At 63.7% G+C, this 224,450-nt stretch carries 216 protein-coding genes, 6 tRNA genes and 3 pseudogenes (1 of these 225 running past the window's edge); 108 read left to right on the plus strand and 117 right to left on the minus strand.

Features of this window, described 5'->3' with window-relative positions:
* Nucleotides 1-197: 197 nt before the first annotated feature.
* Nucleotides 198-1,466, minus strand: coding sequence for a phage head spike fiber domain-containing protein (locus tag DC363_RS08145; RefSeq protein WP_146180767.1), 1,269 nt, complete (start codon nt 1,464-1,466; stop codon nt 198-200).
* Between the two features lie 591 nt (nt 1,467-2,057).
* Here DC363_RS08145 and DC363_RS08160 point away from each other — a divergent pair.
* A complete protein-coding gene (locus DC363_RS08160) occupies nt 2,058-2,246 on the plus strand; it encodes a hypothetical protein (protein WP_108640667.1) in 189 nt (62 codons plus the stop codon).
* Between the two features lie 12 nt (nt 2,247-2,258).
* Nucleotides 2,259-2,717, plus strand: a complete 459-nt coding sequence (locus tag DC363_RS08165; RefSeq protein ID WP_277871177.1) for an FAD-dependent oxidoreductase — start codon at nt 2,259-2,261, stop codon at nt 2,715-2,717.
* Between the two features lie 134 nt (nt 2,718-2,851).
* Here the strand turns inward: DC363_RS08165 and arsB are convergent, their stop codons facing one another.
* Together arsB and DC363_RS08175 are read right to left on the minus strand one after the other, a co-directional pair.
* A complete protein-coding gene (arsB, locus tag DC363_RS08170; RefSeq protein ID WP_108640669.1) occupies nt 2,852-3,919 on the minus strand; it encodes an ACR3 family arsenite efflux transporter in 1,068 nt (355 codons plus the stop codon).
* A gap of 57 nt (nt 3,920-3,976) precedes the next feature.
* Entirely contained in the window at nt 3,977-4,351 is a 375-nt protein-coding gene (locus tag DC363_RS08175) for an ArsR/SmtB family transcription factor (protein WP_108640670.1), read from the minus strand.
* Between the two features lie 186 nt (nt 4,352-4,537).
* Here DC363_RS08175 and DC363_RS08180 point away from each other — a divergent pair, with 186 nt between their 5' ends.
* The 8 genes from DC363_RS08180 (at nt 4,538) to DC363_RS08215 (ending at nt 12,882) form a co-directional block, all read left to right on the plus strand.
* Entirely contained in the window at nt 4,538-5,569 is a 1,032-nt protein-coding gene (locus DC363_RS08180) for a LacI family DNA-binding transcriptional regulator (protein WP_108640671.1), read from the plus strand.
* A gap of 114 nt (nt 5,570-5,683) precedes the next feature.
* On the plus strand, nt 5,684-6,994 hold the full coding sequence (locus tag DC363_RS08185) for an ABC transporter substrate-binding protein (RefSeq protein WP_108640672.1): 1,311 nt from the start codon (nt 5,684-5,686) through the stop codon (nt 6,992-6,994).
* A 114-nt stretch (nt 6,995-7,108) separates the two neighbouring features.
* Nucleotides 7,109-7,975: a carbohydrate ABC transporter permease gene (locus tag DC363_RS08190; RefSeq protein WP_108640673.1), complete on the plus strand. Its 867-nt coding sequence runs from the start codon at nt 7,109-7,111 to the stop codon at nt 7,973-7,975.
* 10 nt (nt 7,976-7,985) lie between these two features.
* On the plus strand, nt 7,986-8,816 hold the full coding sequence (locus DC363_RS08195) for a carbohydrate ABC transporter permease (RefSeq protein WP_108640674.1): 831 nt from the start codon (nt 7,986-7,988) through the stop codon (nt 8,814-8,816).
* 14 nt (nt 8,817-8,830) lie between these two features.
* Nucleotides 8,831-9,835, plus strand: a complete 1,005-nt coding sequence (locus DC363_RS08200) for an ABC transporter ATP-binding protein (RefSeq protein WP_108640675.1) — start codon at nt 8,831-8,833, stop codon at nt 9,833-9,835.
* Nucleotides 9,836-9,909: 74 nt separating this feature from the next.
* Nucleotides 9,910-11,334, plus strand: coding sequence for a mannitol dehydrogenase family protein (locus DC363_RS08205; protein WP_196778407.1), 1,425 nt, complete (start codon nt 9,910-9,912; stop codon nt 11,332-11,334).
* 1 nt (nt 11,335) lies between these two features.
* Complete coding sequence (locus DC363_RS08210; RefSeq protein ID WP_108640676.1) at nt 11,336-12,262, plus strand: carbohydrate kinase family protein; 927 nt, start codon at nt 11,336-11,338, stop codon at nt 12,260-12,262.
* A gap of 290 nt (nt 12,263-12,552) precedes the next feature.
* A complete protein-coding gene (locus DC363_RS08215) occupies nt 12,553-12,882 on the plus strand; it encodes a hypothetical protein (RefSeq protein WP_108640677.1) in 330 nt (109 codons plus the stop codon).
* Nucleotides 12,883-13,152: 270 nt separating this feature from the next.
* Here the strand turns inward: DC363_RS08215 and DC363_RS08220 are convergent.
* Nucleotides 13,153-13,242: transfer RNA gene (locus DC363_RS08220), tRNA-Ser, on the minus strand.
* A 220-nt stretch (nt 13,243-13,462) separates the two neighbouring features.
* Between DC363_RS08220 and DC363_RS08225 the strand changes: the two genes are divergently transcribed.
* The 7 genes from DC363_RS08225 (at nt 13,463) to DC363_RS08255 (ending at nt 19,683) form a co-directional block, all read left to right on the plus strand.
* Complete coding sequence (locus DC363_RS08225; protein ID WP_108640678.1) at nt 13,463-14,410, plus strand: SPOR domain-containing protein; 948 nt, start codon at nt 13,463-13,465, stop codon at nt 14,408-14,410.
* A gap of 18 nt (nt 14,411-14,428) precedes the next feature.
* Complete coding sequence (locus DC363_RS08230) at nt 14,429-15,616, plus strand: D-alanyl-D-alanine carboxypeptidase family protein (RefSeq protein ID WP_108640679.1); 1,188 nt, start codon at nt 14,429-14,431, stop codon at nt 15,614-15,616.
* The gene (gene tmk, locus DC363_RS08235; protein ID WP_108640680.1) at nt 15,616-16,245 is read left to right on the plus strand and encodes a dTMP kinase; all 630 of its coding nucleotides are present in this window, start codon (nt 15,616-15,618) and stop codon (nt 16,243-16,245) included. The genes DC363_RS08230 and tmk overlap by 1 nt, the downstream gene beginning before the upstream one ends.
* A 1-nt stretch (nt 16,246) precedes the next feature.
* Entirely contained in the window at nt 16,247-17,410 is a 1,164-nt protein-coding gene (locus DC363_RS08240) for a DNA polymerase III subunit delta' (RefSeq protein WP_108640681.1), read from the plus strand.
* Between the two features lie 22 nt (nt 17,411-17,432).
* On the plus strand, nt 17,433-18,236 hold the full coding sequence (locus tag DC363_RS08245; protein WP_108640682.1) for a TatD family hydrolase: 804 nt from the start codon (nt 17,433-17,435) through the stop codon (nt 18,234-18,236).
* The gene (locus DC363_RS08250) at nt 18,233-19,033 is read left to right on the plus strand and encodes an MBL fold metallo-hydrolase (RefSeq protein ID WP_108640683.1); all 801 of its coding nucleotides are present in this window, start codon (nt 18,233-18,235) and stop codon (nt 19,031-19,033) included. Before DC363_RS08245 ends, DC363_RS08250 begins: the two co-directional genes overlap by 4 nt.
* Before the next feature lie 176 nt (nt 19,034-19,209).
* Nucleotides 19,210-19,683 (plus strand): DUF805 domain-containing protein, encoded by a 474-nt coding sequence (locus DC363_RS08255; RefSeq protein ID WP_108640684.1) that lies wholly within the window; start codon nt 19,210-19,212, stop codon nt 19,681-19,683.
* A gap of 114 nt (nt 19,684-19,797) precedes the next feature.
* Here the strand turns inward: DC363_RS08255 and DC363_RS08260 are convergent.
* A tRNA-Leu gene (locus DC363_RS08260) sits at nt 19,798-19,884 on the minus strand.
* A 118-nt stretch (nt 19,885-20,002) separates the two neighbouring features.
* Here DC363_RS08260 and lipB point away from each other — a divergent pair.
* The 5 genes from lipB (at nt 20,003) to DC363_RS08285 (ending at nt 25,264) form a co-directional block, all read left to right on the plus strand.
* Nucleotides 20,003-20,686: a lipoyl(octanoyl) transferase LipB gene (lipB, locus tag DC363_RS08265; protein WP_277871178.1), complete on the plus strand. Its 684-nt coding sequence runs from the start codon at nt 20,003-20,005 to the stop codon at nt 20,684-20,686.
* 67 nt (nt 20,687-20,753) lie between these two features.
* Nucleotides 20,754-21,854 carry an endonuclease/exonuclease/phosphatase family protein gene (locus DC363_RS08270; protein ID WP_108640685.1) on the plus strand — a complete coding sequence of 367 codons (1,101 nt, stop codon included), beginning with the start codon at nt 20,754-20,756 and terminating at the stop codon, nt 21,852-21,854.
* Between the two features lie 171 nt (nt 21,855-22,025).
* Entirely contained in the window at nt 22,026-23,699 is a 1,674-nt protein-coding gene (gene ctaD / locus DC363_RS08275; RefSeq protein ID WP_108640686.1) for a cytochrome c oxidase subunit I, read from the plus strand.
* Nucleotides 23,700-23,782: 83 nt separating this feature from the next.
* A complete protein-coding gene (locus DC363_RS08280; protein ID WP_108640687.1) occupies nt 23,783-24,292 on the plus strand; it encodes a DUF2244 domain-containing protein in 510 nt (169 codons plus the stop codon).
* 48 nt (nt 24,293-24,340) lie between these two features.
* Nucleotides 24,341-25,264, plus strand: a complete 924-nt coding sequence (locus DC363_RS08285; RefSeq protein ID WP_108640688.1) for a DMT family transporter — start codon at nt 24,341-24,343, stop codon at nt 25,262-25,264.
* Here DC363_RS08285 and DC363_RS08290 read toward each other — a convergent pair.
* The 3 genes from DC363_RS08290 to DC363_RS08300 are packed head-to-tail and all read right to left on the minus strand — an operon-like array spanning nt 25,234 to nt 26,104.
* Entirely contained in the window at nt 25,234-25,416 is a 183-nt protein-coding gene (locus tag DC363_RS08290) for a DUF3008 family protein (protein ID WP_108640689.1), read from the minus strand. The two genes, DC363_RS08285 and DC363_RS08290, sit on opposite strands and share 31 nt — an antisense overlap.
* Nucleotides 25,413-25,589 carry a DUF3008 family protein gene (locus DC363_RS08295; RefSeq protein WP_108640690.1) on the minus strand — a complete coding sequence of 59 codons (177 nt, stop codon included), beginning with the start codon at nt 25,587-25,589 and terminating at the stop codon, nt 25,413-25,415. Before DC363_RS08295 ends, DC363_RS08290 begins: the two co-directional genes overlap by 4 nt.
* A gap of 56 nt (nt 25,590-25,645) precedes the next feature.
* Entirely contained in the window at nt 25,646-26,104 is a 459-nt protein-coding gene (locus DC363_RS08300; protein ID WP_108640691.1) for a GatB/YqeY domain-containing protein, read from the minus strand.
* Nucleotides 26,105-26,327: 223 nt separating this feature from the next.
* On the opposite strand from DC363_RS08300, the gene carA reads away from it, so the two are divergent.
* The gene (gene carA, locus DC363_RS08305; RefSeq protein WP_108640692.1) at nt 26,328-27,488 is read left to right on the plus strand and encodes a glutamine-hydrolyzing carbamoyl-phosphate synthase small subunit; all 1,161 of its coding nucleotides are present in this window, start codon (nt 26,328-26,330) and stop codon (nt 27,486-27,488) included.
* Nucleotides 27,489-27,565: 77 nt separating this feature from the next.
* Nucleotides 27,566-29,563, plus strand: a complete 1,998-nt coding sequence (locus tag DC363_RS08310; protein WP_108640693.1) for a glycosyltransferase family 2 protein — start codon at nt 27,566-27,568, stop codon at nt 29,561-29,563.
* Here the strand turns inward: DC363_RS08310 and DC363_RS08315 are convergent.
* Nucleotides 29,520-30,170: a GntR family transcriptional regulator gene (locus tag DC363_RS08315; protein ID WP_108640694.1), complete on the minus strand. Its 651-nt coding sequence runs from the start codon at nt 30,168-30,170 to the stop codon at nt 29,520-29,522. The genes DC363_RS08310 and DC363_RS08315 overlap by 44 nt on opposite strands.
* Nucleotides 30,171-30,257: 87 nt before the next feature.
* Here DC363_RS08315 and DC363_RS08320 point away from each other — a divergent pair, with 87 nt between their 5' ends.
* Together DC363_RS08320 and DC363_RS08325 are read left to right on the plus strand one after the other, a co-directional pair.
* The gene (locus tag DC363_RS08320) at nt 30,258-30,902 is read left to right on the plus strand and encodes a pyrimidine 5'-nucleotidase (protein ID WP_108640695.1); all 645 of its coding nucleotides are present in this window, start codon (nt 30,258-30,260) and stop codon (nt 30,900-30,902) included.
* Nucleotides 30,903-30,943: 41 nt separating this feature from the next.
* The gene (locus DC363_RS08325) at nt 30,944-32,146 is read left to right on the plus strand and encodes a UbiH/UbiF family hydroxylase (protein WP_108640696.1); all 1,203 of its coding nucleotides are present in this window, start codon (nt 30,944-30,946) and stop codon (nt 32,144-32,146) included.
* 33 nt (nt 32,147-32,179) lie between these two features.
* Here the strand turns inward: DC363_RS08325 and DC363_RS08330 are convergent, their stop codons facing one another.
* Complete coding sequence (locus tag DC363_RS08330; protein ID WP_108640697.1) at nt 32,180-33,115, minus strand: isopenicillin N synthase family dioxygenase; 936 nt, start codon at nt 33,113-33,115, stop codon at nt 32,180-32,182.
* A gap of 125 nt (nt 33,116-33,240) precedes the next feature.
* Between DC363_RS08330 and DC363_RS08335 the strand changes: the two genes are divergently transcribed.
* Both DC363_RS08335 and DC363_RS08340 read left to right on the plus strand, forming a co-directional pair.
* Nucleotides 33,241-35,199: a DNA gyrase/topoisomerase IV subunit B gene (locus DC363_RS08335; protein WP_108640698.1), complete on the plus strand. Its 1,959-nt coding sequence runs from the start codon at nt 33,241-33,243 to the stop codon at nt 35,197-35,199.
* Nucleotides 35,196-35,975, plus strand: coding sequence for a hypothetical protein (locus DC363_RS08340; RefSeq protein ID WP_146180768.1), 780 nt, complete (start codon nt 35,196-35,198; stop codon nt 35,973-35,975). Before DC363_RS08335 ends, DC363_RS08340 begins: the two co-directional genes overlap by 4 nt.
* A gap of 210 nt (nt 35,976-36,185) precedes the next feature.
* On the opposite strand, the gene DC363_RS08345 is transcribed toward DC363_RS08340, so the two are convergent.
* Nucleotides 36,186-36,593 (minus strand): c-type cytochrome, encoded by a 408-nt coding sequence (locus DC363_RS08345; protein ID WP_108640700.1) that lies wholly within the window; start codon nt 36,591-36,593, stop codon nt 36,186-36,188.
* Between the two features lie 120 nt (nt 36,594-36,713).
* Here DC363_RS08345 and DC363_RS08350 point away from each other — a divergent pair, with 120 nt between their 5' ends.
* Nucleotides 36,714-37,391, plus strand: a complete 678-nt coding sequence (locus tag DC363_RS08350; protein ID WP_108640701.1) for a hypothetical protein — start codon at nt 36,714-36,716, stop codon at nt 37,389-37,391.
* Between the two features lie 43 nt (nt 37,392-37,434).
* Here DC363_RS08350 and DC363_RS08355 read toward each other — a convergent pair whose 3' ends face one another.
* From DC363_RS08355 to proS, 4 genes are all read right to left on the minus strand, one after another.
* Nucleotides 37,435-38,091 carry a DUF3047 domain-containing protein gene (locus DC363_RS08355; protein WP_108640702.1) on the minus strand — a complete coding sequence of 219 codons (657 nt, stop codon included), beginning with the start codon at nt 38,089-38,091 and terminating at the stop codon, nt 37,435-37,437.
* Between the two features lie 358 nt (nt 38,092-38,449).
* On the minus strand, nt 38,450-39,127 hold the full coding sequence (locus DC363_RS08360) for an ABC transporter ATP-binding protein (protein ID WP_108640703.1): 678 nt from the start codon (nt 39,125-39,127) through the stop codon (nt 38,450-38,452).
* Nucleotides 39,120-40,448 carry an ABC transporter permease gene (locus DC363_RS08365; RefSeq protein WP_196778398.1) on the minus strand — a complete coding sequence of 443 codons (1,329 nt, stop codon included), beginning with the start codon at nt 40,446-40,448 and terminating at the stop codon, nt 39,120-39,122. The genes DC363_RS08360 and DC363_RS08365 overlap by 8 nt, the downstream gene beginning before the upstream one ends.
* Nucleotides 40,448-41,800 (minus strand): proline--tRNA ligase, encoded by a 1,353-nt coding sequence (gene proS, locus DC363_RS08370; RefSeq protein WP_108640705.1) that lies wholly within the window; start codon nt 41,798-41,800, stop codon nt 40,448-40,450. Before proS ends, DC363_RS08365 begins: the two co-directional genes overlap by 1 nt.
* Nucleotides 41,801-41,963: 163 nt before the next feature.
* Here proS and DC363_RS08375 point away from each other — a divergent pair, with 163 nt between their 5' ends.
* The 4 genes from DC363_RS08375 (at nt 41,964) to DC363_RS08390 (ending at nt 47,645) form a co-directional block, all read left to right on the plus strand.
* Nucleotides 41,964-43,115, plus strand: coding sequence for an AI-2E family transporter (locus tag DC363_RS08375; protein WP_108640706.1), 1,152 nt, complete (start codon nt 41,964-41,966; stop codon nt 43,113-43,115).
* 3 nt (nt 43,116-43,118) lie between these two features.
* Entirely contained in the window at nt 43,119-43,790 is a 672-nt protein-coding gene (locus DC363_RS08380) for an HdaA/DnaA family protein (RefSeq protein ID WP_108640707.1), read from the plus strand.
* Between the two features lie 99 nt (nt 43,791-43,889).
* Complete coding sequence (locus DC363_RS08385; RefSeq protein ID WP_108640948.1) at nt 43,890-46,001, plus strand: RNA degradosome polyphosphate kinase; 2,112 nt, start codon at nt 43,890-43,892, stop codon at nt 45,999-46,001.
* A gap of 63 nt (nt 46,002-46,064) precedes the next feature.
* Nucleotides 46,065-47,645, plus strand: coding sequence for a Ppx/GppA family phosphatase (locus DC363_RS08390; RefSeq protein WP_108640708.1), 1,581 nt, complete (start codon nt 46,065-46,067; stop codon nt 47,643-47,645).
* On the opposite strand, the gene DC363_RS08395 is transcribed toward DC363_RS08390, so the two are convergent.
* From DC363_RS08395 to DC363_RS08420, 6 genes are all read right to left on the minus strand, one after another.
* Nucleotides 47,642-48,076: a hypothetical protein gene (locus DC363_RS08395; protein ID WP_241962964.1), complete on the minus strand. Its 435-nt coding sequence runs from the start codon at nt 48,074-48,076 to the stop codon at nt 47,642-47,644. The genes DC363_RS08390 and DC363_RS08395 overlap by 4 nt on opposite strands.
* A 30-nt stretch (nt 48,077-48,106) precedes the next feature.
* Nucleotides 48,107-49,123: an endonuclease/exonuclease/phosphatase family protein gene (locus tag DC363_RS08400; protein ID WP_108640709.1), complete on the minus strand. Its 1,017-nt coding sequence runs from the start codon at nt 49,121-49,123 to the stop codon at nt 48,107-48,109.
* Nucleotides 49,120-49,803 carry a molecular chaperone DjiA gene (locus DC363_RS08405; protein ID WP_108640710.1) on the minus strand — a complete coding sequence of 228 codons (684 nt, stop codon included), beginning with the start codon at nt 49,801-49,803 and terminating at the stop codon, nt 49,120-49,122. Before DC363_RS08405 ends, DC363_RS08400 begins: the two co-directional genes overlap by 4 nt.
* 87 nt (nt 49,804-49,890) lie before the next feature.
* Entirely contained in the window at nt 49,891-50,487 is a 597-nt protein-coding gene (locus tag DC363_RS08410) for a VOC family protein (protein WP_108640711.1), read from the minus strand.
* The gene (scpA, locus tag DC363_RS08415) at nt 50,484-52,625 is read right to left on the minus strand and encodes a methylmalonyl-CoA mutase (RefSeq protein ID WP_108640712.1); all 2,142 of its coding nucleotides are present in this window, start codon (nt 52,623-52,625) and stop codon (nt 50,484-50,486) included. The genes DC363_RS08410 and scpA overlap by 4 nt, the downstream gene beginning before the upstream one ends.
* A complete protein-coding gene (locus DC363_RS08420) occupies nt 52,570-53,616 on the minus strand; it encodes a hypothetical protein (protein WP_108640713.1) in 1,047 nt (348 codons plus the stop codon). Before DC363_RS08420 ends, scpA begins: the two co-directional genes overlap by 56 nt.
* A gap of 178 nt (nt 53,617-53,794) precedes the next feature.
* On the opposite strand from DC363_RS08420, the gene DC363_RS08425 reads away from it, so the two are divergent.
* A complete protein-coding gene (locus DC363_RS08425) occupies nt 53,795-54,262 on the plus strand; it encodes a DUF4174 domain-containing protein (RefSeq protein ID WP_108640714.1) in 468 nt (155 codons plus the stop codon).
* A gap of 4 nt (nt 54,263-54,266) precedes the next feature.
* On the opposite strand, the gene DC363_RS08430 is transcribed toward DC363_RS08425, so the two are convergent.
* The 8 genes from DC363_RS08430 to DC363_RS08460 form a co-directional block, all read right to left on the minus strand.
* Complete coding sequence (locus DC363_RS08430; RefSeq protein ID WP_241962965.1) at nt 54,267-55,079, minus strand: hypothetical protein; 813 nt, start codon at nt 55,077-55,079, stop codon at nt 54,267-54,269.
* 4 nt (nt 55,080-55,083) lie between these two features.
* The gene (locus DC363_RS08435; protein WP_108640715.1) at nt 55,084-57,126 is read right to left on the minus strand and encodes an acetyl-CoA carboxylase biotin carboxylase subunit; all 2,043 of its coding nucleotides are present in this window, start codon (nt 57,124-57,126) and stop codon (nt 55,084-55,086) included.
* Nucleotides 57,127-57,214: 88 nt separating this feature from the next.
* Nucleotides 57,215-57,421: a hypothetical protein gene (locus DC363_RS08440; RefSeq protein ID WP_108640716.1), complete on the minus strand. Its 207-nt coding sequence runs from the start codon at nt 57,419-57,421 to the stop codon at nt 57,215-57,217.
* A 90-nt stretch (nt 57,422-57,511) separates the two neighbouring features.
* Nucleotides 57,512-57,718, minus strand: a complete 207-nt coding sequence (locus DC363_RS08445; protein ID WP_108640717.1) for a hypothetical protein — start codon at nt 57,716-57,718, stop codon at nt 57,512-57,514.
* 349 nt (nt 57,719-58,067) lie between these two features.
* Complete coding sequence (locus DC363_RS08450) at nt 58,068-58,439, minus strand: hypothetical protein (protein ID WP_196778399.1); 372 nt, start codon at nt 58,437-58,439, stop codon at nt 58,068-58,070.
* A gap of 66 nt (nt 58,440-58,505) precedes the next feature.
* Nucleotides 58,506-58,652: a hypothetical protein gene (locus tag DC363_RS16950; protein ID WP_196778400.1), complete on the minus strand. Its 147-nt coding sequence runs from the start codon at nt 58,650-58,652 to the stop codon at nt 58,506-58,508.
* Nucleotides 58,653-58,869: 217 nt separating this feature from the next.
* Entirely contained in the window at nt 58,870-59,286 is a 417-nt protein-coding gene (locus DC363_RS08455; protein ID WP_108640719.1) for a DUF6497 family protein, read from the minus strand.
* Nucleotides 59,267-60,799, minus strand: coding sequence for an acyl-CoA carboxylase subunit beta (locus DC363_RS08460; RefSeq protein ID WP_108640720.1), 1,533 nt, complete (start codon nt 60,797-60,799; stop codon nt 59,267-59,269). The genes DC363_RS08455 and DC363_RS08460 overlap by 20 nt, the downstream gene beginning before the upstream one ends.
* A gap of 196 nt (nt 60,800-60,995) precedes the next feature.
* Here DC363_RS08460 and DC363_RS08465 point away from each other — a divergent pair, with 196 nt between their 5' ends.
* The 3 genes from DC363_RS08465 to DC363_RS08475 are packed head-to-tail and all read left to right on the plus strand — an operon-like array spanning nt 60,996 to nt 64,126.
* Entirely contained in the window at nt 60,996-62,228 is a 1,233-nt protein-coding gene (locus DC363_RS08465; protein ID WP_108640721.1) for a multidrug effflux MFS transporter, read from the plus strand.
* Between the two features lie 46 nt (nt 62,229-62,274).
* A complete protein-coding gene (locus DC363_RS08470; protein ID WP_108640722.1) occupies nt 62,275-63,669 on the plus strand; it encodes a helix-turn-helix domain-containing protein in 1,395 nt (464 codons plus the stop codon).
* 10 nt (nt 63,670-63,679) lie between these two features.
* A complete protein-coding gene (locus tag DC363_RS08475) occupies nt 63,680-64,126 on the plus strand; it encodes an SRPBCC family protein (RefSeq protein ID WP_108640723.1) in 447 nt (148 codons plus the stop codon).
* Nucleotides 64,127-64,180: 54 nt separating this feature from the next.
* On the opposite strand, the gene DC363_RS08480 is transcribed toward DC363_RS08475, so the two are convergent.
* The 10 genes from DC363_RS08480 to DC363_RS08525 all read right to left on the minus strand — a co-directional run bounded on the left by DC363_RS08480 (nt 64,181) and on the right by DC363_RS08525 (nt 76,795).
* Nucleotides 64,181-64,846: a thermonuclease family protein gene (locus DC363_RS08480; RefSeq protein WP_108640724.1), complete on the minus strand. Its 666-nt coding sequence runs from the start codon at nt 64,844-64,846 to the stop codon at nt 64,181-64,183.
* 65 nt (nt 64,847-64,911) lie between these two features.
* Nucleotides 64,912-66,555 (minus strand): choline dehydrogenase, encoded by a 1,644-nt coding sequence (gene betA, locus DC363_RS08485; RefSeq protein WP_108640725.1) that lies wholly within the window; start codon nt 66,553-66,555, stop codon nt 64,912-64,914.
* Nucleotides 66,555-68,012 carry a betaine-aldehyde dehydrogenase gene (gene betB, locus DC363_RS08490; RefSeq protein ID WP_108640726.1) on the minus strand — a complete coding sequence of 486 codons (1,458 nt, stop codon included), beginning with the start codon at nt 68,010-68,012 and terminating at the stop codon, nt 66,555-66,557. The genes betA and betB overlap by 1 nt, the downstream gene beginning before the upstream one ends.
* Nucleotide 68,013: 1 nt before the next feature.
* Entirely contained in the window at nt 68,014-69,522 is a 1,509-nt protein-coding gene (gene betC, locus DC363_RS08495) for a choline-sulfatase (protein WP_108640727.1), read from the minus strand.
* Nucleotides 69,519-70,094, minus strand: coding sequence for a choline-binding transcriptional repressor BetI (betI, locus tag DC363_RS08500; protein ID WP_108640728.1), 576 nt, complete (start codon nt 70,092-70,094; stop codon nt 69,519-69,521). Before betI ends, betC begins: the two co-directional genes overlap by 4 nt.
* Before the next feature lie 108 nt (nt 70,095-70,202).
* Nucleotides 70,203-70,751, minus strand: coding sequence for a sarcosine oxidase subunit gamma (locus tag DC363_RS08505; RefSeq protein ID WP_108640729.1), 549 nt, complete (start codon nt 70,749-70,751; stop codon nt 70,203-70,205).
* Entirely contained in the window at nt 70,744-73,671 is a 2,928-nt protein-coding gene (locus tag DC363_RS08510; RefSeq protein WP_108640730.1) for a sarcosine oxidase subunit alpha family protein, read from the minus strand. The genes DC363_RS08505 and DC363_RS08510 overlap by 8 nt, the downstream gene beginning before the upstream one ends.
* Nucleotides 73,668-73,931, minus strand: a complete 264-nt coding sequence (locus DC363_RS08515; protein ID WP_108640731.1) for a sarcosine oxidase subunit delta — start codon at nt 73,929-73,931, stop codon at nt 73,668-73,670. Before DC363_RS08515 ends, DC363_RS08510 begins: the two co-directional genes overlap by 4 nt.
* An 8-nt stretch (nt 73,932-73,939) precedes the next feature.
* Nucleotides 73,940-75,193 (minus strand): sarcosine oxidase subunit beta family protein, encoded by a 1,254-nt coding sequence (locus tag DC363_RS08520; protein ID WP_108640732.1) that lies wholly within the window; start codon nt 75,191-75,193, stop codon nt 73,940-73,942.
* A gap of 159 nt (nt 75,194-75,352) precedes the next feature.
* Nucleotides 75,353-76,795 carry a Glu/Leu/Phe/Val family dehydrogenase gene (locus DC363_RS08525; protein ID WP_108640733.1) on the minus strand — a complete coding sequence of 481 codons (1,443 nt, stop codon included), beginning with the start codon at nt 76,793-76,795 and terminating at the stop codon, nt 75,353-75,355.
* Between the two features lie 315 nt (nt 76,796-77,110).
* Between DC363_RS08525 and DC363_RS08530 the strand changes: the two genes are divergently transcribed.
* Genes DC363_RS08530 through DC363_RS08540 form a run of 3 tightly spaced genes read left to right on the plus strand, consistent with a single transcriptional unit; the run spans nt 77,111 to nt 80,111 of the window.
* Nucleotides 77,111-78,937, plus strand: coding sequence for a TadE/TadG family type IV pilus assembly protein (locus DC363_RS08530; RefSeq protein ID WP_108640734.1), 1,827 nt, complete (start codon nt 77,111-77,113; stop codon nt 78,935-78,937).
* Nucleotides 78,938-78,946: 9 nt separating this feature from the next.
* Nucleotides 78,947-79,507, plus strand: a complete 561-nt coding sequence (locus DC363_RS08535; RefSeq protein ID WP_108640735.1) for a TadE/TadG family type IV pilus assembly protein — start codon at nt 78,947-78,949, stop codon at nt 79,505-79,507.
* Between the two features lies 1 nt (nt 79,508).
* Nucleotides 79,509-80,111 (plus strand): TadE/TadG family type IV pilus assembly protein, encoded by a 603-nt coding sequence (locus DC363_RS08540; protein WP_108640736.1) that lies wholly within the window; start codon nt 79,509-79,511, stop codon nt 80,109-80,111.
* On the opposite strand, the gene DC363_RS08545 is transcribed toward DC363_RS08540, so the two are convergent.
* A complete protein-coding gene (locus DC363_RS08545; protein WP_108640950.1) occupies nt 80,108-80,593 on the minus strand; it encodes a hypothetical protein in 486 nt (161 codons plus the stop codon). The two genes, DC363_RS08540 and DC363_RS08545, sit on opposite strands and share 4 nt — an antisense overlap.
* 174 nt (nt 80,594-80,767) lie before the next feature.
* On the minus strand, nt 80,768-81,358 hold the full coding sequence (locus DC363_RS08550; RefSeq protein WP_108640737.1) for a TetR/AcrR family transcriptional regulator: 591 nt from the start codon (nt 81,356-81,358) through the stop codon (nt 80,768-80,770).
* Nucleotides 81,359-81,525: 167 nt separating this feature from the next.
* On the opposite strand from DC363_RS08550, the gene DC363_RS08555 reads away from it, so the two are divergent.
* From DC363_RS08555 to DC363_RS08585, 7 genes are all read left to right on the plus strand, one after another.
* Entirely contained in the window at nt 81,526-81,804 is a 279-nt protein-coding gene (locus DC363_RS08555) for a hypothetical protein (protein WP_108640738.1), read from the plus strand.
* Nucleotides 81,805-81,860: 56 nt separating this feature from the next.
* Nucleotides 81,861-83,150, plus strand: a complete 1,290-nt coding sequence (locus DC363_RS08560; protein WP_108640739.1) for a homoserine dehydrogenase — start codon at nt 81,861-81,863, stop codon at nt 83,148-83,150.
* Nucleotides 83,151-83,271: 121 nt separating this feature from the next.
* The gene (gene glpX, locus DC363_RS08565) at nt 83,272-84,231 is read left to right on the plus strand and encodes a class II fructose-bisphosphatase (protein WP_108640740.1); all 960 of its coding nucleotides are present in this window, start codon (nt 83,272-83,274) and stop codon (nt 84,229-84,231) included.
* A 127-nt stretch (nt 84,232-84,358) separates the two neighbouring features.
* Nucleotides 84,359-86,119, plus strand: a complete 1,761-nt coding sequence (gene recJ, locus DC363_RS08570; RefSeq protein ID WP_108640741.1) for a single-stranded-DNA-specific exonuclease RecJ — start codon at nt 84,359-84,361, stop codon at nt 86,117-86,119.
* A 75-nt stretch (nt 86,120-86,194) separates the two neighbouring features.
* Nucleotides 86,195-86,269, plus strand: a tRNA-Glu gene (locus DC363_RS08575).
* 95 nt (nt 86,270-86,364) lie between these two features.
* Nucleotides 86,365-87,027: a lysoplasmalogenase family protein gene (locus DC363_RS08580; protein ID WP_108640742.1), complete on the plus strand. Its 663-nt coding sequence runs from the start codon at nt 86,365-86,367 to the stop codon at nt 87,025-87,027.
* A gap of 82 nt (nt 87,028-87,109) precedes the next feature.
* Complete coding sequence (locus DC363_RS08585) at nt 87,110-87,928, plus strand: bifunctional allantoicase/(S)-ureidoglycine aminohydrolase (protein WP_108640743.1); 819 nt, start codon at nt 87,110-87,112, stop codon at nt 87,926-87,928.
* Between the two features lie 25 nt (nt 87,929-87,953).
* Here the strand turns inward: DC363_RS08585 and bhcR are convergent, their stop codons facing one another.
* Nucleotides 87,954-88,802, minus strand: coding sequence for an HTH-type transcriptional regulator BhcR (gene bhcR, locus DC363_RS08590; RefSeq protein WP_108640744.1), 849 nt, complete (start codon nt 88,800-88,802; stop codon nt 87,954-87,956).
* Nucleotides 88,803-88,964: 162 nt separating this feature from the next.
* Between bhcR and bhcA the strand changes: the two genes are divergently transcribed.
* From bhcA to bhcD, 4 genes and pseudogenes are all read left to right on the plus strand, one after another.
* Nucleotides 88,965-90,131: an L-aspartate--glyoxylate aminotransferase BhcA gene (gene bhcA, locus DC363_RS08595; protein WP_108640745.1), complete on the plus strand. Its 1,167-nt coding sequence runs from the start codon at nt 88,965-88,967 to the stop codon at nt 90,129-90,131.
* Nucleotides 90,132-90,158: 27 nt separating this feature from the next.
* Nucleotides 90,159-91,109, plus strand: coding sequence for a beta-hydroxyaspartate dehydratase BhcB (gene bhcB, locus DC363_RS08600; protein WP_108640746.1), 951 nt, complete (start codon nt 90,159-90,161; stop codon nt 91,107-91,109).
* 12 nt (nt 91,110-91,121) lie between these two features.
* Complete coding sequence (gene bhcC / locus DC363_RS08605; RefSeq protein ID WP_108640747.1) at nt 91,122-92,288, plus strand: 3-hydroxy-D-aspartate aldolase BhcC; 1,167 nt, start codon at nt 91,122-91,124, stop codon at nt 92,286-92,288.
* A gap of 88 nt (nt 92,289-92,376) precedes the next feature.
* Nucleotides 92,377-93,342 (plus strand): annotated as a pseudogene (bhcD, locus tag DC363_RS08610) (iminosuccinate reductase BhcD).
* 76 nt (nt 93,343-93,418) lie between these two features.
* Here the strand turns inward: bhcD and DC363_RS08615 are convergent.
* From DC363_RS08615 to puuE, 3 genes are read right to left on the minus strand one after another with little or no spacing between them, the layout of a single operon-like run.
* Nucleotides 93,419-94,867, minus strand: coding sequence for a uracil-xanthine permease family protein (locus tag DC363_RS08615; protein ID WP_108640748.1), 1,449 nt, complete (start codon nt 94,865-94,867; stop codon nt 93,419-93,421).
* A 58-nt stretch (nt 94,868-94,925) separates the two neighbouring features.
* On the minus strand, nt 94,926-95,408 hold the full coding sequence (locus DC363_RS08620) for an ureidoglycolate lyase (RefSeq protein WP_108640749.1): 483 nt from the start codon (nt 95,406-95,408) through the stop codon (nt 94,926-94,928).
* A complete protein-coding gene (puuE, locus tag DC363_RS08625; RefSeq protein WP_108640750.1) occupies nt 95,405-96,811 on the minus strand; it encodes an allantoinase PuuE in 1,407 nt (468 codons plus the stop codon). Before puuE ends, DC363_RS08620 begins: the two co-directional genes overlap by 4 nt.
* 142 nt (nt 96,812-96,953) lie before the next feature.
* On the opposite strand from puuE, the gene uraH reads away from it, so the two are divergent.
* Nucleotides 96,954-97,307, plus strand: a complete 354-nt coding sequence (uraH, locus tag DC363_RS08630) for a hydroxyisourate hydrolase (RefSeq protein ID WP_108640751.1) — start codon at nt 96,954-96,956, stop codon at nt 97,305-97,307.
* Here uraH and DC363_RS08635 read toward each other — a convergent pair.
* Nucleotides 97,292-98,224 carry a LysR family transcriptional regulator gene (locus tag DC363_RS08635; protein ID WP_108640752.1) on the minus strand — a complete coding sequence of 311 codons (933 nt, stop codon included), beginning with the start codon at nt 98,222-98,224 and terminating at the stop codon, nt 97,292-97,294. The genes uraH and DC363_RS08635 overlap by 16 nt on opposite strands.
* Before the next feature lie 106 nt (nt 98,225-98,330).
* On the opposite strand from DC363_RS08635, the gene DC363_RS08640 reads away from it, so the two are divergent.
* The 5 genes from DC363_RS08640 to DC363_RS08660 all read left to right on the plus strand — a co-directional run bounded on the left by DC363_RS08640 (nt 98,331) and on the right by DC363_RS08660 (nt 103,197).
* On the plus strand, nt 98,331-99,566 hold the full coding sequence (locus DC363_RS08640) for a urate hydroxylase PuuD (protein WP_108640753.1): 1,236 nt from the start codon (nt 98,331-98,333) through the stop codon (nt 99,564-99,566).
* 137 nt (nt 99,567-99,703) lie between these two features.
* The gene (locus DC363_RS08645) at nt 99,704-100,612 is read left to right on the plus strand and encodes a metal ABC transporter substrate-binding protein (RefSeq protein ID WP_108640754.1); all 909 of its coding nucleotides are present in this window, start codon (nt 99,704-99,706) and stop codon (nt 100,610-100,612) included.
* The gene (locus DC363_RS08650) at nt 100,609-101,523 is read left to right on the plus strand and encodes a manganese/iron ABC transporter ATP-binding protein (RefSeq protein ID WP_196778401.1); all 915 of its coding nucleotides are present in this window, start codon (nt 100,609-100,611) and stop codon (nt 101,521-101,523) included. Before DC363_RS08645 ends, DC363_RS08650 begins: the two co-directional genes overlap by 4 nt.
* On the plus strand, nt 101,520-102,368 hold the full coding sequence (locus DC363_RS08655) for a metal ABC transporter permease (RefSeq protein WP_108640755.1): 849 nt from the start codon (nt 101,520-101,522) through the stop codon (nt 102,366-102,368). Before DC363_RS08650 ends, DC363_RS08655 begins: the two co-directional genes overlap by 4 nt.
* A 28-nt stretch (nt 102,369-102,396) precedes the next feature.
* Nucleotides 102,397-103,197: a metal ABC transporter permease gene (locus DC363_RS08660; RefSeq protein WP_108640952.1), complete on the plus strand. Its 801-nt coding sequence runs from the start codon at nt 102,397-102,399 to the stop codon at nt 103,195-103,197.
* Nucleotides 103,198-103,225: 28 nt separating this feature from the next.
* Here the strand turns inward: DC363_RS08660 and DC363_RS08665 are convergent, their stop codons facing one another.
* The 8 genes from DC363_RS08665 to DC363_RS17335 all read right to left on the minus strand — a co-directional run bounded on the left by DC363_RS08665 (nt 103,226) and on the right by DC363_RS17335 (nt 111,466).
* The gene (locus DC363_RS08665) at nt 103,226-104,203 is read right to left on the minus strand and encodes an ABC transporter ATP-binding protein (protein ID WP_108640756.1); all 978 of its coding nucleotides are present in this window, start codon (nt 104,201-104,203) and stop codon (nt 103,226-103,228) included.
* Nucleotides 104,200-105,177 (minus strand): ABC transporter ATP-binding protein, encoded by a 978-nt coding sequence (locus tag DC363_RS08670; RefSeq protein ID WP_108640757.1) that lies wholly within the window; start codon nt 105,175-105,177, stop codon nt 104,200-104,202. The genes DC363_RS08665 and DC363_RS08670 overlap by 4 nt, the downstream gene beginning before the upstream one ends.
* A 4-nt stretch (nt 105,178-105,181) precedes the next feature.
* Nucleotides 105,182-106,084, minus strand: a complete 903-nt coding sequence (locus tag DC363_RS08675; protein WP_108640758.1) for an ABC transporter permease subunit — start codon at nt 106,082-106,084, stop codon at nt 105,182-105,184.
* On the minus strand, nt 106,084-107,091 hold the full coding sequence (locus DC363_RS08680; RefSeq protein WP_108640759.1) for an ABC transporter permease subunit: 1,008 nt from the start codon (nt 107,089-107,091) through the stop codon (nt 106,084-106,086). Before DC363_RS08680 ends, DC363_RS08675 begins: the two co-directional genes overlap by 1 nt.
* A gap of 259 nt (nt 107,092-107,350) precedes the next feature.
* Entirely contained in the window at nt 107,351-108,943 is a 1,593-nt protein-coding gene (locus DC363_RS08685; protein ID WP_108640760.1) for an ABC transporter substrate-binding protein, read from the minus strand.
* A 199-nt stretch (nt 108,944-109,142) separates the two neighbouring features.
* Complete coding sequence (locus tag DC363_RS08690; RefSeq protein WP_108640761.1) at nt 109,143-110,108, minus strand: hypothetical protein; 966 nt, start codon at nt 110,106-110,108, stop codon at nt 109,143-109,145.
* 111 nt (nt 110,109-110,219) lie between these two features.
* Nucleotides 110,220-111,017, minus strand: coding sequence for an SH3 domain-containing protein (locus DC363_RS08695; RefSeq protein WP_108640762.1), 798 nt, complete (start codon nt 111,015-111,017; stop codon nt 110,220-110,222).
* Between the two features lie 221 nt (nt 111,018-111,238).
* Nucleotides 111,239-111,466, minus strand: a complete 228-nt coding sequence (locus DC363_RS17335; RefSeq protein ID WP_158270851.1) for an Arm DNA-binding domain-containing protein — start codon at nt 111,464-111,466, stop codon at nt 111,239-111,241.
* A gap of 282 nt (nt 111,467-111,748) precedes the next feature.
* Here DC363_RS17335 and DC363_RS16830 point away from each other — a divergent pair, with 282 nt between their 5' ends.
* Nucleotides 111,749-112,330: a tyrosine-type recombinase/integrase gene (locus tag DC363_RS16830; RefSeq protein WP_277871179.1), complete on the plus strand. Its 582-nt coding sequence runs from the start codon at nt 111,749-111,751 to the stop codon at nt 112,328-112,330.
* Nucleotides 112,331-112,418: 88 nt separating this feature from the next.
* Here the strand turns inward: DC363_RS16830 and DC363_RS08710 are convergent, their stop codons facing one another.
* The 6 genes from DC363_RS08710 to DC363_RS08735 are packed head-to-tail and all read right to left on the minus strand — an operon-like array spanning nt 112,419 to nt 118,212.
* A complete protein-coding gene (locus tag DC363_RS08710) occupies nt 112,419-113,375 on the minus strand; it encodes a carbon-nitrogen hydrolase family protein (protein ID WP_108640765.1) in 957 nt (318 codons plus the stop codon).
* A gap of 14 nt (nt 113,376-113,389) precedes the next feature.
* Complete coding sequence (locus tag DC363_RS08715) at nt 113,390-114,562, minus strand: M20 aminoacylase family protein (protein WP_108640766.1); 1,173 nt, start codon at nt 114,560-114,562, stop codon at nt 113,390-113,392.
* Nucleotides 114,563-114,616: 54 nt separating this feature from the next.
* On the minus strand, nt 114,617-115,396 hold the full coding sequence (locus tag DC363_RS08720; protein ID WP_108640767.1) for an amino acid ABC transporter ATP-binding protein: 780 nt from the start codon (nt 115,394-115,396) through the stop codon (nt 114,617-114,619).
* Nucleotides 115,393-116,346: an amino acid ABC transporter permease gene (locus DC363_RS08725; protein WP_108640768.1), complete on the minus strand. Its 954-nt coding sequence runs from the start codon at nt 116,344-116,346 to the stop codon at nt 115,393-115,395. Before DC363_RS08725 ends, DC363_RS08720 begins: the two co-directional genes overlap by 4 nt.
* A gap of 2 nt (nt 116,347-116,348) precedes the next feature.
* Complete coding sequence (locus DC363_RS08730) at nt 116,349-117,215, minus strand: ABC transporter substrate-binding protein (RefSeq protein WP_108640769.1); 867 nt, start codon at nt 117,213-117,215, stop codon at nt 116,349-116,351.
* 25 nt (nt 117,216-117,240) lie between these two features.
* The gene (locus tag DC363_RS08735) at nt 117,241-118,212 is read right to left on the minus strand and encodes an ABC transporter substrate-binding protein (RefSeq protein ID WP_108640770.1); all 972 of its coding nucleotides are present in this window, start codon (nt 118,210-118,212) and stop codon (nt 117,241-117,243) included.
* 115 nt (nt 118,213-118,327) lie between these two features.
* Between DC363_RS08735 and DC363_RS08740 the strand changes: the two genes are divergently transcribed.
* On the plus strand, nt 118,328-119,677 hold the full coding sequence (locus DC363_RS08740; protein WP_108640771.1) for an aminotransferase-like domain-containing protein: 1,350 nt from the start codon (nt 118,328-118,330) through the stop codon (nt 119,675-119,677).
* A 496-nt stretch (nt 119,678-120,173) separates the two neighbouring features.
* Here DC363_RS08740 and DC363_RS16680 read toward each other — a convergent pair whose 3' ends face one another.
* From DC363_RS16680 to DC363_RS08755, 6 genes and pseudogenes are all read right to left on the minus strand, one after another.
* Nucleotides 120,174-120,791: a DUF6634 family protein gene (locus tag DC363_RS16680; protein ID WP_146180769.1), complete on the minus strand. Its 618-nt coding sequence runs from the start codon at nt 120,789-120,791 to the stop codon at nt 120,174-120,176.
* 1 nt (nt 120,792) lies between these two features.
* A complete protein-coding gene (locus DC363_RS08745) occupies nt 120,793-121,671 on the minus strand; it encodes a metallophosphoesterase (protein WP_241962966.1) in 879 nt (292 codons plus the stop codon).
* Between the two features lie 59 nt (nt 121,672-121,730).
* Nucleotides 121,731-121,898 (minus strand): hypothetical protein, encoded by a 168-nt coding sequence (locus tag DC363_RS16835; RefSeq protein ID WP_158270853.1) that lies wholly within the window; start codon nt 121,896-121,898, stop codon nt 121,731-121,733.
* A 1-nt stretch (nt 121,899) separates the two neighbouring features.
* Nucleotides 121,900-122,058: an antitoxin Xre/MbcA/ParS toxin-binding domain-containing protein gene (locus DC363_RS17340; RefSeq protein WP_422396408.1), complete on the minus strand. Its 159-nt coding sequence runs from the start codon at nt 122,056-122,058 to the stop codon at nt 121,900-121,902.
* 33 nt (nt 122,059-122,091) lie between these two features.
* Nucleotides 122,092-122,235 (minus strand): annotated as a pseudogene (locus tag DC363_RS17345) (DUF2384 domain-containing protein); the annotation flags it as partial.
* Nucleotides 122,236-122,483: 248 nt separating this feature from the next.
* Nucleotides 122,484-123,389: a LysR family transcriptional regulator gene (locus DC363_RS08755; protein WP_158270854.1), complete on the minus strand. Its 906-nt coding sequence runs from the start codon at nt 123,387-123,389 to the stop codon at nt 122,484-122,486.
* A gap of 146 nt (nt 123,390-123,535) precedes the next feature.
* On the opposite strand from DC363_RS08755, the gene DC363_RS08760 reads away from it, so the two are divergent.
* The 8 genes and pseudogenes from DC363_RS08760 (at nt 123,536) to DC363_RS08790 (ending at nt 132,425) form a co-directional block, all read left to right on the plus strand.
* Complete coding sequence (locus DC363_RS08760) at nt 123,536-124,336, plus strand: ABC transporter ATP-binding protein (RefSeq protein ID WP_108640775.1); 801 nt, start codon at nt 123,536-123,538, stop codon at nt 124,334-124,336.
* Nucleotides 124,329-125,111 carry an ABC transporter permease gene (locus DC363_RS08765; RefSeq protein WP_108640776.1) on the plus strand — a complete coding sequence of 261 codons (783 nt, stop codon included), beginning with the start codon at nt 124,329-124,331 and terminating at the stop codon, nt 125,109-125,111. The genes DC363_RS08760 and DC363_RS08765 overlap by 8 nt, the downstream gene beginning before the upstream one ends.
* Before the next feature lie 34 nt (nt 125,112-125,145).
* Nucleotides 125,146-126,117: an ABC transporter substrate-binding protein gene (locus tag DC363_RS08770; protein WP_108640777.1), complete on the plus strand. Its 972-nt coding sequence runs from the start codon at nt 125,146-125,148 to the stop codon at nt 126,115-126,117.
* 77 nt (nt 126,118-126,194) lie between these two features.
* The gene (locus DC363_RS08775; RefSeq protein WP_108640778.1) at nt 126,195-127,022 is read left to right on the plus strand and encodes a nucleoside phosphorylase; all 828 of its coding nucleotides are present in this window, start codon (nt 126,195-126,197) and stop codon (nt 127,020-127,022) included.
* Nucleotides 127,019-127,960: a nucleoside hydrolase gene (locus tag DC363_RS08780; protein WP_108640779.1), complete on the plus strand. Its 942-nt coding sequence runs from the start codon at nt 127,019-127,021 to the stop codon at nt 127,958-127,960. The genes DC363_RS08775 and DC363_RS08780 overlap by 4 nt, the downstream gene beginning before the upstream one ends.
* A 217-nt stretch (nt 127,961-128,177) precedes the next feature.
* A pseudogene (locus DC363_RS17270) lies at nt 128,178-128,774 on the plus strand (site-specific DNA-methyltransferase); the annotation flags it as partial.
* A 295-nt stretch (nt 128,775-129,069) separates the two neighbouring features.
* The gene (locus DC363_RS17275; RefSeq protein ID WP_277871176.1) at nt 129,070-129,717 is read left to right on the plus strand and encodes a DNA methyltransferase; all 648 of its coding nucleotides are present in this window, start codon (nt 129,070-129,072) and stop codon (nt 129,715-129,717) included.
* A 2-nt stretch (nt 129,718-129,719) separates the two neighbouring features.
* Nucleotides 129,720-132,425 carry a DEAD/DEAH box helicase gene (locus DC363_RS08790; protein ID WP_108640780.1) on the plus strand — a complete coding sequence of 902 codons (2,706 nt, stop codon included), beginning with the start codon at nt 129,720-129,722 and terminating at the stop codon, nt 132,423-132,425.
* A gap of 78 nt (nt 132,426-132,503) precedes the next feature.
* On the opposite strand, the gene DC363_RS08795 is transcribed toward DC363_RS08790, so the two are convergent.
* The gene (locus tag DC363_RS08795; protein WP_108640781.1) at nt 132,504-133,667 is read right to left on the minus strand and encodes an AIPR family protein; all 1,164 of its coding nucleotides are present in this window, start codon (nt 133,665-133,667) and stop codon (nt 132,504-132,506) included.
* A 1,604-nt stretch (nt 133,668-135,271) separates the two neighbouring features.
* Between DC363_RS08795 and DC363_RS08800 the strand changes: the two genes are divergently transcribed.
* Nucleotides 135,272-136,933, plus strand: coding sequence for a site-specific integrase (locus tag DC363_RS08800; RefSeq protein ID WP_146180771.1), 1,662 nt, complete (start codon nt 135,272-135,274; stop codon nt 136,931-136,933).
* 82 nt (nt 136,934-137,015) lie between these two features.
* Nucleotides 137,016-138,176: a hypothetical protein gene (locus DC363_RS08805; protein ID WP_146180772.1), complete on the plus strand. Its 1,161-nt coding sequence runs from the start codon at nt 137,016-137,018 to the stop codon at nt 138,174-138,176.
* Between the two features lie 585 nt (nt 138,177-138,761).
* Here DC363_RS08805 and DC363_RS08815 read toward each other — a convergent pair.
* From DC363_RS08815 to DC363_RS16955, 11 genes are all read right to left on the minus strand, one after another.
* Nucleotides 138,762-138,836 (minus strand) — tRNA-Phe (locus DC363_RS08815).
* 97 nt (nt 138,837-138,933) lie between these two features.
* Nucleotides 138,934-139,164 carry a DNA gyrase inhibitor YacG gene (locus DC363_RS08820; protein WP_108640785.1) on the minus strand — a complete coding sequence of 77 codons (231 nt, stop codon included), beginning with the start codon at nt 139,162-139,164 and terminating at the stop codon, nt 138,934-138,936.
* The gene (locus tag DC363_RS08825) at nt 139,161-140,201 is read right to left on the minus strand and encodes a ribonuclease E/G (RefSeq protein WP_108640786.1); all 1,041 of its coding nucleotides are present in this window, start codon (nt 140,199-140,201) and stop codon (nt 139,161-139,163) included. Before DC363_RS08825 ends, DC363_RS08820 begins: the two co-directional genes overlap by 4 nt.
* The gene (locus DC363_RS08830; protein WP_108640787.1) at nt 140,198-140,779 is read right to left on the minus strand and encodes a Maf family protein; all 582 of its coding nucleotides are present in this window, start codon (nt 140,777-140,779) and stop codon (nt 140,198-140,200) included. Before DC363_RS08830 ends, DC363_RS08825 begins: the two co-directional genes overlap by 4 nt.
* A gap of 1 nt (nt 140,780) precedes the next feature.
* The gene (gene infA, locus DC363_RS08835) at nt 140,781-140,999 is read right to left on the minus strand and encodes a translation initiation factor IF-1 (protein WP_021101650.1); all 219 of its coding nucleotides are present in this window, start codon (nt 140,997-140,999) and stop codon (nt 140,781-140,783) included.
* Nucleotides 141,000-141,103: 104 nt separating this feature from the next.
* The gene (locus DC363_RS08840; RefSeq protein WP_108640788.1) at nt 141,104-141,580 is read right to left on the minus strand and encodes an arsenate-mycothiol transferase ArsC; all 477 of its coding nucleotides are present in this window, start codon (nt 141,578-141,580) and stop codon (nt 141,104-141,106) included.
* 1 nt (nt 141,581) lies between these two features.
* Complete coding sequence (locus tag DC363_RS08845; protein ID WP_108640789.1) at nt 141,582-142,061, minus strand: UPF0262 family protein; 480 nt, start codon at nt 142,059-142,061, stop codon at nt 141,582-141,584.
* Between the two features lie 4 nt (nt 142,062-142,065).
* Entirely contained in the window at nt 142,066-143,370 is a 1,305-nt protein-coding gene (gene hisD, locus DC363_RS08850) for a histidinol dehydrogenase (RefSeq protein ID WP_108640790.1), read from the minus strand.
* A gap of 8 nt (nt 143,371-143,378) precedes the next feature.
* Nucleotides 143,379-143,864: a DUF2948 family protein gene (locus tag DC363_RS08855; protein WP_108640791.1), complete on the minus strand. Its 486-nt coding sequence runs from the start codon at nt 143,862-143,864 to the stop codon at nt 143,379-143,381.
* Entirely contained in the window at nt 143,861-145,132 is a 1,272-nt protein-coding gene (gene murA, locus DC363_RS08860) for a UDP-N-acetylglucosamine 1-carboxyvinyltransferase (protein WP_108640792.1), read from the minus strand. Before murA ends, DC363_RS08855 begins: the two co-directional genes overlap by 4 nt.
* Nucleotides 145,133-145,135: 3 nt before the next feature.
* The gene (locus tag DC363_RS16955) at nt 145,136-145,297 is read right to left on the minus strand and encodes a hypothetical protein (protein WP_196778403.1); all 162 of its coding nucleotides are present in this window, start codon (nt 145,295-145,297) and stop codon (nt 145,136-145,138) included.
* A gap of 84 nt (nt 145,298-145,381) precedes the next feature.
* On the opposite strand from DC363_RS16955, the gene DC363_RS08865 reads away from it, so the two are divergent.
* A tRNA-Thr gene (locus DC363_RS08865) sits at nt 145,382-145,456 on the plus strand.
* Between the two features lie 55 nt (nt 145,457-145,511).
* On the opposite strand, the gene DC363_RS08870 is transcribed toward DC363_RS08865, so the two are convergent.
* On the minus strand, nt 145,512-145,769 hold the full coding sequence (locus DC363_RS08870; protein WP_108640953.1) for a DUF6522 family protein: 258 nt from the start codon (nt 145,767-145,769) through the stop codon (nt 145,512-145,514).
* 174 nt (nt 145,770-145,943) lie between these two features.
* On the opposite strand from DC363_RS08870, the gene DC363_RS08875 reads away from it, so the two are divergent.
* Genes DC363_RS08875 through DC363_RS08885 form a run of 3 tightly spaced genes read left to right on the plus strand, consistent with a single transcriptional unit; the run spans nt 145,944 to nt 148,411 of the window.
* Complete coding sequence (locus DC363_RS08875; protein ID WP_108640793.1) at nt 145,944-146,375, plus strand: pseudoazurin; 432 nt, start codon at nt 145,944-145,946, stop codon at nt 146,373-146,375.
* Between the two features lie 56 nt (nt 146,376-146,431).
* Complete coding sequence (gene nirK, locus DC363_RS08880; RefSeq protein ID WP_108640794.1) at nt 146,432-147,643, plus strand: copper-containing nitrite reductase; 1,212 nt, start codon at nt 146,432-146,434, stop codon at nt 147,641-147,643.
* Nucleotides 147,644-147,655: 12 nt separating this feature from the next.
* Nucleotides 147,656-148,411 (plus strand): formylglycine-generating enzyme family protein, encoded by a 756-nt coding sequence (locus tag DC363_RS08885; RefSeq protein ID WP_108640795.1) that lies wholly within the window; start codon nt 147,656-147,658, stop codon nt 148,409-148,411.
* Between the two features lie 67 nt (nt 148,412-148,478).
* Here the strand turns inward: DC363_RS08885 and DC363_RS08890 are convergent, their stop codons facing one another.
* The 3 genes from DC363_RS08890 to DC363_RS08900 all read right to left on the minus strand — a co-directional run bounded on the left by DC363_RS08890 (nt 148,479) and on the right by DC363_RS08900 (nt 153,921).
* A complete protein-coding gene (locus DC363_RS08890) occupies nt 148,479-149,861 on the minus strand; it encodes a sensor histidine kinase (RefSeq protein ID WP_158270855.1) in 1,383 nt (460 codons plus the stop codon).
* A gap of 227 nt (nt 149,862-150,088) precedes the next feature.
* Nucleotides 150,089-152,002, minus strand: coding sequence for an acyl-CoA synthetase (locus DC363_RS08895; RefSeq protein ID WP_108640797.1), 1,914 nt, complete (start codon nt 152,000-152,002; stop codon nt 150,089-150,091).
* Between the two features lie 125 nt (nt 152,003-152,127).
* Nucleotides 152,128-153,921 (minus strand): ABC transporter transmembrane domain-containing protein, encoded by a 1,794-nt coding sequence (locus DC363_RS08900; RefSeq protein ID WP_108640798.1) that lies wholly within the window; start codon nt 153,919-153,921, stop codon nt 152,128-152,130.
* A gap of 183 nt (nt 153,922-154,104) precedes the next feature.
* Here DC363_RS08900 and ugpB point away from each other — a divergent pair, with 183 nt between their 5' ends.
* The 8 genes from ugpB to DC363_RS08940 all read left to right on the plus strand — a co-directional run bounded on the left by ugpB (nt 154,105) and on the right by DC363_RS08940 (nt 162,753).
* Nucleotides 154,105-155,415, plus strand: coding sequence for a sn-glycerol-3-phosphate ABC transporter substrate-binding protein UgpB (gene ugpB / locus DC363_RS08905; protein WP_108640799.1), 1,311 nt, complete (start codon nt 154,105-154,107; stop codon nt 155,413-155,415).
* A 58-nt stretch (nt 155,416-155,473) separates the two neighbouring features.
* Nucleotides 155,474-156,355: a sn-glycerol-3-phosphate ABC transporter permease UgpA gene (gene ugpA, locus DC363_RS08910; protein ID WP_108640800.1), complete on the plus strand. Its 882-nt coding sequence runs from the start codon at nt 155,474-155,476 to the stop codon at nt 156,353-156,355.
* Between the two features lie 65 nt (nt 156,356-156,420).
* On the plus strand, nt 156,421-157,257 hold the full coding sequence (gene ugpE, locus DC363_RS08915; protein ID WP_108640954.1) for a sn-glycerol-3-phosphate ABC transporter permease UgpE: 837 nt from the start codon (nt 156,421-156,423) through the stop codon (nt 157,255-157,257).
* 6 nt (nt 157,258-157,263) lie between these two features.
* On the plus strand, nt 157,264-158,313 hold the full coding sequence (locus DC363_RS08920) for a sn-glycerol-3-phosphate import ATP-binding protein UgpC (RefSeq protein ID WP_108640801.1): 1,050 nt from the start codon (nt 157,264-157,266) through the stop codon (nt 158,311-158,313).
* 114 nt (nt 158,314-158,427) lie between these two features.
* Nucleotides 158,428-159,558: an ABC transporter permease gene (locus DC363_RS08925; protein WP_108640955.1), complete on the plus strand. Its 1,131-nt coding sequence runs from the start codon at nt 158,428-158,430 to the stop codon at nt 159,556-159,558.
* Between the two features lie 2 nt (nt 159,559-159,560).
* Nucleotides 159,561-160,370 carry an ABC transporter ATP-binding protein gene (locus tag DC363_RS08930; protein ID WP_108640802.1) on the plus strand — a complete coding sequence of 270 codons (810 nt, stop codon included), beginning with the start codon at nt 159,561-159,563 and terminating at the stop codon, nt 160,368-160,370.
* An 8-nt stretch (nt 160,371-160,378) separates the two neighbouring features.
* Nucleotides 160,379-162,115 carry an MCE family protein gene (locus DC363_RS08935; RefSeq protein ID WP_108640803.1) on the plus strand — a complete coding sequence of 579 codons (1,737 nt, stop codon included), beginning with the start codon at nt 160,379-160,381 and terminating at the stop codon, nt 162,113-162,115.
* 8 nt (nt 162,116-162,123) lie between these two features.
* The gene (locus DC363_RS08940) at nt 162,124-162,753 is read left to right on the plus strand and encodes an ABC-type transport auxiliary lipoprotein family protein (RefSeq protein WP_108640804.1); all 630 of its coding nucleotides are present in this window, start codon (nt 162,124-162,126) and stop codon (nt 162,751-162,753) included.
* Between the two features lie 9 nt (nt 162,754-162,762).
* Here DC363_RS08940 and DC363_RS08945 read toward each other — a convergent pair whose 3' ends face one another.
* Together DC363_RS08945 and DC363_RS08950 are read right to left on the minus strand one after the other, a co-directional pair.
* Nucleotides 162,763-163,311 (minus strand): DUF488 domain-containing protein, encoded by a 549-nt coding sequence (locus DC363_RS08945; protein ID WP_108640805.1) that lies wholly within the window; start codon nt 163,309-163,311, stop codon nt 162,763-162,765.
* A complete protein-coding gene (locus tag DC363_RS08950) occupies nt 163,308-163,520 on the minus strand; it encodes a hypervirulence associated TUDOR domain-containing protein (RefSeq protein ID WP_108640806.1) in 213 nt (70 codons plus the stop codon). Before DC363_RS08950 ends, DC363_RS08945 begins: the two co-directional genes overlap by 4 nt.
* A 155-nt stretch (nt 163,521-163,675) precedes the next feature.
* On the opposite strand from DC363_RS08950, the gene DC363_RS08955 reads away from it, so the two are divergent.
* Nucleotides 163,676-163,749 (plus strand) — tRNA-Gly (locus tag DC363_RS08955).
* A gap of 39 nt (nt 163,750-163,788) precedes the next feature.
* Here DC363_RS08955 and DC363_RS08960 read toward each other — a convergent pair.
* The 4 genes from DC363_RS08960 to DC363_RS08975 all read right to left on the minus strand — a co-directional run bounded on the left by DC363_RS08960 (nt 163,789) and on the right by DC363_RS08975 (nt 167,448).
* On the minus strand, nt 163,789-164,445 hold the full coding sequence (locus DC363_RS08960) for an SOS response-associated peptidase (protein WP_108640807.1): 657 nt from the start codon (nt 164,443-164,445) through the stop codon (nt 163,789-163,791).
* Nucleotides 164,446-164,493: 48 nt separating this feature from the next.
* Nucleotides 164,494-164,802, minus strand: a complete 309-nt coding sequence (locus DC363_RS08965; RefSeq protein WP_108640808.1) for a DnaJ family domain-containing protein — start codon at nt 164,800-164,802, stop codon at nt 164,494-164,496.
* Between the two features lie 354 nt (nt 164,803-165,156).
* Nucleotides 165,157-166,713 (minus strand): bifunctional metallophosphatase/5'-nucleotidase, encoded by a 1,557-nt coding sequence (locus DC363_RS08970; RefSeq protein WP_108640809.1) that lies wholly within the window; start codon nt 166,711-166,713, stop codon nt 165,157-165,159.
* 120 nt (nt 166,714-166,833) lie between these two features.
* The gene (locus DC363_RS08975) at nt 166,834-167,448 is read right to left on the minus strand and encodes a type VI secretion system-associated protein TagO (protein WP_146180773.1); all 615 of its coding nucleotides are present in this window, start codon (nt 167,446-167,448) and stop codon (nt 166,834-166,836) included.
* 57 nt (nt 167,449-167,505) lie between these two features.
* Between DC363_RS08975 and DC363_RS08980 the strand changes: the two genes are divergently transcribed.
* From DC363_RS08980 to arsC, 3 genes are read left to right on the plus strand one after another with little or no spacing between them, the layout of a single operon-like run.
* Nucleotides 167,506-167,841, plus strand: coding sequence for a DUF952 domain-containing protein (locus DC363_RS08980; protein WP_108640811.1), 336 nt, complete (start codon nt 167,506-167,508; stop codon nt 167,839-167,841).
* Nucleotides 167,838-168,881 carry a quinone-dependent dihydroorotate dehydrogenase gene (locus DC363_RS08985; RefSeq protein ID WP_108640812.1) on the plus strand — a complete coding sequence of 348 codons (1,044 nt, stop codon included), beginning with the start codon at nt 167,838-167,840 and terminating at the stop codon, nt 168,879-168,881. The genes DC363_RS08980 and DC363_RS08985 overlap by 4 nt, the downstream gene beginning before the upstream one ends.
* A complete protein-coding gene (arsC, locus tag DC363_RS08990) occupies nt 168,878-169,228 on the plus strand; it encodes an arsenate reductase (glutaredoxin) (RefSeq protein ID WP_108640813.1) in 351 nt (116 codons plus the stop codon). Before DC363_RS08985 ends, arsC begins: the two co-directional genes overlap by 4 nt.
* A gap of 62 nt (nt 169,229-169,290) precedes the next feature.
* Here the strand turns inward: arsC and DC363_RS08995 are convergent, their stop codons facing one another.
* The 3 genes from DC363_RS08995 to DC363_RS09005 are packed head-to-tail and all read right to left on the minus strand — an operon-like array spanning nt 169,291 to nt 171,561.
* Nucleotides 169,291-170,619: an MATE family efflux transporter gene (locus DC363_RS08995; protein ID WP_108640814.1), complete on the minus strand. Its 1,329-nt coding sequence runs from the start codon at nt 170,617-170,619 to the stop codon at nt 169,291-169,293.
* Nucleotides 170,612-171,112, minus strand: coding sequence for a PaaI family thioesterase (locus DC363_RS09000; protein ID WP_108640815.1), 501 nt, complete (start codon nt 171,110-171,112; stop codon nt 170,612-170,614). Before DC363_RS09000 ends, DC363_RS08995 begins: the two co-directional genes overlap by 8 nt.
* Nucleotides 171,109-171,561, minus strand: coding sequence for a PaaI family thioesterase (locus tag DC363_RS09005; RefSeq protein ID WP_108640816.1), 453 nt, complete (start codon nt 171,559-171,561; stop codon nt 171,109-171,111). The genes DC363_RS09000 and DC363_RS09005 overlap by 4 nt, the downstream gene beginning before the upstream one ends.
* 159 nt (nt 171,562-171,720) lie before the next feature.
* Between DC363_RS09005 and DC363_RS09010 the strand changes: the two genes are divergently transcribed.
* From DC363_RS09010 to DC363_RS09045, 8 genes are all read left to right on the plus strand, one after another.
* The gene (locus tag DC363_RS09010) at nt 171,721-172,089 is read left to right on the plus strand and encodes a MerR family transcriptional regulator (protein WP_108640817.1); all 369 of its coding nucleotides are present in this window, start codon (nt 171,721-171,723) and stop codon (nt 172,087-172,089) included.
* 362 nt (nt 172,090-172,451) lie between these two features.
* A complete protein-coding gene (locus DC363_RS09015; protein ID WP_108640818.1) occupies nt 172,452-172,850 on the plus strand; it encodes a MerR family transcriptional regulator in 399 nt (132 codons plus the stop codon).
* A 33-nt stretch (nt 172,851-172,883) separates the two neighbouring features.
* Nucleotides 172,884-174,662 carry an acyl-CoA dehydrogenase C-terminal domain-containing protein gene (locus tag DC363_RS09020; protein WP_108640819.1) on the plus strand — a complete coding sequence of 593 codons (1,779 nt, stop codon included), beginning with the start codon at nt 172,884-172,886 and terminating at the stop codon, nt 174,660-174,662.
* 48 nt (nt 174,663-174,710) lie between these two features.
* Nucleotides 174,711-174,923, plus strand: coding sequence for a hypothetical protein (locus DC363_RS09025; protein ID WP_108640820.1), 213 nt, complete (start codon nt 174,711-174,713; stop codon nt 174,921-174,923).
* Between the two features lie 139 nt (nt 174,924-175,062).
* The gene (locus DC363_RS09030; RefSeq protein WP_108640821.1) at nt 175,063-175,695 is read left to right on the plus strand and encodes a glutathione S-transferase family protein; all 633 of its coding nucleotides are present in this window, start codon (nt 175,063-175,065) and stop codon (nt 175,693-175,695) included.
* A 10-nt stretch (nt 175,696-175,705) separates the two neighbouring features.
* Nucleotides 175,706-176,917: an acetyl-CoA C-acetyltransferase gene (locus DC363_RS09035; protein WP_108640822.1), complete on the plus strand. Its 1,212-nt coding sequence runs from the start codon at nt 175,706-175,708 to the stop codon at nt 176,915-176,917.
* 11 nt (nt 176,918-176,928) lie between these two features.
* A complete protein-coding gene (locus DC363_RS09040) occupies nt 176,929-179,124 on the plus strand; it encodes a 3-hydroxyacyl-CoA dehydrogenase NAD-binding domain-containing protein (protein ID WP_108640823.1) in 2,196 nt (731 codons plus the stop codon).
* Between the two features lie 184 nt (nt 179,125-179,308).
* On the plus strand, nt 179,309-181,639 hold the full coding sequence (locus DC363_RS09045; protein WP_108640824.1) for a response regulator: 2,331 nt from the start codon (nt 179,309-179,311) through the stop codon (nt 181,637-181,639).
* A gap of 9 nt (nt 181,640-181,648) precedes the next feature.
* Here the strand turns inward: DC363_RS09045 and DC363_RS09050 are convergent, their stop codons facing one another.
* Nucleotides 181,649-182,302: a sulfotransferase family 2 domain-containing protein gene (locus DC363_RS09050; RefSeq protein WP_108640825.1), complete on the minus strand. Its 654-nt coding sequence runs from the start codon at nt 182,300-182,302 to the stop codon at nt 181,649-181,651.
* Between the two features lie 5 nt (nt 182,303-182,307).
* A complete protein-coding gene (locus tag DC363_RS09055; RefSeq protein ID WP_108640826.1) occupies nt 182,308-183,219 on the minus strand; it encodes a DMT family transporter in 912 nt (303 codons plus the stop codon).
* Between the two features lie 382 nt (nt 183,220-183,601).
* On the opposite strand from DC363_RS09055, the gene DC363_RS09060 reads away from it, so the two are divergent.
* Together DC363_RS09060 and DC363_RS09065 are read left to right on the plus strand one after the other, a co-directional pair.
* Nucleotides 183,602-185,263 carry a BCCT family transporter gene (locus DC363_RS09060; protein WP_108640827.1) on the plus strand — a complete coding sequence of 554 codons (1,662 nt, stop codon included), beginning with the start codon at nt 183,602-183,604 and terminating at the stop codon, nt 185,261-185,263.
* A 163-nt stretch (nt 185,264-185,426) separates the two neighbouring features.
* Nucleotides 185,427-186,443: a hypothetical protein gene (locus DC363_RS09065; RefSeq protein ID WP_108640828.1), complete on the plus strand. Its 1,017-nt coding sequence runs from the start codon at nt 185,427-185,429 to the stop codon at nt 186,441-186,443.
* 80 nt (nt 186,444-186,523) lie between these two features.
* Here the strand turns inward: DC363_RS09065 and DC363_RS09070 are convergent, their stop codons facing one another.
* The 6 genes from DC363_RS09070 to DC363_RS09095 all read right to left on the minus strand — a co-directional run bounded on the left by DC363_RS09070 (nt 186,524) and on the right by DC363_RS09095 (nt 192,798).
* A complete protein-coding gene (locus DC363_RS09070) occupies nt 186,524-188,176 on the minus strand; it encodes an SPOR domain-containing protein (RefSeq protein ID WP_108640829.1) in 1,653 nt (550 codons plus the stop codon).
* 68 nt (nt 188,177-188,244) lie between these two features.
* Nucleotides 188,245-188,883: a uracil phosphoribosyltransferase gene (gene upp, locus DC363_RS09075; RefSeq protein ID WP_108640830.1), complete on the minus strand. Its 639-nt coding sequence runs from the start codon at nt 188,881-188,883 to the stop codon at nt 188,245-188,247.
* Complete coding sequence (locus tag DC363_RS09080) at nt 188,880-189,866, minus strand: adenosine deaminase (protein ID WP_108640831.1); 987 nt, start codon at nt 189,864-189,866, stop codon at nt 188,880-188,882. Before DC363_RS09080 ends, upp begins: the two co-directional genes overlap by 4 nt.
* Entirely contained in the window at nt 189,863-191,101 is a 1,239-nt protein-coding gene (locus DC363_RS09085) for a phosphopentomutase (protein ID WP_108640832.1), read from the minus strand. The genes DC363_RS09080 and DC363_RS09085 overlap by 4 nt, the downstream gene beginning before the upstream one ends.
* Nucleotides 191,098-192,402, minus strand: a complete 1,305-nt coding sequence (locus DC363_RS09090; RefSeq protein ID WP_108640833.1) for a thymidine phosphorylase — start codon at nt 192,400-192,402, stop codon at nt 191,098-191,100. Before DC363_RS09090 ends, DC363_RS09085 begins: the two co-directional genes overlap by 4 nt.
* 3 nt (nt 192,403-192,405) lie before the next feature.
* Nucleotides 192,406-192,798: a cytidine deaminase gene (locus DC363_RS09095; RefSeq protein ID WP_108640834.1), complete on the minus strand. Its 393-nt coding sequence runs from the start codon at nt 192,796-192,798 to the stop codon at nt 192,406-192,408.
* Between the two features lie 108 nt (nt 192,799-192,906).
* Between DC363_RS09095 and DC363_RS09100 the strand changes: the two genes are divergently transcribed.
* The 3 genes from DC363_RS09100 (at nt 192,907) to DC363_RS09110 (ending at nt 197,712) form a co-directional block, all read left to right on the plus strand.
* Nucleotides 192,907-193,101, plus strand: coding sequence for a DUF3072 domain-containing protein (locus DC363_RS09100; protein WP_158270856.1), 195 nt, complete (start codon nt 192,907-192,909; stop codon nt 193,099-193,101).
* Nucleotides 193,102-193,258: 157 nt separating this feature from the next.
* On the plus strand, nt 193,259-195,562 hold the full coding sequence (locus DC363_RS09105; RefSeq protein ID WP_108640836.1) for an NADP-dependent malic enzyme: 2,304 nt from the start codon (nt 193,259-193,261) through the stop codon (nt 195,560-195,562).
* A gap of 257 nt (nt 195,563-195,819) precedes the next feature.
* Entirely contained in the window at nt 195,820-197,712 is a 1,893-nt protein-coding gene (locus DC363_RS09110) for a propionyl-CoA synthetase (RefSeq protein ID WP_108640837.1), read from the plus strand.
* A 73-nt stretch (nt 197,713-197,785) separates the two neighbouring features.
* Here the strand turns inward: DC363_RS09110 and DC363_RS09115 are convergent, their stop codons facing one another.
* The gene (locus DC363_RS09115; protein WP_108640838.1) at nt 197,786-197,986 is read right to left on the minus strand and encodes a CsbD family protein; all 201 of its coding nucleotides are present in this window, start codon (nt 197,984-197,986) and stop codon (nt 197,786-197,788) included.
* Nucleotides 197,987-198,123: 137 nt separating this feature from the next.
* Nucleotides 198,124-198,891 carry an NAD kinase gene (locus DC363_RS09120; protein ID WP_108640839.1) on the minus strand — a complete coding sequence of 256 codons (768 nt, stop codon included), beginning with the start codon at nt 198,889-198,891 and terminating at the stop codon, nt 198,124-198,126.
* Nucleotides 198,892-199,066: 175 nt separating this feature from the next.
* On the opposite strand from DC363_RS09120, the gene glyA reads away from it, so the two are divergent.
* Nucleotides 199,067-200,362: a serine hydroxymethyltransferase gene (gene glyA, locus DC363_RS09125; protein WP_108640840.1), complete on the plus strand. Its 1,296-nt coding sequence runs from the start codon at nt 199,067-199,069 to the stop codon at nt 200,360-200,362.
* Nucleotides 200,363-200,654: 292 nt separating this feature from the next.
* Entirely contained in the window at nt 200,655-201,500 is an 846-nt protein-coding gene (locus DC363_RS09130) for a DUF817 domain-containing protein (protein ID WP_108640956.1), read from the plus strand.
* On the opposite strand, the gene DC363_RS09135 is transcribed toward DC363_RS09130, so the two are convergent.
* Nucleotides 201,469-201,840 (minus strand): hypothetical protein, encoded by a 372-nt coding sequence (locus tag DC363_RS09135; RefSeq protein ID WP_108640841.1) that lies wholly within the window; start codon nt 201,838-201,840, stop codon nt 201,469-201,471. The two genes, DC363_RS09130 and DC363_RS09135, sit on opposite strands and share 32 nt — an antisense overlap.
* A gap of 64 nt (nt 201,841-201,904) precedes the next feature.
* On the opposite strand from DC363_RS09135, the gene DC363_RS09140 reads away from it, so the two are divergent.
* A complete protein-coding gene (locus DC363_RS09140) occupies nt 201,905-202,633 on the plus strand; it encodes an alpha/beta fold hydrolase (protein WP_108640842.1) in 729 nt (242 codons plus the stop codon).
* Nucleotides 202,634-202,640: 7 nt separating this feature from the next.
* On the opposite strand, the gene DC363_RS09145 is transcribed toward DC363_RS09140, so the two are convergent.
* The 3 genes from DC363_RS09145 to lepA form a co-directional block, all read right to left on the minus strand.
* Nucleotides 202,641-202,826 carry a CTP synthetase gene (locus DC363_RS09145; RefSeq protein WP_108640843.1) on the minus strand — a complete coding sequence of 62 codons (186 nt, stop codon included), beginning with the start codon at nt 202,824-202,826 and terminating at the stop codon, nt 202,641-202,643.
* A 699-nt stretch (nt 202,827-203,525) separates the two neighbouring features.
* Nucleotides 203,526-204,413: a hypothetical protein gene (locus tag DC363_RS16685; protein WP_146180774.1), complete on the minus strand. Its 888-nt coding sequence runs from the start codon at nt 204,411-204,413 to the stop codon at nt 203,526-203,528.
* Nucleotides 204,414-204,856: 443 nt separating this feature from the next.
* The gene (gene lepA / locus DC363_RS09150; protein ID WP_108640844.1) at nt 204,857-206,653 is read right to left on the minus strand and encodes a translation elongation factor 4; all 1,797 of its coding nucleotides are present in this window, start codon (nt 206,651-206,653) and stop codon (nt 204,857-204,859) included.
* Between the two features lie 196 nt (nt 206,654-206,849).
* On the opposite strand from lepA, the gene DC363_RS09155 reads away from it, so the two are divergent.
* Together DC363_RS09155 and DC363_RS17145 are read left to right on the plus strand one after the other, a co-directional pair.
* The gene (locus DC363_RS09155; protein ID WP_108640845.1) at nt 206,850-207,398 is read left to right on the plus strand and encodes a peroxiredoxin; all 549 of its coding nucleotides are present in this window, start codon (nt 206,850-206,852) and stop codon (nt 207,396-207,398) included.
* Between the two features lie 369 nt (nt 207,399-207,767).
* Nucleotides 207,768-207,923, plus strand: a complete 156-nt coding sequence (locus DC363_RS17145; RefSeq protein WP_241962968.1) for a hypothetical protein — start codon at nt 207,768-207,770, stop codon at nt 207,921-207,923.
* A 68-nt stretch (nt 207,924-207,991) separates the two neighbouring features.
* Here the strand turns inward: DC363_RS17145 and DC363_RS09165 are convergent, their stop codons facing one another.
* The 4 genes from DC363_RS09165 to meaB form a co-directional block, all read right to left on the minus strand.
* The gene (locus tag DC363_RS09165) at nt 207,992-208,513 is read right to left on the minus strand and encodes a copper chaperone PCu(A)C (RefSeq protein WP_108640846.1); all 522 of its coding nucleotides are present in this window, start codon (nt 208,511-208,513) and stop codon (nt 207,992-207,994) included.
* A 41-nt stretch (nt 208,514-208,554) separates the two neighbouring features.
* On the minus strand, nt 208,555-208,905 hold the full coding sequence (locus tag DC363_RS09170) for a hypothetical protein (RefSeq protein ID WP_108640847.1): 351 nt from the start codon (nt 208,903-208,905) through the stop codon (nt 208,555-208,557).
* 151 nt (nt 208,906-209,056) lie between these two features.
* Nucleotides 209,057-209,344 carry a 50S ribosomal protein L28 gene (rpmB, locus tag DC363_RS09175; protein ID WP_108640848.1) on the minus strand — a complete coding sequence of 96 codons (288 nt, stop codon included), beginning with the start codon at nt 209,342-209,344 and terminating at the stop codon, nt 209,057-209,059.
* Between the two features lie 200 nt (nt 209,345-209,544).
* Nucleotides 209,545-210,528: a methylmalonyl Co-A mutase-associated GTPase MeaB gene (meaB, locus tag DC363_RS09180; protein ID WP_108640849.1), complete on the minus strand. Its 984-nt coding sequence runs from the start codon at nt 210,526-210,528 to the stop codon at nt 209,545-209,547.
* Between the two features lie 78 nt (nt 210,529-210,606).
* Here meaB and hrpB point away from each other — a divergent pair, with 78 nt between their 5' ends.
* The gene (gene hrpB / locus DC363_RS09185; protein ID WP_108640850.1) at nt 210,607-213,009 is read left to right on the plus strand and encodes an ATP-dependent helicase HrpB; all 2,403 of its coding nucleotides are present in this window, start codon (nt 210,607-210,609) and stop codon (nt 213,007-213,009) included.
* A gap of 97 nt (nt 213,010-213,106) precedes the next feature.
* On the opposite strand, the gene gndA is transcribed toward hrpB, so the two are convergent.
* The 6 genes from gndA to DC363_RS09215 form a co-directional block, all read right to left on the minus strand.
* A complete protein-coding gene (gene gndA, locus DC363_RS09190) occupies nt 213,107-214,522 on the minus strand; it encodes an NADP-dependent phosphogluconate dehydrogenase (RefSeq protein WP_108640851.1) in 1,416 nt (471 codons plus the stop codon).
* Nucleotides 214,523-214,591: 69 nt separating this feature from the next.
* Nucleotides 214,592-215,350 (minus strand): SGNH/GDSL hydrolase family protein, encoded by a 759-nt coding sequence (locus DC363_RS09195; protein ID WP_108640852.1) that lies wholly within the window; start codon nt 215,348-215,350, stop codon nt 214,592-214,594.
* 323 nt (nt 215,351-215,673) lie between these two features.
* Nucleotides 215,674-216,579 (minus strand): ornithine carbamoyltransferase, encoded by a 906-nt coding sequence (gene argF, locus DC363_RS09200; protein WP_108640853.1) that lies wholly within the window; start codon nt 216,577-216,579, stop codon nt 215,674-215,676.
* A gap of 97 nt (nt 216,580-216,676) precedes the next feature.
* Nucleotides 216,677-217,159 carry a GNAT family N-acetyltransferase gene (locus DC363_RS09205; protein WP_108640854.1) on the minus strand — a complete coding sequence of 161 codons (483 nt, stop codon included), beginning with the start codon at nt 217,157-217,159 and terminating at the stop codon, nt 216,677-216,679.
* The gene (locus DC363_RS09210; protein WP_108640855.1) at nt 217,152-218,333 is read right to left on the minus strand and encodes an aspartate aminotransferase family protein; all 1,182 of its coding nucleotides are present in this window, start codon (nt 218,331-218,333) and stop codon (nt 217,152-217,154) included. The genes DC363_RS09205 and DC363_RS09210 overlap by 8 nt, the downstream gene beginning before the upstream one ends.
* A gap of 253 nt (nt 218,334-218,586) precedes the next feature.
* Entirely contained in the window at nt 218,587-219,390 is an 804-nt protein-coding gene (locus tag DC363_RS09215) for an ABC transporter permease (protein ID WP_108640856.1), read from the minus strand.
* A gap of 189 nt (nt 219,391-219,579) precedes the next feature.
* On the opposite strand from DC363_RS09215, the gene DC363_RS09220 reads away from it, so the two are divergent.
* Nucleotides 219,580-220,203: a GcrA family cell cycle regulator gene (locus tag DC363_RS09220; RefSeq protein ID WP_108640857.1), complete on the plus strand. Its 624-nt coding sequence runs from the start codon at nt 219,580-219,582 to the stop codon at nt 220,201-220,203.
* 36 nt (nt 220,204-220,239) lie between these two features.
* Nucleotides 220,240-221,553: a 3-deoxy-D-manno-octulosonic acid transferase gene (locus DC363_RS09225; RefSeq protein WP_108640858.1), complete on the plus strand. Its 1,314-nt coding sequence runs from the start codon at nt 220,240-220,242 to the stop codon at nt 221,551-221,553.
* Here DC363_RS09225 and DC363_RS09230 read toward each other — a convergent pair.
* Together DC363_RS09230 and DC363_RS09235 are read right to left on the minus strand one after the other, a co-directional pair.
* The gene (locus DC363_RS09230) at nt 221,550-221,939 is read right to left on the minus strand and encodes a response regulator (protein WP_158270857.1); all 390 of its coding nucleotides are present in this window, start codon (nt 221,937-221,939) and stop codon (nt 221,550-221,552) included. The two genes, DC363_RS09225 and DC363_RS09230, sit on opposite strands and share 4 nt — an antisense overlap.
* Nucleotides 221,940-222,114: 175 nt before the next feature.
* Nucleotides 222,115-223,026 carry a pirin family protein gene (locus DC363_RS09235; RefSeq protein WP_108640860.1) on the minus strand — a complete coding sequence of 304 codons (912 nt, stop codon included), beginning with the start codon at nt 223,024-223,026 and terminating at the stop codon, nt 222,115-222,117.
* 139 nt (nt 223,027-223,165) lie between these two features.
* On the opposite strand from DC363_RS09235, the gene DC363_RS09240 reads away from it, so the two are divergent.
* Complete coding sequence (locus tag DC363_RS09240) at nt 223,166-224,035, plus strand: lysophospholipid acyltransferase family protein (protein ID WP_108640861.1); 870 nt, start codon at nt 223,166-223,168, stop codon at nt 224,033-224,035.
* Between the two features lie 50 nt (nt 224,036-224,085).
* Nucleotides 224,086-224,450: the start of an N-acetylneuraminate synthase family protein gene (locus DC363_RS09245; protein WP_108640862.1), read on the plus strand. Its footprint extends 679 nt past the window's final position; 365 of the gene's 1,044 nt are visible here — the first part of the coding sequence; the start codon lies at nt 224,086-224,088; its stop codon lies off the right edge, out of view.

Raw genomic sequence — 224,450 nt, forward strand, 5'->3', positions numbered from 1 at the left:
GTGCAGGAAATGTGCGCCGAAATGGTCCGAGAAGACCTCAAATCCGCCCGCCGCTCCGCCCTCCTCGCCGAACACGGCCTGAGCGTGCCTGTGGCGCTGGAGGGGTGAAACAAGCTAGCCAAAGCCACGGCGCCCGTCTTGCCGTCAAAACGGGCGCCGTTGATCTGCGAGGCGACACCGTCATCAGGCCGCACGGCTCATAGCGTCACGCCTGATTTTCGTGCGAGATAGGACTCCACACGCCCACGGTCGGCATCGGACAAGGCTTCGTCGCTGATTACTGCGCCGTAAATGGTCAGCCCAGAACGGCGAATGTCCGTTATGTCATAGCCAAGGCAAAGTTTACTGCCCTCCCCGCCGAGCCCGCCAGTGGTTCCAGTGGTGCTATGGAATTCCACGCCATTCAGATGGAAAGAGGCGGACCCGTTATCCCACCCCGCACTCAGGACAAAATCGTCCCCATTGGAAAGGCCGAGATCGTGGGTGGCGACGTCCTGGGTGTTATCGGGAAATGTGACATAAGTCACCAACAGCCCGTCTGCCCTGACCAGCGCCAAAAGATTATACCGTGACCCTACCGTGTCCTGTAATCCCGCGATTACCCGCTCTCCACTGGCCGCAGAAAACTTTCCGGCAACGCTGAAAGAGAAGCCCGCCGGATTGCCGTAGTTCGTCGCGGACTCTAGTTTGTCATCTACCCCGTCGCTTTCTAACCAATGCCGCGAATGGACGCCTGTTTCGGTTACATCATAGGTGTTGGTGACTTTCTGGTAACTGGTGGCTGTTCCGCCTGTTTCGACTTGGCACCTCTTGATAAATAGCGAAGCCGAGGTGCCTGTGTCCGCGCGATAGGGGTAGAACCGCAACACCTTCGACGCGGACGGAACCGTCACGGTGTAGGTGATCCGTCGAAACTCTGACGTGCTGAGCGCAATGGGTGAGGCGATTTGCTTTTCAACAAACGCACCATCGGACGCATTGTAGATCGCAAACGTAAAGTCGGCCTCAAGCATGGTTTCCAGCTTCACATCAAACGAAACAGTGACCTCCGTTTCCCCGTCCGGCTTGATGAAGGTTTGGTAAATACCTGCGTTTGAGGACGTTGTGGCACTTATCTTGTTGGCCGTGAGGGTGGTCACGCCCCCTTTCACCCAATCCGAATGGCTCAAGTCCTCTGTGCGTGTCAGAAGGTTGCGCCGCCCGATCACAGGTTCAATAGCATATACAGGACGCGCTTCATCCACTGCCTGCGACAGATGATTGCCGTTGCCGCTTTTGTCTTGGATCAGTCCCACCGGATCGCCCCCCGCCGTCACGGGGTTAGTGCCCGCCGCGTCCTGAAACATCGTGGATAGGTCGCTAGGGTCATACCATGCGGCAAGACCCGACAGGGATGCGGGGCTGAACGGCACCGGACGGTGGCGGCACATGCTCAGGGTCGTTATCGCGTTATCTGTCCCCAGCATCGTTTACGCCTCCACCAAGGCGACGTCACGACGGGCTGCCATTCCACCCGCATCAGCAGGTTCGTCCGTCGCGCCAACCGAAACGTGTGCAAAGTCTCTCGGGTCACTCATGTCTTATCCTATCTTGCGGCAACCCCGCCCATTCCGGTCAGGCGGGGGGGGCTATTCTGCGTCTGGTGCGGCGACCATAGGATCGGGATATGAAGGGGATATAGGACGACCGTCCCGCTGCTACGCAACAGCGCGATCCCCTGGGACATCTCGCCGGGGACAACGTCGTTGCGCAATTCCTGCCGGACGCAGATCATGGGACCTGGCCGCGCCAGATCCTAAAGCGGGTTGTTGCGGATCTATCCAGGGAACGCAGAACGCAAATCAACATCGACACGGAGCTTGGAGGGGCGGCGGGTCGGGCCGACTGACCCAAGCCCGGCCTATTCTGCCTCGGCAAGATTGCGAGGCTCTTACAGGCTCCAGCTTAAGCCTGTGGCCTTTTCGGATCGCGCCCACAGCCTGGCCATGGCGGGCTTGTCATGAGCGTGCGCCTTCAGCGCGCCACGGCCGACGGGACCGACGCTGCTCGACCGCGCCTTGATCCCCTATGACCGCCTGCTCAAGGACGGCCGGGTCCTGCGCGCCCGCGCGACCGGCATCGATGCGACCGGCGTGACGCTGGATGACGGCCAGCGGGCCGAAGCAGATTTTATCGTCGTGGCCACAGGCTCGTCCAATGCCACGCCCTTCAAGCCGGAAGGCTCAGACATTGAGGGGCTGCGCTAGGCCAACCAGCGTATTCATCAGCAGGTGAAAGCGGCCCGCACCATCGGCATCGTCGGCGCCGGGGCCGTCGGAACGGAGCTGGCGGACGAGATCGCCCATACCATGCCGGACAAAAAGATCACGTTGATCTCGGACACTGATCGATTGTTTCCGAACATGCTTGAAAAGCTGGGTGACGCGCTGGCCAGCAAACTGCGTGACGCGGGCGTGACGCTCGTGTTCGGCCATCGGGCCGAGAACCTGCAAAGCCTGAACGAGCCCTATGCGGGCAGCCTGAAGCTGTCGGACGGATCGGAACATGACCTCGACCTGATCATTCCGGTCCTTGGCTCGCGCGCCAGTTCCGAGTCGCTCGAAGACCTGCCGGGCGTGCAGAAGAGCACCGCGAACCGCGTCAAGGTCGACCCGTGGCTCCGCCCGTCGTCGCTGCCCAACGTTTTTGCCGCCGGAGATGCTTTGCCAGCCGCCTGAGGAGCAGGTTCGTTACCATGGATTATCAACGGCAGGAACAGTCAGGATTTACGAAAGAGCTATGAAGGCCCAAACCGATAAACTGATGTGCAAAACCGATTTCGGTGGATAAGACCCCCAATGGATCACGATGCTCACCGCACGCCCCGTCCGGCGGGAAACCAGTGTTGCGTCCGGTTGGCAAAGGCGACGAGGGACAGCATCACCGGCACCTCCACCAGCACACCGACGACGGTGGCGAGCGCGGCGCCAGAGCCCAGTCCAAACAGACTGATCGCGACGGCCACGGCCAGTTCGAAGAAATTCGACGTGCCGATCAACGCGCAGGGCGCCGCCACGTCGTAGGGAATGCGCCAAGCCCGCGCGGCGGCGTAAGCGACAAAGAAGATGCCATAGGACTGGATCAGCAACGGCACGGCGATTAGGGCGATAACCAGCGGGCGATCAAGAATGACCTGGCCCTGAAAGCCGAACAACAGCACCACGGTGAGCAGAAGCCCCACCATGGAAAACGGCTGCATGCGGGCCTTGAAGGCCTCCACCGCCGCCTCACCGCCCCTGCCAACAAGGTTGCGTCGGGTCACATAGCCAGCAATCAGCGGCAGCATGACATAAAGTCCCACTGACAGCAGCAGCGTGTCCCAGGGCACGGTGATATCGGTCACGCCGAGCAGGAAAGCGACAATCGGCGCGAAGGCGAAGATCATGATCACATCGTTCACGCTGACCTGCACCAGCGTGTAGGTCGCATCGCCACGCGTGAGGTTCGACCAGACGAAGACCATCGCCGTGCAGGGGGCCGCGCCCAACAGGATCACCCCTGCAAGGTAGGCCTGCGCGTCGTCCGGCGGGATCAGGCCCGCGAACACATGATTGAAGAACAAAACACCGAGCGCGGCCATGGTGAAGGGCTTGATCAGCCAGTTCACCACCAGGGTCACGATCAGCCCCTTCGGCTTGTCACCGACGTGGGCCAGCGCGCCGAAATCCACGCCGACCATCATCGGATAGACCATCGCCCAGATCAGCACCGCCACCGGCAGGTTGACCGAAGCCACCTCGAGCGAGGCCAGCGCGGAAAACGTACCGGGAAACAGGTTGCCGAGCAGCAGCCCCGCGCCGATGGCGAGCGCGACCCATAGGGACAACCAGCGTTCGAATGTTCCAAGGCCGGCGGCGGCGCGAAGCGATGCATCGGTCATATCGGGCTTTCCTTGTTCAAGTCTTTTCGGGAAGCCGAGTGGCTGTCGCCTGCGTCGTCATCGACCTGTCGTCCCCTCATCCGGCATCGTCGATGTCCGGGGGCCGGCACAGGCGATCCCGTCGATGACCGGCTGGCAAAGCTCAGGCAGTCCACCGCAGCAGTCCTCCATCAGAAAAGCCAGCAAGCCGCGGACTCCGTCCATGTCGGCGAAATAGCGGATGCTGCGACCTTCCCGCTCGCTCCGGGTCAACCCGGCGCGGGATAGGATCGCGAGATTGGCCGACATGGTATTCTGGCGGACCCCGAGCGTTTCTCCGATCTGGCCAGCCGACATGCCTGTCTCACCCGCCTTGATTAGCAAACGGAACACGTCAAGACGCGTGGGTTGACCAAGGGCACCAAAGGCCGCGAGTGCAAGGCTCTTATCCATGAATCGTGAATTATGGAAACCCGAAGCCGAGGTCAAGCTTCGCCTTCCGCGTTGGCAGGGAATCTTCATTCCGAATGGCCTTCGCGGCGCGGCCGGGGAGAAGCTGCAACCTTGACCTCGTCGCCGCCCGTCAAGTATGTAAAATATAAAGTTTACGCGCGCATACCTTAGGGCATTGAGTTGAAAATGAACCCACCCAAGATCCGTAACATGGAAGAGTTCGCGGCGATCAGCGGCATTTCCCGGCCGACGCTTTCGAAGTATTTCAACAACCCCGACAGCGTCCGCAAAACGACCCGGCAACGCATCGAGGCCGCGCTGGAGCAGCATGACTACCGGCCAAACGTCTATGCGATGAACCAGAACCGGCAGACGACGCGGAACGTCGGCGTTATCGTTCCCAATCTCGCGGACCCGTTTTTTAACGAAATCGGCCGCGCCGTCGAGGTCGCCTGTCTTGAGGCGGGCTACAGCCCCATCCTGCTCAGCTCGCACGGCAAGCCGGAACTTGAAGCGGAAAATCTGGTATCCCTGCGGTCGCTCAAACCGGCCGGGGTCCTGCTGGCCCCGTTCGGGCGCGCGTCTGATCGCAAAACCATCGAGAAGGTCAGCAAGGAGGTCCCAACGGTGCTGTTCGATGCCAATATCAGCGAGACCGGCGCGGCTTTTGTCGGCACCGACAATTTCCAAAGTGTCGGTCTAATCGTGGAATACCTGTGTCGCAGTGGCGAACCGCCCTGCCTTTTCGAAATGGAAATCCCCTCCAATCCCAACGCACTCACACGTCGTCAGGCGTATCTGCAAAGTATGGAGCACCACGGCTTTGCCGCGCATATTCTGCAAGCGAAAGGCATGGGGTGGGACTTCGAGGAAATCGGCCAGTCCGAAGGCGGCGCCCTGATCCGCGACGGTGCCTTTCCCACCAACACCATTTTGTGCAGCAACGACCGGTTGGCGATCGGCATGTTGTCGGCGGCCTACAAGCTGGGCCGCAAGGTCGGGCATGGCGCTACGTGCGACATCCGCATCGCGGGGCACGACGACCACCCGTTCTCGCGCTTCACATGCCCCTCTCTTACCACGATCGCGCAGGATTATGCCGCCATCGCCGAACGGGCCGCCACCGCGCTTTTTCGAATCATCGATACCGGGAAATCGCCGTCCGAGCGCGAGGAAACCCTTTTCGAAGGCAAGCTCGTGCTGCGCGACTCGGCGTAAGCCCCCACGGGTAAAAGGTAAATTCCTTAATGTTTGCGCGCGTAAAAAATTATTTGACTGCGCGCAATGTCGGGTCTTAGGGTTTCTCCACACTGGACGTTTAGGGAGGAACGAATGTCCCATATCAAATCGCTTTATGCCGCCACGGCCCTGACCGCGCTGACCGCCACCGGCGCTTTGGCCGAGACCACCGTCACCATCGCCACCGTCAACAACGGCGACATGATCCGCATGCAGGGGCTCGCATCCGAATTCGAGGCGCAGCATCCCGATATCAAGCTCGAATGGGTTACGCTGGAAGAAAACGTCCTGCGCCAGCGGGTGACGCAAGATGTCGCGGCCAGCGGTGGCCAGTTCGATGTGATGACCATCGGCACCTATGAGGTTCCGATCTGGGGCCAACAGGGCTGGCTTGTGTCGCTGAACGACTTGTCCGAAGACTGGGACGCCGATGACCTGTTGCCGGCGATCCGCGATGGTCTGACCGTGGACGGCGAGCTTTATGCCGCGCCCTTCTACGGCGAAAGCTCGATGGTCATGTATCGCAAGGACCTGATGCAGCAGGCCGGCCTTGAAATGCCCGAGGCGCCGACCTGGGACTTCATCAAGGAAGCCGCTGCAGCGATGACCGACAAGGAGAACGAGATCTACGGGATCTGCCTGCGGGGCAAGGCCGGCTGGGGCGAGAATATGGCGTTCTTGACGGCCATGGCGAACTCCTTCGGGGCCCGCTGGTTCGACGAAGACTGGCAGCCGGAACTGAACGGCGAAGCATGGACCGAGACGGTCAATTTCTACATGGACCTGATGAACAACTACGGCCCTCCGGGCGCCTCGACCAACGGGTTCAACGAAAACCTCTCGTTGTTCCAGCAGGGCAAATGCGGCATGTGGATCGACGCGACCGTGGCTGCGTCCTTCGTGACCAACCCTGACGATTCCACCGTGGCCGACCAGGTCGGCTTCGCGCTCGCACCCGACAATGGTCTGGGCCGTCGCGGCAACTGGCTCTGGGCGTGGTCGCTGGCTGTTCCGGCCGGATCGGATGCCACCGAAGAGGCCAAGACCTTCATCGAATGGGCCACCTCCAAAGAGTACACCGCACTGGTCGCCGAGAAGGAAGGCTGGGCCAACGTGCCCCCCGGCACGCGCACCTCGCTCTATGAAAACCCCGAGTATCAGGAAGCCGCCCCCTTTGCGGAAATGACGCTGGGATCGATCAATGCAGCGGACCCGACCAACCCGTCGGTCGAGCCTGTTCCCTATACCGGCGTGCAGTTCGTCGCGATCCCGGAATTCGCAGGCATCGCCACGCAGGTGGGTCAGGAAATCTCGGCCGCGCTGGCCGGGCAGCAATCGGTCGAAGAGGCGCTTGAAAAGGCGCAGATGCTGACGCTCGACGAGATGGAAGCCGCCGGCTACTGATGCGGCACGCGGCGGGCGGCGCAGCACGCGCCGCCCGCCGCCCCCTGTTCTTTTTCGCAAAACCACCGTTTGATCCAAGGATGGCCCCCGCGCCGCCAACAGGAGAGATCAGCCATGGCGACACAAAGCTCCCGATCTGCAGCCCGCCTGATGATGGCGCCCGCCGTGATCCTGCTTCTGGGATGGATGCTGGTCCCGCTGGTCATGACCTTGCTGTTTTCGTTCAAGAAATACCTGCCCCTGCGCGGTGGCGATCTGGGTTGGGTGGGGTTCGAGAACTACGTCCGCTTTGTCACGTCCAGCGCCTTCTGGCCTTCGGTCTCGGCCACGCTGATCATCGTCGGCGGCGTCTTGATCATCACGGTAGGTCTGGGCGTCTTGTTGGCGATCCTGCTGAACCAGCCCATGTGGGGGCAAGGCATTGTCCGCATTCTCGTGATCTCGCCGTTCTTCGTCATGCCGACCGTTTCGGCGCTGGTGTGGAAGAACATGTTCATGGACCCGGTGAACGGGCTTTTCGCACATATCTGGAAGTTCTTCGGTGCCGCCCCCATTGAATGGCTGAGCCAGGCTTCGATGCAATCCATCATTCTGATCGTCTCATGGCAGTGGCTGCCGTTTGCGACCCTCATCCTTTTGACCGCAATCCAGTCACTGGACCGCGAGCAGTTGGAGGCCGCGGAGATGGACGGGGCCGCCCCCCTTCAGCGGTTCGGCTATGTCACCCTGCCTCATCTGGGTCGCGCCATCACCGTGGTGGTTTTGATCCAGACCATCTTTCTGCTGGGCATCTTCGCCGAGATTTTCGTCACCACCCAAGGGTCCTTCGGCACCCGCACGCTGACCTATCTGATCTATCAGCGTGTGCTGGAAAGCCAGAACGTCGGGCTCGGCTCCGCCGGCGGTGTTTACGCCATCATCCTCGCCAATATCATCGCCATCTTCCTGATGCGTATGGTTGGCAAGAACCTCGATCAGTGAGGAGACCCTAATGGCACGCGCAGTCACATCCCGTCGCAAGATCATCAACACCGCCGCCGCATGGACAGTGGGCCTGCTGATCTTCTTTCCGATCCTCTGGACCATCCTGACCAGCTTCAAGACCGAAGCCACGGCCATCGCCGATCCGCCGGTCTTCATCGGTTTCGACTGGACGCTGGAGAACTACGCCACGGTGCTTGAGCGATCGGATTATGCACGTTTCCTGTGGAACTCGATCATCATTGCGGGCGGTTCGACCATTCTGGGCATTCTGGTCGCCGTGCCCGCCGCGTGGTCGATGGCCTTCGTGCCCTCGAAGCGGACCAAGGACATCCTGCTCTGGATGCTCTCGACCAAGATGTTGCCGGCGGTGGGGGTGCTCTATCCGATCTACCTGATCTTCATCAAACTCGGCCTTTTGGACAGCCGCACCGGTCTGGTGATCGTCCTGATGCTGATGAATCTGCCGATCATCGTCTGGATGCTTTACACCTACTTTCGCGAAATCCCCGGAGAGATCCTTGAAGCCGCGCGGATGGATGGGGCCAGCCTGAAGGAAGAGATCCTTTATGTTCTGACGCCCATGGCGGTGCCCGGGATCGCATCGACGCTGCTTTTGAACTTCATCCTCGCATGGAACGAAGCCTTCTGGACGTTGAACCTTACAGCGGCCAAAGCGGCGCCACTCACGGCCTTCATCGCCAGCTACTCCAGCCCCGAGGGTCTGTTCTACGCCAAGCTCAGCGCGGCCTCGACCATGGCCATCGTGCCGATCCTCATTCTCGGCTGGTTCAGCCAGAAACAACTTGTCAGCGGTCTGACCTTCGGCGCCGTCAAATAGGAGACACGGGAACAATGGGACGTATCACACTGGACAAAGTCTCCAAGCGGTTCGGCGATGTGGAGGTGATCCCGCCGCTGGACCTGACCATCGAAGACGGGGACTTCACGGTTTTTGTCGGCCCCTCGGGCTGTGGCAAGTCGACCCTGCTGCGGCTGATCGCGGGGCTGGAGGACACCTCGGGCGGGCAGATCCGCATCGACAGCCAAGACGCCACCCACGTGCCACCGGCGAAACGGGGCCTGGCGATGGTGTTTCAATCCTACGCGCTTTATCCGCATATGTCGGTGCGCAAGAACATCGCCTTTCCGATGAAAATGGCCGGGGTGTCCGAGGATGAACAGAACCGCCGCATCGACGCCGCTGCCAAGGCGCTGAACCTTACCGATTACCTCGACCGCCGGCCGGGGCAGCTTTCGGGTGGGCAGCGCCAGCGTGTGGCCATCGGGCGGGCCATCGTGCGCGAACCGGCAGCCTTCCTTTTCGACGAGCCGCTGTCGAACCTCGACGCAGCACTCCGGGTGGGCATGCGACTGGAGATCAGCGAGCTGCACAAACGCCTGCGCACGACGATGATCTATGTGACCCACGATCAGGTCGAAGCGATGACCATGGCCGACAAGATCGTGGTGCTCAGGGCTGGCCATATCGAACAGGTCGGCAGCCCGCTCGAGCTTTACCGCGCCCCGCGCAACACCTTCGTCGCAGGCTTCATTGGCTCGCCCAAGATGAACCTGATCGACGGCCCCGAGGCCGCCAGACACGGCGCCCATACCATCGGCATCCGGCCCGAGCATATCGACGTGGTCGAAGAGAACGGCACATGGCAAGGCACGGTTGGCGTGGCCGAGCATCTGGGCTCTGACACCTTCTTTCACATCCACAACACCGGCCTCGCCGAGACGCTTACCGTGCGCGCCTTGGGTGAAGTCACGCTGAGCCACGGCGATGCGATCCACCTGTCCCCGCGGGCCGAGCTGATCCACAAGTTCGACGCGCAGGGCCTGCGGATCGAATGACGCGCCAGATGACACGTTCCGGAACCGAGCTGGCTGACATGACGACAGACCTTTCACTTTCCACGCTGTCGCAATTGCCCGAGCGTGTTTCGGTTCCGTCCTATGCGCGCGCGGACCTCACGCCCGGCATCCTGCACATCGGCATGGGCAACTTTCACCGGGCCCATCAGGCCGTCTATCTCGACCGGCTGTTCGACCTTGGTGAGGGGCACGATTGGGCCATCGTCGGCGCAGGTGTCATGCCCTTTGACGCCGAGCGTCGCGCGGCTCTGGAAGCGCAGGACTGGTTGACCACCGTGGTCGAACTCAGCCCCGAAACCTATGACGCCCGCGTGACCGGCGCGATGATCGATTTCTGCCCGATCGATGCGCAGGCCATCATCCAGCGGATCGCCGCACCGGACATCCGTATCGTATCGCTGACCATCACCGAAGGGGGCTATTTCATTGACGCCGCCACCGGCCACTTCGATGCCGCGCACCCCGACATTCGCCACGATGCCGAAACGCCCGAGAGCCCGGTAACGGTCTTCGGCATCCTGCTTGCCGGTCTGCGTTTGCGCCGCGAAAGGGGCCATCCCCCGCCCGCCATATTGTCCTGTGACAACATCCCCGAGAACGGCGATGTCACGCGGCAGGCGCTCGCCGGGCTGGCCGGGTTGATCGCGCCCGAATTGCAAGACTGGATCACGACCGATCTCGCCTTTCCCAATTCCATGGTGGACCGCATCACGCCCGCGACCTCGCCTGCCAAACGTGCCATGGTGGCCGACACCTTCGGCATAAACGACGCGGCCCCCGTCGTCTGTGAGCCGTTTTCCCAATGGGTCATGGAGGATCACTTTCCTCTGGGGCGCCCGGCCCTTGAGAAGGTCGGCGTGCAGTTCGTGGACGACATCTCGGCATATGAGACGATGAAACTGCGCATCCTCAATGCCAGCCATGCCGCCCTGTCCTACCCCGCCGCGCTGCTGGGTTATGACTGCGTGCATGAAGCTGTGGCCGACGAGCAGATCACAGGCTGGGTCCGCAAATTGATGCATGAAGAGGTCATCCCCGTGCTCGCCCCGATCCCCGGCGTGGACTACGCGCGGTATCTCGCCACCTGTCTTGACCGGTTCGCCAACCCCGAGGTGCGCGACACGATCGCCCGGCTCTGTCAGGATGGATCGAACCGCCAGCCCAAGTTCATCCTTCCCACGATTGCCGATGCCCTCAAAACCGGCGGCCCCCTGGACGGGCTGGCGCTTGAGGTTGCGCTGTGGTGCCGCTATTGCGCCGAGAGTGAGGCGCTGGACGATCCGCGCGCCGAAGCGTTGCGAGATGCGGCCCGGCGCGCACGCCAGACCCCGGCGGCTTTTCTTGCATTGACCGAGGTCTTCGGTACGCTTGGCCAGAACGAACGATTTGCCCACGCCTTCGCGCGGCAGGTCGAAGCGGTCTGGGCCTGTGAGGTGCGCTCGGTGCTGCGCAGGGCCTTGGACGGAGACGCGGTTTGATATGATCCTGTGTTGCGGTGAAGCCTTGATCGACATGCTCCCGGCCGCGACGGCGGACGGGCAGACCACCTTTGTCCCCCACGCCGGTGGCGCGGTGTTTAACACGGCCATCGCGCTGGGGCGGCTGGGCTTGGACGCGGGCCTGCTGACCGGCCTCTCGACGGATATGTTCGGCGCGCAACTGGTCGCGGCCCTGGCGGACAGCCATGTCGACACCGGCTTGGCGGTGCGGTCCGACCGACCCTCAACGCTGGCCTTCGTGCAGCTGGTCGACGGGCAAGCCCGCTACAACTTCTACGACGAAAACTCCGCCGGACGGATGTTGACCGACGCCGACATGCCCGCCGTGCCGGATCAAGTCAGCGCGCTTTTCTTCGGGGGCATCAGCCTTGCCTGTGAGCCCGCCGCGGATGCCTATGCCGATCTCTTGGCGCGTGAGGGCGGACCCCGCGCGGTCATGCTGGACCCGAACATCCGGCCCGGTTTCATCGAAGACGCCACGCGCTATCGCGCGCGGTTGAACGCCATGTTGGCGCACACCGATATCGTGAAGGTCTCCGACGAGGATTTGGCCTGGATCCTGCCCGATAGCGCCTCCGAGGCCGAAAGGGTCGCCACACTGCGCAAGCGCGGACCCGCCGTGGTGATCGTCACCCGCGGTAGCGACGGGGCCACAGGCTATCTTGCGGACGGCGCACAGGTGCAGGTCCCTGCTGCGCAAGTCACCGTCGTCGATACCGTCGGCGCGGGTGATACGTTCAACGCCGGCGTTCTGGCGAAGCTGGCCCGGACGGGGCACCTGAGCAAGGACGCGCTGGCGTCCCTCTCAGGCGATGCGTTGCAACAGGCGATGGCGTTCGGCGCAAAGGTGGCCGGCGTCACCGTCTCACGCGCGGGGGCCAATCCCCCCTGGGCCCACGATCTCTAGGGACCGGACCCATTGGGTCATCCAAACCAAGCGGGATGCCATCACCTCGTTAAATCTGATGGAAACCCGGATCGTGAAGGGCGGCCCTTCGATTGATGTATCAAGTGATCTTGTAATACGAAGCCCGATCCCGTCATGCTCGCAGCGCCACGCAAATTCGGCCATGGAGATCTATCAGGGAGATCCCTATGACTACCGGGTTCAATATCACGGTGTTGCCGACGGCTTAAACGCGTTCGGCCCGATACACCAAATCCCTCCCCGGCCAGCTCGACGCCATTCTGCGCACGATGGAAGCCGCCATCGCCGATCCTTCGTTTTGCGCTTGGCCTCAGGTCAAGGAAGCCCTTACAGAGTTCTATCAGTCTGCACAGATGCAGGATCACTTCTCCAGGGAGCTGGCCTATGCGCTGTATCAGCTGCTCAAGACGGGTGAGGCGCAACGGGACCACCATCAGTCCGTCGCCGACATCATCGTTGAGGTGTTTGGTGCTTCGCGCCGCTTGGACTATGATGTGGCTGACGGCACGCTGTGCCGCAGCCAGATGATGGAAGCGCTCACCTTGCTCGAGATCCAGGCCCGTCGCTTCGGGGTGCTGCCCGCCAACCCGCTTCATTGACCTGACCTTGTGACTGGCGCTGTTGGTCACGTCTTTATTCCCCAACCCTGCAAAGGATCAGACCATGCCCTCATCCCCTCGCAGCCTTGCTGAACGAGCGCGAGCTGAACAGGATGAGAATCGACGCACTCTTGAACCCTCTTGGCTCCATTCAGGCCCCAAGACCACGCAAGCAATCAGGCGAATAAATCCAAATGAACCACCAAAAGGTACCTTGCCCCAGCAAGATAAAGAAACGCTATGACATATCAATAAATTACAGGGAAAAAATGGCGGAGGCTCAGGGATTCGAACCCTGGGAGGACTTTCACCCTCGTCGGTTTTCAAGACCGGTGCATTCGACCACTCTGCCAAGCCTCCGCTGCGCTGTTCTTAGCGGCGGGGATTTGATTCTGAAAGTGCCTTCGTGAGGCTTTCCCGCGACGGGGTTTTCCGCCGAAATCGCCGCGAAAGCCTTTTCTTGCGCCGCTTGCGCGGCTAGTGTCGGCCAAAACTGCGCACCACAGCGGACCCCGGGTTGAGCTATTCAGCCACACAACGGAACAACGACCGGACACCGGCACGAGGATGAGGGCAAGACATGGCGGGCAAGACATTGCTATCACTACGCAAATTCGGATCGCCTTTGGCGGTCACATCAATTCTGGCCCTTGCGGCCTGTGACGACGCAGGCAAGCTGGCCCTGCCGTCCTTTGGCGCATCGTCGGGCGGCGACGTCTCGGCCGAGAGCTCCGCGCAAAGCGTGCAACTGGTGGAACGGGACGTTGAAGCGCCCGATGCCTTTCAGGTCAGCGAACCGGGCCTGTGGGACGGTCGCCCCTCGCTCGGCGGGGTCTGGGTGGCCCATCCGGACGTCGCAGAGCCCGAGCGTGTCATCATCCGCAACCAGACGAACGGCACCTTCGTGATCGGCGCCCTGTTCCGACGTGAGCGGGAAAATCCCGGCCCGGCGCTGCAAGTCTCCTCCGACGCCGCCACCGCGCTCGAGATGCTGGCCGGTGCGCCCACGCAGCTGCAAGTGACCGCCCTGCGCCGCGAAGAGGTGGCAGAGACCCCCGAAGCCGTGGCGGTCGCGGACTTCGAAGCGCCCGCGGCGATCGAGGCCACACCCATCGACAGCGCGCCGCTGGACGCCCCCGATCCGATCGCTGCGGCGTCGGCCGCGCTGGACGCGGTGGAAAGCGCCGCCGCGACCCCGGCTCCGGCAGCCGCTCCGGCCCCTGCGGCCCCGGCCCCTACCACCGCAACGCCGGCCCCCACCCCCACACCCGCACCGACCCCCGCCAGCTCGTCGCTGGAAAAACCCTACATCCAGCTTGGCATCTTCTCGGTCGAGGCCAACGCCAACCGCACGGCGGACCGGATGCGCGCCAATGGCATCGTGCCCACGGTGCTGGAACAATCCAGCCAGGGCCGCACCTTCTGGCGGGTCATCGTCGGACCCGCCACCTCGACGGCCGAACGGGCCGAGCTTCTGCGTCAGGTCAAGGCCCAGGGCTTTGAAGATGCCTATTTCGTCACCAATTAACGGAAAGCCCAACGCCCCATGCTTCGCGTTTTCACCGCCCTTTCACTCTTTCTTGCAAGCGCCACCGGCCTTGCGGCGCAGTCCTTTGAAACCCGGGCCGAGGCGGCCTTTGTGCTGGATCACGGCACCGGCACCGTCCTCATGGCCAAGAACGCCGATGAGCCGCTGCCCCCTGCGTCGATGTCCAAGCTGATGACGCTGTATATGGCGTTCGAGGCCATCGCGAATGGGCAGCTGACGGTCAACGACCGGCTGGCGGTGTCCGAGCACTGCAAGTCCTACACCGGCTCCACGATGTTCCTGAACACCACCGACCGCGTGCGGGTCGAGGATCTGCTGCGCGGCGTGGTCGTGCTGTCGGGCAATGACGCGTCCTGCGTGCTGGCCGAAGGACTCAGCGGGACCGAGCCGAACTTCGCCCAGCAGATGACCCGCCGCGCGCGTGAGCTGGGGATGACCAATTCCACCTTCGCGAACTCCAACGGCTGGCCCGCCGCCGGTCAGCGCATGTCCATGCGCGACCTTGGCATTCTGGCCCACCGACTGATCAACGATTTCCCGACCTTCTATCCTCTTTTTGCCGAAGAGACCTATGATTTCGACGGCCGCGCGCCCGCCAACAACAGCAACCGCAACCCGCTCTTGGGGGTTGTGCCCGGCGCGGACGGGTTGAAGACCGGCCACACGTCCGAGGCGGGCTACGGGCTGGTCGGCTCGGCCAAACAGGGGGACCGGCGCGTGATTTTCGTGCTGACCGGCCTTGAGACCGCACAGGCGCGGGCCGAGGAATCCGAGCGCATCGTCAACTGGGCGTTCCGTCAGTTCGCCGAGCGCGATCTGGCCCGCGCGGGCACTCGCATTGCCGAGGCCGAAGTCTGGATGGGCCAGCAGTCCACCGTCGGGCTGACGCTCGAAGAGGATCTGTCGCTTCTGGTGCCGATCACCGGTCGCGACGACGTGCAGGCCGAGGTGATCTACAATGGCCCGATCGAAGCGCCGATCCAGGCGGGCGATGAGCTGGCCGAACTGGTGATCCGTCTGCAGGACCTGCCCGACACGCGGGTGTCACTGGTGGCTGACCAGAACGTCGATGTGGGCGGGTTCGAGACGCGCATGCGCACCGCGGCCGACGTGTTGATCGCCCACATTCAGGCACGCACGGAGGCCCCCGAGGGGACCGCCCCCGCGGACACCCCCGCCGAGTGATGCAGGCCCGCCGCAGCGCCGGGCTGTTCATCTCGTTTGAGGGGATCGACGGCTCGGGCAAATCCACTCAGGTCAAATTGCTGGCTGACCGCATGCCTGACGCGCTTGTCACGCGTGAGCCCGGCGGCTCGCCGGGCGCTGAGGAGATCCGCAACCTGCTTTTGACCGGCGATCCGGACCGCTGGTCCGCCGAGACGGAAATCCTTCTGTTCACCGCGGCGCGGCGCGACCACCTTGAAAAGACGATCCGCCCTGCTTTGGATGCGGGCCGGACCGTGATCTGCGACCGGTTCGCCGACAGCACGCGAGTTTATCAAGGAGCGACACGGGGGGCTTTGCGCGGCACGGTTGATGCGCTCCACGATCTGATGATCGCACGTGAGCCGGACCTGACCTTCATCATTGACATGGACCCGCAGGCCGCGCTGACCCGTGGCCTTGCACGTGGTTCTGGGGAGGACCGCTTCGAGGACATGGGCCTCGCCTTTCAGGAAACCCTGCGCCACGGGTTTCTGGCGCTGGCCAAGGCCTGCCCGAACCGCTGCGTGCTGATCGACGGCAACCGCGAGGCGTCGGCCATCGCGGCGGAAATCGCCGCCCATGTCACCGACAGAACGCAGGGGGGCTGAGATGGCCCGCGCCTTGAAAGAAGACGATGAGCGTCCCCTGCCCGACCAGATCGAAGGCGCTCCGCATCCCAGCCAGACCAACGCGCTGTTCGGACAGGCCGCGGCCGAAGCAGATTTTCTTGAGGCCTTCACCACGGGGCGGATGCATTCGGGCTGGCTGATCACCGGCCCGCGCGGCGTCGGCAAGGCGACGCTGGCCTGGCGCATCGCGGGGTTTCTGCTGTCGCAACCGATGCAGGCGGATGACGACATGTTCGGCGCGCCGCCGCCCCCCGCGACCCTTGACGTCGACCCCGACCACCCCGACATCCGCCTGCTGCGCGCCGGGGCGCATCCGCGCCTGTTCATCGTCCGCCGTGCGCTCAACGCCACCGAGACCGCGCTGCAAGAGCAGATCACCATGGCCGCCCTGCGGGGCCACAAGGACGGCGCCAACAAGCTGATGGAGTTCCTGCACCAGAGCGCCACGGACGGCGGCCGGCGCGTGGTCATCATCGACGCCGCCGACGAGATGAACCCCTCGGTCGCGAACTCGATCCTCAAGGTGCTCGAAGAGCCGCCGCGCAACACCTATTTCCTGCTGGTCTCGCACCAGCCCTCGCGGCTCTTACCTACCATCCGCTCGCGTTGCCGCCTGCTGCGCTGCGGGTTTCTGGGCACCGAGGATGTCGCAGCCGCGCTGGCGCAGGCCGAGATTACGCTGGACGGAACCGAGGCACTCGCCGCGCTGTCGGGCGGCTCCGTGGGTGAAGCGATCCGCCTGACCACGCTCGACGGGCTCACGCTGTATTCCGATCTTGTCAGCCTGTTCAACGGCTTACCCAAGTTCGACCGCCCCCGCGCGATCCGCATGGCCGACAGTTGCACCGGCAAGACAGGGGCCACGCGCTTTGCCCTGATGCTCGACCTGATCGACATTTTCCTCACCCGCGTCGCCCGTGCCGGGGTCGAAGGCCCGCCTGCGGTGCAGGCCGCCCCCGGTGAGGCGCTGCTGCTCGCGCGTCTGTCCCCGCACGACCACGCCGCGCGCATCTGGGCCACCCTCGCCCAAGAGGTGAGCGAACGCACGCGCCACGGCAAGGCGGTCAATCTTGACCCTGCCGCGCTCATCCTTGATACGCTGTTCAGGATCGAACAGACCGCACGGGACGTCACCCCCGTCTAGGTCCGCGTTGAAAGGCCCCCCTATGCGCATCCCGCAGATCGTCGACAGCCATTGCCATCTTGATTTCCCCGATTTCGATGCCGAACGGGCCGAGGTGATCGACCGCGCCGTGGCCGCGGGCGTGACGCGCATGGTCACCATCTGCACCCGCCTGCGCCTTGAACCGCGGGTCCGTGCCATTGCTGAGGACTTCGACCCGGTCTTCTACGCCGCTGGCACCCACCCCATGTCCGCGTCCGAAGAACCGCTGGCCACGGTGGATGAGCTGATCGCCCTGTCCCAACACCCGAAGTTCGTCGGCATAGGGGAAAGCGGCCTCGACTACCACTACACATCCGAGAGCGCCGATATCCAGAAAGCCTCGCTCAAGGTGCATATTGCGGCGGCGCAGGAAACCGGCCTGCCGCTGATCATCCACAACCGCGCCAGTGACGAGGATATGGCCGGAATCCTTGGCACCGCCTACCGGCAGAAGCCTTTCGCTTGCGTCATGCATTGCTTCTCAAGCTCCGAAGCCTTGGCGCGCACGGCGTTGGATCACGGGTTCTACCTGTCCATGTCGGGCATCGCGGCCTTTCCGAAAAGCACCGCGTTGCGGGACATCTTCGCGCAGGCCCCCGTGGACCGCATCCTTGTGGAAACCGACAGCCCCTATCTTGCGCCGCCGCCCCATCGCGGCAAACGCAACGAGCCTGCCTTCACGGCCCATACGGCACAGGTCGGCGCCGAGGTCTTCGGCCTCGATTATGAGGATTTCGCCGCCCGGACCACCGCCAATTTCGACCGCCTCTTTGCCAAGGCCGCCGCCTGGACGCCCAAGCCATGACCGCGCGGCTGTCCTTTCGCATTCTCGGCTGCGGCTCGTCAGGCGGCGTGCCCCGTCTCGGCGGCCACTGGGGCGCCTGCGATCCGGCGAACCCCAAGAACCGCCGCAGCCGCTGCTCGCTTCTGGTCACCCGCACCACCGACGCGGGCGTCACCCGCGTGCTGATCGACACCTCGCCCGACCTGCGTCAACAACTGCTTGACGCCGAGGTGGGCGAGCTTGATGCGGTGCTCTACACCCACGCCCATGCGGACCACGTGCACGGGCTCGACGACATCCGCATGGTGGTGTTCAACATGCGCAAGCGCCTGCCGGTCTGGGCCGACGGCGACACGGTCAACCAGCTTCTGGCGCGGTTCGGCTATGCCTTTGTGCAGCCTGCGGGGTCCAGCTATCCGCCGATCTGCGACCTCAACACGATCGACGGGGACGTGACAATCGAAGGCGCGGGCGGGCCGATCACCTTCACCCCCTTCGAGGTCGAACACGGCTCCATCGACGCGCTCGGCTTCCGCATCGGCAAGGCGGCCTATCTGCCCGACGTGTCCGACATCCCCGAGGCGGTCTGGCCACAGCTTGAGGGGCTGGATCTGTGGATTGTCGACGCCCTGCGCCGCGACCCGCACCCCACCCACGCCCATCTGGCCAAGACGCTGGGCTGGATCGAACGGGTGCAGCCGAAACGCGCGGTGCTCACCAATATGCACATCGACCTCGACTACGACACGCTGCTGGCCGAGACCCCGGACCATATCGAGCCTGCCTACGACGGCCTGACACTCACGCTCGACGACTGACCGCCCCTTTGTCTTCATCTGACCCCTAAACTCCCGCCGGAGGCGCAGCTCTCTACGCAGGTCCCGTTAGCGGCCCTAACCCGCTCGCCCCCCCCATACACTTGATTTGCCGCGCGATATGGGCAAGCCTTCAGCGAAATCACGGAACTACGGTTCCAAAGACAAGGGGACATCTCATGGATTTTCAGACATCGGTCAAAACCTGTTTGACGCAAAAATACGCGCGCTTTTCGGGGCGGGCGAGCCGGTCGGAATACTGGTGGTTCGTACTTGCCAGTGTCATCCTGCTGGTGCTCGCGTCCCTGCTGGCGCCGATCCTGTATCTGATCGTCTTTCTGGGTCTCATCGTGCCGCTGGCCGCCGCGGGCTATCGCCGCTTGCAGGACACCGGACGGCCGGGCTGGTATATCTTCATCCCCGTCGGGCTGGGCCTGCTCGGCATGCTGCTGAACATGTTGCTGATGCCCGCGATGCCGACAATGGTGGACGGCCAGATGACCGAGATGCCTGACATGAGCAACATGGGCGGCATGGGGCTTCTGGCGATCCTGTCTATCGTGCAACTGGTGGTCTCGCTGGTGTTCCTGTGGTGGCTGACCCGCCCCTCACAACCCGAGGCCAACGCCTACGGCCCACCGCCGGTGGTCTGAGGCGCACTTGCGTTCATCCAAGGGTCCATCGCAGAGATGGGCCCTTTTTCATGTGCAACGAACCGCTGCCCAGAAACCGTTGTGCTGATCCTGTGGGGGAGTTACGCTTTCGCATGGTGCGGTCGGGGGGACTCGAACCCCCACGAGTGTTACCTCACAGCGACCTCAACGCTGCGCGTCTACCAATTCCGCCACGACCGCAATGTCCATAAGCGTGAGGGCCGTTTAGCGAAGCGCTTGCGCCACCTCAAGCCCCAAAATCACCCATTTCGCCCAGCCGGTGCTTTTGTCTGCTGACACGGGCGCGCAAACGTCCCATATCGGGCCCATGGTAGAATGGATCACCACTCCCGGCCTGACCGATTACGACGCCGCCACCGCCTTCATGGAAGCGCGCGCCGATGCGATTCACCGCGGCACCGAAGGCGAGTGCATCTGGCTGGTGGAACATCCCCCCCTTTATACCGCAGGCACCTCGGCCAAGCCCGCCGATCTGACCGATCCGGACCGGTTTCCCGTCCACACCACCAAACGGGGCGGGCAATACACCTATCACGGGCCGGGGCAGCGGGTCGCCTATGTCATGCTCGACGTAGGCCGCAGGGGTCGCGACGTGCGCCGCTTCGTGCAGGACCTTGAGCATTGGGTGATCGCCACGCTCGCGGAATTCAACGTGACCGGAGAGATCCGCCCCGGCCGGGTGGGTGTCTGGGTCCAGCGGGACGACAAGCCGCGCACGCTGACGGGCACGCCTGTTGAGGACAAGATCGCCGCCATCGGCATCCGGCTGCGCAAGTGGATCAGCTTTCACGGGCTGAGCATCAATGTCGAGCCGGACCTGAGCCATTTCGACGGGATCGTGCCCTGCGGCATCACCGAACATGGCGTCACCTCGCTGGTCGATCTGGGCCTGCCGGTCACGATGGAGGACGTGGACGTCGCCCTGCGCCGCACCTTTGCGAGCAGCGTCACCCCCCTGTCCCCGGATCGGCAGAAAACCTGACCGCGCCTCGGACCCCAAAAGGCCCCGTTTGCGTTAAAAAGGGGTATGGGACACGGGGATTGCCACAATGATTAACACCGTCGCGTCGATTTTCATCATCGGGCTGAGCGGCCTACTCGCCTTTCTGACGCTGGTGCCCTTCTCGAAGATCCCCCACGGGCTGGTGCGTGCGCCCGCCTTCGTCCGCCTGCAGATGCTGGCCACCGCCTTGGTATTGCTGCCGTTCGCATGGGTCCTCACCTCGGACGGCTGGCGCATCTTTTCATTGCTCTGTCTGGTCGTCGTGATCGCGGTCTGCACCGCGTCGGTGCTGAAATTCACGCCGCTCTGGCCGAAACAGTCGAAATCCGCGGAGGCGGCGCTGATGACCGACACCGACCGGCATATCCACATGCTGGCGGCGAATGTGAAAATGTCCAACCGTGAATACGACCATCTGATCGCGCTGGCACGCAGGGAACAGCCTGACGTTCTGGCCGCGCTGGAGACGGACCAGCGCTGGATCGACGCGCTTGCGGTGTTGGAGCCGGACTACATCCACCGCTACGACGTGCCGCACGACACCGGCTACGGCATGATGCTGTATTCCAAGCTGCCGCTGAAGGACGTGCAAATCCGCGATTTGGTGACAAAGGGCGTGCCGTCGATCAAGGCAACCGTGACGCTGCGCTCCGGCGATGAAATCTGCCTTTATATCGTCCATCCCGAACCGCCCGTCGCCCACGAAAAGACCACCGGCCGCGACAGCGAAATCGCCCTTGCCGGGCTGGAAGCCATCGACGGGCCGCTGCCCGCAATCATCGCGGGGGATCTGAACGATGTGGCCTGGTCCACCACCACACGGCGCTTCCAGCGCGTCACCGGGCTGCTGGATCCACGGGTGGGACGGGGCTTCTACAACACGTTCAACGCCTATGTCCCCGTGTTCCGCTGGCCGCTCGACCATCTGTTCCACGATGCGCGGTTCCGCTTTGTGCAGATGCAGCGCATGCCCAAGATCGGGTCCGACCATTTCCCGATCTCGTTCAAGCTGGTTTTGGCGCACCGCCCGGCCGGCGAAGCCCCAACCCCCGAAGAGGGCGAAACCGAAGACGTCACCGAGATGATCGTGGAAGAACAGGCCCGCGACCGCGACCCCGTGGGCACCGATTGGGAAGACGAAAAGTGATCCTTCGGGCGGCTTTGACCCCCGTTCGGGGCCAGACTGCGCCAATTTATCCCAACAATAATGGCACATGGCAGCTTGCCCCCTTAGCGCGCACCTTCTAGAACAGGTCCAAACCACGGAAGTGAGTCCGCTCGCTCCGTTCGTCACATGCCAACCTTAAGGGAGCGTTCTATGGTAGACGCAGCCGTCCACGACCACGGGCACGAAGACAACCGCGGTTTCTTCACCCGCTGGTTCATGTCAACAAACCACAAGGACATCGGTATCCTCTACCTGTTCGTGTCCGGGTTCGTTGGCTTCCTGTCTGTTCTGTTCACCGTCTACATGCGGATGGAACTGATGCATCCGGGCGTTCAGTACATGTGCCTTGAGGGCGCGCGTCTGTTCCCCGCCGCCCTGAACGAATGTACCCCGAACGGGCACCTGTGGAACGTGATGATCACCTATCACGGCGTCCTGATGATGTTCTTCGTGGTGATTCCGGCCCTGTTCGGCGGCTTCGGCAACTACCTGATGCCCTTGCAGATCGGCGCGCCCGACATGGCGTTCCCGCGTCTGAACAACCTGTCGTTCTGGCTGTTCTGCACCGGCGTGGCGCTTGGCATCTCCTCTCTTCTGGCGCCCGGCGGCAACGGGCAACTCGGTTCTGGCGTGGGCTGGGTGCTGTATCCGCCGCTGTCCACGAATGAGGGCGGCATCTCCATGGACCTTGCGATCTTCGCGGTCCACGTCTCCGGTGCGTCGTCCATTCTGGGTGCGATCAACATGATCACCACCTTCCTGAACATGCGCGCCCCCGGCATGACGCTGCACAAGGTGCCGCTGTTCTCATGGTCGATCTTCGTCACCGCCTGGATGATCCTTCTGGCCCTGCCCGTGCTGGCCGGCGCGATCACCATGCTCCTGATGGACCGCAACTTCGGCACGACGTTCTTCGATCCGGCCGGCGGCGGTGATCCGATCCTGTATCAGCACATCCTGTGGTTCTTCGGCCACCCCGAGGTTTACATCATCATCGTGCCAGCCTTCGGGATCATCAGCCACGTGGTGTCGACCTTCTCGAAAAAGCCGATCTTCGGCTATCTGCCCATGGTCTATGCCATGGTCGCGATTGCCGGTCTGGGCTTCATCGTCTGGGCGCACCACATGTACACCGTGGGCCTGTCCCTGACCCAGCAAAGCTACTTCATGCTGGCAACGATGGTCATCGCGGTGCCGACGGGGGTCAAGATCTTCTCGTGGATCGCGACCATGTGGGGCGGCTCGGTGTCCTTCCGCACGCCGATGCTCTGGGCCTTCGGCTTCCTGTTCCTGTTCACCGTGGGCGGCGTCACCGGGATCGTCCTGTCGCAGGCGGGCGTCGACCGGGCCTATCACGACACCTACTACGTCGTGGCGCACTTCCACTACGTGATGTCGCTGGGTGCGGTCTTCGGGATCTTCGCGGGGATCTACTTCTACCTGCCGAAGATGGCGGGCCGGATGATGCCCGAGTGGGCCGGCAAGCTGCACTTCTGGGCGATGTTCATCGGTGCAAACCTGACGTTCTTCCCCCAGCACTTCCTGGGCCGGAACGGCATGCCGCGCCGCTACATCGACTATAACGAGGCCTTCGCTCTGTGGAACTACGTCTCCTCGATCGGTGCCTTCATCTCGTTCGCGTCCTTCGTGTTCTTCATCGTCATCCTGTTCAAGACGCTGCTGGCACCGCGCAATGCGACCGAAGCGAACCCGTGGGGCCAGTTTGCCGATACGCTGGAATGGACGCTGCCGTCCCCTCCACCGGAGCACACCTTCGAAATCCTGCCCAAGCAGGAAGACTGGGATCACCCGCACAATCACTGATCGACCGCCAAGGTCTGTCACGGGGGCCTCGGCGGAAACGCCGGGGCCCTTTTTCGTTGCCCGCCGTCCGAAGGGATCATGCCATGCCCTATGAATGGATCGCGCCCGACGTGGGCGCGCCGGATGCGCCGCTGGCCGAGCTGCACCTGTGGCCCTACCGGTCGCTTCTGCGGCGCGATTTCGTGGTCTTCATCAGCGCCACCGTTGCGCTGATCCTCGTGCCGCTTCTCGTGGTGATCGGCTCGCCGGTCCTTTGGGGCCTGCTGCCGTTCTTCATCATCGCCGTGGCGGGGCTCTGGTACGGGTTGCACCGCAGCTACAAGGACGGCGAATTGCTCGAGGTGCTGCGCCTCTGGCCGGACCGTATCACCTTGCACCACCACAATCCCCGCCGCGGCGACAAATCGTGGGAGGCCAACCCCTATTGGGTGCGCCTCAAACTCGACCCCACCCACGACAGGGTGCCCAATTATATCACCCTGAAAGGGGCCGACCGCGTGGTCGAGCTGGGCGCGTTCCTGAGCGAGGAGGAGCGCGCTGCGCTGTTCGATGAGCTCGACGACGCCCTGCGACGGGCGCGTGGCGCGCAATAGTCCGGTTTCGGGTCGCCCCGCGCGCCGCGACCGGCTAGCCGTTGCTCTATGAGTGATCCGCATCCCTTCGCCGGCCGCATCTGGGCCGAACTCCTGCTCCTCGCCTGTCTGTGGGGCGGCAGCTTTCTGGCCATCCGGCTGGCCCTGAACGAAGTCCCCTTCGCCACCTCGGTCGCGCATCGGGTGTTCTGGGCGGCGCTGATCCTGTGGGCCTATGTCTGGTGGCGCGGCTTACCGGTGCCGAAAGACCCGCAGGTCTGGGGCGCCTTGCTGGTGATGGGTCTGCTGAACAACGCGATCCCCTTTTCGCTCATGGCGTGGGGGCAGCTTTACATCCCCACAGGGCTGACCTCGGTCTTCAACGCGGGCACGGCCATCTTCGGCGTCGTGGTCGCGGCCCTGCTGCTGCGCGACGAACGGCTGACCCTGCGCAAAGCGGCGGGCGCGCTGATCGGCTTTTTCGGGGTCGCCACCGCCATCGGGCTGGACAGCGTCCGGCACATCGACATCACCTCGCTTGCTCAACTGGCGGTGATCGGCGGCACGATCTCCTACGCGTTCGCCTCGGTCTGGGCACGGGTCCACCTGTCAGGGCTGACCCCGCAGGTGGCCGCAGCGGGCATGTTGACCGGCTCCTCGCTGATCATGGTGCCGGCGGCCCTGATCCTTGACGGCCCACCAACCTTCGCGCTCGCCGCGACCACCTTTGCCGCCATCGGCTACTACGTGGTTTTCGCCACGGCAGGCGCCTATCTGCTGTATTACCGGCTGATCGCGGCGGCGGGGGCGGCGAACACGATGATCGTCACGCTGCTGATCCCGCCGGTCTCGATCCTGCTGGGCGCCATCGTGCTCCACGAAACCCTGTCGCCCAACGTCTATGCCGGGCTGGCGCTGCTTGCCCTCGGGTTGATCATTCTCGACGGGCGCCTGTTGCGGCGTCAGTCCTTCGTCTCGGGCAGGTCGTCGTGATCGGTCGAGGCCATCTCTTCAAGCTCGTCCTCGGACATACTGTCATACATGTCCTTTGACGCGCCTTTCAGGTCGCCGACCTTGGTCTCACCGCGTTTCGCGGACAGGGCCGCGCCTGCCGCCTTCTGTTGTGCCTTGGATTCCGCTTTCATGAACTTTCTCCTTGTCCGAGGCTCACCAGCGCCAGCTCCTCAAGCTCGTGCTCGGTCAGGTGCCCGTAGAGCACCGATGCCCGTTTGCTCAACGCGCTCACGTCCATCTGGCCGCGTTTGGCCCGCAAGGCCATTCGGGCGAGTTTGCGATGTTCACGAAAATTCGGCGTCATGGCAGCCCCCTGTTTCCTTATGGATGTGGGGAAACGTGCGCCACGGGTAAAAGTTCCTAGCCCAGCCGCGCCTTGACCATCGGGCCGGCCTTGCCAAAGTCCATCTGGCCGGTGAACTTGGCCTTGAGCACGCCCATGACCTTGCCCATGTCGCGGATGCTGTCCGCGCCCACCTCGGCGATGGCCGCGTCGATCTGTTTCTCGACTTCCTTGTCGGACAACTGACGCGGCAGGAATTCCTCAATGATCTTGACCTCGGCCTGTTCTTTCTCGGCCAGCTCCAGCCGCCCCGCCTCTTCATAGGCGCGCGCGCTTTCCTGACGCTGCTTGACCATCTTGCCAAGGATCGCCAGCACAACGTCGTCGCCGACCCCCTCGTCCGAGCCATCGCCCCGCGCCTCGATATCGCGATCCTTGATCGCCGCGTTGATCAGCCGCAGCGTCGAAAGCCGGTCGGCTTCCTTGGCTTTCATCGACTCTTTGAGGGCCGCATTGACCCGTGCGCGCAGTTCCATCTTGATCGTCCCTTATCATGGGTAGGCGTGAACACTGTCGGCCAGACTACCCCGAACGAACGCCCGCTTACAACACCCCCGCCGCGCGCGGTGCCGTCAGGTCAACGGGGGTGCGATCCGGCCCTTGACCCGACCGGAGCCGCCCCCTAGAAGGCAAACGATTTGGCTGCGCCCCTGCCCCCCTCACCCCTCGCGCGGCCCGACCCCTTCGAGAGGTATAGTGATGGCCGAACCCGCGAAACCGACCGCCTGTCTTGTGCTCGCCGATGGCACCGTCTTCTATGGCAAGGGCTTCGGCGCCACCGGCCAGACCGTGGCCGAGCTTTGCTTCAACACCGCAATGACCGGCTATCAGGAAATCATGACCGACCCGTCCTATGCGGGCCAGATCGTGACCTTTACCTTCCCGCATATCGGCAACACCGGCGTCACGCCCGAAGATGACGAAACCGCCGATCCCGTGGCCGCCGGCATGGTGGTCAAATGGGACCCGACGGCGCCCAGCAACTGGCGCTCGACCGAACGGCTTGAGCCATGGTTGGAAAAGCGCGGCCGGATCGGCATCGGCGGCATCGACACGCGCCGCCTGACCCGCGCCATCCGCCAGCAAGGCGCGCCCCATGTGGCGCTCGCCCATGACCCCGAGGGCAATTTCGACGTCGAAGCACTGGTCGCCGCCGCCCGCGGGTTTGCCGGTCTGGAAGGGCGCGATCTGGCGAAAGAGGTCACCTGCGCGCAGTCCTACCGCTGGGACGAAATGCGGTGGGCCTGGCCGGACGGCTTCCCGCGCCAGACCGACCCGAAATACAAGGTCGTCGCCATCGACTATGGCGCAAAACGCAACATCCTGCGCTGTCTGGCCTCGGCCGGCTGCGATGTGACGGTGCTGCCCGCGACCGCGACCGCCGAGGACGTGCTGGCCCTGAACCCTGACGGGGTGTTCTTGTCGAACGGGCCGGGCGATCCGGCTGCGACGGGGGCCTATGCGGTGCCGATGATCCAGGAGGTTTTGGAGCACGACATGCCGGTCTTCGGCATCTGTCTCGGGCACCAGATGCTCGCCCTCGCGCTCGGGGCCAAGACCGTGAAGATGAGCCACGGTCACCACGGCGCGAACCATCCGGTCAAGGACCGCGACACCGGCAAGGTCGAAATCACGTCGATGAACCACGGCTTTACAGTGGACGCGCAAAGCCTGCCCGAGGGCGTGCGCGAGACCCATGTGTCGCTCTTCGACGGGTCGAACTGCGGCATCGCGGTGGACGGCAAGCCGGTGTTCTCGGTGCAATACCACCCCGAAGCCTCTCCGGGGCCGATGGACAGCACCTATCTGTTCGACCGCTTCGCCGAAGCGATGTCCGCGCGCAGCAAAACCCCGGCCTGAAACGGAAAATCGCCGTCTTAACGCCCCGTTAACCGTTTTGCCGCCAGACTGGCGGCGGGACAGGGAACGAGGCTTGTATGGCGACCAAGTTCAAAACGGGGTCGAGCGGCCCCGGCGGCGCGCCTGCGGACGATGCGGGCCTGGCGGCACGTGTCGCGGCGCCCCTGCCTGTCGCGCAGGTGCTGGGCGAAGCGGGCACGAAAGCGGCGCGGGCTCAGGCCAAGGCGGACCGCGCGACGCGGGATGTGGCGGCTTTGGCCGGCCCTGCCCCCCTTGATGAAGGACAACACGCGCACATAGTCGCCAAGGGGCTAAGAACCGGCACGATCGACCCGGTGCGCGCCCCGCCTGATCCCCGTCTGGTGCGCCGGTTCGGCACGCAGGCCTGCCTGAAACACCGGGTGCTGCCGTGGCGCGATTCTGCGGGGCGGGTCACGGTCCTCGCGGCCTCGGCCGAGGATTTCTTGAGGGTGCGCGACGCGCTCACGGTCATATTCGGCACGGTTCACCTTGCGATCACCACCAACAGCGCGCTTGACCGCGCGCTGGCCCGCGTCTGCCGCCGCACCCTGATGCAGAACGCGGAACTGCGCACGCCCGAGGTCGAATCCTGTCGCGGCTGGAACACCCGCAGCGCCATGTTCTGGGGCGTGGCTGTGTTGACGCTCATCGCCTTGGCCGCGCATCTCTGGCTGGTGCCGACGGTCCTGCTGCTTTGCGGTTGGGCGATCTTCACGCTTTTTCTGAATACGCTGCTGAAATGCGCGGCCGCGATCCTGCACCTCTCCCCCCGTCGCGCGCGCGCCTCCCTGCCCCTGTCCGATCCGCCTGCCCTGCCCGTCGTGACCGTCCTTGTGCCCCTGTTTCGCGAACGCGACATCGCGGGCGCGCTGGTGGACCGGCTGTCCCGGCTGGACTATCCGGCCGAGCGGCTCGACGTCTGTCTGGTGCTGGAAGCGGACGATTATACCACGCAGGCCGCGCTCTCGGGGGCGCAATTGCCCCACTGGATGCGGGCAATCCACGTGCCGCTGGGCACCCTGCAAACCAAGCCCCGCGCGTTGAACTATGCGCTCAGTTTCGCCAAAGGGTCGATCATCGGGGTCTACGACGCCGAAGACGCCCCCGCCCCGGACCAGTTGCACGTGGTGGCCGACCGTTTCGCCCGCTGCGCGCCCGACGTGGCCTGCCTGCAGGGGCAGCTCGACTTCTACAACTCCCATTCCAACTGGCTGGCGCGCTGTTTCACCATCGAATATGCCGCCTGGTTCCGCATCATCCTGCCGGGGCTGGAACGGTTGGGGCTGGTGATTCCGCTGGGCGGCACGACCCTGTTCTTCCGCCGCGACGTGCTTGAGGATCTGGGCGGCTGGGACGCGCATAACGTGACCGAAGACGCGGATCTCGGGATCAGGCTGGCGCGCCATGGTTACCGCACCGAGATCATCGAAACCGTCACCCAGGAAGAGGCGAACGCCCGCGCCTGGCCCTGGGTGAAACAACGGTCCCGCTGGCTCAAGGGCTATGCCATCACCTACGGCGTGCACATGCGCGCCCCCCGCCGTTTGTGGCGAGAGCTGGGGCCGTGGCGTTTTTTCGGCGTGCAACTGCTGTTTGCGGGCACAATCTCACAGTTTCTGCTGGCGCCCCTGCTCTGGTCCTTCTGGCTGATGCTGCTGGGCCTGCCGCACCCGTTGACCGGCGTGCTGTCCTTTCCCGTGGCCATGACCTTCGCGGGGCTGTTCCTCGCGTCGGAGGTGATTGGCATCTCCGTCTCGGCGCTCGCCGTGGTCATCGGTGGCAAACGCGACATGGTCAAATGGACGCCGACCCTGCATTTCTATTTCCCGCTGGCGGCCTTGGCGGCCTACAAGGGGGTGTTCGAACTGGCGACCAGACCGTTCTATTGGGACAAGACCAGCCACGGCATTTTCGCCCCGACCACGCCGCTGTCGTCCGATGCGCCGGGCGGTCGGGACAATCCCGGCGATGGCACAGCCCCCGCGGCGAATGTGACGCCGATTACGGGCGTCAACTTGCCTCGACCGCCTCCGCGTCTAGACGCAGCCGAATGATGAAAGCTTTCGAGATATGGTCGCGCAGCGCCTGATCCGCCGCGTCCCCGTCGCCGGCTTCAATCGCCTCGACGATGCCCTCATGCTCTTCCAGCGTATCCATCGGCCGGCCTTCAACCGCGATCGAGGTAGAGGCGAGCAGCGCCATCGAGCGATGCACAAGGTCCAACTGCTGCACCAGAAAACGGTTGTGGCTCGCCAGATGGATCTGCTTGTGGAACCGCCGGTTGGCGCGGCTCATGGCTTCGGGGTTGTCGACCAGCTTGCGGTCCGCTTCGAGCATGTCGCGCAGCACGGCGAGTTCTTCGGGCGTGGCATGGCGCGCCGCCAGCCGCGCGGCCAGCCCTTCCAGAGCCCCGCGCACCACGTAAAGCTCGCTCAGCTGGCTGTGATCGAGCGAGGCCACGATCAACGACCGCCCGTCGCGGGTCAGCAGGCTTTGCGTCTCAAGCCGTTGCAGCGCCTCACGGATGGGCGTGCGCGAGACGCCGAAGCGCTCGGCCAGCTCGCTCTCGACCAGCCGGCTGCCGGGTTTGTAGACACCGGTGTCGATGGCCTCGAGGATCAGCTCATAGGCGTCTTTTTGCGGCGTGGGGATCGGGGTCATGGCAATTCCTTCGTTGCGCGTTTGTAGCCTGTGGTTTCCTGCGGTATCAACCGGTCGAACCGCGAAACCGACAGGAACCTGCCCGCCATGGTCAAAGCCTCATTCGCCCACGTCCGCGCCTGGGTGTTCGACCTCGACAACACGCTGTATCCGCCCGAGGTCGCGCTGTTCGACCAGATCGAGGTGCGGATGACTGATTATGTCGCGAATATTCTGGGCGTCGACCGCAGGCAGGCGAACCATTTGCGCGATCACTATTGGCGCAGCTACGGCACGACGCTGGCGGGGCTGATGGCGGAACATGACATCGACCCCGACCCCTTTCTTGAGGCGGTGCACGACATCGACTTCACCGTGCTGCCCGAAGCGCCCGATCTGGCCGCCGCGATCCGCGCCCTGCCCGGCCGCAAGATCGTTTATACCAACGGCTGTGAGCCCTATGCCTGCAACGTGCTGCGCGCGCGCGGGCTCGACGGGTTGTTCGATGCGGTCTACGGGGTGGAGCACGCGGACTACCGCCCCAAGCCCGAACAATCGGCCTTCGAGGCGGTCTTCGCGCTGGATAAGCTGCCCCCGCAGCAAGGTGCGATGTTCGAGGATGACATCCGCAACCTCACGGCGCCCCACGCCATGGGGATGCGCACGGTGCACGTGGCGCCAGTCGCCACCCCGCAGGATCACATCCACCACCACACCAACGACCTTGCGGCCTTCTTGTCGCAGCTGGTCTAGGGCACCTTTCCCATCGCCGCCCTGCGGCCTATGTCTGGGGCATGACACAGATCCAGACCGATATTTTCATCTCGGGCGGCGGCGTAGCCGGCCTGACGGCGGCGGCGGCCTTCGGCGCGGCGGGCTTTCAGGTGGTGCTGGCCGATCCGATGCCGCCGATCACCGACGAGAAGACCGAAGGCGCAGACCTGCGCACCACGGCGTTTTTGCAACCGGCGCAACAGTTCCTTGCCACCGCGGGCGTTTGGGACCGCCTTGCCCCTTTCGCCGCACCCTTGCAGATCATGCGGATCGTCGACGCGGGCGGGGCCGATCCCACGCCGCGTGTGACCAAGGATTTCAACGCCGCCGACATCTCTGACAAGCCCTTCGGCTGGAACCTGTCGAACTGGCTTTTGCGCCGCGAACTGCTGGCCCGGATCGCAGAGCTGCCCAACGTCGAGGTGCGCGCAGGCACAGGGTTTGAAAGCCTGTTCACCCGCACCAACGAGGCCCGCGTCACGCTCACCGACGGCACCCGGCTGACCGCGCGGCTGGTGATCGGCGCGGACGGGCGCGGCAGCCCCGTGCGCGAGGCGGCCGGGATCGGCGCCAAGACCACCCGCTACGGGCAAAAGGCCGTGACCTTTGCTGTGACCCACAGCGCCCCGCACGGCAATGTCTCGACCGAGGTGCACCGCTCCGGCGGGCCGTTCACCCTTGTCCCGCTGCCCGATCTGGAGGGCCAGCCCTGCTCGGCCGTGGTCTGGATGGAGGACGGTGCCGAAGCCGCGCGTCTTGCCGCGCTGGATGAGGCGACGTTCAACGCCGAAGCCACCCGCCGCAGCGCCGGCACCTATGGCCCGCTCACCCTTGCCAGCCGCCGCATGGTCTGGCCGATCATCAGCCAGTTGGCCGACCGCATGAGCGCCGAGCGCGTGGCCCTTGTGGCCGAAGCCGCCCATGTCGTGCCCCCCATCGGCGCGCAGGGGCTGAACATGTCACTGGCCGATCTGGCCTGTCTTCTGGACCTCGCGCAGGCTGCGCCGGACCGGCTGGGGGATGCGCAGATGCTGCAAAGCTACCACCGCCGCCGCCATCCGGACGTGATGCTGCGAGTGAAAGGCGTGGACCTTCTCAACCGTGCGTCGCAGGCAGAGAACCCCCTACTGCGCGACCTGCGTGCCACGGGGGTTGAAGCGCTTTACGGTCTCGCGCCGCTGCGCAAGACCATCATGAAGCTCGGCCTTGGCGCACGGGGCTGACCCCGGCGTGCGGCCTCTACGGCACGACGCGGCCTAGGTGCCCGTGCTTTGGAATTTGTCCATCAGATAGGGGCCGGACTTCACCGGCGGATAGTCGTCCGAGCCGTCCAGCGGCCGGATCTCGGCCTCCCAATCGGGCTGGTGGAAATAGGCCAGCGATTTGCGCGGTGGCTGGTTCGGCTTGGCCACCACCCGGTGCAGCGTGCTCACCCAGGCGTTATTGGTCCAGCGCGCCATCAGGTCGCCGATGTTGATCACAAAGGCATCATCGGGGGCCGCGACGTCCAGCCACGTGCCATCCCGCTGCACCTGCAGGCCGGATGATCCCGCCTGAGGCAGAAGGATCGTCAACGTCCCGTAGTCCGTATGCGCCCCGGCGCGCTGCTGGTCGGCTTCGGCCACCTCACCCGTCGCCGGATAGTTCAACGCCCGCAAGGCCGAGATCGGGTGCTGGATGTAGCGGTCGAAATAATCCTCGGGCAGGTTCAGCGCAGCGGCGAAGGCGGCCATGATGCGGGCGGCCAGCGCCTCAAGCTCGGCGTAATAGGCGTCCCACGCGGTGCGGAACCCGTCGAGGTCGGGATAAGGCGTTGGGCGGTAGCAAAAGGCGACCGCGTCGGCGCTGGCATCTTCAGGCATATGCAGCGGCCCGCCGTTGAAACTCTCTTTCAGGTCCGGCGGGGTCTTGACGCCCTTGGACGCGGCCAGCGCCTCTTTCAGGGGGCCGATCCAGCCATAGGGCGCGCCCGGCTCGGGCGGGGCGACGCGGGCCTTGTCCTCGGGCGGCTGGGCGAAGAATCGCGCCACGGCGTCCCAGACCGCATCAATCTTGTCTTGCGGCACCCCATGGCCCGTCAGCACCAGAAACCCGGTCTCACGGCAGATCCGGTCCAGCTCGGCCGCCGCTTTCGTCCGTGCCTCCCCCTGTGCCGCCTCGAATGCGGCCAAATCAAATGTCGCCAGCGTCATGTCGCCCCTCCTCTTTTCGGGGCAGGCTAATCGTTATCGGGCGGGCTGCAAGGCACTTTCCCCGCCCCCGCGCCCATGACATACTGGCGCAAATCAAAAATCAGCAGAGCAGCTTTGGGACTCGCATGGCCAATGACCTTCTGAGCGGCAAGACCGCTTCCGACTACGATGCTTCCTCGATCGAAGTGCTTGAGGATATGGAGCATGTGCGCCTGCGGCCGGGCATGTATATCGGCGGCAAGGACGACCGCGCGTTGCACCACATGGTGGCCGAGATTGTCGACAACTCGATGGATGAGGCCGTGGCCGGTCACGCCACCTGGATCGAGGTGGAGCTGCACCACAATGGCCACGTCACCGTGCGCGACAACGGGCGCGGCATTCCCACCGATCCGCACCCCAAGGACCCCAGCAAATCCGCGCTCGAGATCATCTTCTGCACCCTGAACGCGGGCGGCAAGTTCTCGGGCGACAGCTACCAGACCTCGGGCGGCCTGCACGGGGTCGGCTCTTCGGTGGTGAACGCGCTGTCAGACCATCTGCGCGTCGAAGTGGCCCGCAACAAAGAGCTGTTCGCGATGGAGTTCTCGCGCGGGGTGCCGCAGGCGCCGCTGGCCAAGATCGGCGCGGCCCCGAACCGGCGCGGCACCGCGGTGACCTTCCACCCCGACCCGGACATCTTCGGCTCGCTTGAGCTGAAACCGCACCGGCTGTTCAAGATGGCCCGCTCCAAGGCCTATCTTTTCTCCGGCGTCGAAATCCGCTGGAAGTCCGAGATCCCCGACGGTGACACGCCGATGGAGGCGACGTTCAAATTCCCCGGCGGGCTGGCGGACTACCTCAAGGAAACCCTGTCGGGCGCGACCACCTATTCCGATCAACCCTTCTCGGGCACCGTTGATTTTCAAGAGAAATTCGGCGTTCCGGGCAAGGTCGAATGGGCCATCAACTGGACCCCCACGCGCGACGGCTTCATCCAGTCCTATTGTAACACGGTCCCCACGCCCGAGGGCGGCACCCATGAGGCGGGCTTCTGGGCCGCCGTCCTCAAGGGCATCAAATCCTACGGCGAGCGGGTCAACAACAAGAAGGCCGGCACCATCACCCGCGAGGATTTGACGACCGGCGCGGGGGCGCTGGTGTCGTGTTTCATCCGCGATCCGGAATTTGTCGGCCAGACCAAGGACCGACTGGCCACCACCGACGCGCAGCGCATGGTCAACCTCGCCGTGGCCGACCACTTTGACAATTGGCTGGCCTCGGACACCAAATCTGCGGGCGCGATCCTCGATTTCCTTGTGCTGCGGGCCGAGGAACGCCTGCGCCGCAAGCAAGAGAAAGAGACCGCCCGCAAGACCGCCACGAAAAAGCTGCGCCTGCCCGGCAAGCTGGTCGATTGCTCGAACGTGTCGCGCGAAGGGACCGAGCTGTTCATCGTCGAGGGCGACTCTGCCGGCGGCTCGGCCAAGATGGCGCGCAACCGCAAGACGCAAGCGCTGCTGCCCCTGCGTGGCAAAATCCTTAACGTGCTGGGCGCGGCCTCCTCCAAGCTGGGCTCGAACATCGAGATCAACGACCTGTCGCAGGCTCTGGGCGTGGGGCTCGGGGCGAAGTTCAACGTGGACGATCTGCGTTACGACAAGATCATCATCATGACCGACGCGGACGTGGACGGCGCGCATATCGCGGCGCTGTTGATGACGTTCTTCTTCAGCCAGATGCGCCCGCTGATCGACCACGGGCACCTCTACCTCGCCTGCCCGCCCCTGTTCCGCGTGACCCAAGGCGCGCGGCGGGTCTATTGCCTCGACGAGGCCGAGAAAAACGCGGTGCTGGCCAAGGGTCTGGGCGGCTCGGGCAAGATGGACGTGAGCCGTTTCAAGGGTCTGGGCGAGATGGACGCGAAAGACCTGAAAGAAACGACAATGGACCCAGCCTCACGCAAGCTGATCCGCGTGTCCATCGACGAGGACGAACCCGGCCAGACTGGCGATCTGGTGGAGCGTCTGATGGGCAAGAAACCGGAAATGCGATTCCAGTATATTCAGGAAAACGCGCGGTTTGTTGAGGAGTTGGATGTGTGAGTAAGCGAATCCTATGGACCTCCATCCGGCGTCAAAAACGTCACGAAATATGGAGAACAATCCGGATTCTTCACCCAAAGATCGAAAACCGACTGCCTCTACTTAGTCGACTTGCCGAACTTCAAACAACTGGAACGATTTCATTCGGAAAGTTACTTAGCTTTATTTTCGTCCTGTTCATGGCGCTGCAAGGAGCGAACGAAGATGGCATTCTAAGAATTTCCGTTTCCGGATACTCAGCGTTGATCGACGGCATCTTAATCGCGATGCTGGGTAGCGCGGTTGTCTTCTTAACTGTATTAGAAATTCAGAAATGGATTGTTATCCAAGGGCTTATGGATGAAATTTCGAGTCGATACCGGATTCCCGGTTTTAACCCACGTATCGCGCTATATTTGGATGGCCATGAAGAAATGACGCCCGCTATTCCCCTCCTGCCATATTCTTTTCTCAAGGAGTGGGTACCGATCCGTCAGTTCGCGTCTCTACTCACTATCACGGTAATTCTGGGTGCGTTGGCACCTCTACCATACATGGCTCTGTCGTTCTTCGAAGTTGGGTTGGATCGGTTAGAGCTTTCGTCCGGCATTAATTTGGATAACATTCTGTCTCTTTCATTGTTAATCTTCCTTTTGGCAAGTCCTTTGTTCTTGTTTCTGTCAAATATTCCAGTTCCTATGAAGCGGAACATAGAAGCAATCCGTTGGGGTTTCTTGTTTCCTCATGGGAGATATAAGATCCACCCCAAGACTGCGGACTGGCTCAGTGAGAAATAGCACCGCCTCCACGGGGTCGGCGCTGCCAAATCTTCGATTTGGCAAGGTTCCCGACGGCCACCGTACGCAGCTCAGTCCACTTTCGCTTTCGCAAACACCACCGCGAGGCCGATCTATTGCGAGTTGGCGCATGGCCCATCCGGATCGCCATACCTCAACGCGCCTACCTCGTTGACCGTTTGCAAGCGATAGACCGACGTCAGTGCCCCCTCACTCCCGCTGCACCACCTCAAGCCAGCTCGTGATCGCCAAGAGCCGCGCGGGCACTGGGGTGCCCAGCCCGTCCCGCTCCACGATCACCGTCGGCCCCATGTCGCCCGCGCCGAATTCCGGCATCGCGGCGCTGAAGGCCGGGTCGCGGTGGTAGCCGTCGATCACGCCCATCACGTAGTCGCGCGGGAACACCCCGCCGCTGTTCGCCGCAAGACCGGTCAGATCGGGCGGTGTGGCGAACAGCGCGGCCGCCGCGCCGCCGCGCGCATCGGCCCCGTGACAGGCCGCGCAGTTGCTCTGGAACAGAACCTCTCCGGCCTCGGCGCTCACGTCCAACTCCTGCTCCACGCAGGCCCCCAGCGTCAGCGCAGCCAGCATCGGCCCCATGATCTTCGACAGTTTCATTCCGCTCTCCTGTTCTGCGTGCCTTCCGGATGCCACGCCCCGCCCGCGCCTGCCTTGATGTCGATCAACCCGCGCATGATCCCCCTTGGCGCGGCCGCGGGCGCGATCTAGGATCGGGCCATGCGGTTTCTCATCCTGTGTCTTGCCCTCGTCGCCTGCGGTCGCACCCTCACACCGGGCGAGCAAGGCCTGACCCGCGCGCTCATGGGGGACAGCTTCAACGCGTCCGAGGTGCGGCTGGTCGAGGCCGGGTTCATCGGCATGACCACCCGCACCTATCCCACGCGCCCGCAGACCACCTGCCGCGAGCGGATCGGCCCGCCGCCCGACGGCCCCACCTTCGACACGCGCACCGCCGGCGCGGTCGCCTGGACCCATGTGCTGACCAACCCCGACTGGACCCTTCCGGACTATGCGCCGGACTACCCAAGGGCTTTCAACCTCGTGGCGGTGATGTATTTCGTCCATGAAATGACCCATGTCTGGCAATGGCAGAACCGGGACACCACCGGCTATTCGCCGCTGCTGGGGCTGGCCGAGCACAAGCCGGGGATCGATCCTTATCTGCTCGATCCGACTGAGGAAATCTCGTTTCTTGAGCTTGGATACGAACAGCAGGCGGTGCTGGTAGAGGAGTTCGTTTGCTGCCGCACCCTTGCGCCGGACGCGCCGCGCACCCAGCGTCTGTACCGCACCCTGGCCGAGGTGATGCCGGTGCAGCCGCCACAGCGGTCTCCGCGCCCCTCCGAGGTCTTCGGCATTGACCCGCAGGCGGACCTGAACGGCATTTGCGACTGACCCGACCTGCCCGCCGAATTAACGCTCCGCTTACCTTTGGCGTCTAATCTACCCGCAAGTCCGAAAGGGTGGCGCGGATCGCCGTGCCAGTATCGTCGCTGTCCGCAGACACGGCGATCCCCACCAGCGCGCCGGGCGCACCGCCAAAGGCCGTGGCGAAGTCCTGCGCGAGATTGACCCGCTCCGTGGCACGGCCGGTTCCGGCCTGCCGCAGCATCACGTTCGCCCCCTGCCCCGGCGCATAGGGTGAACCGAAGATCGCCCCCGGGGCGTGGGTGCCGCCCCAGACGTATTGCAAAATGCGCACGCTCGGGGTGCGCTGCAACTGCCGAATGTTCGCGCCCTGCATCCGCGCGGCCTCAGCTTCCGGGAGGAACACGAAATACAAAGAGATATTACGATCATCCCCGCCCTTGCGGCGCAGGTCCGTCGCAGGCACCGACTGGTCCACCGCCCAATTCCATGAGGCCAAGGTCGCCCCCCAGTCCGAGGTCTGCGTCCGCATCCAGGCCAACGAGACCGCACCGTCCGAGGTGATCTGCAGGCTGCGGCCGTTAAAGACGTAGTCATTGGAGTTAAAGAGCTGCAGCCGCTGCTCGCTCCAGCGCCCGTCAAAGGCGATCGGACCAGCCGTGGCCGGTTGGACGAGGGCCGAAACAGTGGCAACACCGAAGAGGAGGAGGAACGACAAACTTCGCATAGAGAACCCTTTCACACTGCAGACTGCACCAAAGACACGTGCGGGCCTACGCAAAGGTTTCACATTCACGCGCTTGTCAGCGGCCGATCAGCGCCCGGTATGGCGTCGCACTATCCAGACACGGTTCGAGCTACGCTTTTGCGACTGATGTGATCACGGCGCAATCTCGCGCGGGTTCGGTCCGCGGGTAAGAGATTGCACCATCAACGGGGGCCGGATCTGCGGGATGTGGCGGGCCACAGACACCGGCGGCGTGAAGAACAGGCTTCGTCAGGACGCAATCGGTCCTGTGGGTGTGCCCGAAGATGGACGCTGGCTGCGGCGCAAAACCTGCGAAACCCCGGATGGCAGCGGGGCGTCAGGCGATCCGCCCTGCCTCCAGCCGCACAACGCGGTCCATCCGTGCGGCCAGCTCAAGGTTGTGGGTCGCGATCAACGCCGAGAGGCCCGAGGCCCGCACCAGCTCCATGAGCGCATCGAACACGCGGTCCGATGTGGCCGGGTCAAGGTTGCCCGTCGGCTCATCCGCCAAGAGCAGACGGGGCCGGTTCGCCAGCGCCCGGCAGAAAGCCACCCGCTGTTGCTCGCCCCCCGACAGGGCCGCGGGCCGGTGCTCTGCCCGCGCTTCGACCCCCACTCGGGCCAGAAGTGCGCGGGCGTGGTCTTCGGCCTCGGCCTGGGCCACGCCGTTGGCCAATTGCGGCAGCACGATATTCTCCAGCGCCGAGAACTCGGGCAACAGGTGGTGGAATTGGTAGATGAAGCCCACATCGTTGCGGCGCACGGCGGTGCGCTTGCGGTCGCCCAGGGACGTGAGGTCTTCCCCCCCGATGCTGACCGTGCCAGCGTCCGGCGTATCCAGCAGCCCCGCGATGTGCAAAAGCGTCGATTTGCCCGCGCCCGAGGGTGCCACAAGGGCCACGACTTCTCCGCGGGCGACCTCTAGGGACACGTCGTGCAGCACCTGAACCTCGTTCGGCCTGCCGTGGTTGTAGCCCTTGCGCAGGCCGGCCAAATGCAATGTCACGTCATTCATAGCGCAGCGCCTCAACCGGGTTCATGCGGGCCGCACGACGTGCCGGGAACAGCGTGACAATCCACGACAGTGACAGGGATAGGACGACGGCTTTCAACACGTCGTCCAGCTCGAGCTTGGCGGGGATGGTGTAGATGCCGCGGATCGACGGATCCCAGACGCCGCCGCCCGCTACATAGTTCACCAGCGCGAAAATCTGGTCGATGTAGATCACGAACAGCACCCCGAGGATGACGCCCAGAAGCGTGCCCAAGGTGCCCAGCCCTGCGCCGCAGATGAAGAAAATCCGCAGGACCGAGCCTTCGCTCAGCCCCATGGTGCGCAGGATGCCGATGTCGCGACCCTTGTTCTTCACCAACATAATCAAGCCGCTGATGATGTTCATCGACGCGATCAACACCAGAATCGCCATGATCACGAACATGACGTTGTCCTCGACCGTCAGCGCGCGAAGATAGGCGCCTTCGTTGTCTTTCCACGAATAAAGGAAGCTGTCCGGGCCAAGGGCGGCATAGAGCGGCTGGATCCAGTCGCTGACGCGGTCCGGATCCTCGACGTAGATCTCGATCTCGTCGTGGACGCCGTCGCGGCTGAAGAAGGCCTGCGCATCCTCAAGCGGCAGATAGATGCGGCTGATATCAGTAACATAGCGGCCGGTCTGGAAAATATAGGCCACGTCGAAGGCCACCCGGCGGGGCGAGCGTCCGGCGGCGGTCTGCACGCCGGTGGCCGACAGAAGGTTGATCCGGTCGCCCACGGTCACGCCAAGATTGCGCGCGACGCCCGAGCCCAGCGCGATGCCGCCGCCTTCGGCGTCCGCCCCGAAGTCCGCCAGCGATCCGGCGCTGGACTGCGGCGCGCGCACCAGCGGGATGTCCGTGAGGTCCCCTTGCGTGATGCCATAGACCTGCACGAAAGAGGATTTGTCTGCGAGGCTGGCCAAAGCCTCACCGCGCACGATGGGGGCCGCGCGGGTGACGCCTTCGATCTGGCGCAACCGGGCCGCCAGCGCGTCACCATCGGCAATCGTGTCGACCCGGCGGGTGACGTCAACGGACTGGTCGCCCTGGGTGACGGTGAAGGTCTCGACCGCGTTCTGGCGCACGGTCAGATGTGCGTTGGCCCCGACGATCGTGTCGACGAAATCCGCCCGGAAGCCCGAGCGGACCCCGAGCACCGCGATCAGGGCAAACACTGCCAGCGTCACCCCGATCAGCGAGATCCACGTCATGATGCTGACGCCGCCGGTTTCGCGTTTGGCCCGGATGTAGCGCCAGGCGATCATCCATTCGAACCGGGAAAACGGGGCGGTGCGCGCCATCAGGCGGACCCGATGCCGTGGGCTTTGTAGATCTCCACAAGGCGGGCCACCGCGGCGTCGGGCGCGAGTTCCTCGCTCTCGCCGGTTTTGCGGCTGGTCAGCTCAACCACGCCGTTCTTCAACCCGCGCGGCCCCACGGTGATGCGCCACGGCAGGCCGATCAGGTCCATGGTGCCGAACTTGGCGCCCGCGCGTTCGTCGCGGTCATCGTAAAGCGGCTCAAGCCCTGCTTCGGTCAGCGCGTCATAGAGCGACTGACACGCCGCGTCGGCTTCCGCGTCCCCCTGCTTGAGGTTGACGATCCCCGCATGGAACGGGGTGACCCCTTCGGGCCAGATGATGCCCTTATCGTCGTGGCTCGCCTCAATGATCGCGCCCACGAGACGCGACACGCCGATCCCGTGGGACCCCATGTGAACCGGCACCGCCTTGCCGTCGGGCCCCTGCACGGTCGCCCCCATGGCTTCGGAATATTTGGTGCCGAAATAGAAGATCTGCCCGACCTCGATGCCCCGCGCGGTGCGGCGGCGTTCCTCTGGCACCTCGTTGAACTTCGCCTCGTCGTGGGTTTCGTCCGTGCGGGCGTATTTGCTGGTGAACTCCTCCAGCACGCCCTGACACTGCTCGACGCTGTCATAGTCGATCTCGCGGTCGCCGAAGGTCAAATCGGTCACCGCGCTGTCATAGAACACCTCGGATTCGCCCGTGTCGGCCAGCACGAGGAATTCGTGTGTGTCGTCGCCGCCGATGGGGCCGGAATCGGCGCGCATGGGGATCGCCTGCAGGCCCATGCGCTCATAGGTGCGCAGGTAGCTGACGAGGTGGCGGTTGTAGGCGTGCAGCGCATCCTCTTTCGTCAGATCGAAGTTGTAGCCGTCCTTCATGTAGAACTCACGGCCGCGCATGACGCCGAAGCGCGGGCGGCGCTCGTCGCGGAACTTCCACTGGATCTGGTAGAGCGTCAGCGGCAGCTGCTTGTAGCTGCTCACATGGGCGCGGAAGATATCCGTTACCATTTCCTCGGCCGTGGGGGTGAACAGCAGGTCGTTCTTGTGGCGGTCGGTGATGCGCAACAGCTCGTCGCCATAGGCATCGTAGCGCCCGCTTTCGCGCCACAGGTCTGCCGATTGGATCGTCGGCATCTGGATCGCGATGTGGCCGGCCTTGGCCTGTTCCTCATGCACGATCTGTTCGATCCGGCGCAGAACCTTGAAGCCCAGCGGCAGCCACGAATAGATCCCCGCGCTCGATTGCTTGATCATCCCCGCCCGCAGCATCAACTGATGGCTGGCGATGGTCGCATCGCGGGGGCTTTCCTTGAGGACGGGCAGAAAATAACGGCTCAGGCGCATAACGGTTCTTTCAACTTGGGTTCGCTTGGGTTTAGTCAGACCTCCGCCCACTGGCAAGCCATCGCCGGCGGCACGACGGTTGGGGGGCGGCGTTTTTCTTGCAATGGCGGGCGGGGTGCGTCAATGAGGATGGCAATTCATGCCTTGAACCACAGGACGTCCCATGGCCCTACCGTCGCAAAAACAGTTCCAGTACTGGGGCATCGCCGCGGTGGTGTTCGGCCTGCTTCTTTGGGCTTTGGGCGATGTGCTGGTGCCGTTCATTCTGGGCGGCGCGATTGCCTATTTGCTGGACCCGATCGCCGACCGGCTTGAGCGCTGGGGCATGGGGCGGGTGATGGCCACGGTGACGATCACCATTACCAGCATTCTGCTGTTCTTCCTGATCTTCCTGCTGGTTCTGCCGACGCTGATCGGCCAGTTGGGCGACCTGCTGCGGCAAATCGGCATGTTGGTGGAAAACCTGCCCGCCATGTGGGATGAGTTGAAGGTCTTTTTGAGCGAACGGATCCCGTCCCTCGATCTGCAGGGCGATTTCGTGCAGGAACAGCTTGTCACACTGGGTGAGGCCATTCAGGCGCGCAGCGGTACGCTTGTGGCGGCGCTGCTGAACTCGGCGCAGGGGATTCTCAACGTCGTGATCCTGCTGGTGATCGTGCCGGTGGTGGCCTTCTATCTGCTCATGGACTGGGACCGGATGGTGGCCGAGATCGACAACCTCTTGCCGCTGGACCACCGCGCGACGGTGCGTCGGCTGGCCCGTGACATCGACCACACGCTGGCGTCTTTCCTGCGCGGGCAAGGCACGGTCTGCCTGATCCTTGGCACCTATTACGCCATCGCGCTGATGGTCGCGGGGCTCAATTTCGGGCTGATCATCGGCTTCATCGCGGGTCTGATCTCGTTCATTCCCTATGTCGGCGCGCTGGTGGGCGGTGTGCTGGCCATCGGCATGGCGCTGATCCAGTGGTGGGGCGGCAGCGAGGTGGTGAACGGCGAAACCGTCGAAGTGGCGACGAACTGGCTGCGCATCGGCATCGTGGGCGCCATCTTCGCCTTCGGTCAATTCTTCGAGGGCAACATCCTGACGCCGAAGATGGTCGGAAACTCGGTCGGGCTGCACCCGGTCTGGCTGATCCTTGCGCTGTCGGTCTTCGGCAGCCTGTTCGGTTTCGTCGGAATGCTCGTCGCGGTGCCCGTGGCGGCGGTGATCGGCGTGCTGATGCGCTTCGTGATCGCGGAATACAAACGCGGCCAGCTCTACAAGGGCCACGTCGGGCAGCAGGCCGAGCACGGCGGCAGAAAAGACCTGTAAGACATGGAACGCCAACTCACGTTTGATCTGCCCGCCAACGTCCGGCTGGGCCCCGAAGCCTTCTTTGTCTCGGACGCCAATGCGCAGGCCTATGCCATGGTGCTGACGCCCGACGCCTGGCCCGACGGCAAGCTGGCGCTGGTGGGGCCGGCAAGTTCCGGCAAGACCCATCTGGCCAAGGTCTTCGCGGCGCAGTCTGGCGCACAGGTGCTGCAGGCTGGCAAGATCGACCCCGCCGCCCCCCTGCCCGAGGGCCCGCTGATCGTCGAGAATTGCGACCGCCTGCCTGCCCGCGCCGAGGAGTGGCTGTTTCACGCCCACAACCATCTGCGCGCGACGCGAAGCCCGCTTCTGATCACGGGGCAAACGCCGCCCGCCCGTTGGGACATCGCCCTGCCCGATCTGGCCAGCCGCCTCTCAGCGGCCACCACAGTGACCATCGAAACCCCTGATCCGCCGCTGCTCACGGCGGTGCTGCTCAAACAGTTTCAGGACCGGCAACTCATGCCGACGCCCAACGCCACGGCCTATCTTGTCAAACACCTGCCGCGCAGCTTTGCCGCCGTGCATGAGATTGTTGCCACGCTGGACCGCGAAGCCTTGGCCCAGCGGCGCCCTCTGAACCGCCCCTTCGTGCGCGCGGTTCTGGACTCTCACCGCACGGACGCGCAATAGTGGCCTGTGGCCGCTGCAAGTGTAGGTGACAAGGCTTTGACGACGCTAACCGATTTCCTGTCCGCCGAGTTTCCCGCGCCGCAAGAGCCTGACGGTGACATGTCCGGCCGCGCGCGTTTTTTCAACCGCGAACTGAGCTGGCTGGGCTTCAACCGGCGCGTCGTACAAGAGGCCGAGAACCCCCGCGTGCCGCTGTTGGAACGGCTGCGCTTCCTGTCGATCTCGGCCACAAACCTTGACGAATTCTACACCGTCCGCGTCGCCGGCCTGCGTGAACTTGCGCGCGAAGGCAACACCACGCCCTCGATCGACGGGCTGACGCCCGCGGAACAGCTTGAACTGATCGACGTCAACGCCCGCAAGCTGCTTGCCCGCCAGCAAGAGGTGCTCATCGGATTGCGCGCCGAGATGGAAGAGGCCGGGATCGAGATTCTGACCCGCCATGACCTCACCGAAGAGGACCGCGCCTATCTGGCCAAGGTGTTCTTCAATCAGGTTTTTCCGGTCCTCTCACCGCTGGCCATCGACCCCGCACACCCCTTCCCGTTCCTGCCCAACGAAGGCTTCGCCCTCGCGCTGGAGCTGGAGCGCACCGCCGACAAGCGCAGCCTGCGGGCCCTGTTGCCGGTGCCGCAGCAGATCGACCGCTACATCGCCTGCCCCGAAGCCTGCGACCGCCAGCGGTTCCTGCCGCTGGAAGAGCTGTTGATGGACAACCTTGGCGGGCTGTTTCCCGGCTACAAGATCAAGGGGTCCTGCGCGTTCCGCGTCCTGCGCGACAGCGATATCGAGGTCGAGGACGAGGCCGAGGATCTGGTGCGCGAGTTCGAGACCGCCCTGAAACGCCGCCGCCGCGGCGAGGTGGTCTCGATGCGCGTGTCTGCCGGTGCGCCCAAGGGGTTGCGCAAGCTGATTATGGACGAATTGCACGTCACCGACGACGAGGTGGTCGAGGTTGAGGGCGTGATCGGCTTGGCCGACATGCGCGAACTGGTGCTCGACACCCGCCCCGACCTGCTTTGGCCGCCTTTTACGCCGCGGGTGCCGGAACGGGTGCAGGACCACGAAGGCGACATGTTCGCGGCGATCCGGCAGAAGGACATGTTGCTGCACCACCCCTATGAAACCTTCGACATGGTGGTGCGCTTTCTGGCACAGGCCGCGCGCGATCCGGATGTGGTGGCGATCAAGCAGACGCTTTATCGCACGTCCAAACGCTCGCCCATTGTCGAAGCCCTGTGCGAAGCGGCCGAGGACGGCAAATCGGTCACCGCGCTGGTCGAACTGAAGGCCCGCTTCGATGAGGCGGCCAACATCCGCCAGTCGCGGCGGCTGGAACGTGCGGGCGCCCATGTGGTGTACGGCTTCATGAACCTGAAAACCCACGCCAAGCTGAGCACCGTCGTCCGGCGCGAGGGGGACCAGCTTGTCACCTATACCCACTACGGCACCGGCAATTACCACCCGATCACCGCGCGGATCTATACCGACCTGAGCTTTTTCACCTGCGACAAGGCGCTGGGGCACGATGCGTCGAAGGTGTTCAACTACCTGTCCGGCTACGTGCAGCCCGACAATCTGGAAAACCTCGCAATCTCGCCGCTGACGTTGAAGCCGCGCCTGCTCGAGATGATCGCCGCCGAGGCGAAACATGCGCAAAACGGCAAGCCCGCGGTGATCTGGGCGAAGATGAACAGCCTGATCGACGAGGACGTGATCGACGCGCTTTACGCGGCCTCGCAGGCCGGGGTGCAGATCAGTCTGGTGATCCGTGGCATCTGCGGTCTGCGTCCGGGCATCCGGGGCCTGAGCGAGAATATCCGCGTGAAATCCATCGTCGGGCGGTTCCTTGAGCATTCGCGCATCGTCTGTTTCGGCAACGGCCACGGGCTGCCGCATAAGAAGGCGCGGGTGTTCTTTTCCTCGGCCGACTGGATGGGCCGCAACCTGAACCGGCGCGTTGAAACACTGGTCGAGGTGAACAACAACACCGTCAAGGCGCAGATCGTAAGTCAGATCATGGCCGCCAACCTTGCTGATGTGGCGCAAAGCTGGATCATGGGGCCGGACGGCAGTTTCACGCGGGCCAAGGTCGCCGAAGGCACCTTCGCGTTCAACTGTCACCGCTTCTTCATGGAAAACCCGTCGCTTTCGGGGCGCGGCTCGGCCGGGGCGTCGGACGTGCCGCAACTGACCCATGCGGAAGACTGACCGGTTCGTTGACACGCAGCCAGCCGACCTACATCCTTTGAACGACGACCCTTGGGGGACCCTATGACCGGACCGCGCGCCAGCAGCCAGAAGCCTGACGATATCGCCGAATGGGGCCCGTTCGGACGTCCGCTGTTCGATGATCCCAAGACCAAGCGGCTGTTGCGGGTGGGGGTGATCGACGTGGGCTCCAACTCCGTCCGGCTGGTGGTGTTCGACGGCGCGGCGCGCAGTCCCGCCTATTTTTACAACGAAAAGATCATGGCCGGGCTGGGCGCAGGCATGGCGGAAACCGGGCGGCTGAACCCGCAAGGCCGCGTGCGCGCGCTCTCGGCGATCCGCCGGTTCGTCGCCTTGGCCAACGGGCTGGACATGGGCCCGCTTACGGCCGTGGCCACCGCCGCCGTGCGCGAGGCCGAGGACGGGCCGGAGTTCCGCGCCGAGGTCTTGCGCGAAACCGGCCTGCGGCTTTGGGTGATCGATGGACAGGAAGAGGCGCGTCTCTCCGCGCAAGGGGTGCTTCTGGGCTGGCCGGGCAGCTACGGTCTGGTCTGCGACATCGGCGGCTCCTCACTGGAGATGGCCGACCTGTCCGAGGGGCGCGTGGGCCGCCGTGTGACCTCGGCGCTGGGGCCGCTGAAGCTGCGCGAGATCAGCAGCAAAAAACACCGCCGCGCCTATATCAAGGACACGGTCGCAGAATCCTTCGTGAAGATGGGCGAGGAGACTGGCAAGCGCCTGTTCCTTGTGGGCGGATCCTGGCGTGCCATCGCGCGCATCGACATGGAACGGCGCGGCTATCCCCTGACCGTGTTGCATGAATACCGGATGACCCCGGGGCGGGTGATCAAGACGTTGAAATATATCGAACAAAGCGACCTTCAGGACCTGCGGTCGCGCTGTGGCATCTCGGACAGCCGCATGTCGCTGGTGCCCTACGCGGTGCATGTCCTGCGCGAGGTGGTGGCGAAATTCAAACCCAAGGACATCGCCATTTCCAGCTACGGCATCCGCGAAGGCATGCTGTATGAGCAAATGCCGCAAGAGCTGCGCGAACGGGACCCGCTGATCGAGGCCTGCCGCTTCGCCGAGGCCAAGGACGCCCGCCTGCCCGGCTTTGGCCGGACGTTGTATCACTTCGTCATGCCGCTGTTCGGGCGCACTACGTTCCAACGCAAGCGCATCATCCGTGCCGCCTGCCTTTTGCACGACGTGAGCTGGCGCGCGCATCCCGACTACCGCCACGAGGTGGTCTTCGACAACGCCACCCGCGCCAACCTTGGCGGGCTGAAACATTCCGAACGGGTCTATCTGGGGATCGCGCTGTTGCACCGCTATTCCAACAAGCGCGAAGGGTCGCGGTTCGCGCCGCTGTTCAGCCTGCTGGACCCGCGCGAACAGCAACAGGCCGAAGTGCTGGGCAAGGCCATGCGGCTGGGCGCGATGCTCTGGCTCAAGGCAGACGAGCAGCCGGGCAAACTGAAATATTCCCCGAAAGCCAACACGTTGGAACTGGTCCTGAAAGAGGCCGCGGCCCCCCTGTTTGGCGAAGTGGCCGAACAAAGGTTCAAGGCGCTGGCCAACGCGCTGGGGGCCGAAGGTTCGGTCCGGATCAAGGGCGCGCGCCGCAAGAAAGACGATTAGAGGTCGATCGCCCCCTCGGGGGGTTCCGGCTCGTCCCCGTTTTCGTCGGGCAGATCGTCCGACCGGTCGTCGGGCAGATCCTCCGGCGTGAACTCGGGTGCATCGGGCTTGCGCCGCAGGATGATATCGCCATTTGGCAAAAGCTCCGGCGCTTCGTAATAGCGCACGGAATCAAGCCGTTGCATCAGATCGAACAGGGCCGGCCCCATTTCTTGCGCGAACATCTCCAGGGCGGGTTCCAACTCTCGCGCCATGCCGGAGAAATCCTCGATTCTGGGCTCCATCTCACCCATGATGCCGCGAAACAGAAGCTTCGCGCCCTCTTCCATAAGCGAGAAGCCTTGCGACATGTCCCCGTTCTCCGGCGTCTCCTCTTGGGCGAACGCGGGAAGGGGTAGCGTCAGACATGCGGCGAACAACAGGTGTTTCATAAACCTAATATAGGCCTGTTTGCGCCATTCTCAAACCGTGTCGGGCAGTTGCAGATCCAGCAGCACGGGAAAATGGTCCGACGCGGTCAGCAGCGCGGTGCACAGCGTCTTGTCGTCGAAGCAGGCGGGGTGGTCGAAGGGGTGCAGAATGGTCCAGTCCGCGCCCATCGCCCGCACCGATTGCGACACCATGATATAGTCCAGCAGAACCGACAGATATTGCCCCTGCTCGCGCTTGTGGAAGCGCGCGGTGACCGGCATCGCGCCGATGCGGCGCGACAGCGCCTGTTTGGCGTGGGGGTCGAAAAGCTGCGCGCCATTGCCCTCACCCAGCACGATCTCCACGCCCGAGCGCCCGAAGAGCTTTTCGTATTCGTCCAGCCCCGGCCCATCGTTGAAATCCCCCAACACGATCAAGTTGTCGCCCTGTTCCAAGTGGGCTTCGACACGGTGGCGCAGCCAGATGCATTGCGCCAATTGCTTGCGGCGGTTGGCGATGGAAATGCGCATGATCGCAGCCTCGCCCCGCGCGCCGTGGGGGGCCTTGGACTTGGCGTGGACGCCGATCATGCGAAACGCGGTGCGGCTGGCCCGATGCATCACCTCAAGCTCAAGCGGGGGTTTCGACCAGCGGATCGGTTCGGGGTGGCGGTCCACGTCCAGATCCATCTTGATTGCTTCGTCAAACCGCGGCCCGCCGTCGGTGCGCGGGTCGTGATAGGCGGTCAGCACGTCGGGATCATACAGAAACATGATCTCTTGCTGGGTCTCGTTGATGAAGCCGACCACCGCCTTGCGTGCACGAAGGCCAAAACGTTCGGCGAAATTTTCCAGCGCACGCACACCGTCGCGGCGGGCGTGGGAATCTGGCGCTTCGATCACCATCACCCCGTCGGCATCCATCGACTGGAAGACATGGCCCAGGGCGGCAAGCTGGTCGCGGCGGGTCACGTTCCAGCGGCTGGACCAGGCGCCATCGTCCAGGATGGTGCCCGCGTCGTCGAACAAGTTGGTGAACCATTCGACATTATAGGTGGCGATCCTCACGCGGCCTGGCCGTTGATCTCGTCCCAGGCGCGGTTGATCGCGATCATGCGTTTTTCGGCCAGTTTCACGGCCTCTTCCGGCACGCCGCGGGCCAGCATCTGGTCGGGATGGGTGTCGCGCACCAACTGGCGATAGGCGGCGCGGATCGCCTGCGGGGGCGTGTCGGGGCTGACGCCCAGAACCTCATAGGGGTCGCGCTCGGCGTCGGGGACGAACTGCGCGCGCAACCGTTTGAACCGCGCGTCATCCATGCCAAAAATCGCCGCCACGCGGGCCAGAAAGGCATCCTCGTCCGGGTGATAATGCCCGTCCGCCACGGCGATATGGAACAGCCCTTCCATCAGGTCGCACAGGGGTGCTGCTTCATCTCCGTCGTACATCGCCTTGATCTTGCGGGCATAATCCTCAAACCCGGCGACATCGGTCCGGGCGAGGTTGAACAGGCGGCCGGCGTTCTTTTCCTCGCCCTCGGGGATGGTGAACACCTCACGGAAAGCGGCGACCTCATCCTTGGTGACCTGCCCGTCGGCCTTGGCCATCTTGGCGCCCAGCGCGATTACGGCGATGGCAAAGGCGACCGAGCGTTCCGGCGGCGTGCGCAGCTTGGCAAACACGTCCGACAGGCTGTCGCCAGCGGCGAGGGACGACACGGCGTCGGTGATACGGGTCCAAAGTGACATGGGCCGCAGTCTAGCGGAACGCGACGCGGATGTCAGAGCCGTTTTTGCATCAAGGCGCGGTCAATTCGGACGGCGCGGCGCGCCGGATCACAGGGTGACCAGACCACGCGGCGTGTCGATCTGCGCGGTGAGCTTGATGGGGTCGCCCGCTTCGAACGTCACGCGCGGGTCTTGCAGATGTCCGGTCAGCTCGGCCGAGATCGCATCGGCCAGCGGGTGCAGGATCGTGAGCTGGCGCAGCGCACAGCCCGACGCGGGCAAAGCGCGCCCGGGCGGGGTGTCGGTGTTCCAATGCAACACGGTGGGGTAGCCACCGCCCAGCGGCAGGCTGCCATCCTCGGGCACGCCCATGTCCCAGCGCAGTTCGCCCCGCTGCATGGGCACGTGGCGCATCCCGTGGCGCAGGGCGGCGTCGAAATCCTCGGCCTCGCAAATCCAGTTGACCAGCCGGGGCGGGCCGCTGAACCGGTCCAGATCAAACCAGCGCGGCCCTGCGACCTCGGCCTCCGGGTCCGGTGCGATCACCTCAAGGTAGAGGTCATCCGCGAGCCCCAAAAGCCGGTTGTGGGTGCCGAACCGCGGGTGTTTGCCGCCGGGCTGCAACCGCACGCCGAGCAGGTCTTCGAGCCAGACGGTCCCCTCGTCCAACGTCTCGGCGGCAATGGCGAGGTGATCGAGCCTCATCGTTTTGCCGCCCGTATCAGACGCAGGATGTCGCGGGCGGCGTCGGGGATGTTCGTGCCCGGGCCGAAGATGGCTTTCACCCCCGCTTTCTTCAGGAAATCATAGTCCTGCTGGGGGATCACCCCGCCGCAGATCACCAGAATATCCTCGGCATCCGCCGCTTTCAGCGCCTCGACCAGCTTGGGCGCGAGCGTCTTGTGGCCCGCCGCTTGCGAGCTGATGCCAATCACATGCACGTCGTTGTCCACGGCATCCTGCGCGGCCTCTTCCGGGGTCTGGAACAGCGGGCCCACGTCCACGTCAAACCCGATATCGGCAAACGCAGTGGCGATCACCTTGGCGCCGCGGTCATGCCCGTCCTGCCCCATCTTGACCACCAACATGCGCGGGCGGCGGCCCTCGGCCTCGGCGAAGTCTTCCACGTCCTTCTGGATCGCCGCAAAGCCTTCGTCGCCTTCATAGGCCGCGCCGTACACCCCGGCGAGCGTTTTCACTTCCGCGCGGTGGCGGCCGAACACCTTTTCCATTGCCATGCTGATTTCCCCCACTGATGCACGTTGGCGGGCAGCCTCGACCGCCGCTTGCAGCAGATTGCCCCCCTCTTTGGCGCAGCGCTCGACCTCGGCCAGCGCCGCATCGCAAGCGGCCTGATCGCGGCTGCTGCGCAGTTTCTCCAGCCGGGCCACCTGCCCTTCGCGCACTTTCACGTTGTCCACGTCAAGAATGTCGATGGGGTCCTCGGTCTCGCGGCGGTATTTGTTCACGCCGACGATCACCTCATCGCCGCGGTCGATCATCGCCTGCCGCTTGGCCGCCGATTCCTCGATCCGCAACTTGGGCATGCCCGAGGCCACGGCTTTGGTCATGCCGCCCATCTCCTCGACCTCGTCGATCAGCGCCCAAGCCGCCTCGGCCAGATCGGCGGTCAGCTTCTCGACGTAATAAGACCCCGCCAATGGGTCGACTACATTGGTCACGCCGGTTTCCTCTTGCAGGATCAACTGCGTGTTGCGCGCGATGCGGGCGCTGAAGTTGGTGGGCAGGGCAATCGCTTCGTCAAGCGCGTTGGTGTGCAGCGACTGCGTGCCGCCCAGCACCGCCGCCATCGCCTCATAAGCGGTGCGGATGACGTTGTTGTAGGGGTCCTGTTCCTGCAAGCTTACACCGCTGGTCTGGCAATGGGTCCGCAGCATCGAGGACTTCTCGGACTTCGGGTTGAACTCGGACATGATCCGCGACCAGAGCAGCCGCGCCGCCCGCAGCTTCGCGGCCTCCATGAAGAAGTTCATTCCGATGGCAAAGAAGAACGACAGGCGCGGCGCGAAACGGTCCACGTCCATGCCCCGCGCGATGGCGGTGCGCACGTATTCGCGCCCGTCGGCCAAAGTGAAGGCGAGTTCTTGCACAAGGTTCGCGCCCGCCTCTTGCATGTGGTAGCCGGAGATCGAGATCGAGTTGAACTTCGGCATCTCGTTGGCGGTGTATTCGATGATGTCTGCGACGATCCGCATCGACGGCTCGGGCGGATAGACATAGGTGTTGCGCACCATGAATTCCTTGAGGATGTCGTTCTGGATCGTGCCGGACAGCACGCTGCGGTCATGCCCCTGCTCTTCCCCCGCGACGATGAAATTGGCAAGGATCGGGATCACCGCACCGTTCATCGTCATCGACACGCTGACCTTGTCCAGCGGGATGCCGTCGAACAGGATTTTCATGTCCTCGACGCTGTCGATGGCGACGCCCGCCTTGCCCACGTCGCCCACCACGCGGGGGTGATCGCTGTCATAGCCCCGATGCGTGGCCAGATCGAAAGCGACCGAGACGCCCTGTTGTCCTGCGTCCAGTGCGCGGCGGTAAAAGGCGTTGGATTCCTCGGCCGTGGAGAACCCGGCATATTGCCGGATCGTCCAGGGACGCCCCGCGTACATCGTGGCTTTCACGCCGCGGGTGAACGGAGCCTCACCGGGGAGCGTGCCCAGATGCTCCACCCCCTCAAGATCGTCGGCGCCATAGACCGGCTGCACGTCGATTCCTTCGATGGTGTGCCACGTCAGGTCTTCCAAAGGGCGGTCGCGCAGTTCAGCCTGTGCCCGCTCGGCCCACCCCTTTTTCGATCCGGCTGTGCCTGATGTCATTGCTTCGTCCTCCGAATAGCGCCGCGTTTTGAGTGGCGGCGTGGATCACTTCGGCCCTGTCCGGCCGTGTCTCGGGCCCTTGGGGGCCGCTGTTTCGTTTGCTTTTGAACGGCACCGGGGCTGCGGCTGGCGCGGGTCGGGGGGCGCCGTCGCACCAGCGTGCGAACCCCTGCGCGCCCGCCTTGAGCCATGCCAGATCGCGGCGGTATTCCGCCCGCAACACCCGCCGGTGCTCGGCGTCAAAGGGCATCCAGCGCTCTTGCGTCACAGCCGCGGCGTCCGGCGCCGAAGTCCCCGTAGCGGCAGCCAAGCGGGCCGGCGTCGGGCTGCGGCGCGCCCAGCTGTCCACCGCGTCCCAAGCGCTCCAGCTTTGCCCGGTCAGAAGCTGCAACTGATGGTCGGGCCGGCCCATGAGCCGTTCGAACGGCCAGACAACGATCTCCGCCTCCGGCAGGGCGCGCTTGAGGTCGCGGATCACGTGCCGCCAGCGGCGTGGCTGCGTGGTCAGCCGGTCCAGCAGGTCCACCCCCGGCGCCGCCCGCCCCTGCACAACCTCGCGCGCAAGACAGAAGGTCCAGTAATCCTCGGGGCTGCGGATCGACAGGCCGATGCGCAGCCGATGGCCCGCGAAGGCATCGTGCAGACGGATCAAACGCTCGCTGGCCAGCGGATAAAGTGCGGTGGCCGACAGGTTCTCGCGCCGTCGCCCCAGAAGGTCCGGATCGCTGATCACAAGCTGCCGGATGCCCGCGCGCTGCGCCAGAGCGAACGACAGCCGCATCCGCCCGACCGCACGGCGGCCCCGCATCTCATCGGCCAGCGTGATCTGCGCCGGATGCCGGAACAGCCCCCCCATCCAGCCGCTGCGCGTCGCGTCAGGCAGCTTGCACGCCAGACCTTGTCGCAGAAGTCCCGCGTCATTGGCCCGCAGATAGGTGTGAAAACTCGTGCTGGCGCAGCCGTGCGCCCCCAGATGCAGCGCAATTTCCATCGGTTCGACCCCTTTCCCACGCAGGTGCGAAGGCGCGCCCCTGCGGCGGCCTTTGGCCCCGGGTCGATGCCCGACGGGGCTGAGGATCGGGTTAATGATAAAATTGTCATGGCCCGCGACCTCTCGCCCCTTCGTCTTTCGGTCCGGTCTGACTATATCGAAGGGGAAGGGAAATTTTATGATCCGGTTACTGGCTTTGATACTGTGGGGCGCGGGGGCCACCCTTGCGGCAGCACAAGACGTGGACCCCCCCACCCCGGTCGAGGTCTGGGAGGCAGAGCGTACGACGATTTTCGACGCCGCCGCGCTGACGCTGGAAGATTTCATGTGGCGCGCACGGCCCGTGGTGGTCTTTGCTGACAATCCCAACGATCCACGGTTCCAGCAGCAGCTTGAACTTCTGGCCGAACGGCCCGACGATCTGGCCGACCGGGATGTGATCGTTATTGTCGACACCGACCCCTCTGCGGCCAGCGCGTTGCGGACCCGGTTGCGGCCACGGGGGTTCATGCTGGTGATCATGGGCAAGGACGGGCAGGTCGAGCTGCGCAAACCCGCGCCCTGGTCGGCCCGCGAAATCAGCCGGTCCATCGACAAGATGCCCCTGCGCCAGCAAGAGGTCGAGACCCGGCGGCTGGATCGCTGACCCCTCATGCCGCGCCCCCGATCCATTGCACCCGAGGGTCGGCCCTGAGCCGCCTCCGGTGGCGGTTGTAGCGATGGGTGAGGTGCCGCGCCTCTTGCGCGTCGAACAGTGCTGTTTTCGGCGTTGATGGCTTCAGCGCGTTGATCCGCCCCTCAGGCACGGTGATCGCGGCCGGGTCCAGATCGGCCACTGCTGCGCAGACCTTGGCAAGGTCTCGGGACAGATCCTCTTGCGTCCAGACAAGAATGCGCGCGTCCGGCCAGACCTGCGCGACATCCTCCACCACATCCGGCCAGCCGCGCTTATCGGCCAATATCCCGTCGCGCAGCTTCTCGACTTGCGGGGCCGCCTGCCCCGCCTGCGGCAGGTAGTGATAGGCCGAGGTCAGCACCTCGCCATAGTTGCGAATGCCCAGCGCGATCTGCTGCGGGACCATCGGCAGCACCTTGGCGAAAGCGGCCAGACGGCGCGCCACGTCGGGATAGAAGACGCCGGTGCGGAAGTTGTTGCGCATCCCGCCGATGAAATTCTCTTCCGAGAGGATCAGCCGACGCGCGCCCGCCTCCTGCTCCTGTCGCACATCATCCGCGAGCCGCTTGGCCACCGCGTTGCGCGTGCGGGCCGCCGCGTGATCCAGAGGCTGGCCCTTGTCGTCCGACAGGCGGGTGATCGCTTGAAACCCTTTGATATCGCGCAGCCGGCGCGGCGCCCAGAGCGCGACACCGCTGCCCGGCGCGGCGGCGATGCTCGCCGTGATGCTCCGTTCCACCATGGTCGAGCCCGTGCGATGCGCCCCGATATGAAGGACCAGCTCCAAGGCGCTATTCGAACTCCATGATCACATCATCCACCGAAAGGCTGTCGCCTGCTTCGGCATGGATCGCCGTCACGGTGGCTTTCTTCTCGGCGCGCAGGATGTTTTCCATCTTCATCGCTTCCACGGTGCACAGGATCTGCCCCTCTTGCACCTCGTCGCCCACAGCCACATCGACCTTGACGATCAGACCGGGCATCGGACAGAGCAGCATTTTCGAGGTGTCCGGCGGCAGCTTCTTCGGCATCAGCCGCGCCAGTTCCGCCTGCCGCCGGGTGCGCACGCGCACGTCAAGGTCCGCGCCCCGGTGGCGCACCCGGAACCCCGCCGAAACATGGGCCACCTTGAGCACCAGCGGCGCGTCGTTGACCGTCAGGCGGGCCAGCGACTGACCCGGGGTCCAATCGCTTTCCACGCGGAAGGATTTGCCGTCGAAGGTGACTGTGGCCCCGCTCCGGTCGGCCTCAATATGCACATCGTGGGCCCGGTCCGCCAAGGTGACGACCCAGTCCTGCCCGACGTGGCGTTCGTGGTTGTCCATCCGCCCGGAAATCTGCGCCCGGCGGATTTCGCAGACCCGATACATCGCGGCGGCGGCGGCGGCGATCCGGTCCAGCGTGTCATCGGGCAGATCGACCCCGTCGAAGCCGTCGGGGAACTCTTCTTCGATGAAGGCGGTGGTCATCCGGCCGGAAGTGAATTTCTCATGGTCATAGACCGCGCTGAGGAACGGGATGTTGTGGCCGATCCCCTCGACCTCGAAGCTGTCCAGCGCGATGCGCATCTCTTCGATGGCGGCATCCCGCGTTGGGGCCCATGTGCACAGCTTGGCGATCATGGGATCGTAGAACATCGAGATTTCGCCCCCGTCATAGACGCCGGTGTCATTGCGCACGGCATGGTCGCCCTCGGGCGCATCGCCCTGCCACTTGCCCGAGGCGAGCAGGGGACCGGCGGCCACCTCTTGCGGGGGGCGATAGGTGGTCAGCCGCCCGATGGAGGGCAGGAACCCGCGATAGGGGTCTTCCGCGTAAAGCCGGCTTTCCATGGCCCAGCCGGTGAGCGTCACGTCCTCCTGGCTCATGCCCAGAGTCTCGCCCGCGGCGATCCGGATCATCTGCTCGACCAGATCGACGCCGGTGATCAGCTCGGTCACCGGGTGTTCCACCTGCAAACGGGTGTTCATCTCGAGGAAATAGAAGTTGCGGTCGCCATCGACGATAAACTCGACTGTCCCGGCCGAGGCGTAGTCCACCGCCTGCGCCAGCGCGACGGATTGTTCGCCCATGGCGCGGCGGGTCGCCTCGTCCAGAAACGGGCTTGGCGCTTCTTCGATAACTTTCTGGTTGCGGCGCTGGATCGAACATTCCCGCTCGCCCAGATAGATGCCGTTGCCGTGGCTGTCGCAGAGCACCTGAATCTCGATGTGGCGCGGCTGGGTGACGAATTTTTCGATGAAGATGCGGTCGTCCCCGAATGAGTTCGCAGCTTCGTTTTTGGACGACTGGAACCCCTCGCGCGCTTCGTCGTCATTCCAGGCGATGCGCATCCCCTTGCCGCCGCCGCCCGCGCTGGCCTTGATCATCACAGGATAGCCGATGTCGTTAGAGATTTTCACCGCCTCGTCAGCGTCTTCGATCAACCCCATGTAGCCGGGCACGGTCGAGACCCCGGCCTCTTGCGCGATCTTCTTGCTGGTGATCTTGTCGCCCATCTTCTCGATCGCGCCCTTGGGTGGCCCGATAAACGCGACACTTGCGGCCTCAAGCGCTTCGGCAAATTTGGCGTTCTCTGACAGGAACCCGTAACCGGGGTGGACAGCTTCGGCGCCGGTCTGCGCGATGGCCTCCATGATCTTGTCGATCACGATATAGGACTGGTTCGCGGGGGCCGGACCGATGTGCACCGCCTCATTTGCCATCTGCACGTGAAGCGCGTTGGCATCGGCGTCGGAATAGACCGCGACCGTCTGGATGCCCATCTTGCGCGCGGTCTTGATGACGCGGCAGGCGATCTCGCCCCGGTTGGCGATAAGGATTTTCTTGAACATGGACGGACCCCCTCAGAATGCAAAACCGCCGCTCAGGGGTGACCCTGAACGGCGGTTCAAATTGTCCTGCGCCGTGGCGCGAAAACGGTTAGCGGTTGCGGCAAACGCCTGCGTCGTCACAGAAAACGCCAGCCAGCGCGCCGACACCTGCGCCAGTTGCAACATCGTTGCCGGTCGCGTCTGCGATGACGGCCCCAGCGGCCGCACCTGCGACACCGCGTTCCAGATCGTTGTCACAAGCGGCCAGAAGGCCCGCAACCAGAGTGAGACCGGCGATTTTCGTAAATTTGAGCATGATTGTCCCCTTAATGGTTTATCCAAGTCACTAACGCGACTCCGGGCCGAAGGTTCCCACAGCCCGAACTCACCATGACACGGTTCCCGATTAGCGGCAAATCCGGGTGATTTCATCGCACAGCGCGCCAGCGGCACCGCCCGCGATGGCACCGGTGACGACGTTGCCGCCGACCACGTCCGCGATGACCGCACCCGTCGCCGCCCCGGCCAGACCCCGTTCAAGGTCGTTGTCCAGAAGGCACGCGGAAAGCGAAGTGACGGCCGCGAATGCGGCGATAAGACGAAGATATTGCATTGGATACTGCCCTTGCTCTGCTTGTTGTTATGGGCAACAGAGTCGGCCGTTTTGCCCCCAAAGACAAGACCCTTTTGCACGCGGGCAGGCGCCCGGCACGGATCGGCCACGGGCGCCCCGAAAGGGGGTGTCGGCCCGGCCCCAAAAAAAGGACCAGACCGACGAGGGGAAGGGTAACGGTATTGACAATATGTGGGGGGCCGATTGCTGAACAACCCGTCCACATAAACAGGCTGGCACAGGTCGCGGCACCTGTCATGCCCTTCGACCCACCGCCCCGCGAAGTCGGCCATTTCCCGCCAAAGCTGCACACCCATAGGCCAAAAGCCGCCCATTCCCCGGCCTGACATTACGGCTGCCCCGGCGCCCAGTCGGGCCGGAAAATCTCCGGAAAGGATTGCTCGGCCCGCCGCAGGTCCACTTTCAGCAGTGCGTCATAGCTTTGCGGATCGAAGGGCTCTTCCGCCGGCACCACCTCGCGCCCGAACAGCCAGTTGAGCCGTCCGGCATCAAGGTTGCCCCGCACAAAGGGCTCTTCTCCGAAATGTTCCTTGAGCGCCCAAAGGAAGCCCTCATCCGCGCGCCGGTCCGCCGGGCGGCGGTCGGCGTAGCGTTCCCGCTGGAACAGCTTGGGCGGCAGGCCCTTTTTGACGGGGCGGCGGATGGTGAATTGAAAATCCGAGCTGGGGTAGCGGCTGGGGAATCCGCGGTGCTTTTCCATCACGCAGCCCCCCGGCGAGCAACGCCATGGTGCGGGGCAAGCGCGGTGGCCTGCCCCGCGGCAAGATCAGTTGTATTTGCTGTTGAACGTCGGCTCGACCGTGACCGGAACCGGATCAATGACGACGAACTCTTCGACGTCAGCGGTGTTTGCGCATGCGGCCATGACGACCAGCACGGAAAGGACGCACAGGCCCTTGATGCTCTTGGACATGTCTGTCTCCTGTCTCTTTTTTCCACACGAGCTTTGCCGGACAAGTCCCGGATTTCGCCCGCACTTTGGGTGTCGGCTGCGTCAAAGCAGCCTTGTGGAAAACTACCCCGCGCTGGGGCAAAAAGATACGAGAGGGACGCGCAGACCGTGCGCTGTGGCCCGGCTGCATCAAAAGCGGCGCGCGCCCTGTGCGGCCCCGCAATATCTTGTGGCGCCATCAGAATTCCTCCCAGATGCAGGTGCCGTTTTCAAATCGGAAAACCTCGAAAAATTGCAACACGTCGGCGTTCACCTCTCCAAAGGGGATCTCGGCGGCGGACATGGACAGCACGATCCGCTCGGGCGCAAGGGCGTTCTCCAGCAACACCGGCGTCACCTGCGTGTCGCAAAGCGCCTGAAAATCGTCCCGAACGGCGAGATAGTCGAACTGGGTGCCGATCGCGGGCGCCAGAAAGCGGAACCGCAGCAGCGCGCCGTTCTGTTCGGGGATGAACTCCAGAAACGACAGCGGCTGGCCCGAGGGCACCGGCACGCGCGCCACGTCTTCTGCGGCGGCCACACCGCCGGCCAAGGCGCAGATCACAAGGGTCAGGGTCGTGCGTAACAGGCTCATGTCACAGCGGAATATTGTCATGCTTCTTCCACGGCATCTGCGCCTGCTTGCCCCGCAGCCCAGCAAAGGCCCGGCACAGGCGGACGCGGGTGCTGCGCGGCAGGATCACCTCGTCAATAAACCCGCGTTCGGCAGCCACGAAGGGGTTCGCGAACCGGTCTTCGTAATCCTTGGTGTGGGCTGCGAGCTTCTCGGGGTCGTCGCGGTCCGCGCGGTGGATGATCTCGGACGCGCCCTTGGCCCCCATCACCGCGATCTCGGCGGTGGGCCACGCGTAATTGACGTCTGCTTTCAAGTGCTTGGACGCCATCACGTCATAGGCCCCGCCATAGGCCTTGCGGGTGATCAGCGTGACCTTGGGCACCGTCGCCTCTCCGTAGGCGAAGAGCAGTTTCGCGCCGTGCTTGATGACGCCGCCGTATTCCTGACTGGTGCCGGGCATGAAGCCGGGCACGTCCACCAACGTCAGAATCGGAATGTCGAAACAGTCGCAGAACCGCACGAACCGCGCGGCCTTGCGGCTTGAATCGATGTCGAGCACCCCTGCAAGCACCATCGGCTGGTTCGCCACCACGCCCACAGTCTGCCCTTCCAGCCGGATGAAGCCGGTCAGGATGTTGCGCGCGAACTCCTCCTGTAGTTCGTAGAAATCCCCCTCATCCGCGATCTTGAGGATCAGCTCTTTCATGTCATAGGGCTGGTTTGGGTTGTCGGGGATCAGGGTATCAAGGCTCGCCTCGACGCGGCCCACCTCATCGAAAAATGGCCGGACCGGGGGCTTCGCGCGGTTGTTGAGCGGCAGATAGTCGAACAGCCGCCGGGTCTCGGCGATGGCTTCGACGTCATTCTCGAAGGCCGCATCCGCGACCGAGGATTTGCGTGTGTGGGTGGTGGCGCCGCCCAGCTCTTCGGCGGTGACCACCTCGTTGGTGACGGTCTTCACCACGTCCGGGCCGGTCACGAACATGTAGGAGCTGTCTTTGACCATAAAGATGAAATCGGTCATCGCGGGCGAATAGACCGCGCCGCCCGCGCAGGGCCCCATGATCAGGCTGATTTGCGGCACCACGCCCGAGGCCATGATGTTGCGCTGGAAAATCTCGCCATAGCCGCCCAGCGCATCGACGCCTTCCTGAATCCGCGCGCCGCCGGAATCGTTCATGCCGATGATCGGCGCGCCGTTCTGCATCGCCATTTCCATGATCTTGATGATCTTGGCCGCATGACTGGCCGAGACCGACCCGCCCAGCACAGTGAAATCCTGCGAATAGACATAGACCTGCCGGCCGTTGATCGTGCCCCATCCGGTCACGACGCCGTCGCCCGCGGGGCGGGTCTTTTCCATGCCGAAATCGGTGCTGCGGTGGGTCATGAAGGTGTCGAATTCCTCGAACGATCCTTCGTCCAGCAAAAGCTCGATCCGTTCGCGCGCGGTCAGCTTGCCCTTGGCGTGCTGGCTGTCGATCCGCTTCTGCCCCCCGCCCATGCGGGCGGCTTCGCGGCGGCGCTCAAGTTCCTGCAGGATGTCTGTCATATATGGTGTCCCTTCAAGAGTGGGTCACGCTAACCCGATCCGGCGCGGGTGCCGAGTCCCTTCTCGCAAATTTGCATAACTTTCCATTTGCAGCGCATCGGTTTTGCAAATCAGCTAATCGGCCACTGCAAACCGGACCACGCCGCGCGGGAAATATCCATCGACGTTCCGCAGACAAGGGACTACTCCTGTCGTCATGTCCGTCATGCCACGGGTCCGGTTTCTGGATCGCACCACGCCTCCGCATATTTTCACCCTGATCCTCATGGCCGGGGTTGCCGCGCTGTCGTTGAACATCTTTTTGCCCTCCCTGCCCTCAATGGCCGAGCATTTCGGCGTGGACTACGGGCTGATGCAGCTTTCGGTCTCGGCCTATCTGGGGATGACCGCGATCGTGCAGGTCGCCGTGGGGCCGATTGCCGACCGGTTCGGGCGGCGCCCGATCGTGCTGACCACCAGCGGGCTGTTCACGATCGCCACCCTTGGCGCACTGTTCGCGCCCAATTTCACCGTCTTTCTGGTGTTCCGCCTGGTGCAGACCGCCATCGCCACGGGGTTCGCGATCAGCCGGGCCATCGTGCGGGACATGGTGCCACAGGATCAGGCCGCGTCGATGATCGCCTATGTGACCATGGGCATGTCGCTGGTGCCGATGCTGGGGCCGGTGCTGGGCGGCGTTCTGGACGAGGCGTTCAGCTGGCGGGCGTCGTTCTGGGTGCTGGCCGCTGGCGGGCTGCTGTTGTTCGTGCTCGCGTGGTTCGATCAGGGGGAGACCAGCGCCACCCGCGAAGGCGGCTTTGCGGCCCAGTTGCGCGAATACCCGGCGTTGCTGACCTCGCAGCGGTTCTGGGGCTACTGCCTTGCGGCGGCATTCTCGTCAGGGGCGTTCTTCGCCTATCTGGGCGGCGCGCCCTTTGTGGGCACCAATGTCTTCGCGCTCGAGCCCGCCGTGCTGGGCATCTACTTCGGCGCACCGGCCATCGGCTATCTGCTCGGCAACTGGGTCTCGGGGCGCTACTCGGTTTCGGTGGGCGTCGACCGTATGGTGCTGATCGGGGCTGTGGCCTCGCTTCTGGGGATGGTGCTGCTACTGGCGCTGAACCTGTCGGGGATCAGCCACCCGCTCAGTTTTTTCGGCTTCATGGTCTTTATCGGCTTGGGCAATGGCATCCTCTTGCCCAACGCCAATGCGGGCATGTTGTCGGTGCGGCCGGCGCTGGCCGGGTCCGCCGCAGGCCTGGGCGGGGCCTTCATGGTGGGCGGCGGCGCGGCGCTGTCGGTGATCGCCGGGTTCATCCTTGGCCCCGACACCGGGGCGCGGCCGCTGGTGATCCTGATGGTCCTGACCACGCTGGCCTCGCTGGCCTGTGCGGTCTGGGTTCTTGTCCGCGCGCGACAGATGGCAGGGCGCGGCACGCTGGACAGCTGACTTTGCAAAGCCTATTCACATCTTTGCAAACGGGGGAGAGCGCCGCATGGCCGCACAAAAACTCTATGCCGGTGCCAAGCTGCGGGAGCTGCGCAGCCGCATCGGGCTGACGCAAAAAGCCTTTGCCGAACGGCTGGGCGTGTCGCTGCCCTATCTCAATCAAATGGAAAACAACAACCGTCCGGTGTCCACGACCGTGGTGCTGGCGCTGGCGCAAGAGTTCCGCTTCGACGTAACCGAGTTACAATCGGGGGACGAGGCGCGGCTGGTCAGCGACATGCGCGAGGCGCTGGCCGACCCGATCTTCGGCGGCACGGCCCCGCCGCTGCCGGATCTGCGGCTCGCGGCCTCGAACGCACCGGCGCTGGCGCGGGCCTTTCTCGATCTGCACCGCGCCTATCGCCAGACCCATGAACGGCTGTCGTCCCTTGATGAGGCGCTGGGGCGAGAGGACAGCCGCCTGCAGCCGTCGCCCTGGGAAGAGGTGCGCGATTTCTTCCATTATTGCGACAACTACATCGACCCTATCGACCGCGCGGCCGAGCGGTTCGCCAGCAAGGCGGGCGGCGACATCGACGGTGCCGCGCGTGAGGCTTTGCGCGAAAGCGGCGTGCGTGTGGTGCTGGGCGACGGCGGCGCGATCCGGCACTACGACGCCGGTAGCCGCGTTCTCACCCTGTCGCGCACCTCGGCCTCCGCCACCCAACGCTTCCAGTTGCTGTTGCAGGTGGCGCTGATCAAACAGGCCAAGCTTCTGGACGCGAGCCTCGACCTCGCCCGGTTCCAGTCGCCCCAAGCCCGCAGCATCGCGCTGGTCGGTCTGGCGAATTACTTCGCGGGCGCGACGCTGATGCCCTACGGCGCGTTTCTCGAGGCCGCGCGAAGCACCCGCCACGACCTTGAGCAGTTGGCTGACCGTTTTGGGGCCTCGCTCGAACAGGTGGCGCATCGGCTGTCCACGCTACAACGGCCCGGCGCAAAGGGTGTGCCGTTTTTCTTCGTGCGCGTCGATCCGGCGGGGACCATCACCAAGCGCCATTCGGCCACAACGCTGCAATTCGCCCGCTTCGGCGGGGCCTGCCCGCTGTGGAACGTCCACCGCGCCTTCGAGACGCCCGGACGCTGGCTGCGCCAACTGGCCGAGACGCCCGATGGAGTGCGCTATTTCTGCCTGGCCCGCGACGTGAGTAAACCGGGCCGCGCATGGGGCATCCCGACGCGCCGCTATGCCATTGGTCTGGGGTGTGAGGTGAAACACGCCTCGTCCCTTGTCTATGCCGATCACATGATGACCGATCAGGCCGAAGCCTTTGTGCCGATTGGCATTTCCTGCCGAATCTGCGAACGCCGCGCCTGTCCGCACCGCTCGGTTCCGCCGCTGGAACGACAATTGCGGGTGGACCCCAACGAACGCGGCTTCCTGCCCTACCAAGTTGATTGAAGAGGACCCGATGGAGATTACCGGAGAACAACGCATTGCCGCCGACAGCGACACCGTCTGGCGGCACCTGATCGACCCCGACACGCTCAAGGCCTGCATTCCGGGCTGCGACAGGTTCACGGGAACGCTCGAAGACGGGTATGAGGCGGTGATCAAGCAAAAGGTCGGCCCTTTCCCGATCACGGTGACCGTCTCGCTTGACGTGGAGGTCGTGAGCCTGCCCGACCGCTACCGGATCAGCGCCGCCGGTCAGGGCGGGTTTGCGGGGCACGGCTCGGGCGTGGCCGATGTGACCCTGATCGACGCCGGGGGAGAGACGGTGCTCCGCTATACGGTGGATGCGAAGCTGGGCGGGCGGCTGTCGAAACTGGGCCAGCCCATCGTCACGGCCTTTGCGGCGAAACTGGCCGACCGGTTCTTCGACCGCTTCGGCGCGGTCGTGGCGGCGACGGCGTAGCGCCCTCGGACCGGCCCGCCCTCACGGGTGGCCCGCCTGCCCCGGCCCGCCGCCCTAGTTGCGCGCGGCGCGCCAGCCGGCGGCCCGCGCCTCGGCCTCGGTGCAGAACCAGCGCTCACCGCGCGAGACGTTGATCCGCGTGCGGCTGTAATGCTCGTTGTGGGGCATGTGGTAGATCCGCCCGTTGCCGGAGATATTGCCCTTGATCACGCAGTTCGCATTGGGCGAGACGACATCTTCCGACGCCTGCCGCTGTGCTGCGCGATACTCGGCCGGGGTCTGCATCTCGCTTGACCAAAGGCCCACGCCGCGCACCTGCGCCGCTTTCTCTGCCAGATCGTAATCCATCGAATAGCGGCGATAGGCCTCGGCGTAGCCCTCCGAGACGATCACCTCGTTGATGTCGCGCCCGCCGATGAAGCATTTGCCGACGATCCGGCCATAGCGGTCGGTGTCCATCGCCTCGCACGTGGCGGTCTGGCCGTCGTAGCGGTCGCGCAGCTCATCCCGCACGAAGGCGCCGCAGGGCCAGTCGCCCCGTTGCGGGTGCGAGCAGGTCTGGGACACTTCAGGCGCGTCGATCCCGTGCAGGCGGACACGCTGCCCGCCCACGTCCAACGTGTCGCCGTCGATCACCCGAACCGTGCCGCTGACATCGGCCGCAGCGTTGCTGGCGGCTGGCAAGACCAGCCACAATAAAATGTATAGAATTCTGAACATCCCACCACATAATGGGTTATCCCATTGGAATGCAAGCGGTTTTGTTAAGAATGGTTAACGCAGCCTTACCGTTGCGCGATCTGCCAGTTCGGATGAATCCAGGGCGCGTCATTGGCGCGAGGGAGCGGGGTTTTTCCCAGCACCAGATCGGCGATCTTCTCGCCGGTCATGATCGACGGGGCGTTCAGGTTTCCGTTGGTGATCCGGGGGAAAATCGAACTGTCCGCCACCCTCAAACCCTCAACCCCGATCACCCGCCCTTGCGGATCCACCACCGCGTCGGGATCGTCGGCACGGCCCATCTTGCAAGTCCCGCAGGGGTGATAGGCGCTCTCCACGTGGTCGCGGATCACGGCGTCCAGCTCGGCATCACTTTGCGCGGCCGCGCCGGGGATCAGCTCCTCCCCGCGATAGGGGTCGAAGGCCTCTTGCGCGAAAATCTCGCGCGTGAGGCGGATGCAGGTGCGGAACTCCGCCCAGTCGTCAGGGTGCGACATGTAGTTGAAGAAGATGCGGGGACGGGCCGCCGGATCGGCGGAGGTCAACGTCACCGCGCCGCGCGATTTCGAGCGCATCGGACCGACGTGGGCCTGAAAGCCTTCGCGGGCACCGACCCCGTCGTAGCGCACGGCGATGGGCAGGAAATGGAACTGGATGTCGGGGTACTCGATCCCCGCCTTCGAGCGGATGAATCCCGCCGCCTCGAACTGGTTCGACGCGCCGATGCCGCTTTTGGTGAACAGCCACTGTGCGCCCACCGCGGCCTTGCCGATCAGCGACCAGTATTTGTAAAGACTGTGCCTCCCGTTCGCGGCCATTTGCACGTAAAGCTCAAGGTGGTCCTGAAGGTTCTGCCCCACGCCTTTGCGATCTGCAATCACGTCAATGCCGTGCTCGGCCAGATGTGCGGCAGGGCCAATCCCCGAGAGCATCAGGAGCTGGGGCGAGTTGATGGCCGAGGCGGCGACGATGACTTCGGCCTGCGCCATAAGCTCGCGCCCGTCGGTCAGGCGCACGCCGGTGGCGCGCCCTTCTTCGATCAAAACTTTGGCTGCCGTGCCCTGCACCACCTTGCAGCGCCCGGTGGCTTTCGCAGGCCGTAGATAGGCCGAAGCCGCCGACCAGCGGTTGCCCTGCCAGATCGTCGCATCGAAGGGGCCGAAGCCTTCCTGCTGCGCGCCGTTGTAATCCGGCGTCAACTGATAGCCCGCCTGCCCGCCGGCCGCGATGAAGGCCATGGTCAGCGGGTTGGTCCCCGGCCCGCGGGTGACATGCAGCGGCCCGCCCGTGCCGCGCCAATCCGGATCGCCGCCCCGCTCCCCGTGGTGCCAATCCTCCATGCGTTTGTAATAGGGCAGCACGTCGGCGAAGCTCCACCCGTCGGCGCCCTGCTCGGCCCAGTGATCGAAATCGCGGGCATGGCCGCGCACGTAGATCATGCCGTTGATGGACGAGGACCCGCCGATCACCTTACCGCGCGGACAGGCCAGCCTGCGCCCGCCCAGATGGGGCTCGGGCTCCGAGCGGTAGCCCCAATCGTAGCGCTTCATGTTCATCGGATAGGACAGCGCGGCGGGCATGTTGATGAAGGGTCCCGCATCGCTGCCGCCCGCTTCGACCACGATGACCGATTTGCCCGCCTCGGCCAGACGATAGGCCATAGCACAACCGGCACTGCCCGCGCCGACGACGATATAATCTGCCTGCATCAGAACGGCGCCTCCACCGCGCCCATCGCCACATAGACGGACTTCATCTGGCTGTAATGTTCGATCGCCGCCTTGGAATTTTCCCGCCCCACCCCCGAGAGCTTCGAGCCACCGAAGGGGGCCTCAACCGGGGCAAGGTTGTAGGTGTTGATGTAGCAGGTGCCCGCCTCGAACCCGGCAACCATCCGGTGCGCTCGGGTGAGGTCTTGCGTAAAGACCCCGGCGGCAAGGCCGAAATCGGTCGCATTGGCGCGGGCCAGCACCTCATCCTCCTCATCGAAGTCGAGCACGCTGAGCACGGGGCCGAAAATCTCGTCCTGCGCGATGGTCATGCCGTCGGTGACGTCCGCGAAAACAGTGGGTTGCAGGAAGTATCCCCTGTCGCCCACGCGGTCTCCACCGGCCACGAGCCGCGCGCCTTCCTCAAGCCCCTTGGCGATGAAACCCTGCACGATCTCCATCTGTCGCTGGCTCACCATGGGGCCAAAATTGACGCTTTCATCCTGCGGGTCGCCCATCTTTACGTCCTTCAGCCGCTCGGTCAGCCGGTCGAGAAACGCCTGCTTAATGCCCCGCTGCACGAAGACCCGCGTGCCGTTGGAGCAGACCTGACCGGAGCTGTAGAAGTTGCCCAGAATGGCCCCCGAAACCGCGTCCTCAAGATTGGCGTCGTCAAAGATCACCAGCGGGGATTTGCCGCCCAGCTCCATGGTGACGTGGCGGATGCCCTCAGCGGCGGCGGCATAGACCTTGCGGCCCGTGGGCACCGATCCGGTGAGCGAGACCTTGTTCACGCGGGGGTCGGTGATCAGCGCCTGCCCGACCTCGCCCATGCCTTGCACGACGTTGTAGATCCCCGCCGGCGCGCCCGCCTCATGCAGGATTTCCGCAACCTTGAGCGCGCAAAGCGGCGTCGTCTCGGAGGGTTTGAAGATCATCGCGTTGCCGCAGGCCAGCGCGGGCGCCCCCTTCCATGCGGCGATCTGGGTGGGGTAATTCCACGCACCGATGCCGACGCAGACGCCCAAAGGCTCGCGTCGGGTATAGACGAAATCCTCGCCCAATTGGATATGCTCGCCGGTCAGGGCCCCCGCCAGCCCGCCGAAATACTCCAGCGCATCCGCGCCCGAGGTGGCATCGGCCACCAGCGTTTCCTGCAGAGGTTTGCCGGTGTCGTGGGTTTCCAGCACCGACAGCGCATGGTTGCGCTCCCGCATGAGGTCGGCGGCCCGGCGCAGCACGCGGCCCCGCTCGGTTCCTGTCATGGCAGCCCAGTCCTTTTGCGCACGACGGGCCGAGGTCAGCGCCTGCTCGATAATCGCAGGGGTCGCGGCATGAACGGTCGCGATTTGTTTTTCGCTGTAGGGGCAGATCACCGGAATCGGCGTGCCGGCGGTATCTTCGACATAGGCGCCGTCGATAAAGTGCGATCCCGCAGGCTGGATGTCGTAGGTCATGTCATTCTCCGCGGGGAAAGCGTTGATTTTCCTCAAGTACGTTGAGGTCCATGTGATTGCGCATGTAGCGTTCGGACGCCTTTTGCAGGGGCTGGTAGTCCCAAGGGAAATAGTCGCCGTTGCGCAGTGCCTCATAGACGACCCAGCGGCGGGCCTGACTTTCGCGCACCTGCGCGTCAAAGGCCGCAAGGTCCCAGCGGGCTTCGGACTTAGCGCGCAGGCCAGCCAGAACGGCTTGATATTTTTCAACCTCGGCAAGGTTGTTCACCTCGTTGGGGTCGGCTTCCATATCAAATAACTGATCTGGGTCGAGCAAGCAGCGCGTGTATTTCCAGCGCCCCTCTCGCAGGCAGACCAACGGGCTGTAGGAGCCTTCGGCAGCGTATTCCATGGCCACGGGGTCGTGGCGTTCGGTGCCGTTCGCCAGTGGGACAAGGCTCATCCCTTCGGTCCAGGGCATGACCTCCTCCATCGACACACCGGCGAGGTCGCAAAGCGTCGGGGTGACGTCGATGTTCGACACCGGCGTCTCGATCAGACCCGTGGGCATCCCGGGGGCGCTGACCATAAACGGCACCCGCGCCGAGCAGTCATAGAAGGACATCTTGAACCACAGGCCCCGGTCGCCCAGCATGTCCCCGTGATCTGCAACGAAGAAGATCACCGCCTCTTGCTGGGTATCCTCAAGCGTTTGCAGGACCTCGCCGATCTTGTCGTCGATGTAGGAGATATTGGCGAAATAGGCGCGGCGGGCACGGCGCACCTGTTCCTCGGTGATCTCGAAATCCTCGTGATCGTTGGCGTCAAGGATGCGCTGGGAATGGGGGTCTTGCGCGTCGTAGGGGATTGGCCCGACCTCGGGGAGCAAGTGGTCGCAATCCTCGTAAAGGTCCCAGTATTTCTTGCGGGCGACGTAAGGATCGTGCGGGTGGGTGAAGGACACGGTCAGACACCACGGCCGCGCGTCATGCCCCCGTGCGAGGTCGTAAATCTTGCGCGTCGCGTGGTAGCAAACCTCGTCGTCATATTCCATCTGGTTGGTGATCTCGGCCACGCCCGCGCCGGTCACGGACCCCATGTTGTGATACCACCAGTCGATCCGTTCGCCGGGTTTGCGGTAGTCCGGCGTCCAGCCAAAATCGGGGGGATAGATGTCGGTGGTCAGGCGCTCTTCGAACCCGTGAAGCTGGTCGGGGCCGACGAAATGCATCTTTCCCGAGAGGCTGGTTTGATAGCCCGCACGCCGGAGATGATGCGCATAGGTCGGAATGGAAGACGCGAATTCCGCCGCATTGTCATAGACTTGCGTGCGACTGGGAAGCTGGCCCGACATGAACGACGCCCGCCCCGGTGCGCAGAGCGGCGAGGCGGTGTAGGCCGTCTTGAAGCGCGTCGAACGCGCGGCAAGCTTTTTCAGGTTGGGCGCATGCAGCCAATCGGCGGGACCGTCCGGGAACAGCGTGCCGTTCAACTGGTCGACCATCAGTATCAGGATGTTCGGCTTGCTCATGGGGTGGCTCCGGTCACGTGGTCAAGGGTGCGCAGGGCGGTGGCCTTGGCGCTTTCGGGGTCGCTGTTGCGGGCCAGCGCGGCGCGCAGGTAAAGCCCGTCAATCAGCGCCGAGAGGGTTTCGGCATCCTGCCGGGGGGTCGTTGACAGCGGGCGCAGCGCATGGGTCAGGTTCGACAAAAGCCGCCCCTGATAGAGCCGCAACAACCGGTGCATGTCCGGCTGGGTCGTGGCTTGCGCGTAAAGCGTCATCCATGCGCCCACCGTGGCGGGGTCGAAGCACGAGGGCGCGAAACTCGCCGCGATCAGGGCCTCGGCGCGGGCGCGCGGGGTCCGGGCGTGGCGCAGTTTGTCACGCACCTCGGCCCCGAAATCGCGCAGGATCTGGCGCATCGCGGCGAGGAAAATCTGGTCCTTGCCGCCGAAATAATGATGCGCGAGCGCCGGCGACATGCCCGCGCGTTTGGCGATCTGGCTGACCGTCACATCCAGCGAGCCCTGCGCCCCGATCACGTCGATCGTCGCCTGCACCAGCGCCGCGCGGCGGATCGGTTCCATTCCAAGTTTCGGCATCTCGCCCCCTTCGGTCCTTGCCGGTGGGATAGCCGGTTTTTTATTGACCCGTCAATCAACAAAAAAACCCGACGAACGAAGGCCGATGGCACAAACCTAATTTTTCGTTTAGATAGAAGGCTCTATCCGGTCCGCAACGCCCTGAGCCGCGCGGGTCAGCTCTTGCACCAACGTCCGCGCCATGGAGCGCATCACCATCACTTCATAGGCGTGGCGCCCCACGCGGGTGAGGCTCACGGGCATCTGCCCCAGCACGCTGCGCGCCGTGTGATCCTGCTGGAACACCTCGGGCCGCAGATCCAGCGGCGTCAGGCGCGCCAGGACCCGCGCGGCGTCAGCACCTTCGATCCGCACGATGGCCCAGGCGTCGGACTGGTCGATGCAGGCGGCGCCGGGCAGCGCAGGGCAGGCCGACCCGATCAACAGCGCCTGCCCTGCCCCGCTCCAGACGGCGCGGGCGCCCTGCCCCGTCGCGCGGTTCGGCGCGGGGAAGGTCAGGCCAAGGGCCGCGTCCAGCGCGTCAGAGACGGCCGCCTGCTGCCCCTTGAACGGCGCGATGAGCGTGATCTGCGCAGGCTCGACCTCGCTCAGATCGACTGCGCCGATGGTTCTGGGCAACAGGCCCGCGCAGGGGGAGGTTTCGATCAATCTAGCCACGGATGCGCTCTCCTTCCGGGTCGTAGAACACAGGGGCGCAGACCTCGCACAGGGTGCGCAGGTCGCGCAGATGGTCCACCATCATCACCCGTTCGCCGTGCCGGTTGCGCCCGCCTTTCAGAAAGCCTAGGCCGAGGTCATGGCCAAAGGTCGGCGAAGGATAGGCCGAGGTGACATGGCCCTGCCCGTTCGGGCTCACAGGCTCTGCGCTGTCAGCAAACAGATGCGCCCCAGCGGTGATTTTTCCTGCGGGGTCAACAGGTTTCAGCCCGACGAGCTGCTCACGCTCGGGGTCGCGCAACCCCTCCCGCCGGGAGGCGGCCGCGCCGATGCAGTCCTTCTTGCGGCTCACCATCCGGTCGAACCCGAGGTCGAAGGCCGTGCTGCGCCCGTGCATTTCCGCATGGGTCAAAAAGCCCTTTTCGATGCGCAGGACGTTGAGCGCCTCCAACCCGTAAAGCCCCCCGCCCATGGCTTCGGCCTGCGCCCCCAGTTGCCCGAACAGCGACGCGCCGAACCGCGCGGGCACGGCAAGCTCATAGGCGTGTTCGCCAGAGAACGAGATCCGGAACAGACGCCCCGGAACGCCAGCGACCGTGACCGCGCCGCAGGACATGAAGGGCCAATGCGCGTCGGAAACCGGATCATCCAGCACCGAGTTCAACAGCTCGCGCGCTTTCGGCCCGGCCACGGCAAATTGCGCCCACTGGTCGGTCACGCTGGCAAAGCGCACGTCCAAATCGGGGCGCAGCGCCTGCGCCACCCAAGTTAGATGCCGCATCACCTGCCCCGCCGCCGTCGTGGTCGTCGTCATGAGGTAGTGATCCGGCCCCAACCGTGCGGTGGTGCCGTCGTCCATGACGTGCCCATCCTCGCGCAGCATCAGACCGTAGCGCACGCGCCCCTCGGGCAGGGTCGAGAAGGTGTTGCAATAGACGAAATCGAGGAACGCTCCCGCATCGGGGCCCTGAATGTCGATCTTGCCCAGCGTGCTTACGTCGCAAACACCCACCGTGCTGCGCACCATGCGCACCTCACGGTTGCAGCTTTCAAGCCACGTCTCTTCGCCCGAGCGGGGGAAATAGCTGGGCCGGTGCCACAGCCCCACCTCGACCATCGGAGCGCCGCGGGCACGGCTGGCCGCGTCCGAGGTCATGAGCCTGTGCGGTGCGAAGCCCTGCCCCTGCCCGCCCGCGCCCATGGCGGCAATGGCTACGGGCACGTAGGGAGGGCGGAAGGTCGTGGTGCCGGTCTCGGGGATGCCGCGTCCGGTGGCGTCGGCCAGCACGGCCAAAGCGGCGACGTTGGAATTCTTGCCCTGATCGGGCGCCATGCCTTGAGTGGTGTAGCGCTTCATGTGCTCGACGCTGCGGAAATTCTCCTGCGCGGCCTGTGCGACGTCCTTCACCGTCACATCGTTCTGGAAATCGAGCCAGGCGCGACCCTTGCCCGGCACGTGCCAGAGCGGCGCGATGCGGTAGGGCGCGTCTTCGGCGGCGGGGGCCTCGGCCCGCGCGGGGCGTGTGCCGAGGGCGCGGGCTACGGCTTGGGCGGCGGCGATCCCCTCTTCCAGACAGGCCAGCGTCGAGAAGGTTCCGTTCGCAGCGCCGGCAACCGTCAGGCCCGGAACCGCCGCCTCGGAGGGCACGAAGCTCAGGATGTCGTCGTCCCACCGGGGGCGGCCATTCATGTGGCAAGTCAGATGCAGCGTGGGATTCCAGCCGCCCGAGAGGGCCAGACAATCGGTGCGCAGGTGTTCCTCGCCCCCCGGATGCGCGACGCGGATGCCCTGCAACCCGTGCCGCCCGGTGGTGCCAGTGACCGTGCCGCCCGCGATCACGCGGTAATCCCCCAGCGGCTGCGCGTCGGCGCGGCTGTCGATCACGGCGGCAACCTCAAGCCCCGCTTCGATGAAATCCAGCGCGGTGCGGTGGGCGTCATCATTGTTCGCAAATATGCTAAGTGTTTGCCCCGGGGCCACGCCCCAGCGGTTGAGATAGGCGCGCACGGCGCCGGCGGTCATGATGCCGGGGCGGTCGTTGTCGGGGAAGGCCACGGGCCGCTCAAGCGCGCCGGCGCACAGGATGGCCCGCTGCGCCACGATCCGCCAGAAACATTCGCGCGGGCCGGTCCGCTCGGCCACATGGTGCCCCACCCGTTCGAGCGCGGCATAGGTGCCCTGATCGTAAGCGCCCGTCACCGTGGTGCGCGGCATCAGGCGCACGTTTTCCATGGCCCGCAGTTCGTCCACCCGTGCGGCGGTCCAGACTGCGCCGGGCTGGCCGTCCACCTCTTCGACCTCGGCCAGCAGACGCCCGCCCATGCGGCTGTCTTCTTCTGCAAGGATCACGTCAAGCCCCGACCGCGCCGCCGTCAGCGCCGCCATGATCCCCGCCGGTCCCGCGCCGATCACCAGCACGTCGCAATGGGCGAAGGCTTTCTCGTAGCTGTCCGAATTGGCCTCCCCGGAAAGCGCGCCCAGCCCTGCGGCGCGGCGGATCACCGGCTCATAGAGCTTTTCCCAGAAGGATTTCGGCCACATGAAGGTCTTGTAGTAGAAGCCCGCGCCCAGAAAGGGCGCGAAGAGGTCGTTGATCGCCAGCGCGTCATGCCTCAACGTCGGCCATGCGTTCTGCGACCGCGCCGCGAGCCCGTCGTAAAGCTCTTGCGTGGTCGCACGGATGTTGGGGTCCTGCGTCGCGCCCTCGCCGAGTGTGACCAGCGCGTTGGGTTCCTCCGAACCGGCGGTCAGGATGCCGCGCGGGCGGTGGTATTTGAACGAGCGTCCCACGAGCCGCACATCGTTGGCCAGAAGGGCCGATGCGAGCGTGTCGCCCGCGCGGCCTTCGTAGGCCTGCCCGTCGAAGCGAAAGCGCAGGGGGGCGGCGTCGGCGTTCAACCCTTTTCCCGGAACCCTCATGCCGGGACCCCCTCGATGAGTTCCGCGCCCAGAACCTCATGGGTGAGCGTGTTGCGCGTGACCATGATCCAGGCGCCACAGCCTGCTTCGTGATACCACAGGTCGCGGGTCTCTCCTGCGGGGTTGTCGCGCAGGTGCAGATAAGCATCCCACGCATCGGCGTCCGCCTCCGGCGCGGGGCGGTTCAGCGTCACGGCAGCACCCTGATAGTAGAATTCGCGGCGGTCCCGATCTCCGCAAAGGGGGCATGGCAGTCGCATGGGGCGTCCTAATGCAAATTGTGCTGAGAGCCGGTGCCCTCTTCATCCAGAAGTCCGCGCCCGGTGCGGAAGCGGTCCAGCCGGAAGCGGGCGGCGGGGGCGTGGGGCTGGCCGGTGGCGATCAGATGGGCCGTGGCAAAGCCCGAGGCCGGAACCGCCTTGAAGCCGCCGTAGCACCAGCCGCAATTGAGGAACAACCCGGCCGTGTCGGTGGTATCGATAATCGGCGATCCGTCGGGCGACATGTCCATGATCCCGCCCCATGAGCGCAGCACTCGCGCCTTGCCGATGGCAGGCATCAACGTCATCGCCGCCTCCATCACGTGTTCGGCCATGGGCAGGTTGCCCCGCCCCGCATAGGAGGCATAGAAATCCAGATCGCCGCCGAACACCAGACCGCCCTTGTCGGACTGGCTGATATAGAAGTGGCCCATGCCGAAGCTGACCACGGTGTCGAGGATCGGCTTGAGCCCCTCGCTCACAAACGCCTGCAGCACGTGGCTTTCGATGGGCAGGCGCATCCCCGCCATGGCCGCCACCTGACTGGAGCGCCCGGCGACCACGATGGCCACTTTCTTTGCCCGGATCGGCCCGCGCGTCGTTTGCACCCCGCGCACGGCCCCACCTTCGATGTCGATGCCCGTCACCTCGCAATTCTGGATCAGATCGACGCCGCGCCGGTCCGCCGCGCGGGCATAGCCCCAAGCCACCGCATCATGGCGCGCGGTGCCGCCGCGCCGGTGCAGCAGCCCGCCATAGACCGGAAACCGCGGGTTGTCGAAATCGATGAGCGGCACCAGCGCCCGCACCCCTTCGCGGTCCAGCAGTTCCGCATCGTCGCCCTGACTGATCATCATGTTGCCGCGCCGCACGAAAGCGTCGCGCTGCCCGTCGGAGTGCACAAGGCTCAGCACCCCGCGCTGGGACATCATCGTGTTGTAGTTGAGGTCCTGCTCCATCCCTTCCCAGAGTTTCAGGGAGTGAGAGTAGAATTCGGAATTGCCCGGCAGCAGGTAGTTGGCCCGCACGATGGTCGTGTTCCGCCCCACATTGCCGCCGCCCAAATAGCCCTTTTCGAGCACCGCGACATTGGTGATCCCGTGTTCCTTGGCAAGATAATAGGCCGTGGAGAGCCCGTGCCCTCCGCCGCCGATGATGACCACGTCATACTCTGATTGGGGCGCAGGATCGCGCCAGACCGGTGTCCAGCCTGTCCGCCGGCGCAGCCCCTCTCGTATCACCCTGAAGCCGGAATATCCCATGACGCGCTCCCTTTCCCTCGCGGAACCCTAGCGAAGCTGTGGCGCGCTGCAATGGCGCTTTGCATCATTTTCCCGCAAGGGGGTGCCGCCAAACGAAAACTGCCCGCGGCGGGATGCGCGGGCAGTTGTAATCGTGCAAAGCCCGAAGGGCGCGGCCCGTTACAGACCCTTGGCGCGGTAGCTGGTGGCCACGCGCCCGATCGACACCAGATAGGCGGCGGTGCGCAGGTCGGTCACATCCTCGCGGCTGTGCCACACCTCGCGCATGGCCTGATAGGCGGTGCGCATCGTGTCATCGAGGCCCGAGCGCACAAGCTCAAGCTCGCCCGCGCCGCGTAGATACTTCTGTTTGAAGTTCGGCGTCATCGACCACTGGTCGCCCATGTGTTCGCTCAGACGCTCAAGCTCGCCCACGATCAGCTCGTGCCGGGCTTCTTCCTGACGGCGCTGCATCCGGCCGAACCGGATGTGGCTGAGGTTCTTTACCCACTCGAAGTAGGAGACCGTCACACCGCCTGCGTTGGCATACATGTCGGGGATCATCACCGTGCCCTTTTCGCGCAGGATTTCGTCCGCGCCTGCGGTGACCGGACCGTTGGCCGCTTCGATGATCAGCGGCGCCTGGATGCGCGGGGCGTTGCCCTTGTTGATGACCCCTTCCATGGCGGCGGGGATCAGGATGTCGCAGTCATGCTCCAGAACCGAGGCGCCGTTCTCGACGTATTTGCCGTCGGGATAGCCCTTCACGCCGCCGGTCTTGCCGATCCATTCGCGCACGGCGGGCACATCAAGGCCGTTCTCGTCGACCAGCGCGCCATCGTGTTCGATGATGCCGGTGATCTTGCAGCCGTCTTCCTCGCGCAGGAACTTCGCGGCGTGGAAACCCACGTTCCCCAGCCCCTGCACGATGACGCGTTTGCCATCCAGCGTGCCGGACAGGCCGGCGATCTGCACGTCTTCGGGGTGACGGAAGAATTCTTTCAGCGCGTATTGCACGCCACGCCCCGTCGCCTCGACCCGGCCCTGAATACCGCCCGCGTGGGCCGGTTTGCCGGTGACACAGGCAGCGGCGTTGATGTCGGTGGTGTTCATGCGGCGATACTGGTCGGCGATCCAGGCCATCTCGCGCTCGCCGGTGCCCATGTCCGGGGCCGGCACGTTCTGGCTGGGATGGATCAGGTCGCGTTTGGCCAACTCATAGGCGAACCGGCGGGTGATCCGCTCAAGTTCCTCCTCGTCCCATTCGCGCGGATCGATGCACAGACCGCCTTTGGAGCCGCCAAAGGGCGTCTCAACCAGCGCGCATTTGTAGGTCATCAGCGCGGCCAGGGCCTCAACCTCGTTCTGGTTGACGTTCATCGAGTAGCGGATGCCGCCCTTCACGGGTTCCATGTGCTCGGAATGCACCGAGCGGTAGCCGGTAAAGGTCTCGATCTTGCCGCGCAGGCGCACCCCGAAACGCACGGTATAGGTGGCGTTGCAGACGCGGATCTTCTCTTCCAGTCCGGGCGACAGATCCATCAGGGCGACCGCGCGGTTGAACATGATGTCAACGCTTTCGCGGAACGACGGCTCTTGCAGGTGTGCGGGTGTTGTGCTCATTTCGGGCCCTTTCAGATTGGCACTCAAAATCACGTATGACGCGACGTTTTCAGTCCGCCTCAACATGACATGTTGTGTGGGATTTGCCAGACCCCTTTCGCGCCCATGTCGCAGGCGCCGCGCCGCCCTGCCCGCGCGCGTCCGGCGTGGCGGGGCGCGGCGACAGGCGAACAGGTCACCGGCGTGACGTTTCGCCACCCCGGCCAGTGCGCGGCGAAATCCGTGTTTGTTTCCCGATTAACCGCCCATTCACCCTTTGCGTCCCTTTGTTGCCCTAAAATCGCCACGCCGTGATGCTCTAAGGCACCCGTTCAAATGGATGATCCTGCCTGTGCACACGTTGCATCGGGCAGCTCCGGGAAGGTTATTATGACGCTTTTTTCATCTGGCCCGCAGACCTGCATCACGGCCCTTTTCGCGCGCTTCGGCCGGTTCCGCCGGGACGACGACGGCGGCATGATCGTATTTTCGCTAATCCTGTTCATTCTGATTCTGACCTGCGGCGGCATGGCGGTGGACTACATGCGGTTCGAGACCACCCGCGCCCAATTGCAGGCCACGCTGGATCGCGCATCGCTGGCGGCGGCCGACCTCGACCAGACGCAGCCGCCGCGTGACGTTGTCATCGACTACTTCACCAAAGCGGGCATGATCGAATACCTGCAATACCCCATCGAGGTGGACGAGGGCATCAACTACCGGACAGTGGAGATCAACGCCAAGGTCGAGATGCCGCTGTTCTTCCTCGACCTGCCCCGCGTGTTCATGGCGCCCTTTTCCCCGGGCATGAGCTCTCTGACCGTCACCGGCGCCTCCTCGGCCGAGGAGCGGGTGGCCGATGTAGAAGTCTCGCTGATCCTCGATGTCTCCGGATCGATGCGCGGCAGGCGTATCCAGAACCTGCGCCCCGCCGCGCGTGAATTCGTGACGACCGTTCTGGACAACAACACCAATGCGCCCAACGGGCTGATCACCATCTCGATGATCCCCTACTCGGCGGTGGTCAACGTCGGGACGGAAATCGCGCCGCTGATGAACATCACCCGTTCGAACTTCGCGTCAACCTGTCCGCTGTTCCCCGACTACAACATGTTCCGCACGATCGAGCTGGACCTCGCCCAGCCCTACGAACATGTCTCGCACTTCTCGCTTAATTCCTCTCCACCCAGCAACAACCCGTGGTGTTTCATAGGCAATGACAACGCGATTGTCGTGCATTCGTCCAACGAAACGGTTTTGCATGATGCGATCGATGCCCTAAGCCCCTACGGCAACACCGCAATCGATATGGGCGTGAAATGGGGCGCGGCGCTGCTTGACCCAAGCACCCAGCCCATCGTCACGGGCCTGATAGACAATCCGGCCAACGGCATTCCCAGCGCTGCAGCCGGACGCCCGCAGGCCCCGGCGGACGATGTCCTCAAGGTGATCGTGCTGATGACCGATGGCGCGAACACCGAGCAATATGATCTTAAACACCCTTATAAATATGGCCTGTCTTATATCTGGGTGGACATGCCGGATGTGAATGATGAGCTGCGGCACATCGCTACCGGAGAATATTCGATCATGGTGGACGGTTGGGATACCCCGAACAACTTCGATGACGATCGTTTCTATTGGAACCACAGTGAAAAGGTAAAAAAATACCCCCATGGTTTCAGCAATAGGAACGCCTATCGCAACGCTATGAGGGACGGCCCGATTATTGCAGCCACTCCCGATCAAGGGCCGACATATGCCGAAAACGTCCGCCGAACCTCTTGGCAGGAACTGTTCTCTAATTGGCGGTATGGAGACGTCAACTACAGGCTGCTGCGCCAGGCCCGAGAAGATGACAAGATCAGGGATTGGTCGAGTAACCCCGCTGAACCCAGTTACTACGGCCCGGACTATGCCGTAAACGATTCGGTCGTGGTTAGAGATGACGCAGACGAACGTTTGCAGGAAATCTGTGCAGCGGCCCGGGCTGAAGGCATCATCATCTACACAGTCGCGTTTGAGGCTCCGTCACGCGGACAAAGGGAGCTGCAAGAATGCGCCACTTCGACGAACCATTACTTCGACGTGAAAGGCACCGACATCTCCGACGCCTTCTCCTCCATCGCCTCGGACATCCGTGCGCTCAAACTGATCCATTAAGGACACCCCATGGCCTTTGCACATCACATGATCGGACGCTGGCTGCGACGGTTCCGCAGATCCGAAGACGGCGGCCCGACGCTTGAATTCGTCATCGTTTTCATGCCCTTCATGATGCTCGCCGTCTCGGCCTTCGAGCTGGGCCTGCTGATGACGCGGCACGTCATGCTCGAACGGGGTCTGGACATGGCCGTGCGCGAGGTGCGCCTGAACACCGGGCTTCCGGTCAATGAACACCAGTTCAAGGTGATGGTGTGCAATTCCGCCGGGATCCTGCCCAACTGCATGAACCAGCTGCGGCTGGAAATGATCGCCGTCGATCTGCGCGTCGCCGGCAGCGTGGGTCCTGCGACAGTGCGGCGCGAGGCCTCCTGCGTGGATTACAACGATCCGTTCCTGCCCGCGCGCACCTTCAACAACGGGATTCCCAACCAGATGATGGTCGTGCGCGCCTGCGCCCGGCTGGCCCCGATGCTGCCCGAAACCGCCCTTGGGTATTTCCTGTCGCGGATGGACAACGGCTTCTACCGTCTGGTGTCGTCCACCGCCTTCGTGATGGAGCCGATCTAGAATGTTCAAACGTCTGTGCAACCGCCTGCGCCGGTTCCGGCGCGAAGACGAAGGCAGCATCCTCGCAGAGGCGGTCATCATGTTCCCGACCCTGTTCGCGGCGATGCTGGCCACCTTCGTGTTCTTCGATGCCTTCCGGAACCAGTCCGTCAACCTCAAGGCCAACTACACGATTGCCGATTCGATCAGCCGGCAGTCGAACTTCATCACCAATACCTATATGGTCAACATGTGGAACCTGCACCGGTTCCTGACCGATTCGAACCACCTGACAAGGCTGCGCGTCAGCATCATCAAATACGATGCCGACACCGATGAACATTCGGTGGTCTGGTCCCGCGCCAAGGGCGGCGGGGACAATTACGACCATGTGCCCATCACCACCATCGGGCTGAACGCCTCCGAGATCCCGCTGATGCCCAACAACGAGGTGCTGATCGTGGTCCAGACCGAAGTGATCTATGAGCCGAACTTCTCCATCGGCTTCGGGGCCTTCGCCTTCGTCAACACCACCTACACGCGCCATCGCTGGTCGCCCAACAATGTCTGCTACCGCGACACCGAAACCAGCGGCACGATGTATTGCTCGGGCCACAGCGCCTAACTTGGCGGCCACTCGCGCGCGGCCAGCAGCGCCGTGATCCGGTCCGCCATGGCCTTGGCCGCCGCCGGAGGCGTGACCCCGCCGACACCCACCCGCGACGAGATGCGCCACCACAGGCCGGGCGCCCAGCGCGCACGCGCAGGCCGGTGCAGGCGCAAGACAAACCCGTTCGACGGCTTGAACGCAAAAGTGCCCTGCTCGACAGATTGCACATCTTCCAGGGCGGCCAGCGTGCGCCCGTCCGTGTCCACCAACGCGCTGTCGGTCAGGATCAGCCCCGCCGCCGTCGCGCGATAAAGCGCCACCGCCAGCGCAAGGCTCGCCCCGCCAAGGCCAACCAGAAGCACCCGCCATACCAGCGGCTGCGGCTGCGACACCGCGCCCAATACTAACAACAGCCCCAGCCCCGCCACCGTCACACAGGCCAGCACCCGCCGCACGGGCGAGGCGCGCAGTCGCGCATGAATGGTTCCCTGCTCCATCTCAATCCCCTCGTTTCGACACAGCGCACCTATGCCACCAAGGGCACCAAGGAAAGCGCCCTCACCGTCCGCCGCCCGGCCCGTCTCATCTTTGCTTGCAAAATATCCCCGCCGGAGGCGCACCTTGCCGCGCACGATCCCGCCTGCCATTCATATGCCCCCGCGCAGCCCGCATCAGACCACCCCCACGGCCCCGCGCACCATCCGGACATACAGCGCCGTGATCTCGTCCAGCGGCAGGCGTCCGCCCTCGCGATACCAGGTGGTCAGACCGGTCAGCATGGCGATGATCGCCAGCGTCGTGATCTTGCAATCGGCGATCTCGAAAACGCCCGCCGCAACCCCGTCGCGCAGGATCGCCTCAAGCTCGCCTTCATAGCGGCTGCGCAGGCGGGCCACCTCGGCGAAATTCTCAGGCGAGAGGTTGCGCAGCTCCATGTAGGACACGAACACGGCATCGACGCGCTGCAGATGGAACCGGATGTGAAAGGTGGTGAACGCGTCCAGCCGGGCCAGCGGGTCCGATGGCTGCGCATAGGCCTGCCGCGCCTCGAACAGCGCTTCCATATGGCTGCGCATCAGATCGAACAGAAGGTGTTGCTTGTCCGGCGTATAGCGATAGAGCGCGCCCGCCTGCACGCCGACCTCCTGCGCGATCTGGCGCATGGAGACCGCCGCATAGCCATGGCGCGCGAACAGCCGCAGGGCCGCGTCGCGCACTTTCGGCGCGGTGGTTTCCGCGTGGGAGCCCTGTTTGCGGGCCATTTGGGTCGCTCCTGTTGCTTGGCGTCCTGCTCGGGATGTCAATAAACTGAACGCTTGTTCATTTGCAAAGCCAATTCCGGCAGTGCGGCAGACGTCAGCGCCGCAGCGCGTCTTGCCGCGCCGCCGCGCCGGCCCTATGGTCGCGCCACCCAGATGGACCCTGTCCCATGCGCCTTGCGATTGCCCTTTGCCTGACCCTTGCCGCCTGCGCCGAGTTTCCCGCGCTCGAGGGCCGGGTGTCGCCCGCTGTCGCCAATGCTCCACCGCCGGAACTGGTGCCGCTTGGCCCGCTTCTGGCCCGCGCGGGCGCTGCTGAACGGGGGGCGGCGGCGGTTCCCACGGCCCTTGCCCCGCGCATCACGGCCCTGCGCGCCCGTGCCGACCGGCTGCGCGGTCCGGTGATCCCGCCGGTCACACGCGCAAGAATGCAGCGCGGCATCCGTTGATGTCCGGGCGGCGGCAGGCTAACAGGCTGCAACTTCTCGTATAAGGATCGCGCGTTATGACATCTCCCCTTCGTCTTGGCATTGCCGGCCTTGGAACCGTTGGCGTCGGTGTGGTGCGGATCATCCAGCAACAGGCTGACCTGCTGGAATTGCGCACCGGGCGCCGGATCGAGATTTCCGCCGTCTCCGCCCGCACCCGCGACAAGGATCGCGGCGTGGACCTGTCGGATTACGCCTGGGAAGACGATCCAGTGGATCTGGCCCGCCGTGACGACATCGACCTGTTCGTGGAACTGATGGGCGGCGACGCTGGGCCAGCCAAGGAGTCGACCGAAGCCGCACTTGCGGCGGGCAAGGACGTGGTGACCGCGAACAAGGCGATGCTTGCCCATCACGGTCAGGCGCTGGCCGAGACCGCCGAAGCCGCGGGCCGGGTGATCCGCTATGAAGCTGCCGTCGCGGGCGGCATTCCGGTGATGAAAGCGCTCACCGAAGGGCTTGCGGGGAACGAGATCAGCCGCGTCATGGGGGTGATGAACGGCACCTGCAACTACATCCTGACGCAGATGCAGGCCACCCGGCAGGGCTATGACGCGCTTTTTGCCGAGGCCGACAAGCTGGGCTACCTCGAAGCCGATCCCAATCTGGACGTGGGCGGCATCGACGCGGGCCACAAACTGTCGCTGCTGGCCTCGGTCGCCTTCGGGACGCAGGTGGATTTTGAGGCGGTGGCGCTGGAAGGCATCCAGTCGGTCACGCTTGAAGATATCGACGCCGCCGCCGACATGGGCTACCGGATCAAGCTTCTGGGCGTGGCGCAGATCACCGGACGCGGGTTGGAGCAGCGCATGTCGCCCTGCCTCGTGCCCGCGAATTCGCCCCTGGGCCAGCTTGAGGGCGGCACCAACATGGTCGTGATCGAAGGCGACAGCGTGGGCCAGATCGTCCTGCGCGGTGCGGGTGCGGGCGAAGGCCCGACAGCCAGCGCGGTCCTGTCCGACGTGATCGACATCGCCCGCGGGCTGCGGCTGCCGACCTTCGGCCAGCCCGCGACCACCCTGCGCCGGGCCCGTGCGGCCACGGCGGCGGTGCCCGCGCCCTATTACCTGCGGATGCAGCTTCTGGACAAGCCGGGCGCGCTGGCCAAGGTGGCGGCGGTTCTGGGCGATGCGGGCGTGTCGATCGACCGGATGCGCCAATACGGCCACGCAGACACCTCGGCGCCGGTGCTGATCGTCACCCACAAGGTCACCCGCACCGCGCTGGATGAGGCGCTGGAGGCGATGGAGACCACCTCGGTCGTCGAAGGCACGCCGGTTGCGATCCGCATCGAAGAGGTCGACTGAGGCCGAGATGCCCGGACAGGACAACGGGGGCGCAATTCGCCCCCGCCCGTTAGCGCTTACGGTGTTGCACCTGCCCGACGGCAAGGGGTAAGCCCGTGGTGACTTACAAAGGACCAGACCGATGCCCAGCCAAGACTTCAACGACCGCATGCTTTCCTTGGGCCTTGCCCGCGTCTCCGAGGCCGCAGCCCTCGCCTCGGCCACGCTGATCGGGCGGGGCGACGAAAAGGCCGCGGATCAGGCCGCGGTGAACGCCATGCGTGAACAGTTGAACAAGCTCGACATCGCGGGCGTCGTGGTGATCGGCGAAGGCGAGCGGGACGAAGCACCGATGCTGTTCATCGGCGAGGAAGTGGGCTCGGGCAAGGGGCCGGGCGTCGATATCGCGCTGGACCCGCTGGAAGGCACGACGCTGACCGCCAAGGACATGCCCAACGCGCTGACCGTGATCGCCATGGGCCCGCGCGGTTCCATGCTCCACGCGCCCGACGTCTATATGGACAAGCTGGCCATCGGCCCAGGGTTCCGCGATGGGGTGGTGACGCTGGACATGTCCCCCGCCGAGCGGGTGTCGGCGCTGGCGGCGGCCAAGGGCTGTTCGACGCAGGACATCACCGTCTGCGTGCTGGAACGTCCGCGCCATGAAGAGACCATCGCGGAAATCCGCAGCACCGGCGCGGCGATCCGGCTGATCACCGACGGCGATGTGGCGGGTGTGATGCATTGCGCCGATGCCGAAACCACAGGAATCGACATGTATATGGGCAGCGGCGGCGCGCCCGAAGGCGTGCTGGCGGCGGCGGCGTTGAAATGCATGGGCGGGCAGATGTACGGTCGGTTGCTGTTTCGCAACGACGCCGAGCGCGCCCGCGCCAGCAAGGCCGGGATTACCAATTTCGACCGGGTCTATACCCGCGACGACATGGTGACCTCGGATGTGATCTTTGCCGCGACCGGCGTCACCGATGGCTCGCTTCTGGCGGGCATCAAACGCGAACCGGGCTTCCTGACCGCCGAGACGATCCTGATGCGGTCAAAAACGGGGTCGGTGCGGCGCATGACCTATCGCAACCCGATCTGACGCCCGATCTGACGATCGGCGCCTGCGGCGGGCGGGGGCGCACCTGCGGTGTGCCCTTTCAGGTATTTGTGAACCAGAGAAGCGAGGCGGGGCGCTTCCCCCGCCGCGGGAGAGAGGGCGGTGAGCGATGACACAGACCTTGCGGCGGGCGTTCCTTAACGTCGACAGTTCGGCCACTGGCCGGCGGTGGGTTGGCCCGAGCGTTGAGGAAGATCGCCTGTCCGAAGCCATGGCGCAGGACACGGGGCTGCCCTTGCCGGTGTGCCGGACGTTGGTGCGGCGCGGTGTTCCCTCGGGCGAGGCGGCGGCGTTCCTCGCCCCCACCCTGCGGGCGCTGCTGCCCGACCCCCGCAGCCTCAAGGACATGGCCCCGGCGGCGGAGCGCATCCTCGCCGCCGCCACGGGTCGCCAGCGGATCGCCATTTTCGCGGATTATGACGTGGACGGGGGCACCTCGGCCGCCTTGTTGTGCGACTGGCTGCGGTTCTTCAACCTGACGCCGACGCTCTACGTGCCCGACCGGATTGACGAGGGCTACGGCCCGAACGAGGTCGCCATGGCCGAGCTGGCACGGGGCCATGACCTGATCATCTGCGTCGATTGCGGCACCCTGTCCCACGGGCCGATCGCCGCGGCCAAGGGCGCGGATGTGGTCGTGCTCGATCACCATCTGGGGGGCGAGACCCTGCCCCCCGCGCTGGCCGTGGTGAACCCCAACCGGCAGGACGAAACCGGCGATCTGGCGCATCTGTGTGCGGCGGGGGTGGTGTTCCTCTGTTTGGTCGAGGCCAATCGCCAGCTGCGCGAGGCTGGCGGCAAGACACCGGACCTCATGGGCCTGCTGGATCTTGTGGCGCTGGGCACGGTGGCCGATGTGGCGCCACTTGTGGGGGTGAACCGGGCCTTCGTGCGGCAGGGGCTGACGATCATGGCGCGGCGACAACGGGTGGGGCTTGTGGCCCTGTCCGACGTCGCGCGGATGGATACGGCGCCGACCTCCTACCACCTTGGCTTTCTGCTGGGGCCACGGGTCAATGCCGGGGGCCGGATCGGCAAGGCGGATCTGGGCGCGCGGCTTCTGTCCTGCACCGACCCCCATGAGGCCAAGGCCATGGCGGACCGGCTGGACCAGCTCAACACCGACCGGCGCGAGATCGAAACCCAGGTGCGCGAGATGGCGCAGGCCCAGTGCGAGGCGCGCGGCACCGACGGGCCGCTGGTCTGGGCGGCGGGCGAAGGCTGGCATCCGGGCGTGGTGGGCATCGTCGCCTCACGTCTGAAAGAGGCCACCAACCGCCCCGCCATTGTGATCGGTCTGGACGGGGACGAGGGCAAGGGCTCAGGCCGCTCGGTCGCGGGCATCGACCTTGGCGCGGCGATCCAGCGGTGCGCCGCCGAAGGGCTGTTGCTCAAGGGTGGCGGGCACAAGATGGCGGCGGGGCTGACCGTTGCCCGCGACAAGCTCGAACCCGCGATGGCGCGCCTGTCGGAATTGCTCGCCAAACAGGGCGCGGGCGACATCGGGCCGGCGGACCTCAAGGTCGATGGCCTGTTGATGCCCGGCGCGGCCACGGTCGAGCTGATTGAGCAGATCGAACAGGCCGGCCCCTTTGGCGCCGGCGCCCCTGCCCCACGATTCGTCTTTCCCGATTGCACGATCCACTACGCCAAGACCGTGGGCGCGAACCACCTCAAGGTGACGTTTGGCGACGGAATCAGCGCCCGCATCGATGCCATCGCCTTCGGCGCGCTGGACGGACCGCTCGGCCCCATGCTGCAAGGACACAACGGGGCGCGGTTTCACCTTGCCGGACGGCTGGAAATCAACACTTGGCAGGGCCGCCAGCGCCCGCAACTGCGGCTCGAGGATGCGGCACCGGCGTCGTAGAAAAAATCTTTGAAAATAGTGAAAAATCCCCTTGCGCCCGTCGGGGAGTTTTCCTAAACAGCCCTCACCAAGAGCGGTCCCTTCGTCTATCGGTTAGGACGCCAGGTTTTCAACCTGGAAAGAGGGGTTCGATTCCCCTAGGGACTGCCACTTGGGATTTTCCGGACATTGCTGAACACGTGCCAATGCGGCCACCGCCACGCGGTTTGCTTTTGCGCACCCGTGGGGGTTAGACCGGCGTCGTGATGATCCCTTTGCTTCTTGTCGTCTCGACGCTTTGCGCCCTGTGGTACGGGGCGGTTTTCGTGCATCGGCGCGACAGCCTGACGCGCAGTGTGGTCAAGACCGGCGCGGTGGGGGCGTTGACGGGGGTGAGCCTTTGGGCCGGTCTGCCTGTGTTGCTCAGCCTCGCGCTTTTTCTGGGGGCCTGGGGCGATGCGGCCCTGTCGCGGCGGGGTGGTCGGGCGTTTCTGCTGGGGCTTTCTGCCTTCCTGCTGGGCCATCTCGCCTATGTGCCGCTGTTGCTCGAAACCGGCGCGGGGGTCGCGGTGCTGTGGCAGGCCCCGTGGCGCGCGGGGCTGCTGGCGCTGATGTGCCTCTTGGCCGGGGCGCTCTTGCGCTGTGGCCTGACCGACCTTGGCCGGATGCGCGGGCCGGTCTGGCTTTACAGCGGAGTGATTCTGCTCATGGGGGGTGCCGCGCTGACGCTCCCCGTCATCTGGCCCGCGACGCTTGGCCTGATCGGGGCGCTGGCGTTCATCGCCTCGGACGCCCTCCTTGGTCTGGAGCTGTTCGGCCCGCCCCGTGGCCCGCGCGTGACGTGGTGGCGGGCGACGACGCTTTGGGCGCTGTATTGGGGCGGGCAGCTTTGCCTTCTGCTGTCGTTTCTGCTGCCGCCGCCTGCGTGACCGAGCATTATCAATCTTTTCAATTGAGTGTTTAGGCACCGCCACCCCTAGGCCCCGCCCACCGGTGGGCTATGGTGGTCCCATGAAAAAGCCAGTGTATTACGCCCCGCATGGCGGCCACCCGCCGCAAACGCAGCTTCTGACGGACCGCGCGATCTTCACCGACGCCTATGCCGTCATTCCAAAGGGCACGATGCGCGACATCGTGACGTCGAACCTGCCCTTCTGGGACAAGACCCGCGCGTGGATTTTGGCGCGGCCGCTGTCGGGCTTTGCCGAAACCTTCAGCCAATACATTGTCGAAGTCGCCCCCGGCGGCGGCACCGAGCAGCCCGACACCGACCCGGACGCGCAATCGGCGCTTTTCGTGGTCGAGGGCGGCGCGACGCTGACCATCGACGGAGAGACCCACGAGCTGACCGAAGGTTCTTTCGCCTATATCCCCGTGACCGCCGAATGGACCCTGCGCAACGACACGTCGTCCGACTGCCGGTTCCACTGGATTCGCAAGGCTTATGAGTGGGTTGAGGGAATCGACGCCCCGCCCGCGCTGGTCACCAACGACGCCGACGTCACCCCGACCGAGATGCCCGACACCAACGGCGCTTGGGCCACGACGCGTTTCGTCGACCCGGCGGACATGCGCCACGACATGGCGATCACCATCGTGACCTTCCAGCCCGGCGGCGTGATCCCGTTTCTGGAAACCCACGTCATGGAGCACGGGCTTTATGTGCTGGAAGGCAAGGCGGTCTATAACCTCAACAACGACTGGGTCGAGGTTGAAGCCGGCGATTTCATGTGGCTGCGCGCCTTCTGCCCGCAGGCCTGTTATGCCGGTGGGCCGGGGCCATTCCGCTATCTGCTGTATAAAGACGTGAACCGGCACCCGGGCCTGTAAGACCAGCCCCGATGCACGCAGCCCCTCAACCCTGAGCCGCGCCGCCCAGAGCGGCGGTGAGCGCGGCGGCCTCGTGCCGGACCTGCGCGCCGATCTCGTCGATACGATCGTCGGTGATCCGCGCCACAGGACCCGAGATCGACAGGCCGGCGATGGCCTCTCCGAAGACGTCGAACACGGGGGCGGCGATACAGCGCATGCCGATGTTTTTCTCTTCCCCGTCAAGGGCATAGCCGCGATCCCTTGTGACCTCGGCATCGGCGATCAGCGCCTCGGCCGTGGTCAGCGTGTGTTCGGTGAACCGCTCGACCCGCCGCGCCGACACCATACGTTTGATCTGTGCCGCGCTGCGCTGCGCCAGAAGCGCCTTGCCGATCCCCGAGGCATGCATGGGTGACAGGGTGCCGGGCGGAAAAAAGGCGCGGATCGCGTGGTCGGTTTCCGCCTGACTGAGGAACAGCACGTCATGCCCCTTGGCCACGCCAAGGTTCGCGGTCTCGCCCGTCGCCTCCATCAGGCGCCGCAGGAACGGGCGCGCGCGCTCAACCAGCGAGGTGCCGCGCAGAAACTTCGCACCGGTCAGGAAGGCCCCCGCCCCCACCGACCAGACCTGCCGCGTCTCATCGAAGGTGGCGAAGTCGTGGGATTGTAGGGTGGTCAGCACGCGGTAGAGCGTCGCCGGGGATTGGTCGAGGTCGGCCGCAAGCTCGGTCAGTGTCGCCTCTTCCAGATCACCCAGCCGTTGCAGGATCACAAGCGCCCGATCCAGCGCCTTGATCGTGTTCTGTTCGGTCTTGTCATGCCACGCCTTGGGCCGCCCCCGCGCCCGCGTCGCACCGCCCGCAGGGACGGTCGTTTTCTCGGCTCTTTGCACGGAACCCTCCAGTTTCTGAAAATATTTTTTACGATATGAAAAACTTAACTCGTTGACAAGGTTGGCCTTTCCCACATTCCCGCCACCCCATGCAGGCAATTCGAAAAAATTGATTGGGCTGATCGGGCGGCCTAGACCAAGGGTAACACGAAAGGACACCCCATGAGCTTTCAGAACCCCGTTTTTATTCCCGGCCCGACCAATATGCCCGAAGCGGTGCGGCAGGCGTGCTATATGCCAACGATCGACCACCGCTCTTCCCTGTTCGGTGAGATCCTGCACCCCGTGCTTGAGGGCGTGCAGCGGGTGCTGAAATCCGACAGCGCGCACATCTTCATCTTCCCCTCCACCGGCACCGGCGGCTGGGAAACGGCGCTGAGCAACTGTCTGAGCCCCGGTGACAAGGTGCTGGCGGCCCGCAACGGCATGTTCTCGCACCGCTGGATCGACATGTGCCAGCGCCACAAACTGGACGTGACCGTGGTTGAAACCCCTTGGGGCCACGGCCTGCCCGCCGACCGCTATGAGGAGATCCTCAAGGCCGACAAGGACCACGAGATCAAGGTCGTGCTCGCCACGCACAACGAGACCGCGACGGGCGTGAAGTCCGATATTGCCGCTGTGCGGCGTGCGCTCGACGCGGCGAACCACCCGGCGATGCTTTTCGTGGACGGCGTGTCATCCATCGGGTCGATGGATTTCCGTTTTGACGAATGGGGCGTCGATGTCGCCGTTACCGGCTCGCAAAAAGGCTTCATGCTGCCCGCTGGGCTGGCCATCGTCGGCTTTTCTGACAAGGCGATGAAGGCGACCGAGACCGCCACCCTGCCGCGCACCTTCTTCGACGTGGCGGACATGCAAAAGGGTTATGACAACAACGCATTCCCCTACACCCCCCCCGTGGGGCTGATGAACGGGCTGCGCCTGTCGCTGAAATTGCTTGAGGACGAAGGGCTGGAAAACGTCTTCGCCCGCCACACGCGCATCGCCACCGGCGTGCGCCACGCGGTCAAGGCCTGGGGGCTGGAGCTGTGCGCCGCCTCGCCCGAGGTTTATTCCGACACGGTTTCGGCGATCAAGACGCCCGAGGGGTTCAACGCCACCGATATCGTCACCCGCGCGGCGGACACCTATGGCATGGCCTTCGGCGTGGGGCTAGGCGAGGTCGCGGGCAAGGTCTTCCGGATCGGGCATCTCGGCTCGCTCACCGACGCGATGATGCTCTCGGGGCTGGGTGTGGCCGAGATGGTCATGGTAGACTTGGGGCTCGACATCAAACTCGGCTCCGGTGTCGCCGCCGCTCAGGAATTTTACCGGCGCGGCGTCTGACCGCCCGCCGCTTCAAGGAAAGACGCCATGTATATTCCGACCTATCAGGACATGCTCGACGCCCACGACCGGATCAAGCAGCACATCCGCGTCACCCCGGTGCGGGTGTCCGACTACCTCAATGAGCTGACCGGCGCGCAGCTGTTCTTCAAATGCGAGAACTTTCAGGAACCGGGCGCCTTCAAGGTGCGTGGCGCCTCAAACGCGGTGTTCGGGCTGGACCATGAGCAGGCCAAGAAAGGCGTCGCAACCCATTCCTCGGGCAACCATGCGTCGTGTTTGAGCTACGCTGCCATGCTGCGCGGCATCCCCTGCAACGTCGTCATGCCCCGCACCGCGCCGCAGGCCAAAAAGGACACCGTGCGGCGCTACGGCGGCAAGATCACCGAGTGCGAGCCTTCGACCACCTCGCGCGAGGAGACCTTCGCCAGGGTGCAGGCGGAAACCGGCGGCGATTTCGTCCATCCCTACAACGATCCGCGGGTGATCGCAGGGCAAGGCACCTGCGCGCGGGAGTTCATGGAGCAGACCGACGGGCTGGACATCGTCGTGGCCCCCATCGGCGGCGGCGGCATGATTTCGGGCACCTGCCTGACGCTGGCGACGCAGGCCCCCGAGACGCAGATCATCGCCGCGGAGCCTGCGCAGGCCGACGACGCCATGCGCAGCTTCAAGGCCGGTCACATCATCGCCGACGACGCGCCAAAGACCATCGCCGACGGCTTGTTGGTGCCGCTGAAGGACCTGACGTGGCACTTCGTGTCGAACCATGTGACCGACATCCTCACCGCGTCGGAGGAAGAGATCGTCGACGCGATGAAGCTTACCTGGAAGCACCTGCGCATCGTGATGGAACCCAGCAGCGCCGTGCCGCTGGCTATCATCCTCAAGAACAAGGACCGGTTCGCGGGCAAGCGGGTCGGCATCATCATCACCGGCGGGAATGTCGATCTCGACAGACTGCCATGGCTTACGTGAAGGACAAAGATCATGAACAAACATGCGAATCTTGACACCTATGAAGTCGGCTTCGACATCCCCGCCAAACCCGGCATGGACGAAGCGGACATCCAGACCCCCTGTCTGATCCTCGACCTCGACGCGCTTGAGCGGAACGTCAAGAAAATGGGCGACTACGCCAAGGCGCACAACATGCGTCACCGCGCCCACGGCAAGATGCACAAATCCGTCGACGTGCTGAAGCTGCAGATGGAACTGGGCGGCGCCGTTGGCGTCTGCTGCCAGAAAGTCTCCGAAGCCGAGGTCTTCGCCCGCGCCGGCATCAAGGAAATCCTTGTGTCCAATCAGGTGCGCGACCCCGCAAAGATCGACCGTCTGGCCAATATGCCCAAGGTCTCGGGCGGCGAGGTGATCGTCTGCGTCGATGACGTGGACAACGTGGCGGACCTCTCAGCGGCGGCAAAAAAGCACGGCACCGAGCTGGGCGTCTTCGTGGAAATCGACTGCGGCGCGGGCCGTTGCGGCGTGACCACGACCGAAGCGGTCGTCGAGATCGGCAAGGCCGTGCGCGACGCCGAGAACCTCACCTTCCGCGGCATTCAGGCCTATCAGGGCGCGATGCAGCACATGGACAGCTTCTCGGACCGCAAAGCCAAGCTTGACGCGGCCATCGCCCAGGTCGAAGACGCCATCGCAGGCTTGAAAGCCGAAGGCATCAGTTGCGATCTGGTTTCGGGCGGCGGCACGGGGTCCTATTATTTCGAAAGCAATTCGGGCGTTTACAACGAATTGCAGTGCGGCTCTTACGCCTTCATGGACGCGGACTATGGCCGTATCCTGGATGAGGATGGCAACCGCATTGACGCGGGCGAGTGGGAGAATGCCTTCTTCATCCTCACCAGCGTCATGAGCCACGCAAAGCCCGACAAGGCCATCGTGGACGCGGGCCTCAAGGCGCAATCCCTCGACAGCGGGCTGCCGCTGATCTACGGCCGCGACGATGTGGAATATGTCAAATGCTCCGATGAGCACGGCGTGGTCTCGGACCCGAAGGGGGTGCTGAAGATCAACGAAAAGCTCAAGCTGGTGCCCGGCCACTGCGACCCGACCGCGAACATCCACGATTGGTATGTGGGCGTGCGGGGTGGCAAGGTTGAGGTGGTCTGGCCCGTCAGCGCCCGCGGCAAGGCTTACTAAGGCCCGCCTGCTGGCACAGGTTCTCTTGATCCAACCAACAGGGGGGCGAGCGCAGGTTCGCCCCCTTTCTCATTGAAAAGGAAACAGAATGTATATCGTTCCCGAAGCCGCGATTGCGGATATCCTCACCCGTGACGACGCCTTCGCCGCCGTCGAACAGGTCTTCGCCGCCATGTCAGCCGGCGACGCCTACAACTTCCCCGTCATCCGCGAAGCCATCGGCCATGAGAATGCGCTTTACGGCTTCAAGGGCGGCTTTGACGGCAAGGGCATGGCGCTGGGGCTCAAGGCGGGCGGCTATTGGCCCCACAACCTCGAAAAGCGCGGGCTGATCAATCACCAGTCCACCGTCTTCCTGTTCGATCCGGACACCGGCAAGGTCGCGGCGATGGTGGGCGGCAACCTGTTGACCGCTTTGCGCACCGCCGCCGCGTCCAGCGTCTCGATCAAGCATCTGGCGCGCAAGGATGCCCGCGTCATGGGTATGATCGGGGCGGGCCATCAGGCCAAGTTCCAGCTCCGTGCCGCCCTTGAGACGCACAGCTTCGACAAGGTAATCGGCTGGAACTATCACCCCGAGATGCTGCCCAGTCTGGCCGAAGTCGCCGCTGAATTCGACCTGCCCTTCGAGCGGGTCGAGCTTGACGGCATGACAGAGGCGGACGTGGTGATCTCCATGACCTCCTCCTTCGATCCGATCTTCGGCACGGCGCATATCAGCCCCGGCACCCACGTGGCCTGAATGGGCACCGACACCGTGGGCAAGCAGGAATGCGACGCCGATCTGATCGTTGCGGCCACGGTCTTCACAGATGAGGTCGCGCAGTCGATCACGCTGGGCGAAGCACAGCACGCGGTGAAGGCAAGACGGAAGGCGAAAGAGGACATTTACGAGATCGGCGCGGTGATCAACGGCACCCACAAGGGGCGCACCTCGGATGATGAGATCACCCTGTTCGACGGCACCGGCGTGGGCCTGCAGGACCTTGCCGTTGCGGCCAGCATCGTTGAGGTCGCCAAGGCCACGGGGATCGGGCAAGAGGTCGATTTCTAACCCTCCCCCCCGTTCGCGCAAACGCAAGCCCCCGCAGATCGCTCTGCGGGGGCCTTTTGTTTGGTCCGGATCAGGATCAGACGTTGGCGGCGCTTGCCTCGGCCTTGCCCTTCAACCCGGTGCCGTGGCCCGACAGCCCGCCCGAGACGTCCTCGGTCGCCTCGCTGGCCAGCTCTTCCGGCAGGATCAGGTTGAGGACGATCGCGAGGAAGGCTGCGGGCAGCAGACCGCTGGTCATCAGGATGCGCGCTGTGTCGGGCAGACCTGCGACGGCGGCCGGCTCAAGCTGCAAGCCCAGCCCGATCGACAGCGAGATCGCGAAGATCACCATGTTGCGGCGGTTCCAGATCACGTCGGAGAGCATCGAGATACCCGCCGCGACGACCATGCCGAACATCACGATCACGCCACCGCCCAGCACTTCGATCGGAACCGTGCGGATCACGCCGCCCACCTTGGGGATCAGACCGCAGATGATTAGGAAGATCGCGCCGAAGGTCACGACGTGGCGGCTCATCACCCCTGTCATGGCGATCAGGCCGACGTTCTGGCTGAACGAGGTGTTGGGGAAGCCGCCGAAGATACCGGCCAGCGCGGTGCCGAAACCGTCGGCATAGGTGGCGCCGGTGATTTCGTCGTTGGTCGCCTCGCGACCCGCGCCACCTTTGGTGATCCCCGAGACATCGCCCACCGTTTCAATGGCCGAGATAAAGGCCATCAGGCAGAAGCCGATGATTGCCGCGGCCGAGAACTCGAACCCGTATTTGAAGGGCTGCGGCAAAGCAAAGGCTGCGGAATTCTGCCACGACCCGGTGACGGCGGACCATTCCAGAATGCCCACGCCCAGCGAATAGAAGTAGCCCACGATGATGCCAAGCAGCACCGCCGAGACCGACAACATGCCCTTGGTGAAGAACTTCAGCCCCAGCGTGACAACGATCACAACAAGCGCCGCGGACCAGTTCAGAAGCGAGCCGTATTCAGGCGTGCCTATCGCCGGAACGCCACCGGCGGCGTATTGGATGCCGACCTTGACCAGCGCAAGACCGATCATCGTCACCACCAGCCCGGTTACCAGCGGCGGAAGCGCAAAGCGAATCTTGCCGATGAATAGGCCAAGGAACGCGTGGAACAGGCCGCCGATGATCACCCCGCCGAACAAGGCGGCCAGTCCGTCGACCCCTTTGCCGGCCACCAGCGGGATCATGATCGGGATGAAGGCGAACGAAGTGCCCTGCACGATGGGCAACGCCGCGCCCACAGGGCCCAGCGTGATCGTCTGCAGCAGCGTCGCGACACCGGCAAACAGCATCGACATCTGGATCAGATAGAGCAGTTCCGGAAAATCGGGGCTGTTTGAGCCGAAGCCGAAGCCCGCCGCCCCGGCCACGATGATCGCCGGGGTCACGTTGGATACGAACATCGCCAGCACGTGCTGGATGCCCAGCGGCACCGCCTTGTGAAGTGCTGGCGTATAGTTGGGGTCGCGGAGCTGCTCCGGCGTCCCGAGTGAATGATCAGTCATCAATGTCTTCCCTTTGCGTTGCTTTTTGATGTGTTACCCGTCTTTTCGCGGGCTTGGATTACGATACGACGACGTAAGGATCGTCGAACCAGTGCTCTTCCAGATTGGCCCCCTCGCCTATCCGGTCGATCACGGCGAACTGCCCCGGTGCATGCAGCGGAGTCAGGACGCCATGCCATATGTTGCGATGCAAATTGATCGCCTGTCCAGATTTAGTTATGAACGCGCGCAGATTTGCAGGCGTGCCGTCCGCATCCTCGGCCACGATCACCAGAAAGGGATGTTCGCTCATCGGGATGAACGCCTGGCTGCCGTCCGGATGCCGCTCGACCATGTCGACCGTATAGGGCAGCGCGCGCGGCTTGGCCTTGAACAGGCTGATGCCCGCGCGCCCGGCGTTGAAGTCCAGTGTGGCCCGATCATGAAACCGCCCGCACATGCCCTGATTGATCAGCTTGTCGGGATCGCCGGAACAGTCCAGCAGATCCCCGAACGGTGCGAAAGCCTCGGGCGTGAGCGGGGCGAGTTTCAGTTGAGTCATGCAAAATGGTCCTTCAGGCGAAGTTCGGCAATCCGTTCCACCTGACGGCAGGCGGTGTCGAACTCGGTTTCCGTGTCATGGTCGATCCGGGTGCGGAAGGCCTCCATGATGCCGGGCTTGCTGTGGTCCCGCACGGCGATGATGAAGGGAAATCCGTGCTTTTCAACGTATTGCGCGTTGAGGCTCTGGAAGGTTTCGCGCTCTTCGTCGGTCAGTTGGTCCAGACCTGCGCCCGCTTGCTCCGACGTGCTTTCGGCGGTCAGGCGTCCAGCGGCGGCGAGTTTTCCGGCCAGATCGGGGTGCGCGGTCAACACGCCAAGGCGTTCGTCGTGGCTGGCGCTGCGGAACATGCGGGAAAGCGCGGAATGAATGCCCGTGGCGGTGTCATGGGTCGGCCCCAGCCCCAGATCGTAGGCCCGCTCGGCGATCCAGGGGGAATGCTCGAAGATGCTGCCGAAGGTCTCGACGAAGGTCGCCTTGTCCATCTGCGAGGGGCGGTTCCAGCGCACCGGCGGATGCTCCGCCGCCCAGTGATCGGCAATCTCTTCGCGGGTGGCGAACCAAACGCCTTCATGGCTGTTGGCATAGTCGATGAACTGTTGCAGCGCCTGCGCGCGACCCGGACGGCCCACCAGACGGCAATGCAGACCGATGGACATCATCCGCCCGCCCTCGGCGTAGAGCACATCGAAGGTCGCCTTGAGGTAGTCGAGGAACTGCGCGGGCGCGTTGAACCCCTGCGGCGTGGCGAAGCGCATGTCGTTGCAGTCCAGCGTATAGGGCACGATCAACTGGTCGCGCTCGCCCACTTCAATCCAATAGGGCACATCGTCCGCATAGGCGTCCGCGATATATTTGAACGCGCCGGTTTCGGCGGCCAGCTCGATCGTGTTCTCGGACGAGCGGCCGGTGTACCAGCCCTTCGGCGCTTGGCCGGTGACTTCGGTGTGCAGGCGGATGGCCTCGGCGATCTGCTCGCGCTCCATCTGGGGCGTCATGTCCTTGTGCTCGATCCACTTCAACCCGTGCGAGGCAACCTCCCACCCCGCGTCGAGCATCGCCTTGACCTGCTCGGGCGCGCGCGCCAGCGCGGTGGCCACGCCGTAAACCGTCACCGGCAGGTCTTTCAGCATCCGGTGCAGGCGCCAGAACCCGGCGCGGGCGCCGTATTCGTAGATCGATTCCATGTTCGCGTGCCGCTGCCCGGGCCATGGGGCCGCGCCCACGATCTCCGACAGGAACGCCTCAGAGGCGAGGTCACCGTGCAGAATGTTGTTCTCGCCCCCCTCTTCGTAGTTCAGGACGATCTGCACGGCGATGCGCGCCCCGCCGGGCCAGTTCGCCTCGGGCGGGGTGGCGCCGTAGCCGGTCATGTCGCGTGGATATTTGGCAGTTTCAGTCATATCGGTCCCATTTTCGTTGTAGGCACGATAGACGAAAAACCGCGCCCGGATTTACAGGTATTTCTTGAAAGAGTGTAAAACTACCCGCGTTTGCGTTGTGATTGGTTTCGCCGCAGATAAGATGACCAAAAGGAGAATGTCTATGTCCGGATATCTGACCACCCATGTTCTTGACACCGCACGCGGCGTGCCCGCCCAAGGGATCAAGATTGAGCTGTATCGCCTTGATGGTGAGCGCACCCTGATCGCCGAGACCGAAACCAATGACGACGGGCGCACCGACAGCCCGATCCTGCCGCAGGACGGGTTCGAAACAGGCCGGTATGAGCTTGTCTTTTTCTGCGGTGAATACCTCGAATCCCACGGTCTGGCCGCCGGAGACTTGAAGTTTCTTGACGAAATCCCGATCCGCTTCGCCATGGACGACGGGGCCGCCCATTACCACGTGCCGCTGTTGCTCTCACCCTATGGCTACAGCACCTATCGCGGCAGCTGAACGCTGTCCTGCGCGGCCTTCACGGCCGCGCCGATTCGGCTGGTCATGAAATCCATGAACAGCCGGGTTTTGGGATCCTGCCGGCGACGGTGGGTGTAAAGACAGGCCATCTGCACCGGCACCGGCGGGGTCTGTTCGGCCACCGGCACAAGCCGTCCGGCGTTGAGGTGGTCGGCCACCTCAAACACAGGCTTGAGGATGATCCCCTCACCGCTCAACGCCCAATCGGTGAGCACGTCGCCATCGTCGCATTCATAGCGCCCGCCGACGCGGAACTTCTGCGGGCCGTCAGCGGTCTGCAAACGCCACTGGAACTCCGGCGCGCCGGGATAGCGCAGGTTCAGACACTGGTGATCCTCGGCGATCAGCGCGGCCCCGTCCTTGGGGTTGCCGCGCTTCGCGATATAGTCCGGCGCGGCCACCAACACCCGTTCGCAATTGGCAATCTGCTTGATCCGCAGGTTGCTGTCCGCAGGTTCGCCCAGAAAAAAAGCGATATCCAACCCCTCGGTCGTCAGATCCACGTTCCGGTCCGTGAGCCGCAAGCGAATGTCGATCAACGGATATTCGCCGGCAAACTCGGGCACGCGCGGCGCGATCAGCCGCCGCCCGACACCCAGCGGCGCGGCCACGTAAAGCGACCCCTTGGGATTGTCCGTGATCCCCGCCACATGGCCTTCGGCCGCGTCCACAGCCTCAAGCACCGCCACGGCCCCGGTATAGAAGGCGCGCCCTTGCTCGGTCGCGGTCAGGCTGCGGGTGGTGCGCTGGAACAGCCGCACGTTGAGGTGTTCCTCAAGCGAGGAGATCCGCGACGACGTCACCGCAGGCGAAATCCGAAGATCCCGCCCCGCCGCGGACATGCTGCCAAGTTCATAGACGCGCACGAATGTTCTGATATTTTCCAGATAGGACATTGTTTGGCAATTCTTGATAGAGCGTAGCTTTACGCCGGAATAGCAAAGGAAAGCCGCGATGGATAGAGTGGCCGAAAACCAGAACGCACTCTGAGGGAGAGACCCCATGTTCGACGCCGTAATTCTCTGGGACTGGATCGCGTTTTCCGTCCGCTGGCTGCACGTGATCACGGCGATGGCCTGGATCGGGGCCTCGTTCTATTTCATCGCGCTGGACCTAATGCTCAAGCCCAACCCCGCCTTGCCCAAAGGTGCCAGCGGCGAGGAATGGGAGGTGCACGGGGGCGGATTCTATCACACAATCAAATACATGGTCGCGCCCGAGAACATGCCCGAGCATCTGACATGGCACAAATGGCAGTCCTACAGCACCTGGCTGTCGGGCGCCGCACTGCTGATGATCATCTACTGGGTCGGCGGTGAAATTTACCTGATCGACACGGCCAAGGCGGATCTGGCGCTGTGGCAGGGCATCCTGATCTCGGCCGGATCGCTGACCATCGGGTGGCTGGCCTATGACGCCATGTGCAAATCCAAGCTGGCCGAGACGCCGACGCTGCTGATGTTGCTGCTGTTCATCATCCTTGTGATCATGTCCTGGGGCTACAACCAGATCTTTACGGGCCGCGCGGCACTGCTGCATCTGGGGGCCTTCACCGCGACGATCATGACCGCGAACGTCTTCTTCCAGATCATGCCCAACCAACGCATCGTGGTCGAAGACCTCAAGGCCGGGCGCACGCCGGATGCGAAATACGGCAAGATCGCCAAGGTGCGCTCGACCCACAACAACTATCTGACCTTGCCGGTCGTGTTCCTGATGCTGTCGAACCACTACCCGCTGGCCTTCGCGACGGAATACTCGTGGATCATCGCCTCGCTCATCTTCCTGACGGGCGTCACCATCCGGCACTATTTCAACACCATGCACCGCACGGGCTCCGGTCCGCACTGGACATGGGCCGTGACCGTTCTGCTGATGATCGTGATCGCATGGCTCTCGACTGCGAACATGTGGGACAGCTATGAGGATGCGGAAGCCCGCGCCCTCACCCCCTATGAGCAGACCTTCGCGCAAGCTGAGGGCTTCGACGCGGCGCACAACGTGGTTCTGGGGCGCTGCTCCATGTGCCACTCGCGCGAGCCGTCTTATTCCGACAGCCTGCTCTGGGCGCCGCGGGGCGTGCTGCTGGACACCCCTGCCGACGTCGCCCGCAACGCCCGCGCGATCTATGTGCAATCGGGCGTGAGCCACGCCATGCCGCCAGCCAACCTCACCGCGATGACCGACGAAGACCGCGCCACCATCGTGCGCTGGTATCGCAACGCGGGCACCTACTAGCATCCTATCGCCCATCGGCCGCCGTGCCCCGCCCCGCCCCCGTGCAAATTTCTTTCTTGCGAATAATTCTCATTTGCATTGACATCCGGTGATCGGCCCCCATAACTCTTCCGGGACAGCACCGGAGGTTTTTAACTATGTCGATCCGCAGCCCCCTTCTTGCAGCCCTCGCCGGGGTGGCATCCGCCACCCTTCTGCCTGCAACACTGCTTGCCGCCGACGACGCCAATGATTTCAAGGTGGTGACGACCTTCACCGTAATCGCCGACATGGCCCGCAACGTGGCCGGTGACGCGGCGACCGTGGAATCGATCACCCGTGCGGGCGCGGAAATCCACGGCTACCAGCCCACCCCGCGCGACCTTGTGCGCGCTTCCGGGGCCGACCTGATCCTGTGGAACGGCCTCAACCTCGAGCTCTGGTTCGAGCAGTTCATCGACAACCTCGGCGTGATCCCTTCGGCCACGATCTCGGACGGCATCGACCCCATTTCGATCCGCGAAGGCAGCTATGAGGGGCTGGCCAACCCCCACGCCTGGATGAGCCTGGATAATGCGCTGATCTACATCGACAATATCACCGCTGCTCTGTCTGAACATGATCCCGAAAACGCCGCGACCTATGCGGCCAACGCGGAACGCTACAAGGAAGAACTGACCGCCACCATTGCCCCCCTGCGCGACCAGATCGCCGAGGTGCCCGAGGACAAGCGCTGGCTGGTGACCTGCGAAGGCGCGTTCAGCTACCTCGCGCGGGATTTCGACCTGAAAGAGGCTTACCTCTGGCCGATGAACGCGGACCAAACCGGCACGCCACAACAGGTGCGCAACGTCATCGACACGGTGAAGACAAACGACATTCCGGCGGTGTTCTGCGAAAGCACCGTCAACACCGACCCCGCGCAACAGGTCGCCCGTGAAACCGGCGCGGCCTATGGCGGTGTGCTCTATGTGGACAGTCTCTCGCTCGCGGATGGGCCGGTGCCGACCTATCTGGACCTGCTGCGGGTCACGACCGAAACCATCGTTGAAGGGCTGACCCGATGAACCCTCCACCACTGGCAGACCTGCCCCCACCCGCCCCGCACCAGACCGACAAGAATCAGGCTGGACTTTATGCGGACGGGCTGACGGTGACCTACCGCAACGGCGTGACCGCGCTGCGCGACGCGAGCTTTGCCATCCCCCGCGGCACCATCGCGGCGCTGGTGGGCGTCAACGGCGCGGGGAAATCCACCCTGTTCAAGGCGATCATGGGCTTTCTGCCCGCCGCGCGGGGCGAGATCGGCGTGCTGGGCCAGACCGTGAAACAGGCCATCAAGGCGGGCATCGTGGCCTATGTGCCGCAGGCGGAAGAGGTGGACTGGTCCTTTCCGGTGCTGGTCGAGGACGTGGTGATGATGGGCCGCTACGGACACATGGGTCTGCTGCGGCGGCCCGCAGCGGCCGATCATGAGGCCGTGACCAACGCGCTGGCCCGTGTCGGCATGTCCGACTTCCGCGACCGCCAGATTGGCGAGCTGTCGGGCGGGCAGCGCAAACGGGTCTTCCTGGCCCGCGCGCTGGCGCAGAACGGTCAGGTGATCCTGCTGGACGAGCCCTTCACCGGCGTCGACGTGCAGACGGAAGAGGCCATCATAAACCTGCTCAAAGAGCTGCGCGACGAAGGCCGCGTGATGCTGGTGAGCACGCACAACCTCGGCTCTGTGCCGGAATTCTGCGACCAGACCGTGTTGGTCAAGGGCACGGTGCTGAACTTCGGCCCCACCGAGGAGGTGTTCACCAAGGACAACCTCGAAGCGGCCTTCGGCGGCGTGCTGCGCCACTTCGTGCTGGGCGGCGCGGACCTGCACGACGACGACGACGAACGCAAGGTGACGATCCTGACTGACGACGAACGCCCCTTCGTGATCTACGACGACCAGACCCGGACGACCGGCCCGAAAGGGGACACATGATCTGGCTGGAACCCTTCACCTATGGCTTCATGGTCAACGCCATGTTCGTCTCGGCGCTGGTGGGCGCGGTCTGCGCCTTTTTGTCGTGCTACCTGATGCTCAAGGGCTGGTCGCTGATCGGGGATGCGCTGTCGCATTCCATCGTGCCGGGGGTTGCGGGGGCCTACATGCTGGGCCTGCCCTTCGCGCTGGGGGCCTTCCTCTCGGGCGGGTTGGCGGCGGGGGCCATGCTGTTCCTCAACCAGCGCACGGGGCTGAAAGAGGATGCGATCATCGGCCTCATCTTCACCAGCTTTTTCGGGCTCGGCCTGTTCATGGTCAGCGTCTCGCCGGTCGCGGTGGACGTGCAGACGATCATTCTGGGCAACATCCTTGCGATCACCCCCGCCGATACGCTGCAACTGGCGATCATCGGGGTCGTCAGCCTTCTTATCCTGCTGGCGAAGTGGAAAGACCTTATGGTTGCCTTCTTTGACGAAAACCACGCGCGGTCCATCGGCCTGCGGCCCGAGCGGTTGCGGTTCTTGTTCTTCGTTCTGCTCTCGGCCGCCTGTGTCGCTGCCTTGCAGACCGTGGGCGCCTTTCTGGTGATCGCCATGGTCATCACGCCGGGGGCTACGGCCTACCTTCTGACCGACCGGTTCCCGAAACTGCTGGTGATCGCGGTGACCATCGGCGCGCTGTCGAGCTTCATCGGCGCCTATGTGTCCTACTTCCTCGACGGGGCGACCGGCGGCATCATCATCTGCTTGCAGACGGTGGTTTTCGCGGCGGCTTTCGTCTTTGCCCCCAAACACGGGCTGATCGCCAGCCGGCGACGCGCAGCGGAGGCTTTACGTGGCTGATCTTCTCCTCCCCTTCCAGTTTCCCTTCATGCACGGCGCCTTCTACATCGCGCTGCTCATCGGCCCGCCGACGGCCCTGCTGTCGTGCTTTTTGGTCCTCAAGGGCTGGTCGCTGATGGGCGACGCGGTCTCTCATGCGGTGCTGCCGGGGATCGTGCTGGCCTATATCGCGGGCTTCCCGCTGATCATCGGCGCGTTTCTGGCTGGCATGTTCTGTTCGCTGTTGACCGGGTACCTCGACGCGAACTCACGGGTCCGGCAGGACACGGTGATGGGCGTGGTCTTCTCGGGCATGTTCGGGCTGGGGTTGGTGCTTTACACCAAGATCGAGACCAACGTGCACCTTGATCACATCCTCTTTGGCAACATGCTGGGCGTGCAGACGGCGGACCTCTGGACCTCGGGCGTGATCGGCGTTGCCGTGACGCTGGCGCTGCTCGTGGGCTGGAAGGACCTGCTCCTCAACGCTTTCGATCCGGCGCAGGCCCGCGCCATCGGCCTGCCCGTGCGGCTGTTGCACTACGGGCTGCTCACCATCCTGTCGCTGACCATCGTGGCCACGCTGAAAGCCGTCGGGCTGATCCTCGCCATCGGTTTGCTGATCGCGCCGGGGGCCATCGCCTTTCTCATCACGCGCGAGTTTCGGCACATGCTGCTGGCGGCGGTCCTCGTCTCGACCGCGTCGCTGACCTTTGGCGTCTACCTGAGCTTCTGGCTCGGCTCGGACCCCGGCCCTACGGTCATTCTGGTGATGACCGCGCTTTTCGTGCTGGCCTTCGTCTATCGCCTGATCCGCACCGCCCGGACCGAGGCCGGCAGCGGTGCGTAAAGGGAGCTGCGCGCCGCCCCTGCGGCGCTTAGGCTGCGGGTGAAGCGGGGCCGTTCTCAGGGAAGAAACAGGCAGACTTCTGCACGTCGCCGGCCAGTTCCGGCACCTGCGCGCGGCATTTGTCCTGCACCTTCCAGCAGCGCGGCGCGAAGGGGCAGCCGTCGGGAATGTTCAACGGCGACGGAAGCTCTCCGCTCAGCTTGATCCGGTCGCGGCGGGCCTGCGGCTCGGCGCTGGGGGTCGCGGACAAAAGTGCGCGGGTATAGGGGTGCTGCGGCGCCGAGAAGACCGCTTCTTTGGGGCCCTTCTCGACCGCGCGGCCCAGATACATCACGATCACGTCGTCGGCCACGTGGCGCACCACGCTCAGGTCGTGGCTGATGAACAGATAGGCAAGCTGCAACCGCTCCTGCAGCTCGGTCAGAAGGTTCAGGATCGCCGACTGGATCGACAAGTCCAGCGCGGACACAGGCTCATCGAGGACCAGCACCTTGGGGTCCAGCATCAGCGCCCGCGCGATGGCGATGCGCTGGCGCTGCCCGCCCGAGAACATATGCGGATAGCGGTCGAAATGTTCGGGCCGCAGACCGACGAGGTCAAGCATCTCACGCGCGCGGCGCTCACGCTCCTTGCGGGGCATGTCGGGGCGGTTGATGGTCAAAGGCTCCATCAGGATCGCGCCGATCCGCTGGCGCGGGTTGAGCGATCCGTAAGGGTCCTGAAACACGATCTGCACCGATTTGCGCAGGTCGGCCCAATCCTCGGGGCGCACCGGCTTGCCGTCCAGCGTCAGCGTGCCGTCCGTCGGCTCTTCGATCATCGCGACCATGCGCGCCAGCGTCGATTTCCCGCAGCCGCTTTCGCCCACGACGGCGAGCGTCTTGCCCGCGCTGAGCGAGAAATCCAGCCCCGCCACCGCCCGCAGCGTGCGGGGCTTGCGCAGCAAGCCGCCGCTGACCTCATAGTGACGTTTCAGCCCTTCGGCATGGATCACGGCCTCGGTCATGAGACGTTCCTTTCGTCGGTGTTCAGCGGATAGTGACAGCGCACGAAGCCCAGCTCGGGGCCCGCCGGGATCGGTGGCACGGCGCGGCAATGGTCGTTGGCGTATTTGCACCGGGGCGAGAACAGGCACCCGCGGGGGCGGTCGAACTGTCCCGGCACCACGCCGGGAATCGTCGGCAGAAGCTTGTCCGTCGCGCGTTCGGGCAAAGCGTCCAGAAGGGCGGCGGTATAGGGGTGGTGCGGCGAATTGAACAGATCGTCAACGGGCTGCTCTTCGATCTTCTGGCCCGCGTATTGCACGCTCACCCGTTCGGCGGTTTCCGCGACCACGCCCATGTCGTGGGTGATCAGCACCAGACCCATGCCGGTCTCGTTGCGCAGGTCCGCCAAAAGGTCGAGGATCTGCGCCTGAATGGTCACATCAAGCGCGGTCGTCGGCTCATCCGCGATCAGCAGTTTCGGCTGGCACGAGATCGCCATGGCGATCATCACACGCTGGTTCATGCCCCCCGACATCTGGTGCGGAAAGGCAGACAGACGCCGCTCCGGATCGGGGATGCCGACCTGCTCGAACAGTTCCACGGCGCGCCGATGACGTGCCTTGCGGTCCAGTCCGAGGTGGATGCGCAGGGCTTCCTTGATCTGCCATCCCACCGTGAAACAGGGGTTCAGGGCGGACATCGGCTCTTGAAAGATCATCGCCAGATCGTTGCCGACAATCTTGCGCCGCGCTGATTTCGAGATGTTGAGAAGATCGACCCCGTCGAAGGTCATCTCATCGGCGGTGACGGTCGCGGTCCAGGGCAGAAGCCCCATGAGCGCGAGCATCGACACGGACTTGCCCGAGCCGCTTTCGCCCACGATGGACAGGATTTCGCCGGCGTTGACGTCCTGATCGACGCCGTCCACCGCCTTGAACGCGCCCGAGGCGGTGGCGAAGGACACGCTGAGGTTCCGGATACGAAGAAGGGACATGGGCTCAGCTCCTCTTCAGTTTGGGGTCAAGGGCGTCGCGCAGACCGTCGCCCATCAGGTTGATCGCCAGCACGGTCACAAGGATCGCAAGGCCGGGGAAGGTCACCACCCACCAGGCGCGCAGGATGAACTCGCGCGCTTCGGCCAGCATGGTGCCCCATTCCGGCGTGGGCGGCTGCGCGCCCATGCCCAGGAAGCCCAGCGCCGCCGCGTCGAGGATGGCGGTCGAGAAGGACAGCGCCGCCTGCACGATGATCGGTGCAAGGCAGTTGGGCAGCACGGTGATGAACATCAGCCGCGGCAGGCCCGCACCCGCAACCCGGGCCGAGGTGACATAATCTTTTCGCAGCTCGGACATGACGCTGGCCCGCGTCAGGCGCACGTAGTGGGGTTGCAGCACGATGGCGATGGCGATCATCGCGTTGGTCAGCGACGGCCCAAGCACAGCAACCAGCACCAACGCCAGCAGCAGCGACGGGAAGGCCAGGATCACGTCCATGATCCGCATGATGAGCGTGTCCACCCATTTCGGCGCGAAGCCCGCAAGCAGGCCGATCAGGATGCCGCCTGTCGCTGCGATGGAGACCACGACGACCCCCACGAAAAACGAGAACCGCGCCCCCACGATGAGACGCGACAGCATGTCCCGCCCCAAAGGATCGGTGCCCAGCGGATAGGTCCAGCTGCCGCCGTCCTGCCATGCGGGTGGCTGCAGAATGGCGCCGCGGAATTGCGCGGTGGCGTCATGGGGCGCGATCCAGGGGCCGAACAGTGCCAGAAAGGCGAAGGCCGCGAAAATCCATAGCCCGATCACCGCACCGCGGTTTTCGCGAAAATAGAACCAGAACTCGCGCAGCGCACTGGGGCGGGCGACGTCCGTCTCGGCGGGTGTAGCAATATCGGTCATCAGCGTTTCCTGATTTTCGGGTTGATCACGCCGTAAAGCATATCGACGGTAAGGTTCACGATCATCACGGCCACGGCGATCAGCAGCAGGCCGCCCTGCACCACCGGATAATCCCGGCGGAAAATGCTATCGACCATCCACTTGCCGATGCCCGGCCAGCTGAAGATCGTCTCGGTCAGGATGGCCCCGGCCAGCAGCGTGCCCACGGACAGGCCGATCACCGTGATCACCGGGATCAGCGCATTGCGCAAAGCGTGGATGCCGTTGATCCGTTTCGAGGCCAGACCCTTGGCGCGGGCGGTGCGGATGTAATCCTCGCCCAGCACCTCAAGCATGGCCGACCGGGTCTGCCGCGCGATCACCGCAAGCGGGATGGTGCCCAGCACGATGGTCGGCAGGATCAGGTGCCGCACGGCCGAGGCAAAGGCCCCCGACTGCCCCGAGACCAGACTGTCATACAGCATGAAGCCCGTGGGGTTCGGGAAGTAATAAAGAAGGTCGATCCGACCCGAGACCGGCGTCCATTGCAGGTTGCCCGAGAACACGATGATCAACAGCAGCGCCCACCAGAAGATCGGCATGGAATAGCCCACCAGCGCGGTGGACATCAACGCGCGGTCAAAGAACTTGCCCCGGTTCACGGCGGCGATCACCCCGGCAGGCAAGCCAATGAGGATGGCGAAGACCATGGCGCACAGCGACAGCTCAAGCGTGGCGGGGAACAGGGCGAAGAATTCGTCCCAGACCGGGCGCTTGGTGACGAAGGAGTTGCCAAGATCCCCCTGCAACACGCCGGTCAGGTAATCCCAGAACTGGACGTAGATCGGCCGGTCAAAGCCGAATTGGGCCTCAAGCTCGGCGTAGCGTTCCGCGGTCATCCCGCGCTCTCCGGCCATCACGACGATGGGATCCCCCGGCAGCACGCGGATAAAAGCGAATGAAATCAGGGTCACACCAATGAAAGTGGGCACGAACGTGAGAAGGCGGCTTAGAACATAGTTCAGCATTTCAACACCGACGGGTCCTTTTGAAGTGGGCAGGGATATGCAAGTTCATCGCTAACAAGCACAATATCCTCGATGCAAACACCGAAGGCGGCTCTGGTACAACCCTGCGGGCCTTGTGTAAACAGGCGCGCCGCGACGTTTTTTGCGCGTTTTTCGCGCCTGCCCCGGCGCGGATCGTGTCGCCGATGCGCCCGGTGGGGAAGAACGAAAGGGTGCCCCGAGACCGGGACACCCTTATGATTTTGCGCGAAACCTTCGCTTACTCGGACAGGCCGACCTGGTTGAAGATGTGGCCGCCCAGCGGGTGGACGATGTAGCCTTCAACTTCAGGGCGCATGGTCATGTAAACGACCGAGTGCGCGATGGTGGCCCATGGAGCTTCTTGCTTGAAGACTTCCTGTGCCTGCTCGTACAGCGGCGCGCGCTCTTCCTGCGTTGGCAGAACCTTCGCATCCTGGATCAGGGCGTCGAACTCTTCGTTGCACCACTGCGCGCGGTTGGAGCCGCCCACACCGTCGCAGCCCAGAAGCACGGCCAGGAAGTTGTCCGGATCACCGTTGTCCCCGGTCCAGCCCAGCAGCACCGCGCCGTCACGGTCTTCTTCCTTCGACCGCTCGAGATACTCGCCCCACTCGTAGGACACAATCTCAACGTCAACGCCGATCTGCGAGAAGTCTTCCTGCATCAGTTCGGCCATGCGGCGGGCGTTGGGGTTGTAGGGACGCTGAACCGGCATCGCCCAGATCTTCAGCTGCAGGTCTTCCACGCCTTCTTCGGCAAGGATTTCCTTGGCGCGCTCGGGGTTGTACTCATCATCCTCGATTGCGTCGTTGTAGGACCACATGGTCGGTGGAATCGGGTTCTTGGCGATTTCGCCGGAGCCTTGGAACACCACGTCGATGATCGCCTGCTTGTCGATGGCCATGTTCAGCGCACGGCGCACGGCAGGATTGTCATATGGTGCCACCTGCGTGTTGTAGGCCAGATAGCCCACGTTGAGGCCTTCCTGCTCCATCACGACGATGTCTTCGGCGTCTTTCATCGCCTGAACGTCGGCGGGGTTCGGATAGGCCATGACGTGACACTCACCGGCCTGAACCTTCTGATAGCGAACCGAAGCGTCAGGCGTGATCGCAAAGATCAGGCTTTCGACCTTGGCCGGATCACCCCAGTAGTCGTCGTTGCGCAGATAGCGGATCACGGCGTCTTTCTGGTAGGCCTGGAACTGGAACGGACCGGTGCCGATGGGCGCCTGGTTGACCATTTCCGGCGTGCCGGCTTCCATCATGGCGTCGGCATATTCCTTGGACACGATCGACGCGAAATCCATCGCCATGTTGGCAATGAAAGGCGCTTCGGGGCGGGTCAGGTGGAACACGACGGTGTAGTCATCGACTTTCTCGATGCTTTCCACCAGCTCGGGCATGGACATGGACGAGAAATACTCGAACGTGCCGCCGGAGACGTCGTTGTAGGGGTTCTCTTCGTTGCCCTGACGGTCGAACGTGAAGATCACGTCGTCGGCGTTGAAGTCACGCGTCGGGGTGAACTGGTCGTTGCTGTGGAACTTCACGCCCTGACGCAGCTTGAAGGTCACGGTCATGCCGTCTTCGGAGACTTCCCAGCTTTCGGCCAGACCGGGCTGCACTTCGGTGGTGCCGGTCTTGAACTCGGTCAGGCGGTTGTAGATCGGGTGGCTGGAGGCGTCGAAGGTGGTGCCGGCCGTGTAGAGCGCGGGATCGAATCCCTCGGGCGAGCCTTCGGAGCAATAGACCAGCGACTGTGCAGAGGCCGCCGAAGCGCCCAACGCGCCCATCAGCAGGCCAACAGCAAGTTTGTTTTTGAATATCATTCTGATATCTCCCTTTATTTGTTTTTATTGAGACGCGGGCTCTCAGATCTTGTGTCTGGTGCCACCCCGCATGGGCGCAGCCGTCGACACAGGCCTGCCCCGCAAAGGGGGTCCCCCATCTCACTGCCGGGATATCAGCATGAATGTCCCGGGAAGCCAATGGCAAACCCGAAAAACCGGGCCAGGTTGGTGGCACGCGTCAGACCGGGGCGGCGTCGGGGTCCAGATCAAGATAGCCTTCAAGATCGGCGCGCAAGGCGGGGTCGAGCGCCTCGGCATGCATCACCCGGCTGTAGAAAAGGGTGAAATAGACCACCTTGATCGCCGCCACCGTCCGCGAAAGCACGCTGTGCAAAATAAGCCCCAGAAAGGCGAAGACGAGAACCGGAAGCCAGTTGAACTCGGTCTGCGGTCCGATGGGGCCAATAGTGGGGATGTCCGGCGACAGATCACGCAAGGGGCCGGCCGACAACGCCGCGGGCATGGCATCGCCAAAGAGCAGCCCGCAAGCCACCGCCGCCAGCCCGCCGAACAGATAGAGCGGCCCCATCACCGTGGCCACGACCCCGCCCATGATGTCGATACCGAAGACCCCCACCAGCGTCTCTGGCACGTGCGCCCTCAACCGCTTGAGCCGAACCACCCCGTCGCCAAGGCTCAGCCGGTCCACGGCGATGGCGGGCAACAGAAAATGGTTCACAAGGTCCCAGACCTCTCCGATCCCGCCCAGAAGCAGGCCCATAAGCCCGCCTTCCTTGTTGCGGCGACTGGCCACCCAGCCCGCCGCCATATCCAGCAGCGCCAGCTTGCGCACCTGGCCCCCCAAGCCGGTCAAGGTGCGGGCGGCGTCCTTACCCGTCGGCCTCTCTCCGGTGGCGGTGTCGAACGCCAGACGGCTCAGGGTCAGCTCCGCGCGGTTGTAGAAAAAGAACTTGTAAACGAACATCACCAGCGCCCCGAACAGGCACCACAGGCCCCCGCCCCCGCCCGAAGCGATCAGCAGCACGCCCGCGAAAAGCAAACAGACCATCACCGTGGCGTAAATCCACATCGCCACCAGCGGTGACAACAGCGCGCGGTTGCGCCCCACGAGCGCGAAGGTATGGCGCACCAGAAAGCCCAATTGCGAAAGCCGCGCTTTGCGGTCCGGTTTCTCGAAATCCATTCTCTGTCCTGTCTTAATTCTATGGGGAGGCGAGCGGGCTGCGCCGTCGCTCAGCGGTCCGAGTGACACGCCATCCCCGTTTGGTTGCGCGGCCAAAGCGGCTGCGCCCCGTCACTCCGGAAAGCTCCAATCGCTGTGATCGACGCGGAAGATGCGCACCGGCGCGCCGGGCTGGTTCGGGTCCGCCCGCAGGGAAAACACCGCGCGTTGCATCTGTCCGAAGTTAACGAAATCCACGTTCACCGTGATCATGCCGCGCATCATGGGCCGGTCCGCGTCCGGAGCGATCCGCACGATACGGCCCTGAAAATCCTGCGCGTCATAAAGCACGTCTGCGCCGTGCCCCGCCAACGCGGGCTCCATCCCCGAGAAGAAATAGCGCGGGGCCGCCGTCGCACCAAAGGGGTTCTCCGCGGCGCTGCGCTGGGCCTCGAAGGCGGTGTAGAGGTCGGCTACAAGTCGCGCGGCCCCGTCGATCATCGCATCGCCAATCCCCTCGACCGCCACCTGCGCGCCCGTGTCGGGGGCGGTTGATGCAAGGTCCACGTCCTCCATCAGGAACCGCTGCGCGACCCAGCCGGCCTTGGCGAAATCCGCCGTCTGCATCAGGCACCAGCGTTGCGGCAGGTCCGCCCGCTGCGCTTCGCTCAGCCGGTGGTAGATCGACGGGATCAGCAGCGGCACGCAGGTTACCTGTTGCAGGCCCCGGGCGTCGGGCGGCAGGCTGTCGATGACAAGGTATTGCGTCCCCGGCCCCATCCGCATGTTCAGCACATCGTCCGCCGCGACCCCGGTCACCCGCCAGGCGTCCGGGCCATGCCCGTCGATCTCCGCCAAAGCCCCCGTGGCCAGTGTGGTCGCCACAACGGTCGCCGCCGACATTAACATTCCGAACAGATATTTTCGCATCTTCCCCCCTTTCGCAAACCTCCGCCCCGGCCTGCCTTTCTCCATTTTCCAAACATGCTACGCGATCATGGCCAATGATTTCCACTCTAATTGGCACCAAATAACAGATACACGTCGCCCGGGAAATTAAACTAACATCTGGCACCGCCCAGATTTAATGCAAACCGGAACCAACATCCTGAAAGCGCTCGGTGTCGCGCCCAGAACGATCAACGCAATTCTTACGCAAGAAGCCACCCACATAATTGTTCTTTGCGAACCAACTGCACGTCTAGCACAGAGGGCAAAGCAGCAGCCGAAGTTCGGGCTGCGGCCAGCTTGACGTCTGGATATGTCCCGATCACGACAGACTGGATCTTCCCATCGAGCCCACGGAAGCGAAACGCGAAGGTTTTTCGGCCAGACGGGAAAGCACGAACGAGCAGCCCAGTCTCTTTGACGTCAGTCACCTCGGTTCTCTTCTCAACTTTGAGGGAACGACTGCAAACGGCCAGGTATCAAAGGCCAGATCTTATCTGATGCCAGTATTTGACTGGTGCGCTCATCGAAACAAATTCAGCAGAGTCGGCAGTGGACGCCCTCAGAAACTTGATGTTGTTGATTTGCACAGGACACACGACCCCGCGTCAGACGACCCTGAAATCGTTGGATTCCGAGATCGTGCGCTTGATCACCGCGAGCTCAGCAGAGTGTTGCCGCTTCTGACATGGCCGGCGCCCCCTCAAATGAGAATGAACCAAGGTATAGAGGGTGACATCCGTCCGCTGGCCCTAAGATTCTTGCTTCTGACATGTGCTCGCTTGGATGAGCTGGTCGTCATGAAGTGGAATGACTTCAAGGAGGATACTTTGCACTGGCACAAGCCGGCGGTGAAAACCGTCAGAGGAAAACCGCGACAGCAGTACCTCCCATTGTCCGGTGCAGCTGTTGCACTTCTCACGTCTCTGCCCAACTACGGGACTTGGCGAAAGAGCGATCTCGTTTTTCCCAATAGTGCCGGTCATTTCCTGGGTAACTGGCACCGGATAACGAAGGCGGTTCACCGGGAAAGTCAAACTGACAACTGGCACCGCCATGATTTAAGACGAACCGGAGCCAGCATCATGAAAGCGCTCGGGGTCGCGCCCAGGACAGTCGACGAAATTCTCGCGCATAGAGCCACCCATAGAGATGAGGGAACGTCGGCTGCACTCGAGAATTACTTCGCATCCACACATTTGCTCGAACACGTGGTTGATCCGCAAAGGGCCGCGTTCGATAAGCTGGCGGAAGCCTTGGATTATATCGAGAGGAGTGGTTCTCAATTCGCGTAACCTTTGGTCTTGCGCCCAGAAAGGACGCCGCTGGTCGTCTTGGTCAGATCGCCCTCCAGTAGGATTTCTATCGTGCGAGTGCGACCGATCAACCTCTGACGTCGTCTTGGTCCTGCGCTCGCGAGAAGGTCACGCTGCGTTTTTCGGACTCGTCTACCGCCAGCTGAAAGACCTCGGGCCGCGCATAGTGACCGACCACGTCGAAATCATAGCGCGCACGGGGGATGGCGCTGCGGTCGCACTCGGCCACCAGAAGCCCTTCGGACCCGCGCAAGGGGCCGGCCAGAACCTCGCCCAAGGGTCCAAGGATCACGCTCCCGCCCGAAATCAGGTCGTCCCCCTCCGGCCAATTCGCTACGGTCTGCCCCGAGACTTCGGGGGCGGGCTGGAACTGGCATGCGCTGACGACAAAACAGCGCCCTTCCAACGCGATATGCTGCATGGTGGATTGCCAGGCCTCGCGGGCATCGACGGTGGGCGCGCACCAGATCTCGGCCCCCTTCGCATAGAGCGCCGTGCGCAACAGCGGCATGTAGTTTTCCCAGCAGATGGCAGCCACGGCCGTCCCGGCGCGTGTTTCGACCGCAGGCAAGGTTGAGCCATCCCCCTGCCCCCAGATCAACCGCTCAGTGCCGGTGGGCATCAGCTTGCGGTGAATGTTGGTCAAACCGGCGTCCGGATCGATAAAGACGGCGGTGCAATAGAGCGTGCTTGCCGCGCGTTCGATGATCCCCGCCACGATCGAGGCCCCGGTGCGGTTCGCGAGGTCGCACAAGGCGGCGACCTCCGCACCGTCAAGATCGATTGCTGCGTCATAATATCGCTGGAATTCCTCGCGTCCTTCAGGTCTGCGAAAACCAAGCTGGGTGCCGAAGTCGCTGCCTTTGGGATACCCACCCAAGACCGCCTCGGGCAGGACCAGAACGTCCGGCCGGGCCGCCGTGATCTCGGCCTCATAGGACAGGATCGTGTCCAGCGTGGCCGGCGCCCCGTCGGGCGAGGCCCCGATCTGCAGAGCGGCAAGACGGAATGTCGGGTGCGTCATGGGAAGACCTTCTATCAGTGTGTCAGGAACCGTTCCGCCAATCGTGCCCACAAAGCCGCGCCTGTGGTCAAGCTGTCGTCGTCGAAATCATAGGCGGGATTGTGCAACGGAGCGGACTGTTCGCCATTTCCCAACCGGATGAAACAGCCGGGTTTGTGCTCGAGGAAATGCGCGAAATCCTCGCTCCCCGGGATCAACGGGCATTCCGGCACGGTGCCCACGCCGGTCAACTCTTCCGCGATCCCCGTGGCGAATGCGGTTTCTTCGGGCGCGTTGGTAACGACCGGATGGCCGCTGTCATATTCGATTTCGGCCTTCGCACCCCAGGACGCGGCCTGCGCTTCGACGATGCTGTAGATGCGCGCCTTGATCAGAGCACGGGCTTCGGGGGTGAAGGTACGTACGCTGAGTTCCAACGTCGCTTTGTCGGCGATCACGTTCGTCGCGGTGCCACCGTGGAAGGTGCCCACCGTGACAACTGCGGTGTCGGTGGAATCCATGCTGCGCGACACGATCGTCTGCAGCGCCATGACAAGGGCCGACCCGACAACGATGGGATCAATGCACAGGTGTGGCCGCGCGGCATGTCCGCCTTTGCCGTGAAGCGTGATCCGGACCGTGTCCGCGGCGGCCATCAAAGGGCCGGACCGCATGAGGATCTGCCCCGCCGGCGCACCGGGGTGATTGTGCAGCCCGAAGATCGCATCGCAGGGAAACCGCTCGAACAGACCGTCGTTGATCATTGCCACCGCCCCGCTGTCGCGGCCCACCTCTTCCGCTGGCTGGAAGATCAGGTTCAACGTGCCTGAAAAGTTCCGCGTCCGGGCCAGATACTCAGCCGCCCCCAACAACATCGTCGTATGGCCGTCGTGGCCACAGGCGTGCATGACCCCCGGAACCGTGCTGGCGTGTGCGTGGTCGCTGGCCTCATGGATGGGCAGCGCATCCATATCCGCGCGGATCGCGACCGAGCGGTTGCCATTGCCCACACGCAACTGCCCGACCACGCCGTGGCCGCCCACATTGCGCGTCACCTCATAGCCCCAGCTTTCCAGCTTCTGGGCTACCAAGGCCGAAGTCTTCACCTCTTGATGGGACAATTCGGGGTGCGCATGCAGGTGGTGGCGCAGGTCGACAAGATCAGCCTTCGCCTGTTTGAAGTCTTCAATCGTGGCAAATTTGGTCATAGGACATCAGACCGCAGGCCGCGATCCGCCTTTCATGTCAATTCAGCAAAAGGGTTACAGGACGCGGTGCAAAAACTCGCGGGTGCGTTCCCGCTGGGGGTTCACCAGAATTTCCTCGGGCTTGCCCTGTTCCACGATATGGCCGCCGTCCATGAAGATGACACGGTCGGCCGCTTCCTTGGCAAAACCGATCTCGTGGGTCACCACGATCATCGTCAAACCCTGCTTTGCCAGATCCTTCATCGTGGCCAGAACTTCGCCCACCAATTCGGGGTCGAGCGCCGAGGTCGGCTCATCGAACAGCAGGATCTTCGGCTTCACCGCAAGCGCACGGGCAATCGCCACCCGCTGTTGCTGCCCGCCGGACAGCTGGCGCGGATAGGCGTTCAGCTTGTCCGCCAAGCCGACCTTCTCGATCAGACCGGTCGCGAGCTCGACAGCCTCGCGGCGTTTGACCCCGTGAACGCCCACCGGTGCCTCGATGACATTCTGAAGGACCGTCATATGCGGGAACAAGTTAAAGCTCTGGAACACCATGCCCATTTTGCTGCGCTGGCGCGCAATGGCGGCGGACCCCAGCGCCACAAGGCGATCCCCCTGCAGCTTGTAGCCGATCTGTTCTCCATCCACTTCGATGAAGCCTTTGTTGATCTCTTCCAGACGGTTGATGCAACGCAGCAGCGTCGACTTGCCCGACCCGGACGGCCCCAGAATGGCGACCACCTCGCTCGGGGCGATGTCCATGTCGATCCCCTTGAGCACTTCATTGCTGCCAAAGGCCTTGTGGACGTTGCGCGCCCGCAGGATCGGGGCCTGTGCGGTGGTTGCGGTCATAGCGGGGCCTCTTCCTGGGTGGTTACGGTTTCGGGATTGTCGAACACCACGCGCTGCTGGTCACCGCGGGCATAGTAGCGTTCGATCCGGGACTGGATTGCGCTGAGGACGGAGACGATCAGAAGGTACCAGATCACGGCCACCATCAGCAGCGGGATCACCTCGAAGTTGCGGTTGTAGATCGACTGCACGGAATACAGCAGGTCCGCCATCGCGATCACCGACACCAATGAGGTCGCCTTGATCATGCTGATGAACTGGTTGCCCGAAGGCGGCACGATGCTGCGCATGGCCTGCGGGATCACGACCCGCCACAGGGCCCGCATCGGTTTCATGCCGAAGGCTTCGGCGGTTTCCTTCTGTCCGCGTTCGACGGACAACAGCCCGCCGCGGATGATCTCGGCCATATAGGCGGCCTCGTTCAGCGCCAGCCCGATGATCGCGGCTGTGATCGGCGTGATCAGATCGTTGGCATTCCAGGCCGCAAGGCTCGGCCCGAACGGGATCGAGAGAGAGATTTCCGGGAACAGGAACGACAGGTTATACCACAGGATCAACTGCACCAGCAGCGGCGTGCCGCGGAAGAACCAGACGAACAGCCCCGAGATGGATTTGGCCAGCGGATCGTTGGACATCCGCGCGATGGCCAGTGGAAGCCCAAGCATGACGCCCAGCACCATGCTGACGACCGCCAGCCAGATCGTGACCCAAAGGCCTTCCAGAACCGTCCGGTTGAAGAAGAATTCCGCGACCACCGGCCAGCCGAAATTCTCGTTGGTGCCGACTGCGCGGGCAAAATCCGCAGCAAACAAGAGCACCACGACCCACAAGAGCACCTTGCCCTTGGGGATAGGTCGATGTGCCCTCGCGACGTCGCGCAGGTCGTCGGACTGACGATCCGGCAAGGCCTCAGGACGCGATTTCGATTGGGGAGAGGACACATCGACCATGATCAGAGTGCCTCGCCGAGGTTGATGCCGGGCGCGTCGATCATGTTGTTCTCAAGACCCCATTTGGTCATGATTTCTTCATAGGTGCCGTTGTCCATCAGGATCTGGAACGCATCGCGCAGAACCGGACCCAGCGGGCTGTCCTTGGGAACCACGGCGCCCTGCACAAGGCTCGGGAAGCCATTGGACTGGCCGACGGCGGACAGCTCAAGCGCCCCTTCGGACTGCTGGACGAAATACGTCAGCGGAGCCTGCGAGGAGAAGAACGCATCCGCCCGGTCAGAGCGCACCGACAGGATCGAACTTGGCTGGTCCGTATAGGACTGAACCTCGATCGCCGGCTGGCCCTCGGCTTCGCACTTTTCGGATTGCGCAAGGATCACCCGCTCGGCCGAGCCGCCCGACATCACCGCGATCCGCTTGCCGCAGGTCGTGTCGAGGCTGACAATGCCTTCGGGGTTTCCGGCCTGAACGGCGAAGACGACGTATTCCTGCACCCAGTCAACGAAATCATTCGCATCCCGGCGTTTCGGGAAGTCCCCGACGGGGCCCATTGCGAACTGGTAGCGGTTTGCGCCGATCCCGGTCAGCAAGGCCGGCAGGCCGGCAACCGTCGCGTGAGTGATCTCAACCCTGAGGATCTGGGCGATTTCTTGTGCCAGATCGGCAGTGGCGCCGGTGTGCTCACGCCCTTCGACGAATTCATAAGGAGGGAACGAGCCGTTGGTCACGGCAATCATTGACCCGGCGTCGCGAATCTCTTCGGGCAGACGGGCGTTCAGATCTTCGTTGTAGTCCTGTTCGGCCAGCGCCACGGCCGGTGCGACAAGCGCCGCAAGCGCGAGGCTCAGAATTGGTTTGGTCATCATGGTTTTCTCCCTTGAGGTTAAAGTATCAGGCAATTTTCCGCGCCTCTTCCGCCGCGCCGAAGACATCTTCGACGCTCAGCAGTCTTGGCAAAATGGCCTGGTCGTGCATCTGACCGATAAAGTCAGACGTCATCTTGCGGTTGGCCTCGACCCCGCTTGCGTCCCATGACGCGGGCAAGGATCGGGCGGTGTACAGCATCTCGTCAAGCATGAACGGAGTGGTCTCCGCATAGCGGCGCCGCTTTTCCGTCCACATGGCCCGCGACCGGTCGATCAGATCGCTCAGCTCCTGCGGTACCCATGGCTCCGCCTCGACAAGGCTACGATCCACCGTCAACAGGTGAATTCCCGGAACATAACCAACATCGTGGAAATAAGCGACCTGGGCGCTGCGGCAATCGGGCAAAAGCTGCCGAAACTCCGAATCCGGCGCGAAGAACCCGGTGGGCATGAAGGGCGTGAAGACCGCGTCCAACCAGCCCCGCGCCAGACTGTCCATCATTGGCTCTTCATCGGGCATCGCCTCGATCCGGCCCGGCTGGTGGAATGTGCCAAGCCGATCCTGGATCGGGTGGTCCGCGGTCAGACGTCCAGCATACCATGCCACATCGTCCGTCATGACCCCCGCGTGCCGCAGAATGGCCCGCGTCCAGGTGTTCCCCGAATCCTGCCAGCCCGTCACCCCGATGCGCTTTCCGGCAAGGGCTTCGATCGTCGTCAGCGGGCTGTCCTTGCGGGTGATGATGCAGGCATGACGAAACCCGCGCATCAGAAAGTTCGGCACTGCGACCGTCTCGCTTTCGCCCTGCGCCAGACCGGTCAGGTGCCGGCTGAAGGACGCCTCACCCGCGTTATAAGGCGAAGCGCCACCGATCTCGACGGGCATCGTCGAGACCCGGTCCACCTCAACCGACAGGGTCGATGAGCTTACATCCCCCAGAATCATCGGGGTGAGGTAGTCCCAGTCCCTCACAGCAAGACGGATTTTCAATGTCATGCCCAACTCCCCTATGCATCGGCTGCCAAATTGATAGGAGGCTTGCCAGCGCGATGACAAATGTTATTAGGTTACTGAACATTTAAATTAATGGCGCAAACATTCTGGGTGACAGATGACAACGATCGACGCGGAAGACCTTGCAGCCCACCTGACGGATCGCACCACGCAAGGCCTCGCACGCGATACCGCGCGTCTTGTGCGGACCGGCGTTCTTCCGGTCGGCGCCCGCCTGCCCTCGCTGCGGGACCTTGCTTTTGTTATGGGGATCAGCCCCAGCACCCTGTCGGAAGCCTGGAAAGAGCTGCGCCGCCTGCGGGTGCTGACGGGCCGGGGCCGGAACGGCACCTATGTCAGCGCCTCCAACCTGTCCCCCCGCCCCCTGCGTGTGTCCGCGCAGGGGCATTTCTCGCCCAGTGCCCGCAACCTGACGCTGGCAGTGCCGGACCTGTCCCTCCTGCCGCCACTGGACGAAGCTTTGGTGCATGGCGCGCGCTCCGAACAGCTCAACAGCTACGAACGGGTGCGGATCCTCCCCGAACTGGAACGCGTTTTGCGCCCGCAATGGCCGTTCCAATCCGCCGCGATGTTGGCGACGAACGGCGGCTACAACGCCGTCTATCTGACGCTCCACGCGCTTGTGCACCCCGGATCCGCCGTCGCGCTTGAGATGCCGACTTCGATGCGTCTGCTCGACATCCTCGAAGACCTCGGAGCACGTATCTTGCCCGTCGAAAGCGACCTTTCCGGCCCCAAGCCCGAGGCGCTGCAAGCCGCACTTGCGCAAAAGCCGGTCGCCTTCATCTACCAGCCCGTCATCAGCTCGGTGACGGGCCAATATCTGCCCGCGCAACGGTTGTCGGAACTGGGTCGCGTTCTGGAGAGAAGCGAGACGTTGATCATCGAAGACGATGGCGTGGGCGACATTGCAATGGCACCGTCGCACTCCTTGGGCGACCGCTTGCCCGACCGCGTCATTCACATCCGGTCCTTCTCGAAGTCCTTCGGGCCGGATTTGCGGATGGCGGTGCTCTCGGCCTCCGAAGACCTCGTTGACCGGGTGCAGTCTTTCCGCGCGTTCAGCGCCGGCTGGACCAGTCGCATCCTGCAATCCGCCGTCGCTTGGCTTCTGTCCGATGATACAACACGCGCGGGCGTCCAATCCGCTGGAGAAACCTATCGCGAGCGCCGCAACGCCCTCGCCCGCGCCCTGCGCGATCGCGGCATCGACGTGCCCGACGGCGCTGGTCTCAGCCTGTATCTTCCGGTGCACTCCGAGACGTTTGCCCTGATCACCCTTGCCGCGCACGGGATCTCCGCCCTCCCCGGTGAAAGCTTTTCTTTGGGCCCCACCGGGCACGTGCGCCTTGGCACAGGGCGGCTCGATCTCGCCGAAATCGGCGAATTGGCCGACATCGCAAGCCTTGCCGCAGCCGAGCCTTTCGAGATTGGAACCGCGCACTGAAGCGGTGCAGCGCTCACCGGCAGCCCCAGCTATGCCCCGCTCACCAAACCGAAGCCGAGTTCTTTGTCCGACACGTGAACGGATATAACAACTTCCACTTGTCAAGAGCACAGGTTCTGGGCAATTGTCTACGCATGACAACACCGCGCCCCCACTTCCGAATACCTGCCTGATTCTCAGCAGTTTCGGGAGTGCGCAGGTGCGGCAATGGGATTTATAAACCCGTTTGAGCGGTAGATGACCGTCATAGTGAGAGTTCGAGTCTCTCCACTCCTACCATCCCCAGAGTACATCCAAGACGGGTCGTATGGCAGCTCGCCTGGATCGGCAATCCGGTGTTTTATCCACGACTTATCTTGCGGTTCAAAAGCATCAGATAAGCTCGCAAAAGCTTTGTCCTGAAAGCCGGTTGCGCCTACCATAGCTTTTTCCAAGTGCGCAGCGCAATTTGGTATCCGAGATCCCCCGAGATCCTGGACTCCCGGTGGATCCCGAACTATTCATCCTTTTCCACTCCGGAGGCTTGATCTGTCTCCACCAGTACCTGGATGTCTGCCAATTCGAGCGCATTGCTACCGGAAATTCCTGGAGCGCCGTATAGCCGGCAAACGTCTTCTGGGTCTGCTGGAGCTTCCAAACGATACCATCGCGTTGCTGTGCGGGCCCAATTGCCGCCGGGATCGATACCACAGAGACGCGATGTGTTGATGAACTTTCCCTTCAAGGACGGATGCCCGGATTGTTGTCCTATCAAGATTGCGCCACCAAACGCAGGATCTTTGACCCCAATCCAATGCGACAGGGACGGTGCCATTTCGAGGTCACTTGACGAGGGACCAACTCGACCAAGCGCCAGAGATCGGACAGTCATGCGCCTCATCAATTCTGATTGCAGTCGTCGCTTGCAAGATAGCCAAACCTCGATCGGCACACACCAGACAGCATCAACTTTGACATACTTTACTGGGCGACCAGAGCTTTCCAAGGATGCGAGGATGTCATCCGGTAGCGTGTCTGCCACCACAAAAAGTTTGCCGCGCGCGCCCGATACAACCTCAGGGTTCGCCTGTCGGAGACCATTCAAGAGTTCGAGATCAGATGCGTTGGGGTCCACGTCAACTCTCCCACAGGCAGGCATCGAACAAGTCACCCGCTTCCTGGCGCCCGACTTCATCTGGGTAGCCGACGCTCACATTGCGGATATCGGTTCCACCGACAGTGGCACGCAACCTCCTATGGGAATGGCCGAAGAACCAAGCATTTGGGTTAAAGCGCTCGATCATATCACTCATATCTGAATGGAAAGCTGGCGTGAGACTGTCGAGCGGGCCCGCAACAGCCTCGTGGGGACCATGGTGGGTGACGATAACTGTCCGCCCGCCCTCATCGAAGCGGTGCGGATCGTTCAGACTTTCCGTCAACCACGCTCTATGATCTTGGTGAAGGGCAAGAATATCAGTTGGGTCAATAAGCCGGGCAACTGAGCCCCACCCGAGTTCAACCTCCTCGGAGCACGGCGCGAAACTGCTTTTCCAGATTTTCTCGTAGTCATTCATGACCCTCTGGGCGACACGCATCGCCTCGCCCGCATCCCCCAACAGATCGAAATCAGTCCAAAGCGTACAACACAAGAAACGTGTGTCACCGTGATACAACTGGGACTTCTGGATGAAATGCGCTCCTGCCGAACGTGCTTGCGCTTCAAGAAGCGGGTCATCCGTCAACGCGCCATTGTAGTAATCGTGGTTCCCGGGGAGGAGGTAAATTTTCCCGGGAGCTACATATCGCGTCAGCAGCGCCAAGGCCCTGCCCCACCTCCTGGGCGGACCGTTTGTCAGATCGCCAGCAATAATCACGGCATCAAGCGAACCGTCAATAATCGAGTCGAGACCATGTGCGCCAACGGGATCCCGGCCTGCACGAGCGTAGCTGTCGCAGTGGAGGTCGGACAAGATAGCGACCCTACCCGTCACATGGGGAATAATATCTTTCACGGTAACGTTTGTTCAATTTTGATACGCAACTTCACACTGGCAACCGCCAAGTCATCAAGTCAATAAATAAATTTAAAACAAATGATTACGGCAAATTTTTCGCAAAGGGCCTGAATTTGTTTTAGCAAACCGGGTATGAGTGATTTGGCAATAAGCGGGTTATTTTCGCAAATGATACTGCGGGGCAGAAAGTGATGACCGCCATCAAGAGCATCCTCATTAAGCATCTCAGTTGCCTTGGAGCAAAGCGTCCACATGGTCGCGGATCTGGACAATCATGGGCAGCCCACCCGCAAGAGCCGCATCGACCGGGCGAAGCCCACCAAACAATGGCCCGTCGTTCGGTTTGGTGAGCCAGTCTCGTGCCATGGGCTTGGAGAAAAACAATTCAAGCGACTGGTAGATGCCAAGGATACCGCTGAGCCGCAGAAGCTGATCCTGGCTGAGGGGACCTGCAGAGTCAGGTCCTCTCGCTTCTGCCCAGGCTTCTTCTGACATGGCCACCAACTCGGCAGCTTCTTTATCGCTCAAGGACCAAGCGTCGACGATCTGGATATAGGCTTTGAGACCGGTCGCACTGTTCTAGTCGCGTTTTCTGAACTCGAAATCACTCAGCAAGTTGGCCTCCTTGCCACTGATGATAGACATTTTTGCGCTCAAGGGAAGTTCAAGCTACCAAGGGCTTGACGCAAAGGAAAATCGTGTGCCGCTGGGTATCGCTTGCACGTTCCGCCGCCTGCAGACGAGCTTACGAGTCCACCCAACGTCTTGGAGCGGCAGCGTCAGGTCAGTTTTGCCAAAGACAAATCAAATCAGGTCGGTCCTACGCGCGCGGCGGATAGCTCACGTATCAATATGTCCAAGAACACTCGCGAAGAGGTCGCGGGCGTCCAATCCTTCGGCACCAAGACAGAAATAACAGCGGGTCGGATTATTCCAGACACAAGCGGAACCCAGGATAGCCGCCCTTCGTCGATCTCACGCTCGACACCCAAATATGTCAACATCGCTACCCCAATTCCCGATGCGACCATGGCCTTCAGCATCCCGGGACGTTCCGCGCGAACTGCTATCTGCTCGTCCCGAATTGCATCCGACATAATTCCCGATAGTCCAGAATTTTGCAGCCAAGCATCCCCCGGAATAATCATCGGGTAAAACGAACAATCGGCCAAGCTAACTTCTTTCTTGGCTGCCAGAGGATGGTTTGGAGAGCAGATTATTCCGAGAGGCGACGTGATTTCATGCACAAAAGAGGCCCGAAGCCGATCTTGCACATCGAACGCGATAACGACCTCGGCTTCCTTTGAAGTGAGCTCTGAAGTAAGGAAAAAATTGTCACCGGATATCAAGGTGAAATCCACCTTAGGATACTGCTCGCGAAATTCGCTCATGGCTTGAGGCAGAATGGTTTCGGTGATGGACTCGGCAGCGGCGATCCTGATCGTACCGCGAACGCCACCACGCAAGGCTGCAATTTCCTCTTCCAGGACTCGGTCCTGATCCTGCCAGCGCCGGATATACTCAAGGACAAGGCTCCCTTCCGGGGTGGGCTTGATCCCTCGCGGTAGTCGCAGAAACAAGGGCGCACCGAACTCCTCTTCAAGCAACAAAAGCTGTCGATTGACCGCCGACGAAGCGATGTTGAGGTTCTCGGACGCCCGCCGGATCGAACCATCACGAACGGCTTGGGCGAAGTAGCGATATGCAATGCGCAAATGAGCCATCCACCCAAAGTGCACTAAAAATTAGATCACACAACCCTAAAATTGGTTCTGGTGGAGTGCCGGGAGCGGTGAAACAGTTGAGCTCGAAACGGGTGACACATGATCATCGAAGATAGAGGATCCGAGACATTTACGTGATGCATGATGATATAGAAAAGCACGCAAGAAAGGCCGCAACGCTTGCGATTGACGTCCGGAACGTCTCGATGCGCTTCGGGGCCGGGAAGACTGCGGTGCACGCGCTGGACGAGATTGATCTCAATGTGCGACCCGGAGAGTTCGTCTCTATCGTGGGCCGAAGCGGCTGCGGAAAATCGACGTTGCTTCGCTGTATCACGAACCTTTTGCCTCCCACTTCTGGTGATATCTCGGTGATGGGAATGTCCCCCGGCGAATATCAGAAAGACAAGAGGTTTGGCTTTGTCTTCCAGGATGCAGCACTCTTGCCGTGGAAGACGGCTGCCGAGAATATACAACTGGCAATGCAGCTTTCTCGGCACGCGCCTCAGGCCAAACGACAACAGCGCGTCCGTGATTTGCTGGATCTCGTCCGCCTCTCGAACTTCGGAAATAAATACCCCGCACAGCTCTCCGGCGGCATGCGGCAGCGCGTTTCGATCGCGCGCGCGCTCAGCTATGAACCCGAGATTCTTATGATGGATGAACCATTCGGCGCCCTCGACGAATTCACCCGTCGAGAGATGCATGACGAACTCATCCGTATTCATGCAGAGCGTCCCCATACCGTGCTTTTCGTTACGCATTCCCTGAGCGAAGCGCTCTATCTTTCCGATCGGATCGTTGTGCTCGCGGCTCGACCGGGTCGTGTGAAATCCATCATCTCCGTTGAGAACCCGCGCCCAAAGGGAGGGATTGCTCACGCTGATACAGGCTATTTACGTCAGCTGGCTGAATTGGAGGAATTATTGCATGAATAACACCCATTCCCTCGCCGGACGACTGCGGCAGACTTGGCCCGCCTTGGCACTCTTTGGGGCGGTCATGCTTTTGTGGGAGTTTAGCGTAGACTGGTTCGACGTCCCTTCATTCTTGCTGCCACCGCCGTCCGTTATCTTTCTCGAGATGGCGGAGAACTGGCAAATGCTACTGAAGAACCTCTGGGCTACTATGTTGGCTGCTATCCTGGGTTTCGCCCTGGGAACCGCTGTGGCGATCGCGTTGGCAATTCTGTTCCTATACTCGCGCACTGCTGAGCGCGCTCTGTTTCCCTGGGCAATCACCATCAAGACCATCCCCGTCCTGGCGATTGCGCCCCTTCTCACCATTTGGCTTGGCTACGGAATCGCTCCCAAGGTGGCGATCGCCGCATTGATCTGCTTCTTCCCGACGCTTGTGAACGCGGTAAAAGGCTTTCGTACGATCGACTCCCAGACTGTCGAGTTCTTTCGAATTGCGGGCGCCTCGAAAGCACAACTCTTTCGCCATGCGCGTTTGTATGCCGCCCTGCCCTATATATTCGCAGCCGCCAAAATCAGCGCATCGATGTCCGTGATCGGAGCGATCGTTGCCGAGTTCACCGGGGCCAATTCCGGCATCGGCACGCTTATCGTTACAGCAGGTTATCAAATGGATGCGACCATGTTGTTCGCGGCAATCGTTGCTTCGTCCATTGCCACCATCGCACTGTTTTATGTCGTCGTATTGATCGAGCGGTTTTCTCTCTATTGGCCAGAGGCGCGCATAGACGCCTGACGCCGAAAAATCCATCCAACAAGGAGTTAACGATATGAAGAATGTCACGACCATTGCCGCATCCGTGCTTGCCGTACTTGCCACATCAGGTGCCGCGCAGGACGATGAGCTTGAATCCGTATCACTGCGGCTGCCCTGGATCTTGAACGTTCAAGCTGCGGGTTACGTCATGGCCCTCGATCAGGGGTATTACGAAGACGCTGGGCTCGATGTGGAAATTTTGCCCGGCGGGCCGAATTTGAACTCGACAGCCCTCGTTGCAACCGGATCCAACACATTTGGAACCCATGACATCAGCGGACTGCTTCTCGGTGCCGCGCAGGGTATGGACATCGTCATGGTCGGTGCGTGTTTCCAAGACCATCCCGGCGGAGTAATAACCTTGGCCTCCAAGGGTATTGAAACGCCAAATGATCTGGTCGGCCAGCGTCTGGCCTACAACGAGGGGGGACCTTGGGTGCTTGTGCAGGCGATGCTGGCCCGCGAAGGGGTTTCCCTCGACGATATCGAACTTGTGGTGTCCCCCTCGACGGAATTGCTTATCAACCGCAACGTTGACGCCAAAACAGGGTTTACCGTCAATGAACCGATCGCGGTCGAGCTTGCCGGCATTGAAACCAATGTAATCCTGCCATCGAACTTTGGCGTTAACACGAATGCTGAAGTAATCTTTACGACACGCGACTTCATGGAGCAAAATCCGGACACTGTTCAGGGTTTCGTCGACGCCACCGTGCGCGGCTATGCCTATGCCTATGAGCATCCTGATGAGACAGTTGAAGCTGTCCTGAAGATGAACGACCAACTTGAGCCGGAACAGCAAGCCGAGCAACTCCGGCGGCAGGAAAGCTATGTGTTCAACGAGTTCACCCGTGAGAACGGCCCCTGCGCCTTCGATACCGGCGTGGTCGCCGATACCATGGCTGTTCTGAAAGAGTTTACGGATTTCGATGCCGACCTCGATCCCGACAGCCTTTACTCAACCGAGTTCGTTCCAACGAAATAATCCCAAACAACAGCGTTCTCATGAGGTCTGGACCGCCAGGCCCGTGAGAAGCTGTGCCTGAAAGAAAGGAATGCGCCATGACCCAAGAACACACCCCAATCCACCCCGGCGGCAAACAAATGCATCTCCATACCAAACCAGGGGAGGTCGCTCGATACGTCTTGATGCCCGGTGACCCGGCACGGGTTGGAACAATTGGTGAATGCTGGGACAGGTTCGACGAAGTCGCGCATCACCGAGAGTTCCGCACGATCCGCGGTCTCTCCGGCGGCACCGATATCTCGGCTTGCTCCCATGGAGTTGGCGGCCCGTCGACGGATATTGCGCTGACCGAACTCAGCAATTGTGGTGCTGACACATTCATCCGGGTCGGCTCCTGTGCCGCTTTGCAACCCGAGATGAAACCAGGCGACTTGATCATCGCCACGGGAGCTCTTCGACTGACGGGAACGGTCGACGCCTATGTCGACAAGTCCTACCCTGCGGTAGCCAATTACGAATGCGTCCTCGCTCTGATCGAAGCCGCTGAAGAAATGGGTGAAACCTATCATACCGGTCTCGCCGCAAGCGTGGACAGCTTTTACGCCGGCGAAATCAACCCCATGCCCGGAGACTTCCGTCAATCCCATATGGACACCGTTCTCGACGACTTGCGACGTGCCAAAGTCGCCAATTTCGAGATGGAAGCCGCAACGATTTTCACACTCTGCCAGCTGTTTGGCTACCGCGGCGGGATGATCTGTTTCGTTGGCGCAAACCGTGTCACCAAAGAGCGTTCCGAGGACCCCGAAGCCACGAAGCGTTGCTGCGCGGTGGCCTCCAGGGCGGTCCAGATACTGGCGGGCTGGGATGAAAAGAAGAAAGCGGCAGGCAAGGCTCTGCTCTATCCGTCGCTGCTCTCATGACACGCAAGATTATTTTTGATACTGATCCTGGCGTGGATGATGCGGCGGCTTTGTTGCTGGCGCATCGCCATCCCGCCCTCGATCTCATTGGCGTGACCACGATCTTCGGTAACGCTGATATCGATGATGTCACTCGCAATGCCCTTTGGCTGCGCGAGGTGTTCGGGTTCGACGCGCCGGTCGCGCGTGGGGCTGCACTTTCACTTTCCGGCGATGCGGGCCCATACCCTGAGTTCATTCATGGTGTTGACGGCTTGGGCGGACTGGCCCCCGCTTCAGTATCTGAGGAACCCGACCCCCGACCAGCACATGTCTTGATTTCTGATCTGGCGAGGAAGGCAGGTGGGGATGTAACCATTGTCGCCGTCGGTCGTTTGACGAACCTCGCTCTTGCCCTGATGCATGACGAGAAGCTCCCGAACTATATCCGTGACGTCATTATCATGGGTGGGGCCTTTGGAGGAGGCAACGGCAACGTCACTCCGGCGGCCGAGGCCAACATCATCGGTGACCCTGTAGCCGCTGATATTGTGTTCGGAGCGAATTGGACCGTCCATGCCGTGGGGCTCGATGTCACAAGGCAAGTGATGATGACCGAAGAGATGTTCGCCGGAGTAAAGTCTGGCGACACGGCGGCCAAGCTCGTTCGCGACGCCTCCAAGCTCTATTCTCGATACCACGACCGATTTGGCATTGACGGCTTCTACGTCCATGACTCTTCCGCGGTTGCTTGCGCGATTTCACCAGAATTGTTCACCTTCCGCGAAGGGCCCGTAAGGGTGGTTCGCGAAGGGATCGCCCGGGGCCAAACCATACTGCGGGACGTCGACACGTTCTACCCGCCCGGCGCATGGGACAACCGCCCGTCACACAAGGTTGCTTTCGAGGTCGATGCCAAGGGCGTTCTCAACCTCTTGGAGTCAGCGCTACAGCAATAAACTGCACTCTCACCAAGGCTCGAATGAAGAGATTGTCCGAGGTACATCCTGAATTGCATACCGCAGAGCTTCCTCGGTCGCTATGGCGACAAAGCACTCTGGTTGTCGCCAGTCGGGAATGACCTCTATCTGACCGCTTTCCCCCGGTCCCCTCATCGCCTATCCTGCCGCCGACAAGCTGGCCACGAAGATCCGGTGGAAAGAACGAGGGACGGGCATGCCGCTATTGCAATGGTTGACGAGGGATGAGGATCTGCGGGCGGCGGATCGGGTGCCGTATCGGCTGCTTGACGAGGTGCCCGACCTGAGCCATGGCGCGGGCGATGAGGGGCTGCTGGTGCAGGGCGACAACCTTGAGGCGCTGAAGGCGCTGCTGCCCTTCTATGCGGGCCGGGTCAAATGCATCTACATCGACCCGCCCTACAATACGCGGTCTGCCTTCGAGCATTACGATGACAGCATGGAACACGCGAAATGGCTGGCGATGATCGTGCCGCGGCTGATGCTGCTGCGGGAATTCCTGAGCGAGGATGGCTCTATCTGAGTATCGATTGACGACAACGAGGGGCATTACCTCAAGGTTGTCATGGACGAGATCTTCGGGCGGCGGAATTTTATAGCAAACGTGATATGGCGAAAGAACTATTCACCTAAATCAAGTGCCCGCCATTTCTCGGACGACCACGACCATATTCAGATTTACGCAAAAAGCGCCGATCATTTTATTCCAAATTTGATGCCGCGCGGAGAGAAGCAGGACAAAGCTTATAAAAATCCTGATAACGATCCACGAGGTCCATGGAAAACAAGCGACTTATCCGCAAGGAACCCCTACAGCGCTGGAATATACTCTGTCACGACTCCCAGCGGAAGATTTATCGAAGGCCCTCCGAAGGGGAGATACTGGTCGATAAGCAAAGAAAACCTCGCCGTATTGGATGCTGACAACCAAGTTTGGTGGGGTGTAAGAGGCGATGCCATTCCCCAGCGAAAACGCTTCCTCACCGAGGTAAAACAAGGCGTAGTGCCCCAAACGATTTGGGGCTATGAAGAGGTGGGGCATACACAGGCTGCAAAAAAAAGAGATTGTCGCCCTGTTTGGAATAGAAGTGTTCGGGACCCCCAAACCCGAACGCCTCATTCAGCGCATCCTTCACATCGCCACCAACCCCGGCGACCTCGTCCTCGACAGTTTCCTCGGCTCGGGCACCACGGCGGCCGTTGCGCACAAGATGGGCCGCCGTTGGCTCGGGGTGGAGATGGGCGACCATGCCCGCCCCCATTGCGCCCTGCGCCTGCAAAAGGTCATCGAGGGCGAACAGGGTGGCATCTCCAAGGATGTTGACTGGGACGGCGGCGGCGGCTTTCGCTTCTGCACCCTCGGGCAGGCGGTCTTTGACACAGATGGCCGGATCGACCCGGCGATCCGCTTTGCCGATCTCGCCCGCCATGTCTGGTTCAGCGAGACCCGCCAGCCCATGAATAAGGCGCCGGACGGGCCGCTTATGGGCGTCCATGACGGTCGCGCGGTCGCCCTGCTCTACAATGGTATCCTGAAGGATCGCAGCGCGCAGGGCGGCAATGTCCTGACCCGTGCGGTGCTGAAACTGATCCGCGACGACCTTGCCGCCACCGCACCTGATTTCGAAGGCGATCTCGTCGTCTACGGCGCCGCCTGCCGCGTGTCCGACGCCACGCTGAAGGAACAGGGCATCCTGTTCCGCCAGACCCCCTACGACATTCCGGCGAGGACCTGACCATGCAGCTCAAGACCTACCAGAAAGCTACGCTGGACACGCTCGACGCTTTCTTTGCCCGCGCGCTTGCCACCGGCCCTGCCGAGGCCTTTCAGCATGCGGTCGAAGAGCAGGAAAAGCTCGCACACCTTGAGGGTCGCAAACTGGAGCCTCGGACCTACCAGCCTCTGCAAAGCCTCCCCGAAGTTCCCTATGTCTGCCTGCGCCTACCAACCGGTGGCGGCAAGACGATTCTCGCGGCGGAGACGATCCGGCTCGCCACGCGCAGCTACCTGCGCCGCAAATGGCCGCTGACACTCTGGTTCGTGCCCTCGGATGCAATCAAGACCCAGACGCTGGAGGCGTTGAAGGACCGCACGCACCCCTACCGCCGCAGGCTCGATGAGAATTTTAGCGGCCATGTCCGGGTGTTCGACATCGCGGAGTTCGAGATGTTGCGCCCCCAGGACCTGGCGGGTTCAGCTTGCGTTGTCGTCTCCACGGTCCAGGCGTTCCGGGTAACGAACACCACCGGACGCAAGGTCTATTCTTACCACGAGGAACTCGAAACACATTTCTCCGGCGTGCCGACTGAGGGAATGGAAGTCGTGTCGCCTGAAGAAGCCGCCCAGAACGACCAGCTGACCGAAGGCGCGGTGAAATTCTCCTTCGCCAACCTCCTCTATGATCAGCGCCCCCTGATGATCGTCGACGAGGCGCACAACGCCGTATCAGGCCTGACACGTGAGGTGCAGGCCCGTATCCGACCTGCGGCCATTGTCGAGTTCACGGCAACCCCGCGCGGCCGTAACAACATCCTGTATTCCGTCACGGCAAGCGCGCTGAAGGACGAGGAGATGATCAAACTCCCGATCCGCGTCCGGCCGCATGACGACTGGCGCGAGGCGGTCACCGGCGCGGTGGCCACCCGCAACATGCTGGAAGAGAAGGCAAAGCGGGACAAGGATCATATCCGTCCTGTGGTGCTCTACCAAGCCCAGGCGCGCAATGGTCACCCCACGGTGGCGGAGCTGAAGACCTATCTGGTCGAGGAAAAGCTGATCCCCGAGGACCGAATCAAAATTGCAACCGGCGAGCAGCGCGAACTCGACGGCGTCAACCTGCGCGATCCCGCCGAGCAGACGCGGCACGTGATTACCGTGGACGCCTTGAAGGAGGGCTGGGATTGCCCCTCAGCCTATGTTCTCTGCGCTACCCAGCGGCTCCAGAGCCGAGGCGCTGTTGAGCAGCTCTTGGGCCGGGTTCTACGCATGCCCTATGCGGCGCGCAGGAAGGATGCCGCGCTGAACTGCGCCTACGCCCATGTCTCGGAGCCCTCGTTCAGGGAGGCGGCCCAAGCGTTGACCGACAAGCTGATCGACATGGGGTTCACGGACGAGGAGGTTCGGGAGTCCCTAAAGCCCCGTGGTGTCGAGCAGAACGACCAGGGGGAACTGTTCGACCCCGATCCAGTGCGCCCGAAGCCGGTGCTCCAGTTCACCGTGCCCGACAACGAGGATGCCCGTGAACGCCTGAATGGGTGGCAGGACGAGGGGGTCGACTACATCCAGCGCGATGACGGCACGTTGGCCGTCGGCGTTAAGGGCGAGGTGACCGACGAGATTGCCCTGGGCGTCCGCGAGATCACGCGTGAAGAAGATCGTGCCCATTTCGATGCTCAGCTCGAAAAGCACCGGGCGACCGTAGAGGCCAGCCGAACGCTCGCCCAGAAGGGCCATGTCATCGAGATCCCCCAGCTTCTGGTGAAGATGGAGGGCGAGACCTTCCTCGCCAAGACAGATGCGATCATGGAGCGCGTCGACTGGTCCCTGGATCGCCATCCGGCGCGGCTGACCGAACAGGAGCTGAGCTTCCACAAGTCCCAGGACGTCATCGAGATCGACCTCGAGGGTGAGAAGCTGGTCTACAGTCGCATGACAGAAGAGCAGCCGATCCTGTCCGGCCTGCATGCTCCTTCGGACGCGGACCTCGAGGCATCGCTGGTCCAGTGGCTGGAGCGAGAATGTCGGGTGCCGGATATACCGCAGGCGGAAATGCTGCCCTGGATCGCCGCCATGGTGGCAGATCTGGTCACGAACAGGGACGTCAGCATTCGCACTCTGATCGACTGGCAGCATCAGATCGCCGCGCGCATCCGGTGGAAGATCCAGACGATTCGCAACGAGGAAAAGACCCGAGCGCATCAGATAGCGCTGTTCGATGAAGGGGCGAAACCTACTTGGTCTGACAGCCGCGTGATCCGGTTCGATGACACTATCTATCAAAATGTGCCTACCAAACCGACGGGTGCTTTCCGTTTCAATCGACACCTTCTGGGTCCAGATCGTGCTCCTCTAATCGACGGAGATCTCAACGGCGAGGAATTTCAGTGTGCTTGGAGCCTTGATAGCCTTGAAGAGGTCGAGGTCTGGGTGCGTAATGTGGCGCGGCATCCGAATTCGTTTTCATTGCCCCGCGTGGGCCGACGCTTCTATCCGGATTTCGTAGCAAAGCTACATGACGGCCGGGTTTTCGTTGTGGAGTACAAAGGCGAACACCTGATTGGTGCACCGGAGGCCCGCGAAAAGAATGCCATTGGCAAGATATGGGCTCGCACGACAGGCGGCGTGTTCCTCATGGTACGCAAAGTCGCGCATGGTATGGATATGGCGGATCAAATGAGGAATGCGGTTGCAATACATGAACGGCAGCAGGGGCCAGGTTATTGACGTTGCAGAGACATTATCCGGTTTCGTCTTACGACGTCAGGACAGCCCTAAAGCTGCCCTGCCCATCGGTTTTTGCGTTTACTGCCGCAAGGTTAAGCGTGCGTAGATGCTCGTGACGGACATCAAGAGCGAATAGCACCCTTTGGTCTTACCCATAGTCTGCGGGTTGTGGTTGGCAATCTCCTGATACGCTTGCGTCGCCGTGCGGATCAGGTCGGCGTCGGTCAGGACCTCGGGTCTTTCCATCCGCCAGCGCATGCCATTGTTCCGGATGAAAACTGAATGTGCCGCAATGATCGGGAAGATAAGGCCATCGGGCACCTCTTTGACCATGCGATCCTCGCGTTCGATGGAGCGGATGCCAGTACCGATGAACCCCTGATGCTGCTTCCAGTTGAGGTATAGTTGCCATGCAATCGGTGCTACGTCGAGGAAGCAGTCGTAGATCTTCTTGTTTTCAGGCTTCTCCACCAATTCTTGGAACAGCTTGAGGCAGCGCGTCTTCTGACTGTAGGAGAACACCTTGTTCTCGGGGTCCGACTGCCGCTTGAATTTTTCCATCATCTCGACGGGCAAAGCGGCGAAAGTGACCTGCACCAGCTTCTCGGTGTCAAGGGTGTCTTCCTTGTCGTTCTGTTCGCTCTCACTCTTTTGCAGTCGCACATCCGGGAAATGCTCGATCATGCGTGCTTCGAGAGCGTCGATGTGTCCTCGTCGCCCAGCGATGGACAGGGCCCGCACATCGTTCTGGAAGTTCCTCGCGATGGAAATCTCAGCAATCAGGTCGTCGTCGTCAGTCACGATGATTTCGTAGCGGATACTCGGTTCCTGATAATCCTCATTGAATGTTTCGGCGTAGAACTTCCGCAGTTCGCCCTGGGTCTGCGATCCATTAATGATGCTTGGCTTGAGTAGCGTCATCTTTCTGTTCTTATCGTCCACTTCGGCATCGCGGGCGACGATTACGATGCCACCGTTCAGAATTGAGAAAAGCGGCGAATTGTCCTTCAGGGTTTTGCGGATCGCCTGATGGACGAGTGTGGGCGACTTCTTCTGCTTGCCCTTTGCTTCGACCAGATACTCGCGAACGTTCTCGTTGTCCTCGAGTTCCAGCACCGAACGCGCGGGCGCTGTGCCGGCATATACTTTCCGGCTCGCGCTCGTATCTTCGGGCGAGGAAATGTTACGGCAGTTGTGGTAGGGGAATGCGAACAGGGTCGCGGCTGCATCAGCAGTCGTCATGGATAGTACCTCATTTTTCCGATGTCCGACAGATTTGAACGGCGCGCCCACCTGGACGGCCAAGACGAGACATCAGTGAAAAGATGCCGAACAAAGCACCTCCAGTCAATAGGGGCGATCATAACGCAGTTTCATCAAGTCTTTACCTCAAGCCAGAGCCTACGAAATTCAAGAATAGAGTCCGCTTGGGGTTGGCGGCGGACATTTGTGCGGCATGGCGCAGACGAGCCTTGAGAGTCGCAGGCGGCGGCCCTCGCCCATGTTTGGTCATCATTATTTTGAGGCTCCATCCTTGATGTGGAACAGGGTTTGAGTATCTCCATAAATGATAAGCTGGATTCTTATCTGCTCGGGCGGAGACGACGATACGACGGCGGGCTCGGACATTCCCAACCATGCCATAGGTACCCGAGGACGCTATCACGGGCATGCCAAGCATAGTACGAACGTGCAAATGCAATTCAAACTCAGGCTTTCCAGACCGGGCAGTCGAAGCTCCATGTCGTGAGCCTCCCCTCCGACAGGCTTGCACCGGCATCTTCGCCTCGTCTCAGCTTCGGTGGCAGAGGTCGTTCCAATTTCATTTGATGAGCCATGTGCGGTGCCGCCACCACCACCAAATCAATCTTTTGTTTTTCAAAAAAAATTACCGTTTTCGCAGAATGCTACGCAATAGCTGCTCATAAACAAATTTTAGGCCTCAGATCGCCTTTGCGTACAAGCCCCCCTACTCGCATCGGAAATAAATTATCAGATCATTGATATAACAGAAAAATACAGCTTCAAACCTGACTGATTTGCGTTGAAGCAACGGGTCGACGAGGGACTTATCCACAATTCTGTTGCTGCCGTCCTATTGGGGCGTGCCAGGTGCTGGCCCTAAATTCACTTCATGACCAAGCAATCTAAAATCCACGTTGGCAGCCATGTCGTCACATTGAATAAAGCGAGCGTGCACCTCGACGTGTCCATGCCAACCATTCGTCCAGTACTGCAAAGACTGGGGGTGCGGATACTGCCAGCCGACCGATGTGACATGTCTGAGATCTGGCGGCGTATGTGGTTGATCGATGATGTCCGCCAGGACGCACTGACCAGGATGATGGAACCTCTCTGCTCAATCGACCTGCTCGCTGCCCGGATGAATGTGACACCACAGACGATCCGCCGCGCCGGCAACAATTGCGATTCACGTTGGAATCTTCCGCATCACTATGACCTTGGACCTCGCATTCGTCGGTACTTGCCGATGCACATCGAAGCCTGGGCGAGGAACGTGGAACCAGAGCCTTGGCTGGTCCGCCGGTGCGGCCCGAGAACCCGCATCGGGCTGAGAGCACGAAATCCCAGCGCCGCATCGAAACACACGAAATGACGAAACAACCAACAACTACAGAAACAGCGAAAAATATGACGAACACCCAGCACATTTCGGCAGTCGAAAATTCTGGGACCTTCCTCATCAAGATGAAAACAACAGTCAAAGGACAAAAAAATGAACACTAAACCCAAACTTCCGAATAGCGATAAATTGATCGAACCAAGCATGCAGGATGTCGCGGACTGGATCAAAGAAAGCGCTCCTTGGGCGGAGGCAACGTGTCGTGACTATCGCGCAAGTGCGTCGGTGTGCAACTATCTACTCGGTCAATCGGCTGGCAGACGTTCCGGCAGACCTCTCCAAGTTCAGGGCAAAGTTTCCCAGCAACGGAAGTGACTGTGCTCACTTCAAGACATTCAAGGCACGCGACGCTTTTCGAAAGAAAATGATTTCAGTTCTCAAAAGGTTTGATGGCACCATGGATGCCGAGCGTGAGTTGAGAGCAAAAGAAGACGATTGGAACATTTTGCTTGATGCAGTGAGAAACGATTTGCCGAAAGGAAGAATGAAAGCTGTTTCAGTCTCGGTTTTTGCGAATGAATGCCGCCGATCTGACCTCAAGCCAAACCAGCTCGCCGAAAAAAAGATCGAAGAGATCTGCCAATGTATGCCACCTGAACACTACGCTATCATCAGGAAAGCTACAAAGTACATCCAGGAACTCAAGTCAATTTCCCAATCGAAATCCCTGTCGGCCCTGCTGCCGGTGCGCGACATTGTTCTCACGAGCGGCGCTCGGCGCTCTCCATTGAGAAAGCTTCCGGACTGTCTGAACGAGCAGGCGGAAACCTTGGTTCTTCAAATTGCCCGAGGCGACTATGACGAAATTCTTGACGAGTATGGTAGGCACGCAAGTGATGGCGCTATCGGCGTGTTCCGCGCGGCTCTCCGGAAATTCGTTCAAATCGCAATCGAGCTCAACATTCTGGATCCCGAGACAGACCCACTCCAGAAAGTCTTCGAGAAAAATGTCTTCATCGAATGCATGCGCGCCATTATCGCAGATCAAGACCCTTCCCGGTCCATCTCAAAAAGAACGCTTCACACTTACGTCGGCCGAATGATCGCTATGGCTGCACATTGCGGGTACCCCGTGGACTTCATGAAGCAATCGATGAAGACGAACAGGATCCTGAGGCAAGGCTATGCGGACAGTCAGGTCATGGCTAAGCAGCCCGAGAAATTTTGCCGAAAGCTCCTGGGCGATCGAACCGCCGAAATCACATTCCATTCGCTTCATGTCACATTCATGGACAATTCCAAGCGGATCCTCCGAGGAGGTCAGTCTTCGCCAAACGACGAATACCGGATCAACCGCTTCGGTGTTTTGGCCGCGATGAGTTCAATCTCGCTGTGGGGATCGCCACTTCGTATCGAAAACTTGCGCAACCTTCAGCTTTTTGGTCCGGAAGCCAATTTGCTCATGCCGAAGCGCAAAGGACAGCCAGTCAAGATCACCATTTGCGGAAAAGAAACCAAGAACCGTCGGCCGATTGACGCTCAGATTCTCGATAACAGAACTCGGGCGGTGGAGGTTTTGAGATGGTTCATTCAAGAAATCCGCCCGCGGTTCCCGACCGCAAGCAACTCGAACTATCTGTTTCCAGGCTACAAAGCCGACCGCTTGTCATCAACCGCGTTTGGGAATGCTCTGTACAGTCATACTCGGGATCTTGGGATCCCCATGCACCCGCATAACTTCCGGCATGGGCTGGCGACCCTCTACCTCCGCGATCACCCTGGGGAGTATGGCCAAGCCGCCCGGTTGCTCCACAATACGTCAGCCACCGTTCGAAAGCACTATGCATGGATCGATGTTGAGAGAGAGCTCTTCGAAGTCCAGCGCGAAATTGCAAGAAAGGCGGGGTTCCGCCATGAGGATTAGGAGCGGCACACTTTCAAGAGTACAGGACTGCATCGCAGACTCGTGCTGGTCGGGTACTCTGGCTCTCGATGATATGTTGCGTATGATCGCCGATGGTAAATTTTCGGCTCAAGATCTGCACGATCTCACGGCGTTCATGAATGAACTGCAAGCGCGGTCCAACGCCGTCGATTACGAAGTAGTGTTGGTCGCGACCGAGAACCGTTCTGATTATCAGATCGCTCGCTTGCGCAGAACTACTTGGATGCTTTTCGAGGCCCACCCGATTCTGCGCGCGCTCGACAGGGTGATCGCATCACGAAAACCGTCGGTTCGAAAAAAATATAAACCTCGGGAACGCAAGTTCTCCGTTTTTTTTGAAGAGCTGCCGCAAGATTGGCAGGACTCGTTTGCTCGGATGGATGCCGGACAGCCCGGGAAATACGGAACTGTTCCGGTCCCCTCTATGGCTGCGACGATGAAAACGAAGGCTTGCGAGTTTATCAAAGCCGCACAGGTTGCCGGCTCCCCTGAAGCGATGTGTATCGCATCTGCCACTTCATATGAGCGATCCTTGATTGCTCGAGAAAAACCTCTATCGCGCAAGACCATGCTATCTTCCGTTCGGCAAATTCGTGATTTCGCGAGGTATCTTGGATCGGAAGAAGCTGTGTTGGACCATCTGGCCGATCGCATTCGCGTGCACGAAAACAGGAGCCAGCACTACACACCAGTCAAGCAAGCCGCGATCAACCTGATTCCAGAATACTCGGAGATTTTTGGCATGGCTTTGGATATGCTGTCCAAGGCAAGCCATACACAAAACCCACGATCCGCCCAATCGTACCGGAACAAAGCTGTCGCGATCACCTTGTTTTGCCCTTTCCCTCTCAGGGTCTCGGATACCAGGCTGAGGTTCGGTGAGGAAATTCTCTGGGATGGAAGGCAATACCAGTTCGACCTCACGATCTCAAAAACTGGACGGGCATATCGACCGTACATTCTTCCTGTCTTCGGCTTCTTTATTGACCAATTGATTCTGCAGGGCTGTTCAACCGAATATTTGGATGCCTTGAGAACAGAATGCCTTGAGAAACGCCGCCCGCTTTTCGTCAACTATGACGATACTGAGCCGCACCCGCGGTACGTCAGCTATGCTTGGGCGTCAGTGTTTGGGACGGGCAGCCATATTGCCCGTACCCATTTGCATAATACCTTTGGTCGCTTGGGTGCGCGGGGCGTCGAACTGGCAATGCTCGCCTGAGATCACCGCTCGGAAGCCACCGCTGAAGCTTATCGAACCCAGGCGTTCAACTTGCTTGCGCAAGAGAAAATGCACGAAGACCTGGCGGCAGGTATCAATGAGGAGGAATGGAAGGAGTATTTTGATCAAAATCCCCACGCTGAATTTACTACCGCAGGAGGTACCTGACGCATGACACCACACGACTACCCGCAGCTTCCAAACTGGATTTCCAATCGGCGCTACTGCACCATCAAGGATCTCATGCGCCTATTCGACGTGTCCCGCCCAACGATTGATCGCTGGTGCCGCGAGAACCCTCAGTTTCCTCGGAAGCGAAAGCTCGGAATCCCGGGGCGCGGCAACTGCAGCACGCGTTTCATCGTATCTGAGGTTGCGGCTTACGTTGATCTTATTGATGCAACTTGAGGCCCGTGATTGCCAAATCGGAGGCGCTGCCCGATACTCTCGAAAACCGATGCGGCCGGATAAGCCACCCAGCCCGCTCTGTGCCACCACTGTGCCACCAAGGAAAATACGACGAAACTGCGAACCGGAGATACCGACCCAAATGAGCGTAAGCCATTGTATAGTCTTGATTTCTAATGGTGCCCGGGGGCGGAATCGAACCACCGACACGAGGATTTTCAATCCACTGCTCTACCCCTGAGCTACCCAGGCACGGGAAGGGGTTAACCCCTTGGGTGTGGGCGTTTTAGGGGGATGGAGCGGCGCTGTCCAGCCCGAAAACGGCTTTCTTTGAAATACCCGCGTCGCGTCAGGAAAGACGTGGCAAATCGGGGTCTTCGGTCCCGCCATCGCGGCCGTCTTCACCCTTTTCCAAGGCCTCTTCCAGCGCTTGGGCGAGGTCTTCGGCATCCTCGGGGGCGGTTGACGGGATCGCGTAGCCGCCGCCCAGCCATTTCGCCAGATCCACATCCGCGCAGCGTTTCGAGCAGAACGGACGATACGCCGGCGCCGACGGTTTGTCGCAGATCGGGCAGCTCATGCGAGCAGCCCACCCAGAAGCGGCGCAATCGGCAGGCGTTCGCGCTTGCGTTGCAGCTCGAAGTGCCCCAGCGGCGTCCAGCCGACCAGCGCGGTGTCGATGGTGTCGGCGCGGAAGGCGCGGCGCAGGGCGGCTTCGATCTGCTTGCGGTGGGCTTTCGACATGGGCGCGAGGTCGATCACCACCTGCCCGCCCAATCCCCGCAGGCGCAGCGCGCGTGGCAACGCCGCCGCAGTGGCCAGATTGGCCTTCAGCGTCGCCGCGGGCGAGGTGTCGCCGCCGGTGTTCACATCCACCGCCACCAGCGCGCGGGTGGGCTCTACATACATGAAAGCGCCACCGCCCAACCCCACCTTCGGCGAGTGCAATGCCTCGATCTGGTCCAGCACGCCCTGATCGGCGAAGCTGCCGGCGTCGGTCACCACCTGTGCGGGCTCGACCCAGTCGCGCCACGCCAGCGCATGGGGTCCGTCACCTTCGGTCAACGCTTCTGCGCCGCCGGTGTCATCGGCCATCACGGCCCGCGCAAGCGCGTCCATGGCGGCGATGTCGTCGATAATGTCGTCGTCGGCCGCCTCGGCGCAGGAGGACCGCAGGATCAGGCCGAACCCCTCGCCCAACTCGACCTCATGGGCGCAGGCAAGCACCCGGTCGCGCACGCCGTCGTCCTTGATCTGGCGGCTGACGTTGATGCCAGGTTTGCCCGGCGTGACGATCGCATAGCGCGACTTGAACAGCACGCGGTCGGTCACCGGCACGGCCTTGCCCTCATCCGCATAGCCCGTCACCTGCACCAGCACCGGCTGACCGGGGGCCAGCCCCCTGCCCTGCCGCAAAAACGCGCTGTCGCCTTCGGGCAGGCGCAGCATCATGCCGCCCTGCCCCTTCAGCGGCCGGTCGCAGATCGCGCGGAAGATCGCACCGGGGCGCGGGGCGCTGTCGTCATCCACCAGCAGGTCCTGCAATTTGCCATCGACCAGCAGCGCCGCAGCCTCGCGGCCGGCCACATGGTCCAACACGATCATCCGAGCCTTCATGTCCAGATCCTTATGCCCGCGGCCTGCAACAGGTTCGCGGTTTCCACCAGCGGCAGCCCCATGACCGCCTGATACGAGCCTGCAATCCACGGGATGAACGCGCCCGCCGGCCCCTGAATGGCATAGCCGCCCGCCTTGCCGCGCCAGTCGTCGGTGGCGAGGTATCCGGCAATCTCCGAATCGCTAAGCCGCTTCATCTTCACATCGGTGACCACATCGCGGACCTGCACCCGCTGGGGGGTTTTGACCGCCAGCGCGGTGATCACCTTGTGCCGTCGGCCGGACATCAGCCGCAGGAACGCCTCGGCCTCGGCCGCATCGGCGGGTTTGCCCAGAATGCGCCGCCCCACGGCAACGGTCGTATCCGCGCACAGCACGACCTCATCCGCCGCGCAGGGCAAGGCTTCGGCCTTTTCCCGGGCCATCCGCCGCACGTAATCGCGCGGCTTCTCGGCCGGGGTCGGGTCTTCATCGATATCGGGGGCGCGGATCTCGGCGGGGGTCAGCCCCAGCTGCGCCAAAAGCTCCAGCCGCCGGGGCGAGCCAGAGCCGAGAATCAGACGCGGCGTCTCCGCCACGTTATTTGAAACGGTAATTAATCCGACCCTTGGTCAGATCGTACGGGGTCATCTCGACCTGCACCTTGTCGCCAGCCAGAACACGAATACGGTTCTTGCGCATTTTGCCTGCCGTGTGTGCGATGATCGTATGGCCGTTTTCCAGCTCGACCAGGAACGTCGCATTCGGCAGGAGGTCCTTTACGACACCGGGAAATTCGAGCAGTTCTTCCTTGGCCATGTTCTCTCCATCATGAAATCCGCGAAACGGCGGACGAGGACTAAATGCGCGTCCCGCGCGCGGTTTTCAAGGGCTAAGTGGCAAATTTGCCGATCAATGGGCCGTCAAGAGACGGTGTCGCCGCCATCTTCGCGCGCGCCGGGCCCCCAGCGGTCGATCAGACGGTCGCGAATCTGGTCGCGAGTCTGTCGGTAATGGACCAGACGTTCCTCGCGCGCGTCACCCAGTCCGGTGGGGTCCATGATCGGCCAATATTCCACCGCCACATGGGAATTGCGCGTCAGCTCTTGCGCCATGCGCAAACTGGCCGGAGACAGCGCCACGATCATGTCGAAGGACGACAGATCGTCGCCCCATTCGACCATCTCGTCGAAGGACCGGCTGCGGTGGCGGCAGATCTCGACGCCCCATTCCATGCAGACATGCACCGCAAAGCCGTCGATTTCCAGATCGTTCTTCACGCCCGCCGACTGCAGGTAAGTGTCTGTGCCGTAAAGGCTTTTGGCGATCCCTTCGGCCATGGGCGAGCGTACGGAATTGTGGTCGCAGCAAAACAGGATCGACTGGGGCAGCTTCTCCACCTCAGCCCCCGAAATGCAAAACGCAAATCAGGGTGAACAGGCGGCGGGCGGTGTCAATGTCGACGCAGGCCTTGCCCTCAAGCCGCTCTTGCAGGATGCGCGCGCCTTCGTTGTGGATGCCCCGACGGGCCATGTCGATGGTTTCGATCTGGCTGGGGGCGGCGGATTTCACCGCGTCGAAATAGCTTTCGCAGATCTGGAAATAATCCTTCACCACCTGCCGGAACGGACCAAGGGACAGGTGGAACTCGCCCGCCTGACCGCCCCCCTCTTCCGCGATGGCGAAGACCAGCCGCCGCTCGCGGATCGACAGGGCCAGCCGGAACGGCCCCTGCGGCACCGCGCGACCCTCGCGCGCGGGCAGCGAAAAGGAATTGTCCTCAAGCAGGTCGAACATGGCGACCTTGCGTTCCTGTTCGATCTCGGGCGTGGGGGGCGGCAGGGCTGCGTCGTCAAGCTGGATGTCGATGATCTTCGCCATGGGGCTAATCCTTGTTCAACCGGTCAAGCCGCGCGCGCACGCTCAGCCCGTGCGCTTCGAGGCTTTCGGAGATCGCCAGCCGTTCCGCCGCCGGTCCGATCTGTGCCAGCGCTTCGGGGCTCATCCGCGACAGGGTCGTGCGTTTGAGGAAATCCATCACCGACAGCCCGCTTGAGAACCGCGCCGAGCGCGCCGTGGGCAAGACGTGATTCGGCCCGCCGACGTAGTCGCCAATCGCCTCGGGCGTCCAGGCGCCGATGAAGATGGCCCCCGCGTGGGTGATCCGCTCGGCCAACGCATCGGCCTCGGCCACGCAAAGCTCAAGGTGTTCCGGCGCGATCCGGTCGGACAGGGCCACGGCCTCATCCATGGTGCGCACGGTGATCACCGCGCCGAAATCGCGCCAGCTCGCCCCCGCCACCGCACGACGCTCCAGCGTTTGCAGCCGCGCTTCGACCGCCTGCGCCACGGCTTGGCCGAAGGCTGCGTCGTCGGTGATCAGGATGCTCTGCGCGCTCTCGTCGTGTTCCGCTTGGGACAGCAGGTCCAGCGCGATCCAGTCGGGATCGTTGTCACGGTCCGCAATCACCAGAATCTCCGACGGGCCGGCAATCATGTCGATGCCCACCTTGCCGAAGACCCGTCGTTTCGCAGCAGCAACAAAGGCGTTGCCCGGCCCGGTGATCTTGTCCACCGGCGCGATGGTTTCGGTGCCGTAAGCCAAAGCCGCCACCGCCTGCGCGCCGCCGATGCGGTAGATCTCGTCCACGCCCGCGATGCGCGCCGCCAGCAGCACCAGCGGGTTCACCGCCCCGTCCGGCGTGGGAACCACCATCGCCAGCCGGTCCACCCCGGCGACCTTGGCGGGCACGGCGTTCATCAACACGCTGCTGGGATAGGTGGCAATGCCGCCGGGCACGTAAAGCCCCGCCGCCGAGACCGGCGTCCAGCGCCAGCCGAGCCTGGCCCCCGCCGCGTCTGTCCAGCTTTCATCGTCCGGCATCTGGCGCGCGTGATAAGCGCGAATGCGGTCTGCGGCGAGCTCAAGCGCCACCCGATCCTCGGCGCTCACCTGCGCGCAATAGCTGTCGATCTCGGCCGCGGTGAACCGCAGGCCGTCCGCGTCAAGCTCAAGCCGGTCGAACTTCGCCGTCAGCTCAAGCACGGCGCGATCACCCCGCGCGCGCACATCGGCGATGATTTCAGCCACCACCGCGTCCACGTCGGGGCTGTCTTCGCGTTTGGCGGCCAGCAAGGCGCGGAAGGCCTCTTCGAAACCGGAGTCGGCGCTGTTCAGAAACTGGGCCATCTCAGCGCCTACCCCTCATCGTCCGGGTGGCGCGGCTTGCTGCGCGACGGCGCGACATAGGGGCGGGTCACGTCCTTCAACACGACCTCCAGCGCCTCGACCTCCACGCGGATCGCGCCGTCCCCGGCCAGCGTGAACTCGACGAACCCGCCCCCGTCCGTGCCCGGAGTGAAGGCAATCGCCAGAATCGACAGCACAAGATCCGCATCCCGCGCGGGCACGCCCTGGCTTTGCACGTTCATCACGTCCTCGACCACCAGCACCGATTGCACCCGCTCATAGTCGCGCTTGCGGGCCTCGGCCTTGTCTGCGTCTTCCCAGCGGAACCGGTTGAGCAGGATCGCGAACCGCCGTGCCGACCGGTCCCATTTAACCTCATGCCCGGGAAAGATCGCATCCTGCACAAGGCCGGAGATCACGCCAAGATCATCCGCGTCCAGCGCCTTCAGGCGCAGGGGCTGTTCCGCCCCGTCCTCAAACCGTGCATCGCTCATGATCCGGCCACCCGTTCGATATCGGCACCCACGCCGCCCAGCTTGCCAGCCACATCCTCATAGCCGCGATCAAGGTGATAGACCCGGTTCACCTGCGTCTCGCCCTCCGCCTTGAGGCCGGCGAGGATCAACGACACCGAAGCCCGCAGGTCCGTCGCCATCACCGGCGCGCCTTTCATCCGCTCGACCCCCGTCACCCGCGCTGTGCCGCCTTGCACGTCGATATCCGCGCCCATGCGCTCAAGCTCGGGGGCATGCATGAAACGATTCTCGAAAATCTTCTCTTCCAGCACCGAGGTGCCATCGGCAAAGCACAACATCGCCATCATCTGCGCCTGCAGATCGGTCGGAAAGCCGGGGAACGGCTCGGTCGTCACGTCCACCGCCTTGGGCCGGTCGCCCTTGAGCTTGACCTTGAGGCCCGCCTGCGTCTCTTCCACGGAGACGCCCGCCGCATCGAGCTTCTCGCAGAAGGCGCCCAGCAGCGACACCTTGCCGCCAAGGCACTCGACCTCACCGCCCGCGATCACCGGCGCCAGCATATAGGTGCCCAGTTCGATCCGGTCGGTGACGACCGGGTGCGTCGCGCCGTGCAGCTTCTCGACGCCCTGAATGGTGATCGTCGGGGTGCCGTCGCCCTCGATCTGGGCGCCCATCTTGCGCAGACAGGTTGCCAGATCGACGATCTCGGGCTCGCGCGCGGCGTTGTTGATCACGGTCGTGCCTTTGGCCAGCGTCGCGGCCATCATGATATTCTCGGTGGCGCCCACGCTGGCGAAGGGGAAATCGATGACCGCCCCCTTGAGCTTGCCCCCCTCGGCCTTGGCATGCAGGTAGCCGTCGCGCAGGTCGATCTGCGCGCCCATCTTGGCCAGTCCGTCGGTGTGGATATCCATGGGCCGCGCGCCGATGGCACACCCGCCGGGCAGCGACACGATCGCATGACCCTCGCGGGCCAGCAGCGGCCCCAGCACCAGATTGGACGCCCGCATCTTGCGCACGATGTCATAATCGGCGGTGGTGTTGATCGCGCCGTGACAACACATCGTCTGCACCTTGCCGTCCTGCAGCGCGGAAATCTCCGCCCCCAGTGATTCGAGAAGGACCGTCATCGTCTTGATGTCCGACAGGCGCGGCGTGTTGGTCAGCGTCAAAGGCTCATCGCTGAGCAAGGTTGCCGGCATCAGCGTCAGCGCCGCGTTCTTCGCGCCAGCAATCTCGATCTGGCCCGACAGCGGTCGACCGCCGCGAACGACAATGGAATCCATATATCAGTCTTTCTGTTCGGCGGAGCTCTCGTCCGCTTGTTTTGTGGCTTCGGCTTGCGATCTTGCCCGCGCCTGCGCCTTTCGACGCCCCATATTGGCCTTCAGCGCCGCCTTCAGACGCTCTTCCCGCGTGGGGTTCGACTTGGGGTGCGATTTGCTGCTCATGCCGCTTGTTACCCGACAGTGCAAAAACCGTCCAGAGAGGGCTTGCAAGAACCGTCAATTGCGTCTACTTCCCCCGCCATCGGCGCTGCTGTAGCTCAGAGGTAGAGCACTCCCTTGGTAAGGGAGAGGTCGAGAGTTCGATTCTCTCCAGCAGCACCATGAATTCCCCCCGACATATCACTACGCACCGGCGGCCCCGGCCCACGGGCCCCTGTCACATGCGCGGGGGGGCGGGGGTCTTGATCGTCGACAGCACCTCGCCTTGCGTCGTGCAGGTCAGGCGCACCCGTTTGCCGTTATAAAAGAACGTCAGGCGCATGCGGCCCGCGTCCTCGCCCTCTCCGGTCTCGAAGCGGCTGGTGATCTCTCCGGCGCGCATCAGCGTGGGCACGTCCGCCGGGGCCACGCCCAGCAGCGGGCCAAGGTCGGCGGCATCCACCACCGGCTGTCCGCGTGTCATGTCGATCTTCATGGCGATTCCCTTCATTTCGCGTGTTTCGCAGGGTCGCAGCCCTGCCCGGGCGCCGTTTCGGCCCCGTATTTGATCTAGATCAAGAATCTTCTTCTCGTTTCTTGCGCAAACGCAAAGTTCGCGCAGCGGCTTTCGCTATTGTTGGCTCAACAGCAACTCGAAAGGACAAAGAAGATGCTCAAGACACTGACTGCAAGCCTCGCACTGGGCCTCGCGCTGACGGGGGCCGCAGCGGCCGAGAACTTCGACGTAAAGATGCTCAACCGTGGCGACGACGGCGCCATGGTCTTCGAGCCCGCGTTCCTGCAGCTCGCCCCCGGCGATACGGTGACGTTCCTGGCCACCGACCGCGGCCACAACGCCGAGACGGTGCCCGAAATGATCCCCGAGGGGGCCGAAGGCTTCGAGGGCAAGATCAACGAAGAGATCGTCGTCACCTTCGATCAGGAAGGCCTCTACGGGATCCGCTGCAAGCCGCACTATGCCATGGGCATGGTGATGACGGTCGCCGTGGGCGAGATCGAGGAGGCCCCCGAAGACTTCCTTGAAGGCCGCATCCCGCGCGGCGCCAAGCAACGCTTCGAAGAACAATTGAACCACTTGTGACGCATTCCGGCGGCCTCTCGCGGGGGGCCGCCCCTTTCCCAGAAAAGGACAAGACCATGACACGACACATCAACCCGGGCCTCATGCCGACCAGCCGCCGCAACATCCTGCGCGGATCGGTCCTTGCCGGCGCTGCCGCCATGACCGGTGCTGCTGCCCTCGCCACGCCGCGCCGCCAGCCGGTGCCGCAGACGAAGGCGCCCACGGCCCGCTTCATTCAGGCCGAAGCACAGGCTCAGGTGCAGGCGGCCCCGGTGGATCTGAGCGGCTACACCCGCGTCAAGCAAGAGCTGGTGGCGCCCCCCTTCGCACCCAAGCACGAACAGGTCGCCACGGGCGGGCCGAAGATTGTCGAAGTGACCATGGACACGACCGAACGCCTGATGGTCGTTGATGAGGACACCGGCGCCAGCATCTGGGCGCTGACCTACAACGGCTCGGTCCCCGGACCGCTGATCATCTGCCATGAGGGCGACATGGTCGAGCTGACCCTGCGCAACCCGCACGACAGCATGATGGAGCACAACATCGACTTCCACGCCGCGACCGGTGCTTTGGGAGGCGGAGGCCTGACCCACGTCTACCCCGGGGAAGAGACCGTGCTGCGCTGGAAGGCCACGAAAGCGGGCTGCTTCACCTATCACTGCGCCCCCGGCGGTGCGATGATCCCCTACCACGTCTGCCACGGCATGAACGGCGCGGTCATGGTGCTGCCCCGCGAGGGCCTGAAGGACGCCGAAGGCAACCCGCTGCGCTACGACAGCATCGCCTACATCGGGGAACAGGACTACTACCTGCCGATGGACGAAATGGGCGACTACAAGACCTATACCGCCGCCGGGGACGACTATGCCGACAGCCTTGAGGCGATGCGCACGCTCACGCCCACGCACAGCGTGTTCAACGGCGCGGTCGGCGCCCTGACCGGAGAGAATGCCCTGCGCGCCAAAGTGGGCGAGACGGTGCTGATGATCCACAATCAGGCCAACCGCGACAGCCGTCCGCACCTGATCGGCGGCCACGGGGACTACGTCTGGGAGACATCGTTCACCACACCGCCCCTGAAGGACGTCGAAACATGGTTCGTGCGCGGAGGCACCGCGATGGCGGCGATGTACACCTTCGAGCAGCCGGGCGTTTACGCCTACGTGAACCACAACCTGATCGAAGCCACCCTGCTGGGTGCGGCCGCACACTTCGTGGTCGAAGGCGACTGGGACAACGAGTTGATGGAACAGGTCGTCGCCCCCCGCAGCTTCAGCGCATAAGGCAGTGAAGACATGACATTTGCCATCGCCACAGAACAAGGATCGCCGATTTCTTTGCGTGTTCGGTTGATCTCATCGGTGGCGGTGGCACTTCTGGTCGGGGTCGCGTTCATACCGCGCGATCCCGACATTTTTTATGCGCCGCAGATGGCCGAACGGCCGGTGATCCTGCCCGATGGCGCACGGCTTTACGTCCAGAAATACGAAGTCACCGTGACCGAGTGGAACCGGTGCCACGCCGACGGGGCCTGCACGCTGGCACTTCAGGTGCCCGCCAACCGCGACGCGACCACCCAGCCCGCAACGGGGCTGTCCTACACAGACGTCAGCGAATATCTCCGCTGGATCAACGCACAGTCCGACGCGACCTTCCGCCTGCCGTCGCTCCACGAATGGGAATTCATGGCCGCCCCGGTGCTGCCGCCCGAGCCGGACCCGATCTTTACCGATCCAGAGCTGACCTGGGCCTCGGCCTATCTGGTCGAGCCGCAAACCAAACGCACCCTGCGCCCGCAGGGCAGCTTTGCGACCACAAACGAAGGCATTGTCGATCTGAACGGCAGCGTCTGGGAATGGACGCAGGATTGCTACGCGGGCGCCTCGGACGGAGAGATCACGCCCGACCGTTGCCCCGCCTTCTTCGTGGGCGGCGAGCATGTGGCCGCGATGTCGTACCTCGTCCGCGACCCCGCCCGCGGCGGCTGCGCCGTCGGCACGCCCCCCGCCCATCTGGGCCTGCGCCTCGTCTCCGACCGACCGGTGAACTGACGGGCGCGCGGCCTGTGCATCCTTCGTAGAGTGTAACGCCGCTGCTCCCTCTGGCCCGTCGCGCGCGCTATTGCGCGGCGATGGCGTGGACTTGCGGTTCGGGGAATTCGACAAAGAAGGTGGACCCGACCCCCAACTCGCTGATGAAATCCAGCCGCGCGCCGTGGGCTTCGACGATACGTTTGGAGATGTTTAGCCCCAGTCCCGTGCCCTGAAAACTGCGTGTGTCCGAGGAATCGAGCTGGCCGAACTGCTCGAAAATCCGGTCGTGTGCATCCTGCGGGATGCCGATGCCCTGATCGGTCACCGACAGCCGCACCATGCCGTTGTCGCGCTCCAACGTCACCTGCACCTCGCCCGCCCCGTCCGAGAATTTCGCCGCATTCGACAGAAGGTTCGTGACCACCTGTTCGATGCGCTTGGCATCGCCATCGACCCAGACCGCCGGATCGGGCAGACGGGTCGTCACCTTGACGCCGGCGTTCTCGGCATAGGGGGCGAAGCGGTCGATCGTCTCGCCAATCAGCGCGCCCAGATCCAGCGTGTCGAGATTCAACTCCAGATGCCCGTGCTCGGCCCGTTGCAGGGTCAGCAGGTCATCGACCAGATCCGCCAGCCGCCGGGTGTTGCGCTCGGCGATATCCAGCGGGGCCTTTATCTGCGCCGGCACCTCGCAAAATGTCCCGGCGTTGACGATCCCCAGCGCCCCCTTGATCGAGGTGAGCGGCGTGCGCAGCTCGTGGCTGACCGTCGCAAGAAACTGGTTCTTCGCCTGATAGGCCGCCTTGGTGCGCTCATGCTGCTGCTCCAGCCGTTCCTGATTCTGCTGCATCCGCGTATAGCTGCTGATATGCGTCCGGGCGAGTTCGATCAGAAAGCCAAGCACGAAGATCACCGTGAACATGTTCAGCCACAGCTCTGACGACAGCGGCGCGCGATGGGTGAGGATGTCATATGCGGGAATGAACACGATCGCGGCGACATAGATCGCCAGGCGCAGCGCCAGCACCGTATGGAAATGCTGATTGTTGATTGCCGCGAAAATCGCCGCCGAAATCAGCATGAAGATCGGCATGAAGTGCCCCGATTCGGCGCTTTGCTGAAGCGCAGTTGCCGTGGCGAACAGGGAAATCGCCACCGCGCTCAGCACCGTGCCGACATAGATCATGGTCATCGCCCGGCGGGTGCCCTGCGCCGACCAGTCCCGCTGCCGCAGGATGGCGCGGAACATGAACAGATCGATCACCTCGCACAGCAGGATCAGCGAGAAGAAGATCGCACCGATGACGAAATCGAAATAGGCCACCGTCAGCACGAATGCCAAGGTGTAGATCACCATCCGCTGGGAGAGCAGCTCAATCCCGACGCGGGCATATTCGCGGATCCGCCGCCGGACCAAGCGCGGATCATTGGGCGACATAAGCGTGTACTGGGACAGAGGATGCTGCACGTTGGGTTGCCTTCGGTTTGAGCGGTGCATCCGGCCCCTGCATGGAACGACGGCGCCAGACACCGGTCGAATACCAGGACAGGCTAATTCATCAAATTGTCAGGAATGCGATGAATAGTGGCAAATTTATGATAATAAGGCATAAATTCGCGCGTCATCGGCGCAGCGCCTGCGCCGATGCGGGGGCTGCGGCACCGCCCCGGCGGGGCGGTGCGCTTTGGCGGGGCTTACCCCTCTTGCGTGTCCCAGCGCCAAGGGCGGGTATAGGCGCCCAGCGCGTCGTTGATCTGCGCCTCGGTCACGTCGCCGGTCTTCGACACCTGCGCCACCAGACCCAGCTTCTTGTCCTCAACCACCGAAGACACCTCGGCTGCCACCTTCGCCTTGGACAAGGCTTCGTTATAGACCCGTTTGATCGCCATCTTGCGCAGGTCGGGCTTGAAGGTCTTGCCCACGGCCGTCTTCGGCAATTCGTCCATGATTTCAAGGTGTTTGGGATAGGCCGCGCGCTCATGGATATGTTTGCAGGCGAACTCCATCAGCGCCGCTTCGGTCACCGTCGCCCCGTCGGTCAGCTCGACATAGGCGGCGGGCACCTCGCCCGCGTGGGCGTCGGGCTGGCCGATGGCTCCAGCAAAGGCCACCTCGGGGTGACCGGCCAGCGCCTCTTCGATTTCCGCAGGGTCAATGTTGTGCCCGCCCCGGATGATCAGGTCCTTCGCCCGTCCGGTGATCCAAAGATAGCCGTCCTCGTCAAAGCGGCCCAGATCGCCGGTGCGCAAGTATTGCTGCACATCGCCCAGCGGGGACCCCTCGCCCGGGTAGAACAGGTCGCGATTCTTAGCCTCTTCGGTGTAGGTGTGGTTGTCGTAAACCCCGGGGGAGCCCACGCAGATTTCGCCCACTTCGCCCGTGGGCATGTCGCGCTGGCTTTCGGGGTCGATGATGCGCACGTGGGTGTAGGGGAATGGAATCCCGACCGAGCCCACCTTCTTCTCGCCCGAGGGCGGGTTGATCGAGACCAGACAGGTCGCCTCGGTCAGCCCGTAGCCTTCGCAGATGGTCACGCCGGCCGCACTCTCGAAGCGTTTGTAAAGCTCAAGCGGCAGCGGGGCCGAGCCGCAGAACGCCAGTTGCAGCGACGAAATATCGGCGTTCACCTTGCGTTGCATCAGCGCCGACATGGCCGTGGGCACGGTGATCACAAAGGTCGCGCGGTGGCGTTCCACCAGCTTCCAGAAGTTGTCGAACACCCCGTCGCCGCGGTAGCCCTGCGGCGTCGGAAAGACGATCTGCGCGCCCGAGCCAAGGCTGGCCCCCAGCGCCACGATGGTGGCAAAGACGTGGAACAGCGGCAGCGGCACCATCTGCACGTCTTTTTCGGTGAACAGCAGCCGGTCCCCCAGCCAGGCGTTGTAGATAATGCCCGAATTGCGGTGCTGTGCGACCTTGGGCATCCCCGTGGTGCCGCCGGTGTGGAAATAAGCCGCGACCCGGTCGCCTGCCGGATCCTCGAACCCCAGCGTGGTCGATTGTTTCGCGATGGCGCGGTTAAAGTCGATGACTTTCGCACCATGGCTTACCTTCACCTTGGGGCGGATCAGCGGCACGATGTATTTCTTGACCCCGGTCAGATAGCGCAGCAGGTCCACTTCGACCACGGTCTTGACGTTGGGTGCCAGCTTCACCGCCTCGGCGGCTTTCTGGGCCACGTCCGTCTTGGGGAAGGCGCGCAGCGTCACCAGAACCTTGGCGTTCGTCTCTTTCAGGATCGCGCCGATCTGGTCGGCGTCCAGCAGCGGATTGATCGGGTTGACGATCCCCGCCACGGCCCCGCCCAGATAGGTCAGCACGGTTTCGGTGGCGTTGGGCAAAAGGAAGGCCACCACATCGTCGGTGCCCACGCCCAGCTCACGAAACAGGTTCGCCGTCTGCGCCACCTTGCCCTGCAACTGCGACCAGGTCAGCGTGTCTTCGGGGTCTTTCTCGCCCGAGAACATCTGGAACGTCACCGCCTTGCGGTCCCCGAACTTGCCCGCGGTCTGCGACAGTTGCGCCCAGACCGAATGCGGCACGTTCCGCTCGCCCCATGGCTTTTCGTTCTCGATTGCATCGCGGTCGGCTATGGACGCAAAGGTCATAACACGATCCTCCCCTTTTGTTATTGCCCGCCATCCCGTGGCGGAGTTCCCTTTTGGGCAGGATGTGGCGGTTTGTCCTGCGGCACAAGCCTGACGCTACGAAAAACCGGGCCGGAAACGGCGCGCTATTCGGCGGCCATGCCGTCGGTGAACTGCAACCGCGCCAGCCGCGCGTACAGCCCGTCTTCGGCCACAAGCGCATCATGGGTGCCCATGGCGGCGATGCGCCCATCCTCGAACACGATGATCCGGTCGGCCTTTTTCACCGTCGCCAGACGGTGCGCCACGATCAACGTGGTGCGATCCGCCGACAGCTGGTCCACCGCCCGCTGCACGGCCCGCTCCGATTCCGCGTCCAGCGCGCTGGTGGCTTCGTCCAGCAGCAGCACCGGCGCGTCGCGCAGGATCGCGCGGGCGATGGCGATGCGCTGTTTCTGCCCGCCCGAAAGCATGACCCCCCGTTCGCCCACGTAAGACTCGTATCCGTCGGGCAGCGCCATTAAGAAATCATGCGCGGCGGCGGCGCGGGCGGCGGCCTCGACCTCGGCATCGGTGGCATCAAGCTGGCCAAAGCGGATGTTGTCCCGGGCGGAGGCGGCGAAGATCACCGGGTCCTGCGGCACCAAAGCGATGTGGCGCCGGAAATCCGCCCGCGCCATGTCGCGCAGGTCTTGGCCGTCCAGCGTCACCCGCCCCGACGATGGGTCATAGAACCGCAGCAGAAGCTGGATGATCGTCGTCTTACCCGCCCCCGACGGCCCCACGAGGGCCACGGTCTCTCCGGGGGAGACGGTGAAGGACACATCGTCCAGCGCCGAGACATCGGGCCGCGCGGGGTAGCGGAAGGTTACGTTCTCGAAGGCAATCGCCCCGTGGCGCACCTCGGGCGCAGGCAGCGCCTGCACCGGATCGCGCACCGCGTCATCAGCGGTCAGCAACTCCACCAGCCGCTCGGTCGCGCCCGCGGCGCGCTGCAACTCGGACCAGATCTCGGTCAGGGCGGCCACCGCACCGGCGACCATGATCGTGTAGATCATGAACTGCACCAGCTCGCCCACGGTGATCACCCCGGCGCGCACGTCCGACGCGCCCATCCACAAAAAGCCCACGATGGCGCTGAACGCCATGAAGATCACGATGGCCGTCAGCACCGCGCGGGTGGCAATGCGCTGGCGGGCGACGTCGAAACTCTGCTCTGTCACCCGATGAAACCCGGCGCGGCTCTGCGCCTCGTGCGTGAAGGCCTGGACGGTCTGCGCGCTGAGCAACTGCTCGCTCGCATCGCCGGAGCTTTGCGCGATCCAGTCCTGATTTTCCTTGCTCAGGCGGCGCACCCGGCGGCCCAGAATGATGATCGGAAACACGATCACCGGAATCGGCCAAAGCACCAGCGCGGTCATTTTGACGCTGGTGAACAGCATCAGCCCGATCCCGCCCACGAGAATCAGAAGGTTGCGCAAAGCCACCGAGACCGAGGACCCGATGACCGAGAGGATCAGCGTCGTGTCCGTGGTGATCCGGCTGAGCACCTCACCGGTCTTGACCCGCTCGAAAAAGGCGGGCGACATGCCGATCACCCGGTCGAACACCGCCACGCGAATGTCCGCGACGACCCGTTCGCCCAGCCGCGTCACGAAATAATACCGCAGCGCCGTGCCCACCGCGAGCAAGCCCGCAAGCGCCAGCGCCGCCGCGAAATACCCGTCCAGCAGGGCCGCTTCGGCCACGTCGAAATTGTCCACCACCCGGCGCACCGCGATGGGCAGCGCCAGCGACATCCCCGCGGTCAGCACCAGCGCCGAGCCTGCCAGCGCGATCATCCAGCCATAGGGGCGCATGAACGGCCACAGGGCGGCCAGCGCGCTGATGCGTTTTGAGGCCGCGCGATCGGCTTCGGTGGTTCTGGGGGCTCTGGCCATATCAAGGCTCCTTCATCGTCGCCGCAGACTTACTTCCGCCCGCCCCAAGTCACAACCGCGCCGATGCGCGCAGGTGTGCAAGGTCCGGCGGCTTGTCGCATAAATTTAACTTGCGCGTCGGTTTTTGCACGATATCGTCCCGGTGTCTGCTGGCAGCACGCCGGCCTGAACTGGGAGAATATTATGAGAAATCTAGCCACTGGAGCAGTGATCGCGGGATCGACGCTGCTCACGCCGCTCGCGTCCTATGCACAGACCGAGATTGAATTCTGGCATGCCTTCACCGGCCGTCTGGGCGAGCTTGTCGCCGCCCAGGTTGAAGATTTCAACGCCAGCCAGGACGACTACGCCGTCAACGCCGCCTACAAGGGCAACTACTCCGAGACGCTGAACGCCGGCATCGCCGCCTTCCGCGCCGGTGAGCAGCCGCACATCCTGATGGTGTTCGAAGTGGGCACCGCCACGATGATGTCCGCCGAGGGCGCCGTGCGCCCCGTGGGCGAGGTGATGAACGCCTCGGGCGCCGAGTTCGACGCGGACTCCTATATCGGCGCGGTCAAGGGCTACTACACCAACACCGAAGGCGAGATGCTGTCGCTGCCCTTCAACTCCTCCACCCCCGTGCTCTGGGTGAACCGCGACATGCTGGAAGAGGCCGGCATCGACCCCGACGTGGATCTGACCACATGGCAGAAAGTCGGGGACGTGCTGGACCAGCTCAAGGATGCAGGCGTCGATTGCCCGCTGACCACCGCATGGCAAAGCTGGATCCACCTTGAGAACCTGTCGGCCTATCACGACGTGCCTTTCGCCACCAAGGACAACGGCTTTGGCGGCACCGACACCGAGCTGGTCTTCAACGGCGAAGCACAGGTCGCGCATATCGCGCAGCTGGGCGAATGGGCTCAGGACGGCAAGTTCTTCTACGCCGGTCGCCGCAATGAAGGTGGCGCCAACTTCCGCGGCGGCGAATGCGCGCTCTTCACCGAAAGCTCTGCCGGTTACGCGGGCATTCAGGCCGAGGCCGAGTTCGACTTTGACGTGCGGCCCCTGCCCTATTGGGAAGGTGTCGGCAACGCGCCGCAGAATACCATCATCGGCGGGGCATCGCTTTGGGTGATGGAAGGTCACGAGGAAGAGGATTACGAAGGCGTGGCCGAATTCATGGCCTACCTGTCCTCGACCCCGGTGCAGGCCCAGTGGCATCAGGACACCGGCTATCTGCCGATCACCAACGCCGCCGCCGACGCCACGCGCGAATCCGGCTTCTATGACGAGAATCCCGGCACCGAAACCGCGGTGACGCAGATGACCCAGAACGAGCCGACGGCGAACTCCAAAGGTGTTCGTCTGGGCTCTTATGACCAGATCCGCGGCATCATCGACGAAGAGCTTGAGGCCGTCTGGTCCGGCGACAAGGACGCGCAAGCGGCCCTTGATAACGCGGTCGAGCGTGGCAACCAGCTGCTGCGCCGGTTCGAGCGCGCAAACTAAGCAAACCTAATGACAGGCGGCTCGGGTCGGGCCGCCTGTCGTCATTTCCGGGGGACAGATGGAAAAACGGGTCACATTCAAGGGCTGGCTGCTGCCGCTGCTGCTGATCGCGCCGCAGGTGCTGATCTCGGCCGTCTTCTTCTTCTATCCGGCGGGTCAGGCCATCTGGCAATCGCTGTTCATCCCCGATCCCTTCGGCCTGTCCATGCAATACGTGGGCCTTGGCAACTTCGAATATCTGCTGGGCGACCCCTATTACCGGGCGTCCTTCCTGACCACCGCCGTCTTCTCGACGCTTGTGACGCTGGCTTCGATGATTCCGGCGCTGTTTCTGGCGGTCGTGGCCGACCGGCTGATCAAGGGCGCAAGCGTCTATCGCACGTTGCTGGTCTGGCCCTATGCCGTGGCCCCCGCCGTGGCCGGCGTGCTGTGGCTCTTCATGTTCAACACCCGCGTGGGCGTGGTGTCGTGGTATCTGGGGCTTCTGGGCTATGACTGGAACCACGTCCTCAACGGAAGCGAGGCGATGGGCCTTGTCGTCGTCGCCTCCGCCTGGGGGCGCATCAGCTACAACTTCCTGTTCTTCTTCGCCGCGCTGCAGGCGGTGCCGAAATCCGTGATCGAGGCTGCGGCCATCGACGGGGCGCATTTCTGGCGTCGCTTCTGGACCATCGTGCTGCCGCTGCTGTCGCCCACGACCTTCTTTCTGCTGGTCGTCAACGTCGTCTATGCCTTCTTCGAGACCTTCGGCGTGATCCACACGATCACCGCGGGCGGGCCGCAGCAATCCACCACGATCCTTGTCTATAAGGTCTTCGCCGACGGTTTCGTGGGGCAGGACCTCGGCTCCTCCGCCGCGCAGTCGGTAATCTTGCTGGTGGTGGTCGGGCTGCTGACCATCGTGCAATTCAAATTCGTCGAACGGAGGGTGCACTATTGACCGCCCGTGATCCCCTTGTCGCCGCCGCTCCGCCGCTGAAATCCGGGCGCGAACCTGCCCCCGGCATGGTCGAAAAACGCGGCCGCAGCCTGTGGCTGAGCCATGCGGTGATGATCCTTGGCGTGCTGATCGTGTTCTTTCCGATCTGGCTGGCCTTCGTCGCCTCGACCGTCACCCAGTCCGAGATCATCCGCCCGCCCATGCCCGTCTGGCCCGGCGACCAGTTCTTCATCAACTACAAGAACGCCCTGTTCTCTGGCGTGAACGTGCCCGTGGCAACGATGCTGATGAACAGCCTGATCATGGCAATCGGCATCGCCGTGGGCAAGATCATCATCTCGCTGCTGTCGGCCTTCGCGATTGTCTATTTCCGCTTCCCCGGCAAGACGATCTTCTTCTGGCTCATCTTCCTGACGCTGATGCTGCCCGTCGAAGTGCGGATCGTCCCCACCTATGAGGTCGTCGCAGGCTTCGGCATGCTCAACAGCTATTCGGGGCTGATCTTCCCGCTGATCGCCAGCGCCACGGCCACCTTCCTGTTCCGGCAGTTCTTCATGACCATCCCCGATGAGCTGGCCGAAGCCGCCCGCGTCGACGGGGCGGGGCCCATGCGCTTTTTCTGGGACATCCTTGTCCCCATGAGCCGCACCAACGTCGCCGCCCTTTTCGTGATCCTGTTCATCTACGGCTGGAACCAGTATCTCTGGCCGCTGCTGATCACCACCGACCCGGAAATGAACACGATCGTCATGGGCCTCAAGCAGATGTTCCCCTCGGGCGACGACTTCGCCCACTGGCCGACGATCATGGCGACCTCGATCCTTGCGATGATCCCGCCGGTGATCGTCGTCATCTCCATGCAAAAACTCTTTATCCGCGGCCTCGTGGACAGCGAAAAGTAGGGCCCTATGGCAACTGTAGAACTCGACAACATCAAGAAACGCTTCGGCGGCACGCAGGTCATCCACGGCGTCAGCACTGCCATCGAAGACGGCGAATTCATCGTCATCGTCGGCCCCTCGGGCTGCGGTAAATCCACCCTGTTGCGCATGGTCGCTGGGCTGGAATCCGTGTCCGAGGGCGAGGTTCGCATCGACGGGGAGCGCGTGAACGAGCGTGAGCCGATGGCCCGCGACATCGCCATGGTGTTCCAGAACTACGCGCTTTATCCGCATATGTCCGTGCGCCAGAACATGGGCTATGGCCTCAAGATCGCGGGTCTGCCCAAGTCCGAGATCGCCGCCAAGGTCGATGAGGCCGCAGCCCTTTTGCAGCTTGAACCCTATCTCGACCGCCGCCCCCGCGAATTGTCCGGCGGCCAGCGCCAGCGCGTCGCCATGGGCCGCGCCATCGTGCGCGAACCCAAGGTGTTCCTGTTTGATGAGCCGCTGTCGAACCTCGACGCGAAGCTGCGGGTGCAGATGCGGCTGGAAATCCGCGACCTGCAAAACCGCCTTGGCATCACCGCGCTTTACGTGACCCACGATCAGGTCGAAGCGATGACCATGGCCGACCGGATGATCGTCATGAACGCCGGCCGCGCCGAGCAGATCGGCACCCCGCTTGAGGTGTACGAGCGCCCGCAGACGCTGTTCGCCGCCCAGTTCATCGGCAGCCCCTCGATGAATGTGCTGGATGCCACCATGCAGGACGGCGTGTTGCATCTCGGCGGGGCGACGATGCCAGCCCCCACCACCGCCACCGGCAAGGTCACCGTGGGCCTGCGCCCCGAGCACGCGATTGCCGATCCCGAGGGGCCGCTGAGCCTCACCGTGCAGATGGGCGAGCCGCTGGGCGCCAACACGCTGTTGCACGGGCGCATCGGCGACGGGTCCGAGGCCTTCACCATCAGCCTGCCCGGCGTCCATCACGCCACCGCGGGTGAGCGGATCGCCTTCCGCGTGCTGCCCGAAAACCTGCATTTCTTCGACCCCGAAACCGGCGCGCGCATCGACTGACCCGCATGGGCCGCCGGCCACGGTGGCCCGACCGAGGCAGCGCGCATCGGTTTGGCGCAATTTCTGGGTCGCGCCCCCTGTTCGCCCCCGCGCCAACCGCCTATGGTCGCGGCGATGAACGATCGCGCCGCGCCCTTGATGGACCTTGAGACGACGGGCAGCGGCCTTTGCCTCCGCCTGCGCGGCCCCCAAACCGTTGCGAACGCCCGCGCCTTGGCGGCCAAGCTGGACCAGCAGCCCGACAGCGGCGCGGTTGAGCTTGACCTGACAGAGGTGGGCAGGCTCGACACCGCAGCGGCCTTCGTGCTCGTGTCCTTCCGCGACCGGCGGGAACAGGCGGGGCAAGAGGTCACGTTCACCGGTCTGCGCGCAGGTCACCAAAGCCTGCTCGACACCGTCGCCCGAAGCCTGCCCAGCCCGACGACGGAGCCGAAGACCCCGTTCACCTTCACAGACGCCCTCGCCCGCGTGGGGGAGGTCATCGCCGGCGGGGTGAAATTCATCCTCGCCCTGTTGGGCTTTCTCGGCCTGTTCCTCGCCCGCCTCGCGCGGACCCTGCGCCACCCGTCGGAATTCCGCTTCACTTCGCTGGTGCATCACGCAGGCGCGGTGGGGCTTGGCGCGGTGCCCATCGTCGCCCTCATGGCCTTTCTAATCGGCGTGGTGCTGGCCTTTCAGGGCTCGACCCAGCTGCGGCAATTCGGGGCCGAAGTCTTCGTCGTCGACCTGATCGCCATCTCCATCCTGCGCGAGCTTGGCATCCTGCTCACCTCGATCATCGTCGCGGGGCGCACCGCCTCGTCCTACACCGCCGCCATCGGTTCGATGAAAATGCACGAAGAGATCGACGCCATGCGCGGCCTTGGCCTTGATCCGGCAACAGTGCTGTTCGTGCCGCGCATTCTGGCCCTTGTCATCACCCTGCCCATTCTGGGCCTAGTGGCGAACGTGATGGGCCTTCTGGGCGGCGGGCTTATGGCGTGGATCGATCTGGGCATCTCGCCCGCGATGTTCATCACGCGGCTGGTCAACGGGACCGACATCAACCACGTGATCATCGGGCTGGTGAAAGCGCCGGTCTTCGCGCTGATCATCGGGCTGATCGGCTGTCACGCGGGCATGCAGGTGCGGGGCAACGCGGAATCGCTGGGCCGCATGACCTCCTCCGCCGTGGTGCGCGCCATCTTCGCGGTGATCGTCGCCGATGCGGCCTTCTCCATCTTCTTTGCGCAGATCGGGATGTGACCATGACCGACACCGCCCAGAAACGCGACGTCGTGATCTCCGTGCGCGGGCTGCGCAACCAGTTCGGCACGCAGGTCGTCCATGACGGCCTCGACCTCGACATCTACCGTGGCGAGATTTTGGGCGTGGTGGGCGGCTCGGGCACCGGCAAATCCGTGCTCTTGCGCTCTATCGCTGGATTGATCACCCCCGCAGCGGGCGAGATCACCGTGCTGGGCACCGACATGGGTCGCGCGGATGAGGACGCGCACAACGCCATCGCCGCGCAGACCGGCGTGATGTTTCAAGACGGCGCGCTGTTCTCCTCGCTCACCGTGCGCGAGAATGTCGAAGTGCCTTTGCGCATGGTCCACGGGCTGGACGGCAAGCTGCGGCGCAAACTGGCGGATCTGAAAATCTCCATGGTGGGCCTGCCCTATCTGGCGGGCGACAAATACCCCTCGGAGCTGTCCGGTGGCATGCGCAAACGCGCGGGCCTCGCCCGAGCGCTGGCGCTCGATCCGCAGATCGTCTTTCTGGATGAGCCGACCGCAGGCCTCGACCCCATCGGTGCGACCGACTTCGACATGCTGATCCGCGGGCTCAGCCGCGACCTTGACCTCACCGTCTTTCTCGTGACCCACGACCTTGATACACTGCACGCTGTCTGCGACCGGATCGCGGTTCTGGCGGAACGGCGCGTGCTGGTCACGGGCACGATGCAGGACATGCTCGACGTTGATCACCCTTGGGTGCATGACTATTTCCACGGGCCACGGGCGCGCGCCGCTTTGACGACCAATGACACCACGACCAAACCGCAAGGGACCTGACGCGCCTTATGGAAACCAAAGCCAACTACATCCTGATCGGGGCCTTCACGCTGGCCGGTGCCGTGGGCATCGTCGCCATGCTGCTGTGGTTCGCGCGGATCGAACTGGACCGGCAATTCGACTATTACGACGTGCGCTTCACCTCCGTGTCGGGCCTGAGCGAAGCGTCGGACGTGCGCTTCAGCGGCCTGCCCGTGGGACAGGTGGTCGATGTGCGGCTGGCCCCCGTGCGCGACGGCACGATCCTTGTGCGGGTCGAGGTTGATTCCGCCACGCCCGTGCGCACCGACAGCGTCGCCACCATCGAAGCGCAGGGCGTCACGGGCGTGTCCTTCGTCCAGATCGGCCCCGGCACGCCCGAGGCCGCGCTGCTTGAGCCGACCGAGGAGATGCCCGTGCCCGAGATCGAGGCCGGCCGCTCGATCATCCAGTCCCTGTCGGAAGACGCCCCCGCCCTGATCGAGGAAACCTTGCAGATCGCGCGCGATCTGGGCGAGGTGCTGGGCAGCAACCAGGGCCGCATCGAACGCATCCTGCGCAACGTCGAGGATGCCTCGGCCACCTTTGCCACCGCGCTTGAGGATTTCTCCAACGTCGCCGGTTCGGTCTCTGCCTTCGCCACCGAGATCGGCAACTTCAACGACACGCTGGATAGCCTCTCCGATGACCTCGAAGGGCTGCTGCAAACCTCCGAAACCTCCATCGCGTCCTTCGGGGCGCTCTCGTATGAGGCCGAAACGCTGCTGATCACCGGCACCGAGACGCTGGAACAGGCACAAGGCACCATCGCGGCGACGGAAAGTTTCATCAAGGACGACCTGAGCGCCACGACGGAAAGCCTGCGCACCACCGTGGCGGACCTGCAAACCACGATCAACACGGTCGCCACAGATGCCCGCGGGCTGATCGAGACGTTTGATGCCACCGGCACCGCCGCCACCGCCCGCCTGACCGAGGCCGAGGCGACCCTGACCGCCGTTGAAGACGTGCTGGCCCGCGTGTCCGAAACCGCGACGACCATCGACGGCGCCGCCGCCCGCTTCGACCGGCTTCTGGAAACCGAAGGCGCGCCGCTTCTGTCCGAGACCCGCGCCGCCGTGGCCGACGCCACCAGCGCCATCGCCTCCATCAGCGAGGTTGCCCAAACCGATCTGCCGACCATCGTCGAGGATATTCGCACCGCCACCGCCACCGCGTCCCGCGTGATCACCCAGGTGGGCGAAGACCTCAGCAACGCCAGCGGTCGCATCGACGGGCTTAGCCTCTCGGCGGCGGCGACGCTCAGCCAGATCACCGCCACCTTCAAGAACGCCAACATCACGCTGGATGCCATCGACTCCGCCGTGGCCACCGGCGACGTGGCCCTTGCCGCCGCCGAACGCGCTTTCTCCGGTGCGGATCGGGTGATCAACGAAGACATCGACGGGCTGATCACCGGGTTGGAAACCAGCATCTCTTCGCTCAACGCTGCCATCGCTCAGGTCTCCGACGACATCCCCGAAATCTCCCAAGGCCTGCGCAGCGCCAGCACCTCGGCGCAGCAGGCCTTCGACGGGTTGAACCGTGTCGTGGGCGCCGCCGGCCCGTCGATCACCACTTTCACCGAGGACGGCTTGCCGCTTTTCACGCGGCTGGCTGACGAAGCGCGGGCATTGATCCGCAACCTCGACCGGCTTACAGCACAGATCCAACGGGATCCGGCCCGCTTCTTCCTCGACCGGCAAACCCCCGAATACCAAAGATGAGATCGCCCATGCCCCTGCCCGCCCTGCTCCGCCGTCTTGGCCTTGCCGCCACCCTGCCGTTGCTGGCTGGATGCTCGGCGCTCGGCGCGCTCAATGACGTGAGCACACCGCTCGGCGTCTATGAGCTGCGCGCACCCGACACGCTGCCCACCGCGCGCCGCACCGCCGCGCACGACATTATCGTCGAGGTGCCCACCACCAGCGGCGTGCTGGAAACCGACCGCATCCTGATCCGCCCCGATCCGCTGCAGGCGCAATACCTGCCCAACGTGCGCTGGGGGGATGAGGCGCCGCTGATGCTGCAAACCCTTCTGCTGCGCAGTCTTGAGGGCACGGATGGCTTCCGCTACGTCGGCCGCCGCCCGCTCTCGGGGCGCGGGGATTATGCGCTGCTGACGGAACTGGTGGATTTCCACGCCGAACCCTCACCCACAGGCCCCGAGGCAACGGTGCGTCTGCGCATGACCTCACGCCTCGTGCGCGAAGCGGATGCCCGCGTGGTCAGCACCCGCACCTTCACCGCCACTGCACCGGCGGCCAGCACCGAAACCCCCGCCCTGATCGCTGCTTTCGATCAGGCCTCGGACGCGGTGATGGTCGATTTCTCGCAATGGGTGCTGGCGACTGTGGGTGGCTGACGCCACGCCTCAGGCCGCGTCACTGTCCTCGGGCGGATAGATTACCATGCCATCGGCGCGCAGCTCCGCGCCCTCGGTCGGCGTGGCTTCGGTGATCTTCGTCTCGGACATGATATGCCCCACAGGATAGCCCCGCAGCAGCAAATAATCGGTGATGATCCGCCGGTGACAGCGCCACCAGACCGCTTCCGAACACATCATCGCCACGACCTTCTCTCGTCCCAAGGATACAAGATCGTCAAAGGCACTCTGGAACGCCTCGCCCATGGCGTAATCGGCATAGTTGTGGAAACTGCGCACCCGCCAGAAGGCGTTCACATCGTCATCGACCTGAGGCTGTTTCGACCGCCGCCCGCCCAGCGCCGGCATATGCCGATAGCCGATCTGGTACTCGGCCAGCGTTTGGGGGAATTGGTTGTCATTGAACGCCGGAAAGCGCCGCGACTTGGGGAACGAGCGCACGTCGACCAGCACTTCCACCCGCGCCATCCGCAACATCTCGATCACGGTCTCAACGTCGCGGGTGGAATGGCCGATGGAATGGAACCGGTAGCTCATGACTTGAGCTTGGTCAGCGCGTCTTCCTTGTGGGCCGCGATATGGTCGGTCTTGTCGCTTTCGATCTCGTATTGCGGCTCCTCCTTCGACGCGCGTCGGGTGTGGCCCTTGTAATCGAAATCCGAGGTATGGATTTTCGTGATGGTGCCGCTCACCCGGCCCGCTTCGGAATTCCAGCTCACGTGGTCGCCTTTGGAAAATTTGGCCATGATGGGTCCTCCTTCATTACCCCAACAAACGCCGCTTGCGATTGTTCCGGCGCGCAGCCCCCCCACGCGACCGCAAAGGAGGCAGAAATCCCCCTTTCGGGCGCGCGGGTTCTGTTGACGGGGCGCGGCGCTTGCCGTAGGAAGCGAGGCACACAGCGGGCGTTGTGTAGTGGTAAGACCTTAGCCTTCCAAGCTAATGACGCGGGTTCGATTCCCGCCGCCCGCTCCAGACTTTCCTGACAGTGACATAGATGCAGGCGCGCGGCCCTCAGGCGTCGATCGGCACGATCAGCTCGGCCCCGCGCGCGCGATTCGAATTGACCGCCGTGTCGACGCGATGGAACTCCAGCGTCTCGTCCAGCGTGGCTTGCATCAGCCGCGCCGCACCGGTCCCCTCCTCGCCCAACCACTTGCCCCAATTCTCGGGCTCAAGGATCACCGGAATCCGGTGGTGGATGCGCCCCATTGCGTCATTGGCCGTGGTGGTGACGACCGCCGTCGTCGGCCCGATGTCCCCCCAGTCCTGCCAGATCGCCGCCATCGCCATCACCGCCCGGTCGCGGCGCTGGACGAACCACGGCAGCTTCGCGCCATCCTCATGGCGCTCCCATTCATAAAACCCGCTCACCGGGATGATGCAGCGCCGCGCGCGGGCCGCGGCGCGAAAGGCGGGCTTCTCCGCCACGGTCTCGGCCCGCGCATTGATCAGCAAGGGGCCGTCACCGGGTGTCTTGTACCAATGGGGGATGAAGCCCCAGCGCATGGGCCCATAGCGCCGCCCGCCGTCCTGCGCCGTGACCGCGGGCACCTGCACCGTGGGGCAGACGTTGTAATTGGGCACCTCGGGCAGATCGTTCGCCGGGGTGGCGCCAAACAGCTTCGCCACCGCATCATGGGGCATCGTCAGAACCATCCGTCCGCACATTGTGTAACCCTTTCAAAACTTTGCAGGCCGAACCCGCCGAGCCCGCGCCTAGCGCCGATGGGCATTGCGGGCGAGCTCGATCCGCGCATCCATCATCGACATCTCTTTCAGGATATCCGCCCGCCGCGTGCGGTCCCCGGTCTCGCGCAGCTCCGCCCGCAGCCGCTCCAGCGCGCGGCTCAGGCTCACGAACTCCGGCACCGCACCGCTTTCGCGCAGCAAGCGGTTGAGCAAAGCATTCTCCGGGTCCGCCTCGGGCGCCAGCGGCTTGCCCTGCCCGGGCAGATCGTCAAAGGCGCCCTCCGCCTGGGCGGCACGGATGCGGGCGTCGATCAGGTCTTCCAGTGGATGGGCCATGGCGCAGCCTACCGCGCGCAGCCCCCGCCGCGCAACACCCCGCGCGCGGTCCCCTAAGCCCGCCTTAACCGGCAAGCGGCAGATTGCGTCGTGGTTAACCCGTGGGCCGCAGCGCCCGCGCCATGGACATCCGGGACAGCCGGCCCCTCAGACCACCCCCGCCCGCACAGGGCAGATCGGGTGCAGGGGCGGGTCACCGCGCAATCGACCCTGACGGAGTGACGCCCGTCACGGCCACCCCACCCCGACAACCTTCTCTTCTCTTCATCTGACCCAATAAACTCAAATCCGACAGCGCAAAAAGAAACCCCGCCGCACCTGCGCGCGACGGGGCCAAAAGCGTGTGAAACCGCCTTATTTTACGGTGATGCGACCATCGGTATAGGGCTCATAGCTGCCCTGCTCGGCCAGATACTCCGCCACCACATCGGCCACGTCGGGGCCGAAGTCATAGGCGTTCTCGGCGTCGCGGAACATCGCAAACCCGTCCCCGCCGTTGCGCACGAAGTTGTTGGACGCCACGCCATAGGTCTTGGCGGGGTCCAGCGCCTCGCCCCCGATCATCACATCGGAAATCCGGCTGCCCGGCTCTTGGCTCAAGTCAACAGCGTAGGTCATGCCAGAGACTTGCAAGAAGCGGCCCGCGCCCTCTTCATGCTGGCTGGCGGCGTTCTCCAACGCCTCTTTCAACGTCTCGCCCGAGACCTGAAAGGTCGACAGCGTGTTCTGGAACGGCAGCACGGTGAGCACTTCGCCCATGGTCACTTCGCCGGCGTCGATGTCGGCGCGGATCCCGCCCGAGTTCATCAGCGCCACGTCGATCCCCTGATCCTTGACCCGCGCCAGCATGGCATCGGCGATCAGGTTGCCCATGTCGCATTCCTCGGCCCGGCACACGGTCCGGTCGCCGGTCAGCGGGCCTGCGGTCTCGGCCACGACCTCATTGCGGATCTCGTCCAGCGGCACGGCGGCTTCGGCCACACGGTCCTTGGCGGCCTGATCCTCGACCACCGAGCCGTCGATGATGATCGGCGCGCCCGAGGCTTCGGTGATCACGCCTTCATCGTCGAAGGTCACGTTCAGCTCACCCAGAAACTTGCCATAGGCATAGGCCTGCACGATCGCCGTGTCGCCCACCATCGTCGGATAAGGGCCGACCGCGTCCTCGTGATCGCCCAGCAACGTGTTGGTGTGGCCGCCCACGATGACATCGACGCCGGTGGTGTTCTCAGCCACCTGCTGGTCGACGTTGTAGCCCGAGTGGCTGAGCACGATGATCTTGTTCACGCCTTCCGCTTCCAGCTTGTCAACCTCGGCCTGCACCGCGTCGGACGGGTCGGTGAAGATCACATTGGGGCCGGGGCTGGCCAGCTCATCGGTGTTCTGCGGCGTCAGACCGATCAGGCCGATCTTCTCGCCGCCCTGTTCGATGACCGTGGACTTCTGGATCGCATCGGCCAGCAGCGGCTCACCGGAAATGTCGGCGTTCGACATCAGGATCGGGAAGTCCAGCGCATCGACGAAGCCGCGCAGCACCTCGGGGCCGTCGTCGAATTCGTGGTTGCCCACGGTCATCGCGTCATAGCCCATCAGGTTCATGAACTCGGCGGCCAGCTTGCCCTTGTAATAGGTGTAGAACAGCGTGCCCTGAAACTGGTCGCCGCCATCCACAAGGATCGAGTTGTTGGACCGCGCCCGCGCCTCGTTTACGGCGGTGACCAGACGGGCCGAACCGCCAAAGCACTCGCCCGCCTCGTTGTCTTCGGCCGAGCAGCCGCTGTCGTATTTGCTGATCGGCTCGAATCGGGCGTGGAAATCGTTGGTGTGCAGAATGGTCAGCGAATAATCCGCCGCCGCCATCCCCGCGATCATCGTAAACGCGGTCGTGCTTGTCAAAAGTCTTGTAAGCATAAGGCTCCCCATTGGTTTTTTGGTTTTGACTGGCCGCAGCTTGGGTCAGGTCGCGACAAGAGTCAAAGCTTTGCCGCGCCCGCCCGCGTGACGTGGCGACAGCCTGCCCCGGCGCGACTTTCACTCCAGCCCGCAGTCCCGCGCCATGGGCTGCAACGCTGCCTCCAGCCCGCGCAGGTCGAAGTGCGCCGCGATGGGCTGCGCCTGCGCCGGTGTGATCCGTGCCATCAGGCGATTGGCCCCGCGCAAACGGTCCAGCCACAGGCGCGGACGTTGGGCAAAGGTCGCGGTCTGCCGCTCCGCCCCGACCCAGGCCTGCGCCGTGGCCGTGGCGCCGTCGAACTGCGTGGTGACCATGGTGTTCTGCCCCAGATGCGCGTGCCAAGCGATCCAGACCGTCAGGACAGGCGGTTTCCCCGCAGGCAAGGTGCAGCGCACAAACAGGTTGGGCGCGCGGAACCCGCCGCTGTCGGCTGGCAACAACAGCGCCTTGCGCGGATCGCGGGTCTCGGGGTCGACCCCTTCGGCGAACTGCCATTTGCCCGTCGCCTTGGTCACCGGCTCCAACGCAGGGGCCTGCGGGCGCGTGGCCGTAGCATCGTAACAGGCCAGCCGCGCCAGCGGATCGGGGATCATCCGGCACAGCGCGACGTCAAGCCCCGCCTGCGCCTCCGCCCCCGTGCCAGACATCGCCAGCACCAGCGCCACAGATCCTAAACCAAATCCCGCTCGCATACGTTCGCCCCGTTTGTCCCGCTTGACCTTCGCGGCCCGCCACGGCACGAGTTTCACATGATGATTTACAAAATTCTAACGTCCAACCAATGGGCGACGCTTGAGGACACCGGCCGCTTCGACGGTGCGCCCATCGATCTGGCCGATGGCTACATCCACACCTCGACGGCCCAACAGGCACAAGAGACGGCGGACAAGCACTTCGCGGGACAAGCGGGGCTGATGCTGGTGGCGCTGGACAGCGGCACCTACGGCGACGATCTGCGGTGGGAAGTCTCGCGCGGCGGCGCCGAGTTCCCCCACATCTACAACCGTCCCCTGCTCCGCTCCGAAGTAGTCCGGGCGCGGCCCATGCCACTGCGCGACGGCCGCCACGTGCTGGACCTGTCGTGAAGGCGCTGGAGATCCTTGGCCTGCGCGGGCTGCGGCGGCTGGACCCGGAACTGGCGCACGGGCTGGCACTGAAAGCCTTGCGCGCGGGGCTCGGGCCGCGGCGGGGGCCGGTGACCTCGGACCGCCTGCGCTGCACGATTGCGGGTTTGGACCTGCCCAACCCGGTGGGGCTGGCGGCGGGCTTTGACAAGAACGCCGAGGCCTTGAGCGCCCTGCACCGCAGCGCCTTCGGCTTCCTCGAAGTGGGCGCCGCGACGCCACTGCCGCAGGACGGCAACCCGCGCCCGCGCCTGTTCCGGCTGACCGAAGACCGCGCCGCAATCAACCGCTTCGGTTTCAACAACGACGGGATGGAGGCGATTGCGCGACGGCTCGCCGCCCGCCCCGCCGGGCGCGTCGTGGGGCTGAACCTCGGCGCGAACAAAACCAGCCTCGACCGCGCGGCAGATTTCGCCAAGGTGCTGGGCCGCTGCGGGGCGCATGTGGATTTCGCCACGGTCAACGTCTCCTCGCCCAACACCGAAAAGCTGCGCGATTTGCAAGGTAAGGACGCGCTGGCCGCGCTGCTGTCGGGCGTGATGGAGGCGAATACCGCGCGCATTCCGGTGTTCCTGAAAATCGCGCCGGACCTTACCGACAACGATCTGGCCGAGGTGGCCGAGGTGGCGAATGCCTCGGGCGTCGCGGCCATCGTCGCCACCAACACCACGCTATCGCGCGACGGGCTGACCAGCGCCCACAGGGCCGAGGGCGGCGGTCTGTCCGGCCAGCCCCTGTTCGAGAAATCCACGCGGGTTCTGGCGAAACTCTCAACGCTCACCCCGGTGCCGCTGATCGGTGTCGGCGGCGTCGGTTCGGCGGAGCAGGCCTATGCCAAGATCCGCGCGGGGGCCAGCGCCGTGCAACTCTACACCGCGCTGGTTTATGGCGGCCTGAGCCTCGCGCGCGAGATTGCTTTGGGCCTTGACGACTTGCTGGCCCGCGACGGCTTTGCCACTGTCGCGGACGCCGTGGGGACCGGAACAGGAGACTGGCTATGATGCCCACGCAGATGACCCTTTGGCACAATCCGCGCTGCTCGAAATCCCGCGCGGCGCTCAAACTGCTGCAAGACGCAGGGCACGCGCCCGCCGTGCGGCGCTATCTCGAGACGCCGCCCAGCGCGGACGAGATCGTCGCTGTGCGAAATGCGCTTGGGATGACGGCGGACGAGATGATGCGCAAAGGTGAAAATCTCTATCGCGAGCTGGGCCTTGGCACCGCCTCCGAGGCCGAGTTGATCGCCGCCATGGCGGCGCATCCGATCCTGATCGAGCGGCCCATTCTGCTGCACGGGGGCAAGGCGGTGATCGGTCGCCCGCCGGAGCGGGTGTTGCAGATCGTGTAAGGGGGCGCTGCCCCCGTCCTGCGGACTCCCCCGGGATATTTGAGAAGCAAAGATGGAGGCAGTCAGGCGTCGATGGAGCGTTCCAGGGCGGGGTATTTCCACGCCAGCGTCGCGCCGCGTGCCGCAAAGCTGATGAGCAGCGCCAGCCAAAGGCCGTGGCTGCCCGCCAGCGGCATCAGCGTCAGGGCGGCGGTGAAATAGATCGCGGTGGACAGCGCCATCATGTTGCGCATGTCGCGGGTACGGGTGGCCCCGATGAAGATGCCGTCCATCATGAAGGGCGCGGCCGAGATCAGCGGCGTGAGCGCCATGAAGATCAGATAGTCGCGGGCGGTGACGCGGACGTCGGGCGCGGTGGTCATCCAGTCGATGATCGTGCCCCCGAACAGCGCAAAGGCCAGCGCCAGCGCCACGCCGGTGGCAAAGCACCAACCCGAGACGAGCAGCGCCGCGCGGCGGAAGGCGGCGCGGCGGCGCGCGCCCAGCGCTTGGCCCACAAGGCTTTCGGCGGCGAAGGCGAAGCCGTCCATCGCATAGGCCGTGACGGTGAGGAACTGCATCAGGATATGCGTCGCCGCCAGCCGTGTGTCGCCGTAGCGGGCGGCGAAGAACAAAAACGACATGAAGATGGATTGCAACAGCAGCGAGCGGATCAGGATGTCGGTGTTGACGCTGGCGAAGCGTTTGAGCTTCGCCGGGTCCAGCAGCCGTGCGCGGTCGCGCCACGGCGCGGCTTCGAAGGCAGCGCGGCAGAACCACAGGCCCAGCACGCAGCCCGAGACCTCGGCGATGACCGTGGCCACCGCCACCCCCTGCACGCCCCAGCCCCAGCCCAGCACGAAAACCAGATCCAGCGCGATGTTGATGCCGTTCATCGTCAGTTGCATCACAAGGATCGCGCGGGTGCGTTCCGCGGCGACCAGCCATCCGGTGATCGCATAGGTGGCAATCAGGAAGGGCGCGGACCAGACGCGGATCGACATATAGCTGCGGGCGAGCGTTTCCACCTCGGCGCTGGCGGGCGACAACCGGAAGCCCGCAGCGAAAAGCGGCCATTGCAGGGCGATGATCGACACCCCCGCGAGCGCCGCGATGGCCAAAGCGCGGATCAGGATCGCCGCCGTCTCGGCCCCGTCCCCCCCGCCAATGGCTTGCGCGGCAAAACCGGTGGTGCCCATGCGCAAAAAGCCGAACACCCAATAAAGCGCGGTCAGGATCAGCGCGCCGATGCCCACGGCACCGATGGGCGCGGCCTCGCCCATCTGGCCGACCACGCCGGTGTCCACGAGACCCAGGATCGGCACGGTGATATTGGCCAGCACCACCGGCACCGCGATGTTGAGGATGCGGCGGTGGGTCAGCGGCCCCGGTCCGGCCACCGCGTCAGCCATCGGGCGGCGCGTCCGGCGGCTGTGGCATCAGGAAATGCCCCGTGGCCTGCGCGAACAGGCGACTGCGGTTGTCCTGCCACGCCTCCACGTGCACGCTGGCATAGCGCCGGCCCGAACGGTTGATCCGCGCCCGCGCATAGGCATCCCGCGGCAGGCCCGAGCGCAGGTAATCCACAGTGAAGTCGATCGTCTTGGGCAGCCGCTGGTTGGTCACATCCTCGCCCGCTTCCATACGCGTCCACATGAGCATCCAGCTCAGCTCGACGATGGCCGTCGTCTCGAGAAAGGCCGAGGTCGCGCCGCCGTGGAGCGCCGGCAGCATCGGGTTGCCGATCAACATCTCCTGGAACGGCATGATTCCGGTGAGCTCATCCCCGCGCCGGTCAAAGCGAAAGCCCATGTATTGGATATAGGGCACGCCCTGCAGCAGCGATTGCAGCGCCGCGTCGCGCCGTTGTTTGACGACTTGAACAGGTTCGGGTTTCCGGCTCATACCACGCTTCCTTTCGGGCCGCTTTCGGCGGTCTGGATGGTGAAGGCGCCGGTGGCGGTGGCCACGGGGTTGTCGGGGTCCGCATCCATCGCCGTGGCCCGCACGAAAGCGACTGAGCGGGTCACGTGATAGCATTCCGCCCGCGCGGTGATCGTGTCGCCCGGGGTGGCCGAGCGCATGTAGTCGATCCGCAGATCCAGCGTCGCGGTGCCCAGCGGCAGGCTGTCATGCACCATCACCGCCGCCCCGCCGCAGGTGTCCAGCAAGGCCGAGACCGCGCCGCCGTGGATCACGCCGGTGGCCGGATCGCCCACCAACCGCGCGTCATAGGGCATGGTGATCGTGGCGTGACCGTTGCCGATCTCGGTCACTTCCATCCCCAGGGCCGAGGCATGGGGCAAGGCGGCGATGAATTGCGCGGCGATGCGCGTCTGGCGTTCATTGGTCATGCCCTGTTGAACCCTGCCCCGCGCCGTCATTCAAGGGGCAATCGGCGGCGCCCGCCTGTCGCCAGGACCGATCCCCGACCTGATCCGTCGCCGCTGCCGCCAATGCGTTGCCCTTGGGAAAACCCACCGTTAGGATGCGCCCAACCCAAGGAGACGTGAATGGCTCAACCACGTTTAAGCTTCAAGGAAATGTGCGCGAAGTTCGATGTGACCCCGCGCACCTTGCGGTATTACGAATACATCGAACTGCTGTCGCCCGAGCGTGAGGGGCGGTCGCGATTCTACGGCCCCAAAGAGCTGGCCCGGATGACGCTGATCCTGCGCGGCCGCAAGTTCGGCTTCCCGCTTGAGGACATCCGCCAGTGGCTGATGATCTATGAACATGAGGGCACAGAGGCGCAGATGCGGTCCTGGATCGAGCTGGCCGACAAGCAGCTGGTCGAGCTGGAAGAGCAGCGCGCGCAACTGGACGAGACGCTCGCCGAGCTGCGCGCCCTGCGCGACGAGACCGCGCAAAGCCTGACCTGAGGCGCGGGCTTCGGCGGGGATGCTCCGAATCCACGGGTCTCGCTCGGCGGAAAGGTGCGCAGGCGGACCTGTGCAGCGTGGGGTTGTGGCGCAGCCGTTGCGCCCCGCCTGCCCGATAACGTAGCGTAAATCTTCGGAAGGTAGGGAAACCCTTACCAAATCACCAGCAACGCAACGGCCAAAGCACCCCGCCCGGGGTTGCGCCGCCGGCAGGAATGACCACATCTGCGGCAAGTTCGACGCTGACCTGCGGTAAAGGCAGCGTCTGACGCGGCGTTACGTTTACGTTCGCGTCAAGTGTTAGTGTAGGGTCGGGACAGCATCCCAACCCTGCGGCCAAGCGCCTTCTCAGGGGAACCGATATGACGGACCAGACCATGACCATTCGCCAGATGTGCGAAGACTTCAACGTAACGCCACGGACGCTTCGGTTCTACGAAGCCAAGGAGCTTTTGTTCCCCGTGCGCGAGGGCCAGAAACGGCTGTATGGCAAACGCGACCGTGCGCGGCTCAAGCTGATCCTGCGCGGCAAGCGGTTCGGCTTCAGCCTTGAGGAAATCCGCCAGCTTCTGGACCTCTATTACATGGACGACGGGCAGGAAACGCAACTGCGCGAGACCTATGCCCTCGCCCAGAAGCATCTGGCCGACATGGAAAGCCAGCGCGCCGAGCTGGACGACGCCATCGCCGAGCTGAAGGCCCAGATGGACTGGGGTGCGGCCCGACTTGCACAACTCGAACCAAAACGCGCCGCCAGCTAAGGCCGGGGCAAAGACCAAGGGAAGATCACGACCATGCCAATCTATCACGCGCCGATCAAGGACATGCAGTTCATCCTTCACAACCTGCTGAAGGTCTCGGAACAGGAGATTCCGGGGTTTGACGAACTGGATCGCGATTTCACCGGCGCCGTGCTGGAAGAGGCAGGCAAAGTGGCGACAGAAGTGCTCTTGCCGCTGAACGTCGTGGGCGACACCGAAGGCTGCACGCTCGAGAACGGCGTCGTGCGCACGCCCACCGGCTTCGACAAGGCGTTCGAGGCGATGAAGCAGGGCGGCTGGACCGCGATGGATTGCGACCCCGACTATGGCGGTCAGGGCCTGCCTTATGTGATGCACACCGCCGCGCAAGAGGCGTTCGTGTCGGCCAACATGGCGTTCAACATGTATCAGGGCCTGACCCACGGCGCCTATACCGCGATCCACATCCACGGCAACGACGAACAGAAACAGAAATTCCTGCCAAAGATGGTGTCCTGCGAATGGACGGGCACGATGAACCTGACCGAGCCGCACTGCGGCACCGATCTGGGTCTGATGCGCACCAAAGCCGAGCCACAGGACGACGGCAGCTTCAAGATCACCGGGCAGAAAATCTTCATCTCCGCCGGCGATCATGATCTGGCCGAGAACATCATCCACCTCGTGCTGGCGAAAATCCCCGGCGGGCCGGACGGCATCAAGGGCGTGTCGCTGTTCATCGTGCCGAAGATTCTGGTGAACGACGATGGCTCACTGGGTGAGCGCAACGCGGTCTCGGTCGGCAAGATCGAAGAGAAGATGGGCATCCACGGCAACTCGACCTGCGTGATGGATTACGACGGGGCCACGGGCTACCTGATCGGTGAAGAGCACAAGGGCATGCGCGCCATGTTCACGATGATGAACGAAGCGCGCCTGGGCGTGGGCCTGCAAGGCTATGCGCAGGCCGAGATCGCCTATCAGAACGCGGTGGCCTATGCGAAAGACCGCCTGCAGGGCCGCGCGGTGACCGGAGCGGAGAACCCCGAGGGGCCGGCCGATCCGCTGATCGTGCACCCCGACATCCGCCGCAACCTGATGGATCAGAAAAGCTTCGTTGAGGGCGCGCGGGCCTTCACCTACTGGGGCGCCTCGCTCATCGACCGGTCGCACAAGACCGGCGACGCGCAGGCCGAGGGGCTGATCTCCTTGATGACGCCGGTGGTCAAAGGCTTCCTGACCGACAAGGGCTACGAATATGCCACCGCCGCGCAGCAGGTCTATGGCGGCCACGGCTACATCGAGGAATGGGGCATGTCGCAATACGTCCGCGACGCGCGCATTGCGATGATTTACGAGGGCGCCAACGGCGTGCAGGCGCTGGATCTGGTGGGCCGCAAGCTGGCACAGGACGGCGGCAAGCACGTCATGGCCTTCTTCGAGATGGTCAAGACCTTCATCGCCGACAACAAGGGCGACGACGCCTTCGAGAAGGACTTCCTCGATCCGCTCAAGGCCGCGTCGAAGGACCTGCAGGCGGCGGGGATGTATTTCATGCAGAACGGCATGAAGAACCCCAACAACGCGCTGTCGGGGTCTTACGACTTCATGCACATGATGGGCCACGTCTGCCTTGGCCTGATGTGGGCGCGCATGGCGAAGGCCGCGCAAGAGGCGTTGGACGCGGGCGACAGCGACACCGCCTTCCTCGAGACCAAGATCGCCACGGGCCGCTACTACATGGCGCGGCAACTGCCCGCGACGGGGATGCATCTGGCGCGGATCAACAGCGGGGCCGAGACGGTCATGGCGCTGGACGCGGCGAACTTCTAAGGTTGCGGCGGGGCCTTATGCGCCCCGCCCACCACGACCGGAGATTTCATGCCCAAACGCTTTCGCCTCACCCGCCGCTTTCCCGTTGCCATGACCGAGGACGGCTACCGCCGTTTGCGCAAGTTCGCACAGGAAGCGGGCCTCGATGAGGGCGAGGCGCTGTCGTTCCTGTTCGAGAACTTCGACAGCGTCATTGACGCGGACACCTTCGGCCACCGCCTGCGGCTGTTCAATTCCGAGCTGGAGGCCCGCAAGAAATGAGGGGCGCCCGGCGCAAACCGGCCCTCCGGGGGGAGTTTACCTGGGTCAGATGAAGCAGGGGCACCGCGTCCCCTTCATCTGACCAGATAAACTCAAACCCGATCCGCACCAGAGACCCGGCCCTTGGGAGGGGGCGCAAATGATGAAATTGCATTGTTTCGGAGAAAGCGGCAACGCCTACAAGGCGGCCCTGACGCTCGAGCTGACCGAGGCGGAATGGGAGCCGGTCTTCGTCGATTTCTTCAACGGCGCTACCCGCACGCGCACGTTTCGCGCGCTCAACGTGATGGGTGAGGTGCCGGTGCTGGAGGACGGCGATCTGGTGCTGAGCCAGTCGGGCGTCATTCAGGACTACATCTCGTCCAAGACCGGCCAGTTGGGCGGGCGATCCGCGGCTGAGCGGCGGGACGTGTTGCGCTGGATGTTCTTTGACAATCACAAGGTCAGCGGCGTGGCGGGGCCCTTGCGGTTCAACACCAACTTTCTGCCAGAAGAGAAACGCGACGCGCAGGTGAACGCCTTCTTGCTGATGCGTCTGACTTCGGCGCTGAAAATCCTTGAGACGCAACTGGGCGAGACGCCGTTTCTGACCGGCGCGGCGCTGACGATCGCCGACATCGCCTGTTGCGGGTATCTCTATTACCCCGAACCCTTCGGGTTCGACCGCGCGGATTATCCCAATATCGACACGTGGCTGGACCGCATCGCGGCCACGCCGCACTGGAAACACCCCTATGATCTGATGCCGGGCAGCCCGGCTGATCGTGCCTGAAGGAGAGACTATGACCGACGCTTATATCTATGACGCGATCCGCACCCCGCGCGGCAAGGGCCGCAAGGACGGGTCCTTGCACGAAGTGACCTCGGCCCGGCTGTCGGCCGGCATGTTGAACGCGCTGAAATCGCGCAACAATCTTGAAGGCCACGCGGTTGAGGATGTGATCTGGGGCAACGTCACCCAGGTCAAGGAGGCCGGCGGCTGTCTGGCGCGCACGGCGGTGCTGTTGTCCGAGCTGGACCAGAGCATTCCCGGTCTGGCGATCAACCGCTTTTGCGCCAGCGGCATGGAGGCGGTGAACCTGGCCGCCAACCAGATCGCCGGCGGCGCGGGCGACGGCTATATTGCAGGTGGCGTGGAAATGATGGGCCGGGTGCCCATGGGCTCGGACGGGGCGGCGATTGCCGTTGATCCCGCGATTGCCATGAACACCTATTTCGTGCCGCAGGGCATTTCCGCCGACATCATCGCCACCGAATACGGCTTCAGCCGGGAAGAGGCCGACCAGTTCGCCGTCGCATCCCAGCAACGGGCCGCGAAGGCCTGGAAGGAAGGGCGCTTCGACAAATCCATCGTGCCAGTGAAGGACCAGAACGGGCTGACCATTCTGGACCATGACGAATACATGCGCCCGCAGACCGACATGGAGTCGCTGGGCGGGCTGAAGGCGGCCTTCAAGGAGATGGGCGAGGTGATGCCCGGTTTCGACAAGATCGCGCTGATGAAATACCCGCATCTGGAGCGGATCAACCACATCCACACGGCGGGCAACTCGTCCGGCATCGTCGACGGGGCGGCCGGTCTGTTGATCGGGTCCAAGGAGTTCGGCGAGAAGCTGGGCCTCAAGCCGCGCGCCCGCATCCGCCAGACCGCGAAGATCGGCACCGATCCGACGATCATGCTCACCGGGCCCGTGCCCGTGACCGAAAAGATCCTTGCCGACAGCGGCATGGCGATCTCGGACATCGACCTCTTCGAAGTGAACGAGGCGTTCTCGAGCGTCGTGCTGCGCTTCATGCAGGCCTTCGGCGTCGATCACGACAAGGTCAACGTCAACGGCGGCTCCATCGCCATGGGGCACCCGCTGGGCGCGACCGGGGCGATGATCCTCGGCATCCTGCTGGACGAGATGGAGCGCTCCGACAAGGAAGTCGGCCTCGCCACCTTGTGCATCGCATCCGGCATGGGTGCGGCAACCATTATCGAACGCGTGTAAGGACCTGACAGATGGCTGATTTTACAATGAAAACAGACGCCGATGGCGTCGCGATCATCACCTGGGACGTTCAGGGAAAATCCATGAACGTGCTCAGTCTTGAGGGCTGGGACGATCTGGATGCCTGCATCGACGAGGCTTTGGCCGACGACACGGTCAAGGGCATTGTCATCACTTCCGGCAAGGACAGCTTTGCCGGGGGCATGGACCTCAACATCATCGCGAAGATGAAGGACAGCGCGGGGGACAATCCGGCGCAAGGTCTGATGGACGGCTTGATGAAGTCCCACGGCATCCTGCGCAAGATCGAGCGCGCGGGCATGGACGACAAGAACAAGGGTGGCAAGCCCATCGCTGCCGCCCTGCCCGGCACGGCCCTTGGCATCGGGCTGGAAATCCCGCTGGCCTGTCACCGCATCTTCGTGGCCGACAATCCCAAGGCCAAGATCGGTCTGCCCGAGATCAAGGTCGGCATCTTCCCCGGCATGGGCGGCACCACGCGGCTGGTGCGCAAGATGGGCGCGATGGCGGCCTCTCCTTTGTTGCTCGAAGGAAAGCTGAACGACCCCAAGAAGGCGAAGTCCGCAGGCGTCGTGGATGAGGTCGTGGCCCCCGATCAACTGCTGGCGGCGGCCAAGGAATGGGTCCTGTCCGAGCCGAAGATCGTCAAACCCTGGGACGAGAAGGGCTACAAGATGCCCGGCGGCGATCCCTATCACCCCGCTGGCTTCATGACCTTCGTGGGCGCCTCGGCCATGGTGAACGGCCAGACCATGGGCGTCTATCCGGCGGCCAAGGCGTTGCTTTCGGCGGTCTATGAAGGGGCGATGGTGCCCTTCGACACGGCCATCAAGATCGAGGCGCGCTGGTTCACCCATGTGCTGATGAACCCCAGCTCCGAAGCGATGATCCGGTCGATCTTCATCAACAAGGAAAAGCTGGAAAAAGGCGCGAACCGCCCCGACGTGCCGGACCAGACGGTGCAGAAAGTGGGCGTGCTGGGCGCGGGCATGATGGGCGCGGGGATCGCGCTGGTCTCGGCGCTGGCGGGGATCGAGGTCGTGCTGATCGACCGCGAGCAGGAGGCCGCCGACAAGGGCAAATCCTACACCAGCGCCTATATGGACAAGGGCATCGCGCGCAAGAAAGCGACCGAAGAGAAGAAGGCAGGTGTGCTGGGGCTGATCAACGCCACCACCGATCTGGAGGCTTTGGCCGGCTGCGATCTGATCGTTGAGGCGGTGTTCGAGGACGCGGGCGTCAAGGCCGAGATGACCAAGAAGGTCGAGGCCATCGTGGGCGAGGATTGCATCTTCGCCACCAACACCTCGACCCTGCCGATCACCGAGTTGGCGAAAGCCAGCGTGCGGCCCGAGCAGTTCATCGGCATCCACTTCTTCAGCCCCGTGGATAAGATGCTGCTGGTCGAGATCATCCGCGGCAAGGAAACCGGCGACCGCGCGGTGGCCAAATCGCTCGACTTCGTGCGGCAGATCCGCAAGACGCCGATTGTCGTCAACGATGAGCGGTTCTTCTACGCCAACCGCTGCATCCTGCCTTACGTCAACGAAGGCGTGCGGATGTTGCAGGAAGGTGTGGCCCCCGCGATGATCGAGAACGCGGCGAAGCTGGTCGGCATGCCGCTGGGGCCGCTGCAACTCACCGATGAGACCTCCATCGACCTTGGCGTAAAGATCGCCAAGGCGACAAAGGCCGCACTGGGTGAAGCCTATGACGACAGCGCCGATGAGCTGATCTTCTGGCTCGCAAATGAGGGGCGTCTGGGGCGCAAGTCCAACGCGGGCTTTTACGACTACGACGAAAAGGGCAAGCGGCAGGGCCTATGGTCCGGTCTGGGCGAGCGTTACACCCTCGCCGACGAACAGCCCGACCTGACCGAAGTGCAGCACCGTCTGCTGTTCGCGCAGGTGCTGGAAGCCGTGCGCGCCTTCGAGGAAGGCGTGCTGACGGACATCCGCGAAGGCGACGTTGGCGCCATTCTGGGCTGGGGTTTCGCGCCGTGGTCCGGCGGCCCGTTCAGCTGGCTCGACATCCTTGGCGCGCCCTATGCTGCCGAGCGCTGCGACCAGTTGGCCGAGACGTTCGGCAAGCGTTTCGCCTGCCCCAATCTTCTGCGCGAGATGGCCGAGAAGGGCCAGTCCTTCTACGGCCGCTTCGGTGACGGATCCGCGGCCAAAGCCGCCTGAGCCATCCGGCAGCCCACAACGAGAGGCCCGCGCTATTGCGCGGGCCTTTTGCGTTTTGAGCGGGTCGCTTCGTGCCATGGCCCCGCCCCGCCCCCCCTGCGCCCCGCTCTGTCGCGCGAATTGACCCTAGGTTAATGGCCAAAATCAGCCTAGGCTGCGGGGATTGGGTTCATCGGTTGCCATTATGCCAGTGCTTTTTATTTTTCAGGTCTTCTTGTTCGCATCGGTGGCCATTGTCGTCGCGAACCTGCCGAAACCGTTCCGCGCGCGGTATTTCTACAGCTATCTGGCGGTGATCCTGCTGTTTGGCGGATTGCTGGGCAATGCCTATGCGGTCGAGGTTGCGGGCGGCATCACCGTGGGGGGGACGGCCCTCGTCAAGGGCGCGTTCATGCTCACGGCGGTGCTGTTCGTGCTGGTGGAACGGGATGTCTTCGTGCTGCGGCGGCTGATCTTCCTTGTCGTATCGGTGCTGACGTTCACCATGTTCCTCTCGGCGGTCATGTCGATGACGTTGCAGGCCGGGGGGACGTTCAACCGCTATGATCTGCCGCCCGCCGTCTTCGCCGCCGATACGCCGCTGATCGTGCTGATCGGCATCATGCTGGTGCTTGAGCTTGCGGTGCTGTTGTGGCTGTTTGAGCAGATCAAGCGGGTCAGCACCTCATCGGTGGTGGTGGCCACGGGTTTCACGCTGGGGTTCGTGGCGGTGGTGCTGCTGGACGGGCTTCTCGCTCCGATCCTGACCGGAGAGATCCGGGGCCAGCCCACCTCGGCGGCGGCCGGCCGCGCGGTGGGCAGCTATGTGGTCGTGTCGCTGGCATACGGGCTGGCGCTGCTGGTGTTCTTCATCCTCTTCCCGGCCCGGCTGACCGCCTACGTCCATGAGAGGGTCTTCACATGGCCCACGCTTTTGTCGTCAAGCCAGCGGATCATCCGCGAGCTGAGCGAAAAAGAGCAGCAGCTGACGCAGTCCGAGGGGCGCATCCTGCAATCCGCGATCCTTGCCGGATTGGGCTATGCGGTGTCGAACGCCACCACCGGCAAGGTTGAAGAATGTGACCGGACCTATGCCGAAATGCACGGGCTGACGCCGGAGCAGCTTACCGGCCTGGACATCGTGCGCGACGTGATTGAGGGGATGGTCCACCCCGACGATCTGGACAGCGCGCGCGCAGCGCACGACCGGCTTCTGGCCGGTGAGACGGTCGTGACCGAGCTGCGCCATCTGCGGCCCGACGGGGCGGTCCGGTCCCTGCGCAAGGTCTATTCCCCGCTGCCGCAAGAGACCGGCGGTGCGTTCCGCTATCAGGTGGTGGGGCAGGATGTGACTGACACGCGCCAGTTGCAGGACAGCCTGCAACAAAGCCAGAAGATGGACGCCATCGGCAAGCTGACCGGCGGCATGGCCCATGATTTCAACAACCTGCTGGCGGTGATCCTTGGCAATCTTGAACTGCTGGACGAAGAGGTGACGGACCCCGACCACAAGGAGCTGATCCGCAATTCGGTGACGGCGACGATGCGCGGCGCGGACCTCACGCGCAACTTGCTCAGCTTTGCGCGCAAGGCGCCGCTGCGGCCCAAGGTGGTGGACATGAACGCGCTGGTCGAGGACCTGCAAAGCTGGACCCAGCGCACGCTGCCCTCGACCATCACCGTGCGCACCCGGCTTGAGCCCGCGCTGTGGAAGACCCGCGTCGATCCCACCTCGGCCGAGAGCGGGCTGCTCAACCTGATCCTGAATGCCCGTGACGCGATGCCCTCGGGCGGGACGTTGACCATCGAGACCGCCAACGTGATGCTGCGCCCGGACGATCCGGCGCTGGAGGGGGCCGACGCGGCACCCGGGCGCTATGTGTTGCTGCAGGTGCGCGACACCGGCGAGGGGATCGCCGCCGCCAATCTGGCCAAGGTTTTCGATCCGTTCTTCACGACCAAGCCCGTCGGCGCGGGCTCGGGGCTTGGCCTGTCGATGGTGTCGGGCTTCATGCAGCAATCCAAGGGGCTGGTGCGCGTCGCCTCGACCCCGCAAGAGGGCACGACGATCAGCCTGTATTTCCGCGTCGCCGAGGACGAGGTGCCCACCGCCGCCCCCGACCCCGGCGTCGATTTGCAGGCGCAGGACCGGCATATCCTGCTGGTCGAGGATGACCGGCAGGTGCTCGCGACCATGCGATCTATTCTGACGCGGCAGGGGTTCCGGGTGAGCACCGCCACCACCGGCGACGAGGCGCTGGCGCTGGTGCCGCGCATTGACCGGATCGACCTGCTGCTGACCGATATCGTCATGCCGGGGATGTTGCAGGGGGGCGATCTGGTGGCGGCGCTGAAACGCGACCGGCCGGACCTGCCGGTGGTGATGATGTCAGGCTATTTCGACGCCGGCAGCGGGACCGGGCCGCGCGCGGACGCGACCGGCGCGCATCTGGTCAAACCGGTCAAACGGCAAGAGCTGTTGCGCGCTGTCGCACAGGCGCTGTCCCCCGTCCCTCCGGCGCAAGGCACGGGCTGAGGCCCGCCGTCAGTCCGGATCGAAGCGGTAGCCGTGGCGGGCGATGTCGGTGGCGCAAAGCGCGGCGATCCGCTCTGCATCCGCCGTGGTATAGAAGCCGCGCCAGTCGCGGGGGCGGCGGCTTTCGTTGGCGCGGGGCATGTCGGGCGCAAAGCCCAGATGCGCAGCCAGCGGGGCCATATCCTCGGCCAGATGTTCCAGACGGATGAGCAGGTCACAACGGTCCCGTCCGGCGCTGTCGGTGGTGTAGTGCCCGTAAGGGGCCGCGCGCAGGCTGGCGGCGGTGTGCGGCGCGTTGAGGAATTGCGAAAAGCTCACCCTGCGGGCCAGCGTGACCGCCGGATGATCGAAACTCTGATCGCGCAGCCAGTGATAATAGCTCACCATCCGGTCCCATGGGTTGCGCACAAGGGTGAAGATGAACAGCCGGTCCATGTCCCGGGGCGTGATCAGCCCTTCGGCATCGGCCAGCGTCGAATGCTTCCAAAGCCGCCCGCGCGTCTGCACCCCTTTGAGGCGCCCGCGCCGACGCACCGCCTTGGGCGTGTCGCCGATCAGGATGTCGTCGGCCTTGGCCCGCGCTTCAAGTGCGAGCGCCATCGCCGTGCCGCCGGTCTTGGGGATATGCACGAACAGGTAGCCGCGCCCACGGGACAGGATCATCGCCCCTACCGCGAGCGCAGGGCGATGATCGCGCCCGACAGGATGATCAGCGCGATGCCCATCAATGCCACCATCCCCAGCGTCTGCCCCCAGAACAGCCACGCGAAGAACGACGCGAAGACGATCAGCGCATATTCGTTGATCGCCACGAAGGACGCCTCGCCCAGTTGGTAGCCGCGGGTGAGCAGCACGACGCCCAAGATCGAGCCCACGGCCTGCGCGATGGTCACCCAGACCATGGTGAGGTCCGGCGCGACATAGCCGCGCTGCACCCAGCCGTCCGCCCCGGCGGCGGCCTCAACGGGCCAGAGCGTCAGCGCCACCAGCCCCACCGCACCATAGATGCCGAGGATCAGGAAATAGCTGGCGGTCATGACCACCGCGTCCTCCCCCTCGCACCACGCACGGGTGCCGATGGCCCCGATGGCGTAGAACACGCCGGCCAGAATGGGCAGCACCGACAGCCATGTCAGCCCGCCCTCTTCGGGCCAGACCACAAGCAGCGCCCCGGCAAAGCCCATGACCACCGCGCCCCAGCGCCAGAAGCCCACGGATTCCGCGCGAAACAGGGCCGAGAAGATCAGCACGAAGATCGGGGCGGTGAACAGACCGGCGACGACGATGCCGATGGGCAGCAGCGCCAGACAGCCGAAATAGATCAGCAGCGCGGTGGCGGTGAAGAAGTTGCGCGCCAGCACGTGCCACGGCCGCCGCGCGCGCAGGGTGCCGAAGCCCAGCACCGGCAGCAGCACCAGCAGCGGCAGCGCCAGCGCGGTGCGGGCGAGATGGAACAGCCACAGCGACGAGGTGTCGGAAATCGCGGCGATCAGGTTGTCCGCCATGCCCAGCACGAACATCCCGCCCAACGTGTTGAGCGTGGACAGACGCGGAAAGGTGGTTTGGGGCACAGCGACCATAATAGGGCCACCTTCGGGGCAAACCGGCGCGAAAACCAGCCCGAAAACGACCGCCCCTTCCGCAGGCGCGGCACGCGCACGGCAAGCCCGCCGGCGGGCACAGCGCACGCGGAGTTTGCCAGATGCGTCCGGATTGACCTAAGCTTACCCCAGACCCTTGCGCGTGCAGGGCCCCGGGGCCGCCGCCGCTGCCCCACCGGCACGCCTTGGGCGTTTGACGCGCGGCGGGTTCGCCCCAGTTATGCAAGGACACGAGAGACGACAACACGCGGACAGCAACTCTCAACAGCGACACGGCAAGCCATTGTTCCGCTTGCCCTAACCGGGGACAGACCTTTCCCGCTCCGGGATCCGGCCAGCGCCCCACGACAGGAGGAAACCTATGACAGAACTCGATCCGGACCATGACCCGACGGTGTCCCACGGGATCCCCGATCCCGAAGGCACATCGCATGTCATCGACACCGACTACGAAGTCGGACAGGACAACATCGAGACGCAGATCGGGCCGTTCGGTCTGGACATCCACAACCCGGTGTTCCTGATTTCGGGTCTGTCGATTGTGGCCTTCGTGTTCTTCACGCTGGCCCTGCCCGACAAGGCGGGCGAGGTCTTCACATCAATGTTCAACTTCACGACCCAGAACTTCGACTGGTTCCTGATCGGGTCCGCCGACATCATGGTGCTGTTCGCGCTGCTGCTGATCGTGACGCCCTTTGGCCGCGTGCGGCTGGGCGGCAGCGACGCGACGCCGGATTATGGCTATGTGGGCTGGTTCGCGATGCTCTTTGCCGCCGGTATGGGCATCGGGTTGATGTTCTATGGCGTGTCCGAGCCGCTGACGCATTTCTCGACCTCGCTGGGTGAAACCTCGATGGAGGGCGACCTGCGCACCGACTGGGCGCCTTTGGGGGCGGCCACCGGGGATGAACCCGCCTCGATCCGGCTTGGCATGGCGGCCACGATCTTCCATTGGGGCCTGCACCCTTGGGCGATCTATTCCATCGTGGCGCTGGCGCTGGCCCTGTTCAGCTTCAACAAGGGGCTGCCGCTGACCATCCGCTCGGCGTTCTATCCGCTTCTGGGCGACCGCGTCTGGGGCTGGCCCGGGCACCTGATCGACATCATCGCGGTCTTTGCCACGCTCTTCGGGCTGGCCACCTCTCTCGGGTTCGGGGCGACGCAGGCGAATGCGGGCCTGAACGAGCTCTTCGGCGTGCCCAAGGGCGTCACCACCGAGGTCGTGCTGATCACGATCATCACCCTTGTCGCCACCTTCTCGGTGCTGCGGGGGCTTGATGGCGGGGTGAAGATCCTGTCCGAGCTGAACATGGGGCTCGCCGCCCTGCTGGCGATCTTCGTGCTGGTGGTGGGCCCGACGGCCTTCCTGTTCGTGTTCTTCTGGGACAGCCTTGTGGCCTATGTGGAATACTTCCCCGCGCTGGCCAATCCTTTCGGGCGTGAGGATGTGAACTTCAGCCAGGGCTGGACCGCGTTCTACTGGGCGTGGTGGATCAGCTGGTCACCTTTCGTGGGCATGTTCATCGCCCGCGTGTCGCGGGGCCGCACGGTGCGGGAATTCATCACCTGCGTGCTGTTGATCCCGTCGATGGTCTGCGTGATCTGGATGTCGATCTTCGGCGGCACCGCGATCCATCAGGTGATCACCGACAACTTCACCGGCGCGCAAGAGGCCGAGCTTGCGGTGCAGCTGTTCCACATGCTGGGCGAGCTGCCGCTGGCCTCGATCACCTCGTTCATCGGCATCGTGCTGGTGGTGGTGTTCTTCGTCACCTCGTCGGACTCCGGGTCGCTCGTGATCGACACGATCACCGCAGGCGGCAAGATCGACGCGCCGGTGCCGCAGCGGGTGTTCTGGTGTATCTTCGAAGGTGCGGTCGCCATCGCTTTGCTGATCGGCGGCGGGCTGGCGGCGTTGCAGTCGATGGTGATTTCCACTGGTCTGCTGTTCACGCTGGTGCTGTTGGCGATGTGCTATTGCATCTTCCGCGGCCTGAGCAACGAGCTGAAGGAAGGCGCCTGACACGGCCCGCCTTTAACACGCTACAAAGGGCCCGCCGGAGCGATCCGGCGGGCCTTTTGCATGGGCGGTCACGGGTCTGCCAATGGCCCCTGTTCTTGGCCGAAGGATTTGATATGTTGCGCGAAACAAGGTGGCGGAGCAGGCCCCAGATGACAGTGAACCGATGACAGCCCTGACCGAGTTTTCCCGCCTTGAGAGCGACGGTTTATGGCGCCCCACGCCGGAGGATCAACGGCGCGAGGTCATCGTTTCATTGGGCAATGCCACGCTGATCATCACCGACATGGCCAACCGCCCCCTCACCCATTGGTCCCTGCCCGCCGTGGCGCGCCTGAACGGCACCGCGCGGCCCGCGCTGTTCAGCCCCGATGCTGACACCTCTGAGACGCTCGAGATCAGCGACGATCTGATGATCGACGCCATCGAAAAGGTGCGGCGCACGGTGACGCGGCGGCGCAACCGCCCGGGGCGTCTGCGCGGCGGGCTGGTGCTCGGCACGGCCGCGGTTCTGGCGGCGGCGGCGCTGCTGTGGTTGCCCGATGCGATGATCCGGCAGGCGCAAACCGTGGTCCCCCCGGTCAAACGCAGCGAGATCGGCGCGACGCTGCTGGGCCATATCCAGCGGATCACCGGGCGCACCTGCCGCAGCCGTCTGGGAAGCGACGCGCTGGCCAAGCTGCACCAGCGCACGCTGGGGGCGGATGCGGGCGGACAGGCCTTCGTGGTGCCTGCCGGCCCCGAGGCGGCGCTGTATCTGCCCGGCGGCCTGATCGTGCTGAACCGCGACCTGATCGAGGACACCGAAGACCCGGCGGTGGTCGCGGGCCATCTGATCGCCGCCCGCGCCCAAGCCCATGAGGAAGACCCGCTGGCGGCGCTGCTGCGCGACAGCGGGTTTGGCACCACGTTTACGTTGCTCACCACCGGCGAGATCGGCAGCGAGACCTTGCGCGCCTACGCCGAAGGGCTCCTCGCCGATCCGCCGCCCGCCCCGGTCGACGAGACGATGATCGATCTGTTCGACGCCGCGCGGCTGCCAAGTTCGCCCTACGCCTATGCGCTCGACGTCACCGGAGAGGCGACGCTGGGCCTGATCGAGAGCGACCCGATGCAGGGGCAAGAGGTGCCGCCGCTTCTGAGCGATGCGGAGTGGATCAGCCTGCAGGGGATTTGCAGCTAGGCCCCGCGGGGCCCGCGCACAGCAAAAGGGCCGCGCCGGTGTCCCGCGCGGCCCTGTTTTCGTGTTGTCGTTATGCGGTGTTATCGGCGGGTGAACGCCCCCGGAAACCCGGCGTTACGGGCTGCGCCAAGGGCAGATTGCAGCGCGCCCTCGGACGAGAACGGCCCAGCCAGCACCAGCCGCAACTGTTGCCCGTTCTGGTCAAAGACGCCGATCCGCATGGGCAGACCCCGCGCGCGCAGGCTTTGCGCCACGGATTGCGCGTGGTTGCGGCTTTGGAAGGTGCCGATCTGCACATAACGGTGGCCGCTGATCTGCTCGGCCTGGGGCCGGGGCGCGGCGCTGCGGGTGGACAGGCGCGCGGTCGTGGTCCGGGGCTGCGCCGCCGGAGCGGGGGCCGTGGCATAGGTCGTGGTCGCCGTGTAGCTGGGCTGCACGGAGGTGGCGGGCAAGCCGCGCTGGGTGTTCAACCGCCCGTCGCCCCAGACGCGGGCATAGCCGTCGGGCACCCCGGGAGCCGCGGCATAGTGGGTGGGGTTCGAATAGGGCGGCGGCGCGGTGTTGACGATGTCCGCAAGAACGCCGCGCCGGGGGCTCGTGACGGTCGCCCGCGTGGTCGTCGCGGGGGCCGTGCGTTGGGCGGCAACCACGCGGATCGTCGGATTGCCCTGGGCGTCGCGGAAGGTGTCGCGGCAGACCGTCGACGCGCCACTTGGCACCGCCACCGTCCCGACCGGACACTGCGGAGCCAGCCGGGTGTTCATGTTCGGCACGAAGGTTGAGCCGGGCGCCGCATCCAGCGGGTTGGAATAGCCGCCCTGCCCCGCCCGTGCGAGGACCGGACCGGTGCTGCCGGGGGCCCAGTCCAACGGGTTGGAATAGCCCTGACGCGGCGCCGCGGGCGTGGGGGCGGCTTGCGCGATGGTTGGGGCGGCCACAGGCGTGCCGGGGCAGACCAGCGGCTGGCCGGTGCTGACGATCACGTAACGCTGGTTGGTCGCGGCCATGGCGGCGCAGGCCTGGGTGCGGGTCATGCGCACCGTGCGCGGGCCGGTGGGCGTGGCGACCGGAGGTGCGGCCACCACGGGCGGCGCGACGTTTGCCACCACGGGTGCCGGCGCCGTGCCGCCGCAGTCGATGGGCTGCCCGCTGCGCTGGCCGATGAAGTTGGGCTGAACGCCCGTGCGCCCGGCGCAGGCTTCCGCGCGGGTGATGACGCGCGGCTCGGGCGCGGGGGCGGGCGTTGTGATCACACGGGGTGAGGGGCGCGCCACAGCGACCGGCACAGGTGCAGGCTCGGGCTGGCGCACCGTAGCGGGGGCCGGCGCAGGTGTGGGGGTCGGGTTTGCCGCGATGACCGGCGCGGGGCTGGGCGTGGGTGCGGGTTGCTGCGCGGGCTCGGGTGCAGGGCGCGGCGCGGGGTCAACCGGCGCGCGCGGTGCGGGCGCGGCGGCCCCTGCGATCCGCGTGGGCTGGAAACCACACAGCTGGCGCCGTTCCCGCGTCACACGGGGCACCCAGTTCGTCTGGCCCCCGATCCCGGCGCGCACGAAAACGCAGCCCTTGCTGTCGATATACTGGTTGGCGGTGTAGGACGACGGCGGCACCTCGGCCGGACCGCCCGCGCCGCGCAGCGACTGCGCGGCGACGCCGGTTGCCGCCCCGGTTGCCAAAAGACCCACCGTCAGCGCCATCGTTGAAAGAACGCTGCCTTTGAAACCTGAAAATGCCATTGGTGCCCCCACAATATATTGTGGAAGAATGCCCAACAATGACTAATAAGTAAAGAAATTGTTGCCCGTTATTTGGTGCCAAACATGCGGTCACCCGCATCCCCCAGCCCCGGCACGATATAGCCCCGCTCGTCCAGCCCGCGGTCCACGGCGGCGGTGACGATGGGCACATCGGGGTGCGCGGCCTTCATGGTGGCGATCCCCTCGGGCGAGGCGAGCAGACACAGGAAACGGATGTCCTTGGCCCCCGCCTTCTTGAGCAGATCGATCGCCGCGACAGAGGAGTTGCCGGTGGCCAGCATCGGATCGACCGCGATCACCAGCCGTTCGTCCATATGCTCGGGCACCTTGAAATAATACTGCACCGGCTGCAGCGTCTCTTCGTCGCGATACATCCCCACGAAGCCGATCCGCGCCGAGGGGATAAGCTCGGTCATGCCGTCCAGCAAGCCGTTCCCCGCCCGCAGGATCGAGATCAGCGCCAGCTTGCGGCCCTTGAGCGTGGGCGCGTCCATCGGCTCCATCGGGGTGTCGATGCGCTTGGTGGTCGTGGGCAGTTCGCGCGTCACCTCATAGGCGAGAAGTTGGCTGATCTCGCGCAGGAGCTGCCGGAACACCGCCGTCGACGTCCTCTTGTCGCGCATGATGGTCAGTTTGTGCTGCACCAGCGGGTGCGTGACATGGGTGAGGTGCGGCAGGTCGGTCATGCGATGTCCAGTCGTTTGGCGATGGTTTGGCGGGTGGCGTCGTCGCAGAAGGCGGCGGCAAGGGCGGTGCGGTTGACCTCGTCGAAGTCGGGCTTGGTCCAGCCGAAGGTCTTGTTCAACATCTCGTATTCGCGGGTCATGGTGGTGCCGAAGAAGGGTGGATCGTCGGTCGAGACGGTGACCTTCACGCCCGCGTCGCGCAGCTTCTGGATCGGGTGGCTTTCCCAGCTATCGACGGCGCCTAGGAATACGTTGGAGCCGGGGCAAACCTCAAGCGTGACGCCGCTGTCGGCGAGGCGCTGGACCAAAGCGGGATCGTCAATCGCGCCGATGCCGTGGCCGATGCGGTCCACCTTGAGGTGGTCGAGCGTCTCTTGCACCATCGAGGGGCCGCCCCATTCGCCCGCGTGACAGTGCAGCGGCATGCCCGCTTCACGCGCCTGATCGAAAAGATAGCTGTAATCGGCGGGCCGGCCGACCATCTCACCGCCTGCCATGCCGAAGCCGCGCACGAAGCCGCCGAAGGTCTCGACCCCGCAATGGGCCGCAGGCTTGCCGGCTTCCGGGCCGAAATGCCGGATCACGGTGACGATGCCGCGCAGGGTGATGCCCAGATCGCGGTCGGCTTCGGCTGCGGCTTCTTCCATGGCGGCAAGGTATTCGCGCCACGCGCCCAGATCGCCGCCGCCGCAGAAGTCAGGGCTGATGAAGGTTTCCTGATAGACCACCCCGTGGCTTGCGCTTTCCTCGAGCACGGCCTTGGTCAGGCGGTAGAAATCCTGCGGGCCTTGCAGGGTGGTGCAGGCAGCCTCATAAACCTCAAGGAAGTGGTCGAAATCACGGTAGGCATAGGTGCCGTCGGCGTTGAAGATGCCGCTCAGGTCAAGGCCCTTTTCCTTGGCCAGCATGCGGATGAACTCCGGCGGGGCGCAGCCTTCGAGGTGGGTGTGCAGTTCGACCTTCGGCATGTCCTGAAAATTCATAGAAAGCTCTTTCCCGTGCCCTGTGACGGCACGCCCAAATAATCCGCAATCGAGGCCCCGACATCGACAAAGGCCACCTGCCCCAGATCGCGGGGTCCAATCCCGTGGATCAGCACCGGCACCCGTTCGCGGGTGTGGTCGCCGCCGATCCAGGTGGGGTCATTGCCATGATCGGCGGTGACGCACAACAGGTCGCCGTCGCGCAGTTTTGGCAGCAGCGCCCCTAACGCCGCGTCAAACCACTCCAGATGCCGCGCATAGCCCGAGACGTCGCGGCGGTGGCCATACTGGCTGTCGAACTCGACGAAATTGGCAAAGACCAGCCCGCCGTCCGGCGCCGCGTCGATGAGGTCGGACAGATGCCCCATAAGCGCCTCGTCCGAGCCTTTGCGCACCTCGTCGATGCCGCGCATGGAGAAGATGTCGCCGATCTTGCCGATGGCCTGCACCGCGCGGCCCGCGTCATGGACCCAGTCGCACAAGGTGGGCGACGGGGGCGCGATGGCGTAATCCTTGCGGTTCTGGGTGCGCTGGAACGCGCCGGGCTCGCCCAGAAACGGGCGCGCGATCACCCGGCCCACCTTCATCTCGTGCAGCATTGGCGCGAGGTCTTTGCAAAGCTGAAGCAACCGGTCGAGGCCGAAATGCTCTTCATGGGCGGCGATTTGCAGCACGCTGTCCACGGAGGTGTAGCAGATCGGCCAGCCGGTGCGGATGTGCTCTTCGCCGAAATCGTCGATCACCTGCGTGCCGCTGGCGTGGGAATTGGCAAGGATGCCTTGCGTTCCGGCCAGCGCGCAAATGCGGTCGGTGACGTGCTGGGGAAAGGCGGGCTGCGTGTCGGGGAAGGTCGTCCAGTCCCAGGGCACGGGGACGCCCGCAAGCTCCCAATGGCCCGAGGGGGTGTCCTTGCCCATGCTGACCTCGTTGGCCGCCGCGAAGGCCCCGGTGGGCGCGGGCCAATTTAGATCGAGACCGGTGGCGAGCGTCATTGCCGCCCCTGCCCCCATGGCGTTGAGCGTGGGGATCTGAAGCGGGCCGGAGCGCCCCTCTTCCGCCTCACCGGCCGCACAGGCCTGCGCAATATGGCCCAGCGTGTTCGCTCCGGTATCGGGCACATCGCCGTTGAAGAACTGGTCGGCGTCCGTGGCCCCGCCGATGCCGACGCTGTCGATCACGATAAGAAAGGCGCGTTTGCCGGTCGGCGTTCTGGTCTGGGGTGCGGGTTCGGTCATGGGTCGATCCGATCATGAATAAGGTCAGGAGTTGGCGCGGCGGGGCCGATGGTGATGGCACCCTGCACGGCGCGAATGGCGGCCTCGGCTGCTGTGTCGTTGGCGGCGTGAACAGTGCAGAGCGCGTCGCCCACGGACACGTTCCGGCCCAGCTCGGCCACGTCGGAGAGGCCCACGGCGGGATTGATCCGGTCGCTTTCCACCCGCCGCCCGCCGCCCAGCGCCACCACGGCGAGGCCCAGCGCCTCTCCGTCGATGGCGGCGACGGTGCCCGAGGTGGGCGCGGGCACGTCGCGCTGCACGGGCGCTTGGGGCAATTGGGTGGTCCAGTCGTCGCTGATGTCGCGCGGGCCGCCCATGGCGCGGACCATGGCGGCGAAGCGCTCCATCGCGGCGCCCGAGGTGATCGCCGTGGTGATGCGGGCTGTCGCTGCGTCTTCCGGCGTGCCGCCCAGCGCCATGATGCGCGCGCAGAGTGCGACGGTCAGATCGTGCAAACGGGGCGCGGCGGCGCGGTTGCCCGAGAGCACGTCAAGGCAGGTCGCCACCTCAAGCGCGTTGCCAAGGCTGGGGGCGAGCGGCTGGTTCATGTCGGTGATCAGCGCCGCCGTGGGCGTGCCCGCGCCATTCGCGGTCGAGGTCAGCGCGGCGGCGAGTGCCCGCGCCTCATCAGGGGTTTTCATGAACGCACCGCTGCCAGCTTTGACGTCCAGCACCATCCCCTCAAGCCCGGCGGCGAGTTTCTTGGACAGGATCGAGGCGCAGATCAGATCGACGCTGTCCACCGTGGCGGTCACATCGCGCACCGCGTAAAGACGTTTGTCGGCGGGGGCGATGTCGCCGGTGGCGCTGACGATGGCACAGCCGACCTCGCGCGTGATCTGGCGGAAGGCATCCGCGCTTACCCCCGTATCAAGGCCGGGGATGCTTTCGAGTTTGTCGAGCGTGCCGCCGGTGTGCCCCAGCCCCCGCCCCGACACCATGGGCACGTAAACGTCACAGGCCGCAAGCGCAGGCGCGAGGATCAATGAGACCGGATCCCCCACCCCGCCGGTGGAATGTTTGTCGAGCACCGGACCGGGCAGATCCCATGACAACACCTCACCGCTGTCGCGCATGCCCAGCGTGAGGGCGACGCGGCCCTCCTCGCTCAGCCCGTTCAGGCAGACCGCCATGGCAAAGGCCCCCGCTTGCGCGTCCGACACCGCGCCCGAGGCGAGACCGGCGCAGAAATGGGCGAGGTCTTCGGCCGCCGGCGTGCCACCCTGCCGCACGGTGGCGATGATCGCGCGGGCGTCCATGGCTTAGCTGTTCGCCATGTGGTCGGCGGTGAAACGTCCGGGCAGAAGCTCGGCCACGGTCATGGATTTTGTGGTGCCGTCCATGGTGGACATGGTGACAACCACGTCGGCCTTGGCAAATTCGGCGATCTTCTGGCGGCACCCGCCGCAGGGCGGCACGGGGGCCGGCGCATCGGCGATGACGGCGATTTCCGCGATCTCACGCGCACCGGCGGCGCACATGGCGGCGATGGCGCCCGCTTCGGCGCAGGTGCCCTCGGGATAGGCCACGTTTTCCACGTTGCTGCCAGCATAGACCGTGCCGTCCGGTGTGCGCAGGGCCGCGCCGACCTTGAAGTTGGAATAGGGCGCATAGGCGTTTTCGCGTACCGCGCGGGCGTCATCTAGCAAAGTCATGGCAGCTCCTGTCTTTCGCGCAAGTTTGGCGGGCACGGTCCCGATGTGCAAGAGGAACCCCGACCGGTGCCCATGCGTTTTACCCTTAACCACGAAAGGAGAGCACCCATGATGGCACCGATCAAAGTGGTCGCCGGCAAGGAAGAGCGCCTGATGGGCGCCGACGACGGCGAACCGATGACAGAAGAGCAGGCCGTGCGCCTGCGGGTCCTGTGCGAACAGCAGGATCTTGAATTCGACGGCAATCTGACCCGCGCAGAGGCCGAGGCCCGCATCCACGCGCTGGAAGAGGCGCAAGACTGACCGCGCGGAAGGGGGGGCGCGTCGTGCCCCTCCGCGCCTTTCGGATTTGCAAGAGACAGTGTCTTGCCCTTATGACAGGGAAGACCCTTTCTTTGCGGCCGGCGGATAGTTTAATGTTAAACTAATTTCCCCCGAGCCCCCAATTCATGGTGATCCGATGGACGATAAAACGCCGAAACCCGCGACCGAGGCCCACCGCGAAGCCGTGCGGCAGGCGGCGCTGGATTACCACCGCCTGCCCAAACCCGGCAAGCTGGAGATCCGCGCGACCAAGCCGATGGCCAACGGCCGCGATCTGGCGCGGGCCTATTCCCCCGGCGTGGCCGAGGCCTGTATCGAGATCCAGAAGAACCCCGCCACGGCCAGCGATTACACCGCGCGTGGCAATCTGGTGGCCGTGGTCACCAACGGCACGGCGGTGCTGGGGCTGGGCAACATCGGCAGCCTTGCGTCCAAGCCGGTGATGGAAGGCAAGGCCGTCCTGTTCAAGAAATTTGCCAACATCGACTGTTTCGACATCGAGCTGGACGAATCCGACCCCGAAAAACTGGCCGAGATCGTCTGCGCGCTGGAACCCACCTTCGGCGCGATCAACCTTGAGGACATCAAGGCCCCCGATTGTTTCATCGTCGAGAAGATCTGCCGTGAGCGGATGGGCATTCCGGTGTTCCACGACGACCAGCACGGCACGGCGATCGTCGTGGGCGCCGCGGCGACCAATGCGCTGCGGGTGACCGGCAAGCGGTTCGAGGATATCAAGATCGTCAGCACCGGTGGCGGCGCGGCGGGGATTGCCTGCCTCAACATGCTGCTGAAACTCGGCGTCAAACGCGAGAATGTCTGGCTGTGTGACATCGAAGGGCTCGTCTATGAGGGGCGGGAAGCGGATATGACGCCGCAGAAGGCTGAGTTCGCCCAAGGCACCACGCACGCCACGCTGGACGATGTGATCGGCGGGGCGGACATGTTTCTGGGCCTCTCGGGTCCCGGCGTGCTCAAGCCCGAGATGGTCGCGAAAATGACCAAAGCGCCGATCATCTTCGCGCTGGCCAATCCCAACCCCGAGATCACCCCCGACGCGGTGCGTGACGTGGCCCCCGATGCGATCATGGCCACGGGGCGCAGCGATTTTCCCAATCAGGTCAACAACGTGCTGTGTTTTCCCTTCATCTTCCGCGGGGCGCTGGACGTGGGCGCGTCGCAGATCAACGACGCCATGCAGATCGGCTGCGTCGAGGGGATCGCGGCGCTGGCGCGGGCCACCACGAGCGCCGAGGCGGCGGCAGCCTATCAGGGCGAACAGCTCACCTTCGGGCCGGAATACCTGATCCCGAAGCCGTTTGACCCACGCCTGATGGGGGTTGTCGCCTCAAGCGTGGCCAAGGCCGCGATAGAGACCGGCGTGGCCTCGAAAGAGCTGGATCTGGAGGCCTACAAGGCGCAGCTCGATGCCTCGGTGTTCAAATCCGCCATGCTCATGCGGCCGGTGTTCGAAGCCGCCGCGAAAGAGACCCGGCGCATCGTCTTCGCCGAAGGCGAGGATGAGCGTGTGTTGCGCGCCAGTCAGGCCATGCTGGAAGAGACGACCGAGACCCCGATCCTGATCGGGCGGCCGGACGTGATCGCCCAGCGGATGGAACGTGCGGGGCTGCAGATCGACGTGCGCTCGCTTGATATCGTGAACCCCGAGAACGACCCGCGCTACCGCGATTACTGGCAGACCTATCACGGGATCATGGCGCGCAAGGGGGTGACGCCAGACATCGCCCGCGCGGTGATGCGCACCAACACTACCGCCATCGGCGCGGTCATGGTCCACCGGGGCGAGGCCGACAGCCTGATCTGCGGCACGCTGGGGCAGTTCCGCTGGCATCTGGATTACATCGAAAAGGTTCTGGGCGTGCCGGGGGCGGAGCACACGGCGCAGGGCGCGCTGAGCCTGATGATCCTTGAGGACGGGCCGCTGTTCATCGCCGACACCCATTGCCGGTCCGAACCCTCACCCGAGCAGATCGCCGCGTCGGCCATTGGTGCGGCGCGCCATGTGCGGCGCTTCGGGCTGGAGCCCAAGGTCGCCTTTTGTGCGCAGTCGCAGTTCGGCGATCTGAAGGGCGACACCGGCGACCGCATCCGCGCGGCGATCAAGCTGATCGACCAGCAAGAGGTGGATTTCACCTATGAGGGCGAGATGAACGTGGACGCGGCGCTCGACCCCGAGCTGCGTGAGCGGCTGTTGCCCAATGGACGGATGGACGGCCCGGCGAACGTGCTGATTTTCGGCCATGCGGATGCGGCCAGCGGCGTGCGCAACGTGCTCAAGATGAAGGCGGGCGGGCTTGAGGTCGGGCCGATCCTGATGGGCATGGGCAACCGCGCGCATATCGTCACCCCGTCGATCACCGCGCGGGGGCTGCTCAATATGGCGGCGGTGGCGGGCACGCCGGTGAAACACTACGGATAGGGGCGGGCGGGCGGGCGCGTCTGGCTCGCACTTTATGGAAATGAGGTAAGGGTAACGCCGGACCGCCGGGGTGGCGGAACGCCGCCCCGGGGGGGGGCGGGACGGCGTTGCCCGGCGTGCCGCCGGGCGGGGCAGTTGGCGCTGATCCCCCGCCCCATTCCCACAGCCCTGCCCTTCCGTCCCCACTGTTGGCGCGAACAGTCTTGCGCGCCCCTTCCCGGTCGGCCAGTTTCTGGTCAACCCGAGGGAGGACATACATGGGATATCGCGACATCTACCAAAGCTGGCAGGATGACCCCGAAGCGTTCTGGATGAATGCGGCACGGGCGATCGACTGGGACCGCGCCCCGACCAAGGCGCTGTTTGACGACCGCGCCCCGCTGTATGAATGGTTCCGCGACGCCCGCGTCAACACCTGCTACAACGCGGTGGACCGTCATGTTGAGGCCGGGCACGGCGACCGGGTCGCGATCATCCATGACAGCCCGATCACCGGCACCAAGGCCAAGATCACCTATGCCGAGTTGCAAAGCCGCGTGGCCGCCTTGGCCGGAGGGCTGAAGGCAAAGGGGATCACCAAGGGCGACCGGGTGCTGATCTATATGCCCATGGTGCCCGAAGCATTGGTCGCGATGCTCGCCTGTGCGCGGCTGGGGGCGATCCATTCGGTGGTCTTCGGCGGCTTTGCGGCCAACGAACTGGCGGTGCGGATTGACGATGCCACCCCGAAAGCCATCATCGCCGCGTCCTGCGGGATCGAGCCGGGGCGCGTGGTGCCCTATATGCCGTTGCTGGACGGCGCGCTTGAGATGGCGCGCCACAAGCCGGAGGTCTGCGTCATCCTGCAACGCGAACAGGAACGCGCGGAGTTGACCGAAAGGCGCGACGTGGACTGGCACGAGCTGCAAGAGGGCGCGACGCCCGCCGATTGCGTTCCGGTCGAGGGCACCCATCCCGCCTATATCCTTTACACCTCGGGCACCACCGGCGCGCCCAAGGGCGTGGTGCGGCCCACGGCGGGGCATCTGGTGGCATTGAACTGGACCATGAAAAACATCTACAACGTGGACCCGGGCGATGTGTTCTGGGCGGCGTCGGACGTGGGCTGGGTCGTGGGGCACAGCTATATCTGCTACGCGCCGCTGATCCACGGCAACACCACCGTGGTGTTCGAGGGCAAGCCCGTGGGCACGCCGGATGCCGGCACCTTCTGGCGGGTGATCGAAGAGCACGGCGTGCGCAGCTTCTTCACCGCGCCCACTGCGTTCCGCGCGGTCAAGCGCGAGGATCCGGACGGCGACTTGATCAAGGAGTATGACCTGTCCTGCCTTGAGCAGATCTATCTAGCGGGGGAACGGGCGGACCCGGATACCATCGAATGGATGCAGGACAAGCTGGGCAAGCCGGTCTATGACCACTGGTGGCAGACCGAGACGGGCTTCACCATCGTCGGCAACCCCGCGGGGATCGAGGCCCTGCCGGTGAAGGTCGGCTCCCCCACGGTGGCGATGCCGGGCTATGACGTGCGGATTCTTGACGAAGGCGGCCAGCCCCTGCCCGCGGGCGAGCTGGGCGCGATTGCGGTGAAGCTGCCGCTGCCGCCGGGGACCCTGCCGACCCTGTGGAACGCGGAAGAGCGGTTCCGCAAAAGCTACCTTGAGACCTTTCCGGGCTATTACGAGACCGGCGACGCGGGGTTGATAGACGAGGACGGCTATCTTTACGTGATGGCGCGGACCGATGATGTGATCAACGTGGCCGGACACCGGTTAAGCACCGGCGGGATGGAGGAAATCCTCGCCTCGCACCGGGATGTGGCCGAATGCGCGGTGATCGGGGTCAAGGATGCGGTCAAGGGACAGGTGCCCATGGGGTTCGTCTGCCTCAACAAGGGCAGCGACACGCCCGAGGCGCAGGTGGTCGAGGAGTGCATCGCGCTGGTGCGCGCACGGTTGGGCCCGGTGGCCGCGTTCAAACTCTGCGCGGTGGTCGACCGGCTGCCGAAGACCCGCTCGGGCAAGATCCTGCGCGCGACCATGGCGAAGATCGCCGACGGGGAAGAGTTCAAATTGCCCGCGACGATCGACGATCCGGCCATTCTGGACGAAATCGCGGCGGCGGTGAAACCTTTGGGCTACGCGACGACCTGACACGAGAAAAGCTGACACCAAAAAAAGGCGGCCCGCGATGGGCCGCCTTTCGCAAACACGTAGGGGTCGGCGCTTAGCCGTGGCGCGCGGCGAATTCGTCGACTTCGCGCTCGGCCTCGGTTTTGGAGCGGCCATATTTCTCCTGCACCTTGCCGACAAGCTTCTCACGCTCACCCGCGGCTTCGGTGATGTCATCATCCGTCAGCTCGCCCCATTGCTCTTTGACAGAGCCCGTCATCTGCTTCCAGTTGCCTTTGATGGTATCCCAATTCATGGTCTTCTCCTTCGTCTCGACTAACTCCGGGGGACCGCCCCGTTCGGCTTCGATGACACAACGGATCAGCGGGCGAATGGTTCCCCCTGTTCGGGCGACAAAGGCTTGCGAAGACGCGGAATTTCGCCGACGGGGGATCAGGCGAATTGTTCGCGGATCAGACGTTCTTCCAGACCGTGGCCGGGGTCGAACAGGATGCGGTGCTCGATCTCGGGGGCGGAGCGGATGTCGACGCGGGCGATGTTCTTGAACGACACGCCGTCGGCGTCGGCATGAACGGGGCGCTTGGCGGCGTTGACGATCTCGAACGTCACTTGCGCGGCCTTGGGCAAGAGCGCCCCGCGCCAGCGGCGGGGCCGGAACGCGGCGACGGCGGTCAGCGCCAGAACCTCGGACCCGATGGGCACGATGGGCCCGTGGGCGGAGTAGTTGTAGGCGGTGGAGCCTGCCGGGGTGGAGAGAAGCGCGCCGTCGCAGACCAACTCGTCCATGCGCAGCTTGCCGTCAACGTGGATGCGCAGCTTCGCCGCCTGCGGCCCCGAGCGCAGCATCGACACCTCGTTGATGGCCAGCGCCTCGTGCAGGGTGCCATCCACCGAGGTGGCGGTCATCCGCAGGGGGTTGATCACCTCTTCCTCGGCCCGGGCGAGGCGGTCGCGCAGCCCTTGCGAGGAATAGTTGTTCATCAGAAAGCCCACGGTGCCGCGGTTCATGCCGTAGACCGGCACGTCGAGTTCCTGCGTGTCGTGGAGGGTTTCCAGCATGAAGCCATCACCGCCCAGCGCGACGATGATCTCGGCCTCCTCCAGCGGCACGCCGTTATATTGCGCATGCAGCGTGGCTTTCGCCTGTTGCGCGATCGGCGCGTCACTGGCCACGAAGGCAAGCCTCATCTGGGGGGGCATGGATCGTTCCTTTTGTTCCGGTTTCCCTTTGTCCATCGCACGTGGCCGAAAGGCAAGTCGCAGATCTGAAGCCACGTGTCGGAACCGGCACCGTCAAGGCGCTGATTTTGGGGGTTTATAGGCGCGAGGCGAACCCCTATGAACGCCTGAACCGTCGCGCCAAAGGAGAGCTGCCATGACCGCATCCACCAAAGACACCGGGTTCTTCACCGAGGACCTTGCCACCCGTGACCCGGACATCGCCGCCGCCATTGAGGCCGAGCTGGGCCGCCAGCGCAAAGAGATCGAGCTGATCGCCTCGGAAAACATCGTCAGCGCCGCCGTGATGGAAGCCCAAGGCAGCGTGATGACGAACAAATACGCCGAAGGCTATCCCGGGCGGCGCTACTACGGCGGCTGCCAGCACGTGGACGTGGCCGAAAACCTTGCCATCGACCGTGCTAAGCAGTTGTTCGGCTGTGACTTCGCCAACGTGCAGCCCAACTCCGGCTCTCAGGCGAACCAGGGCGTGTTTCAGGCGCTGCTGTCGCCGGGCGACACCATTCTGGGCATGAACCTTGCTTCGGGCGGGCACCTGACCCACGGTGCGCCGCCAAACCAGTCGGGCAAGTGGTTCAACGCGGTGCAATACGGCGTCCGTGAGAGCGACAATCTGATCGACTACGATCAGGTGCAGGAACTGGCCACCGAGCACAAACCGAAGATGATCATCGCCGGCGGCTCGGCCATTCCGCGAGTGATCAACTTCGAGAAGATGCGCGAGATTGCCGACAGCGTGGGCGCCTATCTGCTGGTGGATATGGCGCATTTCGCGGGGCTGGTGGCGGCCGGTGAGCACCCCTCGCCCTTCCCGCATGCCCATGTGGCCACCACGACCACCCACAAGACCCTGCGCGGCCCGCGCGGCGGCATGATCCTGACCAATGACGAGGGCATGGCGAAGAAGTTCAATTCGGCCATCTTCCCCGGCATTCAGGGCGGCCCGTTGATGCATGTGATCGCCGGCAAGGCCGTGGCCTTTGGTGAAGCGCTGCGCCCCGAGTTCAAGGATTACATGCGCCGGGTGCGCGCGAATGCCGATGCGCTGGCTGACCAGTTGATCAAGGGCGGGCTGGATATCGTCACCGGCGGCACGGACACCCATGTGATGCTGGTGGACCTGCGCCCCAAGGGCGTGACCGGCAACATCACCGATGCCGCTTTGGGCCGCGCCAATATCACCACCAACAAGAACGGCATCCCCTTCGATCCCGAAAAGCCCACGGTAACATCCGGAATCCGTCTGGGCACCCCTGCGGGCACCACACGCGGCTTTGACGAGGATGATTTCCGCCAGATCGCGGACTGGATCGTCGAGGTGGTGGACGGGCTGGCCGCCAACGGGCCCGACGGCAACGGCGCGGTCGAAGCCAAGGTCAAGGCAGAGGTGGAAGCCTTCTGCGACCGCTTCCCGCTTTATCCGAACCTGTAAGGCCGGACGGGTCGACGACATGAGGCGAAAGGGCGTGCTGCGGCGCGCCCTTTTGTTATTTTGGGGGTGTTGGGGGGCCAGCCCCCCGCCGCTGCGCGGCGTCCCCCGGGATATTTTTGAAGCAAAGATGGACGGGTGGGGCGTGGGCCGGTGGGGGCGTGGGCCGGTGGGGGCTTGGGCCGGTGGGGGCTTGGGCCTGATGGGGGCTTGGGGCCTGATGGGCGGCGCGGCCCGCCTTCGGAGCGCTTTTCCGTGGTGGACTTTGGCAGCGATTTTGCGGCATTTGCCCGTCATGGATACCGTACAATCTTTCGAGACCGCCGTGGGCGCCCCTTTGCGCCGCGCCCTGCCCGCGCCCTTGGCCGAGGCTGCGGTCTTTGTGCTCAAGACGCTTTGGGCCTGCCTGTTCGGGGCGCTGATCCTGCTGGCGGTGATTACCACGAAAGCGGTCTGGAACGCCGACTGGCCCGTTGCGCGCTATGACGCGCTGTTCGTCTTCGCGCTGGGTCTGCAGGCGGTGATGTTGCTGTTCCGACTGGAAACCCGCGCCGAGGCGAAGGTGATTTTGCTGTTTCATCTGACCGGTACGGGGATGGAGTGGTTCAAGGTCAACGTCGGCTCCTGGACCTATCCGGAGGAGGCGATCTTCATGGTCTGGAACGTGCCGCTGTTCAGCGGGTTCATGTATGCCTCGGTCGGGAGCTTCATCGCCCGTGTGATCCGGCTGTTCGACATGCGGTTCACGCCATATCCGCCGTTCTGGACGACCGCTGTGCTCGCCGTGGCAATCTATGCGAACTTCTTCGCGCACCATTACTGGTATGATCTGCGTTGGCTGCTGTTCGCCGCGACGCTGCTGCTATTCGCGCGCACGCGGGTCGTGTTCCATCTGTCGCGCCGCTACTGGATGCCGCTGCCGCTGGCCGCACTCGGGGCCAGCGGGATGCTTTACATCGCCGAGAACGTGGGCACACTGACGGGCACGTGGGTCTATGCTGGAGCGGCGCTGTTTGACTGGACGCCCCCGTCAAAGATGGGCAGCTGGTATCTGTTGCTGTTCGTGGCCTTCGTAACGGTCACCTGCGTGGTGCGCGCGCCGCTTGATATCAGACGAAGCCGCGCCACCACAGATAGGTGATGAGTGCCCCGGCGACCGTGAGCAGGCCGAAGCTGATGGAGCCGAGAATGCCCAGGACCAGCGTCTTGCGGCGCGCGTTCGGGTCCAGCGTCTGCAGGTGCTGCACGAGGCTTTGATGCGCCTTCTCGACCGCCGCTCCGTCGATCCTGCGGTGCAATTCGGGGTGCGTGCTGTGCAGTTGGGCCTGCGTCAGTGTGTGCCCCGCCCGCCGTGCCCAAGGCGGCAACAGACGGCCCGCCCGGCGCAGCGATTGCTCGAGGGTCGCGCCCCGGATGCGCAGACGCTCCTCAATCAGGGTGCGGACCTCTTCGGTGTAACTCTGGATTGGCTGATCGCTCATGCCCCGCAGGTAGCGCAGTGCGCGGGGGGTTTCAATTCGCGCGGGCGCGGGCTAGCAGATTGGCATGTTGAATGTCCTGACCCAAGGCGACCCCAAGGCGCCGCCCCTGATCATCGCGCACGGCCTGTTCGGATCGGCCCGCAACTGGGGCGTGATCGCCAAACGCCTGTCGGACCGGTTTCACGTGATCACGCCGGACATGCGCAATCACGGTGCAAGCCCTTGGTTCGACACGCATTCCTATTTCGACATGGCCGGCGATCTGGCGCAATTGATCGACGCACCGGCCTTTGTGGTGGGCCATTCCATGGGCGGCAAGGCGGCGATGGTGCTGGCGCTGGAGCGCCCCGAGCTGGTCCGGCGGCTGATCGTGGCCGATATCGCGCCGGTGACCTATGGCCACAGCCAGACCCAGCATATCGAGGCAATGCGGCGGGTGGACCTCGCGGGGCTCGAGAAACGCTCGGACGCGGGCGCGGCGCTGGACCCGCAGGTGCGCGATTTCCTGCTGCAAAGCCTTGATGTGCAGGGGCGGCGCTGGACGCTTAACCTTGATGTGCTGGAGGCGGAGATGCCCAGGATCCTCGGGTTTCCGGAGGTGTCGGGCACCTACGCGGGCGAGGCGCTGTTCCTGTCGGGCGACGAGAGCGACTACGTCCTGCCCGCCCACCGCCCGGCGATCAAGGCGCTGTTCCCTAAAGCGCGCTTTGCCAAGCTGCGCGGGGCGGGCCACTGGCTGCACGCGCAAAAACCGCGGGAGTTCGAGGCGGCGGTGCGGGCGTTCTGCGTCTGACGGGGGCCTATCCGCGTTCGATGATGGCCTTGGACACCAGCCAAGTGATGGGCACGGCGACAAGCACCCCGAGTGAGACGGCGATGATGATCGGGCGCGCGGTGTCGTAGCCCATGACGAGCGCCGCGATCATGAAGGTGCCGGCGGTCGACGTGCCGATGATCGAGAAAAGAATTGCTGCGAGCCGTGCCATCCGGGCCTCCTGTAACGGGTTTGTGCCGGTATGGCAGGGGATCACAGGCGCGGCTTTGATTTGGGTCAAAGGGGGGCGGGTTCTGGCGGTGTGAGGGCGCGTGATCTTGGCGGAAGCTGAGTGGCTTAGATGCGCCCCGTGGGGGGGGTCGGACTGGTCCGGCAGCGCCGGATCGGAAGGTCCAGTGGACCTTTCGAAAGCCCGAACGCGGATATCGCAAGATATTCGCAGGGGAAACGGGAGGTAACGTTATTGGCTGTCCGCGCCCGAACCGAGAGGCTGGTGCGAAGCGCCCGCCCCGTGTGGGGGTTCGGACTGGTCCGGCAGCGCCGGATCGGAAGGTCCAGTGGACCTTTCGAAAGTCCGAACGCGGATATCGCAAGATATTCGCCGGGGAAACGGGAGGTAACGTTATTGGCTTGGTCGCGCCCGAACCGAGGGGCTGGTGCGAAGCGCCCGCCCCGTGTGGGTGGGTGAACCCCGCCTTGGAATTGATCCAGTGGATCAATTCAGGGGTGAACGCGCGAAGCGCCGGACACGGGCGCATGATCTTGGTGGAACCATAATGGCTTGGTCGCGCCCGGACCGAGGGGTTGGTGCGAAGCGCCCGCGCTAAGCGGGTGGTTCGGGCCCTGAAACAAGCCGCTTTGTAACTATCTTTCATAAACACCCAAAATACAACATCCCGAGAAACGTGTCTTAATTTTGACAGATATTTCCTCTCATCCATTTGCAGACCGAGTTTTCCTGCAACCAGACGGTTAAAGCATCATTTGCATCATATCCCCCTCCGCCAGGCAAACGTTGAGCTATGTATCCTGCGTCGTGGGGCACAAACAAAAACCCATCCTCCGCTTCTCCGACAAGATACATCCCCCGCTCACTGCTCAAAAAAATTGTATACTCACCATTTTTAAAACGATGGCTCTCGGAAGGAAAGTACATTTGATAAGTTGACTCTACTGATACTGCCGCACCTTTTAGAAGTCCTAGACAGCCGCTGAAAGTCAGAAATATCAATATAGCATAACTTTGAATCCACTCATTCCAATCCACTCTACCAAACGCTTGCCTCCCGAAGGCGTAATAAATTGACATTGAGCCACTTCGATCAAGTCTAGTTAGAAGTTTCGATTTTTGGATGGTCAGGATCGATAACTTCAAAGTCAAAGTGACTGATAAAGTAATAAAAAATAATAACGCGATAAGACCTAGAGATGTAAGGAACATCTGCCAGCCTAGATATAGCCAAAGGAAAAGGACTATGGACAGAGTTATCCGAATTGGCATTTCAATCCGATCTAGGGTACTATCTAACGATCTGCCGATTGCTTTATGCCATCTGGTTCGATTTTGCTGATTTATCGCACCTGCCCTACCTAGATCATTATTTAAATTTCCTTTCATTGCGCGCAAGCGAAGTAGTTTAAATTTCTTCCGCCTATACTTTAGTATAAAGAAAATTATGGGATATGGAATAATATTGGACATAATAAAAACAAGGATCAGCTCCGCACCAACCCTCGCAAGAGCGAAATATATCAACGGTATAAAGACAAATCCAGCGACTGCTGTGACATCTGTCAAAACCGGGACTTCCTTAGAAAAGAAGTAGAAGTATCCTGAAAAATGCACTATCGTCGTAGATAGGATGCCCAGAATAAATTTCAGGACATTATGGACCTTTAGCTTCGTTGCAAATTTCTTAAATACTGCCATCTATTTTCAAAGCTTCACTGAAAGTAATAATATTCGAGCGTCAATATCAAGCTTATCGTTGCCTTGCCACACCCCCCTGAGCAGCGCACGTAACGTTACCCCTTACAACTCTCCATAACCCAGAAACTTGGACTAAGTGTCCAGCAGAATCGAGCCCTATCCGCCGCGTGCGACCACATTTGGCTACGCCAAACGTTTACCCCCACCGTCCTTCATGACGTGTCAAAAAGGAGCGCGCCCTAACTCTCGAGTGCGGCCGCAATTGGCTGCGCCAATCGCTTCCCCGCACGCGCGCAAAAAATGGCCAGCTTTTAGCTGTCCATTTTGAGTGCGCTGATGAAGGCTTCCTGCGGGATATCCACCTTCCCGAACTGGCGCATCTTCTTCTTACCCGCCTTCTGCTTGTCCAGCAGCTTGCGCTTCCGGCTCGCATCCCCGCCATAACACTTGGCGGTCACGTCCTTGCGCATGGCGGACAGGGTCTCGCGGGCGATGACCTTGCCGCCGATCGCCGCCTGGATCGGGATCTTGAACATGTGGCGGGGGATCAGGTCTTTGAGCTTCTCGACCATGGCGCGACCGCGGACCTCGGCGCGGTCGCGGTGGACCATCATCGACAGCGCGTCCACGGGCTCGTCGTTCACCAGCACTGACATTTTGACCAGATTGTCCTGCCGGTAGCCGGTGAGCTGGTAGTCGAAGCTGGCGTAGCCCTTGGTGACGGATTTCAAGCGGTCGTAGAAGTCGAACACCACCTCGTTCAGGGGCAGGTCATAGACCGCCATCGCGCGCGAGCCCGCGTAGGTGAGGTCTTCCTGAATGCCGCGGCGGTCCTGACAGAGTTTCAACACTTCGCCCAGATATTCGTCCGGCACAAGGATCGTCGCCTTGATGCGCGGCTCGGCCACGTGGTCGACCAACGTGGGGTCGGGGAAGTCGGCGGGGTTGTGCAACTGCGTGACCGTGCCGTCCTTCATGTGGATGTCGTAGATCACGCTGGGCGCGGTGGTGATCAGGTCGATGTCATATTCGCGCTCGATCCGGTCGCGGATCACCTCAAGGTGCAAAAGGCCCAGAAAGCCGCAGCGGAAGCCGAAGCCCAAGGCGGCGGAGCTTTCCATCTCGTAGGAGAAAGAGGCATCGTTCAGGGCCAGCTTGTCGATGGCTTCGCGCAGATCCTCGAACTGGGCGCTGTCCACGGGGAACAGGCCACAGAAGACCACCGGCTGGGCGGGTTTGAAGCCGGGCAGCGGCTCAACCTCGGAGCGCTGGTGGGTGATCGTGTCGCCCACGCGGGTGTCGCGGACCTGTTTGATCGACGCGGTGAGAAAGCCGATCTCACCGGGGCCAAGCTCTTCGATCACGGTCATTTCCGGGCGGAACACGCCGATGCGGTCAACGTGGTGGACCGTGTCGTTGGAGAGGAACTTGATCTTCTCGCCCTTCTTCAGCTTGCCGTCGATGATGCGGACCAGAACGATCACGCCGAGGTAGCTGTCATACCACGAATCCACCAGCATCGCCTTGAGCGGCGCATCCGGATCGCCCTTGGGCGCGGGCAGTTGGGTGACGATGGCTTCCAACGTCTCCTTGATCCCCTGCCCCGTTTTGGCCGAGACCGCGATGGCGCCGGAGGCATCGATGCCGATCACATCCTCGACCTGTTCGGCCACGCGGGAAATGTCCGACGCGGGCAGGTCGATCTTGTTGAACACGGGCACAAGCTCATGATCCGCATCAATGGCGTGATAGACGTTGGCCAGTGTCTGCGCCTCGACCCCCTGGGTGCTGTCCACGACCAGCAGAGAGCCTTCGACCGCGCGCATGGAGCGCGACACCTCATAGGCGAAATCGACGTGTCCGGGCGTGTCGATGAGGTTGAGGACATAGGTCTCCCCATCCTCGGCGGTGTAGTCGATGCGGACGGTGTTCGCCTTGATGGTGATGCCGCGTTCCCGCTCAATGTCCATCGAATCCAGCATCTGCGCCTTCATGTCCCGTTCCGCCACCGTGTTGGTGGACTGGATCAGCCGGTCGGCAAGGGTGGATTTCCCGTGGTCGATGTGGGCAACGATGGAGAAATTGCGGATTTTCGATATGTCGGTCATGGGGTGAGGATATGGGGTGAAACAAGGGGTTTGGCAACATGAATTGCCATGCCTGCGGCTTTATTCCCCGCACGTGCGCGCACCTGTGACGCACCGGAACGGGGTGGGGCAATGGGACGCTCTTGCAAGCGGGCGCGCAGGGCCCTAGTTGATCTGCGAACCGACGTTCGAACCATTGAATTTCAGGAGTGATGATATGAAATCCGGAGTGAAGCTGCCCGAGGTAACCTTCCACACGCGCGTGCGCGACGAATCCATCGACGGCCCGAACCCCTTCCGTTGGGACGACAAGACGACTGCCGATTATTTCGCCGGCAAGCGGGTTGTGCTGTTCTCGCTGCCCGGCGCGTTCACGCCCACCTGCTCGACCTACCAACTGCCCGGTTTTGAAGAGAATTTCGAAAAGTTCCAGGAGGCCGGCATCGACGAGATCTACTGTCTGTCCGTGAACGACGCCTTCGTGATGAACCAGTGGGCCAAGGCGCAAGAGATCAAGAACGTGAAGGTGATCCCCGATGGCTCCGCCGAGTTCACCCGCCGCGTGGGCATGCTGGTGGCCAAAGACAATCTGGGTTTCGGCATGCGGTCCTGGCGCTATGCGGCGATCATCAATGACGGTGTCGTCGAAGCCTGGTTCGAAGAGCCCGGCCTGTGCGACAACCACGGCGAAGATCCCTACGGCGAAAGCTCGCCCGAGAACGTGCTGAAGTATCTCGAGACCGCAGGCAAGACCGCAGCCGCCTAAGGCGCCGCGCTTCGCCGTGATCTAGAACGCCCCGTCGGCCCGCGCCGGCGGGGCTTTTTGTTGCGCGACCGCATCGTGCGCCTTGCAATTCGTGATCACCCACCCCCTTCCCCGCTTGCGGCCTTTGCGGCATAGTCGGGTGCAGCAGGCAAAGGCCCAGCCGGAAAACCGGCGGGCAGGTTATGAGGTGATATGATGCGGGTTATCGTAGCTTTGACGTGTGTGGCAGCTTTGGCAGCGTGCGGCGGGGGGCGGGGGGCCTCGTCAACGGCGCGGCTGGCGTCGGGGCCGATCGCGCAGGCCTGTCTGGCCGCAGACCGGTCGCGGGCCTCGGTGCCGTTGTGCTCATGCGTGCAAGGGGTGGCCAACGTGGAGTTGAGCCGCAGGGACCGCAACAGGATGGTGGCGTTCTTCGACGATCCGGAAGTGGCCCATGCCACCAAGATCAGCGACACGGAAGCCGATGATGACTTCTGGCGGCGCTATCAAGCCTTTGTGCGGTCGGCGCGGCGTCAGTGCGGCTGACGACCTGCACTTGATGGCAGGATAACGGCGCGCACCGCTAGGAGCGCGCGCCGCTTGGGTCTGGGCGGTCAGTCGGACGCGGGCGTGTCGCCGTGGTCCATGGTGCCGTGCTCCGTGTCGGAATGATCCATCTCCGAATGATCCATATCACCGTGGGCCATCGGCGCGCGGGTCTGGTCGACGGGCAGTGTCACCGGGATCTCTCCGGCGTCTTCGAAGATCAGCGTGATCGTGATCTCCGCGTCCTGCTCCAGCGGGGCCTCAAGCCCCATGAACATCACGTGATCGGCGCCACGTTGCAGCACCAGCGTGCCGCCTGCCGGCAGGGGGCGGCCCGCTTCCACGTGGGTCATGCGCATCACGCCCTCGTCGGTCTCCTCATGGGTGTGAAGCTCCGTACGGGCGGCGATCTCCGAGGTCACGCCGATCAGGTGATCGTCGGTCTCGGCGGTGTTGTGGATCACCATGAACGCGGCGCCCGAGACCGGGTTCGAAGAGCGGGCGTAGGCGTGCTCCACCGTGATCTCGGCCCATGCGGCGGTTGAGATCAGGGCGGCGGCCGCGGTGAGGATCGGAAGTTTGAAGGACATCAAGTCTCTCCTGTGTCTGAGTTCGATTGTGTTGGCGAAGGTCAGACAGGAAAGGGCGGTGCCCGCGCCCGCGGAGCATCGCGGAAGGCCAGCGCCAGCGCGGGGCGCGGTAGTGGTGCATCGACTGCACGCAGGAGCGTCCAGTCCGGACGGGGCAGCGGTGCTGTGGCTGGCGCAGCGGCCAGAGTGATCGCGCAGTCGGGGCAGACCGCCGGCGGGTCCATGGGCGCGCCGGAGCGGTCCACGGTGACCGTGACGACCCCCTGCCCGGTGCACAGCACCATGGTGCCCGCCGCATTCGCCATCTGCACCCGTGCCTGCGCCATCTGTTGGGTCGACAGGACAACCAACAGGGCAAGCGTCAGGGACAAAAAGCGGGCAAGGCGCGTCATGTCACGGTGCTAGCAAGCAGCACGGGCCACGGGAAGGGGTGAATGGTCGCAGGGCGCCCGAAGCGGCAAAACGCCCGAGCGGTGCAATCCCCCCCCCGAACGCAAAAAGCCCGGACACAAGTCCGGGCCTTCGCAAATCGATCGAACGGGATCAGGCCTCGGCCTGCGCCTTGGCGATGTCTTTCTTGACCTTCAGCGCGGCGGCCGAAAGCTCGGCATCCTTGGCTTTCAGGAAGAACGCATCAAGGCCACCCCGGTGGTCCACGGTGCGCAGCGCAGCGCTGGACACGCGAAACTTGAACGAACGGTCCAGCGCGTCAGAGCGCAGAGACACGTCTTGCAGGTTGGGCAGGAACCGACGGCGCGTGCGGTTCTTGGCGTGGCTCACGTTGTTGCCCGTCATGGGGCCTTTTCCGGTCAGTTCGCAACGGCGCGACATAGCGTTTTCCTTGTTCATCCGGGGTCAGCCGCACTGCGCAGGACCCGTCCGTATATCGTGTTGAGCCCGCAGGAAACCTTGGGGCTGAATTCATTGGGCGGGAATTAGGTGGATTCCGCCGTCCCGTCAACCCATATCACGGCCTTTGCGCCAGATCGCGGGGCATTCGCCGCCCCGGGTGCAGGTCTGGGTGGCTGTCGTCAGGCTTTCGCAGGGAAAAGCGCGGAAATCAAGGCCTGCGCGGCGGCGGCGGGCGGGGTTTGTCCGGCGGCGACCGCGTCTTCGAGGGTAGCCAGCCGCGCCTTGACCTGCGCATCGGCGGTCAGATGGGCAAGAAGCCCGGCGCGGACTTCCTCATGGAACCAGAATCGCGCCTGTTCCGCGCGGCGGGCGTCCCAGATGCCTTGCTCCTGTCGCCATGTGGCAAGGGCCTGCATCTCGCCCCAGGCCTTCTCGATCCCGCCCCGCTCCAGCGCCGAGACCGCCAGCGCCTTGGGAAACCCTTCGGAGTCGCGGGCGCGTTTGCGCAAGAGTCGCAGCGCCCCGGCATAATCGGCGCGGGTGCGCATGGCCTGCGCCTTGAGATCGCCATCGGCCTTGTTCACAAGGATCATGTCGCAAGTTTCCATGATGCCCCGTTTCACGCCCTGCAACTCGTCCCCGCCCGCAGGCGCGAGCAGCAGCAAGAAGAGGTCCGACATCTCGGCCACGGCGGTCTCGGACTGGCCCACGCCCACGGTTTCGATGATCACCACGTCGAAGCCCGCAGCTTCACACAGGGCGATGGCTTCGCGGGTGCGGCGGGCCACACCGCCCAGTTGCGTCTGGCTGGGCGAGGGCCTGATGAATGCGTGCGGGTCACGGGCGAGGTCGTCCATCCGCGTCTTGTCGCCCAGTATCGAGCCTCCGGAGCGCGTCGAGCTGGGATCGACCGCCAGCACCGCCACGCGCTTGCCCTGCCCCGTGAGCATCGTTCCGAAGGCTTCGATGAAGGTGGATTTGCCCACGCCGGGCGTGCCCGAGAGGCCGATGCGCAGGGCCTGCCGGTCGGTGCCGAGGGTGGCGAGCAGGTCGGCGGCCTTCGCGCGGTCCTGGGGCCGCGTGCTTTCGACCAGCGTGATGGCGCGGGCCAGCGCACGGCGGTCTCCGGCGCGGAGTTTCTGGGCGGTCTCGGCGATGTTCATGGGGCGTTTATGACCAGCCGCGCCCGAGGCGTCCAGACGGGCGGTTGTAATTGAGTTTATTTGGTCAGATGAAGAGGCATGGTTGAGGTCCTGCCCATTGACGAGGTGATCCCCGAGCTGCGCGCACAGGTGCGCGCGCGTGGCTGCGTGGTGCTGCAGGCACCGCCCGGCGCGGGCAAGACGAGCCGGGTGCCGCTGGCCCTGCTGGACGACGTTACGGGCAAGATCGTGATGCTTGAGCCGCGTCGGCTGGCGGCACGGGCGGCGGCGGAGCGGCTGGCGCAGCAATTGGGCGAGACGGTCGGGCAGACCGTGGGCTACCGGATGCGGGGCGAAAGCGTCGCCGGCGCGCGGATCGAGGTGGTGACCGAAGGCATTCTGACGCGGATGCTGCAATCGGACCCGGAGCTGCCCGGCGTCGGCGCGGTGATTTTTGACGAATTTCATGAACGGTCACTGAATGCCGATCTGGGGCTGGCGCTGGTGCTTGAGGTGCGGGCCGCGCTGCGGGACGATCTGGCGCTGGTGGTGATGTCGGCCACGCTGGATGCGGGTCCGGTGGCCGAGTTGATCGGCGCGCCGGTGGTCACCTCGCAGGGGCGGGCCTATCCGGTTGAGACACGCTGGCTTGACCGCCCCTTGCGCAAGGACGTGCGGTTCGAGGCGGCGCTGGCCGATCTGGTGGTGCAGGCCGTGGGCGAGACCTCCGGCGGCGTGCTGGTGTTTCTGCCCGGTGAGGGGGAAATTCGCCGGGTGCAGGGGGTGCTTGGCGGACGGCTGCCCGAAGACTGCAAGGTGCGCCCGCTTTACGGGGCCCTGCCCTTCAAGGACCAGCGCGCGGCGATTGCCCCGATGGTTGCGGGGCGCAAGGTGGTGTTGGCCACGTCGATTGCCGAAACCTCGCTGACGATCGAGGATATCCGCGTGGTCGTGGACGGGGGCCGCGCGCGGCGGGCGCGGTTCGATCCGGGCTCGGGCATGTCGCGGCTGGTCACCGAACGGGTGACGCGGGCCGAGGCCATGCAACGGGCCGGCCGTGCCGGGCGGGTGGCCGAAGGGGTGGCCTATAAGCTCTGGTCGCGGGGCGAGGATGGCGCGCTTGCGGCCTATCCCCCGGCCGAGATCGAGGCGGCGGACCTGACCGGGCTGGCGCTGGAGCTGGCCGCCTGGGGCAGTGGTGATCTGCCGTTCCTCACCCCGCCGCCCGAGGGCGCTTTGAGTGAGGCGCGCAGCCTGCTTGAGGGGCTGGGCGCCCTGCGGGACGGACGCATCACCGATCACGGGCGGAAGCTTGCGACGTTGCCGCTGCACCCGCGGCTGGCGCATATGCTGGTGCGCGGTGGCAAGCCCGCGGCGGGGTTGGCGGCGCTTCTGGCCGAGCGCGATGTGCTGCAAGGGGGGCCGGTGGATTACGCGGAACGGCTGAAAGCGCTGGCGGGCGCATCCGGCGCCTCTACCCCACGGCAGGGCGCGCTGGCGCGGGTCCGGGCCGAAGCGAAGCGGCTGGCCAAGATGGTGCCCGACCGCCCTGCCCTGCCGCCGGAGGAATACGCCGCTTTCGCCTACCCCGACCGGATTGCACAACGTCGCCCCGGTGGCGCGCCGCGGTTCATCCTGTCCGGCGGTAAGGGCGCGGTGATGGAGGCGGCAGACCCGCTCGCGGGGCAGGCATTTCTGGTGGTGACGGACACCGACGGCAACCCGCGCGAGGCACGCATCCGCACAGCCTTTGCGATCTCGGAGACGCAGCTGCGCGAGATTTTCGCCGACCGGATCGACGCGCTGCACCTGTGCCACTGGTCCCGCCGCGACGGACGCGTATTGGCGCGAGAGCAGGACCGGCTGGGGGCGTTGATCCTGTCCGACAAACGCTGGAATAACGCGCCGGACGAGGCCGTGGCGACCGCGATGCTGGAGGGCATCCGCGAGATCGGCCTAAAGCTCAGCCCCGCCGCCGAACGGTTCCGGGCGCGTGTGGCGCTGGTGCGCGCACAGGACGACACCCTGCCCGCCATGGATGACACGGCTTTACTTGCAACCCTTGAAGATTGGCTGCTGCCCTACCTGACGGGCGTGCACTCGACGGCGGACTGGAAAGCCTTCGACAAGCTGCCCGCGTTGCGCGCGCGCCTGACATGGGCGCAGATGCAGGCCGTTGATACCGCCGCGCCTGCGGCTTTCACCACGCCGCTGGGCCGTCAGGTGCCCATCGACTACGATGGCGATGCGCCGCAGATCACGCTGCGATTGCAGGAGATGTTTGGCACAACGCGGCACCCCACCGTCGCGGGTCGACCGCTGCGCGTCACCTTTCTGTCACCGGGTCACAAGCCGATCCAGACGACGATGGATGTTCCGGGCTTCTGGGCGTCGTCCTATGCGGATGTCCGCAAGGACATGCGCGGACAGTATCCGAAACATCCCTGGCCCGAAGACCCGACCCAAGCCGACCCGACATTGCGCGCCAAACCGCGCAAATAACGCCCCCATCTTTGCTTGGAAAATATCCCGGGGGAGGCCGCAGGCCGGGGGCAGCGCCCCCCTTATGCGCCCCCAAACGCCCCCTTGCGCGCCCGGTTCACGCTACGTCCCACCAGGGCCCGTGCTGGTTCTCGCGCCCGTCCATCCGGACGAACCCGTGATAGCCGAAGAAGTCCCGTTGCGCCTGGATGAGGTCGGTGGTGCCGCGTTCGGTGCGCATGGTATCAAGGAAGCCCAGCGCCGAGGCCAGCGCCGGGATCGCGTGGCCGCCGGTGTGGGCGGCGCAAACCACTTTACGCAGATGCGGCAAGGCGTCCTTCATGATCGACGCCAGAGTGGGTGCGAAAATCAACTCCCCCTCGGGCAAATCCTCGCGAAATGCCGTGGCGATGTCGTCGAGCAGGGCGGAGCGGATGATGCAGCCGGCGCGCCAGACCTCGGCGGTGCGGGCGTAATCGATCTGCCAGTCGAATTCGGCGGCGGCGGCGGAGAGGATGCGGAAGCCCTGCGCGTAGGAGACGATGCGCCCGATGACCAGCGCGGCCTCAAGCTCGTCTTCCGTGAGATCGACCGGCCGGCGCGGCTCATCGAAGATCGCGGCCCCGGCGCGGCGGGCGGCGGTGTCGGTGGACCAGGCGCGGGCGGCGACGGCGGCTTCGACCAGATTGGCCGAATGCCCCATGCGGATCGCCTCGATCGCGGTCCAGCGGCCGGTGCCCTTCTGGCCTGCGGAATCAAGGATCACGTCCACCGCCGGTTTGCCCGTTTCGGTATCGGTGGCCTGCAGGATCTCGCCGGTGATCTCAACCAGATAACTGTCGAGCCGCCCGGTGTTCCAGCGCTCGAACGTCTCGCCGATGCTGGCGGGGTCGCGTCCGGCGCCGTAGCGTAGCAGGCCGTAGACTTCGGCGATGAGCTGCATGTCGGCGTATTCGATGCCATTGTGCACGGTCTTGATGAAGTGCCCGGCCCCGTCGGGGCCCAGATGGTCGGCACAGGGCGAGCCGTCGAACTTCGCGGCGATGGCTTCGATCACGTCGCGGATGCCGCCCCAGGCTTGGGGCGAGCCGCCGACCATCATCGAGGGCCCGTGCCGCGCGCCATTCTCACCACCCGAGACGCCCATGCCGATATAGGTCAGGCCGCGGTCCTCCATCTGGCGCGTGCGGCGGCGGGTGTCGCGGAAGTCGGAATTGCCCGCGTCGATGATCGTATCGCCGGGGGCCAGCATGGGCGCGAGGAGGTCGATCGTATCCTCGACAGGCTTGCCCGAGGGGATCAGCAGAATGATGGCGCGGGGGGCGGGCATCGCCGCGACCATGTCCTGCAGGGTGTCGGCGGGGTGCAACCTGTCGCCCAGCCCCTCGGCCTGCGCTTCGCGGACGAAGTCGCCGATCATGCCCACCTCGCGGTTGGTCACATGCAGCGCGAAGCCCTTCTCGAGGATATTGAGCGAGAGCGCGCTGCCCATGGTGCCAAGGCCGTAAAGCCCAAGTGTTGCGGACGTGGTCATGTCGGCTCCTTTCGCATCCGGTGTCGGCTTAGGGGTATGCGGCGACCGGCGGGGGTGCAAGGGCGGCGGTCAGAGCTTGCGGTCAACAAAGATCCGGTCCGCCACCGCGCGGGCCCATTCGGCATAGACCACAGGGCCCGGGTGGAAGCCGTCGGGGGCCATGTTGTCCTCGCTCAGACCCATGTCGAGGGTGATCCACGTCGCATCGCCCCGCGCGGCCAGATGCTGGCGCAGGGCGCGGTCGAAGCGTTCTGCCTGATGGCCCAGCGTCCAGCGCAGGGGGTTTTGCAGCACGGGGAACTGCCACAGCGGCGGGATGCCGGCCAGATAGACCTGCTGCGCGCCCAGATCGCCGCGCAGATGGTCGATCAGCGCGTCGGTGCGGCGCAGCCATTGGCTGACCGTGGCACCCGAGGTGATGTCGTTCACGCCCAGCCCCACCACCGCCACATCGACGGGACGCGGCTGCGCCTTTTGCAACTGGCGCAGCGCAGTGGGCGTGGTGTTGCCACATTTCGCTACCAGCTGCCAGTCCACGCGGGCGCGGCGCGCCAGCCGGCGGGTCAACTGCCCCGAGAGCGCGTCGTCCTGTGTATCAACACCCACGCCAGCGGCCGAGGAATCCCCCGCGATCAACACGCGCAGATCCGGCCCCTCGCCCAACACGCCCTCGCGTACGCCCTCGGGCTCCGGCAGGCGCGGCGTCCGGGCCTTGATCCACGGCCCCTGCGTCAGCAGCACCGGATAGAAACACATCTTGTGGAGCCAACGGGAATGGCGCGGAAGGCGCGCGGGATGAATTTGCGGAAATGATTGAATGTCAGACATGAAACCACCCTTCAACAAACCGGAAATATCGGCATGAAGATAACCCCGGACAGGGGATAGGGTTCCCGAGCCGCGCAATGACGTGGGGTCAAAGCCTTTGAAACCGGTGGATTTTCGAAGGTCTGGCACCGCCACCGCGGGGCGCGCGGAGGCGGTCGTGCCGGGTTAGCCGGTCTGCACCTCAGACGTCCAGGCAATACCTCATGATGGCTTTCTGCGCGTGGAGGCGGTTCTCGGCCTCGTCCCTGTCGAAACGAAGTTTCGACAACGCGGAGGTAGCGATTGGCACAATCGCGTTCCGCGCTGGGGCGGAGACTTGCGTTTCAGACGCCCAGACAGAACCGCATGATGGCTTTCTGCGCATGGAGGCGGTTCTCGGCTTCGTCCCAGATCACCGAGTTCGGGCCGTCCATCACTTCGGAGGTGGCTTCGTCGTCACGGTGGGCGGGCAGGCAGTGCATGAAGAGCGCGTCGGGTTTGGCGCGGTCCATGAGACCCTGGTTCACCTGATAGCCGCGCAACTGGTTGTGGCGGCGTTCGCGGGCCGACTGGGGATCGTGCATCGAAACCCAGGTGTCGGTGACCACAAGGTCCGCCCCTTCGACCGCCTTCGCCGGGTCACGCTCGGTGGTGTAAAGGCCATCTAGGGCGGTTTCGGGTTGCAGCGGTTCGGGGCCGGTGAAGGTCAGGTCGAAGTCGAACTGTTTCGCCGCATGGGCGAAGCTGGCAAAGACGTTGTTGCCGTCGCCGGACCAGACGACCTTCTTGCCCTTGATCGGACCGTTGTGTTCCTCGAACGTGAGGATGTCGGCCATGATCTGGCAGGGGTGCGTGCGGTCGGTGAGGCCGTTGATGACCGGCACGGTGGCGTATTCGGCCATCTCGAGCAGGGTCTGCTCTTCGAAGGTGCGGATCATGATAAGGTCAACGTAGCGCGAGAGCACGCGGGCGGTGTCGGCGATGGTCTCGCCATGGCCCAGTTGCATGTCCTTGCCCGACAGCACCATCGTCTCACCGCCCATCTGGCGCACGCCGACGTCGAAGCTGATGCGCGTACGGGTCGAGGGTTTTTCGAAGATCAGCGCCACCATTTGCCCGGACAGGGGCTGGTCGGCGTCGCGGGTGCCCTTGGGTTTGCCGGTGCGGGCGGACTTCATCGCCGCAGCGGTGTCGATGATGCCCCTCAGATCGGTGGGGTCGGTTTTGTGGATGTCGAGAAAATGCGGCATGTGCTGGAACTCTTGTTGGCTGTCGGACCGGGGCGCTGCCCCGGACCCCGGGATATTTGAAAAGCAAAGATGAGGGGGCGTCGATAAGGAGGGGGCGTCAGTGGTAGGTCATCACCTGCACGGGGCGGCCGTCTTCGGCGGGGGCCACGGGACCTCGGGTGAAGCCCGCGCGACGGTAGGCGGCGATGGCGCGGGTGTTCGCAGGGTCCGGATCGGTGAGGATCACGGGATAGCTGCTGCGCAGGTCCGCCACCCGCGCGGCGATGTAGCCCGCGCCGTAGCCCTGCCCCAGATAGGCCGGATCGCCCAGAAAGGTGTCGATGGCACGGGCGTCCTTGTCGAACCCCTTGTAGTGGGGTGCGCCGAAGGCATGGGCGTTATAATCCTGAATGAAGGCAAAAGGGTCGCCGTCGTGTTCAACCACGCGCATGTCGACGACGCCCTTATCCATGTCCTGTTCCACGAGCCGCGCCTCGGTGCCGCTGTCGCCCCACCAGCCGCCCATATGCGGCTGGTCGAGCCAGCGGCGGAACATCGGCAGATCGGTCCGTGTCATCGGTCTGAAGGTCAGGTCAAACATGCAAGGCTACCTTGACGGCTGTCCGCTCAAGCCGGGCGATGGCCTCGTCGATCTCGCTGTCGGTGATGGTCAGGGGCGGCAACAGGCGCACGGTGTTGTCGGCCGCCGGCACGGTGAGGAGGTTTTCGCCGTAAGCGGTCTGCACGATCTCGGTGTTGGGGGCGGTGCATTTCAGGCCGAGCATGAGGCCCAGGCCACGCACGCTGTCGAAGACCGCCGGATTGCCCGCGACGAGGCTTTCGAGCTTCTGGCGCAAGAGCCCTGCCTTGCGGTTCACATCGGCGAGGAACGCGGGGTCGCCGACGATCTCGAGCACCTTGCAGCCCACGGCACAGGCCAGCGGGTTGCCGCCGTAGGTGGAGCCGTGGGTGCCGGCGGTCATGGCGCGGGCTGCGTTTTCTGTCGCCAGCACCGCGCCCAGGGGAAAGCCGCCGCCGATGCCCTTGGCGACCATCATGATGTCCGGCGTGATGCCCGCCCATTCGTGGGCGAAGAGCTTGCCCGTGCGCCCGACGCCGCATTGCACCTCGTCCAGGATCAACAGGATGCCGTGTTTGTTGCACAGCGCGCGCATGGCCTTGAGGTCGGCGTCGGCCAGCGGGCGGATGCCGCCTTCGCCCTGCACCGGTTCAACCATGATCGCGGCCACGGTGGACGAGGCCGCGGCCTTCTCCAGCGCGTCCATGTCGCCGAAGGGCAGGTGCACGAAGCCGGGCAACAGCGGGCCGAAGCCTGCGGTCATCTTCTCGGACCCCGCTGCGGCGATGCCCGCCGAAGACCGCCCGTGGAAGGCGCCCTCGAAGGTGAGGATATCGCTGCGTTCGGGGTGGCCCGCGTCGTGGTGGTGCTTGCGCGCCATCTTGACCGCAAGCTCGCAGGCTTCGGTGCCCGAGTTGGTGAAGAACACCGTGTCGGCAAAGGTCTGGGCCACCAGCGCGTCGGCGAGCTCCTGTTGCGGGCCGATGTGATAGAGGTTCGAGGTGTGCCAGAGCTTGCCGGCTTGCGTCGTCAAAGCCTCGACCAGCGCCGGATGGGCGTGTCCCAGCGCGTTCACCGCGATCCCGGCGCCCAGATCAAGAAACCGTCGGCCATCCGCTTCGATCAGCCAGACCCCTTCGCCTTTGACGAAGGTCAGGGGCGCGCGGGAATAGGTGGGCAGGACGGAAGCGATCATGGGGAAACCTTTGCGGTTGAGACGGGGGACGGTGCCAAGGGGCGGGCCCGGTGTCAATGGAGGTGTCAATGGATGTGTCTGGCACCGGGGGCGGGACGGCAGGATCCGGCAGCACGGCGGGCGCTGGATCGGGACGGATCAGCGTCGGCGTCGGAGACGGGTCTGGGTCACACCTGCGGTCATGGGGTTCCCTTAGGGCAATCAGCGGCGGCTGTGAAGCCCCGACGTGACGCCGGGGCAGAACGGCCGGGGCTTAGGTCTTGAGCCGGTAGCCGATCTTCAGCCAGCGCCAGACAATGCCCAGCACGATGGCGGCGGTGAACAGGATCACCCCGAGGCCCAGCCAAGGGTTGCTGTCCGACACACCGATGGTGCCGAAGCGCACCCCGTCGATGATGTAGAAGAACGGGTTCCAATGCGACAACGTGCGCAGCAGCGGCGGCAGCGCGTCGATGGAATAGAACGTGCCCGACAGGAAGGCGAGCGGGGTGATGATGAAATTGGTCATCGCTGACAACTGGTCGAACTTGTTGGCGAAAATGCCGCCGATCATGCCCAGCCCGCCCATGACGATCGAGCCCAGCACAACAAAGGTCAGCGCCCAGATCGGGTGCTCCACCGGCATTCCGATAAACACGACCGCGCCCAGCGTGATCGCTGCCGCGACGATCAGACCGCGGGCGACGGCGCCACCGAGATAGCCCACCAGAAGCTCGGCCGCGGACAGGGGCGGCATCAGCGTATCGACGATATTGCCGCCCACCTTGGCGCTGGCAAGCGAGCTTGAAGTGTTGGCAAACGCGTTCTGGATCACCGTCATCGTCAGAATGCCGGGGGCGAGAAACTCCATGAACGGCACGCCCATCACATCGCCGCGCCGGGGGCCGATGGCGATGGTGAAGATCAAGAGAAACAGGCCCGCGTTCACCAGCGGCCCCATGATCGTCTGGCTCCAGACGTTCATGAAGCGCAAAACCTCGCGCCGGATCAGGGTATAGGTGCCCAGCCAGTTTACCGCGCCGAAGCGCCGCACGCCCATCTGTTTCTGCTCGCTCATCGCCTGTCCTTTCATCGTTCCCGCCGGTGTGGCGGCTGTCCGGGCTTCATCTGACCAAATAAACTCATATCCGACCGGGATTACCGCGCGCCCGCGCCTTGTATCCGCCGCACGGGTGCTTAAAATAGGGGATCTACAGAATTCTCAACCCCATAAGCGATATGGGGCGAACCCAGATAGGGGAAGTTTATGTCCTGGACCGACGAACGCGTCGAAGTTTTGAAGAAGATGTGGGGGGAGGGTCAGTCCGCCAGCCAGATCGCCAAAGAGCTTGGCGGCGTCACCCGCAACGCCGTGATCGGCAAGGTGCATCGGCTGGGGCTGAGCAATCGCGCAAGCCCTGCGGGGGCGGCGAAACCCGCCGCGACGGAAGCCAAGGCCGAGGCCAAGCCAAAGGCCCCCGCCAAGCCCAAGTCACCCCCCAAGAAGGCCGAGGCCGAGCCACCCAAGGTTGAGGAAGAGGCCGCCGAGGTGCAGGAGCCGCGCACCGAAAGCGCCTCGCCCCCTGCGCAGCCCAAGGTGCCCCATGCTCGCCGTCAGATCATCCCGGCCGGCCAGCCGCTGCCACCGCAGCCCAGCGCCAACGAGATCAGCCCCGAGGCTTTGGCCAAGGTTAACGAGGTGGAGAAGACCGCCAAGAAGATCAGCCTGATGGAGTTGACCGAGAAGACTTGCAAATGGCCCGTGGGCGACCCGGCGACGGACCAGTTCTGGTTCTGCGGGCTGAACGTGCAGCAGGGCAAACCCTATTGCGAGGCGCATGTGGGCGTGGCCTTCCAGCCGATGTCGTCGCGCCGCGACCGCCGTCGCTAAGACACCTTTGAACATGACAAAAAGGGCCGGAGGCGCATGATCCTGTTTGCGTTTTCGGCCCTTTATCCTTTGCTCTGGGTGGTGCTGACGACGCTGGTGCTCGCCTATCTGTGGCACCGGAGCCGCCGCGATCCGCTGTATTTCAAGCATCTGGGTGAGCGGTTCGGCCGCTATGACGCCCTGCCCCAACGTCCGGTCTGGATCCATGCGGTCAGTCTGGGCGAGACGCGTTCGGCGGTGCCTTTGGCGCGGGATCTGCTGGCGGCGGGCGAGCGGGTCGTTTTCACCCATTTCACCCCGGCGGGCCGACGTGAGGCTCAGGCCGTCTTCGGTGCGGAGATTGCCGCGGGTCAGGTGGCGAGCGTTTGGGTGCCGCTCGACATGGGCTGGACCTTCGCGCGGTTCTTTCGCGCCTGTCGCCCGAAGATCGGCCTGACCATGGAGATCGAGATCTGGCCGGCGATGATCCTTGCAGCGAAACGTCATGGCGTGCCGTTCTATCTGTGCAACGCGCAATATCCCGTACCGTCGCTGGCGCGCGACAGTCGCGGGCTGCGACTGCGACAAAGGATCATGGCGCAGGTGGCGGGGGCTTTCGTGAAATCCGACCTGCAGGCAGAACGGTTCGCAGGGATCGGGCTGGGCAACATCCATGTCACCGGTGAGCTGCGCTTCGATCAACCGATCCCCCCGGCCCTGCTCAAGGCCGCCGAGGACGCGCGCGCCGCCCTGCCGCCGCGTCCGGTGATCACCATCGCCAGCGCGGTCGAGGGGGAGGATGCGCTCTACATCGACACGATTCGCGCGCTGCTAGACGCGCCCGTGCCGCCACTGGTCATCTATGTCCCCCGCGCGCCCGAGCGATTCGACGCGGTGGCGCAGATGTTGCAGGCGGCGGGTTTGACCATCGCGCGGCGCAGCGTGATTTTTGATGCGGCGCTTCGGATGCAAAGCCCCTGGCCCAAGGGGGCGGATGTGCTGTTGGGCGACAGCATGGGCGAGATGTATTTCTATCTTTCGCTGGCACAACGCGTCGTGGTCGGCGGGGGCTTCCACCCCAAGGGCGCACACAATGTGATCGAACCCCTTGCGCTGGGCAAACCCGTTGTCACCGGCCCGGTCACCCACACCATCGAATTCCCCTTTCGAGAGGCCGAGGCCGCCGGGGTGGCGCTCTCCGTGGCCGATGGTATGGCGCTGATCAATGCTCTGGGCGGCCCGAGTTGGACCAGCGCAGAGCGCGCGCAGGCCTTTATGGCTGAACATCGTGGCGCCAGTGCGCGCACGGCGGCGGCGATCCTTGGTATCATTAACGGGGGCGACGCGGCCCCACGTCGCGGTGCGGGTTAGTCCGCCAGCGACGGACAGGCCTGCGTCTGCGCAATCATGGCGGTGACAGCCTCAACCAGTGCATCGCTTTCGAAGGGTTTCGTCATCCGGCGCGCGCCCGACAGATCCGCAGGCAGCGCGTCGGTTGCATCGCTGTAGCCGGTCAGGAACGCAAAGGGGACGCCCACCTCTTTCAGGCGTGTCGCAACCGTGACGCTGGTTTCCCCTTGGCCCAGATTGACGTCGAGCAACGCGGCATGGGGGGTGGCGTCGGCCAGCCATTGCAGCGCCGAGTCCGAGCGGGTGTGCACCGATATGTTCTGGAACCCGGCTTCGGCCAGGGTCAGTTCGATATCCAGTGCAATGAAGGTCTCATCTTCCAGAACGAGAATTTCACACTCAACCATTTGCACCCCCACCAACAAGGCCCACCAGCGCACTTGGGCCAACACCAGCATAGGGGATTGCAACCGCTGCGGGAAAGTCAATCTTTGTTAACGTTCTAGCGGGCAGAAAGTCGCTTTTATCCTGCACAACGCCGGGCGTCACCGAAGGGTGTCCGGTGACGCCATGAGCTCGGCCCTAGTGGGCGGGCTTGATGAAGGTGCCGTTGCGCAGGTCGCGCATGGCGGTCTGCAACTCTTCTTGCGTGTTCATCACGATGGGCCCGTGCCATGCGACAGGCTCTTCGATGGGCGCGCCCGAGATCAGCAGGAAGCGCACGCCCTGCTCGCCCGCTTGCACGGTGACCTCATCGCCCGTGCCAAAGCGGATCAGGGTGCGGTCGCCGGACATGTCGCGGATGTTGACCTCCTGGCCCATCACCTCTTTTTCCAGCAGCACGCCCGAGGGGGCGGAGGCGTCGGCAAAGGCCGCCTGCCCTTCGAAGACATAGGCGAAAGCGCGGCGGTAGGTGTCGATCTTGAAGGTCTTTTTCACCCCCGCTGGCATGGAAATATCGAGGTATTGCGGATCGGCGGCGATGCCGTCAACAGGCCCCCGTTTGCCCCAGAACTCGCCGGTGATGACGCGGACCTTGGTGCCGTCATCGTCGATCACCTCGGGGATTTCTTTGGCCTCGACGTCCTGATAGCGCGGGTCGACCATTTTCTGCGCGCTGGGCAGGTTGCCCCAAAGCTGGAAGCCGTGCATTTGCCCCTTGGCGTTCCCTTGCGGCATTTCCTGGTGCATGATGCCCGATCCGGCGGTCATCCATTGCACGTCACCGGCCCCCAAGGTGCCACGGTTGCCAAGACTGTCGCCGTGCTCCACCGTGCCGTTGAGCACATAGGTGATGGTTTCGATGCCGCGGTGCGGGTGCCACGGAAAGCCGTTTTCGTACAGTTCGGGGATGTCGTTGCGGAAATCATCGAACAGCAAGAAGGGGTCAAGCTCCGACGGGTCCTGAAAGCCGAAGGCGCGGTGCAGGTGAACGCCCGCGCCTTCCATAGTGGGAACGGCCTTGCGGGTCTCAAGCGTGGGTCTGATGGACATGGACTGTCTCCGGGTGTTTTTTGCGTTGCTGCAGATTTAGTCAGCGGCCCTGCCGCCCACAATGGGCCAGCGTGAACCTTGACTGTGCGCGAATGCACACTCTTGCGGCGGCCCGCGCCGCGGCCTAAACCCATGCCGTATGCGCACGTTGGAAACCGCCACCAGAACGGATTGGGTCATTGATCGTATCGTGCAGGGCTTCATCCGCTCTGCGCTGGCGCTGCCCTATGACAAACGGGTGCGGCTGTTCGGGCGACTGAGCCAGCACGGGCTGTCGCCGCTGACCGGCTATCGCAAGCGGGCCATCGAGCAGTTGCAGTTCATCTGGCCGGACATGGACCCGGCCGAGCGGAAGCGGATCGCCGACGGGGTGGGCAACAATTTCGGCCGCACCATGATCGAGAATTATTCCGGCGCGGATTTCGCCAAGCAAGTGTCGCAGGCCGAGGTCTATGGCGGCGGGCTTGAGGCCGTGGCCGAAGCCAAAGCACAGGGGCGTCCGGTGCTGTTCGTGACGGGCCATTTCGGCAATCATGAGGCCCCGCGCATGGCGCTGACCCAGCGCGGCTACACCATCGGCGGGCTGTATCGGCCCATCGCCAACCCCTATTTCAACGACCATTACGTCAAGAACATGCAGGCCATGTCGGGGCCGGTGTTTCCGCAAGGGCGGCGCGGCACCTCGGGCTTTGTGCGCATGTTGAAGGGTGGCGGCATGGGCACCTTGCTGTTCGACGTGCGCGCCGCGAAGTTCCCGCGCATCCCCTTCATGGGCAAGCCCGCGCACACCGCCACTTCGGTCGCGGATATCGCGCTCAAGCTGGACACGCTCGTGGTACCCTATTTCGGCATCCGCCAGCCAGACGGGCTGTCGTTCCGCATCGCCATCGAGGAGCCCATCGCCCACAGCACACCCGCGCAGATGATGGGTGAAATCACCGCGCGGCTGGAGGCCCATGTCAACGCCCACCCCGAACAATGGTTCTGGGTCCACCGCCGCTGGAAATAGCGCCGCCGCTGGTGCATCCTTACGCTGAACCCCTGACCGGAGAGACCCCCATGAAAATCGCCCATCGAGAGATCGGCCCGGAACATCCGCCCCTTGTCATCGCCGAGATCGGCATCAACCACGGCGGCGATCTGGCGGTCGCAAAGGAAATGGCACGGCTGGCGGCCCTGTCGGGCTGCGAGATGATCAAGCACCAGACGCATATCGTCGAGGACGAGATGACCGAGGAGGCGAAACAGATCTTCCCGCCCAACGCCGATGTCTCGATCTGGGAGGTGATGGAGGCCTGTGCGCTTAGCCGCGAGGATGAGGCCGCGCTGAAGGCCTATGTCGAAGAGCTGGGGATGATCTTCATCTCGACCCCGTTTTCCCGCGCGGCCTGCGATTTTCTGGAAACGCTGGACGTGCCCGCCTA

The sequence above is a fragment of the Thalassorhabdomicrobium marinisediminis genome (assembly GCF_003072065.1).
Taxonomy (GTDB): Bacteria; Pseudomonadota; Alphaproteobacteria; order Rhodobacterales; family Rhodobacteraceae; genus Octadecabacter; species Octadecabacter marinisediminis.

What these genes read in the sequence shown, in the direction of transcription:
- DC363_RS09020 (WP_108640819.1), top strand. Translation starts at nt 172,884, where the DNA reads ATGCCAATCTATCACGCGCCGATCAAGGACATGCAGTTCATCCTTCAC.
- glyA (WP_108640840.1), top strand. Translation starts at nt 199,067, where the DNA reads ATGACCGCATCCACCAAAGACACCGGGTTCTTCACCGAGGACCTTGCC.
- DC363_RS08455 (WP_108640719.1), bottom strand. Translation starts at nt 59,286, where the DNA reads ATGACAATATTCCGCTGTGACATGAGCCTGTTACGCACGACCCTGACC.
- DC363_RS08520 (WP_108640732.1), bottom strand. Translation starts at nt 75,193, where the DNA reads ATGGGATATTCCGGCTTCAGGGTGATACGAGAGGGGCTGCGCCGGCGG.
- DC363_RS09040 (WP_108640823.1), top strand. Translation starts at nt 176,929, where the DNA reads ATGGCTGATTTTACAATGAAAACAGACGCCGATGGCGTCGCGATCATC.
- uraH (WP_108640751.1), top strand. Translation starts at nt 96,954, where the DNA reads ATGTCCGGATATCTGACCACCCATGTTCTTGACACCGCACGCGGCGTG.
- recJ (WP_108640741.1), top strand. Translation starts at nt 84,359, where the DNA reads ATGACACAGACCTTGCGGCGGGCGTTCCTTAACGTCGACAGTTCGGCC.
- DC363_RS09140 (WP_108640842.1), top strand. Translation starts at nt 201,905, where the DNA reads ATGTTGAATGTCCTGACCCAAGGCGACCCCAAGGCGCCGCCCCTGATC.
- arsB (WP_108640669.1), bottom strand. Translation starts at nt 3,919, where the DNA reads ATGACCGATGCATCGCTTCGCGCCGCCGCCGGCCTTGGAACATTCGAA.
- DC363_RS09135 (WP_108640841.1), bottom strand. Translation starts at nt 201,840, where the DNA reads ATGAGCGATCAGCCAATCCAGAGTTACACCGAAGAGGTCCGCACCCTG.
- DC363_RS09240 (WP_108640861.1), top strand. Translation starts at nt 223,166, where the DNA reads ATGCGCACGTTGGAAACCGCCACCAGAACGGATTGGGTCATTGATCGT.
- DC363_RS08735 (WP_108640770.1), bottom strand. Translation starts at nt 118,212, where the DNA reads ATGACATTGAAAATCCGTCTTGCTGTGAGGGACTGGGACTACCTCACC.
- DC363_RS08210 (WP_108640676.1), top strand. Translation starts at nt 11,336, where the DNA reads ATGATCCTGTGTTGCGGTGAAGCCTTGATCGACATGCTCCCGGCCGCG.
- DC363_RS09195 (WP_108640852.1), bottom strand. Translation starts at nt 215,350, where the DNA reads ATGTCTGACATTCAATCATTTCCGCAAATTCATCCCGCGCGCCTTCCG.
- DC363_RS08360 (WP_108640703.1), bottom strand. Translation starts at nt 39,127, where the DNA reads ATGAATGACGTGACATTGCATTTGGCCGGCCTGCGCAAGGGCTACAAC.
- ctaD (WP_108640686.1), top strand. Translation starts at nt 22,026, where the DNA reads ATGGTAGACGCAGCCGTCCACGACCACGGGCACGAAGACAACCGCGGT.
- infA (WP_021101650.1), bottom strand. Translation starts at nt 140,999, where the DNA reads ATGGCCAAGGAAGAACTGCTCGAATTTCCCGGTGTCGTAAAGGACCTC.
- DC363_RS08680 (WP_108640759.1), bottom strand. Translation starts at nt 107,091, where the DNA reads ATGCTGAACTATGTTCTAAGCCGCCTTCTCACGTTCGTGCCCACTTTC.
- DC363_RS09000 (WP_108640815.1), bottom strand. Translation starts at nt 171,112, where the DNA reads ATGAGCCGGAAACCCGAACCTGTTCAAGTCGTCAAACAACGGCGCGAC.
- DC363_RS08675 (WP_108640758.1), bottom strand. Translation starts at nt 106,084, where the DNA reads ATGACCGATATTGCTACACCCGCCGAGACGGACGTCGCCCGCCCCAGT.
- DC363_RS08710 (WP_108640765.1), bottom strand. Translation starts at nt 113,375, where the DNA reads ATGACGCACCCGACATTCCGTCTTGCCGCTCTGCAGATCGGGGCCTCG.
- DC363_RS08720 (WP_108640767.1), bottom strand. Translation starts at nt 115,396, where the DNA reads ATGACCGCAACCACCGCACAGGCCCCGATCCTGCGGGCGCGCAACGTC.
- DC363_RS08640 (WP_108640753.1), top strand. Translation starts at nt 98,331, where the DNA reads ATGTTCGACGCCGTAATTCTCTGGGACTGGATCGCGTTTTCCGTCCGC.
- DC363_RS08425 (WP_108640714.1), top strand. Translation starts at nt 53,795, where the DNA reads ATGATCCGGTTACTGGCTTTGATACTGTGGGGCGCGGGGGCCACCCTT.
- DC363_RS08230 (WP_108640679.1), top strand. Translation starts at nt 14,429, where the DNA reads ATGCTTCGCGTTTTCACCGCCCTTTCACTCTTTCTTGCAAGCGCCACC.
- puuE (WP_108640750.1), bottom strand. Translation starts at nt 96,811, where the DNA reads ATGACTGAAACTGCCAAATATCCACGCGACATGACCGGCTACGGCGCC.
- DC363_RS08380 (WP_108640707.1), top strand. Translation starts at nt 43,119, where the DNA reads ATGGAACGCCAACTCACGTTTGATCTGCCCGCCAACGTCCGGCTGGGC.
- DC363_RS08560 (WP_108640739.1), top strand. Translation starts at nt 81,861, where the DNA reads ATGACATCTCCCCTTCGTCTTGGCATTGCCGGCCTTGGAACCGTTGGC.
- DC363_RS08995 (WP_108640814.1), bottom strand. Translation starts at nt 170,619, where the DNA reads ATGGCTGACGCGGTGGCCGGACCGGGGCCGCTGACCCACCGCCGCATC.
- DC363_RS08685 (WP_108640760.1), bottom strand. Translation starts at nt 108,943, where the DNA reads ATGATATTCAAAAACAAACTTGCTGTTGGCCTGCTGATGGGCGCGTTG.
- DC363_RS08185 (WP_108640672.1), top strand. Translation starts at nt 5,684, where the DNA reads ATGTCCCATATCAAATCGCTTTATGCCGCCACGGCCCTGACCGCGCTG.
- DC363_RS16830 (WP_277871179.1), top strand. Translation starts at nt 111,749, where the DNA reads ATGAACCAAGGTATAGAGGGTGACATCCGTCCGCTGGCCCTAAGATTC.
- DC363_RS08795 (WP_108640781.1), bottom strand. Translation starts at nt 133,667, where the DNA reads ATGACGACTGCTGATGCAGCCGCGACCCTGTTCGCATTCCCCTACCAC.
- tmk (WP_108640680.1), top strand. Translation starts at nt 15,616, where the DNA reads ATGCAGGCCCGCCGCAGCGCCGGGCTGTTCATCTCGTTTGAGGGGATC.
- DC363_RS08690 (WP_108640761.1), bottom strand. Translation starts at nt 110,108, where the DNA reads ATGGATTTCGAGAAACCGGACCGCAAAGCGCGGCTTTCGCAATTGGGC.
- DC363_RS08615 (WP_108640748.1), bottom strand. Translation starts at nt 94,867, where the DNA reads ATGACTGATCATTCACTCGGGACGCCGGAGCAGCTCCGCGACCCCAAC.
- argF (WP_108640853.1), bottom strand. Translation starts at nt 216,579, where the DNA reads ATGCCGCATTTTCTCGACATCCACAAAACCGACCCCACCGATCTGAGG.
- DC363_RS08650 (WP_196778401.1), top strand. Translation starts at nt 100,609, where the DNA reads ATGAACCCTCCACCACTGGCAGACCTGCCCCCACCCGCCCCGCACCAG.
- DC363_RS08730 (WP_108640769.1), bottom strand. Translation starts at nt 117,215, where the DNA reads ATGATGACCAAACCAATTCTGAGCCTCGCGCTTGCGGCGCTTGTCGCA.
- DC363_RS08635 (WP_108640752.1), bottom strand. Translation starts at nt 98,224, where the DNA reads ATGTCCTATCTGGAAAATATCAGAACATTCGTGCGCGTCTATGAACTT.
- DC363_RS08780 (WP_108640779.1), top strand. Translation starts at nt 127,019, where the DNA reads ATGACACGCAAGATTATTTTTGATACTGATCCTGGCGTGGATGATGCG.
- DC363_RS08280 (WP_108640687.1), top strand. Translation starts at nt 23,783, where the DNA reads ATGCCCTATGAATGGATCGCGCCCGACGTGGGCGCGCCGGATGCGCCG.
- DC363_RS08390 (WP_108640708.1), top strand. Translation starts at nt 46,065, where the DNA reads ATGACCGGACCGCGCGCCAGCAGCCAGAAGCCTGACGATATCGCCGAA.
- DC363_RS09065 (WP_108640828.1), top strand. Translation starts at nt 185,427, where the DNA reads ATGACAGCCCTGACCGAGTTTTCCCGCCTTGAGAGCGACGGTTTATGG.
- DC363_RS08450 (WP_196778399.1), bottom strand. Translation starts at nt 58,439, where the DNA reads ATGGAAAAGCACCGCGGATTCCCCAGCCGCTACCCCAGCTCGGATTTT.
- DC363_RS08870 (WP_108640953.1), bottom strand. Translation starts at nt 145,769, where the DNA reads ATGAAGATCGACATGACACGCGGACAGCCGGTGGTGGATGCCGCCGAC.
- DC363_RS09120 (WP_108640839.1), bottom strand. Translation starts at nt 198,891, where the DNA reads ATGCCCCCCCAGATGAGGCTTGCCTTCGTGGCCAGTGACGCGCCGATC.
- DC363_RS08345 (WP_108640700.1), bottom strand. Translation starts at nt 36,593, where the DNA reads ATGAAACTGTCGAAGATCATGGGGCCGATGCTGGCTGCGCTGACGCTG.
- DC363_RS09215 (WP_108640856.1), bottom strand. Translation starts at nt 219,390, where the DNA reads ATGAGCGAGCAGAAACAGATGGGCGTGCGGCGCTTCGGCGCGGTAAAC.
- DC363_RS08435 (WP_108640715.1), bottom strand. Translation starts at nt 57,126, where the DNA reads ATGTTCAAGAAAATCCTTATCGCCAACCGGGGCGAGATCGCCTGCCGC.
- betB (WP_108640726.1), bottom strand. Translation starts at nt 68,012, where the DNA reads ATGACCTACGACATCCAGCCTGCGGGATCGCACTTTATCGACGGCGCC.
- DC363_RS08920 (WP_108640801.1), top strand. Translation starts at nt 157,264, where the DNA reads ATGGCAACTGTAGAACTCGACAACATCAAGAAACGCTTCGGCGGCACG.
- DC363_RS08655 (WP_108640755.1), top strand. Translation starts at nt 101,520, where the DNA reads ATGATCTGGCTGGAACCCTTCACCTATGGCTTCATGGTCAACGCCATG.
- DC363_RS08355 (WP_108640702.1), bottom strand. Translation starts at nt 38,091, where the DNA reads ATGCGAAGTTTGTCGTTCCTCCTCCTCTTCGGTGTTGCCACTGTTTCG.
- DC363_RS09045 (WP_108640824.1), top strand. Translation starts at nt 179,309, where the DNA reads ATGCCAGTGCTTTTTATTTTTCAGGTCTTCTTGTTCGCATCGGTGGCC.
- murA (WP_108640792.1), bottom strand. Translation starts at nt 145,132, where the DNA reads ATGGATTCCATTGTCGTTCGCGGCGGTCGACCGCTGTCGGGCCAGATC.
- DC363_RS08190 (WP_108640673.1), top strand. Translation starts at nt 7,109, where the DNA reads ATGGCGACACAAAGCTCCCGATCTGCAGCCCGCCTGATGATGGCGCCC.
- DC363_RS09210 (WP_108640855.1), bottom strand. Translation starts at nt 218,333, where the DNA reads ATGATCGCTTCCGTCCTGCCCACCTATTCCCGCGCGCCCCTGACCTTC.
- DC363_RS08875 (WP_108640793.1), top strand. Translation starts at nt 145,944, where the DNA reads ATGCTCAAGACACTGACTGCAAGCCTCGCACTGGGCCTCGCGCTGACG.
- DC363_RS08695 (WP_108640762.1), bottom strand. Translation starts at nt 111,017, where the DNA reads ATGCGAAAATATCTGTTCGGAATGTTAATGTCGGCGGCGACCGTTGTG.
- DC363_RS09095 (WP_108640834.1), bottom strand. Translation starts at nt 192,798, where the DNA reads ATGACTTTGCTAGATGACGCCCGCGCGGTACGCGAAAACGCCTATGCG.
- DC363_RS08320 (WP_108640695.1), top strand. Translation starts at nt 30,258, where the DNA reads ATGGTCAAAGCCTCATTCGCCCACGTCCGCGCCTGGGTGTTCGACCTC.
- DC363_RS08330 (WP_108640697.1), bottom strand. Translation starts at nt 33,115, where the DNA reads ATGACGCTGGCGACATTTGATTTGGCCGCATTCGAGGCGGCACAGGGG.
- DC363_RS09060 (WP_108640827.1), top strand. Translation starts at nt 183,602, where the DNA reads ATGACAGAACTCGATCCGGACCATGACCCGACGGTGTCCCACGGGATC.
- DC363_RS08970 (WP_108640809.1), bottom strand. Translation starts at nt 166,713, where the DNA reads ATGCTTACAAGACTTTTGACAAGCACGACCGCGTTTACGATGATCGCG.
- DC363_RS08770 (WP_108640777.1), top strand. Translation starts at nt 125,146, where the DNA reads ATGAAGAATGTCACGACCATTGCCGCATCCGTGCTTGCCGTACTTGCC.
- DC363_RS08245 (WP_108640682.1), top strand. Translation starts at nt 17,433, where the DNA reads ATGCGCATCCCGCAGATCGTCGACAGCCATTGCCATCTTGATTTCCCC.
- DC363_RS08195 (WP_108640674.1), top strand. Translation starts at nt 7,986, where the DNA reads ATGGCACGCGCAGTCACATCCCGTCGCAAGATCATCAACACCGCCGCC.
- DC363_RS08180 (WP_108640671.1), top strand. Translation starts at nt 4,538, where the DNA reads ATGAACCCACCCAAGATCCGTAACATGGAAGAGTTCGCGGCGATCAGC.
- DC363_RS08925 (WP_108640955.1), top strand. Translation starts at nt 158,428, where the DNA reads ATGAACGATCGCGCCGCGCCCTTGATGGACCTTGAGACGACGGGCAGC.
- DC363_RS08175 (WP_108640670.1), bottom strand. Translation starts at nt 4,351, where the DNA reads ATGGATAAGAGCCTTGCACTCGCGGCCTTTGGTGCCCTTGGTCAACCC.
- nirK (WP_108640794.1), top strand. Translation starts at nt 146,432, where the DNA reads ATGACACGACACATCAACCCGGGCCTCATGCCGACCAGCCGCCGCAAC.
- DC363_RS16835 (WP_158270853.1), bottom strand. Translation starts at nt 121,898, where the DNA reads ATGCTTAATGAGGATGCTCTTGATGGCGGTCATCACTTTCTGCCCCGC.
- meaB (WP_108640849.1), bottom strand. Translation starts at nt 210,528, where the DNA reads ATGAACATCGCCGAGACCGCCCAGAAACTCCGCGCCGGAGACCGCCGT.
- DC363_RS08545 (WP_108640950.1), bottom strand. Translation starts at nt 80,593, where the DNA reads ATGGAGCAGGGAACCATTCATGCGCGACTGCGCGCCTCGCCCGTGCGG.
- DC363_RS08240 (WP_108640681.1), top strand. Translation starts at nt 16,247, where the DNA reads ATGGCCCGCGCCTTGAAAGAAGACGATGAGCGTCCCCTGCCCGACCAG.
- DC363_RS08715 (WP_108640766.1), bottom strand. Translation starts at nt 114,562, where the DNA reads ATGACCAAATTTGCCACGATTGAAGACTTCAAACAGGCGAAGGCTGAT.
- hisD (WP_108640790.1), bottom strand. Translation starts at nt 143,370, where the DNA reads ATGGCCCAGTTTCTGAACAGCGCCGACTCCGGTTTCGAAGAGGCCTTC.
- proS (WP_108640705.1), bottom strand. Translation starts at nt 41,800, where the DNA reads ATGCGCCTGAGCCGTTATTTTCTGCCCGTCCTCAAGGAAAGCCCCCGC.
- DC363_RS09155 (WP_108640845.1), top strand. Translation starts at nt 206,850, where the DNA reads ATGAAATCCGGAGTGAAGCTGCCCGAGGTAACCTTCCACACGCGCGTG.
- arsC (WP_108640813.1), top strand. Translation starts at nt 168,878, where the DNA reads ATGATGCCCACGCAGATGACCCTTTGGCACAATCCGCGCTGCTCGAAA.
- DC363_RS08845 (WP_108640789.1), bottom strand. Translation starts at nt 142,061, where the DNA reads ATGGCGAAGATCATCGACATCCAGCTTGACGACGCAGCCCTGCCGCCC.
- DC363_RS08960 (WP_108640807.1), bottom strand. Translation starts at nt 164,445, where the DNA reads ATGTGCGGACGGATGGTTCTGACGATGCCCCATGATGCGGTGGCGAAG.
- DC363_RS09205 (WP_108640854.1), bottom strand. Translation starts at nt 217,159, where the DNA reads ATGTTTGACCTGACCTTCAGACCGATGACACGGACCGATCTGCCGATG.
- DC363_RS09030 (WP_108640821.1), top strand. Translation starts at nt 175,063, where the DNA reads ATGATGAAATTGCATTGTTTCGGAGAAAGCGGCAACGCCTACAAGGCG.
- DC363_RS08530 (WP_108640734.1), top strand. Translation starts at nt 77,111, where the DNA reads ATGGATGATCCTGCCTGTGCACACGTTGCATCGGGCAGCTCCGGGAAG.
- DC363_RS08940 (WP_108640804.1), top strand. Translation starts at nt 162,124, where the DNA reads ATGCCCCTGCCCGCCCTGCTCCGCCGTCTTGGCCTTGCCGCCACCCTG.
- DC363_RS09055 (WP_108640826.1), bottom strand. Translation starts at nt 183,219, where the DNA reads ATGGTCGCTGTGCCCCAAACCACCTTTCCGCGTCTGTCCACGCTCAAC.
- DC363_RS08285 (WP_108640688.1), top strand. Translation starts at nt 24,341, where the DNA reads ATGAGTGATCCGCATCCCTTCGCCGGCCGCATCTGGGCCGAACTCCTG.
- betC (WP_108640727.1), bottom strand. Translation starts at nt 69,522, where the DNA reads ATGAGCAAGCCGAACATCCTGATACTGATGGTCGACCAGTTGAACGGC.
- betI (WP_108640728.1), bottom strand. Translation starts at nt 70,094, where the DNA reads ATGCCGAAACTTGGAATGGAACCGATCCGCCGCGCGGCGCTGGTGCAG.
- gndA (WP_108640851.1), bottom strand. Translation starts at nt 214,522, where the DNA reads ATGACCACGTCCGCAACACTTGGGCTTTACGGCCTTGGCACCATGGGC.
- DC363_RS09165 (WP_108640846.1), bottom strand. Translation starts at nt 208,513, where the DNA reads ATGTCCTTCAAACTTCCGATCCTCACCGCGGCCGCCGCCCTGATCTCA.
- DC363_RS08760 (WP_108640775.1), top strand. Translation starts at nt 123,536, where the DNA reads ATGCATGATGATATAGAAAAGCACGCAAGAAAGGCCGCAACGCTTGCG.
- DC363_RS09230 (WP_158270857.1), bottom strand. Translation starts at nt 221,939, where the DNA reads ATGGTTGAGTGTGAAATTCTCGTTCTGGAAGATGAGACCTTCATTGCA.
- bhcB (WP_108640746.1), top strand. Translation starts at nt 90,159, where the DNA reads ATGTATATTCCGACCTATCAGGACATGCTCGACGCCCACGACCGGATC.
- DC363_RS08225 (WP_108640678.1), top strand. Translation starts at nt 13,463, where the DNA reads ATGGCGGGCAAGACATTGCTATCACTACGCAAATTCGGATCGCCTTTG.
- DC363_RS08790 (WP_108640780.1), top strand. Translation starts at nt 129,720, where the DNA reads ATGCAGCTCAAGACCTACCAGAAAGCTACGCTGGACACGCTCGACGCT.
- DC363_RS08300 (WP_108640691.1), bottom strand. Translation starts at nt 26,104, where the DNA reads ATGGAACTGCGCGCACGGGTCAATGCGGCCCTCAAAGAGTCGATGAAA.
- DC363_RS08965 (WP_108640808.1), bottom strand. Translation starts at nt 164,802, where the DNA reads ATGGCCCATCCACTGGAAGACCTGATCGACGCCCGCATCCGTGCCGCC.
- DC363_RS09100 (WP_158270856.1), top strand. Translation starts at nt 192,907, where the DNA reads ATGATGGCACCGATCAAAGTGGTCGCCGGCAAGGAAGAGCGCCTGATG.
- DC363_RS08805 (WP_146180772.1), top strand. Translation starts at nt 137,016, where the DNA reads ATGATCGCCGATGGTAAATTTTCGGCTCAAGATCTGCACGATCTCACG.
- DC363_RS16955 (WP_196778403.1), bottom strand. Translation starts at nt 145,297, where the DNA reads ATGAGCAGCAAATCGCACCCCAAGTCGAACCCCACGCGGGAAGAGCGT.
- bhcA (WP_108640745.1), top strand. Translation starts at nt 88,965, where the DNA reads ATGAGCTTTCAGAACCCCGTTTTTATTCCCGGCCCGACCAATATGCCC.
- DC363_RS08765 (WP_108640776.1), top strand. Translation starts at nt 124,329, where the DNA reads ATGAATAACACCCATTCCCTCGCCGGACGACTGCGGCAGACTTGGCCC.
- hrpB (WP_108640850.1), top strand. Translation starts at nt 210,607, where the DNA reads ATGGTTGAGGTCCTGCCCATTGACGAGGTGATCCCCGAGCTGCGCGCA.
- DC363_RS08725 (WP_108640768.1), bottom strand. Translation starts at nt 116,346, where the DNA reads ATGGTCGATGTGTCCTCTCCCCAATCGAAATCGCGTCCTGAGGCCTTG.
- DC363_RS08290 (WP_108640689.1), bottom strand. Translation starts at nt 25,416, where the DNA reads ATGAAAGCGGAATCCAAGGCACAACAGAAGGCGGCAGGCGCGGCCCTG.
- DC363_RS08375 (WP_108640706.1), top strand. Translation starts at nt 41,964, where the DNA reads ATGGCCCTACCGTCGCAAAAACAGTTCCAGTACTGGGGCATCGCCGCG.
- DC363_RS09220 (WP_108640857.1), top strand. Translation starts at nt 219,580, where the DNA reads ATGTCCTGGACCGACGAACGCGTCGAAGTTTTGAAGAAGATGTGGGGG.
- DC363_RS08465 (WP_108640721.1), top strand. Translation starts at nt 60,996, where the DNA reads ATGTCCGTCATGCCACGGGTCCGGTTTCTGGATCGCACCACGCCTCCG.
- DC363_RS08295 (WP_108640690.1), bottom strand. Translation starts at nt 25,589, where the DNA reads ATGACGCCGAATTTTCGTGAACATCGCAAACTCGCCCGAATGGCCTTG.
- DC363_RS08935 (WP_108640803.1), top strand. Translation starts at nt 160,379, where the DNA reads ATGGAAACCAAAGCCAACTACATCCTGATCGGGGCCTTCACGCTGGCC.
- DC363_RS09015 (WP_108640818.1), top strand. Translation starts at nt 172,452, where the DNA reads ATGACGGACCAGACCATGACCATTCGCCAGATGTGCGAAGACTTCAAC.
- DC363_RS08585 (WP_108640743.1), top strand. Translation starts at nt 87,110, where the DNA reads ATGAAAAAGCCAGTGTATTACGCCCCGCATGGCGGCCACCCGCCGCAA.
- DC363_RS08335 (WP_108640698.1), top strand. Translation starts at nt 33,241, where the DNA reads ATGGCCAATGACCTTCTGAGCGGCAAGACCGCTTCCGACTACGATGCT.
- DC363_RS08445 (WP_108640717.1), bottom strand. Translation starts at nt 57,718, where the DNA reads ATGCAATATCTTCGTCTTATCGCCGCATTCGCGGCCGTCACTTCGCTT.
- DC363_RS08555 (WP_108640738.1), top strand. Translation starts at nt 81,526, where the DNA reads ATGCGCCTTGCGATTGCCCTTTGCCTGACCCTTGCCGCCTGCGCCGAG.
- DC363_RS08620 (WP_108640749.1), bottom strand. Translation starts at nt 95,408, where the DNA reads ATGACTCAACTGAAACTCGCCCCGCTCACGCCCGAGGCTTTCGCACCG.
- DC363_RS08325 (WP_108640696.1), top strand. Translation starts at nt 30,944, where the DNA reads ATGACACAGATCCAGACCGATATTTTCATCTCGGGCGGCGGCGTAGCC.
- DC363_RS09025 (WP_108640820.1), top strand. Translation starts at nt 174,711, where the DNA reads ATGCCCAAACGCTTTCGCCTCACCCGCCGCTTTCCCGTTGCCATGACC.
- DC363_RS08775 (WP_108640778.1), top strand. Translation starts at nt 126,195, where the DNA reads ATGACCCAAGAACACACCCCAATCCACCCCGGCGGCAAACAAATGCAT.
- ugpE (WP_108640954.1), top strand. Translation starts at nt 156,421, where the DNA reads ATGGTCGAAAAACGCGGCCGCAGCCTGTGGCTGAGCCATGCGGTGATG.
- bhcC (WP_108640747.1), top strand. Translation starts at nt 91,122, where the DNA reads ATGAACAAACATGCGAATCTTGACACCTATGAAGTCGGCTTCGACATC.
- DC363_RS08930 (WP_108640802.1), top strand. Translation starts at nt 159,561, where the DNA reads ATGACCGACACCGCCCAGAAACGCGACGTCGTGATCTCCGTGCGCGGG.
- DC363_RS08250 (WP_108640683.1), top strand. Translation starts at nt 18,233, where the DNA reads ATGACCGCGCGGCTGTCCTTTCGCATTCTCGGCTGCGGCTCGTCAGGC.
- DC363_RS16950 (WP_196778400.1), bottom strand. Translation starts at nt 58,652, where the DNA reads ATGTCCAAGAGCATCAAGGGCCTGTGCGTCCTTTCCGTGCTGGTCGTC.
- DC363_RS08550 (WP_108640737.1), bottom strand. Translation starts at nt 81,358, where the DNA reads ATGGCCCGCAAACAGGGCTCCCACGCGGAAACCACCGCGCCGAAAGTG.
- upp (WP_108640830.1), bottom strand. Translation starts at nt 188,883, where the DNA reads ATGACCGACCTGCCGCACCTCACCCATGTCACGCACCCGCTGGTGCAG.
- DC363_RS08975 (WP_146180773.1), bottom strand. Translation starts at nt 167,448, where the DNA reads ATGCGAGCGGGATTTGGTTTAGGATCTGTGGCGCTGGTGCTGGCGATG.
- DC363_RS08215 (WP_108640677.1), top strand. Translation starts at nt 12,553, where the DNA reads ATGGAAGCCGCCATCGCCGATCCTTCGTTTTGCGCTTGGCCTCAGGTC.
- DC363_RS08470 (WP_108640722.1), top strand. Translation starts at nt 62,275, where the DNA reads ATGGCCGCACAAAAACTCTATGCCGGTGCCAAGCTGCGGGAGCTGCGC.
- DC363_RS08270 (WP_108640685.1), top strand. Translation starts at nt 20,754, where the DNA reads ATGATTAACACCGTCGCGTCGATTTTCATCATCGGGCTGAGCGGCCTA.
- DC363_RS09090 (WP_108640833.1), bottom strand. Translation starts at nt 192,402, where the DNA reads ATGGACGCCCGCGCGATCATCGCCACCGTGCGGCAGGGTGGCACGCCG.
- DC363_RS08580 (WP_108640742.1), top strand. Translation starts at nt 86,365, where the DNA reads ATGATCCCTTTGCTTCTTGTCGTCTCGACGCTTTGCGCCCTGTGGTAC.
- DC363_RS09235 (WP_108640860.1), bottom strand. Translation starts at nt 223,026, where the DNA reads ATGTCCATCAGACCCACGCTTGAGACCCGCAAGGCCGTTCCCACTATG.
- DC363_RS09010 (WP_108640817.1), top strand. Translation starts at nt 171,721, where the DNA reads ATGGCTCAACCACGTTTAAGCTTCAAGGAAATGTGCGCGAAGTTCGAT.
- ugpB (WP_108640799.1), top strand. Translation starts at nt 154,105, where the DNA reads ATGAGAAATCTAGCCACTGGAGCAGTGATCGCGGGATCGACGCTGCTC.
- lepA (WP_108640844.1), bottom strand. Translation starts at nt 206,653, where the DNA reads ATGACCGACATATCGAAAATCCGCAATTTCTCCATCGTTGCCCACATC.
- rpmB (WP_108640848.1), bottom strand. Translation starts at nt 209,344, where the DNA reads ATGTCGCGCCGTTGCGAACTGACCGGAAAAGGCCCCATGACGGGCAAC.
- DC363_RS08670 (WP_108640757.1), bottom strand. Translation starts at nt 105,177, where the DNA reads ATGTCCCTTCTTCGTATCCGGAACCTCAGCGTGTCCTTCGCCACCGCC.
- DC363_RS08315 (WP_108640694.1), bottom strand. Translation starts at nt 30,170, where the DNA reads ATGACCCCGATCCCCACGCCGCAAAAAGACGCCTATGAGCTGATCCTC.
- DC363_RS08200 (WP_108640675.1), top strand. Translation starts at nt 8,831, where the DNA reads ATGGGACGTATCACACTGGACAAAGTCTCCAAGCGGTTCGGCGATGTG.
- DC363_RS08480 (WP_108640724.1), bottom strand. Translation starts at nt 64,846, where the DNA reads ATGTTCAGAATTCTATACATTTTATTGTGGCTGGTCTTGCCAGCCGCC.
- DC363_RS08740 (WP_108640771.1), top strand. Translation starts at nt 118,328, where the DNA reads ATGACAACGATCGACGCGGAAGACCTTGCAGCCCACCTGACGGATCGC.
- DC363_RS08440 (WP_108640716.1), bottom strand. Translation starts at nt 57,421, where the DNA reads ATGCTCAAATTTACGAAAATCGCCGGTCTCACTCTGGTTGCGGGCCTT.
- DC363_RS08510 (WP_108640730.1), bottom strand. Translation starts at nt 73,671, where the DNA reads ATGAGGGTTCCGGGAAAAGGGTTGAACGCCGACGCCGCCCCCCTGCGC.
- DC363_RS08945 (WP_108640805.1), bottom strand. Translation starts at nt 163,311, where the DNA reads ATGAGCTACCGGTTCCATTCCATCGGCCATTCCACCCGCGACGTTGAG.
- DC363_RS08515 (WP_108640731.1), bottom strand. Translation starts at nt 73,931, where the DNA reads ATGCGACTGCCATGCCCCCTTTGCGGAGATCGGGACCGCCGCGAATTC.
- DC363_RS09105 (WP_108640836.1), top strand. Translation starts at nt 193,259, where the DNA reads ATGGACGATAAAACGCCGAAACCCGCGACCGAGGCCCACCGCGAAGCC.
- DC363_RS08395 (WP_241962964.1), bottom strand. Translation starts at nt 48,076, where the DNA reads ATGAAACACCTGTTGTTCGCCGCATGTCTGACGCTACCCCTTCCCGCG.
- DC363_RS08410 (WP_108640711.1), bottom strand. Translation starts at nt 50,487, where the DNA reads ATGAGGCTCGATCACCTCGCCATTGCCGCCGAGACGTTGGACGAGGGG.
- DC363_RS08980 (WP_108640811.1), top strand. Translation starts at nt 167,506, where the DNA reads ATGATGATTTACAAAATTCTAACGTCCAACCAATGGGCGACGCTTGAG.
- DC363_RS08460 (WP_108640720.1), bottom strand. Translation starts at nt 60,799, where the DNA reads ATGACAGACATCCTGCAGGAACTTGAGCGCCGCCGCGAAGCCGCCCGC.
- DC363_RS09080 (WP_108640831.1), bottom strand. Translation starts at nt 189,866, where the DNA reads ATGAATTTTCAGGACATGCCGAAGGTCGAACTGCACACCCACCTCGAA.
- DC363_RS08525 (WP_108640733.1), bottom strand. Translation starts at nt 76,795, where the DNA reads ATGAGCACAACACCCGCACACCTGCAAGAGCCGTCGTTCCGCGAAAGC.
- DC363_RS09130 (WP_108640956.1), top strand. Translation starts at nt 200,655, where the DNA reads ATGGATACCGTACAATCTTTCGAGACCGCCGTGGGCGCCCCTTTGCGC.
- DC363_RS08855 (WP_108640791.1), bottom strand. Translation starts at nt 143,864, where the DNA reads ATGAGCGATGCACGGTTTGAGGACGGGGCGGAACAGCCCCTGCGCCTG.
- carA (WP_108640692.1), top strand. Translation starts at nt 26,328, where the DNA reads ATGGCCGAACCCGCGAAACCGACCGCCTGTCTTGTGCTCGCCGATGGC.
- DC363_RS09170 (WP_108640847.1), bottom strand. Translation starts at nt 208,905, where the DNA reads ATGACGCGCCTTGCCCGCTTTTTGTCCCTGACGCTTGCCCTGTTGGTT.
- DC363_RS08475 (WP_108640723.1), top strand. Translation starts at nt 63,680, where the DNA reads ATGGAGATTACCGGAGAACAACGCATTGCCGCCGACAGCGACACCGTC.
- DC363_RS08385 (WP_108640948.1), top strand. Translation starts at nt 43,890, where the DNA reads ATGTCCGGCCGCGCGCGTTTTTTCAACCGCGAACTGAGCTGGCTGGGC.
- DC363_RS08900 (WP_108640798.1), bottom strand. Translation starts at nt 153,921, where the DNA reads ATGGCCAGAGCCCCCAGAACCACCGAAGCCGATCGCGCGGCCTCAAAA.
- DC363_RS08255 (WP_108640684.1), top strand. Translation starts at nt 19,210, where the DNA reads ATGGATTTTCAGACATCGGTCAAAACCTGTTTGACGCAAAAATACGCG.
- betA (WP_108640725.1), bottom strand. Translation starts at nt 66,555, where the DNA reads ATGCAGGCAGATTATATCGTCGTCGGCGCGGGCAGTGCCGGTTGTGCT.
- DC363_RS08665 (WP_108640756.1), bottom strand. Translation starts at nt 104,203, where the DNA reads ATGACCGAGGCCGTGATCCATGCCGAAGGGCTGAAACGTCACTATGAG.
- DC363_RS08885 (WP_108640795.1), top strand. Translation starts at nt 147,656, where the DNA reads ATGACATTTGCCATCGCCACAGAACAAGGATCGCCGATTTCTTTGCGT.
- DC363_RS08365 (WP_196778398.1), bottom strand. Translation starts at nt 40,448, where the DNA reads ATGGCGCGCACCGCCCCGTTTTCCCGGTTCGAATGGATGATCGCCTGG.
- DC363_RS09070 (WP_108640829.1), bottom strand. Translation starts at nt 188,176, where the DNA reads ATGGCATTTTCAGGTTTCAAAGGCAGCGTTCTTTCAACGATGGCGCTG.
- DC363_RS09050 (WP_108640825.1), bottom strand. Translation starts at nt 182,302, where the DNA reads ATGATCCTGTCCCGTGGGCGCGGCTACCTGTTCGTGCATATCCCCAAG.
- DC363_RS09085 (WP_108640832.1), bottom strand. Translation starts at nt 191,101, where the DNA reads ATGACCGAACCCGCACCCCAGACCAGAACGCCGACCGGCAAACGCGCC.
- DC363_RS08540 (WP_108640736.1), top strand. Translation starts at nt 79,509, where the DNA reads ATGTTCAAACGTCTGTGCAACCGCCTGCGCCGGTTCCGGCGCGAAGAC.
- DC363_RS09005 (WP_108640816.1), bottom strand. Translation starts at nt 171,561, where the DNA reads ATGACCAATGAACGCCAGACGCGCATCGCCGCGCAATTCATCGCCGCC.
- DC363_RS08950 (WP_108640806.1), bottom strand. Translation starts at nt 163,520, where the DNA reads ATGGCCAAATTTTCCAAAGGCGACCACGTGAGCTGGAATTCCGAAGCG.
- DC363_RS08310 (WP_108640693.1), top strand. Translation starts at nt 27,566, where the DNA reads ATGGCGACCAAGTTCAAAACGGGGTCGAGCGGCCCCGGCGGCGCGCCT.
- DC363_RS08660 (WP_108640952.1), top strand. Translation starts at nt 102,397, where the DNA reads ATGCACGGCGCCTTCTACATCGCGCTGCTCATCGGCCCGCCGACGGCC.
- DC363_RS08895 (WP_108640797.1), bottom strand. Translation starts at nt 152,002, where the DNA reads ATGACCTTTGCGTCCATAGCCGACCGCGATGCAATCGAGAACGAAAAG.
- DC363_RS08820 (WP_108640785.1), bottom strand. Translation starts at nt 139,164, where the DNA reads ATGAGCTGCCCGATCTGCGACAAACCGTCGGCGCCGGCGTATCGTCCG.
- DC363_RS08645 (WP_108640754.1), top strand. Translation starts at nt 99,704, where the DNA reads ATGTCGATCCGCAGCCCCCTTCTTGCAGCCCTCGCCGGGGTGGCATCC.
- DC363_RS09035 (WP_108640822.1), top strand. Translation starts at nt 175,706, where the DNA reads ATGACCGACGCTTATATCTATGACGCGATCCGCACCCCGCGCGGCAAG.
- DC363_RS09115 (WP_108640838.1), bottom strand. Translation starts at nt 197,986, where the DNA reads ATGAATTGGGATACCATCAAAGGCAACTGGAAGCAGATGACGGGCTCT.
- DC363_RS08420 (WP_108640713.1), bottom strand. Translation starts at nt 53,616, where the DNA reads ATGGAAATTGCGCTGCATCTGGGGGCGCACGGCTGCGCCAGCACGAGT.
- DC363_RS08350 (WP_108640701.1), top strand. Translation starts at nt 36,714, where the DNA reads ATGCGGTTTCTCATCCTGTGTCTTGCCCTCGTCGCCTGCGGTCGCACC.
- glpX (WP_108640740.1), top strand. Translation starts at nt 83,272, where the DNA reads ATGCCCAGCCAAGACTTCAACGACCGCATGCTTTCCTTGGGCCTTGCC.
- scpA (WP_108640712.1), bottom strand. Translation starts at nt 52,625, where the DNA reads ATGACATCAGGCACAGCCGGATCGAAAAAGGGGTGGGCCGAGCGGGCA.
- DC363_RS08405 (WP_108640710.1), bottom strand. Translation starts at nt 49,803, where the DNA reads ATGTCACTTTGGACCCGTATCACCGACGCCGTGTCGTCCCTCGCCGCT.
- DC363_RS08145 (WP_146180767.1), bottom strand. Translation starts at nt 1,466, where the DNA reads ATGCTGGGGACAGATAACGCGATAACGACCCTGAGCATGTGCCGCCAC.
- DC363_RS09145 (WP_108640843.1), bottom strand. Translation starts at nt 202,826, where the DNA reads ATGGCACGGCTCGCAGCAATTCTTTTCTCGATCATCGGCACGTCGACC.
- DC363_RS09225 (WP_108640858.1), top strand. Translation starts at nt 220,240, where the DNA reads ATGATCCTGTTTGCGTTTTCGGCCCTTTATCCTTTGCTCTGGGTGGTG.
- DC363_RS08535 (WP_108640735.1), top strand. Translation starts at nt 78,947, where the DNA reads ATGGCCTTTGCACATCACATGATCGGACGCTGGCTGCGACGGTTCCGC.
- ugpA (WP_108640800.1), top strand. Translation starts at nt 155,474, where the DNA reads ATGGAAAAACGGGTCACATTCAAGGGCTGGCTGCTGCCGCTGCTGCTG.
- DC363_RS08825 (WP_108640786.1), bottom strand. Translation starts at nt 140,201, where the DNA reads ATGAAGGCTCGGATGATCGTGTTGGACCATGTGGCCGGCCGCGAGGCT.
- DC363_RS09110 (WP_108640837.1), top strand. Translation starts at nt 195,820, where the DNA reads ATGGGATATCGCGACATCTACCAAAGCTGGCAGGATGACCCCGAAGCG.